The organism is Variovorax sp. BGA-UO-ETr-C22 (assembly GCF_059567965.1).
This window is the reverse complement of the sequence record NZ_JCAQPA010000011.1, coordinates 608,645-831,099: the sequence shown is the minus strand read 5'-3', so window position 1 is coordinate 831,099 and position 222,455 is coordinate 608,645. Positions and strand designations below refer to the sequence as shown.

212 protein-coding genes, 4 tRNA genes, 1 other RNA gene, 1 pseudogene and 1 riboswitch (2 of these 219 running past the window's edge) are annotated in these 222,455 nt (G+C 67.4%); of the genes and pseudogenes, 116 read left to right on the top strand and 102 right to left on the bottom strand.

Annotated features, from left to right (window positions below; all coding sequences use genetic code 11):
- Positions 1–126, bottom strand: the 5' portion of a protein-coding gene (locus tag AC57B8_RS23805) for a response regulator transcription factor (RefSeq protein ID WP_496480937.1). 606 nt of this gene lie to the left of the window's left edge; only the first 126 of its 732 coding nucleotides appear in the window; its start codon is at positions 124–126; its stop codon lies off the left edge, out of view.
- Between the two features lie 97 nt (positions 127–223).
- Here AC57B8_RS23805 and AC57B8_RS23800 point away from each other — a divergent pair, with 97 nt between their 5' ends.
- The 4 genes from AC57B8_RS23800 (at position 224) to msrA (ending at position 2,791) form a co-directional block, all read left to right on the top strand.
- Positions 224–847: a cytochrome b/b6 domain-containing protein gene (locus AC57B8_RS23800; RefSeq protein WP_496480936.1), complete on the top strand. Its 624-nt coding sequence runs from the start codon at positions 224–226 to the stop codon at positions 845–847.
- Positions 844–1,638 carry a molybdopterin-dependent oxidoreductase gene (locus AC57B8_RS23795; protein ID WP_496480935.1) on the top strand — a complete coding sequence of 265 codons (795 nt, stop codon included), beginning with the start codon at positions 844–846 and terminating at the stop codon, positions 1,636–1,638. The genes AC57B8_RS23800 and AC57B8_RS23795 overlap by 4 nt, the downstream gene beginning before the upstream one ends.
- A gap of 108 nt (positions 1,639–1,746) precedes the next feature.
- The gene (locus AC57B8_RS23790; protein ID WP_139705927.1) at positions 1,747–1,998 is read left to right on the top strand and encodes a pentapeptide MXKDX repeat protein; all 252 of its coding nucleotides are present in this window, start codon (positions 1,747–1,749) and stop codon (positions 1,996–1,998) included.
- 88 nt (positions 1,999–2,086) lie between these two features.
- Positions 2,087–2,791: a peptide-methionine (S)-S-oxide reductase MsrA gene (gene msrA, locus AC57B8_RS23785; protein ID WP_496480934.1), complete on the top strand. Its 705-nt coding sequence runs from the start codon at positions 2,087–2,089 to the stop codon at positions 2,789–2,791.
- On the opposite strand, the gene AC57B8_RS23780 is transcribed toward msrA, so the two are convergent.
- From AC57B8_RS23780 to AC57B8_RS23770, 3 genes are all read right to left on the bottom strand, one after another.
- On the bottom strand, positions 2,792–3,349 hold the full coding sequence (locus AC57B8_RS23780; RefSeq protein WP_496480933.1) for a DUF4189 domain-containing protein: 558 nt from the start codon (positions 3,347–3,349) through the stop codon (positions 2,792–2,794).
- A gap of 69 nt (positions 3,350–3,418) precedes the next feature.
- A complete protein-coding gene (locus AC57B8_RS23775) occupies positions 3,419–4,714 on the bottom strand; it encodes an acetyl-CoA hydrolase/transferase family protein (RefSeq protein ID WP_496480932.1) in 1,296 nt (431 codons plus the stop codon).
- Positions 4,715–4,722: 8 nt separating this feature from the next.
- Positions 4,723–5,625, bottom strand: a complete 903-nt coding sequence (locus AC57B8_RS23770) for a LysR substrate-binding domain-containing protein (RefSeq protein ID WP_496480931.1) — start codon at positions 5,623–5,625, stop codon at positions 4,723–4,725.
- 139 nt (positions 5,626–5,764) lie between these two features.
- Here AC57B8_RS23770 and AC57B8_RS23765 point away from each other — a divergent pair, with 139 nt between their 5' ends.
- Positions 5,765–6,169: a RidA family protein gene (locus AC57B8_RS23765; RefSeq protein WP_095745474.1), complete on the top strand. Its 405-nt coding sequence runs from the start codon at positions 5,765–5,767 to the stop codon at positions 6,167–6,169.
- Positions 6,166–7,260 carry an oxidoreductase gene (locus AC57B8_RS23760; RefSeq protein WP_496480930.1) on the top strand — a complete coding sequence of 365 codons (1,095 nt, stop codon included), beginning with the start codon at positions 6,166–6,168 and terminating at the stop codon, positions 7,258–7,260. The genes AC57B8_RS23765 and AC57B8_RS23760 overlap by 4 nt, the downstream gene beginning before the upstream one ends.
- Here AC57B8_RS23760 and AC57B8_RS23755 read toward each other — a convergent pair.
- Complete coding sequence (locus AC57B8_RS23755) at positions 7,257–8,429, bottom strand: NAD(P)/FAD-dependent oxidoreductase (RefSeq protein WP_496480929.1); 1,173 nt, start codon at positions 8,427–8,429, stop codon at positions 7,257–7,259. The two genes, AC57B8_RS23760 and AC57B8_RS23755, sit on opposite strands and share 4 nt — an antisense overlap.
- A gap of 77 nt (positions 8,430–8,506) precedes the next feature.
- On the opposite strand from AC57B8_RS23755, the gene AC57B8_RS23750 reads away from it, so the two are divergent.
- Positions 8,507–9,400: a LysR substrate-binding domain-containing protein gene (locus AC57B8_RS23750; RefSeq protein ID WP_496480928.1), complete on the top strand. Its 894-nt coding sequence runs from the start codon at positions 8,507–8,509 to the stop codon at positions 9,398–9,400.
- A 6-nt stretch (positions 9,401–9,406) separates the two neighbouring features.
- Here the strand turns inward: AC57B8_RS23750 and AC57B8_RS23745 are convergent, their stop codons facing one another.
- Positions 9,407–10,435 (bottom strand): aldo/keto reductase, encoded by a 1,029-nt coding sequence (locus tag AC57B8_RS23745; RefSeq protein WP_070060858.1) that lies wholly within the window; start codon positions 10,433–10,435, stop codon positions 9,407–9,409.
- 123 nt (positions 10,436–10,558) lie between these two features.
- On the opposite strand from AC57B8_RS23745, the gene AC57B8_RS23740 reads away from it, so the two are divergent.
- The 3 genes from AC57B8_RS23740 (at position 10,559) to AC57B8_RS23730 (ending at position 12,525) form a co-directional block, all read left to right on the top strand.
- Positions 10,559–11,032, top strand: coding sequence for a GNAT family N-acetyltransferase (locus tag AC57B8_RS23740; RefSeq protein ID WP_496480927.1), 474 nt, complete (start codon positions 10,559–10,561; stop codon positions 11,030–11,032).
- A gap of 166 nt (positions 11,033–11,198) precedes the next feature.
- On the top strand, positions 11,199–11,963 hold the full coding sequence (locus tag AC57B8_RS23735) for an alpha/beta hydrolase (protein ID WP_496480926.1): 765 nt from the start codon (positions 11,199–11,201) through the stop codon (positions 11,961–11,963).
- Between the two features lie 115 nt (positions 11,964–12,078).
- The gene (locus AC57B8_RS23730; protein ID WP_496480925.1) at positions 12,079–12,525 is read left to right on the top strand and encodes an SRPBCC family protein; all 447 of its coding nucleotides are present in this window, start codon (positions 12,079–12,081) and stop codon (positions 12,523–12,525) included.
- A 9-nt stretch (positions 12,526–12,534) separates the two neighbouring features.
- Here AC57B8_RS23730 and AC57B8_RS23725 read toward each other — a convergent pair whose 3' ends face one another.
- The gene (locus AC57B8_RS23725; protein ID WP_496480924.1) at positions 12,535–12,984 is read right to left on the bottom strand and encodes a MerR family DNA-binding protein; all 450 of its coding nucleotides are present in this window, start codon (positions 12,982–12,984) and stop codon (positions 12,535–12,537) included.
- 170 nt (positions 12,985–13,154) lie between these two features.
- On the opposite strand from AC57B8_RS23725, the gene AC57B8_RS23720 reads away from it, so the two are divergent.
- Positions 13,155–13,358 (top strand): heavy-metal-associated domain-containing protein, encoded by a 204-nt coding sequence (locus tag AC57B8_RS23720; protein ID WP_062472532.1) that lies wholly within the window; start codon positions 13,155–13,157, stop codon positions 13,356–13,358.
- A gap of 46 nt (positions 13,359–13,404) precedes the next feature.
- Here AC57B8_RS23720 and AC57B8_RS23715 read toward each other — a convergent pair whose 3' ends face one another.
- A complete protein-coding gene (locus AC57B8_RS23715; protein WP_496480923.1) occupies positions 13,405–14,277 on the bottom strand; it encodes an alpha/beta hydrolase in 873 nt (290 codons plus the stop codon).
- Positions 14,278–14,642: 365 nt separating this feature from the next.
- On the opposite strand from AC57B8_RS23715, the gene AC57B8_RS23710 reads away from it, so the two are divergent.
- From AC57B8_RS23710 to AC57B8_RS23675, 8 genes are all read left to right on the top strand, one after another.
- Positions 14,643–15,614: a MurR/RpiR family transcriptional regulator gene (locus AC57B8_RS23710; protein ID WP_062472523.1), complete on the top strand. Its 972-nt coding sequence runs from the start codon at positions 14,643–14,645 to the stop codon at positions 15,612–15,614.
- Entirely contained in the window at positions 15,611–16,570 is a 960-nt protein-coding gene (locus AC57B8_RS23705) for an isoaspartyl peptidase/L-asparaginase family protein (protein WP_095950155.1), read from the top strand. Before AC57B8_RS23710 ends, AC57B8_RS23705 begins: the two co-directional genes overlap by 4 nt.
- Positions 16,571–16,600: 30 nt before the next feature.
- The gene (locus tag AC57B8_RS23700; protein ID WP_095950156.1) at positions 16,601–18,490 is read left to right on the top strand and encodes a dipeptide ABC transporter ATP-binding protein; all 1,890 of its coding nucleotides are present in this window, start codon (positions 16,601–16,603) and stop codon (positions 18,488–18,490) included.
- Positions 18,491–18,555: 65 nt separating this feature from the next.
- Positions 18,556–20,109 (top strand): glutathione ABC transporter substrate-binding protein GsiB, encoded by a 1,554-nt coding sequence (gene gsiB / locus AC57B8_RS23695; protein WP_095950157.1) that lies wholly within the window; start codon positions 18,556–18,558, stop codon positions 20,107–20,109.
- 81 nt (positions 20,110–20,190) lie between these two features.
- The gene (gene gsiC / locus AC57B8_RS23690) at positions 20,191–21,111 is read left to right on the top strand and encodes a glutathione ABC transporter permease GsiC (protein ID WP_095950158.1); all 921 of its coding nucleotides are present in this window, start codon (positions 20,191–20,193) and stop codon (positions 21,109–21,111) included.
- 10 nt (positions 21,112–21,121) lie between these two features.
- Entirely contained in the window at positions 21,122–22,048 is a 927-nt protein-coding gene (gene gsiD / locus AC57B8_RS23685; protein ID WP_070060869.1) for a glutathione ABC transporter permease GsiD, read from the top strand.
- Between the two features lie 13 nt (positions 22,049–22,061).
- Positions 22,062–23,123 (top strand): DmpA family aminopeptidase, encoded by a 1,062-nt coding sequence (locus tag AC57B8_RS23680; protein WP_496480922.1) that lies wholly within the window; start codon positions 22,062–22,064, stop codon positions 23,121–23,123.
- 11 nt (positions 23,124–23,134) lie between these two features.
- Positions 23,135–23,953, top strand: a complete 819-nt coding sequence (locus AC57B8_RS23675; protein WP_159271646.1) for a M55 family metallopeptidase — start codon at positions 23,135–23,137, stop codon at positions 23,951–23,953.
- A gap of 174 nt (positions 23,954–24,127) precedes the next feature.
- Here the strand turns inward: AC57B8_RS23675 and AC57B8_RS23670 are convergent, their stop codons facing one another.
- Complete coding sequence (locus tag AC57B8_RS23670; RefSeq protein ID WP_496480921.1) at positions 24,128–26,149, bottom strand: sensor histidine kinase; 2,022 nt, start codon at positions 26,147–26,149, stop codon at positions 24,128–24,130.
- A gap of 98 nt (positions 26,150–26,247) precedes the next feature.
- Here AC57B8_RS23670 and AC57B8_RS23665 point away from each other — a divergent pair, with 98 nt between their 5' ends.
- The 9 genes from AC57B8_RS23665 to AC57B8_RS23625 all read left to right on the top strand — a co-directional run bounded on the left by AC57B8_RS23665 (position 26,248) and on the right by AC57B8_RS23625 (position 34,172).
- Positions 26,248–26,940: a response regulator transcription factor gene (locus AC57B8_RS23665; RefSeq protein WP_095950162.1), complete on the top strand. Its 693-nt coding sequence runs from the start codon at positions 26,248–26,250 to the stop codon at positions 26,938–26,940.
- 107 nt (positions 26,941–27,047) lie between these two features.
- Positions 27,048–27,368: a hypothetical protein gene (locus AC57B8_RS23660; protein WP_139705889.1), complete on the top strand. Its 321-nt coding sequence runs from the start codon at positions 27,048–27,050 to the stop codon at positions 27,366–27,368.
- Between the two features lie 254 nt (positions 27,369–27,622).
- Positions 27,623–29,401, top strand: coding sequence for a nitrite/sulfite reductase (locus AC57B8_RS23655; protein ID WP_159276726.1), 1,779 nt, complete (start codon positions 27,623–27,625; stop codon positions 29,399–29,401).
- Positions 29,398–29,793: a DUF934 domain-containing protein gene (locus AC57B8_RS23650; RefSeq protein ID WP_062472499.1), complete on the top strand. Its 396-nt coding sequence runs from the start codon at positions 29,398–29,400 to the stop codon at positions 29,791–29,793. Before AC57B8_RS23655 ends, AC57B8_RS23650 begins: the two co-directional genes overlap by 4 nt.
- A gap of 17 nt (positions 29,794–29,810) precedes the next feature.
- Complete coding sequence (locus AC57B8_RS23645; protein ID WP_139706772.1) at positions 29,811–30,443, top strand: phosphoadenosine phosphosulfate reductase domain-containing protein; 633 nt, start codon at positions 29,811–29,813, stop codon at positions 30,441–30,443.
- 31 nt (positions 30,444–30,474) lie between these two features.
- On the top strand, positions 30,475–31,428 hold the full coding sequence (cysD, locus tag AC57B8_RS23640; RefSeq protein ID WP_062472495.1) for a sulfate adenylyltransferase subunit CysD: 954 nt from the start codon (positions 30,475–30,477) through the stop codon (positions 31,426–31,428).
- Positions 31,428–32,765 carry a GTP-binding protein gene (locus tag AC57B8_RS23635; protein ID WP_495300290.1) on the top strand — a complete coding sequence of 446 codons (1,338 nt, stop codon included), beginning with the start codon at positions 31,428–31,430 and terminating at the stop codon, positions 32,763–32,765. The genes cysD and AC57B8_RS23635 overlap by 1 nt, the downstream gene beginning before the upstream one ends.
- Before the next feature lie 43 nt (positions 32,766–32,808).
- The gene (fdxA, locus tag AC57B8_RS23630; RefSeq protein ID WP_062472491.1) at positions 32,809–33,138 is read left to right on the top strand and encodes a ferredoxin FdxA; all 330 of its coding nucleotides are present in this window, start codon (positions 32,809–32,811) and stop codon (positions 33,136–33,138) included.
- On the top strand, positions 33,096–34,172 hold the full coding sequence (locus AC57B8_RS23625) for an NAD(P)/FAD-dependent oxidoreductase (protein WP_496480920.1): 1,077 nt from the start codon (positions 33,096–33,098) through the stop codon (positions 34,170–34,172). The genes fdxA and AC57B8_RS23625 overlap by 43 nt, the downstream gene beginning before the upstream one ends.
- On the opposite strand, the gene AC57B8_RS23620 is transcribed toward AC57B8_RS23625, so the two are convergent.
- The gene (locus AC57B8_RS23620; RefSeq protein WP_496480919.1) at positions 34,159–35,460 is read right to left on the bottom strand and encodes an aspartate aminotransferase family protein; all 1,302 of its coding nucleotides are present in this window, start codon (positions 35,458–35,460) and stop codon (positions 34,159–34,161) included. The two genes, AC57B8_RS23625 and AC57B8_RS23620, sit on opposite strands and share 14 nt — an antisense overlap.
- Positions 35,461–35,575: 115 nt before the next feature.
- Between AC57B8_RS23620 and AC57B8_RS23615 the strand changes: the two genes are divergently transcribed.
- Complete coding sequence (locus AC57B8_RS23615) at positions 35,576–36,316, top strand: TetR/AcrR family transcriptional regulator C-terminal domain-containing protein (RefSeq protein WP_492696999.1); 741 nt, start codon at positions 35,576–35,578, stop codon at positions 36,314–36,316.
- On the opposite strand, the gene AC57B8_RS23610 is transcribed toward AC57B8_RS23615, so the two are convergent.
- Positions 36,300–37,217, bottom strand: a complete 918-nt coding sequence (locus AC57B8_RS23610) for a LysR substrate-binding domain-containing protein (RefSeq protein WP_495308524.1) — start codon at positions 37,215–37,217, stop codon at positions 36,300–36,302. The two genes, AC57B8_RS23615 and AC57B8_RS23610, sit on opposite strands and share 17 nt — an antisense overlap.
- An 84-nt stretch (positions 37,218–37,301) precedes the next feature.
- On the opposite strand from AC57B8_RS23610, the gene AC57B8_RS23605 reads away from it, so the two are divergent.
- The 3 genes from AC57B8_RS23605 to AC57B8_RS23595 are packed head-to-tail and all read left to right on the top strand — an operon-like array spanning position 37,302 to position 40,536.
- Positions 37,302–38,333: a Bug family tripartite tricarboxylate transporter substrate binding protein gene (locus AC57B8_RS23605; protein ID WP_496480918.1), complete on the top strand. Its 1,032-nt coding sequence runs from the start codon at positions 37,302–37,304 to the stop codon at positions 38,331–38,333.
- The gene (locus tag AC57B8_RS23600; RefSeq protein WP_496480917.1) at positions 38,330–39,556 is read left to right on the top strand and encodes a Rieske 2Fe-2S domain-containing protein; all 1,227 of its coding nucleotides are present in this window, start codon (positions 38,330–38,332) and stop codon (positions 39,554–39,556) included. The genes AC57B8_RS23605 and AC57B8_RS23600 overlap by 4 nt, the downstream gene beginning before the upstream one ends.
- Positions 39,557–39,561: 5 nt before the next feature.
- The gene (locus tag AC57B8_RS23595; RefSeq protein WP_496480916.1) at positions 39,562–40,536 is read left to right on the top strand and encodes a PDR/VanB family oxidoreductase; all 975 of its coding nucleotides are present in this window, start codon (positions 39,562–39,564) and stop codon (positions 40,534–40,536) included.
- Here the strand turns inward: AC57B8_RS23595 and AC57B8_RS23590 are convergent.
- Positions 40,510–41,070, bottom strand: a complete 561-nt coding sequence (locus AC57B8_RS23590) for an adenylate/guanylate cyclase domain-containing protein (protein WP_496482238.1) — start codon at positions 41,068–41,070, stop codon at positions 40,510–40,512. The two genes, AC57B8_RS23595 and AC57B8_RS23590, sit on opposite strands and share 27 nt — an antisense overlap.
- Positions 41,071–42,566: 1,496 nt before the next feature.
- Positions 42,567–43,343: an enoyl-CoA hydratase gene (locus AC57B8_RS23585; RefSeq protein ID WP_062472475.1), complete on the bottom strand. Its 777-nt coding sequence runs from the start codon at positions 43,341–43,343 to the stop codon at positions 42,567–42,569.
- A gap of 136 nt (positions 43,344–43,479) precedes the next feature.
- Between AC57B8_RS23585 and AC57B8_RS23580 the strand changes: the two genes are divergently transcribed.
- Positions 43,480–43,935 carry a MarR family winged helix-turn-helix transcriptional regulator gene (locus tag AC57B8_RS23580; RefSeq protein ID WP_062472473.1) on the top strand — a complete coding sequence of 152 codons (456 nt, stop codon included), beginning with the start codon at positions 43,480–43,482 and terminating at the stop codon, positions 43,933–43,935.
- A gap of 110 nt (positions 43,936–44,045) precedes the next feature.
- Positions 44,046–44,150: riboswitch (TPP riboswitch) on the top strand.
- 76 nt (positions 44,151–44,226) lie between these two features.
- Positions 44,227–45,567 carry a purine-cytosine permease family protein gene (locus tag AC57B8_RS23575; RefSeq protein ID WP_496480915.1) on the top strand — a complete coding sequence of 447 codons (1,341 nt, stop codon included), beginning with the start codon at positions 44,227–44,229 and terminating at the stop codon, positions 45,565–45,567.
- Here the strand turns inward: AC57B8_RS23575 and thiD are convergent.
- Positions 45,512–46,360 (bottom strand): bifunctional hydroxymethylpyrimidine kinase/phosphomethylpyrimidine kinase, encoded by an 849-nt coding sequence (thiD, locus tag AC57B8_RS23570; protein WP_159271631.1) that lies wholly within the window; start codon positions 46,358–46,360, stop codon positions 45,512–45,514. The two genes, AC57B8_RS23575 and thiD, sit on opposite strands and share 56 nt — an antisense overlap.
- Before the next feature lie 35 nt (positions 46,361–46,395).
- Between thiD and AC57B8_RS23565 the strand changes: the two genes are divergently transcribed.
- The 8 genes from AC57B8_RS23565 (at position 46,396) to AC57B8_RS23530 (ending at position 52,823) form a co-directional block, all read left to right on the top strand.
- A complete protein-coding gene (locus AC57B8_RS23565) occupies positions 46,396–47,502 on the top strand; it encodes an FAD-dependent oxidoreductase (protein WP_496480914.1) in 1,107 nt (368 codons plus the stop codon).
- A gap of 14 nt (positions 47,503–47,516) precedes the next feature.
- The gene (gene thiS, locus AC57B8_RS23560) at positions 47,517–47,714 is read left to right on the top strand and encodes a sulfur carrier protein ThiS (RefSeq protein ID WP_496482237.1); all 198 of its coding nucleotides are present in this window, start codon (positions 47,517–47,519) and stop codon (positions 47,712–47,714) included.
- A 38-nt stretch (positions 47,715–47,752) separates the two neighbouring features.
- Positions 47,753–48,562, top strand: a complete 810-nt coding sequence (locus AC57B8_RS23555; RefSeq protein WP_447787643.1) for a thiazole synthase — start codon at positions 47,753–47,755, stop codon at positions 48,560–48,562.
- Entirely contained in the window at positions 48,559–49,518 is a 960-nt protein-coding gene (gene thiE / locus AC57B8_RS23550) for a thiamine phosphate synthase (RefSeq protein WP_496480913.1), read from the top strand. Before AC57B8_RS23555 ends, thiE begins: the two co-directional genes overlap by 4 nt.
- Positions 49,515–51,662: a TonB-dependent siderophore receptor gene (locus tag AC57B8_RS23545; protein WP_496480912.1), complete on the top strand. Its 2,148-nt coding sequence runs from the start codon at positions 49,515–49,517 to the stop codon at positions 51,660–51,662. The genes thiE and AC57B8_RS23545 overlap by 4 nt, the downstream gene beginning before the upstream one ends.
- 115 nt (positions 51,663–51,777) lie before the next feature.
- Positions 51,778–51,853 (top strand) — tRNA-Asn (locus AC57B8_RS23540).
- A gap of 189 nt (positions 51,854–52,042) precedes the next feature.
- Positions 52,043–52,118 (top strand) — tRNA-Asn (locus tag AC57B8_RS23535).
- A gap of 258 nt (positions 52,119–52,376) precedes the next feature.
- Positions 52,377–52,823 (top strand): hypothetical protein, encoded by a 447-nt coding sequence (locus AC57B8_RS23530; protein WP_390343608.1) that lies wholly within the window; start codon positions 52,377–52,379, stop codon positions 52,821–52,823.
- A gap of 39 nt (positions 52,824–52,862) precedes the next feature.
- Here the strand turns inward: AC57B8_RS23530 and AC57B8_RS23525 are convergent, their stop codons facing one another.
- Positions 52,863–56,705: a prealbumin-like fold domain-containing protein gene (locus tag AC57B8_RS23525; RefSeq protein ID WP_496480911.1), complete on the bottom strand. Its 3,843-nt coding sequence runs from the start codon at positions 56,703–56,705 to the stop codon at positions 52,863–52,865.
- A 19-nt stretch (positions 56,706–56,724) separates the two neighbouring features.
- The gene (locus AC57B8_RS23520) at positions 56,725–63,054 is read right to left on the bottom strand and encodes a hypothetical protein (protein ID WP_496480910.1); all 6,330 of its coding nucleotides are present in this window, start codon (positions 63,052–63,054) and stop codon (positions 56,725–56,727) included.
- 26 nt (positions 63,055–63,080) lie between these two features.
- Here AC57B8_RS23520 and AC57B8_RS23515 point away from each other — a divergent pair, with 26 nt between their 5' ends.
- Positions 63,081–63,578 carry a hypothetical protein gene (locus tag AC57B8_RS23515; RefSeq protein WP_496480909.1) on the top strand — a complete coding sequence of 166 codons (498 nt, stop codon included), beginning with the start codon at positions 63,081–63,083 and terminating at the stop codon, positions 63,576–63,578.
- A 186-nt stretch (positions 63,579–63,764) separates the two neighbouring features.
- A complete protein-coding gene (locus AC57B8_RS23510) occupies positions 63,765–63,953 on the top strand; it encodes a hypothetical protein (RefSeq protein WP_496480908.1) in 189 nt (62 codons plus the stop codon).
- A gap of 209 nt (positions 63,954–64,162) precedes the next feature.
- Here AC57B8_RS23510 and AC57B8_RS23505 read toward each other — a convergent pair whose 3' ends face one another.
- Together AC57B8_RS23505 and AC57B8_RS23500 are read right to left on the bottom strand one after the other, a co-directional pair.
- Positions 64,163–67,078 (bottom strand): beta strand repeat-containing protein, encoded by a 2,916-nt coding sequence (locus AC57B8_RS23505; RefSeq protein WP_496480907.1) that lies wholly within the window; start codon positions 67,076–67,078, stop codon positions 64,163–64,165.
- Positions 67,079–67,240: 162 nt separating this feature from the next.
- Positions 67,241–67,864: a hypothetical protein gene (locus AC57B8_RS23500; protein ID WP_496480906.1), complete on the bottom strand. Its 624-nt coding sequence runs from the start codon at positions 67,862–67,864 to the stop codon at positions 67,241–67,243.
- 889 nt (positions 67,865–68,753) lie between these two features.
- On the opposite strand from AC57B8_RS23500, the gene AC57B8_RS23495 reads away from it, so the two are divergent.
- Positions 68,754–69,155: a GreA/GreB family elongation factor gene (locus AC57B8_RS23495; protein ID WP_496480905.1), complete on the top strand. Its 402-nt coding sequence runs from the start codon at positions 68,754–68,756 to the stop codon at positions 69,153–69,155.
- A gap of 43 nt (positions 69,156–69,198) precedes the next feature.
- On the opposite strand, the gene AC57B8_RS23490 is transcribed toward AC57B8_RS23495, so the two are convergent.
- Complete coding sequence (locus AC57B8_RS23490) at positions 69,199–69,429, bottom strand: hypothetical protein (protein ID WP_062472430.1); 231 nt, start codon at positions 69,427–69,429, stop codon at positions 69,199–69,201.
- Positions 69,430–69,607: 178 nt separating this feature from the next.
- On the opposite strand from AC57B8_RS23490, the gene AC57B8_RS23485 reads away from it, so the two are divergent.
- Complete coding sequence (locus tag AC57B8_RS23485) at positions 69,608–70,495, top strand: CsgG/HfaB family protein (protein WP_095950180.1); 888 nt, start codon at positions 69,608–69,610, stop codon at positions 70,493–70,495.
- 81 nt (positions 70,496–70,576) lie between these two features.
- Positions 70,577–71,653: an MBL fold metallo-hydrolase gene (locus AC57B8_RS23480; protein WP_496480904.1), complete on the top strand. Its 1,077-nt coding sequence runs from the start codon at positions 70,577–70,579 to the stop codon at positions 71,651–71,653.
- Between the two features lie 7 nt (positions 71,654–71,660).
- On the opposite strand, the gene AC57B8_RS23475 is transcribed toward AC57B8_RS23480, so the two are convergent.
- Positions 71,661–72,674, bottom strand: a complete 1,014-nt coding sequence (locus AC57B8_RS23475; RefSeq protein ID WP_496480903.1) for a zinc-dependent alcohol dehydrogenase family protein — start codon at positions 72,672–72,674, stop codon at positions 71,661–71,663.
- 118 nt (positions 72,675–72,792) lie between these two features.
- Here AC57B8_RS23475 and AC57B8_RS23470 point away from each other — a divergent pair, with 118 nt between their 5' ends.
- The 3 genes from AC57B8_RS23470 to AC57B8_RS23460 are packed head-to-tail and all read left to right on the top strand — an operon-like array spanning position 72,793 to position 75,126.
- Positions 72,793–73,695, top strand: a complete 903-nt coding sequence (locus AC57B8_RS23470) for a LysR family transcriptional regulator (RefSeq protein WP_496480902.1) — start codon at positions 72,793–72,795, stop codon at positions 73,693–73,695.
- Between the two features lie 31 nt (positions 73,696–73,726).
- Positions 73,727–74,593, top strand: a complete 867-nt coding sequence (locus tag AC57B8_RS23465; protein WP_496480901.1) for an alpha/beta fold hydrolase — start codon at positions 73,727–73,729, stop codon at positions 74,591–74,593.
- Entirely contained in the window at positions 74,590–75,126 is a 537-nt protein-coding gene (locus AC57B8_RS23460; RefSeq protein ID WP_496480900.1) for a GrpB family protein, read from the top strand. The genes AC57B8_RS23465 and AC57B8_RS23460 overlap by 4 nt, the downstream gene beginning before the upstream one ends.
- Here AC57B8_RS23460 and AC57B8_RS23455 read toward each other — a convergent pair.
- Together AC57B8_RS23455 and AC57B8_RS23450 are read right to left on the bottom strand one after the other, a co-directional pair.
- On the bottom strand, positions 75,123–75,536 hold the full coding sequence (locus AC57B8_RS23455) for a PaaI family thioesterase (RefSeq protein WP_062478117.1): 414 nt from the start codon (positions 75,534–75,536) through the stop codon (positions 75,123–75,125). The two genes, AC57B8_RS23460 and AC57B8_RS23455, sit on opposite strands and share 4 nt — an antisense overlap.
- A 66-nt stretch (positions 75,537–75,602) precedes the next feature.
- A complete protein-coding gene (locus AC57B8_RS23450) occupies positions 75,603–76,007 on the bottom strand; it encodes a GFA family protein (RefSeq protein ID WP_095745513.1) in 405 nt (134 codons plus the stop codon).
- Positions 76,008–76,098: 91 nt separating this feature from the next.
- Here AC57B8_RS23450 and AC57B8_RS23445 point away from each other — a divergent pair, with 91 nt between their 5' ends.
- The 3 genes from AC57B8_RS23445 to AC57B8_RS23435 all read left to right on the top strand — a co-directional run bounded on the left by AC57B8_RS23445 (position 76,099) and on the right by AC57B8_RS23435 (position 79,690).
- Positions 76,099–77,076 carry a WYL domain-containing protein gene (locus tag AC57B8_RS23445; protein WP_495259724.1) on the top strand — a complete coding sequence of 326 codons (978 nt, stop codon included), beginning with the start codon at positions 76,099–76,101 and terminating at the stop codon, positions 77,074–77,076.
- A 108-nt stretch (positions 77,077–77,184) separates the two neighbouring features.
- Complete coding sequence (locus AC57B8_RS23440) at positions 77,185–77,823, top strand: response regulator (RefSeq protein WP_159276685.1); 639 nt, start codon at positions 77,185–77,187, stop codon at positions 77,821–77,823.
- A gap of 28 nt (positions 77,824–77,851) precedes the next feature.
- Positions 77,852–79,690 carry a sensor histidine kinase gene (locus AC57B8_RS23435; RefSeq protein WP_496480899.1) on the top strand — a complete coding sequence of 613 codons (1,839 nt, stop codon included), beginning with the start codon at positions 77,852–77,854 and terminating at the stop codon, positions 79,688–79,690.
- Positions 79,691–79,705: 15 nt separating this feature from the next.
- Here the strand turns inward: AC57B8_RS23435 and AC57B8_RS23430 are convergent, their stop codons facing one another.
- The 4 genes from AC57B8_RS23430 to AC57B8_RS23415 form a co-directional block, all read right to left on the bottom strand.
- A complete protein-coding gene (locus AC57B8_RS23430; RefSeq protein ID WP_159271618.1) occupies positions 79,706–81,190 on the bottom strand; it encodes a Do family serine endopeptidase in 1,485 nt (494 codons plus the stop codon).
- Positions 81,191–81,277: 87 nt separating this feature from the next.
- Positions 81,278–82,606 (bottom strand): ATP-binding protein, encoded by a 1,329-nt coding sequence (locus AC57B8_RS23425; RefSeq protein WP_496480898.1) that lies wholly within the window; start codon positions 82,604–82,606, stop codon positions 81,278–81,280.
- An 11-nt stretch (positions 82,607–82,617) separates the two neighbouring features.
- A complete protein-coding gene (locus tag AC57B8_RS23420) occupies positions 82,618–83,277 on the bottom strand; it encodes a response regulator (RefSeq protein WP_062478105.1) in 660 nt (219 codons plus the stop codon).
- A 61-nt stretch (positions 83,278–83,338) separates the two neighbouring features.
- Positions 83,339–84,109, bottom strand: a complete 771-nt coding sequence (locus AC57B8_RS23415; RefSeq protein WP_447744642.1) for an IclR family transcriptional regulator domain-containing protein — start codon at positions 84,107–84,109, stop codon at positions 83,339–83,341.
- A 154-nt stretch (positions 84,110–84,263) separates the two neighbouring features.
- Here AC57B8_RS23415 and pobA point away from each other — a divergent pair, with 154 nt between their 5' ends.
- Positions 84,264–85,445 (top strand): 4-hydroxybenzoate 3-monooxygenase, encoded by a 1,182-nt coding sequence (gene pobA, locus AC57B8_RS23410; RefSeq protein WP_369646846.1) that lies wholly within the window; start codon positions 84,264–84,266, stop codon positions 85,443–85,445.
- On the opposite strand, the gene AC57B8_RS23405 is transcribed toward pobA, so the two are convergent.
- The 5 genes from AC57B8_RS23405 to AC57B8_RS23385 are packed head-to-tail and all read right to left on the bottom strand — an operon-like array spanning position 85,415 to position 89,910.
- A complete protein-coding gene (locus AC57B8_RS23405) occupies positions 85,415–85,861 on the bottom strand; it encodes a nuclear transport factor 2 family protein (protein ID WP_496480897.1) in 447 nt (148 codons plus the stop codon). The two genes, pobA and AC57B8_RS23405, sit on opposite strands and share 31 nt — an antisense overlap.
- Positions 85,858–86,265 carry an SRPBCC family protein gene (locus AC57B8_RS23400; RefSeq protein ID WP_496480896.1) on the bottom strand — a complete coding sequence of 136 codons (408 nt, stop codon included), beginning with the start codon at positions 86,263–86,265 and terminating at the stop codon, positions 85,858–85,860. Before AC57B8_RS23400 ends, AC57B8_RS23405 begins: the two co-directional genes overlap by 4 nt.
- Before the next feature lie 19 nt (positions 86,266–86,284).
- Positions 86,285–86,647 (bottom strand): VOC family protein, encoded by a 363-nt coding sequence (locus AC57B8_RS23395; RefSeq protein ID WP_496480895.1) that lies wholly within the window; start codon positions 86,645–86,647, stop codon positions 86,285–86,287.
- Positions 86,626–87,540 carry a helix-turn-helix transcriptional regulator gene (locus AC57B8_RS23390; RefSeq protein ID WP_496480894.1) on the bottom strand — a complete coding sequence of 305 codons (915 nt, stop codon included), beginning with the start codon at positions 87,538–87,540 and terminating at the stop codon, positions 86,626–86,628. Before AC57B8_RS23390 ends, AC57B8_RS23395 begins: the two co-directional genes overlap by 22 nt.
- Positions 87,541–87,579: 39 nt before the next feature.
- Entirely contained in the window at positions 87,580–89,910 is a 2,331-nt protein-coding gene (locus AC57B8_RS23385; RefSeq protein WP_307635657.1) for a xanthine dehydrogenase family protein molybdopterin-binding subunit, read from the bottom strand.
- Positions 89,911–90,137: 227 nt separating this feature from the next.
- On the opposite strand from AC57B8_RS23385, the gene aat reads away from it, so the two are divergent.
- Genes aat through AC57B8_RS23370 form a run of 3 tightly spaced genes read left to right on the top strand, consistent with a single transcriptional unit; the run spans position 90,138 to position 92,504 of the window.
- Complete coding sequence (gene aat, locus AC57B8_RS23380) at positions 90,138–90,893, top strand: leucyl/phenylalanyl-tRNA--protein transferase (RefSeq protein ID WP_496480893.1); 756 nt, start codon at positions 90,138–90,140, stop codon at positions 90,891–90,893.
- A gap of 6 nt (positions 90,894–90,899) precedes the next feature.
- Positions 90,900–91,649, top strand: a complete 750-nt coding sequence (locus AC57B8_RS23375) for an arginyltransferase (protein ID WP_062478083.1) — start codon at positions 90,900–90,902, stop codon at positions 91,647–91,649.
- Positions 91,650–91,679: 30 nt separating this feature from the next.
- Complete coding sequence (locus tag AC57B8_RS23370) at positions 91,680–92,504, top strand: IclR family transcriptional regulator (RefSeq protein WP_062478081.1); 825 nt, start codon at positions 91,680–91,682, stop codon at positions 92,502–92,504.
- A 107-nt stretch (positions 92,505–92,611) separates the two neighbouring features.
- Here the strand turns inward: AC57B8_RS23370 and AC57B8_RS23365 are convergent, their stop codons facing one another.
- From AC57B8_RS23365 to AC57B8_RS23335, 7 genes are all read right to left on the bottom strand, one after another.
- Positions 92,612–93,778 carry a serine hydrolase gene (locus AC57B8_RS23365; RefSeq protein WP_095950197.1) on the bottom strand — a complete coding sequence of 389 codons (1,167 nt, stop codon included), beginning with the start codon at positions 93,776–93,778 and terminating at the stop codon, positions 92,612–92,614.
- Between the two features lie 117 nt (positions 93,779–93,895).
- Positions 93,896–95,434 (bottom strand): 2-isopropylmalate synthase, encoded by a 1,539-nt coding sequence (locus tag AC57B8_RS23360; RefSeq protein WP_070060915.1) that lies wholly within the window; start codon positions 95,432–95,434, stop codon positions 93,896–93,898.
- Between the two features lie 53 nt (positions 95,435–95,487).
- On the bottom strand, positions 95,488–97,191 hold the full coding sequence (gene leuA, locus AC57B8_RS23355) for a 2-isopropylmalate synthase (RefSeq protein ID WP_139704127.1): 1,704 nt from the start codon (positions 97,189–97,191) through the stop codon (positions 95,488–95,490).
- 211 nt (positions 97,192–97,402) lie between these two features.
- Positions 97,403–98,227: a CDP-diacylglycerol--serine O-phosphatidyltransferase gene (gene pssA / locus AC57B8_RS23350; RefSeq protein WP_062478071.1), complete on the bottom strand. Its 825-nt coding sequence runs from the start codon at positions 98,225–98,227 to the stop codon at positions 97,403–97,405.
- A 193-nt stretch (positions 98,228–98,420) separates the two neighbouring features.
- Positions 98,421–99,437 carry a ketol-acid reductoisomerase gene (gene ilvC, locus AC57B8_RS23345; RefSeq protein WP_062478069.1) on the bottom strand — a complete coding sequence of 339 codons (1,017 nt, stop codon included), beginning with the start codon at positions 99,435–99,437 and terminating at the stop codon, positions 98,421–98,423.
- 148 nt (positions 99,438–99,585) lie between these two features.
- Entirely contained in the window at positions 99,586–100,077 is a 492-nt protein-coding gene (gene ilvN, locus AC57B8_RS23340) for an acetolactate synthase small subunit (protein ID WP_062478068.1), read from the bottom strand.
- Positions 100,078–100,206: 129 nt separating this feature from the next.
- Positions 100,207–101,991 (bottom strand): acetolactate synthase 3 catalytic subunit, encoded by a 1,785-nt coding sequence (locus AC57B8_RS23335; protein ID WP_307588577.1) that lies wholly within the window; start codon positions 101,989–101,991, stop codon positions 100,207–100,209.
- 283 nt (positions 101,992–102,274) lie between these two features.
- Between AC57B8_RS23335 and AC57B8_RS23330 the strand changes: the two genes are divergently transcribed.
- From AC57B8_RS23330 to AC57B8_RS23305, 6 genes are read left to right on the top strand one after another with little or no spacing between them, the layout of a single operon-like run.
- On the top strand, positions 102,275–102,841 hold the full coding sequence (locus AC57B8_RS23330; protein WP_062478063.1) for an RNA polymerase sigma factor: 567 nt from the start codon (positions 102,275–102,277) through the stop codon (positions 102,839–102,841).
- On the top strand, positions 102,838–103,263 hold the full coding sequence (locus AC57B8_RS23325; RefSeq protein ID WP_062478060.1) for a DUF3619 family protein: 426 nt from the start codon (positions 102,838–102,840) through the stop codon (positions 103,261–103,263). The genes AC57B8_RS23330 and AC57B8_RS23325 overlap by 4 nt, the downstream gene beginning before the upstream one ends.
- A gap of 59 nt (positions 103,264–103,322) precedes the next feature.
- Positions 103,323–104,123, top strand: coding sequence for a DUF3106 domain-containing protein (locus AC57B8_RS23320; RefSeq protein WP_496480892.1), 801 nt, complete (start codon positions 103,323–103,325; stop codon positions 104,121–104,123).
- Between the two features lie 12 nt (positions 104,124–104,135).
- A complete protein-coding gene (locus tag AC57B8_RS23315; protein WP_159271609.1) occupies positions 104,136–104,696 on the top strand; it encodes an RDD family protein in 561 nt (186 codons plus the stop codon).
- The gene (locus AC57B8_RS23310) at positions 104,693–105,091 is read left to right on the top strand and encodes a diacylglycerol kinase (protein WP_062481435.1); all 399 of its coding nucleotides are present in this window, start codon (positions 104,693–104,695) and stop codon (positions 105,089–105,091) included. The genes AC57B8_RS23315 and AC57B8_RS23310 overlap by 4 nt, the downstream gene beginning before the upstream one ends.
- A 31-nt stretch (positions 105,092–105,122) precedes the next feature.
- On the top strand, positions 105,123–105,713 hold the full coding sequence (locus AC57B8_RS23305) for an LOG family protein (RefSeq protein WP_070060919.1): 591 nt from the start codon (positions 105,123–105,125) through the stop codon (positions 105,711–105,713).
- A 173-nt stretch (positions 105,714–105,886) separates the two neighbouring features.
- On the opposite strand, the gene AC57B8_RS23300 is transcribed toward AC57B8_RS23305, so the two are convergent.
- Together AC57B8_RS23300 and AC57B8_RS23295 are read right to left on the bottom strand one after the other, a co-directional pair.
- Positions 105,887–106,225, bottom strand: a complete 339-nt coding sequence (locus AC57B8_RS23300; RefSeq protein ID WP_056580191.1) for a P-II family nitrogen regulator — start codon at positions 106,223–106,225, stop codon at positions 105,887–105,889.
- The gene (locus AC57B8_RS23295) at positions 106,222–107,919 is read right to left on the bottom strand and encodes an NAD+ synthase (protein ID WP_496480891.1); all 1,698 of its coding nucleotides are present in this window, start codon (positions 107,917–107,919) and stop codon (positions 106,222–106,224) included. Before AC57B8_RS23295 ends, AC57B8_RS23300 begins: the two co-directional genes overlap by 4 nt.
- 19 nt (positions 107,920–107,938) lie before the next feature.
- Here AC57B8_RS23295 and AC57B8_RS23290 point away from each other — a divergent pair, with 19 nt between their 5' ends.
- Together AC57B8_RS23290 and AC57B8_RS23285 are read left to right on the top strand one after the other, a co-directional pair.
- Positions 107,939–109,099, top strand: a complete 1,161-nt coding sequence (locus tag AC57B8_RS23290; RefSeq protein ID WP_496480890.1) for a GNAT family N-acetyltransferase — start codon at positions 107,939–107,941, stop codon at positions 109,097–109,099.
- A 77-nt stretch (positions 109,100–109,176) separates the two neighbouring features.
- Positions 109,177–109,929, top strand: coding sequence for a hypothetical protein (locus AC57B8_RS23285; protein ID WP_159271606.1), 753 nt, complete (start codon positions 109,177–109,179; stop codon positions 109,927–109,929).
- Positions 109,930–109,970: 41 nt separating this feature from the next.
- Here AC57B8_RS23285 and ppa read toward each other — a convergent pair whose 3' ends face one another.
- Positions 109,971–110,498 carry an inorganic diphosphatase gene (gene ppa / locus AC57B8_RS23280; protein ID WP_007834256.1) on the bottom strand — a complete coding sequence of 176 codons (528 nt, stop codon included), beginning with the start codon at positions 110,496–110,498 and terminating at the stop codon, positions 109,971–109,973.
- 254 nt (positions 110,499–110,752) lie between these two features.
- Between ppa and AC57B8_RS23275 the strand changes: the two genes are divergently transcribed.
- The 7 genes from AC57B8_RS23275 to AC57B8_RS23245 all read left to right on the top strand — a co-directional run bounded on the left by AC57B8_RS23275 (position 110,753) and on the right by AC57B8_RS23245 (position 119,215).
- The gene (locus AC57B8_RS23275; protein WP_496480889.1) at positions 110,753–113,269 is read left to right on the top strand and encodes a sodium-translocating pyrophosphatase; all 2,517 of its coding nucleotides are present in this window, start codon (positions 110,753–110,755) and stop codon (positions 113,267–113,269) included.
- Between the two features lies 1 nt (position 113,270).
- Positions 113,271–113,639, top strand: a complete 369-nt coding sequence (locus AC57B8_RS23270) for a nuclear transport factor 2 family protein (RefSeq protein WP_062481424.1) — start codon at positions 113,271–113,273, stop codon at positions 113,637–113,639.
- A 73-nt stretch (positions 113,640–113,712) separates the two neighbouring features.
- On the top strand, positions 113,713–114,444 hold the full coding sequence (locus AC57B8_RS23265) for a MerR family transcriptional regulator (RefSeq protein ID WP_492683970.1): 732 nt from the start codon (positions 113,713–113,715) through the stop codon (positions 114,442–114,444).
- 5 nt (positions 114,445–114,449) lie between these two features.
- Positions 114,450–115,886, top strand: a complete 1,437-nt coding sequence (locus AC57B8_RS23260) for a TolC family protein (RefSeq protein ID WP_496480888.1) — start codon at positions 114,450–114,452, stop codon at positions 115,884–115,886.
- Positions 115,887–115,888: 2 nt separating this feature from the next.
- Positions 115,889–116,875, top strand: a complete 987-nt coding sequence (locus AC57B8_RS23255; protein ID WP_139704104.1) for an HlyD family secretion protein — start codon at positions 115,889–115,891, stop codon at positions 116,873–116,875.
- A gap of 13 nt (positions 116,876–116,888) precedes the next feature.
- Entirely contained in the window at positions 116,889–118,073 is a 1,185-nt protein-coding gene (locus AC57B8_RS23250; protein ID WP_496480887.1) for an ABC transporter permease, read from the top strand.
- On the top strand, positions 118,073–119,215 hold the full coding sequence (locus AC57B8_RS23245) for an ABC transporter permease (protein WP_496480886.1): 1,143 nt from the start codon (positions 118,073–118,075) through the stop codon (positions 119,213–119,215). The genes AC57B8_RS23250 and AC57B8_RS23245 overlap by 1 nt, the downstream gene beginning before the upstream one ends.
- Here the strand turns inward: AC57B8_RS23245 and AC57B8_RS23240 are convergent.
- Positions 119,212–119,841, bottom strand: coding sequence for a TetR/AcrR family transcriptional regulator (locus AC57B8_RS23240; protein ID WP_496480885.1), 630 nt, complete (start codon positions 119,839–119,841; stop codon positions 119,212–119,214). The genes AC57B8_RS23245 and AC57B8_RS23240 overlap by 4 nt on opposite strands.
- 120 nt (positions 119,842–119,961) lie before the next feature.
- On the opposite strand from AC57B8_RS23240, the gene AC57B8_RS23235 reads away from it, so the two are divergent.
- Positions 119,962–120,798: a metal-dependent hydrolase gene (locus tag AC57B8_RS23235; protein WP_496480884.1), complete on the top strand. Its 837-nt coding sequence runs from the start codon at positions 119,962–119,964 to the stop codon at positions 120,796–120,798.
- Positions 120,799–120,803: 5 nt separating this feature from the next.
- Here AC57B8_RS23235 and AC57B8_RS23230 read toward each other — a convergent pair whose 3' ends face one another.
- The 8 genes from AC57B8_RS23230 to AC57B8_RS23195 form a co-directional block, all read right to left on the bottom strand.
- A complete protein-coding gene (locus AC57B8_RS23230) occupies positions 120,804–121,397 on the bottom strand; it encodes a hypothetical protein (protein ID WP_095950214.1) in 594 nt (197 codons plus the stop codon).
- A gap of 226 nt (positions 121,398–121,623) precedes the next feature.
- A complete protein-coding gene (locus tag AC57B8_RS23225; RefSeq protein WP_056580179.1) occupies positions 121,624–121,872 on the bottom strand; it encodes a hypothetical protein in 249 nt (82 codons plus the stop codon).
- Positions 121,859–122,218 (bottom strand): hypothetical protein, encoded by a 360-nt coding sequence (locus AC57B8_RS23220; RefSeq protein ID WP_370680636.1) that lies wholly within the window; start codon positions 122,216–122,218, stop codon positions 121,859–121,861. Before AC57B8_RS23220 ends, AC57B8_RS23225 begins: the two co-directional genes overlap by 14 nt.
- Positions 122,219–122,244: 26 nt before the next feature.
- Entirely contained in the window at positions 122,245–123,156 is a 912-nt protein-coding gene (locus tag AC57B8_RS23215; RefSeq protein WP_496480883.1) for a DUF6999 family protein, read from the bottom strand.
- Positions 123,140–125,059 (bottom strand): iron-containing redox enzyme family protein, encoded by a 1,920-nt coding sequence (locus tag AC57B8_RS23210; RefSeq protein WP_496480882.1) that lies wholly within the window; start codon positions 125,057–125,059, stop codon positions 123,140–123,142. Before AC57B8_RS23210 ends, AC57B8_RS23215 begins: the two co-directional genes overlap by 17 nt.
- A gap of 4 nt (positions 125,060–125,063) precedes the next feature.
- Positions 125,064–126,005 carry a fatty acid desaturase family protein gene (locus AC57B8_RS23205; RefSeq protein WP_496480881.1) on the bottom strand — a complete coding sequence of 314 codons (942 nt, stop codon included), beginning with the start codon at positions 126,003–126,005 and terminating at the stop codon, positions 125,064–125,066.
- Entirely contained in the window at positions 125,986–126,759 is a 774-nt protein-coding gene (locus tag AC57B8_RS23200; protein WP_095950217.1) for a sterol desaturase family protein, read from the bottom strand. The genes AC57B8_RS23205 and AC57B8_RS23200 overlap by 20 nt, the downstream gene beginning before the upstream one ends.
- Positions 126,760–126,768: 9 nt before the next feature.
- Positions 126,769–128,334, bottom strand: a complete 1,566-nt coding sequence (locus AC57B8_RS23195; RefSeq protein WP_062473093.1) for a phospholipase D family protein — start codon at positions 128,332–128,334, stop codon at positions 126,769–126,771.
- Between the two features lie 131 nt (positions 128,335–128,465).
- Between AC57B8_RS23195 and AC57B8_RS23190 the strand changes: the two genes are divergently transcribed.
- Both AC57B8_RS23190 and AC57B8_RS23185 read left to right on the top strand, forming a co-directional pair.
- Complete coding sequence (locus AC57B8_RS23190; RefSeq protein ID WP_307588537.1) at positions 128,466–129,023, top strand: peroxiredoxin; 558 nt, start codon at positions 128,466–128,468, stop codon at positions 129,021–129,023.
- Positions 129,024–129,078: 55 nt separating this feature from the next.
- Positions 129,079–130,512 carry an aldehyde dehydrogenase family protein gene (locus AC57B8_RS23185; RefSeq protein ID WP_489061517.1) on the top strand — a complete coding sequence of 478 codons (1,434 nt, stop codon included), beginning with the start codon at positions 129,079–129,081 and terminating at the stop codon, positions 130,510–130,512.
- 24 nt (positions 130,513–130,536) lie between these two features.
- On the opposite strand, the gene AC57B8_RS23180 is transcribed toward AC57B8_RS23185, so the two are convergent.
- Together AC57B8_RS23180 and AC57B8_RS23175 are read right to left on the bottom strand one after the other, a co-directional pair.
- Positions 130,537–131,463, bottom strand: a complete 927-nt coding sequence (locus AC57B8_RS23180; protein WP_496480880.1) for a ZIP family metal transporter — start codon at positions 131,461–131,463, stop codon at positions 130,537–130,539.
- 19 nt (positions 131,464–131,482) lie between these two features.
- Positions 131,483–132,121, bottom strand: a complete 639-nt coding sequence (locus AC57B8_RS23175) for a superoxide dismutase (protein ID WP_496480879.1) — start codon at positions 132,119–132,121, stop codon at positions 131,483–131,485.
- A gap of 251 nt (positions 132,122–132,372) precedes the next feature.
- Here AC57B8_RS23175 and AC57B8_RS23170 point away from each other — a divergent pair, with 251 nt between their 5' ends.
- The 4 genes from AC57B8_RS23170 to moeA are packed head-to-tail and all read left to right on the top strand — an operon-like array spanning position 132,373 to position 136,820.
- Positions 132,373–133,662 (top strand): serine hydrolase domain-containing protein, encoded by a 1,290-nt coding sequence (locus tag AC57B8_RS23170; protein WP_496480878.1) that lies wholly within the window; start codon positions 132,373–132,375, stop codon positions 133,660–133,662.
- Positions 133,663–133,711: 49 nt separating this feature from the next.
- Entirely contained in the window at positions 133,712–134,851 is a 1,140-nt protein-coding gene (gene moaA, locus AC57B8_RS23165; RefSeq protein WP_496480877.1) for a GTP 3',8-cyclase MoaA, read from the top strand.
- Positions 134,852–134,862: 11 nt separating this feature from the next.
- On the top strand, positions 134,863–135,507 hold the full coding sequence (gene mobA, locus AC57B8_RS23160) for a molybdenum cofactor guanylyltransferase MobA (RefSeq protein ID WP_307693018.1): 645 nt from the start codon (positions 134,863–134,865) through the stop codon (positions 135,505–135,507).
- A complete protein-coding gene (moeA, locus tag AC57B8_RS23155; RefSeq protein WP_496480876.1) occupies positions 135,504–136,820 on the top strand; it encodes a molybdopterin molybdotransferase MoeA in 1,317 nt (438 codons plus the stop codon). The genes mobA and moeA overlap by 4 nt, the downstream gene beginning before the upstream one ends.
- Positions 136,821–136,842: 22 nt before the next feature.
- Here moeA and rnhA read toward each other — a convergent pair whose 3' ends face one another.
- Both rnhA and AC57B8_RS23145 read right to left on the bottom strand, forming a co-directional pair.
- Positions 136,843–137,292, bottom strand: a complete 450-nt coding sequence (gene rnhA / locus AC57B8_RS23150) for a ribonuclease HI (protein WP_095745544.1) — start codon at positions 137,290–137,292, stop codon at positions 136,843–136,845.
- A gap of 66 nt (positions 137,293–137,358) precedes the next feature.
- The gene (locus AC57B8_RS23145) at positions 137,359–138,120 is read right to left on the bottom strand and encodes a class I SAM-dependent methyltransferase (protein WP_223301333.1); all 762 of its coding nucleotides are present in this window, start codon (positions 138,118–138,120) and stop codon (positions 137,359–137,361) included.
- Here AC57B8_RS23145 and gloB point away from each other — a divergent pair.
- The 3 genes from gloB (at position 138,119) to AC57B8_RS23130 (ending at position 142,324) form a co-directional block, all read left to right on the top strand.
- Complete coding sequence (gene gloB, locus AC57B8_RS23140; RefSeq protein ID WP_496480875.1) at positions 138,119–138,898, top strand: hydroxyacylglutathione hydrolase; 780 nt, start codon at positions 138,119–138,121, stop codon at positions 138,896–138,898. The two genes, AC57B8_RS23145 and gloB, sit on opposite strands and share 2 nt — an antisense overlap.
- A complete protein-coding gene (locus AC57B8_RS23135) occupies positions 138,895–140,499 on the top strand; it encodes a transglycosylase SLT domain-containing protein (RefSeq protein WP_495267480.1) in 1,605 nt (534 codons plus the stop codon). The genes gloB and AC57B8_RS23135 overlap by 4 nt, the downstream gene beginning before the upstream one ends.
- A 64-nt stretch (positions 140,500–140,563) precedes the next feature.
- A complete protein-coding gene (locus AC57B8_RS23130; RefSeq protein WP_496480874.1) occupies positions 140,564–142,324 on the top strand; it encodes a monovalent cation:proton antiporter-2 (CPA2) family protein in 1,761 nt (586 codons plus the stop codon).
- 18 nt (positions 142,325–142,342) lie between these two features.
- On the opposite strand, the gene AC57B8_RS23125 is transcribed toward AC57B8_RS23130, so the two are convergent.
- The 7 genes from AC57B8_RS23125 to dnaX all read right to left on the bottom strand — a co-directional run bounded on the left by AC57B8_RS23125 (position 142,343) and on the right by dnaX (position 148,514).
- Complete coding sequence (locus tag AC57B8_RS23125) at positions 142,343–143,176, bottom strand: ABC transporter permease (RefSeq protein ID WP_062473112.1); 834 nt, start codon at positions 143,174–143,176, stop codon at positions 142,343–142,345.
- Positions 143,173–143,988: an ABC transporter ATP-binding protein gene (locus tag AC57B8_RS23120; RefSeq protein WP_496480873.1), complete on the bottom strand. Its 816-nt coding sequence runs from the start codon at positions 143,986–143,988 to the stop codon at positions 143,173–143,175. Before AC57B8_RS23120 ends, AC57B8_RS23125 begins: the two co-directional genes overlap by 4 nt.
- 52 nt (positions 143,989–144,040) lie before the next feature.
- Positions 144,041–145,078 carry an ABC transporter substrate-binding protein gene (locus AC57B8_RS23115; RefSeq protein ID WP_062473116.1) on the bottom strand — a complete coding sequence of 346 codons (1,038 nt, stop codon included), beginning with the start codon at positions 145,076–145,078 and terminating at the stop codon, positions 144,041–144,043.
- 139 nt (positions 145,079–145,217) lie between these two features.
- On the bottom strand, positions 145,218–145,610 hold the full coding sequence (locus tag AC57B8_RS23110; RefSeq protein ID WP_496480872.1) for an MAPEG family protein: 393 nt from the start codon (positions 145,608–145,610) through the stop codon (positions 145,218–145,220).
- Positions 145,611–145,661: 51 nt separating this feature from the next.
- On the bottom strand, positions 145,662–146,252 hold the full coding sequence (gene recR, locus AC57B8_RS23105) for a recombination mediator RecR (RefSeq protein ID WP_062473120.1): 591 nt from the start codon (positions 146,250–146,252) through the stop codon (positions 145,662–145,664).
- 7 nt (positions 146,253–146,259) lie between these two features.
- On the bottom strand, positions 146,260–146,592 hold the full coding sequence (locus AC57B8_RS23100; RefSeq protein ID WP_007836669.1) for a YbaB/EbfC family nucleoid-associated protein: 333 nt from the start codon (positions 146,590–146,592) through the stop codon (positions 146,260–146,262).
- 74 nt (positions 146,593–146,666) lie between these two features.
- Positions 146,667–148,514: a DNA polymerase III subunit gamma/tau gene (gene dnaX / locus AC57B8_RS23095; protein ID WP_496480871.1), complete on the bottom strand. Its 1,848-nt coding sequence runs from the start codon at positions 148,512–148,514 to the stop codon at positions 146,667–146,669.
- Positions 148,515–148,628: 114 nt separating this feature from the next.
- On the opposite strand from dnaX, the gene ffs reads away from it, so the two are divergent.
- Together ffs and AC57B8_RS23085 are read left to right on the top strand one after the other, a co-directional pair.
- An RNA gene (gene ffs / locus AC57B8_RS23090) (signal recognition particle sRNA small type) lies at positions 148,629–148,725 on the top strand.
- Positions 148,726–148,830: 105 nt separating this feature from the next.
- On the top strand, positions 148,831–149,259 hold the full coding sequence (locus AC57B8_RS23085) for a GNAT family N-acetyltransferase (RefSeq protein WP_496480870.1): 429 nt from the start codon (positions 148,831–148,833) through the stop codon (positions 149,257–149,259).
- Between the two features lie 12 nt (positions 149,260–149,271).
- Here the strand turns inward: AC57B8_RS23085 and AC57B8_RS23080 are convergent, their stop codons facing one another.
- The 3 genes from AC57B8_RS23080 to AC57B8_RS23070 are packed head-to-tail and all read right to left on the bottom strand — an operon-like array spanning position 149,272 to position 156,331.
- Positions 149,272–150,510, bottom strand: a complete 1,239-nt coding sequence (locus AC57B8_RS23080) for a TIGR03862 family flavoprotein (protein WP_496480869.1) — start codon at positions 150,508–150,510, stop codon at positions 149,272–149,274.
- On the bottom strand, positions 150,507–153,779 hold the full coding sequence (locus AC57B8_RS23075; RefSeq protein WP_496480868.1) for a UvrD-helicase domain-containing protein: 3,273 nt from the start codon (positions 153,777–153,779) through the stop codon (positions 150,507–150,509). The genes AC57B8_RS23080 and AC57B8_RS23075 overlap by 4 nt, the downstream gene beginning before the upstream one ends.
- Positions 153,776–156,331, bottom strand: a complete 2,556-nt coding sequence (locus AC57B8_RS23070; RefSeq protein ID WP_496480867.1) for a PD-(D/E)XK nuclease family protein — start codon at positions 156,329–156,331, stop codon at positions 153,776–153,778. The genes AC57B8_RS23075 and AC57B8_RS23070 overlap by 4 nt, the downstream gene beginning before the upstream one ends.
- Positions 156,332–156,491: 160 nt before the next feature.
- Here AC57B8_RS23070 and trxA point away from each other — a divergent pair, with 160 nt between their 5' ends.
- Positions 156,492–156,824, top strand: coding sequence for a thioredoxin TrxA (gene trxA / locus AC57B8_RS23065; protein ID WP_042578306.1), 333 nt, complete (start codon positions 156,492–156,494; stop codon positions 156,822–156,824).
- A gap of 182 nt (positions 156,825–157,006) precedes the next feature.
- Positions 157,007–158,272, top strand: coding sequence for a transcription termination factor Rho (gene rho, locus AC57B8_RS23060; protein ID WP_062473130.1), 1,266 nt, complete (start codon positions 157,007–157,009; stop codon positions 158,270–158,272).
- Between the two features lie 54 nt (positions 158,273–158,326).
- Here rho and AC57B8_RS23055 read toward each other — a convergent pair whose 3' ends face one another.
- Positions 158,327–159,394: an oxidoreductase gene (locus AC57B8_RS23055; protein ID WP_159271579.1), complete on the bottom strand. Its 1,068-nt coding sequence runs from the start codon at positions 159,392–159,394 to the stop codon at positions 158,327–158,329.
- A gap of 197 nt (positions 159,395–159,591) precedes the next feature.
- On the opposite strand from AC57B8_RS23055, the gene AC57B8_RS23050 reads away from it, so the two are divergent.
- The 3 genes from AC57B8_RS23050 to AC57B8_RS23040 all read left to right on the top strand — a co-directional run bounded on the left by AC57B8_RS23050 (position 159,592) and on the right by AC57B8_RS23040 (position 163,032).
- A complete protein-coding gene (locus AC57B8_RS23050) occupies positions 159,592–159,852 on the top strand; it encodes a type B 50S ribosomal protein L31 (protein ID WP_056580149.1) in 261 nt (86 codons plus the stop codon).
- A 90-nt stretch (positions 159,853–159,942) separates the two neighbouring features.
- Entirely contained in the window at positions 159,943–161,670 is a 1,728-nt protein-coding gene (locus tag AC57B8_RS23045; protein ID WP_095950234.1) for a hypothetical protein, read from the top strand.
- Positions 161,671–161,673: 3 nt separating this feature from the next.
- On the top strand, positions 161,674–163,032 hold the full coding sequence (locus AC57B8_RS23040; RefSeq protein ID WP_496480866.1) for an MATE family efflux transporter: 1,359 nt from the start codon (positions 161,674–161,676) through the stop codon (positions 163,030–163,032).
- Positions 163,033–163,048: 16 nt separating this feature from the next.
- On the opposite strand, the gene phoR is transcribed toward AC57B8_RS23040, so the two are convergent.
- Genes phoR through pstS form a run of 7 tightly spaced genes read right to left on the bottom strand, consistent with a single transcriptional unit; the run spans position 163,049 to position 169,715 of the window.
- A complete protein-coding gene (gene phoR, locus AC57B8_RS23035) occupies positions 163,049–164,386 on the bottom strand; it encodes a phosphate regulon sensor histidine kinase PhoR (RefSeq protein ID WP_496480865.1) in 1,338 nt (445 codons plus the stop codon).
- A gap of 44 nt (positions 164,387–164,430) precedes the next feature.
- A complete protein-coding gene (phoB, locus tag AC57B8_RS23030) occupies positions 164,431–165,123 on the bottom strand; it encodes a phosphate regulon transcriptional regulator PhoB (protein WP_062473140.1) in 693 nt (230 codons plus the stop codon).
- Between the two features lie 31 nt (positions 165,124–165,154).
- A complete protein-coding gene (phoU, locus tag AC57B8_RS23025) occupies positions 165,155–165,856 on the bottom strand; it encodes a phosphate signaling complex protein PhoU (protein WP_062473142.1) in 702 nt (233 codons plus the stop codon).
- Positions 165,857–165,872: 16 nt separating this feature from the next.
- Entirely contained in the window at positions 165,873–166,658 is a 786-nt protein-coding gene (gene pstB, locus AC57B8_RS23020; protein WP_056580144.1) for a phosphate ABC transporter ATP-binding protein PstB, read from the bottom strand.
- 17 nt (positions 166,659–166,675) lie between these two features.
- Positions 166,676–167,560, bottom strand: a complete 885-nt coding sequence (gene pstA / locus AC57B8_RS23015; RefSeq protein ID WP_082818044.1) for a phosphate ABC transporter permease PstA — start codon at positions 167,558–167,560, stop codon at positions 166,676–166,678.
- A complete protein-coding gene (pstC, locus tag AC57B8_RS23010) occupies positions 167,557–168,642 on the bottom strand; it encodes a phosphate ABC transporter permease subunit PstC (RefSeq protein WP_095745556.1) in 1,086 nt (361 codons plus the stop codon). Before pstC ends, pstA begins: the two co-directional genes overlap by 4 nt.
- 38 nt (positions 168,643–168,680) lie before the next feature.
- A complete protein-coding gene (gene pstS, locus AC57B8_RS23005) occupies positions 168,681–169,715 on the bottom strand; it encodes a phosphate ABC transporter substrate-binding protein PstS (RefSeq protein ID WP_062473144.1) in 1,035 nt (344 codons plus the stop codon).
- A 249-nt stretch (positions 169,716–169,964) separates the two neighbouring features.
- Here pstS and AC57B8_RS23000 point away from each other — a divergent pair, with 249 nt between their 5' ends.
- Positions 169,965–171,485, top strand: coding sequence for a Ppx/GppA phosphatase family protein (locus tag AC57B8_RS23000; protein WP_062473146.1), 1,521 nt, complete (start codon positions 169,965–169,967; stop codon positions 171,483–171,485).
- 6 nt (positions 171,486–171,491) lie between these two features.
- Here AC57B8_RS23000 and AC57B8_RS22995 read toward each other — a convergent pair whose 3' ends face one another.
- The 4 genes from AC57B8_RS22995 to AC57B8_RS22980 all read right to left on the bottom strand — a co-directional run bounded on the left by AC57B8_RS22995 (position 171,492) and on the right by AC57B8_RS22980 (position 176,297).
- Entirely contained in the window at positions 171,492–172,343 is an 852-nt protein-coding gene (locus AC57B8_RS22995; protein ID WP_496480864.1) for a hypothetical protein, read from the bottom strand.
- Between the two features lie 222 nt (positions 172,344–172,565).
- The gene (locus AC57B8_RS22990; protein WP_062473174.1) at positions 172,566–173,027 is read right to left on the bottom strand and encodes a SixA phosphatase family protein; all 462 of its coding nucleotides are present in this window, start codon (positions 173,025–173,027) and stop codon (positions 172,566–172,568) included.
- Between the two features lie 31 nt (positions 173,028–173,058).
- Complete coding sequence (ppk1, locus tag AC57B8_RS22985) at positions 173,059–175,386, bottom strand: polyphosphate kinase 1 (protein WP_496480863.1); 2,328 nt, start codon at positions 175,384–175,386, stop codon at positions 173,059–173,061.
- Positions 175,383–176,297 (bottom strand): GNAT family N-acetyltransferase, encoded by a 915-nt coding sequence (locus AC57B8_RS22980; RefSeq protein WP_159271573.1) that lies wholly within the window; start codon positions 176,295–176,297, stop codon positions 175,383–175,385. The genes ppk1 and AC57B8_RS22980 overlap by 4 nt, the downstream gene beginning before the upstream one ends.
- A 158-nt stretch (positions 176,298–176,455) precedes the next feature.
- On the opposite strand from AC57B8_RS22980, the gene AC57B8_RS22975 reads away from it, so the two are divergent.
- From AC57B8_RS22975 to AC57B8_RS22930, 10 genes are all read left to right on the top strand, one after another.
- The gene (locus AC57B8_RS22975; RefSeq protein ID WP_495264178.1) at positions 176,456–178,132 is read left to right on the top strand and encodes an FAD-dependent oxidoreductase; all 1,677 of its coding nucleotides are present in this window, start codon (positions 176,456–176,458) and stop codon (positions 178,130–178,132) included.
- Positions 178,133–178,161: 29 nt separating this feature from the next.
- Positions 178,162–178,425, top strand: coding sequence for a UBP-type zinc finger domain-containing protein (locus tag AC57B8_RS22970; protein ID WP_496480862.1), 264 nt, complete (start codon positions 178,162–178,164; stop codon positions 178,423–178,425).
- Between the two features lie 101 nt (positions 178,426–178,526).
- Positions 178,527–179,231: a glutathione binding-like protein gene (locus tag AC57B8_RS22965; RefSeq protein ID WP_095745562.1), complete on the top strand. Its 705-nt coding sequence runs from the start codon at positions 178,527–178,529 to the stop codon at positions 179,229–179,231.
- 35 nt (positions 179,232–179,266) lie between these two features.
- A tRNA-Pro gene (locus AC57B8_RS22960) sits at positions 179,267–179,343 on the top strand.
- Positions 179,344–179,631: 288 nt separating this feature from the next.
- Positions 179,632–179,859 (top strand): hypothetical protein, encoded by a 228-nt coding sequence (locus AC57B8_RS22955; protein WP_139140219.1) that lies wholly within the window; start codon positions 179,632–179,634, stop codon positions 179,857–179,859.
- 559 nt (positions 179,860–180,418) lie between these two features.
- Positions 180,419–180,495, top strand: a tRNA-Arg gene (locus AC57B8_RS22950).
- Between the two features lie 174 nt (positions 180,496–180,669).
- Positions 180,670–181,908: a tyrosine-type recombinase/integrase gene (locus tag AC57B8_RS22945; RefSeq protein WP_496480861.1), complete on the top strand. Its 1,239-nt coding sequence runs from the start codon at positions 180,670–180,672 to the stop codon at positions 181,906–181,908.
- 164 nt (positions 181,909–182,072) lie between these two features.
- On the top strand, positions 182,073–183,194 hold the full coding sequence (locus AC57B8_RS22940) for a HigA family addiction module antitoxin (RefSeq protein WP_496480860.1): 1,122 nt from the start codon (positions 182,073–182,075) through the stop codon (positions 183,192–183,194).
- 8 nt (positions 183,195–183,202) lie between these two features.
- A complete protein-coding gene (locus AC57B8_RS22935; protein WP_496480859.1) occupies positions 183,203–183,688 on the top strand; it encodes a hypothetical protein in 486 nt (161 codons plus the stop codon).
- 412 nt (positions 183,689–184,100) lie between these two features.
- Positions 184,101–185,405: a hypothetical protein gene (locus tag AC57B8_RS22930; RefSeq protein WP_496480858.1), complete on the top strand. Its 1,305-nt coding sequence runs from the start codon at positions 184,101–184,103 to the stop codon at positions 185,403–185,405.
- A gap of 135 nt (positions 185,406–185,540) precedes the next feature.
- Here AC57B8_RS22930 and AC57B8_RS22925 read toward each other — a convergent pair whose 3' ends face one another.
- Positions 185,541–185,705, bottom strand: a complete 165-nt coding sequence (locus AC57B8_RS22925) for a hypothetical protein (protein ID WP_496480857.1) — start codon at positions 185,703–185,705, stop codon at positions 185,541–185,543.
- Here AC57B8_RS22925 and AC57B8_RS22920 point away from each other — a divergent pair.
- Positions 185,704–186,030, top strand: coding sequence for a hypothetical protein (locus AC57B8_RS22920; RefSeq protein WP_495303782.1), 327 nt, complete (start codon positions 185,704–185,706; stop codon positions 186,028–186,030). The two genes, AC57B8_RS22925 and AC57B8_RS22920, sit on opposite strands and share 2 nt — an antisense overlap.
- A 109-nt stretch (positions 186,031–186,139) precedes the next feature.
- On the opposite strand, the gene AC57B8_RS22915 is transcribed toward AC57B8_RS22920, so the two are convergent.
- The 3 genes from AC57B8_RS22915 to AC57B8_RS22905 form a co-directional block, all read right to left on the bottom strand.
- Positions 186,140–186,562, bottom strand: a complete 423-nt coding sequence (locus AC57B8_RS22915; RefSeq protein WP_496480856.1) for a hypothetical protein — start codon at positions 186,560–186,562, stop codon at positions 186,140–186,142.
- Positions 186,563–186,715: 153 nt separating this feature from the next.
- Positions 186,716–187,708, bottom strand: a complete 993-nt coding sequence (locus tag AC57B8_RS22910; protein WP_496480855.1) for an HNH endonuclease — start codon at positions 187,706–187,708, stop codon at positions 186,716–186,718.
- Between the two features lie 6 nt (positions 187,709–187,714).
- A complete protein-coding gene (locus AC57B8_RS22905; protein WP_496480854.1) occupies positions 187,715–188,083 on the bottom strand; it encodes a nucleotide pyrophosphohydrolase in 369 nt (122 codons plus the stop codon).
- A gap of 111 nt (positions 188,084–188,194) precedes the next feature.
- Here AC57B8_RS22905 and AC57B8_RS22900 point away from each other — a divergent pair, with 111 nt between their 5' ends.
- From AC57B8_RS22900 to AC57B8_RS22890, 3 genes are all read left to right on the top strand, one after another.
- Positions 188,195–188,335, top strand: a complete 141-nt coding sequence (locus AC57B8_RS22900; protein WP_496480853.1) for a hypothetical protein — start codon at positions 188,195–188,197, stop codon at positions 188,333–188,335.
- A gap of 265 nt (positions 188,336–188,600) precedes the next feature.
- Positions 188,601–188,777, top strand: a complete 177-nt coding sequence (locus AC57B8_RS22895; protein WP_496480852.1) for a type II toxin-antitoxin system HicA family toxin — start codon at positions 188,601–188,603, stop codon at positions 188,775–188,777.
- Positions 188,778–188,788: 11 nt separating this feature from the next.
- A complete protein-coding gene (locus AC57B8_RS22890) occupies positions 188,789–189,205 on the top strand; it encodes a type II toxin-antitoxin system HicB family antitoxin (RefSeq protein ID WP_496480851.1) in 417 nt (138 codons plus the stop codon).
- Between the two features lie 45 nt (positions 189,206–189,250).
- On the opposite strand, the gene AC57B8_RS22885 is transcribed toward AC57B8_RS22890, so the two are convergent.
- Positions 189,251–190,174 (bottom strand): hypothetical protein, encoded by a 924-nt coding sequence (locus tag AC57B8_RS22885; protein WP_496480850.1) that lies wholly within the window; start codon positions 190,172–190,174, stop codon positions 189,251–189,253.
- 753 nt (positions 190,175–190,927) lie between these two features.
- On the opposite strand from AC57B8_RS22885, the gene AC57B8_RS22880 reads away from it, so the two are divergent.
- Positions 190,928–191,245, top strand: coding sequence for a hypothetical protein (locus tag AC57B8_RS22880; RefSeq protein ID WP_496480849.1), 318 nt, complete (start codon positions 190,928–190,930; stop codon positions 191,243–191,245).
- 215 nt (positions 191,246–191,460) lie between these two features.
- Here the strand turns inward: AC57B8_RS22880 and AC57B8_RS22875 are convergent, their stop codons facing one another.
- The 4 genes from AC57B8_RS22875 to AC57B8_RS22860 form a co-directional block, all read right to left on the bottom strand.
- The gene (locus AC57B8_RS22875; RefSeq protein WP_496480848.1) at positions 191,461–192,126 is read right to left on the bottom strand and encodes a uracil-DNA glycosylase; all 666 of its coding nucleotides are present in this window, start codon (positions 192,124–192,126) and stop codon (positions 191,461–191,463) included.
- A 142-nt stretch (positions 192,127–192,268) separates the two neighbouring features.
- Complete coding sequence (locus AC57B8_RS22870) at positions 192,269–192,814, bottom strand: hypothetical protein (RefSeq protein WP_496480847.1); 546 nt, start codon at positions 192,812–192,814, stop codon at positions 192,269–192,271.
- 9 nt (positions 192,815–192,823) lie between these two features.
- Complete coding sequence (locus tag AC57B8_RS22865) at positions 192,824–193,378, bottom strand: glycoside hydrolase family protein (RefSeq protein ID WP_496480846.1); 555 nt, start codon at positions 193,376–193,378, stop codon at positions 192,824–192,826.
- Positions 193,378–193,647 carry a holin gene (locus tag AC57B8_RS22860; protein WP_496480845.1) on the bottom strand — a complete coding sequence of 90 codons (270 nt, stop codon included), beginning with the start codon at positions 193,645–193,647 and terminating at the stop codon, positions 193,378–193,380. The genes AC57B8_RS22865 and AC57B8_RS22860 overlap by 1 nt, the downstream gene beginning before the upstream one ends.
- A gap of 159 nt (positions 193,648–193,806) precedes the next feature.
- Between AC57B8_RS22860 and AC57B8_RS22855 the strand changes: the two genes are divergently transcribed.
- Positions 193,807–195,483, top strand: a complete 1,677-nt coding sequence (locus AC57B8_RS22855) for an RNA-directed DNA polymerase (protein WP_496480844.1) — start codon at positions 193,807–193,809, stop codon at positions 195,481–195,483.
- Positions 195,484–195,532: 49 nt separating this feature from the next.
- On the opposite strand, the gene AC57B8_RS22850 is transcribed toward AC57B8_RS22855, so the two are convergent.
- Positions 195,533–195,841, bottom strand: a complete 309-nt coding sequence (locus tag AC57B8_RS22850) for a hypothetical protein (RefSeq protein ID WP_496480843.1) — start codon at positions 195,839–195,841, stop codon at positions 195,533–195,535.
- Between the two features lie 141 nt (positions 195,842–195,982).
- Here AC57B8_RS22850 and AC57B8_RS22845 point away from each other — a divergent pair.
- The 6 genes and pseudogenes from AC57B8_RS22845 to AC57B8_RS22820 form a co-directional block, all read left to right on the top strand.
- Positions 195,983–196,144, top strand: a pseudogene (locus AC57B8_RS22845) (helix-turn-helix domain-containing protein); the annotation flags it as partial.
- Positions 196,084–196,545 (top strand): DUF2345 domain-containing protein, encoded by a 462-nt coding sequence (locus tag AC57B8_RS22840; RefSeq protein WP_496480842.1) that lies wholly within the window; start codon positions 196,084–196,086, stop codon positions 196,543–196,545. The pseudogene AC57B8_RS22845 and the gene AC57B8_RS22840, both read left to right, overlap by 61 nt.
- On the top strand, positions 196,491–197,420 hold the full coding sequence (locus AC57B8_RS22835) for a DUF4123 domain-containing protein (RefSeq protein ID WP_496480841.1): 930 nt from the start codon (positions 196,491–196,493) through the stop codon (positions 197,418–197,420). Before AC57B8_RS22840 ends, AC57B8_RS22835 begins: the two co-directional genes overlap by 55 nt.
- A gap of 8 nt (positions 197,421–197,428) precedes the next feature.
- Positions 197,429–198,133 (top strand): DUF3304 domain-containing protein, encoded by a 705-nt coding sequence (locus AC57B8_RS22830; RefSeq protein WP_492741869.1) that lies wholly within the window; start codon positions 197,429–197,431, stop codon positions 198,131–198,133.
- Positions 198,130–200,139, top strand: a complete 2,010-nt coding sequence (locus AC57B8_RS22825; RefSeq protein WP_496480840.1) for a T6SS phospholipase effector Tle1-like catalytic domain-containing protein — start codon at positions 198,130–198,132, stop codon at positions 200,137–200,139. The genes AC57B8_RS22830 and AC57B8_RS22825 overlap by 4 nt, the downstream gene beginning before the upstream one ends.
- A gap of 14 nt (positions 200,140–200,153) precedes the next feature.
- Complete coding sequence (locus tag AC57B8_RS22820) at positions 200,154–200,903, top strand: DUF3304 domain-containing protein (protein ID WP_492741871.1); 750 nt, start codon at positions 200,154–200,156, stop codon at positions 200,901–200,903.
- Positions 200,904–200,913: 10 nt separating this feature from the next.
- Here the strand turns inward: AC57B8_RS22820 and AC57B8_RS22815 are convergent, their stop codons facing one another.
- Genes AC57B8_RS22815 through AC57B8_RS22790 form a run of 6 tightly spaced genes read right to left on the bottom strand, consistent with a single transcriptional unit; the run spans position 200,914 to position 207,471 of the window.
- Positions 200,914–202,659 (bottom strand): acetyl/propionyl/methylcrotonyl-CoA carboxylase subunit alpha, encoded by a 1,746-nt coding sequence (locus tag AC57B8_RS22815; RefSeq protein WP_496480839.1) that lies wholly within the window; start codon positions 202,657–202,659, stop codon positions 200,914–200,916.
- Between the two features lie 21 nt (positions 202,660–202,680).
- Positions 202,681–204,267 carry a 5-oxoprolinase subunit B/C family protein gene (locus tag AC57B8_RS22810; protein WP_496482236.1) on the bottom strand — a complete coding sequence of 529 codons (1,587 nt, stop codon included), beginning with the start codon at positions 204,265–204,267 and terminating at the stop codon, positions 202,681–202,683.
- 8 nt (positions 204,268–204,275) lie between these two features.
- Positions 204,276–205,046: a LamB/YcsF family protein gene (locus tag AC57B8_RS22805; RefSeq protein ID WP_496480838.1), complete on the bottom strand. Its 771-nt coding sequence runs from the start codon at positions 205,044–205,046 to the stop codon at positions 204,276–204,278.
- 34 nt (positions 205,047–205,080) lie between these two features.
- Entirely contained in the window at positions 205,081–205,758 is a 678-nt protein-coding gene (pcp, locus tag AC57B8_RS22800; protein ID WP_496480837.1) for a pyroglutamyl-peptidase I, read from the bottom strand.
- Between the two features lie 10 nt (positions 205,759–205,768).
- Positions 205,769–206,725 (bottom strand): DUF979 domain-containing protein, encoded by a 957-nt coding sequence (locus AC57B8_RS22795; protein ID WP_062477418.1) that lies wholly within the window; start codon positions 206,723–206,725, stop codon positions 205,769–205,771.
- Positions 206,726–206,730: 5 nt separating this feature from the next.
- Positions 206,731–207,471, bottom strand: coding sequence for a DUF969 domain-containing protein (locus AC57B8_RS22790; RefSeq protein WP_062477421.1), 741 nt, complete (start codon positions 207,469–207,471; stop codon positions 206,731–206,733).
- 284 nt (positions 207,472–207,755) lie between these two features.
- Between AC57B8_RS22790 and AC57B8_RS22785 the strand changes: the two genes are divergently transcribed.
- Entirely contained in the window at positions 207,756–208,460 is a 705-nt protein-coding gene (locus AC57B8_RS22785; protein WP_307695172.1) for a GntR family transcriptional regulator, read from the top strand.
- 32 nt (positions 208,461–208,492) lie between these two features.
- Here AC57B8_RS22785 and AC57B8_RS22780 read toward each other — a convergent pair whose 3' ends face one another.
- The 5 genes from AC57B8_RS22780 to AC57B8_RS22760 all read right to left on the bottom strand — a co-directional run bounded on the left by AC57B8_RS22780 (position 208,493) and on the right by AC57B8_RS22760 (position 213,359).
- A complete protein-coding gene (locus tag AC57B8_RS22780) occupies positions 208,493–209,806 on the bottom strand; it encodes a TRAP transporter large permease (protein ID WP_159279240.1) in 1,314 nt (437 codons plus the stop codon).
- Positions 209,807–209,815: 9 nt separating this feature from the next.
- Complete coding sequence (locus AC57B8_RS22775; protein ID WP_496480836.1) at positions 209,816–210,349, bottom strand: TRAP transporter small permease; 534 nt, start codon at positions 210,347–210,349, stop codon at positions 209,816–209,818.
- Between the two features lie 3 nt (positions 210,350–210,352).
- On the bottom strand, positions 210,353–211,333 hold the full coding sequence (locus AC57B8_RS22770; protein WP_496480835.1) for a TRAP transporter substrate-binding protein: 981 nt from the start codon (positions 211,331–211,333) through the stop codon (positions 210,353–210,355).
- A 111-nt stretch (positions 211,334–211,444) separates the two neighbouring features.
- Positions 211,445–211,705 (bottom strand): hypothetical protein, encoded by a 261-nt coding sequence (locus tag AC57B8_RS22765; RefSeq protein ID WP_225616844.1) that lies wholly within the window; start codon positions 211,703–211,705, stop codon positions 211,445–211,447.
- A 28-nt stretch (positions 211,706–211,733) separates the two neighbouring features.
- Complete coding sequence (locus AC57B8_RS22760; RefSeq protein ID WP_496480834.1) at positions 211,734–213,359, bottom strand: PA0049 C-terminal domain-containing protein; 1,626 nt, start codon at positions 213,357–213,359, stop codon at positions 211,734–211,736.
- Positions 213,360–213,721: 362 nt separating this feature from the next.
- Here AC57B8_RS22760 and AC57B8_RS22755 point away from each other — a divergent pair, with 362 nt between their 5' ends.
- A complete protein-coding gene (locus AC57B8_RS22755; protein WP_496480833.1) occupies positions 213,722–214,354 on the top strand; it encodes a LysE family translocator in 633 nt (210 codons plus the stop codon).
- A 19-nt stretch (positions 214,355–214,373) separates the two neighbouring features.
- Here the strand turns inward: AC57B8_RS22755 and AC57B8_RS22750 are convergent, their stop codons facing one another.
- The 4 genes from AC57B8_RS22750 to AC57B8_RS22735 are packed head-to-tail and all read right to left on the bottom strand — an operon-like array spanning position 214,374 to position 219,534.
- Positions 214,374–215,792 (bottom strand): L-serine ammonia-lyase, encoded by a 1,419-nt coding sequence (locus AC57B8_RS22750; protein WP_496480832.1) that lies wholly within the window; start codon positions 215,790–215,792, stop codon positions 214,374–214,376.
- A complete protein-coding gene (locus AC57B8_RS22745; RefSeq protein ID WP_095950356.1) occupies positions 215,789–216,769 on the bottom strand; it encodes an ABC transporter substrate-binding protein in 981 nt (326 codons plus the stop codon). Before AC57B8_RS22745 ends, AC57B8_RS22750 begins: the two co-directional genes overlap by 4 nt.
- A 32-nt stretch (positions 216,770–216,801) precedes the next feature.
- Positions 216,802–218,448, bottom strand: coding sequence for an ABC transporter permease (locus tag AC57B8_RS22740; RefSeq protein ID WP_496480831.1), 1,647 nt, complete (start codon positions 218,446–218,448; stop codon positions 216,802–216,804).
- Positions 218,449–218,463: 15 nt separating this feature from the next.
- Positions 218,464–219,534, bottom strand: coding sequence for an ABC transporter ATP-binding protein (locus AC57B8_RS22735; protein ID WP_062477439.1), 1,071 nt, complete (start codon positions 219,532–219,534; stop codon positions 218,464–218,466).
- 198 nt (positions 219,535–219,732) lie between these two features.
- On the opposite strand from AC57B8_RS22735, the gene AC57B8_RS22730 reads away from it, so the two are divergent.
- Both AC57B8_RS22730 and serB read left to right on the top strand, forming a co-directional pair.
- A complete protein-coding gene (locus tag AC57B8_RS22730; RefSeq protein WP_354348088.1) occupies positions 219,733–220,641 on the top strand; it encodes a LysR substrate-binding domain-containing protein in 909 nt (302 codons plus the stop codon).
- Entirely contained in the window at positions 220,638–221,324 is a 687-nt protein-coding gene (gene serB, locus AC57B8_RS22725; protein ID WP_496480830.1) for a phosphoserine phosphatase SerB, read from the top strand. Before AC57B8_RS22730 ends, serB begins: the two co-directional genes overlap by 4 nt.
- Here serB and recG read toward each other — a convergent pair.
- A protein-coding gene (gene recG, locus AC57B8_RS22720; RefSeq protein ID WP_496480829.1) for an ATP-dependent DNA helicase RecG crosses the window boundary here: on the bottom strand, positions 221,314–222,455 show its 3' portion. It continues 967 nt past the right edge of the window; 1,142 of the gene's 2,109 nt are visible here — the last part of the coding sequence; the start codon falls outside the window, past its right edge — the gene reads right to left on this strand; the stop codon is at positions 221,314–221,316. The genes serB and recG overlap by 11 nt on opposite strands.

Here is a 222,455-nt window from a genome sequence, read left to right as displayed (position 1 = left end):
GCGCAGGCCGGCGTTGCCGTCGGCGGCGTGCTCGACCGCGTAGCCCTCGTCGCGCAGGTGCATGCGCAGCAGCTCGGCAATGTGGGCGTCGTCCTCGACGATCAGCACGCGTTTGGCGGTGTCCATGGCCGCGATTGTCCCGCGAGACGCTCCTCGGAGTTATCACGAATCCTTGAACTTTGCGTGATGAATCGGCGAGAGGGTGCGCCCAACAATCCGGCCCATGCAGACACGCTCCGCTCCCGACCACCGACCGATCCACCCGCTGTGGATGCGCGTCACGCACTGGCTCAATGCGCTGGCCGTGCTGGTGCTGGTGACCAGCGGCTGGCGCATCTACAACGCGGCGCCCTTCCTTGCCTTTCGCTTTCCGGCCGCGATCACGCTGGGCGGCTGGCTCGGCGGCGCGCTGCAGTGGCACTTCGCGGCGATGTGGCTGCTGGTGTTCAACGGGGGGGTCTACCTGGTGCTGAACCTTGCCAGCGGGCGCTTCGCGCGCAAGTTCTTCCCGCTCACGCCGGCCGGCCTCTGGCGCGATGCGCGGGCCGCGCTCGGCGGCAGGCTCTCGCACGCCGACCCGCGCCACTACAACCATGTGCAAAAGCTCGCCTACCTGTTCGTGATCATCGACCTGGTCGCGATCGTGCTGTCGGGGCTGGTGCTGTGGAAGTCGGTGCAGTTTCCGCTGCTGCGCGAGCTGCTGGGCGGCTACGAAGCCGCGCGCCGCGTCCACTTCGTGGCGATGGCCGCCCTGGTGGCTTTCGTTGCCGTGCACCTCGTGATGGTGGCGCTCGTGCCCCGCACCCTGCTCACCATGCTGCGCGGTCGCGCGCCCCACACCCCATGAGCTTCCTTTTCAAACGCCCTCCCCTGACCGGTGTCGACGGCGACGCCGTGGTGCGCGAAGCCCGCGCCCTCATCGAGCGCCGGCTCGACGCGCCCTCGCGCCGCCTGTTCCTGCGCCGGTCGCTGACGCTGGGCGGCCTGTCGATGCTCACCGGCTGCAGCATCAGCGACGACAGCCACGTGGAAGCGGCGCTGGCGAAGGTCTCGCGCTTCAACGACGAGGTGCAGGGCTGGCTCTTCAGCCCGACGCGGCTGGCGCCGACCTACACCGAAGCCGAGATCACGCGCCCCTTTCCGTTCAACGCCTACTACGGCGAGGACGAGGTCCGTGAGGTCGACGAAGCCACCTACCGCCTCGAAGTGAGCGGCATGGTCGCCGACAAGCGCCGCTGGACGCTCGCTGAACTGCGCGCGCTGCCGCAAGAAGACCAGATCACGCGCCACATCTGCGTGGAAGGCTGGAGCGCCATCGGCAAATGGGGCGGCGTGCGCTTTGCCGATTTCCTGCGCCACGTCGGCGCGGACCTGAGCGCCAAGTACGTCGGCTTCCAGTGCGCGGACGACTACCACACCAGCATCGACATGCCGACCGCGCTGCATCCGCAGACGCTGCTGGCGCTGAGCTACGACGGCCAGCCGCTGCCGCCGAAGTACGGCTTCCCGATGAAGCTGCGCATGCCGACCAAGCTTGGCTACAAGAACCCGAAACACATCCAGGCGATGTACGTGACCAACACCTATCCCGGTGGCTACTGGGAAGACCAGGGCTACAACTGGTTCGGAGGGAGCTGAGGGGCTGCCGCAGCCGCTCGACTGCCGAAGAAAGCGCGAGGCCGAATTCCGACAGGGAACCAGGCCGATCTCGACAACAAAACCCAACCTCGACTCAGGAAGACCGACATGAACAAGCTCACCGCCACCCTCCTCGCCACCTGCATGGCCTTCGCCGGCGCCTCGGCCTTGGCCGCGGACGACATGGCCAAGGACGGCATGAAGAAGGACAGCATGGCCAAGGACGGGATGAAGAAAGACGCCATGGGCAAGGACGCCATGAAGAAGGACGGCATGACCAAAGATGGCATGAAGAAAGATGCCATGGGCAAGGACGAAATGAAGAAGGACGCGATGGGCAAGGACGAGATGAAGAAGTAAGCCTCTTTCTCTGCCCGGCCCGCCGCCATTGACGGTCGGCGGGATCGGGATCACTGTCCCTTTCCTGCGCTCCCTACGAAAGACCGCCATGAAATCCTTCGCCATCGCCGCCGGCACGCTCGCCGCCGCCGCTTTCGCCTGGCACGCGGCCCCCTCCTTCGCCGAGACCGCGCGCCGCGTGCCCGCGCCCACGGTCGACCTCACCACACCCGCAGGCGCCACCACCGCCACCGCCGTGTTCGCGGGCGGCTGCTTCTGGGGCGTACAGGGCGTGTTCCAGCGCGTCGAGGGCGTGAGCAATGCGCTCTCGGGCTACGCGGGCGGCGAGGCCCGCACCGCACGCTACAACGAGGTCGGTTCGGGCCGCACGGGCCATGCCGAGGCCGTGCGCATCAGCTACGACCCGCGCAAGGTCAGCTACGGCAAGCTGCTGCAAATTTATTTCTCGGTGGCGCACGACCCGACCCAACTCAACCGCCAGGGCCCCGACACCGGCCCGCAGTACCGCTCCACCGTGTTCGCCGAGAACGCCGACCAGGCCCGCATCGCCAACGCCTACATCGCCCAGCTGAACCAGGCCAAGACCTTCGGCAGCAAGCCGCTGGCAACCACGGTCGAGGTGTCCAAGCCCTTCTATGCGGCCGAGGACTACCACCAGGACTACCTCACGCTGCACCCGAACCAGCCCTACATCGCGATCAACGACCTGCCGAAGATCGACGACCTGAAGAAGCTGTTCCCCGAGAGCTACAAGGCCACGCCGTCGCTGGTACGCGCGACGAAGGCCAGCTGATCAGCGATTGACGACCAGCGCGTTGCAACGCGCGGTGACGACCTTGCAGTCCTTCGCGTGCGCGGAGCACTCCGCCATCGCTTCCGCCTGCGCCGCGCTTTGCAGCTTGTTGGCTTTCATCGACAGCACGTTGCGGCCCATCACGACCACGCCGCATCCTTCCTGCCAGGTCAGCGTCATGCTGCGGCAGCCGGTGGCGGTGCCGCCGTTGCCCACGCACTGGGCGATGGCGTTGTTTTCGGCATCGGCCTGGGTCGCCCGGTTGTCGACCCCGCCGAAGGCGCCCTTCGACTTGTCGATGACGTACGCGCCCCACTTGTACGAGAAAGTGGGGTCGGGCGGCGGCGGCGCCAGGTACTCGTCGGGGTCGCTGTAGCGGCCCGTGCCGCCGGGCATCACAGGCACGGTGTCCCGGGGCGGCGGCCGGCTGTTGTGGGGCCAGCCCGGCGCGTTCGGTGGCGGGCATCCCGGCTGGCCCGGTCCGCTGCAAGCGAACGCCTGGCCGGACAGCACGCAGGCCGCGCCGAGCAGGAAAAGATGTCGCAAGGAGATGCTCATCGCAGCGAATGTAGCCGCCGCCCGGACCGCACAGGAGTGCCCTAAGTCACGCCCTGCGCTCAACGAAACTCAAAGCAGTTTGGCCTGCTTCGCCTGCTCCGTCAGCTCCGCCCGGAAGTTCGGGTGCGCAATCGCGATCAGCTCCTGCGCCCGTTGCTTTGCCGACTTGCCGCGCAGCTGCGCCACGCCGTACTCGGTGACGACGTAGTTGATGTCGTTCTTGCTCGTGCTCACGTGCGTGCCGGGCGACAGCGAGGGCACGATGCGCGAGATGGTGTCGTCCTTGGCCATCGAAGGCAGCACGATGAAGGCCTTGCCGCCGCGCGAGCGGTTGGCCGCGCGCACGAAGTCCGACTGCCCGCCGGTGCCCGAATACGGCGCATGGCCCAGGCTCTCGGAGCCGCACTGGCCCAGCAGGTCGATCTGCATGGTGGCGTTGATGGCGATGAGGTTGTCGTTCAGCCCCGCCAGCGCCGGGTCGTTGGTGAAGTTCACCGGGTGCATCTCCAGCCCCGGGTTGCGGTCCATGAAGCGGTACAGCTTGCTCGACCCCAGCGCGAAGGTCGCGACCGACTTGCCCGGCAGGTAGTTCTTGCGGCGGTTGGTGACCGCGCCGCTTTCCACCAGCGTGAGGATGCCGTCGCCGATCATCTCGGTGTGGATGCCCAGGTCGCGCTTGCCCGTGAGCTGCATCACCACCGCGTCGGGAATGCCGCCGTAGCCGATCTGCAAGGTGGCGCCGTCGTCGATCAGGTCGGCCACGTGCTTGCCGATGGCTTCCTGCACCGGGCCGATCTTCGGCAGGCCGACTTCCATCACCGGCTCGCTGCTTTCCACCAGCGCCGCCACCTGCGAGATGTGCACGTGGCAGTTGCCGTGCGCATAAGGCACGTTCGGGTTCACCTCGAGCACGACCGCGCGGGCCTTCGCCACGGCGGCCATCGTGTAGTCGGGGCCCAGGCTCAGCGCGAAGTAGCCGTGCGCGTCCATCGGCGAGGCCATGCTGAACACCACGTCGGCCGCGATCTGCCCGCGCTCGATCTGCGCCGGGATCTCGGAGAAGTAGTTGGGAATGAAGTCGATCCAGCCGGCCTGCCCGCCGGCGCGCGTGGCGCCGCCGAAGAACAGCGCGACGTGGCGCACATGCTCGACCGTCTCGGGGTCGATGTAGGCGTACTTGCGCATCGCCAGGATCTGCGCCACCTTCACGTCGCGGAAATCGCGGCGCTGCTCGGACAGCGCCGTGAGCAGCGAGGGCGGCTCGCCGACGCCCGTGGGCACGATGATCATGTCGCCGTTGCGCACCTGGCGCACGGCATCGGCGGCGGACACGCGCTTTTGCGCGTACAGGGTCTGGGCAGTCATGGCTGCCACTATGCCTTCTTTTCGCCGCCGCCGAACTCGCGGTGTACCCAGTCGCGCAGCACGGCCGTCGCGGGGCGGGTGGCGGCGCGAGGGCTGTAGACCAGGTCGTAGCGGTAGCTTTCCACCGACAGTTCGAAGGGCTGCACCAAGAGGCCCGACGCCAGCTCGTCGGCCACGAGCGCCAGGCTCAGCAGGCCGACGCCCTGCCCCGCGACCGTGGCCTGCACCGCGTGGATCTCTTCGGTGAACGACAGGCCGGCCTGCGCATCGACGTCGGTGCGGCCCGCGCGCGCGAGCCAGGTGCGCCACACGGGCGCCAGCGTTTCGTCGCGCCCCGCGCGGCCCCATTCGAAATGGATCAGCGAGACGGCGCGCAGGTCTTTCTTGGCCGCGACCGCCAGCGCGGGGCTGCAGACCGGCGCGTAGTGATCCTGGAACAGCGGCTCCACGACCAGGTCGGCGTAGCGGCCGTTGCCGTAGCGGATCGCCGCATCGGCCTCGGTGTCGAGGTCGACGACCTGGTTGGTGGCGTCCAGCCGCAGCGTCCATTCGGGGTGCAGGTCGCGGAAGGTGCCCGCGCGCGGCGCCAGCCGCCGGGCCATGAAACCGACCGTGGACGACAGCGTGGCGATGCGCGTGCCCTTCAGGCGGCGCACACCGTCGACAGCGCGCTCGAAGCTGTCGAAGCCGTCGCGCAGCGCGGGAAACAGCTGGTGTCCGGCGGCCGTCAGGTGCACCTGCCGCGTGCCGCGTTCGAACAGCCGCACCTCGAGCGTTTCCTCGAGCTGCTTGATCTGGTGGCTGACGGCGGTGGGCGTGACGTGCAGTTCGTCGGCGGCGGCCTTGAAGCTCAGTCGGCGGGCCGCGGCCTCGAACACGCGCAATGCGCCCAGGGGAGGAAGTCTTCGCATGCGGACAGATTATCTCAACTCATCCATCGGCTGAAAAATCAGCCTTTGTCGGGCGCCCTCTTCATCCCTAAATTTCAGGTGTCGCGGGAAGAAACCACTTCCACGGCTGATCTGAAATTCACCATAGAAGGCACCTGTCATGCAACTCCAACCCAAGCAGATCCACACCCAACCCGACCCCTACGCCCCCTTCCTGCTGTCGCAGGCCATCCAGCTCGGCAACCTGGTCTTCGTGTCCGGCCAGGCCGCGATCGGCGACGACGGCGAGATCGTCGGAAAGGGCGACTTCGACCGCCAGGCCGAGCAGGCCTTCAAGAACCTCGACCGCGTGCTGCGGGCCGCCGGCACGGGCCTGGGCAGCGTGGTCAAGGTGACGATCTTCCTGACCTCCATGGCGAACTTCCCGAAGATCGTCGAGCTGCGCCGCCAGTGGTTCTCGGCGCCCTACCCGGCCGACACCATCGTCGAGGTCTCGGGCCTGTACTCGCCCGACGCGATGATCGAGATCGAGGCCATCGCCGTCGCGCCCGGAGACGCCCGATGAGCACGCCGCTGCTCGCGCCGGCGAAGCTGCACCGCCTGCAGCTGCCCAACCGGCTCGCCGTGGCGCCGATGACGCGCGTCAGCGCCTCGCCCGAGGGCCACGCCAACGGCACCATGGCCCGCTACTACGAGCGCTTTGCGCGGGGCGGCTTCGGCCTCGTCATCACCGAAGGCATCTACACCGATGCGGCGTATGCGCAAGGCTATGCCCGCCAGCCCGGCTTGATCGATGGCGAACAGGCCCGCGCGTGGCGCCCGGTCGTGAAGGCGATCCAGGACGCGGGCGGGCGTGCCATCGCGCAGCTCATGCATGCGGGCGCGCTGTCGCAGTTCAACCGCTTTCGCGACCACACGGCGGGGCCATCGGCCGTTCGTCCGCTGGGCACGCAGATGACGGCCTACCGCGGCGAAGGCGACTACCCGGTGCCCCGCGCGATGACCGATGCCGACATCGCCGAGGCCCTTCGCGGCTTCGCTCGGGCCGCGCTGCTGGCGATGGAAGTGGCGGGCTTCGACGGCGTGGAGATCCACGGCGCGAACGGCTACCTGCTCGACCAGTTCCTGAGCGGCCACACCAACACGCGCACCGACCGCTGGGGCGGCGCCCTCGCGCAGCGCGTGCAGCTCACGGTCGAGGTGGCGCGCGCCGTGCGGCAGATGCTGGGCGCGTCGGCGCCGGTCGGCGTGCGCATCTCGCAAGGCAAGGTCAACGACTTCGGCCACAAGTGGCCGGAAGCCGAAGCCGGCGCGGCGACGGTGTTCGGGGCCCTGGCGCACAGCGGCATCGACTACCTGCACGTCACCGAGTTCGAAGCCTGGCGACCGGCCTTCGGCGATGCGGGGCCGAGCCTGCTGCAGCTCGCGCGCCGCCACGCGCCCGGCCTTGCGATCGTCGCCAACGGCAGCCTGCACGACCCGGGGCGCGCCGAGGCGGCGCTCGCGGACGGCGCCGACTTCGTGGCACTGGGACGCGGCGCGCTGTCGAATCCCGACTGGCCGAAGCGGTTCAAGGAAGGCCGCGCGCTCGCCGCCTTCGACCCGGCGCTGCTGTCGCCCGTGGGGGACATCAAGCCGGCGGAGCAGCACCCCTAGATGATGTTCTTCTCGCGCAGCGGCCGGTTCTCGAGGATGCGTGCGAACGACAGCGGCGACAGGTCGAGGCTGCGGTAGCCGCCGAAGCGGATCAGCTCCGCGATGCCGCGCCCCGCCGCCGGGCACTGCTGCAACCCGTGGCCCGAGAAGCCGTTCGCAAAGTAGAGGTTGTCGCAGTCCGGGTGCAGGCCGAGGATCGCGTTGTGGTCGAACACGTTCATCTCGTAGTAGCCGGCCCAGGCGCCCGTCATGCGGACGGCTTCGAAGGCCGGGATGCGTTCGGCCAGCGCCGGCCAGATGAAATTCTCGAAGGCCTCGTGGTCGACTTCGAGCGGTGCATCGTCGGGGTCCCGGTCTTCGGGCGGCGCAAAACCGCAGATGAACTGGCGGCCTTCGGGCCGCAGCCAGATGCCGGAGATGTCGATGACCAGCGGGCAACCCGGCAAGGTGCTCGGGCATGAAAAGCTGAACACGCTGCGGCGTCGCCCGTGCACGGGCAGCGCGATGCCGGCCCACTGCGCGACCGGCGCCGCCCACGCGCCCGCCGCGTTGACGACGATGTCCGCCTGCAGCGCGTCGCCGCCGTCGATCTGCACGCCGGTGATGCGGCGGCCCTCGCGCTGCAGGCCCGTCGCCCGCGCCTGCACATAGCGCACGCCTTGCGACACCGCCTTCTTGCGAAAGGCCTGCAGCAGGCTGTAGCCGTCGTACCAGCCCTCGCCCGAGAGGCCGAGCGATGCGAGCGCGATGCCCTCGGTCGAGAGCCATGGAAAGCGCGCCTTCAGTTCATCGGGCGTCAACAGCGCCACGTTCACCGCATGCGCCTTCTGCGTCGCGTGGTTCTCTCGCAGCACCTCGACACCCGCCGGCGAGGCCAGGTACAGGTAGCCCGGCTCGACCAGGCCGATGTCCGGCACGTCGTCGCCCACGCGCAGCGTTTCGCCCAGCGCGCGAAAAAACTCGATGCCGTAGAGCGACATCTCGATGTTGATGGCGGTGGAAAACTGCTGGCGGATCGAGCTGGCCGACAGTGCCGACGAGGCCTGCCGGTACGAGAAGTCGCGCTCCACCACCGTGATGTCGAAGGCCTCGCCCGTCGGGTCGGCGCCCAGGAAGTACGCGATGGCCGAGCCGATGGCCCCGCCGCCGATGATCGCCACACGCCGCATGAGATGCCTTTCCGTGTCTTCGGTGTCCGGGCCCGGGCCGTTGCCCGGGCCGCGCACGCTCCCGCCAGAATAGCGCGATGAGAAAAGACATTCCCAACCTCGGCGCGTTGCAGGCCTTCGAGGCCTCGGCGCGCCTGGGGAGCTTCACCCGCGCGGCAACCGAGCTGGCGCTCACGCAAAGCGCGGTCGGGCGCCAGGTGGCGATGCTGGAGCAGCGCCTGGGCGTGCCGCTGTTCTCGCGCGTGCGCAAGCGGCTCACGCTCACCGACGTGGGCCGCGAGTACGCCGCGCGCATCCGCCGCCACCTCGACCAGATCCGCCGCGACACGCTGGAAATCAGTGCCGGCCATGAGATGGGCTTCGTGCTCGAACTGGCCGTGGTGCCGACCTTTGCCACGCAATGGCTCATTCCGCGGCTGCCCGATTTCAGCCGGCTGCACCCGAACATCACGGTGAACCTGTCGGCGCGCTCGCAGCCCTTCTCGTTCCAGGAAAACGCCTACGACGCGGCGATCTACTTCGGCGACCAGTTCTGGCCGAACACGCGCGGCGGGCTGATCTTTTCCGAAGGCGAGATGGTGCCCATCTGCAGCCCCGCGTTCCGCGACGCGCAGGCCCGGTGGGACGAGACCGGCTTCGAGCGCTGCCGCCACGTGCACCTGAGCACGCGCGCCCATGCGTGGCGCGACTGGTACGCGCAGCAGGAATGGGAGTACACGGTGCACGCCTCGCGCGGGCCGCGCTACGAGCTGTTCACCATGGTGGTGGCCGCCGCGGCGGCGGGCATGGGCGTGGGGCTGGCGCCGCGCATCCTGGTCGAGCAGGAACTGCGCACCGGCGAACTCGTGATCCCGGTGGACCGGCACCTGGACGTGCACCAGGGCTACTACTTCGCGTACCCCGAAGGCCGGCCGGCCTCCGGGGCGCTGGAGCACTTCAAACAGTGGGTGCTGGGGCTGACACCCGACTGAACCCGGTCAGACGGGGTTCGGGTTGCGTTCCTTGAAGCCCTGCTGGTGCCAGTACGGGTAGGTGCGCGTGGTCGCGCTGGCCGCATCGAGCTCGGCCACCTGCGCGGGCGTGAGGTTCCAGCCCACCGCGCCGAGGTTCTGGCGCAGCTGCGCCTCGTCGCGCGCGCCGACCACCACGCTGGACACCGTCGGGCGTTGCAGCAGCCAGTTGAGCGCGACCTGCGGCACCGTCTTGCCGACTTCGGCGCCCACTTTTTCGAGCGCCTCGACCACGCGGTACAGCAGCTCGTCGGGCACGGGCGGGCCCATGTCCGCCGTCACGTGCAGGCGGCTGTTGGCCGGCAGCGGCTGGCCGCGGCGGATCTTGCCCGTGAGCCGGCCCCAACCCAGCGGGCTCCAGACCACCGCGCCCACGCCCTGGTCTTGCGCCAGCGGCATCAGCTCCCACTCGTACTCGCGCCCGACCAGCGAGTAGTAGGCCTGGTGCGCCACGTAGCGCGCATAGCCGCGCTGCTCGGACACCGCCAACGACTTCATGAGGTGCCAGCCCGAGAAGTTCGACGCGCCCACATAGCGAAGCTTGCCCGCGCGCACGAGGTCGTCGAGCGTGGACAGCGTTTCCTCCACCGGCGTGCTGGCATCGAAACCGTGCAGCTGGAACAGGTCGATGTAGTCGGTGCCCAGCCGTTTCAGCGACGCATCGACCGCCTGCACGAGGTGATGGCGCGACGAGCCCACGTCGTTCGGCCCCTCGCCGCTGCGGAAGGTGGCCTTGGTCGAGATCAGCAGCCGGTCGCGCGGCCGGCCCTTGATCGCCTCGCCGAGCACCGATTCGGCGGCGCCGCCCGAGTAGATGTCGGCGCTGTCGAACATGTTCACGCCGGCGTCCATGCAGATGTCGATCAGCGTGCGCGCCTCGGCCACGTCGGTGCTGCCCCATGCGCTGAAAAACTCGCCCTTGCCACCGAAGGTGCCGGTGCCGAAGCTCAGCACGGGGACCTTGAGGCCTGATTTGCCCAGATGACGGTATTCCAAAGTTCTACTCCTTGAATCGAACGAACAGACGAACAAGATGAATGACGCGGCCATTGTTGGCCGCCGCGCAGAACCCCGTCGCGCGTCGGGCTTTGCAGCGCTTCGGCTCGCTACGATCGAACGATGCATATCTCGATCGAAAACCCGAACCAGCCCGACGTCATCCAGCTCATCGATGACCTCGATGCGTACCAGAAGCCGCTGTACCCGCCCGAGAGCCACTACGGCATCGACATTGCCGCACTGTCGGCCGCGCATGTGCTGTTCGCCGTCGCACGCGACGAGGCCGGCACGGCCATCGGCTGCGGCGCCGTCGTCATGAACCCCGGCTACGGCGAACTCAAGCGCATGTACGTGCGCCCGCAGAACCGCGGGCAAGGCGTCGCGGCGAAGGTGCTGGGCTTTCTCGAAGGCGAAGCGACGGCGCGCGGATGCGCGATGTTCCGGCTGGAGACGGGCGTGAGCCAGCCCGAGGCGCTGGCCTTCTATGCGCGTGCGGGGTATGCGCGGCGCGAGCGCTTTGGCGACTACCCGGACGATCCGTTGAGTGTGTTCATGCAGAAAACAACCGCGACAGCCGCACCCCCTCCCCCCTAAGATCGCCCCGGCTTCCGCCACCACGGTTCTCACCAACAAGGAACACCACATGCAGACAAGAGGGATTCTTCGCCGGCTCATGTTCACAGCGGGCTGCGCCCTGCTGCTGGGGTTGTCAGGTTGCGGCGGCGGAGGGGGTGGTGGGGGCGGCGGAGGCGGTGTGGCGATGCTGCCACTGCCACCGGTCGGCGGCACGCCGACACCGCCGCCCGCGGACACCGGGCGCGGCCGGGTGGTCAGCAGTTCGATGAAGTCGACCGCCACCGAAGCGACCTACCCGATGCAGGTCTACCTGCCAGCCGGCTACGACGGCGCCACGGCGAGCTACCCCACGGTCTACATCACCGACGGCGATGCGGTCTACAACCAGAGCGTGACGCGCTTCCAGAACTTCACCGACATCCTCGAGAAGGCCGGCAAGAAAGCCATCGTGGTCGGCATCGGCGGCACCTCGCGCCGCAACACCGACTACCTGATGCCGGGCGCCAAGGCGTACCACGAGTTCCTCGTCGCCCAGCTGGTGCCGCATGTCGAATCGAACTACCGGGCCAACCCGGCCAGGCGCATGCTCTCGGGCCTGTCGAACGGCGGCGTCTTCACGCTCATCGCCTTCTTCACCGAAGGCGCGGCGGGCACGTTCACCTTCCAGCATTTCTTCGCGTCCGATCCGCCTGCCGCCGGCGCGCGCGGCCAGCTCGATCCGCTCGAAAGCCAGATGTACGCCAACAGCAGCACCCGCGACATTCCCGTGACCCTGCTGCTGGGCTATGCCATCAGCAACGTCGGCGGCCCGGAGATCACCGCGCTGCGCGACCAGATCGCCGCGCGCAGCTACAAGGGGCTGCAGCTGGGCCTGAAGGGCTACGAAGGCGGCCACACGCAGATGGACTTGCCGTCATTCCAAGACATCGTCGCGCGGTTCATCGATTGAGGCGCGGGGTGCGGGCTCAGGGTTTTTCCTGATCCTGCACCTGTCGAATCGCAGCGGGCTCATCCGACGTCATCACAGAGGGTCGTCCTCTGTACTTCATCAGGAGAAAGCAACCATGGCCACCAACACCGTCCGCCTGCACCGCGTGCTGCGCACCACCCCCGACAAGCTCTACCGAGCCTTCGTGGAGCCCGGCGCCTTCGAGCGCTGGCTGCCGCCCTTCGGCTTCACCGGCAAGGTCCACACCATGGAGCCGGTGGTGGGCGGCGCGTGGCGCATGTCCTTCACCAACTTCGGCACCGGCCACGGCCACTCGTTCGGCGGCAAGTACCTGGAACTCGTGCCCGGCCAGCGCATTGCCTACGACGCGAGCTTCGACGACCCCCACCTGCCGGGCACGATGAAGACCACCGTGACCCTGACCGCGGTGTCCTGCGGCACGGACATGTCCGTCGTGCAGGAAGGCATCCCCGACGTGATTCCCGTCGAGATGTGCTACCTGGGCTGGCAGGAATCGCTGGTCGCGCTGGCGCAGCTGGTCGAGCCGAACATCCCGGGTTGAGGATCGGCTTCAGGCACGCCGTGCTTCGCAGCCGGCGAAGCCCTTGAGCCCGGCCAGCTCATCGAGGATCGGACACTCCGGGCGCTCGTCGCCTTCGCAGCAGTGGGCCAGGCGCTCCAGCAGGCGCTTCATGTGCGCGAGCTCTTCGATCCGCTGGGCCAGGTCGTCGGCGCGTTCGAGCGCAACGCGCTTCACGTCGAAGCTTGCGCGGCGCCCGTCTTGCCACAAGGCGTGCAGCTCGATGACTTCCGGCGTGTCGAAACCCAGCGTGTGCGCGCGTCGCACGAAGCGCAGTGTCGACACCGCGCGTTCGTCGTAGCGGCCGCCGTGCGCCGTGTCGTCGAGCAACCCGAGCGATTCGCAATCGCTCAGCAGCCGCGCGGACGCACCGGAGCGCGCAACGACATCGGCAAGGGACAAGCGCGCAGCAGCATCAGCCGGCGCCGTGGGATGTTCCATGGGGTTCTCCTTCGAGCCAAAGCGCGAAGTCTCAACCTTCACACCATGAGAGAGTCAAACGCAAACAGCGCATGACCTTGGCACGCCAGGGGTCAGGCGTTCGACGCGCTTGACCTTCACACGATGCCAAGCTTGACACTGCGAGTCACTCTTTTGAAAGGACTCACCCCATGCAAGCGTTTGAAATCCAGTCGATGACCTGTGGCAGTTGCGCCGGCCGCATCACCCGCGCCATCAAAGACCTGGACCCGCAGGCCAGGCTCGAAGTGGACGTGAAGCAAAGAACGGTGCGCATCGACACCACCGAAGACCGCCCCTCGCTGGTGGCGGCGTTGACGGAAGCCGGCTACCCGCCGAGTCCTTCCGCCAACTGAGCGCGTGGCGCGAACCGGCTTGCCCGGTTCGCCGCAAAGCCTTGCCTTACTTGAATATCCGCACGATCGCGTCGTCGAACGCGAGCACGTCCGTGCCCACGTGCGTGGAATTGAACTCCGTGTCGATGAGCTGCAACCCCACGTAGCCCCGTTCGGACATCCGCTTGTACATCGCCTTCACCGGCACTTCGTTGCAGCCGCTGGCGCAGTGCGCCAGGATCAGCGTGACGGGCAGCGGCCGGCCTGCGAGTGCGTCGAACATCTTCTTTTCGAGCGCATTGTTCTCGGCCTCCTGCTGCCAGAAGGCCGCCTCGATGGAAATGAAGTACGAGAACACGAGGTTGTCGGGTGCCTCCAGGAACAGCGCCGTGGCTGCGAGGTTGCCGCTGGTCGACAGGCCCGTGAGCATGCGTTTCTTAGTGTCGGCGCGGTACTTCGATTCGATGAACGGCACCAGGTCCTTCGTGAGGAAGGTGTGGTACGCGTTGGCGCCCGGAAAGTTGTAGTCCTCCTGCCGACGCGCGGTGTTCCCGATGCCCACGAGGATGGCCTTGGTGCCGCGCTTGAGCAGCACGTTCTTGAGGTTCGTGAACCGCGTGTCGGGCAGGCCGTTGGTCGCGTCGCCGTCGAAGGCGTAGATGATCGGCACGGCATCGCTGCTGCTGTCGTAGGCCGCAGGAATGAAGACCTCGATCGGGTAGCGCACGTTGTTGACGCTCGACGTCACGGTGTCCGACACCACCCGGCCATTGGCCGAAGGCGCCGGCTGCACGGGCGCCGTGCCCGTCGGCGGCAGGATCAACGGCACACCGCCCCCGCCACCTCCTCCACCCCCACCGCCGCCGCAGGCGGACAGGGCCGCCATCAACGCAAAGCCGCCCATCACCGCGCACGCGCGGCGAAGCCATTCCTGTCTCATTTTTTGGTTCCTCGTTCCCCGGTGCCAATCGCACCGCTCGGGATACTCAGGGCTGGCCTGAAGGCCGTCAATGTCGCCATGCAACCCGGCCCTCGCCGTTAATTCGTTCGTTTCCAAAGCGCCCGATCCCCCGCCCGTGGGGATGAAACGACAGCATCAGGGAAATCCCTGAAGACCGCGCCCCAACGGCCCGGAACACGCCGCCCCACAAGGGAAACACGCCCCTTCCGCCCCTCGCCAAAGCCCCTCACGGCTGGCCCGCTACTTGCGATATCGCTCGGGAATGACAGAAAATTTTCATAACTGACATATATTTGTAAACCGATTTACATCACTCGCACCCTTCCCGGTGCATCGCCCGCCCCATGAGCACCAACGTCGACACCCCAGGCACCACCGTGGCCCAGCGCATTGCGCAGGCGCTGCCTCGGCTGACGCGTTCGCACCGGCAGGTGGCCGACTTCGTGCTCGGGCATCCGCTGCAGGTCGCGACGCTGCCCATCGACGAGCTCGCCGCCGCGGCCGGCGTGTCGGTCGCCACGGCCAACCGTTTTGCGCGCGCGCTCGACTTCGACGGCTACGCCGCCTTTCGCGCCGAGCTCGTGCGCGGCTTCGAGCCGCTGGTGGCGCCGGTCGAGCGGCTGCGCGGCAACCTGGAGCACCCGACCACGGTGGCCGAGGTGTTCGCCACCGCGCTCGACGAGAGCCGCCGCAACATCGAAGCCACGCGCCAGTCGTTGGACTACGCCGCCTGCGAGGCCGCGGTGCAGCGCATCCTGAAGGCGCGCTCGATCTACATCGGCGGCTTCGGCGCCAGCGCCTGGCTCGCGGGGCTGCTGCAGCACGGGCTCGATGGTTCCTGCAGCGACGTGCGCATGCTCTCCAGCGTGAGCGGCGTCACGCACTCGGCGCGCACGCTGATGCATGCGGGGCCGCAGGACCTGTTCATCGGCCTGACCTTTCCGCGCTACCTCACCGACACGGTGGCGCTGGCGCAGATCGCGCGCGGCCAGGGCTGCGCGGTGCTCGCGCTGACCGACCGCCCCAGCTCGCCCATCGCGCCGCTGGCCGACGTGGTGCTGTACGGCCAGACCGAAACCAGCTACCGCCCCAACTGCGAGACCAGCGTGCTCGCCCTGATCGAGGCACTGACCAGCGCCGTCGCCCTGCGCGCGCCCGGCGCGGCGCAGTCGGCCGGCCGCATCCTGCAGGCGGTGCGCCCGTGGCTGCACGGCGGGCTGGGCCAGGGCCATGCGCGCGGCGAAGTCTCCATGCCCTCCCTCCCCGCTGCCGTCGCTTCCGACGCCGGCAAGAAAAAGAAGAAAGCTTCCCGATGAAGAACGTCACGCCCGTCATCGCCATCCACGGCGGCGCCGGCACCATCAGCGCCTCGACGACCAACCCCGAGCAGGCGCAGGCCTACCACGACGCGCTGCAGGCCATCGTGCGCGCCGCGCAGGCCGCGCTGCGCAAAGGCATGTCCGCGCTCGACGCCACCTGCCTGGCGGTCGAGATGCTCGAAGACTGCCCGCTCTTCAACGCCGGCTACGGCGCCGTGTTCACCCACGAAGAAACGCACGAGCTCGACGCCGCCGTGATGGACGGCGCCACGCTCGCGGCCGGCGCCATTGCCGGCGTGAGCCACGTGCGCCGCCCGGTGCGCGCCGCGCGCGCCGTGCTCGAAGACGGCGCCCACGTGCTGCTGGCCGGCGCGGGCGCCGAGGCCTTCGCGCGCGACCGCGGGCTGGAGATGGTCGAGCCCTTCTTCTTCTCGACCGACGCGCGCCGCCAGCAGCTGTACCGCGTGCGCGACACCGGCCGCGTGGTCACCGACCACGAAGGCGCCGCCATGACCAAGCCGCCGCTGGACGAAGACAAGAAGTTCGGCACCGTCGGCGCCGTGGCGCTCGACATCCACGGCCATCTGGCCGCCGCCACCTCGACCGGCGGCATGACCAACAAGCGCGTGGGCCGCGTCGGCGACACGCCGCTCATCGGCTCCGGCACCTACGCCGACGACCGCACGGCCGCCATCTCCTGCACCGGCAGCGGCGAAATGTTCATCCGCGTCGCGGCCGCCTACGACATCTGCGCGCGCATGGCCTACGGCGGCGCCACGCTCGAAGCGGCCACGCATGCCGTGGTGCACCAGTCGCTGCCCGCCATCGGCGGCACCGGCGGCCTGATCGCCATCGACCGCCACGGCAACCTGAGCCTGGCCTTCAACACCGAAGGCATGTACCGCGGCCACGCGCGCGGCGATGAAGCCCCGGTCACCGCCATCTTCGCCTGACGCCCTGCCCCTTTTTTCCTCGCATCCGCCATGTCCTCCCCTGCCCTGAACCTGCCCGACGGCCGCGTCCTCGCCGTCGACGACCTCACCGTGCGCTTCTCGACCTCCGAGCGCACGGTCGATGCCGTCAAGAAGCTGTCCTTCCACGTCGACCACGGCGAAACGCTCGCGGTGGTGGGTGAATCGGGGTCGGGCAAGTCGGTCACCTCGCTCGCGCTGATGCGGCTGGTGGAGCACGGCGGCGGCCGCATCCTCGGCGGCAGCATGGCCTTCCGCCGGCGCAACGGCGAGGTGCTCGACCTGGCGCAGGCACGCGACAGCACGATGCGCGGCATCCGCGGTGCGGACATCGCGATGATCTTCCAGGAGCCGATGACCTCGCTGAACCCGGTGTTCACCGCCGGCGACCAGATCGCCGAGGCCATCCGCATCCACCAGGGCAAGAGCAATGCGGCGGCGCGCGCCGAGGCGCTGCGCATGCTCGAACTCGTGCGCATCCCCGAAGCGCGCAACGTGCTCGACCGCTTTCCGCACCAGCTGTCGGGCGGCATGCGCCAGCGCGTGATGATCGCGATGGCGCTGTCGTGCAAGCCGCAGCTGCTGATCGCCGACGAGCCCACCACCGCGCTCGACGTGACGATCCAGGCGCAGATCCTGCAGCTCATCCGCGAGCTGCAGAAAGAGATGCGCATGGGCGTGCTCTTCATCACGCACGACATGGGCGTGGTGGCCGAAATCGCCGATCGCGTGCTCGTGATGTACCGCGGCGACAAGGTCGAAGCGGGCAGCTCCGACACCGTGTTCGCCTCGCCGCAGCACCCCTACACCCGGGCGCTGCTGTCGGCCGTGCCCAAGCTCGGCGCGATGCAGGGCACCGACCTGCCGGCCAAGTTCGAGCTCCTTCGTACCGAGTCCGGCACCGAAGACAGCACCGAGACCGTGCCCTGCACCGACACCACGCCGCAGACCACCGTGCGCGAAGACGCCGGCCCGATCCTGCGCGTGCGCGACCTCGTGACGCGCTTCGACGTGCGCAGCGGCATCTTCGGCCGCGTGAAGCGCCGCGTGCATGCGGTGGAAAAGATCAGCTTCGACCTGTACCCCGGCGAGACGCTGGCGCTGGTGGGCGAGTCGGGCTGCGGCAAGTCGACCACCGGCCGCTCGCTGCTGCGCCTGGTCGAGAGCCAGAGCGGCGCGATCGAGTTCGGCGGCAAGAACATCCGCGAGCTGCCCACGCGCGAGCTGCAGGCGCTGCGCCGCAACATCCAGTTCATCTTCCAGGACCCGTTCGCGTCGCTCGACCCACGCGTGACGGTGGGCTTCTCGATCATGGAGCCGCTGCTCATCCACGGCATCGCCAAGGGTGCCGAGGCGCAGCAGCGCGTCGACTGGCTGCTGCAGAAGGTCGGCCTGCCGCCCGAGGTGGCACAGCGCTATCCGCACGAGTTCTCGGGCGGCCAGCGCCAGCGCATCGCGATCGCCCGTGCGCTCGCGCTGAACCCGAAGGTGGTGGTGGCCGACGAATCGGTGTCGGCGCTGGACGTGTCCATCCAGGCGCAGATCGTCAACCTCATGCTCGACCTGCAGCGCGAGCTGGGCGTGGCGTTCCTGTTCATCTCGCACGACATGGCCGTGGTCGAGCGCATCAGCCACCGCGTGGCCGTGATGTACCTGGGCCAGATCGTCGAGATCGGCCCGCGCCGCGCCGTGTTCGAGGCGCCGCAACATCCCTACACGCGCAAGCTGATGGCGGCCGTGCCGGTGGCCGACCCGTCGCGCCGCCACAAGCCGCGCGCGCTGCTCGAAGGCGAGATTCCCAGCCCGATCCGCGCCGTGGGCGACGAGCCCGAGGTGCCGCCGCTGGTGCAGGTCGCGCCCGGCCATTTCGTGGCACGGCACGCCATTGGCGGCGCCTTCTGATTCCGAACCGTTTTTTCACCCGCAGGCCCCCTGCATTTTTTCCACGAACCGACTGGAGTTCTTCCATGAAGCAATCTTCTTCCTCCCTGCGCTGGGCATCCGCACTGCTGGGCCTGGCCGCGCTCGCCGCCTCGGGCTCGGCACTGGCTGCCAAAGACGTGGTGCTGGCCATCGGCTACCAGCCGGAAACGCTGGACCCGTACAACACCAACACGACCATCACCACGGCCGTGACCAAGACCTTCTATGAAGGCCTGTTCCAGTTCGACAAGGACCTGAAGGTGCAGAACGTGCTCGCCGAGAGCTACGACGTGTCCAAGGACGGCCTGGTCTACACCATCAAGCTGCGCAGCGGCGTCAAGTTCCACGACGGCACCGACTTCAACGCCGAAGCCGTGAAGGTCACGCTCGACCGCGTGCTGAACCAGGACAACAAGCTGCTGCGCTACAACCAGTTCAACCGCGTGGGCAAGGTCGAGGCCGTGAACCCGACCACCGTGCGCATCACGCTGAAGGAGCCCTTCGGCCCCTTCATCAACTCGCTGGCCCACGCCTCGGCCGCCATGATCTCGCCCACCGCGCTGAAGAAGTGGGGCAACAAGGACATCGCCTTCCACCCCGTGGGTACCGGCCCCTTCGAGTTCGTCGAGTGGAAGCAGACCGACGCCGTGAAGGCCAAGAAGTTCGACGGCTACTGGAAGAAGGGCTTCCCGAAGGTCGACAACCTGCAATGGAAGCCGGTGCTCGAGAACAACACGCGCGCTGCGATGCTGCAGACCGGCGAAGCCGACTTTGCCTTCCCCATTCCCTACGAGCAGGCCGAGCTGCTGAAGAAGAGCGACAAGCTCGAAGTGGTGGCCTCGCCCTCGATCATCACGCGCTTCCTGGCTTTCAACATGCTGCAAAAGCCGTATGACAACCCGAAGGTGCGCGAAGCCATCGGCTACGCCATCAACAAGGAAGCGCTGTCGAAGGTGGCCTTCGGCGGCTATGCCTTCCCCGCGCAGGGCGTGATGCCCCAGGGCGTGAAGTTCGCCGAGAAGATGGCGCCCATTCCCTACGACGTGAAGAAGGCAAAGCAGCTGCTGACCGAGGCCGGCTACCCCAACGGCTTCGAGTCGGTGCTGTGGAGCGCCTACAACAACACGACCAGCCAGAAGACGATCCAGTTCGTGCAGCAGCAGCTCGCACAGGTGGGCATCAAGCTGCAGGTGCAGGCGCTCGAAGTGGGCCAGCGCACCGAGCAGGTCGATGCATGGCCCGATCCGAAGACGGCCAAGGTCCGCATGTACTACACGGGCTGGTCGTCGTCGACCGGTGAAGCCGATTGGGGCCTGCGTCCGCTGTTCGCCTCCGAGTCGTGGGCGCCCAAGCTCAACAACATGTCGTTCTACAAGAGCGACGTGGTCGACGCCGCGATCGCCAAGGCGCTCGTGACGGTGGACGACAAGGAAAAGGCCGCGCTGTACAAGACCGCGCAGGAAGAGATCCGCAAGGACCTGCCGCGCGTGCCGCTGGTCACCGAGCAGAACCTGTCGGCGCACGCCAAGCGCCTGTCGGGTGTGTTCGTGATGCCCGACGCCAATATCAACATCGACGCCATGTCGGTGTCGAACTGATCGCGGCTCCTTCGTTTTCCTGACTGACTGTCCGGCGGGCGGTGGCACCGTGCCATCGCCCGTTCGCGACAACCGTATCCCATGCTGAATTACTTCCTCAAACGACTGTTGGGCCTGATCCCCACGCTGCTCATCGTGGCAGTGCTGGTGTTCCTGTTCGTCCACATGCTCCCCGGCGACCCGGCGCGCCTTGCCGCCGGCCAGGATGCCGACGAGCAGACCGTGGCCATGGTGCGCTCGGAGCTCGGGCTGGACAAGCCGCTGCCCCAGCAGTTCGTGAGCTTCTTCACCCACATGGTGCAAGGCGACTTCGGCACCTCGATCCGCACGCGGCGGCCGGTGTCGACGGAGATTGCCGAGCGCTTCTTCCCGACGGTGATGCTGACCATCACCAGCATGGTGTGGGCGGTGATCTTCGGCATGGGGATCGGCATCGTGTCGGCGGTGTACCGCAACAAATGGCCCGACCGCATCGGCATGACGCTGGCGGTGTCGGGCATCTCATTCCCCGCATTTGCATTGGGCATGCTGCTCATGCAGATCTTCTCGGTCCAGCTGGGCTGGCTGCCCACGGTGGGCGCCGCGACCTGGCAGCACTACATCCTGCCCTCGATCACGCTGGGCGCGGCCGTCGCGGCCGTGATGGCACGCTTCACACGCGCCTCGTTCGTCGAAGTGATCCAGGAAGACTTCGTGCGCACCGCGCGCGCCAAGGGCGTGCACGAAACCAGCGTGGTGTTCAAGCACACGCTGCGCAATGCGCTGATTCCGGTGGTCACGATGATGGGCCTGCAGTTCGGCTTCCTGCTGGGCGGCTCCATTCTTGTGGAGGCAGTGTTCAACTGGCCCGGCCTGGGCCGCCTGCTGGTCGATGCCGTGCAGATGCGCGACTACCCCGTCATCCAGACGCTGGTGCTGCTGTTCTCGCTCGAATTCATCCTGATCAACCTCGTGGTCGATGTGCTGTACGGCTACATCAACCCGACCATCCGCTACAAGTGAGCACGCAGCCATGACGCAAGCTACCGGCGTGTCTGCCGAATCCATCGTTCCACTGTCCCCCGTTGCCGTTGCGCTGACCGCCGGCAAGGTTCGCACGCCCTGGGGCGAATGCTGGCGCCGTTTCAAGAAGCAGCCCGTGGGCATCGTGGCGGCCATCTTCGTGCTGCTGCTGGTGGTGATCGCGGTGTTCGCACCGTGGATCGTGCCCTTCGATCCCGAAAACTTCTTCGACTACGACATGCTGAACAGCGGGCCTTCGGCCACGCACTGGTTCGGCGTCGATCCGCTGGGTCGCGACATCTTCAGCCGCATCCTGGCGGGCACGCGCATCTCGCTGGCGGCCGGCTTCCTGTCGGTGCTGGTGGGCGGCATCATCGGCACGGCCTTCGGCCTGCTGGCCGGCTACTACGAAGGCTGGTGGGACCGCATCGTGATGCGCATCTCGGACGTGCTGTTCGCCTTCCCCGGCATCCTGCTGGCGCTGGGCGTGGTGGCCATCCTGGGCAGCAGCATGACCAACGTGGTGGTCGCGGTGTCGGTGTTCAGCGTGCCGGCCTTTGCGCGCCTGGTGCGCGGCAACACGCTGGTGCTCAAGCAGCAGACCTACATCGAGGCCGAGCGCAGCATCGGCGCGTCCGACTGGACCATCATCGTGCGGCACATCCTGCCGGGCACGATCTCGTCGATCGTCGTGTACTTCTCGATGCGCGTGGGCACCTCGATCATCACGGCGGCCAGCCTCTCGTTCCTGGGCATGGGCGCGCAACCGCCGACGCCCGAATGGGGCGCGATGCTCAACGAAGCCCGCGCCGACATGGTGACCTCGCCGCACGTGGCGCTGTTCCCCAGCCTGGCCATCTTCTTCACCGTGCTGGCCTTCAACCTGCTGGGCGATGCGCTGCGCGACGCGCTCGATCCGAAGATCGACCGCCAGTAAGTTCTTCGCTCTCATGGCCTCGACGACCTCCCTGCCCTTCATCGGCACGCTGCCCCCGGGCACACGCGACGCCATCACCGACGTCGCGGGCGTCACGGTCGGCCACCGCACGCTGGCCGACGGCCCGGTGCAGACCGGCGTGACCGTGATCCGCCCGCACGCCGGCGACCCGTTCCGCGACAAGGTGCCGGCAGCGGCCGTGGTGCTCAACGGCTTCGGCAAGAGCGTGGGGCTGGTGCAGCTGGCCGAGCTCGGCGTGCTGGAAACGCCGATCGCGCTGACCAACACCTTCTCGGTCGGCACCGTGGCGACGGCACAGATCCGCGATTGCGCCGCGGCCAACCCCGAGACCGGCCGCGCGCTGCCCACGGTGAACCCGCTGGTCTTCGAGTGCAACGACGGCTTTCTCAACGACATCCAGCGGCTGGCCGTGACCGAAGCCGACTACCTGCAGGCGCTCGACGCCGCCGGGGTCGATTTCGAACAGGGCTCGGTCGGCGCGGGGCGCGGCATGTCCAGCTTCCAGCTCAAGGGCGGCATCGGCAGCGCGTCGCGCCGCGTGGCGATGGCCGACGGCACGACCCACACGGTGGGCACGCTGGTGCTGGCGAACTACGGACGCCAGCCGCAGCTGGTGCTGGCCGGGCACGCGGTGGGCGAGCGGCTCGCGGCCTTGCAGGCAGCGAAGGACGCGGCGGAGCCCGAGAAGGGCTCGATCATCATCGTCGTCGCCAGCGATGCGCCGCTCGATGCGCGCCAGCTGCGCCGCCTCGCACTGCGCGCGGGCGCGGGGCTGGCCCGCACCGGCTCGGTCTACGGCCACGGCAGCGGCGACCTCGTGCTGGCCTTCTCGACCGCCTACACGATCCCCGACCACGCGGACCGGCCCATGCCGGCCGTGACGATGCTGCACGACACGCGGCTCGACGGGCTGTTCCAGGCCGCGGCCGACAGCACCGAGCAGGCCATACTTCATGCGCTGTGGCGCGCCACGCCGGTCACGGGCCGCGACGGCAACCACCGCGCGGCGCTCGGCGAACTGCTGCCGGCGTCTTCCCTTTCACCTCTCGCCTGAAACACACGTCCATGAAAGTCCTGATCTCCACCGACATCGAAGGCGTTGCGGGCGTCTACCACCACGAGCAGGCGCGCCAGGGCAACCCCGAGTACGAACGCGCCCGCGTGCTGATGGCGCAGGAGGCCAACGCGGCGATTGCCGGCGCCTTCGACGCCGGCGCCACCGAGGTGCTGGTGAACGACTCGCACGGCGGCTTTCGCAACATGCCGCCCGATGTGCTCGATGCACGCGCCCGTGTCGTGCAAGGCAAGCCGCGCTACCTGAGCATGGTGGCCGGCGTGGAAGAAGGCGTGGACGCGCTGTGCATGGTGGGCTACCACTCGCGCGCGCAGGGCCGCGGCATCCTCGCGCACACGATCAACGGCTTTGCCTTCGCGGGCATCCGGCTGGGCGACCAGGAACTCGGCGAAGCCGGAATCTACGGCGCGCTGGCCGGCGAGTACGGCGTGCCGGTGGTGATGGCCAGCGGCGACGATGTGTTCATCTCCGAGAACCGGGCGCTCTTTCCGCATGCGAGCTTCGTGCAGACCAAGAAGGCGACCGGCTTCAACAGCGGCGTGTCGCTGTCGCCGGAACAGTCGCGCCAGGCGATCCGCGCCGGCGTGATCGAAGGGCTGGCCGCGCGTGCCCACGCACGTCCACTGGTCTTCCAGGGACCGCAGGTGGTCACGCTGCGCACCCAGTCGCCGATGATGGCCGACCTGTTCTGCCAGTGGCCGAGCTTCGAGCGCGTCGATGGTGTCACGCTGCGCTTCAGCGCCGACTCGGTGGAGTCGGCCGTGCGCATGCTGAACTGCTGCTCGGCGATGTCGTCGATGCTGCGCTGAAGCTGCGACCTCTCAGAAGGTGTGAATGAATCCGGCGTGGCCGAGCAGCCCGCCCAGGCGCGTCCCCTCAAGGCGCAAAGCGCAGCCATAGCTCGGGCTATGGCGAGCATTTGCAACGCCGAGGGGGCGTGCCTGGGCGGGATGAGCGGACATGCCGGGTTCGTTCGCACCTTCTCAGGGCAATGCGAGGCTGAAGCGCACGTGGCCGTCCTGCCCGGCGCTGTCGAGCCGGGCCTGGCCCCGGTGCAACTCGGCGATCTGATGCACGAGGTACAGGCCCAGCCCCGCGCCCGGTGAGCGTGCAGCCTGGCGGCCGCGGAAATACTTCTCGAACAGCCGCGGCACCTCGTCGTGCGGAATCGCATCGCCGGGGTTGCTCACGCGGATGTCCAGCCCACCGGCTTCCGCGGGCACCACGTCGAGCACGATGGCGCGGCCGGCCGGCGTGTGGCGATCGGCGTTGGCCAGCAGGTTGCGCAGCGCCACGCGCAGCAACCCCGGGTCGCACACCAGCTGCGGCGGCAACTGCCCGTCGTGCCACACGACACGGCCGTCCGGCCAGTCGGCCACCAGGTCCTCGAACAGCTCCATCAGCTCGTTGCGCTCGCACGGGCGCGGCTGGAACGGCGTCTGGCCGGCTTCCATGCGGTCGGAGGTGAGGTACTCGTCGACCAGCGCGGTCATGCGCTGTGCGGCGGCGCGCAGGTTCAGGCAGCGCGCCAGGGTCTTCTCGCGCGCGGCGTCGAGGTTCTTGGCGATCTGCTGCGCGGTGGTGTGGATGATCGCCAGCGGCGTACGGAACTCGTGCGACACCATCGCGACGAAGTCCACCTGCGACTGCTTGGCGCGGCGCTCGGTCTCCAGCGCGGCGCGCAGGTCGACTTCGAGGCGCTGGCGCTGCTCGATCTCGCCGCGCAGGTCGGCCGTGCGCTTGCGCACCTCGTCTTCCAGCCGGTCGTTCTGGCGCCCGACCACGTGCACCAGGCGCGCCTGCGCGGCTTCCTTCTCGCGGCGCAGCTGGTCGTAGCGGCGGTTCAACCGCATGCTCATGAGCAGCAGGTGCAGCAGCGTGCCGACGGCGGTCGCGTTGTCAGTCCAGGCGCCGGCCGGCAGCCAGCCCTGGTTGCGCAGGAAGCTCACCATCACGCCCACGTAGTAGATGCCGAAGATGACGAGAAAAGCCCGCGCCTGTCCCTGGTCGCGCGGCAGCAGCCACAGCGCGGCGCCGATCAGGTAGACGATGCACAGCATCGCCGTCCCCTGCACCGCCTGCATGGCCAGGCCGTTGGCGCCAGCCAGCACCAGCGCCACCGCGATGGCACTCACGAGGCCCACCACGCGCACCGCCACGCGGGTAAAGCGCGGCCACTGCACATCGGTGCCCAGCTGCATGCCGGCGAAGCGGATGCCGATGGCCACGCCGGCACAGATCGACAGGCTCAGCAGCAGGTCGGACAGGCGCGCGGGCATGGCCAGCAGCTGCTGCGGCAGCCCGGCCGTCAGGAACTCGACCAGCAGCGCGTTCGCCACGTAGACCAGGTACCAGGCGCTCAAGCGCTCGCGCGTCATCTGCCAGAACAGCGTGTGAAAGGCGAGCAGCATCAGGCCGAATCCGAAGCCCAGGCCGTAGAAGAGGTACTCGCGCCGCGCGGTGCCCGCGTAGACCTCGGGCGCGGCGAAGCCGATGGTGGTCGACATCGCATTGCGCGACTGCAGGCGCAGCAGCAGCGGCGTGGGTTCAGTGCTCTCCAGCGTGAGCGGCAACTGCACGTTGCGCGCGTCGACGGGCCAGTGCTCGCGGCCGATGTCTTCGCCCGAGTGCACGGCCAGCTGCCAGCGGCCAGTGTCGTCCCGGCGGTACAGCCGCACATCGTCGAGCAGCGCGTTCCTGAACTGCGCCAGCCACCGCTGCTGCGGCACGTCGGCCGGGCGCTGCACCTCGAGCCTGATCCACACGGCATCGCGCGTGAAGCCCGCATTCACAGCGCCGGGCAAGGCCTTCCAACCCGGCGCGGCGGCGGCTTCGTCGGCGCTAAGACGTCCTTCGGGGTCGCGCAGCATCGACAACTGGCCGTGGCTGTCGACGCTCGCCAACGGATTCAGCCGCAGCACGCCGGCGGCGGCCGCGGTGGAAAAGAGAAGGCCCAGCACGGCAAGACAACCGCACCGCCACAGGCACCGAGCAAGGCGTTTCATGGGCGCGGATTATCGAGGCCGCACCTAGAATCTGCGCGCACTTCGCCGCGCTTAGAAACGCTCAGATTCCCTCGGCCACCAGCCCCTACCCTGTTCCCATGCGTGATGTGATCCTGCTGGAAGATGAAGCCGTGCTGCGCGAAGAGTTGAGCGAGTTCCTGGCCGGCAGCGGCTACCGGGTCGATGCCGAGGCGTCGCTCGAAGGCTTCCACCGCACCTACGACCCGGCCCGCCACGGCATCGCGCTGGTCGACCTCGGGCTGCCCGACGGCGACGGCCTGTCGCTGATCCGCGAGCTGCGCGAACGCGGCGAGCGCCTGGGCATCGTCGTGCTGACGGCGCGCGGCGGCGCCCGCGACCGCGTGACGGGGCTGGACATCGGCGCCGACTACTACCTGTCGAAGACCACCGACCTCGATGAACTGGCCGCCACGCTGGCGGCACTGTCGCGGCGCCTGGGCGATTCGCCCGCCGCGCTGCCGGCCGACGCCTGGGTGCTGGAACTGGGCCCGCGCCGGCTGTCGCCGCCGGGCTTCGCGCCCATTGCGCTGTCGGAACAGGACCTCACGGTGCTGCACGAACTGATGCGCAGCGGCGGCGAAATCGCCAGCCGCCAGCAGATCGTGCAGGCGCTGGGCGAGCACTTCCTGAGCTACGACCAGCGCCGCCTCGACACGCAGATCCGCCGCCTGCGGCGCAAGGTCAGCGAGGCCACCGGCCTTGTGCTGCCGATCAACACGGCGCGCAACGCCGGCTACCGCTTCCACGCCAAGACGCTCATCCGGCGCTAGCCCGGCGCTGTCCGGGCGCCGCTTCGGCGCTCAGAAACGCTCAGTTTCATTTCGATACCCGCCGCTAATCTGCGGCACAGGCAGCGACTTGAGGCACGGATGAAGGCATGAGCGATCTCGCCAGGACAACTTCTTATGTGGTCCCCTACGTGGTCCACGTCAAAGGCCAGAACTTCACTTTGAAGGATGTCATGGTGGCCGCGGACATCTATCGGCTGCGGATCGAGGAGCAGATCGGCGATCCGCTGCGGGTGGTGAAGTGCTTCCAGGCCTGGTCGAAAGAGCGCCACCACGGCATCGAGCACCTGAACCGGACCGAAGCCCGGCTGGCCCGGGAATGGCTCAATGCGCAGCACCAGGCCGACAAGGCCGCGCGGCAGCTGCTGAGTTCGCCGCAGACCCTGGGCTTCGACTTCAAGCTGCGGTAGCCGCCCTGCGCGGGTGCCCCCGGGTTCCTAGAATCCAGCGTCCGGCGACCCCGCGCCGGCCTTCGCGCCTTATCCGGAATAAGCAACCAACCGCCTCGCAACCCGCATGGATGCTGGTGAATAAGCTTATCCGCATAAGACGCGAACCAAAAAATAGTTTGTTTCCATAAGGCGGGCTTTCAGAATCCGGGGCTTCTTGCTGGGGCGCCCCGTTGTACGTGCGGCACCGCACTTCTTCAAGACACATACGCACGATGTACCAATACACAGAATTCGACCGCCAGTTCGTTCACCAACGCGCTGCCCAGTTCCGAGACCAGCTCGAGCGCTGGCAAAAGGGCCGCCTGCACGAGGACGAGTTCCGCCCCCTGCGCCTGCAAAACGGCTGGTACGTGCAGCGCTACGCGCCGATGCTGCGCGTGGCCGTGCCGTACGGCGAGCTGTCGAGCAAGCAGCTGCGCGTGCTGGCCCGCATCGCCCGCGAATACGACGAGCCCGAAGCCGAGGTCTATCGCAAGGCCATCGAGACCCAGGGCCTGCTCGGCAGCCACAAGCTGCCCACCCACTACGCCCACTTCACGACGCGCCAGAACGTCCAGTACAACTGGATTCCGCTGGCCAAGTCGGCCGACGTGATGGACCTGCTGGCTTCGGTCGACATGCACGGCATCCAGACCAGCGGCAACTGCATCCGCAACATCACGAGCGACGAGCGCGCCGGCATCGCCGTCGACGAGATCGCCGACCCGCGCCCCTTCGCGGAAATCATGCGCCAGTGGAGCACGCTGCACCCCGAGTTCGCCTTCCTGCCGCGCAAGTTCAAGATCGCCATCACCGGCGCCACCGAAGACCGCGCCGCCACCGGCTGGCACGACGTGGGCCTGCACGTGGTGAAGAACGACGCCGGCGACATCGGTTTCCGCGTGCAGGTGGGCGGCGGCATGGGCCGCACCCCCATCATCGGCACCGTGCTGCGCGAGTTCCTGCCCTGGCAGCAGATCATGAATTACCTCGAAGCGGTGATTCGTGTCTACAACCGCTACGGCCGCCGCGACAACATCTACAAGGCGCGCATCAAGATCCTGGTGAAGGCCGAAGGCCAGCGCTACATCGACGACGTCGAGGCCGAGTACAAGCAGATCCTCGAGCACGACGGCGCACCGCACACCATCACGCAGGAAGAGTACGACCGCGTGGCCGCCTCCTTCGTGCCGCCGACGCTGGCCACCCGCGTGCTGCAAAGCGCCGAGAAGACCGACGCCGAGCTGCGTGCCCACGCCGCCGACGACGTCATGTTCGCCCGCTGGCTGGCCCGCAACGTCGACGCCCACAAGAACCCCGCGCTGCGCGCCGTGACGCTGTCGTTCAAGCGCCTGAAGCAGGCGCCCGGCGACGCCTCGGGCGACCAGCTCGACACCATCGCCGAGCTGGCCGACCGCTTCTCGGCCGGTGAAGCCCGCGTGACGCACGACCAGAACGTGGTGCTGCCCTGGGTGCACGCCGAAGACCTGCACGCGCTGTGGCTCGCCGCCCGCGCCGCCGGTTTCGCCAGCGCCAACGTGCAGCTGCTGACCGACATGATCGCCTGCCCCGGCGGCGACTTCTGCGCGCTGGCCAACGCCCGCTCCATTCCCATCGCCGAAGCCATCACCGAGCGCTACCAGGACCTGGACGAGCTCGACGACCTGGGCGAGATCGACCTGCACATCAGCGGCTGCATCAACTCGTGCGGCCACCACCACAGCGGCCACATCGGCATCCTGGGCGTCGACAAGGACGGCAAGGAGTGGTACCAGGTCACCCTCGGCGGCTCCGACGGCTCCGCGCTCAGCGGCGCGCCGCAGGCCGGCAAGGTGGTCGGCCCCTCGTTCTCGGCGGCCGAAGTGCCGGGCGTGATCGAGGCCGTGCTCACCACGTACCGCGACACCCGCGCCAATGGCGAGACCTTCATCGACACCCTGCGCCGCGTGGGCCACGACCCGTTCAAGGCCGCAGCCAACGGTGCGCGATTCAAGGTGGAGGAAGCAGCATGAAAAAGACTCTGAATATTCTTTCGGCCGAAGAACACATCGACGACGGCGACCCGAAGGTCCTGCAACTGGCCAACGATGCCGACCCGCTCGCCATCGAGGTGTGCCTGGCCGACATCGAACGCATCGACCTGAACTTTCCGAAGTTCACCGATGGCCGCGCCTACAGCCAAGCCTTCCTGCTGCGCCGCCGCCTCGGCTTCACGGGCGACATCCGCGCCACGGGCGATGTGCTGATCGACCAGCTGGTGCAGATGGAACGCACCGGCTTCTCCAGCGCCGTGCTCAAGGAAGGCGTGGACGCCTCCGACGCACAGCGCCAGTTCGACCGCTTCGCCACGTTCTACCAGGGCGATGCGGTGAAGACCGCGCCGCACTTCGTGGCCGGCGCCTGAACAGACAAGAGAGCCCCATGAGCATCGCCACCGACATCGACTTCGCACGCATCAACACCGAACTCGGCCGCAACGCCGAGGGCCTGGTGGACTGGGCCGTCGGCCTGGGCCAGCCCGCGATCATCACCACCAACTTCCGCCCCTTCGAGGCCGTGATCCTGCACATGGTCACGCGCGCCAAGCGGGACGTGCCGGTGGTCTGGATGGACAACGGCTACAACACCGAGGCCACCTACCGTTTTGCCGACGAGGTGACGAAACTCCTGGGCCTGGACTTGCACATCTACCTGCCGCGCCGCTCGCGCGCGCACCGCGAAGCGGTCGAAGGCGCCACGCCGGCGCTCGACGATCCGCGCCACGCCGCCTTCACCGAAGAAGTGAAGCTGGAGCCCTTTGCCCGCGCCCTGCGCGAAACGGCACCGAAGGTCTGGTTCACCGCACTGCGGGCCACCGACACGGCCGTGCGCGCGCAGATGGACCCGGTCAGCGTCAACCCGGACGGCCTGATCAAGGTCGCGCCGCTGCTGCACTGGTCGTCCAAGGACCTGTACGAATACTGCGAAGCGAACGGCCTGCCCAACAACTTCGACTACGTGGACCCGACCAAGGGCGAAGACAACCGCGAATGCGGCTTGCACCTGTCGCACTGAACGATCGCTCTCCGCCTCCAGGACCCATCCGATGAACGCCCGTACCGAAGCCGACCTGCTGCAGCCGCCCATGCATTCACCCGCGAACCTGTCCAACACGCACCTCGACGCGCTGGAAGAAGAAACCATTTTCATCCTGCGCGAAGTGGCCGCCGCCTTCGAGCGCCCCACCCTGCTGTTCTCGGGCGGCAAGGACTCGCTGGTGCTGCTCAAGTGCGCTGAAAAAGCCTTCGGCGTCGGCCGCATTCCCTACCCGCTGCTGATGATCGACACCGGCCACAACTTCCCCGAAGTGACGGCCTACCGCGACCAGCGCGCCAAGGAACTGGGCGCTGAACTCATCGTGCGCAGCGTCGAAGACTCGATGAAGCGCGGCACCGTGCGCCTGGCCCACCCCGGCGAATCGCGCAACGCGCACCAGTCGGTGACGCTGCTCGAAGCGATCGAAGAATTCCGCTTCGACGCGCTGATCGGCGGCGCCCGCCGCGACGAGGAAAAGGCCCGCGCCAAGGAGCGCATCTTTTCGCACCGCGACAGCTTCGGCCAGTGGCAGCCCAAGGACCAGCGCCCCGAGCTTTGGACGCTGTTCAACACGCGCCTGGCCCCGGGCGAGCACTTCCGCGTGTTCCCGATCTCCAACTGGACCGAGCTCGACGTGTGGCAATACATCGAGCGCGAGAACGTCGGCCTGCCGTCGATCTACTACACGCACAAGCGCGAAGTGGTCGAGCGCCGCGGCCTCCTGGTGCCCGTGACCGAACTCACACCGCCGCGCGACGGCGAGACCGTGCAGGTGCGCGACGTGCGCTTTCGCACCGTGGGCGACATCACGACCACCTGCCCGGTCGAGAGCCTGGCCGCAGGCGCGGGCGACGTGGTACTCGAAACGCTGTCGGTCGACGTCAGCGAGCGCGGCGCCACGCGCATGGACGACATGACGTCCGAAGCTTCGATGGAAAAACGCAAGAAAGACGGTTACTTCTGATGAGCGCAACGATCGCAACCCCCGCCACGACCGACGTCCACGGCGACACCGGCACCGCCCTGCGCTTCATCACCTGCGGCTCGGTCGATGACGGCAAGAGCACGCTCATCGGCCGCCTGCTGGTCGACAGCAAGACCGTGCTGCAGGACCAGCTGGCCGGCGTGCAGCGCGGCGGCGAGACCGACCTGGCCCTGCTGACCGACGGCCTCTCGGCCGAGCGCGAGCAAGGCATCACGATCGACGTGGCCTACCGCTACTTCTCGACCGCCAAGCGCAAGTTCATCATCGGCGACGCGCCGGGCCACGAGCAGTACACGCGCAACATGGTCACGGCCGTCTCGGCCGCCGACGCGGCCGTGGTGCTGGTCGATGCCACCAAGCTGGCCTGGGCCGCCGAGGTCGAAGACGGCACCGTGGTCAAGCGCGAGCTGCTGCCGCAGACGCGCCGCCACACGCTGCTGGCCCACCTGCTGCGCGTGCAGTCGATCGTGTTCGCGGTCAACAAGCTCGACGCCATCGACGACGCCGCGCTCGCCTTCGAGCGCATCTCGACCGCGCTGAACGCCTTTGCCGAAGCGGCCGGCGTGAAGGTCGCGGCCATCGTGCCGATCTCGGCCCTCAAGGGCTGGAACGTGGCCACGCGCCATGCCGACTGGGTCGGCTACGAAGGCCCGAGCCTGCTCGAGCTGCTCGAAGACCTGCCCGTGACCGCGCAGGACGAAGCCGTGCCCTTCGCATTCCCCGTGCAGTGGGTCGAGAAGTTCTCGGCCTCGGCCGACACCTCGCAGGGCCGCCGCGTGTTCTGGGGCCGCGTCGCCTCGGGCCATGTGGAACCCGGCCAGCGCGTCACGGTGCTGCCCAGCAACCAGACCGCCACCGTGGCGCAGGTGCTGAGCCACACGCGCCAGCCGAAGACCGTGCATGCGGGCCACAGCGCCGGCATCGTGCTCGACCGCGAACTCGACGTGTCGCGCGGCGACTGGCTGCTGGCGCCCGAGGCTTTCGAGCCCGTGCGCGAAATCACCGCCACCGTGGCCTGGCTCGACGACGAGCCGCTGGTTGCCGGCCGCGTGTACTGGGCGCTGCAGGGCCACCGCTGGGTCAAGGCCAAGGTGGCGCGCATCGTCGATCGCGTGAACATCACGACCCTCGAATCCGAGCCGGCGACCCAGCTGGAGGCCAATTCCATCGGCGATGTGGTGCTCGCGCTGCAGCAGCCGTTGGCCGTCCTGCCCTTCGCCCAATCGCGTGCGCTGGGGTCGCTGGTGCTGGTCGATACGGCCTCTCATCGCACCTCCGCCGCCGTGCTCGTGCAGCCGCCCGCCGCAAAGGCCTAAAATCTAGGGTTTTCCAGCCCCTTCTCCTGACGCTAAAAGACAAATGACCCACGTCGTCTCCGAAGCCTGCATCCGTTGCAAATACACCGACTGCGTGGACGTTTGCCCCGTCGACTGTTTCCGCGAAGGTCCCAACATGCTGGTGATCGACCCGGATGAATGCATCGATTGCGCCGTCTGCATCCCCGAATGCCCGGTCAATGCGATCTACGCCGAGGAAGACCTGCCGGCCGACCAGATCGCCTTCATCAAGCTGAACGCCGAGCTGGCCCTGGCCGACGGTTGGAAGAGCATCACCAAGCGCAAGCCCGCCCTGCCCGAAGCCGAGGAGTGGAAGGACAAGACGGGCAAGATCTCGGAGCTCGTGCGCTGAGCCAGGCGCCCGCACCGATCGAGACCGACGCGCTGATCATCGGCGCCGGTCCGGTCGGCCTGTTCCAGGCCTTCCAGCTGGGCCTGCTCGAGATTTCCTGCCACATCGTCGATGCGCTGCCCGCCGCGGGCGGCCAGTGCGTGGCGCTGTACGGCCACAAGCCGATCTACGACATTCCCGGCACCCCGGTCACCAGCGGGCGCGATCTGGCGCAGTCGCTGTTGCAGCAGGTGGCGCCTTTCAAGCCGCAATTCCACTTCGGCGAGCAGGTTTCTACCCTGGCCCGCCAGGCCGACGACCGCCTGCTGCTGACCACCTCGGCCGGCACGGCCTTCGTCGCGAAGACCGTGTTCATCGCGGCCGGTGTCGGCGCCTTCGTGCCCAAGCGCATCGCGGTCGATGGCATCGGGCAGTTCGAGGGTTCGACGCTGTTCTATCACCCCGATTCGCTCGACCGCTTCGCCGGCCAGACAGTCGTGGTGAACGGTGGCGACGACATCGCGCTGGAAACGGCCATCGCCCTCACAGCCTTGTCCAGGCAGGTCACGCTGGTTCACCGCCGCGACGGCTTCCAGGCCGACGAGGCGAACGTGGCTGCCATGCGCGCCCTCGTGGCTGACGGCAAGCTGGCCTTCCGGGTCGGCCAGCCGAGCGCTTTCGACGGCAAGCAACTGCAGATCACCACGCCCGATGCCACCACGGTCGAGCTTCCGCTCGATGCGCTGATCGCCTGCCTGGGCATTTCGCCGCGCCTGGGCCCCATCGCCGACTGGGGCCTCGAGCTGGAACGCAAGCAGGTGCCGGTCGACACCGAGAAGTACGAAACCCGCGAGCCCGGCGTGTTCGCTGTGGGCGACATCAACACCTACCCAGGCAAGAAGAAGCTCATCGTCTGCGGCTTCCACGAGGCCACGCTGGCCGCCTGGGGCGCCGCGGCGCGGGTGTTCCCCGGCAAGGCGATCCCGCTGCAGTACACGACCACCAGCACGCGCCTGCACGAGCTGCTGGGCGTGGCGGGCACTACCCCGCGCTGAGCAGCAGCGGCCGGTAGGCCTCGATGAAGCTGCCCACGGCGGCGACGTAGCGATCGATATCCTGCGCCGACAACGGCAGCGAGAGCACGACGAATCCGCGCGGCGAGGTGTAGATCCCCTGGCTCAACAGGTGGAAGAACAGCAGCTGCCGCAAGCGCCCGTCCACCGCCGCCAGGTCGGCCACGCGCCGCACCTCGCCCCGCAGGAAATGCGCATTCATCAACGAGCCCACGCCGGTGAACTGCATCGCGACGCCTTCGCGTTCGCACAGCGCATTGAGCCGTGACCGCATCGCCTCGCCACGCTCGGCCAGCGCGCCCGCCGCCTCGGGCGTGAACAGCTGCGTGAGGCCCGCATAGCCGGCCGCCATCGTCATCACGTTGTTGTTGAAGGTGCCCGAGTGCGCAAGCGCGCCGGTGCGCGGGTCGAACTGCGCCATCACGTCGGCTCGCCCACCGAAGGCGCCGAAGGACATGCCGCCACCGATGTACTTGCCCAGCGTCGTGAGGTCGGCGCGAATGCCCAGTCCGTTCGCCAGCCCGTGCGGCCCGAGCCGCGAAGTCATCACCTCGTCGAAAACCAACAGAGCACCGACCCGCGTGGCCCCGTCGCGCAGCGCCTGCAGGAAGTCGCGCCGCCCCGGAATGCAGCCGCTCGCGCCCTGCATCGGCTCGACCAGGATGGCGGCGATGTCCGCGCCGTGCGCGTCGATCTGCGCACGCGCCGTGTCCGCATCGTTGTAGGGCAGCACGAGGAAGTCGAAGGGCACGGTGGTCGGCGACGGCTGGTCGCCGAAGCCCAGCACGCCGCCGTGGTAACCGCCCGAGAACACGACGATCTTGCGCCGTCCCGTGAAGCGTAGCGCGGCCGTGAGCGCCATCAGGTTCGCCTCGGTGCCCGAGTTGGTGAAGCGCAGCTGCTCGACCTGCGGAAAGCGCTCGCAGATCGTCTGCGCGAGCCGGCCTTCGAGCAGGTTGTGGCCCGTGAGGTTGATGCCGCCCTGCATCGCCTCGATGACCGCCTCGCGGATCTCGGGGGCCGAATGGCCGTAGACGCCGGCCGTGTACTCCGCGATGAAGTCGGTGTAGCGATGGCCGTCCGCGTCCCAGAGCGCCGCGCCTTCACCCTTGGCGATGGTGAGCGGGAACGGCGCATAGAACAGCACCGAGCGGCTGTTGGCACCGGGCATGTAGCGCGTCTGCGCCTCGAAACGGCGCAGGCTTTCGGGGTTGCCCTCGGTGAAGCGTTGATGGGCCTGGGCCAGGGCCTGGTCGATGGCGGTCGTCATGGGAGACATCCTTTGGGAATGGAACGTACCGGGAACGCCCGGCCCGTTTAATTGATCAATGCTCAATTAATAATATTAATACAATCAATTCACCCGCTGCACAATGGCCGCTTCCATGAAGAAAAAAGCCCCCGAGCCTCGCCCCCGGACGGCCGGCCGCCCTGCCGGCGGTGCGGCGCTGTCGAAGCAGCGCATCGCCGAAGCCGCGCTGGCACACATCGACGCCTTCGGCCTCGGCGCCTTCAGCATGCGAGAGATCGCGGCGCAGCTCGGCGTGTACCCGGCCACGGTGCACTGGCATGTCAGCACGCGCGAGGCCCTGCTCGCCGAAGTCGCCGCCACGGTCATGGCGCAGGTCACGCCGCCCAAGGGCACGCTCGCCTGGCAGGACTGGATCGCAGAGTTGTTCCACCGCTGCCGCGCCGCGGTGCGGCAGCACCCCAACGTGGCGCAGCTCCTCGGGGCGCAACTGGTGTCCAACGGCAGCCTGCCGACCGAGCTCGTCGAAGGCGTGCTGGCGGCGCTGACCGAGGCCGGCTTCGACGGCGAGCCGCTGCGCGAGGCCTACAACTGCGTGATCGCCGCGATGCTGGGCTTCCTGACGATGGAGTTCTCGCCCCTGCCTGCCGACAACACGCAGGCCTGGGCCGAAGAGCTGCGCGAGCGCGTCCACACGATCCGCCCGCTCGACCATCCCGTGCTTTCGCGCCACCTGCCGCAGCTGGCCAACAAGGCCTTCATCCTGCGCTGGGACAACGGCACCACCGTGCCGCTCGACAGCAGTTTCGAGCGGCACATCCAGATCACGATCGACGGGTTGGAAGCGTTCGCGCGCAGGCTCAAGCCGGCGCAGTGAGCGCGATGCGCAGCAGCGCGTCTTTCAGCCACAGCACGCCCGCGTCGGAATTCGAGCGCCGATTCCAGCAGACGACCGAACGGTAGCCCGGCAGCTCGAAGGGCAGCGGGTGCACCGCGAGGCGATCGCGAAAGCGCTCGGCCACGCGCAGCGGCAGCACGGCCACATGGTCGGTCTGCGCCAGCAGGTCGACGATCTGGCCGAAGCTGGTCATCGCCACGCGCATGCTGCGCGTGCGCCCCTGCCGCGCCAGCACCTGGTCGATGAGGTCGTCGAGCGCCGAGCTGCCGTAGCCCAGGAACACGTGCGGTGCTTCGCAGAAGGCATCCAGCGTGGCCGCCTCGCCGAGCGTCGGATGGCCGCGGCGCACCGCGACCACGTAGCGGTCTTCGTACAGCAGCGCCGATTCGCAATCGCTCGGCGGCTGCAGGCGCGGCAGCACGGCCACGTCGAAGTCGCCCTTGCGCAGGCGCTCGGTGAGCGTGAGGAAAGAGCTGGTCTCCCAGTGCAGGCGGATGCGCGAACCGCAGGCCACGAGTTCGTTGGCGAGTGTCGGCAGTAGCAGGTGGCTCGCGTAGTCACTGCCCGAGATGCGGAAAATGCGCTGCGACGCCGCCGGCTCGAAGCCCTCGCCGGGCTCCAGCATCGCCGACAGGTCGGCCAGCACGCGCTCGACCTGGCCGGCCAGCGCATGGGCGCGCGCGGTGGGCTCCACGCCGTGGGCCGTGCGCGTGAACAGCGGATCGTCGAAGGTGTCACGCAGCCGGTTGAGCGAAGCGCTCACCGCAGGCTGGCTCAGGAAGAGCCGGGTCGCCGCGCGCGACACGCTGCGTTCGCGCATCAGGGCATCGAAGGTCCGCAGCATGCCGACATCGAGGCTGCGGATATCACGTTGGGCCATATCTCATATTCAAAGCTTCGAATTGCCCGCGGGGCAGGCTGTCCGTATCGTCCAGCGCACAAGTACAACACGACTGGAGACACGATGAATCGGTTCAGACCCTCGCCGCCCGAGGCACACGCGGCGAACAAGACGTGCACCACGCGCCGCCATGCACTCGGTGTGCTCGGTGCCGGCATCGCGGCCCTCGCCGCCGGCCCCGCCTTCGCGCAGCCCGCGCCCTTTCCGAGCCGCGTGGTGCGCATCGTGCCCTTCGGCTCGCCCGGCGGGCCGATGGACGCCATCGCCCGCGTCTATGCCGAGAAGCTCAAGGCGCGCTGGAACCAGCCGGTGATCGTCGAGGCCCGTCCCGGCGCCAGCGGCACCATCGCGGCCGACGCCGTCGCCAAGGCGGCGCCCGACGGCTACACGGTGCTGCTCACGCTGCCGCTCACGCACATCAACAACGTGGTGCTGCAGCCCAAGCTGCCCTACGACCCGGTGAAAGACTTCGAGCCGCTGTCGCAGCTGGCCACGGGCGGCCCGATGCTGATCGCCCGCGCTTCGGCGCCCTTCTCCACCGTGCGCGAATTCGTGGCCTACGCCAAGGCGCATCCCGGCGTTTCGTACGGCACCTGGGGTAACGGCTCCAACGCGCACCTGTTCGGCGAACTGCTGGCGCGCCAGAACCACATCGACCTCGTGCACGTGCCCTACAAGGCCGAGGCCGCCGCGCACAACGACATGTTCGGCGAAGCGCTGGGCGTGGCCTGGGCCAACCCCGCGACCGCGCGCGGCCTCGCACAGGCCGGTCGCATCAAGGTGCTGGGCATCACGGGCCGCCAGCGCGTGCGCTCGATGCCCAACGTGCCAACCTTCACCGAACAGGGCTTCGCAGGCTTCGACCTCGACAGCTGGATCGGCGTGTATGCGCCCGCGCGCACGCCGCAGCCCGTGCTCGACGAATGGTCGCTCGCGCTGCGCGAGATCACGAAGCTGCCCGACATCCAGGAGCGGCTGGCCGGCTACGGCTTCGAGCCGCTGGGCAGCACGCCCGCCGAATTCCGTGCCGGCTACAAGGCCGACTTTCCCCGCGTGGCGGACCTGATCAAGGCCGCAGGAGTCACCCCCGAATGAGCGCCGTTGTCCCGCCCTCCGCCACGTCCGAGTGGCAACCCATCGCCTTCGACACCGGCACCGCCTACGGCCGCAAGGCGCCGAGCCACAAGCCCGAGCTGACCGAGGTCGGCGCGGGCACGCCCATGGGCGAGCTGCTGCGCCGCTACTGGCACCCCATCGGCCTGGCCGCCGACGCCACCGACACACCGCGCCAGGTGCGCGTGCTGGGCGAAGACCTCATCCTGTTCCGCGACAAGAAAGGCCGCGCGGGCCTCGTGCACTGGCGCTGCGCGCACCGCGGAGCGTCGCTCTACTACGGGCGCGTGGAAGAAGAAGGCATCCGCTGCTGCTACCACGGCTGGATGTTCGACGTGCAGGGCCACTGCGTCGACCAGCCCTGCGAACCCGATGGCGGTGCGCGCAGCCGCGGCCGCGTGCGCCAGCCCTGGTACCCGGTGCAGGAGCAGTACGGCCTGATCTGGGCCTACCTCGGCCCGGCCGAGAAGAAGCCCGTGCTGCCACGCTACGACTGTCTCGAAACCATGGACGAGGGCGAGACCCTGGAAGCCGACGGCAACAGCATCGGCGGCGGCGGGCCGCAGGTCATTCCCTGCAACTGGCTGCAGCACTACGAGAACGTGGCCGACCCCTTCCACGTGCCCGTGCTGCACGGCAGCTTCAGCGGCACGCAGTTCGTGGCGCTCATGGGTCAGATGCCCGACGTGAGCTTCGAGAGCACCGAGACCGGCGTGACGATCACCTCGATCCGTACGCTCGAAGACGGCAGCACCCTCCGCCGCGTGGCCGGCCCCGTGCTGCCGACGCTGCGCGTGGTGCCCAATCCGCGCGTGGCCGCCTACGGACGCGTCGAGTCGATCGGCTGGGTTCTGCCGATCGACGACCACAGCTTTCGCATCTACACCGTCGGCCGCGTGAAAACCCCGGGCGATCTCGCCCGCGTGCGCTCGCGCCTGAACGGCAAGCTGTGGGAGGAGCTGAGCGAGGCCGAGCACCGCGCCTTCCCCGGCGACTACGAGGCGCAGGTGAGCCAGGGCGCCATCACCGCGCATTCGGAAGAGCACCTGGCCTCGTCCGACCGCGGCATCGTGATGCTGCGCCGGCTGCTGCAACGCCAGCTCGACGCGCTGCGCGAAGGCCGCGACCCGGCCGGCGTGAGCTTCGACCCCGCGGCCCCGCCCGTGCAGTTCGAGGCCGGCAACTTCCTCATGCCCAAGGAATGAATGGCGTGTCGGGCGGCGCAGGCATCGCGGTGCGGGTGGCGCGCAAGACGGTCGAGGCTGAAGGCGTGGCCGGCTTCAGGCTGGTACCCGTCGATGGCGAGCGCTTGCCGGCCTTCACGCCGGGCGCGCACATCGACGTCTCATTGCCAAGCGGGCTGGTGCGCCAGTATTCGCTGTGCAACGCATCGGCCCCTGACGGCGAGGGGCACTACGAGATTGGCGTGCTGCGCGACGCCGCCTCGCGCGGCGGCTCGCGGGCGATGCACGACGCCGTCCATGAGGGCTCGGTGTTGCAGATCGGCCCGCCGCGCAACCTCTTCGCGCTCGACGAAAGCGCAACGCACAGCCTGCTGCTGGCCGGCGGCATCGGCGTGACGCCGCTGCTGTCGATGGCGCAGCGGCTGGCCACGCTGGGGACCGACTTCGCGCTGCACTGCTGCAGCCGCTCGGCGGCGCGCGCGCCCTACCGGCGGCGGCTCGAAGACAGCGCGTTCGCGCACAAGGTGTTCTTCCACCACGACGACGGCCCGCCCGCGCAGCACCTCGACCTCGCCACCACCCTCGGCAGTCCGGCTCCGGGCAAGCACGTCTATGTCTGCGGCCCCTCGGGCTTTCTCGAGGCCGTGCGCACGACAGCGCGCGCCCTGCACTGGGCGGACGCGCAGGTGCACTTCGAGTCGTTCTCGGGCACCGCACCGCCGGCCGATGGACAGGGCAGCTTCGAGGTCGAACTGCACCGCTCGCGCCGCGTTGTCCGCATCCCCGCGACGATGACCGTGCTGGACGCGCTCGCCGCCGAGGGCATCGAGATCCCGGTCTCGTGTGCGCAAGGCGTCTGCGGCACCTGCCTCACGCGCGTGCTCGCGGGCGAGGTCGCGCACCACGACCTCTACCTGACGCCGGCCGAGCAGGCGGCCAACGACTGCTTCCTGCCCTGCTGCTCGCGGGCCCGCTCACCGAGGCTGGTGCTCGACCTCTAGCAGCTCGTAGAGCACCATCCGCGTCTGCCGCCCGCGCAGTTCGATCTGCTCCTCGATGCGCCGCGTGGCCAGGCGCCCGCCCAGGCCTTCGAAGGTCGCCTCGGACATCAGCGTGCGCGTGCCCAGCTGCTTGTTGGTGCCCTCGATGCGGCTGGCCGCGTTGATCACGTCGCCCAGCGCCGTGTAGGACAGCCGGTCGCTCGAGCCGAGCACCCCGGCAATCACGACGCCGGTGTGCATGCCGATGCGCGTGCGAAAGGGCTGCAGGCCCTCGGCCTGCCAGCGGCGGTTGAGGTCGTTCATCTCGGCGTGCAGTTCGAGCGACGCCACGCAGGCGCGGTACTCCGCGTCGGGCAGGTCGGTGGGCGCGCCCCACAGCACCATGATGCCGTCGCCCATGAACTTGTCGATCACGCCGCCGTGGCGCGCGAACACGCGGGTGGCGAGGTTGAAGTAGTCGGTGAGCTGCCGCATCAGCACATCGGCCGGCATCGATTCCGCGATGGCCGTGAACCCTTCCACGTCGGTGAACATCGCGGTGATGCGGCGCGGCGAACCGTTGGGCTCTAGGGCATGGCCTTCGGCGATGAGCTGGCGGATCACGTCCACCGGCACGAACTTGCGAAAGGCCTGCAGGCTGCGCGCGGATTCGTCCAGCGCCTGGTTCAGGTGCTGGATCTCGAGCACGCGGCTCGACTCGCGCGGCAGGTCGTCGAGCTCGAGCCGCCCGATGCGCCGCGCCGTGCGCGAGAGGCTTTCGATGGGCGCGGTCACCAGCTTCGACAGGCGCAGCGAAATGAAGAGCGCGATCGCCAGGAACGCCAGCACCAGCAGCAGCGACCACAGCACATTGCGATGCAGCGCGCCCAGCAACGCCTCTTCGGGCTCCCAGCTGACCAGATGCCAGTCGGTGGCCGGAATGCGCGAGGTCTGCACCTGGTAGTGGGTGCCCTCGTGCACGAGCGCAAAGGCCATGTCCTCGGTCCAGCCGCGGCTGCCGTTGGCCAGCATGTGGGTGTGCAGCGCACCGAGCACGCCCTCGTCCGGGTCTTCGAGCACGCGCACGGAATGCGGGTGGTCGCTGCGCGCGATCACGTGATGGTCGGCGCTCAACAGCGCGCTGTGGCCGTGGCCCGTGCCACCGAACAGGCGCACGAGGTTGGAGAGATGCCCCAGCGACACGCTGGCGACCGCCACGATCGTCTGCGTGACGCCCTCCTCGTCCTGCCGCCGGCTCGGCCGCGCGTGGCTCACGCCGAGCTCCTTCATCGAGGGCAGCACGAAGGGCGCGGTCCACACGGCGCGCTGCGCCTTCTCGGCCTGCGTGAACCAGTCCTGGTGCACCGGGTCGTCTTCGCTGCGGAAGGCCTCGATGCGCGTGGTCTCGTAGCGCCGCCGCGGGTCTTCGTCGTCGTCGCTGTCGGGCGGCGACTTGTACTCCCAGGTCTCGGTGGTGAAGTCTTTCTCGCGCAGCACCTGCCGCACCACCGACACGGGGTGGCGCATGGCCATCAAGAAATGGCCGTCGTCGCTGCCCACGCCGATGCTGTCGATTTCGGGTGTCTGTTCCAGCGCGGCCCAGAGCAGCTCGGCGGTCTGCTCGCCGTCGTGCCCCGCCGGATGCAGGTCGGGCGTGTGGGCGATGGCGCGCACCAGGCCCTCGGTCTTGGCCAGGAAGGCGAGGATGTTGTCTTCAACCCGGTCATGGTTGACCTTGTGCGCCGACTCGCCCACTTTCGACACCAGCTTCTCCGCGCCCCAGTAGCCGAAGGCCACCAGCAGCAGCGACTGCAGCAGCGCGACCGCACAGATGATGGTGCCGACGTCGACCCGGAAGCGCCGCAGCCGCGCGTGGGGTGCGGGCGATGAGGCCGGTGGTTCCGGGTGCTTGCGGTCGTCTGTCATGTGCGGGGAGCCTCCAGGGCATTCGAAGGCGCCCTCGTGGCGGAGATTCTCACCCGGGCCGGGGGCCCGCGGACCGGCGCATCACGGGTCGGCCGACATCTGGACGACGACCGACCCGCTTGCCGCTACGCCGCAGTCTTTGAGAAGTCAGGGGCCCGCTTCTCGGCGAACGCCGTGAAGGCTTCGCGCGCTTCGGGACTCTGGAGGCGCTCCACGAACTGCGCGCCTTCGAGGTCCATCTGGGCTGCAACGGCCGCGCCCTGCTTCATCAGGCCCTTCGTCAGCTTCAACGAGCCCGCGGCACGGCTGGCGAGCAGCTCGGCAACCTTCTGCGCCTCGCCGTGCAGGTCCGACACAGGAACGACCCGGTTCGCGATGCCCCAGGCCAAGGCCTGCGCAGCGGACACCGGCAGGCCCAGCGCAAACATCTCGTAGGCACGAACGTGGCCGATGCGGGCAGGTAGCAGCAGGCTCGACGCCGCTTCGGGAACCAGCGCCAGGTTGACGAACGGCGTGGACAGCAGCGCATCCTCAGCCAGCACGACGAAGTCGCAGTGCAACAGCAAGGTGGTCCCCACGCCGACTGCGCGTCCGTTGACCGCCGCAATCACCGGTCGCGTCGAACTCGCCAACGCACGCAGGAAGCGGGCGACATGGCGCTCTTCGTTGCCGGCCTTCCCGGCAGCCACGGCAGCAAATTCGCCCAGGTCGTTGCCCGAGGTGAACATGCCACCTTCGCCTCGCATCACGATGGCCCGGACGGACGGGTCGCTCTCGGCGCCTGCGATGGCATCGGCCAGACGGCCATACATCGCATTGGTCAGTGCGTTCATCTTCTCCGGCCTGGCCAGCGTGAGGGTCAGGACACCCTGGGTGGATTCGACGGTCACGTATTCGGTCATAGGTTCTCCTGGTTGCCCTCTCGCACCGTGCGAGAGGGATGGCATTTAATTCGCACGCGAAGTATATGCTTCGCGTACGAAATAAATACGGATAAGATGTAACCTGCCGCGCCTTCGCCCAGGCCACAGGAATCCGATGAAAGCTCAAAAAAAATACAGGCTGGTGTTTCTTCTGAACGTCGCCCAGCGGGCGGTGCAGCGCTGGAAAGAAACCCGCGGCGACGCCCTGCCCGCGCTGTCGGCAGCCCAGGCCGGCACGATGTTTTTCCTGTCGACCAACGATGGCGCCCTGACGGGAGAAGTCGCGCAGGCACTGAACATCGGCGCACCGGCCATGTCCGGCCTTGCCGCCCGGCTCGAAAAAGCCGGCTACCTGACCCGCGCGCAAGACCCGAACGACGGACGCGCATTCCGCCTGTACCAGACCGAGGAAGGACGGCTTGCGGGACAGCGTGCAAAGGCCGGGCTCGGCGCGTTGAACGCACGGCTGACCCAGGGTTTCAGCGACGAAGAGATGGCAATCGTCGGCCGGTGGCTCGAATCGGTGGTCGAGAATTTTTCCGCCGAGGGCGCGGGAAAGCACGAGGAATAGGCCCTCGGCCCCGGCACGCCATCGGTGCGGCGGGTGCAAGGCCCGCTGTGGCCGGATTCTTCCGTGCGCAGGAACTTTTCGGTGCGTCTGCGACACACGCGCCTAAAATGACATTTCGCTAGGGGTGCTGCGCCGGTTTCGACCGGTGTGGCTGAGAAAGTCCCTTTGAACCTGACTGAGGTAATCCTCGCGCAGGGAAGCTGGTCCGGTGGCCTGTCGCGTTGTCTCGCGTGACGGCCACGCCACTGGAGCCTCGCCCACCTGCCAAACCTTTTGCACTGGAGCAAACGGATGGCACACAACGACAACGACAGTTCCGCTTCGCCCGGCAACGAAGCGCTCACGCCCCTGCCCGCCTCCCGGCGCGTCTTCGGCTGGCACGACCACGCCTCGCTGTGGTTCAGCCTCGGCGTCGGGCTGCTGGTGATGCAGATCGGCGCCTACCTGGTGCCGGCCGTGGGCACACGCGACGCGGCGCTGGCCATCGTGCTCGGCTCGCTGCTCGGCGCCGGGCTGTTGGCCTGGACCGCGCGGCTGGGCTGCGAAACCGGGCTGGCCAGCGCCGGCCTGATGCACGCCACCTACGGCAGCGCCTTCGCGCGGCTGCCGGTGCTGCTCAACATCGTGCAGCTGGTGGGCTGGACCACCTTCGAACTCGTGATCATGCGCGAGGGCACGCAGGCCATCGGGCAGCAGGCCTTCGGCGCCGCGCTGGGCACAACCTGGGGCGGCGTGCTGACCACGCTGCTGTGGGGCGCGGTGCTGCTGGCGCTGCTGGCCGGCTCGATGGTGAAGCTGGTGCGCCGCTTCGTGAGCCGCTTCGGCCTACCGCTGGTGGTGCTGTCGCTGCTGTGGCTCAGCTGGCAGTTCGCGACGCGGCTGCACGCCAAGGGCCTGGACGCCTTCTGGGCCCGGCCGGGCAACGGCAGCATGGGCATGTTCAGCGCGCTCGACCTGGTGATCGCGATGCCGGTGTCGTGGCTGCCGCTGGTGGCCGACTACGCGCGCCACGGCAAGCGCAGTGCCGCCGGTGGTTTGGGCAGCGCGTTCAGCGGCACCTGGATCGGCTACGCGCTCGCCAACATCTGGTGCTACGCACTGGGCGTGATGGTGGTGAGCGTGGCCGAGCCGGGCACCAGCCTCGTCACGGCGCTGCTGCTGGCGCAGGGCGGCCTGGTGGCGCTGGGCCTGATCCTCATCGACGAACTCGACAACGCCTATGGCGACGTGTACTCGGGCTCGGTGTCCACGCACAGCCTGCTGCCGCGCTGGAGCGTGAAGCGCTGGGGCCTGCTGCTGGCGGTGCTGTGCATCGGCCTGGCGCTGGTGCTGCCGATGCACACGCTCGAACCCTTCCTGCTGCTGCTGAGTTCGGTGTTCGTTCCGCTGTACGGCGTGATCCTCGGGCGGCTGGGCAGCGGAAGCGCCGTGTCGGCAAGCGGCACGCGCACCATCGACTGGGGCGCGGCGCTGATCTGGCTCGCGGGCATCGCGGCCTACCACGCGCTGGCCAAATGGGCGCCGCAGTTCGGATCGGCGCTGCCGACGCTGGCGGCGACCTTCGTGCTGGCCTGGCTCAGCCGGCCGACAGCGGCAAGCGGTGGGTCGGCACTGGCGCAAAGCCGTGGTTGAGCGGACCGTGGCCCGCGCCGACCAGCACATCCGCACCGGCGCTCATCGCGCCGAGGATGTACGCGCGTGCGCGCTCGACCGCCTCGGGCAGCGCCAGGCCCAATGCCAGGTGCGCGGCGATGGCCGACGAGAGCGTGCAGCCGGTGCCGTGCAGGTTGCGGCTGGCGATGCGTTGCGACGCGAGCCGCTTGCGCGCGCCGCTGCGCTCCAGCAGCACGTCGACCACCTCGTCGCCCGGCAGGTGGCCGCCCTTGAGCAGCACGGCCTTGGCACCGAGCGCGAGCAGTTCGTCGGCCGCGCCGTCGAGCGCGTCGATGCCGCCGATGGCATGGCCGACCAGCAAGGCAGCTTCGTCGAGGTTGGGCGTGACCACCACGGCGCGCGGGAACAGCTCGCGCACCAGCACCTGCACGGTTTCGGCTGCGATCAGGCGGTCGCCACTGGTGGCGATCATCACGGGGTCGAGCACCACGTTCTTCAGCTGGTAGCGGTCGATGGCCCAGGCCACCACCTCGACCACCTCGGGCGCGTGCAGCATGCCGAGCTTGACGGCATCGACGCCGATGTCTTCCACCACCGCCTGGATCTGCGCCTTCAGGAAGTCGGGCGGCACGCCGTGGATGCCCGAGACGCCCACCGTGTTCTGCGCGGTGAGCGCGGTGATGGCCGTCATGCCGTAGCAGCCGAGGGCCGCGAAGGTCTTGAGGTCGGCCTGGATGCCGGCGCCGCCGCCGCTGTCCGAGCCGGCGATGGAGAGCACGCGTGCGTAGCGCTGGGTGGGTGCTTGGGTCATGTCGAAAATTATCGGCGAGCCGACGGAGGCGCCGCATGAGCGCAGTGCATCCCCTGCCTTTCGGCTCGGCGGCGATCCTCGGCGCGGGCCTGATGGGCCGCCTGCTCGCGGTCGAGCTGGCGCGCGCCGGCTGCCGCGTCGACCTGTACGAAGCCGGCAGCCCCGAAGCCGAAGGCGCAGCCGCGCGCGTGGCCGCGGCCATGCTCGCGCCGCTGGCCGAATCGGCCGTGGCGCCGGTGTCGGTCGTGCGTATGGGCCAGCACGCGCTGTCGCGCTGGCCCGCGCTGCTGGCGCCGCTGGCGCAGCCCGTGTTCTTCCAGCGCGAAGGCACGTTGGTGCTGTGGCACCGGCAGGACGCCGCCGAGGCCACGCGGCTCGCGGGCGTGCTGGCGCGCACCGGCGCGCAGGTGCCCGAGCTGGCGCCGATGCAAGCGCTCGACACGCCCGCCGCCATCGCCGCGCTGGAGCCCTCGCTGGGCACGCGCTTCGCGCGCGGCCTGTACCTGCCGGGCGAAGGCCAGCTCGACAACCGCGCGCTGCTGGCGTCGCTGCGCGCCACGCTCGAAGCCGATGCGCATGTGACGCTGCACTGGCAGTCGCCGCGTGCGCCTTCCGACTTTTCGCCCGGCACGGCGGGCCAGCCCGACTGGGTGATCGACTGCCGCGGCCTCGGCGCCAAGCCGCAATGGAACGCGCTGCGCGGCGTGCGCGGCGAGGTGATCCGGGTGCATGCGCCCGAGGTCACGCTGCAGCGCCCCACGCGCCTCGTGCATCCGCGCTACCCGCTGTACATCGCGCCCAAGCCCGACCACCTGTTCGTGATCGGCGCGACCGAGATCGAGTCGGACGACCTGTCGCCCGCCAGCGTGCGCTCCACGCTCGAACTGCTGAGCGCGGCCTACGCGGTGCACAGCGGTTTTGCCGAAGCGCGCATCGTCGAGATCGCGACGCAATGCCGGCCCACGCTGCCCGACAACCTTCCCGCCATTCGCCAGCCGCAGCCGCGCGTGCTGCAGATCAACGGCCTGTACCGCCACGGTTTCATGATCGCGCCTGCCCTGCTCGACGCGGCAATGGAACTGCTGACGCACGGCCGCTCCACGCTCGCACGCGGCTTCGGCATGGACGTGCCCGACGCATGACAACAACATCGATGATGAACATCCTGATCAACGACAAGCCCTGCACGCTGCCCGAGGGCGCGCTGCTCGCCGACGCGCTGGCCGTGCTGCAGGCCGTGCCGCCTTTCGCGGTGGCGGTGAACCGCGAGTTCGTGCCGCGCTCGGCCTATACCACGCACCCGCTGCACGCCGACGACCGCGTCGAGGTGATCCGCCCGGTGACCGGCGGCTGAACGAACGCACCAGAGACAAGACGATGGAGACAAAGACCATGACCAATCCCGACCCGCTGGTCCTCTACGGCCAGACCTTCCACAGCCGCCTGCTGCTGGGCACCGCGCGCTACCCGTCGCCCGACGTGCTCGAAGCGGCTGTGCAGCGCGCGAAGCCCGCGATGCTGACCGCCTCGCTGCGCCGCCAGACCGCCAGCCAGGGCTCCGGCAACAGCGACCTCGGCAACGGCTTCTGGGAGCTGCTTCGCAAGCTGGCCGTGCCGGTGCTGCCCAACACCGCCGGCTGCCACAGCGTGCAGGAAGTGATCGCCACCGCGCAGATGGCGCGCGAGCTGTTCGACACGCCGTGGATCAAGCTCGAGCTCATCGGCGACGACTACACGTTGCAGCCCGACACGCTGAACCTCGTCGACGCGGCGTCGCAGCTGATCCGCGACGGCTTCCACGTGCTGCCGTACTGCACCGAAGACCTGGTGCTGTGCCAGCGCCTCGTCGATGTCGGCTGCCAGGCCGTGATGCCCTGGGCCGCGCCCATCGGCACCGGACGCGGGCCGGTCAATCCGTATGCGCTGCGCCTGCTGCGCGAGCGGCTGCAGGTGCCGATGCTGGTCGACGCGGGCCTCGGCCTGCCCTCGCATGCGTGCCAGGTGATGGAGTGGGGCTACGACGGCGTGCTGCTCAACACCGCCGTCGCGCTCGCACAGGAGCCGGTCGCCATGGCCGGCGCGTTCGCCGATGCGGTGCAGGCCGGCCGCGCCGCCTACCGCGCCGGTGCGATGGCCGCGCAGGACGCCGCGCAGCCCAGCACGCCCGTGCTCGGCACACCCTTCTGGCACCACGCACCATGAACGCCATCGACACATCCAACGCCCGCGCCGTGGCACAAGCCATCGTCGCGGCCCACGGCCTGCGCTTCGGCGCCGCCACGTCCACGGCCGTGAGCGGCGCGCCGCGCTTTACGTCTGACGACGCCATCTACCGCGGCGCCAAGCAGGCCTGCACCGCGCTCGGCTTCATCGAGATCGACGCCGAATGCCTCGCCCATGCGTGGCGCGCGCAGACCGAACGGCTCGGCCGGTTCGACGCGTCGGCATGGCCCGATGCGCCGGTCGATTTCGGCATGGGCCCGTTTCCGCCGACCGCGCGCGCCGACGCCTTTCCGCCCTGCCCCGAACGGCTCGGCCTCTACGCCGTGCTGCCCGACGCAGCGTGGGTCGGCCGCATGGCGCGCGCCGGCGTGCCGACGGTGCAGCTGCGCTTCAAGTCCGACGACGCCGAGGCCGTCGCGCGCGAAGTGCAGGCCGCCGTCGAGGCCGTGCGCGGCACCAATGCGCTGCTGTTCATCAACGACCACTGGCAGGTCGCCATCGCGGCGGGCGCCTATGGCATCCACCTCGGACAGGAAGACCTCGACGCGCTGTCGCCCGATGAACTGCAGCAGCTGCGCGCCTCGGGCCTGCGGCTCGGCGTGAGCACCCATGGCTATGCCGAGATGGTGCGCGCCGACGCGGTGAGCCCGAGCTACATCGCGATGGGCGCCATCTACCCGACCACGCTCAAGAAGATGGCGACCGCGCCGCAGGGCGTGGCACGGCTCGCGGCTTACGCGCGCCTGCTGCGCGGCTACCCGCAAGTGGGCATCGGCGGCGTCGATGCCGTGCGGCTGCCCGAAGTGCTCGCCACCGGCGTCGGCTCGGTCGCCGTGGTGCGCGCGCTGGTCGCCGCCGACGACCCCGAGGCCACGGCCGCGCAATGGATGACGGCGATGCACGCCGCCCCCGGTTCCCCTGAACGCACAGAATGAACGCTCGACTTTTCTCGCACTCCCCGCTTTCGCGCGCGCTTGCCGCCGCCCTCCTCGCTTTCGGTGCTTGTGGCGCGCATGCGCAATCGCAATCGCAATCGCAGGCCTTGCCCGAAGTCACCGTGAACGACGGCGCCGCCGCGCCGCAGGCCGAAATCAGCGGCTTCGGCGACGTGCCGCTGCGCGAGCTGCCGCTGTCGGCCACCGTGATCGACAGCCAGCAGTTGCGCAGCAGCGGCGCACGCCGCCTCGCCGACCTGACGCAGTTCGACGCCTCGGTCACCGACGCCTACAACTCGGCCGGCTACTGGGACTACCTCACGGTGCGCGGCTTCGTGCTCGACAACCGCTTCAACTACCGTCGCGAAGGCCTGCCGATCAGCGCCGAGACGGCGATCCCTCTGGACAACAAGGAGCGCATCGAGATCCTGCGTGGCACCAGCGGCATCCAGGCCGGCACCAGCGCGCCGGGCGGGCTCGTCAACTACGTGGTCAAGCGCCCGACCGAGCAGGAGCTGCGCACCATCCGCCTCGAAACCACGAGCCGCGGCAGCGTGCTCAGCGCGCTCGACCTCGGCGGGCGCTTCGGCGAGAACCGCCAGTTCGGCTACCGGCTCAACGTGGCCGGCGAAAAACTCAAACCGCTCACGCACAACCTCGACGGCAACCGCAACCTGTTCTCGCTCGCGGCCGACTGGCGCATCACGCGCGACTCGGTGCTCGAATTCGAGATCGAGCAAAGCCGCAAGACACAGCCGAGCCAGAACGGCTACAGCCTGCTGGGCAGCGTGCTGCCCGCGCCGGTCGATCCGCGCATCAACCTCAACAACCAGCCGTGGTCGCAGCCCTCGGTGTTCAAGGCGTTGACCGGCACGGTGCGCTTCAGCCAGGCACTGAATGCCGACTGGCGCTGGAGCGCGCAGATCGGCCAGCAGCGCCTGAAGACCGACGACCGGCTGGCCTACGCCTTCGGTTGCGGTGCCGAAGGCAACTACGACCGCTACTGCTCCGATGGCACCTTCGACGTGTACGACTTCCGCAGCGAGAACGAGCGCCGCACGCAGACCGCGGGCAGCCTCAACCTCAAGGGCAACGTGATGACGGGCAGCGTGCGCCACGAGCTGGGCTTCGGCCTGCTGCAAAGCCGCGTGCGCAACCGCTTCCAGGACCAGGCCTACAACTACGTCGGCACCGGCAACATCTGGGCCACCGCGATGACGCCGGCCGACCCGCGCCTGACCGACGCCAACACCAACCGCAACGAGCGCTCGACCGAGCTGTCGGTGCAGGACGCGATCCGCTGGAACGACCGCTTCACGACCTGGATCGGCGCGCGGCACACGCGGCTGTCGCGCGACAGCATCCGCACCGACGGCTCGCGCCCCACCGGCTACAGCGACAGCATCACCACACCGTGGATCGCGGCCAGCTACACGATCCAGCCCGGGCTGCTCGCTTATGCGAGCTGGGGCAAGGGCGTCGAATCGCAGGTCGTGCCCAACAAGAGCTCGCAGTACGCGAACGCAGGCGAGGCGCTGCCCGCGCTGCAGTCGCGCCAGTGGGAACTGGGCCTGAAGGGCGGCGACGCGGCGTTCAACTGGCAGCTCGCGTGGTTCGACATCTCGCGCCCGATGACCAACCTCGACCTGTGCGGCGAGTCCTGCACGGTGCGCAACGACGGCCGCGCGGTGCATCGCGGCCTCGAGGCCGGCGCGCAATGGACCGGCGGCCCGTGGCGCCTGGGCGGCAGCCTGGCGCTCATCGACGCCAAGCGGCGCGGCAGCACGACCGCGCCCGAGCTCAACGGACAGGCGCCCACCAACGTGCCCAAGCAGGTGCTGCGCGCACAGGCCGGCTACCGCTTCGCGTCGGTGCCGGGCCTCGAACTCGCGGGACAGCTGTCGTACGAAGGCCGCCGCAACGTGCTGCCCGACGGCTCGATCCGGCTGCCGTTGTGGACGCGCCTGGATGCAGTGCTGCGCTACGACACCAAGCTGGCCGGCATGGCCACGAGCTGGACGCTGGCCGTCGACAACCTGTTCGATCGCCGCTACTGGAAGGAATCGCCCTACCAGTTCAGCCACGTCTACCTGTTCCCGGGCGCGCCGCGCACGCTGCGCCTGGGCGTGAGCATCGCGATGTGACGACATGAGCGGGGCGCTCCGTCTTCGTCTTCGCGGTGTCGTTGCCACGAATTCGTTGCGCGGGCGCCGCGTTGTTTTGGAAGCCCCAAAAATCACGCTATAATCTAAGGCTTGTTCCTCGATAGCTCAGTTGGTAGAGCGCCGGACTGTTAATCCGTAGGTCCCTGGTTCGAGCCCAGGTCGAGGAGCCATCACAAAGCCGCAAGGCCTCTGGAAGGCCCGCTACTCACAAGGTAGCGGGCCTTTTCATTTGTGAGACGACCTTCGAACGAAGACGTGTGCCAAGCGATGGAAAGAAATCGCCCCACGCACTTCGATTGGCAAAAATTGAGGGTCGCCGTTCAGAACGGCGATTCCATTGAATATAATTGAAGGCTTGTTCCTCGATAGCTCAGTTGGTAGAGCGCCGGACTGTTAATCCGTAGGTCCCTGGTTCGAGCCCAGGTCGAGGAGCCACCATTTGCTGAAGGCCCGTTACCCACAAGGTAACGGGCCTTTTCGCTTTGCGGCCCTTTTGCTTTGGCGCCACACATCGGCCGCCGCCTGCCCGCTCGCGGGCCTGTCCGACACGCGGGCCCCGCCCTGCGTGCAAAACTCCCTCTTTGTTAACGGCTTGTGCTGCCCTGCTCCGGGCAAACCCGTGCACGCGACGCGCCGCTCAGGCGTTGTTTGAGCTTCAGTCATTCACAAATAACAACCATCAAGGGCATCACGATGAAACTCACAAGAATTCTTCTGGCCGCCGCCGTGGCCGCCGCCACCTTGCCCGCCGTGGCGCAGGTGTCCGTCAACATCAACGTGCCCGGCCTGATCCAGGTCGCGCCGCCTGCACCACGCTATGAACCCGCGCCACGGCCGCGCAGCGGCCAGGTCTGGGTGCCCGGCCATTGGCAGTGGAACGACCGCGCCTACGCATGGCGCCCCGGCTACTACGTGGCGGCCCGCCCCGACTACGCCTACGCCCCGGGCGGCTGGGTGCGCGCCGACGGCGGCTGGCGCTGGCGCGAAGGCGACTGGCGCCGCGCCGAGCGCCGTGAGGAACGCCGCGAAGACCGCCATCACCGCCGTCATGACCGCGACCACGACCGCTACGACCATGACGACGACCACCGCGGCGGCGGCCACTGCCCGCCCGGCCAGGCGAAGAAGGGACGCTGCTGATAGCAGCAGCAGCTTGCGCGCCTGCTGACGCGCAAGCCCTCAGTTCACTGTCACCCTGAACCGCACGCTGCCCGTGCCGCCAGGCGCGAGTTGCCCGGTGAACTTCCAGTCCAATGGCCCCGTTCCGCCTGGCGCTTGCGTGGCCGCGCACGCCACGGCCGGCGCAGGCAATGCATTGGCCGGCGTGCGCTTCGTGCATGCGGTCAGCGTCGCCGGGGTCGCGCCTTCCTGCGAGGCGACGAAGCTGGTGTAGACCGGCGTGACGTCGCTCACCGTCAGGCCGCTGATCGGCGTTGCGCCGTTGTTGGTGTAGGTGATGCGGTACTCGAGCGTCTCGCCCGACTTGGCTTCGTTGTTGAGCCCGAAATCGCCGTTCTTCGTCAGGTTGCGCACTTCCTTCTTGAGCTCCAGCGCCGTGCTCGACACGGTCGTGGTGTCGAGCACGAGGTAGCTCGCGCTCAACGCAGGCGATGCGTTCGTGAACACGAAGCTCGCCTGCACCGAGCGCTTGTCGTTGTAGCCGGCGAGCGCGCCGGCCGGAATGAACTCCTGCACCACCACGCACAGGTTCTGCCCCGTCATTACGGGCCTGGGCACCGACGGCGGATAGAGCACCGCGGCGCCGGCCTGCAAGGCGCCGGTGCAGCCCGGGTCGTCGAAGATCCTGGCGCTCCAGCCGTCGATCGGCGGCGTGGCCTCCGCACCGGCCACGCCGAAGCTCACCGTTCCGCCGGTCTGCGCCACGAAAGTGTGCGCGTGGCTCACGCTGCTGCCGGGCGAGCCGTTGCGGGCGCTGTCGGCGCCGAAGCGGTTGAGGGCCACGTCACCGAAGTTCAGCTCGCCGGCCCGGGCTTCGTTCCATGCAAAGGCGATGTGGTCCGGCGCCCCCGCGGCGGTGCGCGTGTAGGTGTAGGCCCGCCCGCCCACGGCCACGCCCGTGCCGGAAGGCAGCGGCGTGGCGCCGACCGACGCACCCGTGGACAGATGGCCCTTCGGCGTCACCTCTTCGACGCACAGCGGATCGCCATCGGATGGCGACGAAGGCTGCGACGGCACCTCCAGGCGGTAACGGCCCGAGCCGTCGGTCACCGCCGTGGACCACACCCCCGCCGCACAGTTGGTGAGCCGCATCTGCACGCCCACGAGCCCCGCTTCGCCGCCGTTGGCCACGCCGTCGTTCGGCACGCCCGCGCCGCTGCCGTTGTCGCTGAAGACGCGGCCGGTGATGGCATGCGCATCGCTGTTGACGAAGATGCATTCAAGGTCCGCACCGGCCACCATCCACTCGGCAGGAATCTTCAGCACATTGCCGGCCAGCACCACCGGCGGCGCCGACGCGGCCGCTGCGGCCGGGCTCGAACCCGACACCCCGCGAATGGGCGACGGCGCGATGACGTCCTTCAGGTCGCGGCAGCTGGCGCTCACCGGGTTCACGGGCCAGCCGGCAGGCGACGTTTCGGTGATGGTGACCGGCACGCCCACCTTGCCGGTGATCGTCTGCGCACCGATACCCCGGCCCGGCGCGCTGACCGTGATGGTGTCGCGGGCCACGCTCAGGCCCGACAGCGCAAAGTCGAAGCGATGGGTGCCGGAACCGCTGATCACTTCCTTGGCGATGCGAAGTTTCGGGTCCCCCAGGAGGACCGCGACCGGCCCCGTCGAGTCATCGCAGAGCGCTTCGTTCGGCAAGGTGGTGCAAAGCGGATCCCCACCACCGCTCAGGTTGATGGAGTTCGTACCACCCAGCGGCCCGACGGCCGTGGCGTCGACGTGCACAGGAATCTCGACAGAGAAGCTACCGGGCATGACACCCGCAGCCACGCTGCAGCGGACGACCACGGAGCCGGCGGGGGAACAACCGCTCAGGACACCCGTGGTATTGATCGCGACCAGCACGGGCGGTCCAGCCAGTGTGATGCCCTTGGGCAAGACGTCTTCGAGCACGAGCGGCGCTGTGGTCGCTGCAAAATCCACAACGACGTCGACCACGTAGAGCTGCCCCGGCGCCCCGACAATCAATGGGTGGGGCCTCGAATACTTGAATCCCCGGATGCGCGTCCCAGCAACCAGTGTGATTGTCGTGCTCGCGCATGGACCGACACCGTTGCACGCGGGGTCCCCGCCCCCCACGGCCGTTGCCGCGTTGATCACGCGCGGCATCGCAGCCGCCAGAGGCGTCACCGGGATGACGAACGACGCGGACGTTGCCATGCCCGCAGGCACCGTGCACGTCACGACCTGCCCGGCCCTGCTGCACCCCGAAGGCAGCGTGCCGATCGTCAAGGAGACCGGGAAGGTGTCGGTGATGACAGTGTTCGCCGTCGTCATCCCGGCATTGGTGCTGCTCAGTTTCAGCGTGTAGCTGGCCGGCAGGCCGACAAGAAACTCCGACGCATCGGCCATCTTTTCGAGCTTCAGCGTCGCCTGTGGCACCACGCGCGTGGGCGGCGTGGTCGCATCGCACGCCTGTCCTGGCGCCGTCGTGCAGGCGGCGTCGCCACCGCCGCTGAGGTTCACCGTGTTCGTGCCGCCGTTGGGGCCCACCGCCGATGCGGCGACGTTCACAGGAATCCGTATTTCGAAGGTGCCGGGCGCGATGCCCGCCGCCACGCTGCAGTTGGTCGTGTTCGATCCCGAGGTCGGGCAACCACTCAGCACGCCGGTGGTGGTTCCCGCCACCAATGTCGGGGCCCCGCGCAGGGTGACACCCGGCGGCAAGGTGTCCATCACCGAGATCGGCACCGCGGTCGTACCGTTGGCCACGGTAACGAGCACAGAGTAGAACTGGTTGGGCGCCCCCACCACCAGCGGGCTGGCGCTGACCGTCTTGGTCGAGGTGATGACGGGCGGAGACGCAGGGGCCACCGGCGTGGTCACCGTGCTCGTGCACGCCCCCTTGGTGTTGCAATTGCGGTCTCCTCCGTCCAATGCCGTGGCCGTGTTGGTCACCTCGGGCACGGCGGAAGGCAGGGGCGTCACCGGAATGACGAAGGACACGGACGATGTGAGCCCTGCAGGCACCAGGCAACCGATGTTCTGGCCTATTCGGCTGCACCACGGAGGAAGCTCGCCGATGGTCAGCGAAGGCGGCACTCTGTCCTCCACCAGCGCATCGCCAGTGGTCTCGACGCCATTCGTGCTCGTCAGCGTGAGTGTGTAGCTGGCGGGCTGGCCCACGACCCATGGGGCTGCGCTGGCTTCCTTCTTGAGCGCCAACTGGGGGTCTGGCGCCACGAAGCACACCACGTTGTCCGACCCATTCGGCTGACCGTAGCTTGGCTCGTTCGAGAGCGTGACGGAAGACACGGATGTTCCCGAAACATAGGCCCATGCAGAGGCTCCAGAACTGGCTGTCGCCCCCTCAAGATTGCCGTCTGCATCGATTTTTACCGGCGCAAGGCTACCCATCTGTGCGGTCGCTGGACCGGGGGCAGGCGTCGTGATCTCCGCCGCAGTGAACGGATAGTGATTTCCGTTGACGGACACCACCATCTTCTCGCACCCATCTGCTGGGTTGCAGTTGAGCAGGTAAGTTCGAACGCTCACGTTCTTCACCGGCACAGAAAAGTTGAACGTGCATGCCTCCCGCACGTTGGGCTTTCCCAGCCGGAGATAAGTACCCCATGCGAACTTGTCCTCCACCCCGCATCCGCCCTCCGTGGTGACAGCGATGCCCCCGTAGGTCCCGCTCTTCCATAGACAGAACTCTGCAGCCGTGGCCTGCGTGCCGATCAGGAGCGAGGTCAGTGCCAGAAAGAGGACGCCGCGCAAGGCATGAAAGAAGTGCGCCACGCCTCTCGCAAGTGCCATCGCACGCGTCCGCACGGGTAGGCAGCGAAGCGCCGTCGCGCAGCGCATCGAATCAGTTTTTTGCATTTTCATTGGCCATTCCTCCGCGACTTCATCGATCGGTCCGCTCGTCTTTCACGGGGGCTGCTGCGCCCGCCGACGCGGCACCCAGCGCCGTCTCGTCGAACTTGAAACGCAGCCGGATGTATGCGCCCTTGCTCGTGTAGTCGTTGGCCGCCAGGTCGCGGTCTTTCAGGCCCACGAAGTTGTAGCCCGCCGACACCCACAGGTCCTTCATGACCTGGTAGCCGACTTCGATGCCCAAGGTCTTCTGCAGGCCGCCGCCCTTGCCGCGCAACAGGCCGGCCTGCACGCCCAGGTCCCAGCTGTCGTTGAGGTCTTGCGTGTAGCGCGCCTGCAGCAGATGCGCCCAGTAGGTGCTGCGCAGCAGGCCGTCGTCGGCGCGCGACCACTTGGCGGCGTAGCGCCCGTTGATCATGGTGCCGGGGCGCGGGTTGTAGTTGAGGTGGGCCGAGACGATGTCGGCGCTGGTGCGCCCGGGCAGCGCTGCGCTGCCGTTGCCCGCACCGAAGACGCTGGCGCCGTCGAGTGCGCCGGTCGAACTGCCGGTACCGGTGACGCGCTCGGAACGGCGCTCGTAGCGCATGAGCGCGTTCCAGGTGTCGGTGTCGACCGGGCGGTAGGCCAGGCCGATCTGGTGGCGCGCCAGATGGTGCGCGTTGCCGGCGTTGGCGCCCTGCCCTTCGCTGGCGCTCATCACACTGCGCGCCAGCAGGCTCCATGACGCATCGATCTTGAAGCCGAAGCCCGCGCTGAACAGGCGCGTGTCTGCGTCGTCGCCGTGGCGGCCTTCGAGGATGCCGCTGGCCTTGATGCGCGCGTCGGTGTATTCCACGCCGCCGGTGATGGCGGTGGAGTCGCCCGTCAGGCCGCTGGCGTGGCCGGTGCCGTTGTTGCCGCTGTTGCGCAGCCCGCCGATCTGGCGCGTGTGCTCGACGCCGCCGGTCAGGCGCCAGTGGTCGTCGACCCGGAAGGTGTTGCGCACGCCCGTGGCGGCCTGTGCCGCGCGCCCGTCGAGGCTGTCGGCCAGGCGGTACTCGCTGTACACGCGCCCGCCCTCCATGTAGGCGCTCTCGATGCCGAGGATGCCCACGTTGTTCGACTGCCCCGCGTTCAGCTCGTACGGCCCGTAGAGGCTGGAGACCAGTTCGTAGCGGCCGTACAGGCGCGTCTTGTCGGTGACGGCGTAGTTGCCGCCCACGGCGAGCACGTGGCGATCGGACTTGCGGATGTCCTGCTCGCCTTCGACGAACACATGGGCCTGCGGCAGGCCCGGCACCTGCGCCGACAGGCGGGCGCGCACGGTGGTCAGGTCGTCGTCGTTGGCGTTGGCCTGGGTGCCGGCGTTGGCCGCCGCACCGAGCGCGGTGACGTTGTTGGCGGCCACGCCGCTGCCCAGGTTGCTGCTGTAGGTGGAGATCTGGCCGTAGTCGAAGCCCGAGCCGCTGCCCAGGCCCACGCCGTTGTGCCCGTGGCGCAGGCCGAACTCGCCCACCAGCTGCTCGCCGAACTTTCGCTGCACGCTGGCGGTGATGCCGCGGCGGGTACCTTCGCGCAGGGCGTCCTGGCCGTAGAGCAGTTCACCGCGCAGCGCGGTGGCGGCGTCGAGCCGGTACTCGGCGCGCGCCGAGGCTTCGGTGCGCCCGGCCGAGAAGCTCGCGCCGGGGTTGTCGAAGCCGGTGCTGGTCTTGCTCGCGAGCGCGGCCACGGCCAGGTCTTCGCCCTGGTGGCGCAACTCGACGCGGGCGCCGCTGCCCTTGCCGTTGCGGTCGGAATCGGTCTGCACCCATTCGCCGGCGACGGTGGTGTGCTCACCCAGGCGCACCAGGGCGGTGACGGCGCCGAGCTTGCGGCGGTTCTCGGGGTTCTCGTCGATGGCCGCGACGACGCCGACCTGCAGGTTCTTGGCCACCTTGAGCTGCACGTCGGCACCGGCCACGGTGAACTTGGGGCCGCCCGCGTCGACCTCGTAGGTGACGCGGATCGACTGCGGGTTGAGGTTGGGGTCGACCGACGCGATGGCGCGCGTGAACAGCAGGCGGCGCGTGAGCGGCTCGACGGTGTAGTCGACGAAGCGCGTCACGGTCGAGCGCTGCAGCACGAGGTCGGGCTGGTTGCGGTCGCGCACCACGATCTCGACCTGCTCGCTGTTCTCGACGAACTCGCCGCCCCGGGCGCCCAGGTAGTACGGGCCCGAGGTGCCGACCGCGCGGAACTCCTCCACCTGCTGGGTCTGCGCGGTGCGCGAGGCGTAGGTGGTGGTGCGCACCTCGCCGTCGTCGTAGACGTGCTTGAGGCCGGTGAGCGAACGGCTGACCTGGCTCAGGCTGCGCACCTCGGTGCTGCTGGCGGTGCTGAAGTCGCCGTACAGCAGGTAGGAGCGGTTCTTGTCGATGCGCACGTAGAGCTTCTGCGTGCTCTGGGCGTCAAAACCCTTCGCGGACGAGTCGCCGTACACGGGGTAGAACTCGTCGGGGCGGATGTCGCGGAACAGGCGGTCCTTGCGCGTCTTGTCGGAATCGTAGGCGGCGGTGAGCAGGTACTCGCCCTTGACCGCGCCCTTGAAGAAGAAGGCAGCGCGCGCGGCCGCGCGGCGCTTGTCGTTGCCCTCGTCGGCCAGGCCGGACAGCTCGGCCTCGAAGGCCGCGCCCGCGGGCATCGCGCCCAGCGGCACCTGGCCGCGCTTGGTGAAGTCGAGCACGCCTTCGACGATGCCCACGCCGATCATCGGGCGCAGCTCGGGCAGCAGCGCCAGGCGCGCCTCGGCCGTGAAGCTCGCGGCCGTCACGCGCAGGCGTGCGTCGCCGGGTTCACCGGGCGGCAGCAGGCGGAAATCGGCCACGCCACCGTCCATGAAGACCTGGGTGCCGGGCTCGGCGGGGTTCAGGTCTTCGTCGAGCCAGCGGCCGCGGTCGGTCTCGAGCGTGAGCTGCGTGCGCGCGGTCACGGGCACGCCGGCCGCGTCGGTCAGGCGCACCTTCACGACGACAGGCGTGCGCAGGTCGGCCTGCGCCGAGGCGGGCACGTCGATGTGGATGGCGCCGAGCTTGTCGGGCGCGGTGACGCTGATCTGCTGCGCCGCGCCGCGCACGTTGCCGAACGGATCGACGGCTTCGAGCACGAGGCGGTTGACGCCGGGCCGCAGCACGATGCCGATGTATTCCCAGGCGCCGATCCGGCGGCTGGCCTGCTCGGTCTTCTTGCCGACGCGGCGCTCCTCGACGCCCTGGCCGTTGACGCTCAGGCGCAGCGCCAGGCCAGCCTCGCCCTTGACGCGCACGTTGAGCGAGGTCGAGGGCAAGGTGTCGCCGTCGCGCAGGTTGATGAAGCCGAGGGCGTTGCTTTCGATGCGAGGCAGCAAGGCTTCGAGGTCGATGGGGCTGGGGACGGCTTGCGGCGGCGCTACAGCAGCGGTCGGCTGCGCCATGCCGCGGGACACGCGCATGCCGGAGAAAAGGCTGCCCACGGGGGATGCGCCATCCGCCGCGGCGCCACCGGTCGCCGCGCCGAGCGTGCTGCCCTGGCTGCCCGACGCGCCGCCGATGAAGCTGCTGGGCGACGCCGGTGCGGTGGGCATTGCGATCAGCGGCGCCGAGTTGGCCTGCGTGTTGCTGGTGCCAGTGCTGCCGCCCGCGCGCACCTCGCCGCTGGCAGGCAGCGCGCGCCGGTCACCCACGGGGACGATCCGGCCTTCGGGGTCCAGGCGCATGCGCACCTGGGCTTCGGCCTCGGTGTCGGGCACGGCGGCGATGGCCTCGCGCCGCGCGATGACGTCGCTCATCACCGCCGGTGCGTCGCAGTTGGCGACGACGAAGTTGGCCTTGTGGAATTCGCCCTTCTTGAGATCGACGAAGCGGCTGTCGGGGCGCCCGGCATTGCGGTTGTCGAGCGCTTCGAGCTTGGCGCCCAGCGGCAGCGTGGTCTGGTCCAGGCGCAGCACGTGGGTCACGGGCTTGAGGCCGTACAGGCTCCACTTGCCTTCGACGTCGGTGATGACGTGCGTGCCGTCTTCCATGTACAGGCGCACGCCGGGCACGCCGATTTCGTCGACGCCCTGCTGGCGGCCGTCGCGGCGGCAGTCCATGTAGACCTTGCCGAAGAGGAAGGCATCGTCGGAAAACACGCCGCCGGTCACGCGCACAGTCCATTGGGCGAGGTTCGACTGCATCGGGCCGGAACTGGCGCGGGCACGGTTGACGGCGTCGCCGTTCGTCGGTGCGCCGACACCGACGCGCACGCGGTAGCGCACCGTTGCGGACTGGTCGATGCCGAGCGCGAGGCCGGGATGGTTGAAGACCAGCCGCGGACCGGCCCCGCCCACGGGATCGGCCGTGGCCGCACCGTTTAGCCGCGCACTACCGGCCACGTAGGCGAAGCCCGGCGGCAACTGGTCGGAGAGACTGAGGCCGGTGACGGGAAAGCCGGTCTTGTTGGTGACGACCAGCGCGTAGTCGAGGAAATCGCCGAACTCGACCTGGCGCTTGCTGCCTTCCTTGCGCAGCACGAGGCCGAGCACGTTGCCCGGGTCGAGCGGGATGTGGTTGTGCAGCACGTCGCAGGCTGCGCCCGAGGACTCGAACCCGGCCTTGAGCGAGAAGTGATGGGTGGTGGGCTCCGCACCCTGCGGCGACGCAGCGTTCGGGACGATGGCGCCGCAGCGGTCGAAGGTACCGGGCGTGGCGGGGATGAGCTGCGAAGGCGCCGCGTAGGCACTGCCCGCGGGCGGCGCCACGCCCAGCGCATAGGTGCAGCTGCCGGTGACCGGCGGCGACAGGAAATAGAACTGGTAGCCGCCGTCGGCGCCGGTGGTCATCGACAGGCTGCCGTCGGCGTTGGCGCGGTAGACGCCGCTGTCGCCGCCGAACACCTCGGCCAGGGCCATCGGCCGGGCAGCGCCGTCGCTGCACGACTGGCGGGTGAAGGTGACGACGGCGCCGGCCACCGGTTGGCGGGTGACGGCGTTGTAGACCACGCCCTGCGGGTCGGCCAGCATGGAGGACGCGCTGCTGGCGCTCGCGGTGACGAGCGCAGCCGACGACGCAGGGGCGGTGTTCTGCTCGAACGCGGCGGCCCAGGCCTTGTTGGTGAACGGCACGCGGGTGCCGTTGCTGGAAGGCTTGCGGGTGACGCGCACGGTGAATTCGATGTCTTCGCTCTGGCCGGGTGCCAGGGCGCGGCTGCCGTCGGTGAGGCCAAGTGCGGCCTGCATCGGCAGCTTGAAGGGATCGGCGCTGGCGGCAGCCTCGCGGTCGCAGGCGGCGCGGCCGGTGAAGCCGGATGCGATCTGCAGCACGCCGTGGCGCACCTTGGGCGCGCCGACGAGTTCCCAGGCGGCGACGAGGCCGTCGGGCTTGTCCATGTCGAAGGTGCAATCGAGGTTGTCGATCACGCGCACGTTCGGGGCCGGGGCTGCACCGGTGTTGTCGACCTTGAAGCGGTAGTCGAGTTCGTAGACGCCCTCTGCCACGCGGCGCGGCTGCGAGACGCTCTTCACGAGCGAGAGCACGGGCTGCTGCAGCTGCACCGGCGTGGGCGAGGTGTCGTTGCCGGGGTTGCCGTCGCCGTCGGCGTCGGGGTTGCTGCCGTTGACGGAGTCGTCGAAGACGGTGGGCGGGCCGCCGGCGGCGAGCGCGGCCTGTGCGCGCACGGTGTTGAGCAGCGTGCCCGCGCGACCCGACACGTGAAAGCGCACGTCGAAACGCACCGTGAACTGGCCGCCCACGGGCAGCACCGCACCGGGTGCGAGCAGGTCCTGCGCGGAGGCCGTGCCGTTGAATGCGGCGTTGACGGCCGCCACCGTGCCGGCCACGCCGTTGCCCGGACCGCCGACGATGGCCAGGGTTCCGGGCACCACGGTGTACTGGCGCGCGCCCGGCACCGCGGCGGTCGTGCGGGTGCCGAACTGCGCGGCGCCCTGCCCTTCGAGCACGTCGGCCAGCTGCACGCCGTGCAGCACGGTCGTGCCGTAGTTGCGCACGTGGACGTCGAAGGTGACGGTGGCCGTGCCGTCGGGTTGGCCGTCCGCGCCGCGGTGCATGCGCGGCGTGGAGGCGGCCTTGGCGACGCCGATGCGGCCCTGGCCTTGCGGCTGCGCCATCGCGATCACCACCGTGTTCGACGGCGACGCGGCGGGCGCGACGCCGTCGTTGTACTGGCTGTGCGCGGTGTTGCGGATATCGCCGGTGTGATCGGCCTTGACCTGCACCGCGAACTGCATGGCGATGGAAGCATTGCGCGCGAGCGCAGTGGGCACGCCGATGGCCACTTCGATCGCCGCGCCGTCTTCGGCGGTGCGATAGCTGAAGTCGGCGTCGCCGGGCATGCGGAACAGGCGCACCGCGCCGGCCGCCGTGCTCTGCACGGCTGCCAGGCAGGTAGCGCGTGCCGGTGGGCACGAGGTCGCGCAGCAGCAGCAGGCTGCGCGGGCTGCCGTTGACCAGCACCTGCGTGCCGGTGGGCGCGGCCGCGCCGCCGGGCTGCGCGTCGCGCGCGCCGGTGTTGGTGCCCGAGATGCTGAAGTCGATGCGCGTGCTGCCGGGCACGACGGCTCCCGCATGGCTGGCCGACTTGACCAGCGCGAGCACGGCGACGCTGCCCACGTCCACCGTGTCGCGATTGCTCGCGCTCGCGCCCTGCAGGGCGGTGATCGCGCTCAGCACCACGCAGGCGCTGCCGCTGGCCGCGGCGGGAATGGTGCCCTGCACCAGCAGTTCGGCCGTCTGGCCGGGCTCCAGCGCGAGCGTGCCGGCGGCACCGGGCAGCAGCACCAGATCGGAGGCGTCGACGACGCCGTTGTGGTTGGCGTCGCGCGCCACGCGCAACGCCGACAGGTCGAGCCCGTCGGCCGGGCACCCCGCGCCGTCGTTGACGAGCCCCAGGGTGTAGCGCGAAGCCACGTTGCCGGTGTTGGTGAGCAAGTGGCTCAGCGTGACGACGGTCCCGGGCGGGCGGTTCACGCGCTGGTCCTGCGTGAGCGAAAGCGCCTCCACGGGCAGCACGCTGGCGGTCACGGCATTGGAGATGGCCGTCTCGCTGCGGTCGAGGCCGGCAGGGACGTAGGTGCCCGTCGCGATGCTGCGGATCACGACGCCGCCGGGCGCGGGCGCCGCCTGCGCGACCGGTGCGAACAGCATGGCGAGCGCCAATGCGATGGCCAGTGCGAGGCTGAAGGCCGCCATCGCGCTGCGCGCGAGCGCCCCGCAGCCCCACCACCGAGGCAAGCCGGCACGCGAAGAAGAAAGAAGAAATGGCACGCGGTGAACCTTCCCTCGCACCTCCCGCTGCGGGAGACACGTCAAACAGTCGAAGAACTCTTTCCTCTGCCGCCTCGAGGGCCGGCAAGGCACGGCTTGCATGCAGCGATGTGCACGAAAGCGGCAGGGGAAACAGGCGAGGCGCCGGGGCGAACCCGGGCCTCGCGGGAAACAGCCGACGGCCCTTGCGGGACCTTCGGCGGCGCCGATGTCAGATCAGGGGTTGATCTGCACGGCGAAGGTCAGCGTGACCTTTCCACCCGGGGCCACGGTGTTGGCCGTACTGCCGCAGCTCACCGCGGTGGCGGTCGATGCAAAGGCCGGCGGCGTCGTACCGCCAATGCCCGGGGCTTCACATTGCAATGCAGGCTGCTTCGCGCTCAGGACGGTGTACGCCGGCAGTGCGTCGTTGATGGCGATGTTGGTCACCGGCACGACGCCTTCGTTGGTGGCAACGACCTGGTAGACGATGCACTGGCCCGGCTTCAGCTGCAGCGACGTTGCCGCAAACCCCGGGACATCAGCCACGCCGTCGCAGTTCGCGTCGGGCGCCTGCGTCTTGAGGACGCGGATCTGGCCGGTGATCACGGCCGTGATGTCGGTGGCCGAGGGCGTACCGCAGTTGGGGGCCGGATCGGTGAAGGTGGCCGTCACCGTCGTAGTGTTGCTGACACCCGCACTCACGCCACCCGGCGCGAACACGCGCACCAGCAGCTTCTGCTCTGCACGGGCCGGCAGGCTTGCCAGCGGACCATTCACCGGCGTGTCGCCAGCATCGATCTGTCCGTCGCCGTTGACGTCGAGGTAGACCGCGGTGGTCCAGCCTTGCGCCTCATCTGCCGCAGGCACCTTGGCTGTCAGCGTGTACGCGCCGCAGCTCTGGGCGCCGATGTTGGTCAGCGTGTGGGCATACACCACGGTGCCGCCGGGTGCGACCTGGCCGTTGTTGTTCGGCGTGAGCGAGGCGCCCAGCTGAAGGGCCGTCGAGGTCACCGTCACGGCGTCGGTCTTGACGTCGGAAGCGATGCCGCCGGTCGAGGCCACCGCAGTGGATTGCACCTTGAAGTAGATCTTCACTGCTGTGACGGCAGCTTGCGAGGAAGGCGGCGTGACGCACGCTTCGACCGCCTGCTGCCCCCCGGCGATGACCGCGAGGTTCGAGATGGCCGGCGATGCACAGGTGCCGCCAAACGCCACGAACTTGACCGTCCAGCCTGCCGGCAGCGCGCCCGGGAAACCGGTCGTCTGGCTGGCGGCAAGGTTGTAGGTCGCGTCGATCACGTCATGGTTCTTCACCCACAGCGTGAAGACCGTGCCGGTGCCGGCACCCGTGTCGTGAACCTGCGTCGGCAACGGGCTGGGGCCCGCCCCGAGGTCACCGTTGGCGACGCCGCCGGTGCCTGTACCAAGCTTCGTGTTGGTCAGGTCGACCAGGGTCTCGATCACGCGCTCGAGGCGGTCTTCGGTCGCATCGATCTTCGTGTTGTCGTTCACGGAGCGACCGAGCACGGTGGCCACGTAGGCGCCGCCCACCGTGCCCGGTGGCAGTTGCACCTGCGTCACGATGTTGAGGCTCACGCCGGCCGGAATCGGGCCTGTGTCGGGAACGCCGTCGCCGTTCGTGTCCAGCAGCGGTGCGCCGCTGTCGGCCGCGAAGAACTGGAAGCTCGTGCCGGCCGGGAAGGTGCTGGCGGAGATCGACAGGTTCACGGCATCCGAGGCGCCGCCCGTGTTGAACACGGTTTGCGGGAAACGGACACTGCCGCCCGTGACAGCCAACGTCTTCGTGGTCAGGTCCTGGCCGGCGGGGTTCGGCGTGCCGGGTGTCGCGTCGAGTGCCGTTGCAGCCGTGGACGGGTTGGAACCCACCACGATGCCGAAACGCGCCAGGACGGTGTAGGCCGCCGGATTGGTGGTCGAGCCGACGGTGCCAATGGCCACCGCGGTGATCGCCGGAGGGGCATTGGCATCCGCGTTCGCGGGGTTGTAGCGGGCCACGTTGGTGGTGGTGGACGTGCCGACCGCCGCGGTACTGTTCACCAGCACCACGAAGCTCAGCGTCTGCGTCACGTTCGGACTCAGCGAAGCCACCACGGCATTCAGCGTGTTGCCGGTCACCTGGAAGTCGATGCCCGACGGATCGCCGGCCGCACCGTCACCCAGCGCCGTGCCCGACGCACCGCTCCACACGGCCGAACCGGTGACGTAGGTCAACCCTGCAGGCAGCACGTCGGACAGCGCGAACTTGCCCGGCGCGCCGCCCGTGTTGTTGAACGTGAGGGTGTAGACCGAGTACTGGCAGTTCGCGTTCGATGCGAGACCGGCTGTCCAGCTCGTGGCGGTACAGGCAGCGGAAGAGCGCGGCCCGCTGGCCGACGGGGCCGGCCATGCGCCGCCGCCAGGTGCGGCGACCAATGGAACACCGATCGCCTTGGTGACATTAAACACCGCATCGGTGGCCAGCTTGACCTCGTCCTTGTCGGCCGCCGAGGTGTTCGGCGCGGTGTACAGCGCCGGGGTGCCCGGGGTGGCGGTGATGGTTGCCGCATCGAAATTGCCGGTGCCGCTGGCCGAGCCCGGGATCGTGTAGGCCACGACGAAGCGGAATGCGCCGTTGTTGCCGGGCACGCTCTGCGCCGGGGTCACCGTGCAGACGTTCGCATCGGTCGCCGAACAGAGCGCCGTCGTGCTGTCGGGCAGCCCGTTGCCGTCGGCATCGGCAAAGACCTCGACGCGCGAGAACTTGCCCGCGTCGGCCTTGACCGTGAGGGCGAAGGTGTCGACGCCATTGCCGGTGTTGGTCAGCACGTGAGGCGCATAGACCGTGGCGCCGGCCGCGCCGGACTTGGTGTTGACGATGGTCGTCGTGACCTGGTTGACGCTGTCGAGCGTGAACGAGCCCACCTGGAGAACGGTGGTCTGCACCAGGTTGGAGGTCGCGACCTGGGTCGTCCCGGCGGCGTCCGAATAGCTGGCGGACGCCTGGTTGCCGATGACGGTGTTGGCGGGCGGCGACGCGGCAAATGCAGCCGGGCTTCCGAAAAGGAAGCCCAGCGTCAACGCTGCGGCGCCTGCCCAGGGCGCGCACGGCTTGCAGCCGCTGGCGCGTTGGGTTGGCTGGGTGGGAATCACGTAGTTTTCTCCTCTGTTGTCGATGAACGGGAACACGAAAGAACCTGGCCGGTACGTTTCGATGGGCGAACGCGTACCTGCCGACTGGCACTCAGAAACAAGAGATCCATGGAAAAGGCGGGCGCCCTCGCCTCGCGCAGCGCGCGAGGGCCGGCGCGGCCTTTACTTGCCGCGCGGGGGCGGCGTGGCGGGCGTGGGAGGCACAGCCGTTGGCGGCGCGCCGGTTTCGACCTTGGCGCGCGCGCTCACGGCGAGGCTGCCGTTTGCGGGCAACTGGCCCAGGCTCCAGCGCAGCATGCGGTACTCGCTGTAGGGAACGGGTTCGGTCTTGCCGCCGGGCAGTTTGCGAACGAGCGGCTCGGGCTCGAAGACGGCGGTCTTGGTGGCGGCTTTCACGAGGCTGGCACCTGGCTTGGCGCTGCGCGGCAGGTATTCCAGCCCCTCGGGGATCGGCAGATCGGCCACGAGGCCCTTGACCGGTTTGCCCGTGTTGTTGGTGTAGGTGGCCTTGTATTCGATGACGTCACCCGGCTTGATGGTGGCCGCGTCCTGGAACTGTTCATTGCCGTCGGGCCCCTTGACCACCTTCGACTGGGCGAGGACGACGGTCACGGCCTGGGTCGCGGCAGGTGCGCGCGGCGCCTCCAGCGAAGCAGTGGGTTGCGCGAACGCGACGGTCGCGGCGCCTGCGGCAAGCAGGACCAGGCCTGCGCGGATCAGCGGGTGGACCGCCCCTGCGCGGCCTCGCGACGACGACAAGAACAAGTCCCATGTGGATGCTGTCATTCAAACCCCAATTAACAATATTTGAAATTCACGCGCAAAATTTGCAATCAACTTCTTATTGCAAACAAATGACCAGCATTGCTTGCAATTAAAGGCAATCGGCCACTTGGATTTTTGCGTACTGAATTCTTATGTCTCGGGGCTTTTATGGCAATCAAACAAAAGAACAGAGGATGCGCAAATGAGACATATTGAACAAACAAAATGCATCCACCATTTCTTTCGACCTGAAGCCCCCTCAATTGAAGCCTTCAAGCTTCTGGGAGAGTCAAAACAATTGAGATTGAATGACAACAATAGCAACCCAAGGCGAAATCCCTATTCATGAAATAATATTTTCAATGAATTCAAACTCATAGAATTAATTTGAAACTACTCATTCGATGCGGCACAAGAAATTATTCATCGATGAATTTCGGAGAAATCCCAGCGCCCAAGAAAATATCTAACTCACAGAAAATCTCGTAAAGATGAGTGCTTGCCCACCCGTTTTCCATCACTCATTCACGTCATCTCGAATCACAGGCTCTTGATTTCAATTCAGGCGTTCTACTGATTGAACCCAGAGATTCCACGGCAATTCCTCGCTGCACCCGTAGGGCCATAATTGGCCAATCTGGCCAGAATCCCCTACACTCGCGCCCCATGGCTCTCCTCTCGCCCCGTCGATACCCTGCGCGCGCAGCCCTGCCCATGGCAGCGGCCGGTCGTCGTGTGGGCGCCGTCGTCGCGGCGGCCACGTCGGTCCTCCGACGCACGTCCGCACATTCCTGAGCCCGGCGGTCCGCTACCTTCTTCTTGATGCGCACACCTTGACCGCCGGGCACCACACCGCGCGGTAGCGACCCTGTCTGTTGGAACGGCGGGTTGCGTTCATCTGGAGTGCTTCATGCTTTCAACCGTTCACGGGGAGCGCACGCTCACCGAACTCGATTACGTCCGTCTCAGCAAATTCGCGGACACGCCTCTTCCTCCGGCCCTGGTCGATCTGCTCGACACGGCCGACATCCTTCCGTCACGGGAAATGCCCTCGGACATCGTGACGATGTACACCCAGGTGGAAATCGAAGACCTGCCCGCCGGACAGCGGCAGAAGATCGTGATCTGCTATCCCGCCGACGCGAACCCGACCACGGGCTTCATCTCGGTGTTCTCGCCCGTCGGCGTCGGCCTGCTGGGCCAGAAGACCGGCGCGGTCGCGCGCTGGAAGACGCCGGGCGGTGGCGAACACAGCGCGCGCGTGATCGCCGTGCTGTTCCAGCCGGAAGCCAGCGGCGACTACACGACCTGAAAGTGCGTCGGTTCAGGCCGGAGGCCGGCGCCCCACCGGCCGGTCAGTGCTGCAGCACGCCGGCGACGCCGGGGCCCCTGCTCTTCGCACTGTCGATGGTCGCGCTGACGGAACTCGTGTTGACCGCCAGCGCCACCAGCACCGCCCCCACGAACGACGGATCGGCGCTGCCGCTGTAGCCCGACGCCCCGGCAATGGCAAGGGCCTGCGCCACCTGTTGCGTCGTCAGTTCGACGGCGGCTTCTCCCACGATATTCCTCTTCTTTGTGGCCATCTGAAAACTCCTGCGAATGGAGTTCGGACTGTAACCAAGCCCCAACAAGCGCCACAAATGTTCCTGACCGTGTGACTTTCGACACTGGCCCGCGCATCGGGCGGCCCGTATCGTCGCGCGGGCGCGGCCCCCGCCGGTGGGGCGGACGCCACATTGTTTTCATTTGATGGACAGGGACATGCCTTTTTCCAAACTCTCTCTCGCCAGCGCACTCGCGGGCCTGCTCGCACTTTCCGGTTGCCAGACCATGGACATGCAGATGGGCGCTCCGGCGGCCAAGACCACGGCCACGGGCAGCGCCGCCGGCGGCGCCACCTCGGGCGAGAGCAGCCAGCTCGAGCGCTGCGACTCGCCGCTCGGCACCGTCTCGCTGATCGAGAACGTCAATGCCGGCTGGTACACCATCCTCACCGGTGAATACCGCCTGCCGCCCACGGCCAACCTGCTGCGCCTGCTGGTGCAGCAGTCGAACTGCTTCGTGGTGGTGGAGCGCGGCGCGGCCGGCATGAACGCCATGACGCGCGAACGCGCGCTGATGCAATCGGGCGAGATGCGCGGCGGCAGCAACTTCGGCCGCGGCCAGATGGTGGCTTCCGACTACGGTCTGTCGCCCGAGATCGTGTTCAGCAACAACGACGCCGGCGGCATCGGCGGCGCACTCGGCGGCCTCGTGGGCGGCGGCCGTGGCCGCGCCATCGCGGCCGTGGGCGCCAGCCTGCAGACCAAGGAAGCCAGCGCGCTGCTGACGCTCATCGACAACCGCTCGGGCGTGCAGGTGGCTGCCGCCGAAGGCAGCGCCTCCAAGACCGACTTCGCGGGCTTCGGCGGCCTCGGTGGCCGCGGCGGTGCCGGCGGCATCGGCGGCTACACCAACACCGCGCAGGGCAAGGTGATCGCGGCGGCCTTCATGGACGCCTTCAACCAGATGGTCCGTTCGCTGCGCAACTACAAGGCGCAGACGGTGCGCGGCCAGGGCCTGGGCGGCGGTGGCCGGCTGGGCGTGGACGGCGGCGCCGCCCCGTCGCAGACCTCGGCGCCGGGCGCCGCCCGCCCGCGCCGCAAGTAAGCGCGACCGTCCATCGTCTTCGAAGTGACCCGGTCCGGATATCGACCGGGTTCACAATTCACCCTCTGGAGGTGAAACACGATGGATGGTTTGGAAGAGTCGGCGGAAGCAGCCAAGGGCAAACTCGTTTATCCCTTTACGGAGCTTCCGCCACGCGGCAAGTCGATCGAGGTCGCCGGCGGGGTCCACTGGATCCGCATGCCGCTGCCCTATTCGCTCGACCACATCAACCTGTGGGCGCTGGACGACGGCGACGGCTGGGCCGTGGTCGACACCGGCGTGCGCACCGAGGAAACGGTGGCGGTCTGGCGCGAGCTGTTCGCCAATTCGCCGGACACGCGCGGCCTCACCCGCGTCTTCGTGACGCACATGCACCCCGACCACGTCGGCATGGCCGGCTGGCTCACGCGCAAGTTCGGCGTGCGGCTGTGGATGACCCGCTCCGAATACCTCATGTGCCGCGTGATGGTGTCCGACACCGGCCGCGAAGCGCCCGACGACGCCATCGCCTTCTACCGGCGCGCCGGCTGGGGCGAGGCGGCCATCGAAACCTACCGCACGCGCTTCGGCAACTTCGGCAAGCACATCCATCCGCTGCCCGACAGCTTCCGGCGCCTGCGCGACGGCGAGGTGCTGCGCATCGGCGCGCACGACTGGCGCGTCGTCACCGGCAACGGCCATTCGCCCGAGCACGCGTGCCTGTACTGCCCCGACCTGAAGGTGCTGATCTCGGGCGACCAGATCCTTCCCCGCATCTCGTCCAACGTGTCGGTCTCGCCCGTCGAACCCGACGCCGACCCGATGGCCGACTGGCTCGCGTCGCTCGCCAAGCTCAAGCGCGAAGTGCCCGACGACGTGCTGGTGCTGCCGTCGCATAACGAGTGCTTCCGCGGCCTGCATGCGCGCATCGACCGGCTGCAGCACGGGCAGGAGCGCTCGCTCGACCGCTTGCGCAATGCATTGAAAACGCCGAAGCGCGCGGTCGATGTGTTCACGAGCCTGTTCGCGCGAAGCATCGCCGAATCCGACGTGCCGTTGCTGGGCATGGCCACCGGTGAAAGCCTCGCCTGCCTCAACTACCTGCGGCATCGCGGCGAGATCGCGTGCGACATCGCCGACGACGGCGTGGCCTGGTACCGACTGACGTCCGCCGCCTGAGCGCCGGTCAGACCTCGAGCACGACCTTGCCGATGTGCCCGGCGCGCTCGAGGTAGCGATGGGCCTGCACCACGTCGTCGAGCGCGAAGCTCCGGTCGATGCGCACATGCAGCGTGCCATCGGCAAGGCCCGCATCGATGAAAGCCAGCGCACGGCCCAATGCACCTTCGTCGCGCGGCAAACCCATGGTGGCAGCACCCGTGTGCTCCAGCACCTTGTAGACGTGGAAGCGCCAGCTCTTGCGGAACTGCGCAATCACCGGAAACCTGAATTCGGCGCCACCCGACAAGCCATACAGCACATACCAGCCGCCATGCGCGACCACGTCGCCGAGCCGCTCGACCTGCGCGCCGCCCACGCCGTCGTACACCAGGTCGACACCGCGGCCCTCGGTGAGCGCCAGCACGCGCTCGACCACGTCGTCTTCGTCCGTCACGACCACATGCGTCGCGCCCGCTTCTCGCAGCGCGTCGCGCTTGGCGGCCGTGCGCGTGACCGCGATGGCGACGATGCCCGCCACGCGCGCCATCTGCAGCGCCGCGATGCCGGTGCCCGATGACGCCCCGGTGACGAGCATCACCTGACCGCGCTGCAGCCGCGCCATCTCGAACATCGGGAAGTAGCCCGTGAGATACGCCATGTAGGCGCCCGCAGCCTGCGCGGCCGACAGGTTGGCGGGATACCGCACCACGTGCGCGGCCGGAAAGAGGATGCGGTCGCCGTAGGTCGGATACAGCCCCTGGCTCGCCCCCGGCAGCACCGCGACCCGGTCGCCCACGCGCAGCCCTTCGACGCCCTCGCCCACGGCCTCGATGACGCCGGCGGCTTCGTTGCCCAGCCCCGCCGGCAACGTCGCGTCTTCGATGTACAGGTTCTCGCGCCACAACGCGTCGGCCCGGTTCAGGCCGATGGCCTGCACCGCGATGCGCACTTCGCCAACGCCCGGCGCCGGCACTGCGACCTCTTCGACCCTCAGCACCTCGGCACCGCCGAATGCGTGGAAGCGAACCATCCTGCTCATGACAACTCTCCTTCTTTCTTGAATGACCGATGGCTTCAATCTAGAGGCCGCGGCGTCATCAAGGAAATCGATTCGCGGGATAGTCGCTATGCGCACCATCGATAACGCCAGGACCCCGATGAAACCCATCGAACTCAACCGCATCGACCTGAACCTGCTCACCGTGCTGGCCGCGCTCATGCGCGAGCGCCACGTCAGCCGCGCTGCCGAGCGGCTGAACCTCGGCCAGCCCGCGGTGAGCCATGCGCTCGCGCGACTGCGCGATCTCACGGGCGATCCGCTGCTGGTGCGCCAGGGCCGCGTGATGGAGCCCACCGCACGGGCGCTCGCCCTGATGCAGGGCCTGGGCCCCGCGCTCGCGCAGATCGAGGCCACGTTCCGCGCGCAGGCCGACTTCGAACCGGCGCGCGCCGCACCGGTGTTCCGCATCGGCCTGACCGACGACCTGCAGATCGCGATGCTGCCCCGCCTGCTGCGCGCCCTGAGCACCGAAGTGCCCGGCGCCAAACTGGTGACGCTCACCGTCTGCTACCGCAACGCCATGCGCTACCTTGACCAGGGCCGTGTCAGCGCAGTGATGTCGTTCCTGAAAGACCTGCCCGCCGATGCGAAGGTGCGCAAGGTCCGCACCGCGCGTTTTGCCGTGCTCCGCGCCGACACGGCGTCCGGCAGGCTGTCGCTCGACGACTACTGCCGCCGGCACCACCTGCTCGTGACCTATGCCGGCGACCTGTGCGGCACCGTCGACGAAACGCTGGGCGAACTCGGACGCCAGCGCGACGTGCTCTTCTCGGTGCCGCAGTTCGGCAGCCTGCCCGCCGTGCTCGCCGGCACCGACCTGCTGGCCACGGTGCCCGAGCACGTGGCGCGGGCGCTGTCGGCGCAAAGCGGCCTGCGCTGCGAGCCCCTGCCCTTCGACAGCCCGAGCTACCCGCTGCGGATGGCCTGGCGCGCAGTGACCGACAAGGACCCGGCGCAGGCGTGGCTGCGCAAGGCCATGCTGCGGGCCGTCAACGATTAGGATGCAGATCCACTTCCCTGGAGGACCCCGCATGCCGAGCACCGAGACCCACTTCGAACTGACCGCCAACGACGGCCATCCGGTGGAGGCCCACCGCTGGCAGGGCACCGCGCCGCGCGCCATCGTGCAGTTGGCGCATGGCATGGGCGAGCATTCGCTGCGCTACCGGCCGCTGGCCGACGCGCTCACGCAGGCCGGCTACGCCGTCTACGCGAACGAGCACCGCGGCCACGGCCCCGGCGCCGCCGCGCGCGACGAGCTCGGCGAGTTCGGCCCGCGCGGATTCGCCGGCCTCGTGGAGGACATGGCGCTGCTCAGCCGTCACGCACGCGCCGAGCACCCAGGGCTGCCGCTGATCCTCGTCGGCCACAGCATGGGCTCGTTCGCCACGCAGTACTACCTGGTGCGGCACAGCGAGTTGCTGTCGGGCGCGGTGCTGTCGGGCACCACGGCGCTCGACCTGCTGGGCGGCGCGCTGCAAAGCGGCTTCCGTCTCGAAGACATGAACGCCGCGCTGCCCGACGTGCGCACGCCCTTCGACTGGCTCAGCCGCGATCCGGCGCAGGTCGACGCCTACATCGCCGACCCGCTGTGCGGCTTCACCGTGTCGGCCGAAGGCATGGGCTCCATGTTCGCCAGCCTCGACGAACTCACGCCCGCCGCGATGCAGACGCGCATCCGGCCCGAGCTGCCGCTGTACCTGTTCACCGGCGACCAGGACCCGGTCAGCAACAAGGCCGAGTGGTTCTACCCGCTGGTGCAGCGCTACCGCGACGCCGGCCTGCGCGACGTGTCGTGCCATGTGTTTGGCGGTGCGCGTCACGAGACGCTCAACGAGACCAACCGCGACGAGGTCGTGGCCGTGCTGCTGGCCTGGCTGGCGCGCATCGTGCGATGAAGCTCCTCGCCTTCGACGAGAGCCTGGACCAGCGCCACATCCTGCCCTACGACCCGGCGTACGCCGAGGTGTTCGCGCAGGTGCAGCGCCATGTGCAGGCGCAGTTCGAGGGCGTGGAACTCGTGCACATCGGGAGCACGGCCATCGTCGGTTTGCGCGGCAAGCCGATGGTCGACATCGCGGCGATCACGCTTCATGACGACCTGCGCATGGCTCAGGCGGAATTCGAAGCCCTCGGATTTCACCGTCGCCCCGTGTGGGTCGACACGGACGAGAAGCCCTACGTCTGCGCGTCCGTGCTGCACGATGGGCGCAGGTTCAACCTCAACCTGCACATCTGCCATCGCGGCGACCCGGTGCACGTGGACTCGCTGGCCTTCATGGAAGTGCTCGACCGGCGCCCGGACCTGCGCAGGAAGTACGAAGAAGCCAAGGACCGCGCCCACGGCATCGACCCGGCCAACCCGCAGGTCTACAACCGGGAAAAAGAGGCGGTGATCCGGGAAATACAGGCCCAGGTCGGGCGGGCCTAGAGGCTCGCCAGTATCCCGGTCGACGTGGCCTCGGCCGCCAGCTTCCCATCGGGGTTGTAGAGCGCGGCTTCGAGGAATGCCACGCGCTTCCCGCGCCGGATCACGCGCCCCTCGACCCGGCCTTCGCCGGGGCCGACCTTCTCGTAGAAGCTCACCTTGATCTCCAGGCTGAAGACCGTCTGCGCCTGCTCGGTGTCGTGCATGACCGCATGGGCCATGGCGGCGTCGAGCCAGGCGGTGATGAAGCCGCCCTGGGCGATCGTGCCGTTCGTGTGGCAGTACTCGCGCCGCACGGTGAAGGCGGCCTTCAGCGTCTTGTGCTCGGCGTCCCAGCCGGTCACGTGGAAATTGCCCATCGATTCGGACAGCGCCTGGCCCGAGCGGATGCGGGCTTCGAGTTCGTCGTTCATTGGTTTCGTTCGCAGCAGGTGAAGCAACGGGCATTCTCTGCCGAAAGCGTGGGGCCATCGGTCATCTCAGAGATAGCGCACCTCCGCCGGCACCTCGAACCAGTTGTTGTGGCGACCGTCCATGTAGCGCACCGGCGCCGTGGACAGCTCTTCGAGCGTCGCGTCATCCAGGCAGGAGACGTTCACGCTGACGTAGGCACCGCCGATCTCCGGCACGTTGCCGCGCCCGAAGGACTTGACGCCGCAATGGCGGCAGAACAGGTGCTCGGCGCTGAACGAGCCGAATTGGTAGCTCGACAGGTCTTCTTCGCCCGACAGCAGCGTGAAATCGGCCGGCTTGACGATGGCGCCCCAGCCGCGCGATTTCATGCAGATCGAGCAGTTGCACTTGCCGGTGCCCGCGGCGAGGTCGATGAGCGCCTGGAAGCGCACCTTGCCGCAGTGGCAGCTGCCGTGATAGGTCTTCTTCATGGTCGGTGTCCGTGAAAACGAGTGGAGGAAACCCAAGGCTACGACCCATTGCGGACAGATTCTGTCCTCGATCGCAGGCATGATGCGGCCCATGCTGTCCGCTTCCGCCCGCCTGCTTCGCCTGCTCGCGCTGTTCCAGGCCCAGCGCGCCTGGACCGGTGCCGCCCTGGCCGAGCGCCTGGAGATCACCGAACGCACGCTGCGCCGCGACGTCGACCGGCTGCGCAGCCTCGGCTACACGGTCGACTCCACCTCGGGCGTGGCCGGCGGCTACCGGCTGGGCGCGGGCAGTGCCCTGCCGCCACTGCTGCTGGAAGACGAAGAAGCCATTGCGGTGGCGCTGGCGCTCGGCCATGCCGGCACGGGCGAAGGCGACATCGGCAACGCGTCGATGCGCGCCCTCGCCAAGCTCGACCAGCTGATGCCGCCGCGCCTGCAGCGCCGCCTGGGCAGCGTGCGCGCCTCGGTGGTGCCGGTGATGCGCAGCAAGTCGGGCGTGCGCGTGAAGGCGGTGTCGATGTTCGCCGAGGCCTGCACCGAGCGGCGCGAGCTGCGCTTCGGCTACCAGGACCACCACCAGACGGCCACGGCGCGCACGGTGGAGCCGCACCGCGTGGTGCAGACCGGCCAGCGCTGGTACCTGCTGGCCTGGGACACGGCGCGCCAGGACTGGCGCACCTTCCGCCTCGACCGCATCGTCGACGCCGAACCGACGGGCGCGCGCTTCACCGCGCGCCGCCTGCCGCTGGGCGACGTCGAGGCCTACATGGAACACGCGCTCAAGGTCTCGCCCTACCTGCACCACGCGCGCGTGATCGTGCATGCCCCGCTCGCGGCGCTGGAACCGCACCTGGGCTGGGTGGGCGGCGTGCCCGAGGCCCTCGATGCGGGCCGCACGCGCGTCGTGACAGGCGCCAGCTCGCTCGATGCGCTGGCCGTGTGGCTGGGCTGCCTGGGCCACGACATCGAGATCGAATCGCCTCCCGAACTGGTGCAGCACGTGGCGCGCGTCGCGACACGGCTGGACACCATCGCGCGCCGGCAGGGTACCTCCATCCCCCGTCTATAGGATGGGCTCGCCCGATACCGGTCGATAGGCTTGCGGCACCTGCAACCTCCGAACGGAAACGGATCTGCCCATGCGCCTCGGCCCCGGTCTCGCCTGCGGAAGCCCGCCATGCCCCTGACCGCCACCCAGGTCGCAGTGGTCGAGGACGACAGCGGCATGCGCGAGCGCATCGCCCGCGTGATCGGCGCCGACCCCGCGCTGGCGCTGGCCTTCAGCGCCTCGAACGCGGTCGACATCCTGAACTGGCTCACGGACAACCCGGTCGACGTGCTGCTGGTCGACCTCGGCTTGCCCGACCACCCCGGCCTGCAGGTGATCCGCCAATGCCGCCGCATGCAGCCGGCCTGCGCGGTGATGGTGCTGACGATCTTCGGCGACGAGACCCACATGGTGCAGGCCTTCGAGGCCGGCGCGCGCGGCTACCTGCTCAAGGATGGCACCGAGGCCGACCTGGCGGCGCACCTGCGCCACCTGGGCGCGGGCGGCTCCCCGCTGCCGCCGGGCATCGCGCGGCAGCTGCTGCGCCGCTGGCAGGCCTCCGACGGCGCGCCCGGGCACCTCTCGTCGCGCGAGGCCGAAGTGCTCGACCGGGTGTCTCGTGGTTTCACCTATGCCGAAATCGGCGCGCAGATGGGAGTCTCCGCATCGACGGTTCAAACCCATATCAGAAACATCTACGGCAAGCTGGATGCGCCCCCACCCTCGGACGCCGTGTTGGCGACCCGCCCTCCAGGCCGGCTTTCCTAGCCGCGTGAGCCGCCCCTTCTTTTCCCGCATGCAAGCCGTGCTGCAACTGCTGCTGTGGCTGGTGCTCGCAGCCCCCTTCGCCCACGCTGCCACCCCGCCGGGCACCACCGACGTGGACTGGGCCGAAGCCAGCCTCGAACCCGACGGCCTGCCGCTGCAGGTGCGGCAGGTGGCGCTGCCCTTTCGCTGGGACCACGAGTTTCCGGGGCGCGGCGGCAAGGCCAGCTACCGCATCGTGCTGCCCCCGGACGCCGCCCGCGCGGACGACGCCCAGGCGCTCCTGATGTCGGGCCTGGGCAACCAGGCCGCCGTGTGGTTCAACGGCGCGCTGATCGCCAACTACGGCGTGCTCGGCGACCCGGCCTACGACGCCGGCAAGGGCAACCTGCTGATCCCGCTGGCCGCCGCCCTGCGGCGCGGCGACGGCCAGCCGCAGGAACTGCTCATCCAGGCCACCATCCAGCGCCAGCGCGGCGGCGGACTGGCCAGCGTGCTCTACGGCCCCGAGGCCTCCCTGGCCCCGCTGCACCGCTCGCAGCAGAACTGGCGCAACACCTCGGCCATCGTCTACGCCGTGAGCCTGCTGCTGATGGGCGGCCTGGCCGCCGGGCTGTGGCTGCGCCAGCGCGACGCGCTCTACGGCTGCTTCGCGCTGGCGGCGCTCTCGGGCGTGGCGCGCAACCTCGACCGCGTGCTGACCGAAGGGCCCGTGCCCTGGCCGCTGTGGGGCGCCGTGGTAGCGGTCTGCTATGCCTGCCACATCGGGCTGATCGCGCGCTTCGTGCTGCTGGTGCTCGACCGCAATCCGCCCTGGCTGGTGCGCTCCATCTACGGCGCGCTGGCGCTGTCGGTGGTGCTGGCCTGCGCCTCCTTCGCCTTCGCGCTGCCGGCGCTGTGGACCACCGGGCTGGCGATCCTGCAGGTCACGAGCACCATCTGCCTGCCCTACGTGGTGCACGGCGCGCTGGTGGCGCGGCGGCGCATCGCGGGCGTGCTGATGGCGGCGGGCACGCTGGCCATCCTGGCCGGCGCGCACGACCTGCTGCTGGTGCGCATGGGCCTGTTCGGCGGCGCCTACTACACGCTCACCTCGCACGCGATCTTCTTCTTCGTGATGATCCTGGCCGGCCTCGTGGTGGAGCGCTACAGCCGCACCGTGGCCGACTACCGCTCGCTCAACGCCAACCTCGCCGCGCGCGTGGCCGAGCGCGAGGAGCAGCTGCGCGGCGCCTTCGAAACCGTGCGCAAGCAGCAGGAAGAACAGGCCGTGCTGCTGGAGCGCCAGCGCATCATGCGGGAGATCCACGACGGCGTGGGCTCGCAGCTCGTGGGCCTGCTCAACGTGGTGAACCAGCCCGCGCCCGACCGCGACGTGGTCGAGGAGCACGTGAAGCTGGCGCTCGACGAGATGCGCATGGCCGTCGATTCGCTGCAGCCCATGCACGACGACCTGACGACCGTGCTGGCCACGCTGCGCTACCGCCTGCAGCCCCGGCTGGACGCCGCCGGCATCGAGCTGGTGTGGGACGTGGCGCTCATCCCCACGCTTGCGCCCTTTGCCGCACAGGCCGCGCTGCAGCTGCAACGCATCCTGCTCGAGGCCTTCACCAACGTGCTGAAGCATGCGGGCGCCACGCGCATCGTGATGCATGTGGGCTGGCACGGCGAGCAGACGCCGCCGCTGGTGCGCATCGTGCTCACCGACAACGGCCGCGGGCTGCCGGCGAACGAACGCCCCGGCGGCCACGGCCTCGCGAACATGCGTTCGCGGGCGCAGGCCATCGGGGCGCGGCTGCAGATCGAGCGGGCCGACGCGCAGGCCGGCGGCACGCGCGTGTCGCTCGACTGGCCCTGCGCGCTGCCCTGAGCGCGCTCCGGTCGGTCAGCCCAGGCGCACCGGCACGAAGATCTTGTCCTCGCCGCGCTGGATCAACAGCGCCACCGACTTGTCGGCCTTGGCCACCGCCTGGCGCACCTGCTCCAGGCTCTTGGCCGGCGTGCCGTTGATCGCCAGCAGCACGTCGCCGGCCTGCACCCCGGCCATCGCCGACGGGCCCGCCACGTCCTCGATCAGCAGACCGCCGTCGACCGAGGCCGCGCGCTGTTCCTGCGGCTGCAGCGGGCGCAGCGCCAGGCCGAGCTTGCCCTGCCCCGCCGTGTTGTCGGCCTTGGCGACCTGCGCCGGCTTGTCGCTGGCATCGCCGAGCTTGGCCTGCAGCTCCTGGCGCTCGCCCTGGCGCCACACCTCGAGCGTGACCTTCTTGCCCGGCGCCTGCTGGCCGATGACGGCCGGCAGGTCGCCCGAGGACACGATGGCCTGGCCGTCGACCTTGCGGATCACGTCGCCCGCCTTCAGGCCGGCGTGGTCGCCGGGGCCGCCCTTCTCGATGTTCGAGACCAGCGCGCCCTCGGGCTTGTCGAGCTTGAACGAATCGGCGAAGGCCTGGTTCACCTCCTGCACCGCCACGCCCAGGCGCGCATGCGTGGCCTTGCCGGTGGCGACGATCTGGTCCTTCACCTGCACCGCCACGTCGATCGGAATGGCGAACGACACGCCCTGGTAGCCGCCGCTGCGGCTGTAGATCTGCGAGTTGATGCCGACCACCTCGCCGCGCGCATTGAGCAGCGGCCCGCCCGAGTTGCCGGGGTTCACGGCCACGTCGGTCTGGATGAAGGGCACGTAGCTGTCGTCGGGCAGCGAGCGGCCCTTGGCGCTCACCACGCCGGCCGTCACGGTGTTCTCGAAGCCGAAGGGCGAGCCGATGGCCAGCACCCATTCGCCGACCTTCAGGTCCTTGGTGTTGCCCAGTGCGAGCACAGGCAGGTTCTTGGCGTCGATCTTGAGCACCGCGATGTCGGTCTTGGCGTCGGCGCCGAGCACCTTGGCGCGGTACTCGCGGCGGTCGGTCAGCTTGACGGTGACCTCCTTCGCGTCCTTCACCACGTGGGCGTTGGTCATGATGATGCCGCTCGGGTCCACGATGAAGCCCGAGCCCTGCGAGCGCACCGGCACGGCGCGCTGCTGCTGTTGCTGGCCGCGCGGTCCCATCTGCCCCTGGAAGTGGCGGAAGAACTGGAACATCGGATCGTCCGGGTCGATGCCCTGCAGCTGCGCCATGGTGTCGTCGTCCGGAGCCTTCTCGGTGCCGGTCACGCTGATGTTGACCACGGCTGGGCCGTCGCGCGAGGTGATGGTCGAGAAGTCGGGCAAGGTGACCATCGCGGCCGGCGCGGCCACGGCGGCGGTGGTGGCCGGGGCATTCACGGCGCGGGCGCTGGTGTAGGCACCGGCGCCGACGGCGCCGATCACGCCGGCGCTGGCCAGCGCGATCACGAGGGCACGGGGGGAGATCAGGGCGGCTTTCATTCTTCGATTCCTTTCAATCCTGCGCCGAGGCGCAAACACGATGAAAGGAATGTCGCGGCCTTGACTTAGGCGTCGCTTAAACGGAGTTCACTCTTTGGGGGGCGCGAACGTCACCCGCACGCACAGCCCGCCGAGGCTTTGGGACTCTTCAAGCGCCACGGTGGCGCCGTGCAGGTCGGCGATCGACTTCACGATGGCCAGCCCCAGCCCGCTGCCCGGCGCCTGCGGCTCGCCCGAGCGATAGAACCGGTCGAGCACGCGCGCGCGCTCGGCTTCGGGCAGGCCGGGGCCGCTGTCGTCCACGCGCAGCTCCACCGCGTCGGCGCGCTTCACGAGGCCGACATCGACCCGCCCGCCTTCGGGCGTGTACTTCACGGCGTTGTCGATCAGGTTGCGCAGCAGCATGCGCAGCGCCTCGGGCTGACCGCTCACGGTCGCGCCCGCGTCGGCCTGCGCCACGCCGATGTCGATGCGGCGCGCCTGCGCGGCCGCCACTGCATCGGAGATCGCCAGGCGCGCCACCTCGGCCAGGTCGACCGGCTCGGGCTTCGCACCTGCGGCCACGCTGGCCTCGTGCCGGGCCAGCGCCAGCATCTGCTCGACCAGGCGCGTGGCACGGTCGATGCCGGCCGATAGCCGGCTCACGGCCAGCGTGCGCGCCGCATCGTCGGGCGCGCGCTGCAAGCCCTGCACCTGCAGCTTGAGCGCCGCCAGCGGCGAACGCAGTTCATGCGCGGCATCGGCCACGAAGTGCTTCTGCGCGTCGAAGGCATGGCGCACGCGGCCGAACAGCAGGTTGAGTTCCTGCACCAGCGGACGCACTTCTTCGGGCAGGTTCTCCTCGCTCACGGGCGAGAGGTCGTCAGCCTGCCGCGATGCCACCTGCCGGCGCACGCGCGCCACGGGCGCCAGCGACAGGCTCACCACCCACCACACGACCAGCATCAGGAGTGGCGCCATCAGCGCCACGGGCACGATGGTGCGCAGCGCGAGCGAACCGGCCATGTGGCGGCGCGCCGCCATGTCCTGCGCCACCTGGATCACCAGCCCGCGCGTCTGCATCGAGAACACGCGGTAGGTCGTGCCGCGGGCGCGCACGTCGGCAAAGCCCAGCACCGCGAGCTGCGGCAGCGCGGCCTCTTCGGCCGACTCGAAGATGCGCACGCCGTCGACGGTCCACACCTGCACCACGAAATCGAAGTTCTGCTCCGCACCGCCGAGCCCGCCCACGGCCGCGCTCGGCGGCAGGCCCGCACGCAGCGACAGCGCCATCTGCTGCATGTGGTAGTCGAAGATGTCGTCGGCCTCTTTCAGCACCGTGCGGTAGGCCACCAGCGCCTGCGCGCCGGCCGCGAGCACGATGGCCGCGAGCAAGAACACCAGCAGCCGCGCACGCAGCGATCCGGTCCATCGCATCACGCGGCGCATCATGCCTTGGGCACCATGTAGCCGACACCGCGCACGTTGCGGATGAGTTCGGCGCCCAGCTTCTTGCGCAGGCCGTGCACGTAGACCTCGACCGCGTTGCTGCTGATCTCGTCCTTCCAGCCGTAGAGCTTTTCTTCGAGCTGGGCGCGCGAAAGCACCATGCCCGGGCGGGCCAGCAGCGGCTCGAGCACGGCCCATTCACGCGCCGACAGCACCACGGGCTCGCCGTTCACCGCGACCTCGCGCGTGGCGGGGTTGATGCTCACGCCCATGTGCTCGTAGACCGGCTCGGCGCGCCCCGATGCGCGCCGCAGCAAGGCGCGGATGCGCGCCAGCAGCTCGTCGAGGTCGTAGGGCTTGAGCACGTAGTCGTCGGCGCCGGCGTCGAGGCCTTCGATGCGCTGCTGCACCGAGTCGCGCGCGGTGGCGATCAGCACCGGCATGCGCTGCTTGCGCGCACGCAGGGCGCGCAGCACTTCCAGGCCGTCGCGGCGAGGCACGCCCAGGTCGAGCAGCACGAGGTCGTACTGCTGGGTGCGCAATGCGGACTCGGCAGCATCGCCGTCCTTCACCCAATCGACGGCGTACTGCTCGGCCCGCAACAGGTCGAGCACGGCCTCGCCGATCATCACGTCGTCTTCGAGAAGCAGGAGTCGCATGGTGGTGTCCGTTTCGGGGGTTCGAGGCCGCGCCGGCGCCGAAAGTTCAGCGCGCCTGCGTTCACAGGAGGGAGCGCACCTCGCGCGCCGCTTCGAACAGCAGCGGCAGCATCTCGCGCTGCAAGGTCTCTTCCTGGTAGCGCGTGCCCGACAGCACCACGTTGAGCGCGGCCACCGTGTGCCCCTGCATGTCGCGCAGCGGCACCGCCAGCGCCTGCACGCCGAGTTCGTGCTCTTCGCTGGCGAAGCAGTAGTCGTCCTTGCGCACCTGCGCGATGCGCTGGCGCAGCGCGCGCGCCTGGGTGAGGGTGTGCGGCGTGAGCCGCGCCAGGTGCCGGCCCTTGAGCCACTGCGTGAGCTGCGTGGTGGCCATGGCGGCCAGCAGCACGCGCCCGGTCGAGGTGGCGTGGGCCGGCAGGCGCGCCCCCAGGTGCAAGCCGTAGGCCAGCACGCGCGTCGGCGTGCCGTAGCTGCCGCTGCGCGCAACGATGACCACCTCTTCGCCGTCGAGCACCACGGCCGAGAACGACTCGCCCGTCTGCGCCGCGAGCCGGTTCAGCGTGGGCTGCAGCGCGCGCGGCAGGCGCGACGAGGCCAGATAGCTGCCCGAGAAGCGCAGCACCTTCGGCGCCATCCAGAAGTAGCTGCCGTCGGTTTCCAGGTAGCCCAGGTGGGCCAGCGTGAGCAGGTGCCGCCGGGCGGCGGCGCGCGTGAGGCCGGCGCGCTCGGCCGCCAGCGTGGCGTTCAGGCGCTGGCGCTCGGTGTCGAAGCTTTCGAGCACCGCCATGCCCTTGGCGATGCCCTCGATGAAGTCGGCGCGGGCGATGGTCATTCGTCGTCGGGAGTTCGTCGTGGATCGGTCGGCTGAAGAAGTGTTGCGCGATGATCGCGCACGCGTTCGCATGATCGCACAGAGCCTCGCCAGCCGCTGCCCCAACCGGCCGGCCGCGCCCTACGCTTGGCAAAACCCTTTCGGAGACACGAACATGCGCACCCAGGTCGCCATCATCGGCGCAGGCCCCGCCGGCCTTCTGCTCGGCCAGCTGCTGCACAAGGCAGGCATCGACAACATCATCGTGGAGCGCCAGAGCGGCGACTACGTGCTGGGCCGCATCCGCGCCGGCGTGCTCGAGCAGGTCACGATGGACCTGCTGGCGCGCGCGGGCGTCGACACCCGCGCCAAGGCCGAGGGCCTGCCGCACGACGGCATCGAGCTGCTGTTCAAGGGCGCGCGCCACCGCATCGACATGCACGACCTCACGGGCGGCAAGCAGGTCACGGTGTACGGCCAGACCGAGGTGACGCGCGACCTGATGGAAGCGCGCACGGCCGAAGGCCTCACGACGATCTACAGCGCAGCCAACGTCAGCCTGCACGACTTCGATTCGGCCAAGCCGCGCGTTCGCTACGAGAAAGACGGCCAGACGCACGAGATCGAGTGCGACTTCATCGCCGGCTGCGACGGCTACCACGGCGTGAGCCGCGCCAGCGTGCCGGCCGACGCGATCCAGACCTACGAGAAGGTCTACCCCTTCGGCTGGCTCGGCGTGCTGGCCGACGTGCCGCCGGTGTCGCACGAACTCATCTACGCGAACACCGAACGTGGCTTTGCGCTGTGCAGCATGCGCAGCGCCACGCGCTCGCGCTACTACGTGCAGGTGCCGACCGAAGAGAAGGTGGAGAACTGGAGCGACGAGGCCTTCTGGAACGAGCTGCGCGCGCGCCTGGACCCCGAAGCGCGCGAACGGCTGGTGACCGGCCCGTCGCTCGAAAAGAGCATTGCGCCGCTGCGCAGCTTCGTCGCCGAGCCGATGCGCTTCGGCTCGCTGTTCCTGGCCGGCGACGCCGCGCACATCGTGCCGCCGACCGGCGCCAAGGGGCTCAACCTTGCGACGGCCGACGTGGGGTACCTGTCGCGCGCGCTGGAGATTTTCTACAACGAGAAGTCGGCCTCGGCGCTGGACCGCTACTCCGACCTGTGCCTGCGCCGGGTCTGGAAGGCCGAGCGCTTCTCGTGGTGGTTCACCTCGCTGATGCACCGTTTTCCCGAGACGGGCGCCTTCGGCCAGAAGATCCAGGAAGCCGAGCTCGACTACCTCGTGCATTCGCGCGCGGCGTCCACCGCGCTGGCGGAAAACTACGTGGGGCTGCCGCTCGAAGACTTCTGAGCGGCGGGCGACGACAGCACCTCGTCGACCCAGCGCTGGTCTTCGTCGTAGATCCAGCATTCGCTGAGCTTGCCGTCTCTCACGGCGTAGCGCAGCTGGCGCTCGAGTTCGACCGGGCGCCCCTGGTGCTCGAACTGCTCGACGGCGACGATCAGTCCGAAATGCTCGCCGGCCAGCACGTCGCGGATCGCGACCAGCCGGCGGTTCGTTCGTTCCTTCACCTGCTTGAGCACCGCGAGGCAGGCCGCCTTGCCCCGGTGTGTGCCCGCGAGCGGGCTGCGGCCGAAGTAGTGAAAGACGACCTCGTCGTGGTAGCAGTCGACGATGGCCTTGAGGTCATTGGCCGCCCAGGCCTGCGCGTAGCGCTGCACGACCGCCAGGATCTCGCTCGCGGCAGGGGTTGCCGGCGTGCTCATCGTTCGTTGGCCTTCTCCAGCGTCTTCTTCATGGCCGCGCCGCCCTGCGCCATCATGGGCTCGATGTACGCCGCGAGCCCGTCGGGCAGCACGTCGGTGATCCAGACGAAGCGCGCGCGGCCTTCGCCGTGCGCGAACACCTGGGCCGACGCGTGGTGGTGCGTGGCCTTGCCGTCGGTCACGGTGTAGGCCAGCCGGCGGTTCTCGTCGTCGAGGGCCACTAGCAGCTCGCGCGCCACGAGGCCGTTGGCAAAGTGGACGATGCGGGCGCCCTGCCCGTCGAGTTCGCAGCCGGTGAGAAAGCCCGGCGCGAGGCGCGTGTGCACGGCGCCGAAGTCGCGCAGCGCGTCCCACACCTGCGCGGCATCGGCCTCGACGATGAATTCCTTGTAGACGGTGGCCATGGGGTCGATGCCTTTCGTGTCAGGGACAGACGGCCTCGACGTTGTTGCCGTCGGGGTCGATGAGGAAGGCCGCGTAGTAGGTCGGGCTGTAGTCGGTGCGCGGCCCCGCACCGCCGTTGTCGGTGCCGCCGGCTTTCAGGCCGGCCTTATGGAAGGCGGCGACGGCCGCGTGGTCGGGCGCACGGAACGCGATGTGCGTGCCCGGGCCCTTGGCGCCTTTCGCAGCGTAGAGCCACAGCGCCGGTTCACCGGCCGGGCCGAGGCCGGCGTAGCTTTCGTCGTCGTGGGAGCCCAGCACGTGGCCGAGCGGCGCGAGCGCGGCTTCGTAGAAGCGTCGGCTCGCGGCGAGGTCTTTGACTTTCAGTCCGATGTGGTCGTACATGGCGATGACTTCCTGCTTGAAGGGTGGATCAAGCGGTCATCGTGAAGCAGCGCGGCCAGGCGGTCTTGGAAAATCTTGCGGTCGCCCTTGGCAGCGAGCCGGAAACCGCGCGGCGACACGCCGGCCGCGCGGTGGAAGGTGCGCACGAAGTTGCTCAGGTCGGCAAAGCCGGCTTCGAGGGCGACGTCGGTCACGGCCAGGTCGCTGTCCGCCAGCAGGCGCGCCGCGCGGCGCAGCCGGGAGCGCACGAGGTACTGGTGCGGCGTGACGCCCAGCACCTGGGAGAACAGCCGCAGGAAATGGAAAGCGCTCAGGCCCGCCTGGGCGGCCGCGTCTTCCAGGCCGATCTCGCCGGAGGCGTGGGCCTCGATCCAGGTCGCGGCCTCGACCGCCCGGCGACGGTCGCGCGGCGCGGCCGACGGCGGCGCTGCCGGCTTGCCACGCCCTTTCACCACGTCGAGAAAACGGCTGGCGAAGCCCATGCCCAACTCGTCCAGGCCCACGTCGCTACCGCCTTCGACCGCGACCTGCGCGAGTTCACCGAGCACCATGAGTTCGGGCAGCGGCGGCAGCGCCGAGGCATGCCAGCTGCGCCGGTCGCCGCCGATCAGGTCGACGAAGCCCGGCGAGAAGTGGAACGACAGGCATTCGTCGCCACAGGCGAAGTGCTCGTGGGTGCAGGCGTAGTCGTCGCCCGGCGCGCCGACCAGCACCGCGCCGGCCACCAGCTCGTAGTCGCGGCCGAGCGCGCGGCAGCCGAAGCTGCCCTTGCGCACGTACGAGACCGAGTGCGTCTCGTGCATCTCGGTGAACGGCGCCGCGCCGACGCCCGCGTCGCAGCGGTAGGTCGAGACGCGGATCGCGTCGGTCTGCAGTTCGGTGGTGACGCGCATGATGACTTTCGTCGCCCTTCGATCACCGGCCGGCGGCGCTCAGTCGATCGTCTGCATCGCCTGCCAGACCCGCGACGGGCTCAGCGGCATGTGCAGGCGGGGCGCGCGGGCCCCGAGGCCGTTGCGTGCAAAGGCGTCGGCCACCGCGTTGACGATGGCCGGCGTGGCGCCGATGGTGCCCAGCTCGCCGACGCCCTTCACGCCCAGCGGGTTGTTCTTGCAGGGCGTCGATTCATCCATTTCCATCTGGAACATGGTGTCGACGATGTCGGCGCGCGGCGCGGCGTAGTCCATGAGGCTGCCGGTGACGGGCTGGCCGGTTTCGCTGTCGTACACCACCTGCTCGTACAGCGCCTGGCCGATGCCCTGCACCGCGCCGCCTTCGAGCTGGCCGCGCACGATCATCGGGTTGACCACGCGGCCCACGTCGTTGACCGAGCTGTAGGCCACGACGCTGATCTCGCCGGTGGGCGGGTCGAGTTCGATCTCGCAGATGTGGCAACCGTTGGGCCAGCTCGGGCCGGCCACGGTGCTGGTGGAGTCGACGAAGATCTCGCGCCCCGGCTGCTTGGCGGCCAGGGTGAACAGGTCGAGCTCGAGGTCGGTGCCGGCCACGATGAAGGTGCCGCGGCTGTAGACGATGTCGTCGATGGAAGCCTCGAACTCCTGCGCCGCGAGTTCGCGCGCCTTGTCGATGGTGCGCTCGGCCCCGATGCGCACGGCCGAGCCGCCGGTGAAGAGCGAGCGCGAGCCGGCGCTGCCGAAGCCGTCGCCGCGGTCGGTGTCGCCGAGCACGACGCGCACCTTCTCGATGGGCACGCCGAAGGCATCGACGGCCAGCTGCGCGAGCGAGGTCGCGATGCCCTGCCCCATGGCGTTGACGGCCGAGAACACCTCGATCACGCCGTCGGCCTGCACCGAGACGGTCACGCGCTCTTCGAACACGTTGCCGCCGGTCCATTCGAGGAACGTGGCAATGCCCAGGCCGCGCTGCTTGCCGCGCGCCGCCGATTCGGCCGCGCGGGCCTCGAAGCCCTGCCAGTCGGCCAGCTGCAGCGCCTGGTCCATCACCGACTCGAACTGGCCGGTGTCGTAGGTCTGCGCCATCGGGTTCTTGTAGGGCATCTGCTCGGGGCGGATGAAGTTGCGCCGGCGCAGCGCGATGCGGTCGATGCCGGTCTGGCGCGCGGCCTCGTCCATCAGGCGCTCGATGGTGAAGATGGCCTCGGGCCGGCCCGCGCCGCGGTAGGCGCCGGTGGGCGCGGTGTTGGTGAGCACCGCCTTGAAATGGAAGTCGATGGTCTGGATGTCGTAGACGCTGGTCTGCACCCAGGGGCCGATCAGCAGCTGGATCGCGACGCCGGTGCCGGTGGCGTAGGCGCCCACGTTGGCGAGCGTCTTGATGCGCAGGGCCAGGATCTTGCCGTCGGCGTCCAGGGCCATCTCGGCGCGCGCCTCGATGTCGCGGCCGTGCGCGCTCGAGAGGAACTCTTCGCTGCGGTCGGCCACCCACTTCACGGGCCGGCCCACCTGCAGCGCGGCGTAGGCGACCGCGATGTCCTCGGGATAGGCGCCGGTCTTCATGCCGAAGCCGCCGCCGACGTCGCCCACGACCACGCGCACTTTTTCCTTGGCGAGGCCGATGGCCGCGCAGACCGAATCGCGCACGCCGGACGGCATCTGGGTGCTCATGCGGATCGTGAGGCGGTCGGTCTTGCTGTCGTGCGTGGCGAGCACGGCGCGCGGCTCGATGGTGAGCGCGACCACGCGCTGGTTGTTCACGTCCAGGGCGATCACGTGGGCGGCGCGCTCGAACGCGGCGGTGGCCGCTTCGCTGCTGCCGTGACGCATCTCGGCGGCGATGTTGCCCGTGGCCTCCTCGCACAGGAGCGGCGCGCCTTCGGCGGTCGCGCCCGGCAGGTCAACCACCATCGGCAGCTCTTCGTAATCGACCATGACGGCTTCGACCGCATCGCGCGCCTGCTGCACGGTGTCGGCAATAACGGCCGCCACCGGTTCGCCGACGAAGCGTGCGCGCTCGTGCGCCAGGGCGCGGCGCGGCGGGCTGGCGCTGTCGCTGCCGTCCGCGCGCTTGAAGCCCGCAGCGCCGGGCATCGGCTTGACGCCGGCCTCGGCCAGGTCGGCCCCGGTGATCACGCGCAGCACGCCGGGCATGCCGACGGCCGCGGACGTGTCGATGGACACGATGCGCGCATGCGGATAGGGGGATCGGAGAAAAACGAGATGCGCCTGCTCGGAGAGCGTGACGTCGTCGGTGTAACGGCCGGCGCCTGCGAGCAGGCTTTCGTCCTCGAGGCGGCGCACCGCCTGGCCGCTGCCGAAGCGCGTGGGATTGGGTTCAGTGGTCAACGTGGTCCTCTTGTGCTGATCCCCGGCGCCCTGCACATGCCTGCCGGATCCGCTGTGGTACTGCGAAAGCAAGCTGTGCACTATAGGTTTTTCGACGGGTCTTGTGGGGTTGTCTCGCGTGCCATCGGCGGTGGCACCAGGGCCGCAGCCTTGTGGACTGTTCCCGTGTGAGCGGGATTTTCCCTCAACTGGCTTGCGTTTTCGAGAAGCCGTGTATACCTGCATCCATGCGACAACTGCCTTGGCTCGAACCCGGAGATGCACTGCCCGACCCCGCTTCGGCGTGGGACGAACGGGACCCGGTGCCCGGCCTGCTGGCGGCCGGCGGCTCCCTCGATGTCGATACTCTGATGCAGGCCTACAGCCGCTGCGTCTTCCCCTGGTTCAGCGACGACCAGCCCATCCTGTGGTGGAGCCCCGACCCGCGCATGGCGCTGCGGGTGAACGACTTCCGGCTGCATCGCTCGCTGCGCAAGACCCTGAGCCGCTTTGCCGCGATGCCCGGCTGCGAGCTGCGCATCGATCACGATTTTGAAACGGTGATCCAGGCCTGTTCGCAGTCGGCGCGGGCCGGTCAGTCGGGCACCTGGATCGTGCCGGACATGGTGAAGGCCTATACGCAATTGCACCGCGCCGGGCACGCCCACAGCGTCGAAACCTGGATCGACGGCGAACTCGCGGGCGGGCTTTACTGCGTGGCGCTGGGCCGGGCCGTGTTCGGCGAGTCGATGTTCACGCGCCGCCCGGATGCCTCGAAGATCGCGCTGGCCGGCCTGGTCGCGCTGTGCCGACGCGCCGGCATCGCGATGATCGACTGCCAGCAGAACACCGCGCACCTGGCCAGCCTCGGCGCCCGCGAAATGCCGCGCGCGCGCTTCGTCGCGCACGTGGCCCAGGCCCGAAAACAGGAGGGCCCGCAGTGGCAATTTGACCCCGTATACTGGTCCGAACTCCTTTCCGAGCGACCTCCTCTTTCGACGTGACGTGACGTGACGCACCTCAAGGATCTTCCGCTTCACACGCTGCAGTTCTACGCGACGGCGCCCTACCCCTGCAGCTACCTGCCGGATCGCCAGGCCCGCTCGCAGGTGGCCACGCCCAGCCACCTGATCCACAACGACGCCTACTCCGACCTGGTGCTCAGCGGCTTCCGGCGCAGCGGCATGTTCACCTACCGGCCGTATTGCGACGGCTGCCGCGCCTGCATCCCGCTGCGCGTGCTGGCGCACAGCTTCAAGCCGAACCGCAGCCAGCGCCGCACCGCCAAGCAGCACGCCGACCTGCAGGCGCGCGTGCTCAAGCTGTGCTTCGTGCCCGAGCACTACCAGCTCTACCTGCGCTACCAGACCGGCCGCCATTCGGGCGGCGGCATGGACCACGACAGCATCGACCAGTACACCCAGTTCCTGCTGCAAAGCCGCGTCAACTCGCGGCTGGTCGAGTTCCGCGAAACCCTGCCCGACGGCAGCCCGGGCGCGCTGAAGATGGTGTCGATCCTCGATGTGCTCAGCGACGGCATCTCGGCCGTCTACACCTTCTACGAGCCCGAGGACGGCGCCGGCTACGGCACCTACAGCGTGCTGTGGCAGATCGAGCAGGCCCGCAAGCTGGGGCTGCCGCACGTCTACCTGGGCTACTGGATCGAGCGCAGCCCCAAGATGCACTACAAAGCCCGCTTTTCCCCGCACGAAGTGTTGGTGGACGGCCACTGGCAGGCACCGAGCGATTTCACAAGGTAAAATGGCGCACGGTCATCACCGCATTGCGCCATGAGAAAAAACCTATCCGACGTTCCCGCCACTCCCGTCATCCAGGTCATCGAGCGCATGTTCTCGCTGATCGATGTCCTGGCCTCGCGCGAAGAAGCGATCTCGCTGAAGGAAATCAGCGAAAAGACGGGGCTGCACCCGTCGACCACGCACCGCATCCTCAATGACCTCGCGGTCGGCCGCTTCGTCGACCGCCCCGAAGCCGGCAGCTACCGCCTCGGCATGCGCCTGCTGGAGCTGGGCAACCTGGTCAAGGGCCGCCTGAACGTGCGCGACGCGGCGCTGGGCCCGATGCGCGAGTTGCACAAGCTCACACAGCAGCCGGTCAACCTCAGCATGCGCCAGGGCGACGAGATCGTGTACATCGAACGCGCCTACAGCGAACGCTCGGGCATGCAGGTGGTGCGCGCCATCGGCGGCCGTGCCGCCCTGCACCTGACTTCGACGGGCAAGCTGTTCCTGGCCGCCGACGATCCGCAGCGCGTGCGCAGCTACGCCACGCGCACCGGCCTGGCCGGCCATACCCGCAACAGCATCACCCAGCTGCCCGCGCTCGAGCGCGAGCTGTCGAAGGCGCGCCAGTACGGCATCGCGCGCGACAACGAAGAACTGGAACTGGGCGTGCGATGCATGGCCGCCGGCATCTACGACGACCAGGGCAAGCTGGTGGCGGGCCTGTCGATCTCGGCCCCGGCGGATCGCCTCGACGAAGGCTGGCTGCCCAAGCTGCAGGCGACCGCCAACGAGATCTCGGGCGCGCTGGGCTTCAAGGACGGCGTGGCCGCAACGCCTGCGTCGGGTGCGAACGTGACAACGGGCGCCTGAGCGCCCGTTTGCTTTCGACTCTTTTCCTCTCCATCCCGGCGAGTCAGCCGGTTGGCCCTCCACGAGGGCTGCAGGCAGGCCGCTGAAGGCCCCCCGCTCAACCAATCTCAGCCGGCGACCTGGAAGCCGCGCGGTCCCGACACGGCGTGCGTGGCCTCGACCCAGCGGCGAACCCGCTCGGCGTCGGCGATGCGGCTGAACTTGCCGGCCGAATCCAGGAACACCATGATCAGCTTGCGCCCGGCCACCTTGGCCTGCATCACGAGGCACTGGCCAGCTTCGGAGATGTAGCCGGTCTTCTGGAGGCCAATGTCCCACTCAGGGCTCTTCACGAGGCGGTTGGTGGTGTTGAACTGCAGCACGCGGTTGCCGACCTCGACCTGGTATTCCGGCGACGTGGACAGCGAACGCACGGTGGCGTCGGAATAGGCGGCATTGACCAGCAGCGCCAGGTCTTGCGCGCTCGACTGGTTGCGGCTCGACAGGCCGGTGGGCTCCACGTAGCGCGTGTCCTTCATGCCGAGCATGCGGGCCTTGGCGTTCATGATGCTCACGAAGGTCGTGAGGCCGCCCGGGTAGGTGCGGCCCAGCGCGTGCGCCGCGCGGTTCTCGCTGGACATCAGCGCCAGGTGCAGCAGCTCGCCGCGCGACAGCGTGGTGCCGACGGTCAGGCGCGAACGGCTGCCCTTTTCGGTGTCGACGTCGTCCTGCGTGATGGTGATGAGCTCGTCGTTCGGCAGATGGGCCTCGCTGATCAGCAGGCCGGTCATGAGCTTGGTGAGCGAAGCGATCGGCAGCACGGCGTGGTCGTTCTTGCTGAACAGCACTTCGTGGGTGTCCTGGTCGATCACCAGGGCGACACTCGACTTCAGGTCGAGCGCGTCGTCGGTGCTGTGCAGGCCGGCCATCTGGCCGAAGGACTGGCGAGCCGGCGTCTCGACGCGCACCACCGAACGGCGCTGCACGGCAACGACGGTCTTGCCGTTCTTCTTGTGGATGGTGGCCACGACATTGCGGCCGCCGCGCACGACCTTGTCGGCCTGCTCGGCGCGACCGCCCCGTGCCACCTTGGAAGCGGACGCATTGCGTTGCTTGGCCTCGGCGGGGGCCTTCGCCTTCTTGGCGACGGCGGACTTGGCGGCAGCGGGTTTTTCCTTCTTCGCCGCCTGGGCGCCAGGCAGCAAAAACGCCGAGGCGCACAGCGCCACGGCGAGGAACTTGAAGGCGGGTAGGAACCGCTGGATGGAAACTCGACGTAGACGGGTTTCAGGCATCAATAAATCTCCAGCGGCAACAAACGAGGACCGCAGTGTATCGAAATCAAAAAAGACACGCAATATCAGTTACTTGCATCCTCTTCTTCATTCGAATACCAAGGAACGCCTGAAAACCTAACCTTGTGCCGCCACTCTCTCAGCTTGGCTCTGTAACTTGTTGAGCGCACTCAAATAAGCCTTTGCCGAAGCGACCACGATGTCGGGGTCTGCACCCACACCGTTGACCACCCGCCCTGCGTTTTGTAACCGGACTGTAACTTCTCCCTGGCTTTCCGTCGAGCCGCTGATGGCGTTTACAGAGTAAAGAACCATCTCGGCGCCGCTCTTGACGTGGGCCTCGATGGCCTTGAGCGACGCATCGACAGGCCCGTTGCCGTCGGATTCGCTGGTGACTTCCTTGCCCTGGACCGTGAACACGATCTTGGCTTGAGGCCGTTCGCCGGTTTCGCTGTGCTGGGAGAGAGAGACGAAAGCAAACTGTTCACCAACGTGCGACAGCTCTTCCGCGCTGACCAGCGCGAGGATGTCCTCGTCGAAAATTTCGGACTTGCGGTCGGCCAGCTCCTTGAAACGCGCGAACGCGGCGTTGACCTCGGTTTCGCTTTCCATCGTCACGCCCAGGTCCTGCAGGCGCTGCTTGAAAGCATTGCGGCCGCTGAGCTTGCCCAGCACGATCTTGTTGGCAGTCCAGCCCACGTCTTCGGCGCGCATGATCTCGTAGGTGTCGCGCGCCTTGAGCACGCCGTCCTGGTGGATGCCCGAGGCGTGCGCGAACGCGTTGGCGCCCACCACGGCCTTGTTGGGCTGCACCACGAAGCCGGTGGTCTGGCTGACCATGCGGCTGGCGGCCACGATGTGCTGGGTGTCGATGTTCAGGTCGAGCCCGAAGTAGTCCCTGCGCGTCTTCACGGCCATGACCACTTCTTCGAGCGAGCAGTTGCCCGCGCGCTCGCCCAGGCCGTTGATCGTGCACTCGACCTGGCGCGCGCCGCCGATCTTCACGCCGGCCAGCGAGTTCGCCACGGCCATGCCCAGGTCGTTGTGACAATGCACCGACCAGATCGCCTTGTCGCTGTTGGGAATGCGCTCGCGCAGCATCTTGATGAAGTTGCCGTACAGCTCGGGGATGGCGTAGCCGACGGTGTCGGGCACGTTGATGGTGGTGGCGCCCTCGTTGATCACGGTTTCGAGCACGCGGCACAGGAAGTCGGGGTCGCTGCGGTAGCCGTCTTCGGGGCTGAACTCGACGTCGGCGATCTGGTTGCGCGCGAAGCGCACGGCCAGCTTGGCCTGCTCATGCACCTCGTCGGGCGACATGCGCAGCTTCTTTTCCATGTGCAGCGGCGAGGTCGCGATGAAGGTGTGGATGCGCCCGCGTGCCGCGCCCTTCAGGGCCTCGGCCGCGCGTGCGATGTCGCGGTCGTTGGCGCGCGAGAGGCCGCACACCGTCGAGTCCTTGATCGCGTTGGCGATGGCCTTCACGGCCTCGAAGTCGCCGTTCGAACTGGCCGGAAAGCCGGCTTCGATGACGTCGACCCTGAGCCGCTCCAGCAGCTTGGCGATGCGCAATTTTTCGTCGCGCGTCATCGAGGCGCCGGGCGACTGCTCGCCGTCGCGCAAGGTGGTGTCGAAAATAATGAGTTGGTCGGTCATCGTGGATCTCCTTGGTTCGTTCCCACCTTGCGCGTGCGGCTGGTGCCGATGCATCAGGCGACTTCAGCCACCGATTGTGCGCTGCGCGCGCCCCGGCCCCTGGCCCGCTGCACGCCCGACACGATCGCCTTCAGCGAGGCCGAGATCACGTTCGCATCGATGCCGACGCCGAACAGGGTCTGCGACTCGTCCACGCGCAGCTCGAGGTAGGCCACCGACTTGGCATCGGCGCCCGCGCCGATGGCGTGCTGGTGGTAGTCCATGACGCGCACCGTGTGGCCGGTGGCCTGGCTCAGTGCCTGCGTGAAGGCGTCGATCGGGCCGTTGCCGCGGCCTTCGATGGCGCGCGTTTCACCGTCCCAGGGCAGGTCGCCGCGCAGCACTACCGTGGCCTCGGCGCCCTCGCCTTCTTCCTGGATCACGCGGTGCTGCAGGGCCTTGGCGGTCTCGATGCCGTATTCGTTCACGAAGATCTGCCAGAGGTCGGCGGCGGTGAGTTCCTTGCCACCCACGTCCATCACGCGCTGCACGACCTGCATGAATTCCATCTGCAGGCGGCGCGGCATCTCGAGGCCGTACTCGCTCTCGAGCAGGTAGGCCATGCCGCCCTTGCCCGACTGGCTGTTCACGCGGATCACGGCTTCGTAGCTGCGGCCCACGTCCTTCGGGTCGATGGGGAGGTACGGGATGTCCCAGATGTCGCCGTCCTTGCGCGCGGCGAACGCCTTCTTGATCGCGTCCTGGTGCGAGCCCGAGAACGAGGTGTAGACGAGGTCGCCTACATACGGATGGCGCGGATGTACGGGAATCTGGTTGCAGTGCTCGACCGTGGCGCGGATCTCGTCGATGTTCGAGAAGTCGAGTTCAGGCGAAACGCCCTGCGTGTAGAGGTTGAGTGCGACGTTCACGAGGTCGAGGTTGCCGGTGCGTTCGCCGTTGCCGAAGAGGCAGCCTTCGATGCGTTCGGCACCGGCCATCAAGGCCAGTTCGCCGGCTGCGGTGCCGGTGCCGCGGTCGTTGTGCGGATGCACGCACAGCACGATCGAGTCACGGCGCGCGAGGTTGCGGTGCATCCACTCGATCATGTCCGCGAAGATGTTCGGCGTGGAATGCTCCACCGTGGTGGGCAGGTTGACGATGCACTTGCGCTCGGGCGTCGGTGCCCAGACTTCGGTGACCGCATCGACCACGCGCTTGGAGAAGACCACGTCGGTGCCCGAGAACATTTCGGGCGAGTACTGGAAGGTCCACTTCGTGTTCGGCTGCTTTGCGGCGAAGTCGTTGAACATGCGGGCGTGGCTGCTCGCGAGTTCGACGATCTGGTCTTCGTCCATACCGAGCACCACGCGGCGCATCACCGGGGCCACCGCGTTGTAGAGGTGGACGATGGCGCGCGGTGCACCTTGCAAGGCTTCGAAGGTGCGTTCGATGAGGTGGTCGCGCGCCTGCGTGAGCACCTGGATCGTCACGTCGTCGGGAATGCGGTCTTCTTCGATGAGCTTGCGCACGAAGTCGAATTCGACCTGCGACGCCGAGGGAAAGCCGACTTCGATTTCCTTGAAGCCGATGGCCACGAGGGTTTCGAACATGCGCATCTTGCGCGCGATATCCATGGGTTCGACCAGGGCCTGGTTGCCATCGCGCAGGTCCGTCGACAGCCAGATCGGGGCCTTGGTCAGCACGGCATCGGGCCAGGTGCGGTCCTTGAGACCGATCGGGGCGAATGCGCGGTATTTGGCTTGAGGTTGCTTGAGCATGTCGATTTCTCTGTGATGGTTGGAACTCAACCAGCAACCCCAAAAGACAAACGGCCCGTTGCTGGTGCGAACGGGCCGTGATGAGGGATTAGCGCGTGCGCTACCGTCTCCGCCCGTGAGGGAGGGCTAGTAGGGCCAGCAGCGAAATCTTGGTCATGAGGGTTGCGAATGTAGCACAGCCTTCGCGGGCCTGTGAAGGCCCGGGGCTTCTTCAGTTGTGCAGTCCCCGCTCGTCCGGCTCTTCGGTCGAGGTGCTGATCACGCTCACCGGCTGGCCCTTGGCCTTGCGCCATGCGTACACCACGTAGCCGCTCAAACCATAGGCCACGAAGAGGCTGAACAGCACTGTCGGCGGATGGATGTTGATGACCGCGATGCCCAGCGCGATCAGCACGATCACGACGAAGGGCACGCTCTTCTTCATCTGGATGTCCTTGAAGCTGTAGAACGGCGCATTGGTCACCATGGTGAGGCCCGCGTACAGCGTGAAGGCGAAGGTGACCCAGGTGATCTGCGTCCACGAGAGGTACAGCACCTCGCCGCCGCGCTTGCCCCATTCGTTCACGAGCCAGATGAAGCCCGCCACCAATGCCGCGGCCGCCGGCGACGGCAGGCCCTGGAACCAGCGCTTGTCGACCACGCCCGTGTTGACGTTGAAGCGTGCGAGCCGCAGCGCGGCGCAGGCGCAGTACACGAAGGCGGCGATCCAGCCCCAGCGCCCCAGCCCCTTGAGCGACCATTCATAGGCGATGAGCGCGGGCGCGGCGCCGAACGACACCATGTCGGACAGCGAGTCCATCTGCTCGCCGAACGCGCTTTGCGTGTTGGTCATGCGGGCCACGCGCCCGTCGAGGCTGTCGAGCACCATCGCGGCGAACACGCCGAGCGCGGCCAGGTCGAAGCGCGCGTTCATGGCCATCACGACCGAGTAGAAGCCGCCGAACAACGCCGCCAGCGTGAACAGGTTCGGCAGGATGTAGATGCCCTTGCGACGCTTGCGCGGCTGCGCGTCGTCGGGGACAGTGTCGTCATGCATTGAAATAGCCTCCGTCCCTCGTGGGAACTGCCCGATCAGCTATCCATTCGATAGCATCTTGGTCTGTGAATCGCATGCTTCGCAGTGTAGTTCAGGGGACCCGTGCACTCCCCTTCAAACAAAAGGGCCACCGCGACGGGTGGCCCTCCGAAACAGGATGCCGAAGCACCCTGTTGGCTCTTGCCTCTGAAGATCAGTTGCGGGTCTGGTCGACCAGCTTGTTCTTCTTGATCCAGGGCATCATCGCGCGCAGCTTTTCGCCGACGACTTCGATCTGGTGCTCGGCGTTCAGGCGACGGCGGCTGATCAGCACCGGCTGACCGGCAGCGGCTTCGAGCACGAAGCTCTTGGCGTATTCGCCGGTCTGGATGTCTTGCAGGACCTTCTTCATGGCCTTCTTGGTCTCGTCGGTCACGATGCGCGGGCCCGTGACGTACTCGCCGTATTCGGCGTTGTTCGAGATCGAGTAGTTCATGTTGGCGATGCCGCCTTCGTAGATCAGGTCGACGATCAGCTTCAGCTCGTGCAGGCATTCGAAGTACGCCATTTCGGGCGCGTAGCCGGCTTCCACCAGCGTTTCGAAACCAGCCTTGATCAGCTCGACCGTGCCGCCGCACAGAACCGCTTGTTCGCCGAACAGGTCGGTTTCGGTTTCTTCGCGGAAGTTGGTCTCGATGATGCCGGCCTTGCCGCCGCCGTTGGCGGTGGCGTAGCTCAGCGCGAGGTCACGCGCCTTGCCGCTCTTGTCCTGGTGCACCGCGATCAGGTGCGGCACGCCGCCACCTTGCGTGTACGTGCCGCGCACGGTGTGACCCGGAGCCTTGGGAGCGACCATCCACACGTCGAGGTCGGCGCGCGGCTGCACGAAACCGTAGTGCACGTTGAAGCCGTGCGCAAAGACGAGCGAAGCGCCTTCCTTGATGTTCGGGGCCACGTCGTTCTTGTAGACGGCGGCGATCTGCTCGTCGGGCAGCAGGATCATGACGACGTCGGCCGACTTCACGGCGTCAGCGACTTCAGCGACCTGCAGGCCGGCCTTGCCGACCTTGTCCCACGAAGCGCCGCCCTTGCGCAGGCCGACCACGACCTTGACGCCGCTGTCGTTCAGGTTCTGCGCGTGTGCGTGACCTTGCGAGCCGTAGCCGATGATGGCAACCGTCTTGCCCTTGATGAGGCTCAGGTCCGCGTCCTTGTCGTAATAAACCTTCATGATGTTCTCCAGATAGATAAGCGAGTTGCAGTGTGTTGTTGTGCCGTTCGTCCTGAGCCTGTCGAAGGGCTCAATGCAGTCCCCGCTCGCGCGGAGGCTTCGACAAGCTCAGCCCGAACGGGCAGCGACTGAGCTCCGAATCATGGTGTCAGACCCGCAGGATGCGTTCGCCGCGTCCGATGCCACTGGCGCCGGTGCGCACCGTCTCGAGGATGGCGCCGCGGTCGATCGCTTCCAGGAAAGCGTCGTTCTTGCCGTGATCGCCAGTCAGCTCGATGGTGTAGCTCTTGTCGGTCACGTCGATGATGCGGCCGCGGAAGATTTCCGCCATGCGCATCATTTCCTCGCGTTCCTTGCCCACCGCGCGCACCTTCACCATCATGAGCTCGCGCTCGGTGTAGGCGCCTTCGGTCAGGTCGACCACCTTCACGACCTCGATGAGGCGGTTCAGGTGCTTGGTGATCTGCTCGATCACGTCGTCCGAGCCGTTGGTGACGATGGTCATGCGCGAGAGGCTTGCGTCCTCGGTCGGCGCCACGGTCAGCGATTCGATGTTGTAGCCACGGGCCGAGAACAGGCCCACCACGCGGGAAAGAGCACCCGGCTCGTTTTCCAGCAGCACTGCAATGATGTGTTTCATGTTGGCGTGACTCCTCTTTTCGCCTACGCGGAAGCTTTCGCTTTCGCCGCCCTCCCCCGTGCACGGTAATGCGCGGGCTTGGCGGGCAATAGATTCGTCAGTAAAGGTTGAACGAACGAATGTTCCGGATCAGAGATCTTCGGAACCCAGCAGCATCTCGGTGATGCCCATGCCGGCCTTGACCATCGGGAACACGTTCTCGGTGGGGTCGGTACGGAAATCCATGAATACCGTGCGGTCCTTGAGCTTGCGCGCCTCGCGCAGCGCCGGCTCCACGTCTTGTGGACGCTCGATCAGCATGCCGACGTGGCCATAGGCCTCGGCGAGCTTCACGAAGTTGGGCAGCGCGTCCATGTAGCTGTGGCTGTAGCGGCCGGAGTATTCGATCTCCTGCCACTGGCGCACCATGCCCAGGTAGCGATTGTTGAGCGAGCAGATCTTGATCGGCGTGTTGTATTGCAAACAGGTGGAGAGCTCCTGGATGCACATCTGCACCGAGCCTTCGCCGGTGATGGTGAACACTTCCGAATCGGGCTTGGCGAGCTTGATGCCCATGGCGTAGGGAATGCCCACGCCCATGGTGCCTAGGCCGCCCGAATTGATCCAGCGGCGCGGCTCGTCGAAGCGGTAGTACTGGGCGGCCCACATCTGGTGCTGGCCGACGTCCGACGTGATGTACGTGTCGGCGTCCTTGGTCATGTTCCAGAGGGTCTCGACCACGAACTGCGGCTTGATCACGTCCTTGTTGTCGCGGTCGTACTTGAGGCAGTCGCGCGAGCGCCAGCCTTCGATGGTCTTCCACCAGTCGGCCAGCGCGCCGGCATCGGGCTTGGTCGTGCTCTCGCGGATCATCGAGATCAGCTCGGTAAGCACGTCCTTCACGTCACCAACGATCGGGATGTCGACCTTCACGCGCTTGGAGATGCTCGACGGGTCGATGTCGACGTGGATGATCTTGCGTTCGTTCTGCGCGAAGTGCTTCGGATTGCCGATCACGCGGTCGTCGAAGCGCGCCCCCACGGCCAGCAGCACGTCGCAGTTCTGCATCGCGTTGTTGGCTTCGATGGTGCCGTGCATGCCCAGCATGCCCAGGAACTTGCGGTCGCTCGCCGGATAGGCGCCCAGGCCCATCAGCGTGTTCGTGACGGGGTACCCCAGCATGTCGACCAGCGTGCGCAGTTCATTCGTGGCGTTGCCCAGGAGCACGCCGCCGCCGGTGTAGATGTAGGGGCGCTTGGCCGCCAGCAGCAGTTGCAGCGCCTTGCGGATCTGCCCGCCGTGGCCCTTGCGCACCGGGTTGTACGAGCGCATCTCGACCTTGTCGGGATAGCCGCTGTACGCGATCTTCTTGAAGGAAACGTCCTTCGGCACGTCCACCACCACGGGGCCGGGACGGCCGCTGCGTGCGATGTGGAAGGCCTTCTTCATCGTCATGGCCAGATCCTTCGGATCCTTGACGAGGAAGTTGTGCTTGACGATGGGGCGCGTGATGCCGACTGTGTCGCATTCCTGGAAGGCGTCGAGGCCGATGGCGGCCGTCGGCACCTGACCGGAAATGATCACCATCGGGATCGAGTCCATGTACGCCGTCGCGATGCCGGTGACCGCATTGGTCAGGCCGGGCCCCGAGGTCACCAGTGCCACGCCGACTTCGCCGGTGGCGCGCGCATAGCCGTCGGCTGCGTGCACGGCGGCCTGTTCGTGGCGCACCAGCACGTGCTGGATGGTGTCCTGCTTGTAGAACGCGTCGTAGATGTAGAGAACCGCGCCGCCCGGGTAGCCCCAGATGTACTGGACGCCTTCGGCCTGCAGTGCCTTGACCAGCACTTCAGCGCCCATGAGTTCTTGCGTGGTGTTGCCGGCGCCAGAGGACGCGGCTGCTGCGGAAGCGAGTTCCGCCTTCGAGATTTCCATGATCAACCTTTGTGTTTTTTCGGGAACGAAAAACCTTGGGTGCCCCTTGCCAGCCCTTGTGGGGCCGCGCCAGGACTTGAGGCCAAAGCCATGAGCGGACTGATGTTCCGCCGGACCGTGACCCGTTTGCCTTTTGACTTGCAAGGCGGATTATGACACTACCGGCGCGTTCAGACTCGCTTCAGGTGCCCTGTCTTGGCACAAAGGCATAATCCGCGGCATAAAAACATGAGCGTTCGCCAAACATCCTCCCCACGCGGCGCGCCCCGCCGCCCCCTCTCATTTGGCTACTGAACACGAACTCTCCGACTTCCTGAAAAACGTCGAACGACGGGCCTTCAAGCGCTCGGTCTATCACGTGCGGGACGAAGAAGCGGCCTTGGACATCGTGCAGGACAGCATGATGAAGCTGGCCCAGCACTACGGCGACAAGCCTGCCGAGGAACTGCCGATGCTGTTCCAGCGCATCCTGTCGAACTGCACGCTCGACTGGTTCCGCCGCCAGAAGACCCGCCGCGCCCTTTTTTCCAACCTGAGCGACTTCGAACCGGCCGACAACGGCGAGGATTTCGACCTGCTGGAGAACTTTGTCTCGCCAACCGACTCCAGGGAATCGGAGAGCGCCGAAGACACCACCCGCCGCAGCCAGGTCTTTCACGAAATAGAAGAACAGATCGCGGCTTTGCCCGGCCGTCAACGCGAGGCTTTCCTGATGCGTTACTGGGAGGAAATGGACGTCGCAGAGACGGCCGCCGCAATGGGCTGCTCCGAGGGCAGCGTCAAAACCCATTGTTCGCGAGCTGTCCACGCTCTGAGCAAGGCGCTCAAGGCCAAGGGAATATCGCTATGAACACTAAGGTTCCAACCTCTCAATCCAGCGCAGCAGAAGACCGCTTCGGCCAACGGCTGGCGGCCCGGCTGTCGGACGGCAATCAAGCCTTGCCGCACGACATCAGCGAGCGCCTGCGTGTTGCCCGTTCGCAGGCCGTGGCCGCGCGCAAGCAGGCGCCGCAGCTGCGCACGGCGCCCGTCGCGGTCCAGTCGGGCCACACGGTCACACTGGGCGGCAGCTGGTGGACGCGCATCGGTTCCGTGGTGCCCCTGATCGCCCTGGTGGCCGGCCTGATCACCATCAGCGTGCTGCAGGACGACGACCGCGCCAGCGAACTCGCCGAGGTCGACTCGGCCCTGTTGACGGGCGACCTGCCGCCCGCCGCCTACACCGATCCCGGCTTCGCCCAATTCCTGAAGTCCGACAGCGCCTCCGACTGAACACCTTGCCCGACCGAATGCGACGCCGCTCCGTTTCCCGTGCGAAAGCCCTGCTTCCGTTGCGCCCGCTCCCGGCGGGCGCCGTCGTTTGGGCGGGTGCGCTGGCAGCCGCCGCCTTCGGCCTGACGCTGGCCGATGCACAGACGCTGCCCGAAACCGCCAAGCCCGCCACACAAGCCGCAGCCACCAATGGCGCGGCAAGCCCCAAGGCCGTTGCCACGACCAAGCCCCCGTGGAACGAACTGAGCAATGAGCAGCAGCACGCCCTGAAGCCGCTGGCTTCGCACTGGAACACGCTGAACGCCGGCCAGAAGCGCAAGTGGCTGGCCTTGTCGCGCAACTACGCGAACATGCCCGCCGACGACCAGGTCACGCTGCACAGCCGCATGATCGAATGGGCGGCGCTGAGCAACCAGCAGCGCGCCCAGGCCCGCCTGAATTTCGCCGAGGTCAAGCGCGTGCCTGCCGACGAGCGCAAGCTCAAGTGGGAGCAGTACCAGGCGCTGAGCGAAGAAGAAAAACGCAAGCTCGCCGAGAGTGCCCCGCCCAAGCCCCGCGGCGCCGCCCTGCCGGTGCGCCCGGTCTCGTCGCAAAAACTCGTGCCCGTGCCGGCCGTCACGCCGCCCGGGCAGCACACGCCCCGCATCGTGCCGGCCACGCCCCCCACACCCGTGCTGCCGCCGTCGGCCATCGTGGTGAGTTCGCCGGCGACGCCGCCTGCCGCCGTGGAACGCACCGCCGTGCCGGCCAGCACCGTCATCGCCCCGGCGGCGTCGGCACCGAGCAGCCTCACGCCGCCGCCGGTGCCCGCCGAGGCCCAGGTGCCGGCACCGTCCGCGGCCTCGTCCTCCGCCCCCTGACCGAAGGTTTCGATGGTTTCCAGTTCGCCCGAGGCCTCGGGACCCGGCCAATCGGCCTCGCCCTCTTCATCCACCCCCAACGCTCCCGCGGTGCCTGGCCTGTGGCGGCGCATGGCCTGCTGGCTCTATGAGGGCATGCTGCTGTTCGCGGTCGTTTTCGTGTCCGGCTGGCTGTTCAGCACGCTGGGCCAGATGCGCGACGCCATGGACGAGCGGCGGCACCTGCTGCAGGCCTTCCTCTTCGTGGTGTTCGGCGTCTACTTCGTCTGGTTCTGGGCCAAGGGCCAGACGCTGGCCATGAAGACCTGGAACATCCGCATCGTCGACCGCCACGGCCGGCCCGTCAGCCAGGGCCGCGCACTGGCGCGCTACCTGCTGAGCTGGGTGTGGTTCCTGCCGCCGCTGGCCGCCATCGCCCCGTTCAAGCTGTCGGGCGGCGAATCGACCGTCCTGATCTTCGGCTGGGTCGCCATCTGGGCGCTGCTGGCCCGTTTTCACCCCGAGCGCCAGTTCTGGCACGACGCCTGGGCCGGTACGCGGCTCATCACCTCCAAGCCGATGAGCCGCCAATGAGTGCCCTGCCCGACCCCGCCGTGAACCCGCAGAAGGCCCGCAAGGGCTTCGAGCGCGTCTGGCACGCCACCCTGATCTCGCTGCACGGCCTGCGCGCCGGCTGGAGCGAGCCGGCGTTCCGCCAGGAAGCCATCCTGTCGATGCTGATGATCCCGGCCGCCTTCTGGCTCGGGCGCAGCTGGGTCGAGGTGGCGTTGCTCGCCGGCAGCGCCATCCTGGTGATGATCGTGGAGCTGCTCAATACGGCGGTGGAAGCCGCCATCGACCGCATCGGCCCCGAATGGCACGACCTCTCCAAGCGCGCGAAGGACATGGGCAGCGCCGCTGTCCTGCTGTCGCTCACGCTGTGCGGCGGCATCTGGGCCGCGGCCCTGTGGCAACGCTTCGTGTCATGAGCGGGTCCGCCGCCTGCGGCATGATCGCAGGATGACCCCTGAATTTTCGATTTGCGTGTATTGCGGCTCGCGCCCCGGTGAGCGCCCCGAGTTTTCCCAGGCCGCCCAGGCCGTGGGCCAGTGGATCGGCAGCCACAATGGCCAGCTCGTCTACGGCGGCGGCCGCACCGGCCTGATGGGCACGGTGGCCGAGGCCACCCGCCAGGCCGGCGGCCGTGTCGTCGGCATCATCCCCAAGGCCCTGGTCGACAAGGAACTGGCCAACCCCCTGTGCGACGAGCTGCACGTGGTGGACACCATGCACGAGCGCAAGGCCATGATGGGCGAGCGCGCCGACGCCTTCCTCGCGATGGCGGGCGGCATCGGCACCTTCGAAGAACTGTTCGAAATCTGGACCTGGCGCCAGCTCGGCTACCACGACAAGCCGACCGGCATCCTCAACACCGCCGGCTACTACGACGGTCTGCTGAGCTTCCTGGCGCACAGCGTGCGCGAGGGCTTCATGGGCGAATGGCAGATGGACCTGGTGCGCACCGGCACCGACGTGCCCGAACTGCTGACCGCGCTGCGCGCCGAAGTCCCCCTGCACCCCCGCGACGACAAGCTCTCAGAAAACCTCTGACCCGAAAGCCCCAAGAGCCTCGGGGCCCCATTCCAGCGAACACCGAGGAACCGGCTCCGCCGGGCCTCAGGTGTTGCCCCCGGTAGGGGGTTGGCGAAGCGACACGAAGTGTCGCGTAGCCTGGGGGAGAACGCAGTGCACGACACGAAGTGCGCGCAGCCTGGGGGCGAGCTCTAGACTGCGTTTTCGTTTTCTTCGCCGGTGCGGATGCGCACGATGCGCTCCACCTCGGTCACGAAGATCTTGCCGTCGCCGATCTTGCCGGTGCGCGCCGAGCTCACGATGGCCTCGATGCAGCGCTCCACGTCGCTCTCGTTGACGACCACTTCGACCTTCATCTTAGGCAGGAAGTCGACCACGTACTCGGCGCCGCGGTACAGCTCGGTGTGGCCCTTCTGGCGGCCGAAACCCTTGACCTCAGTCACCGTGAGGCCGGTGACACCCACCTCGGCGAGGGCTTCGCGCACGTCCTCGAGCTTGAAGGGTTTGACGATGGCGGTGATCTGCTTCATGGTTTTTGTGCTCCGGCGGTTTCGTTGAACTTGCTGGTGATAGGGTAACGCCAATCCTTGCCGAAGCTTCGGTGGGTGACCCGGATGCCTACGGGCGCCTGGCGCCGCTTGTACTCGTTGATCCTGATGAGCCGCGCAACCCGCTCGACCACCGCGCGGTCGTAGCCCGCGGCAATGATCTCGTCGATGCCTTCATCGTCCTGCATGTAGCGTGCCAGGATGCCGTCCAGCACATCGTAGGGCGGCAGGCTGTCCTGGTCGGTCTGGTCGGGGCGCAACTCGGCGCTCGGGGGCCGCGTGATGATGCGCTCGGGAATCGGCGCCGCGCCGGTGCCATAGGGGTCGTGGGCATTGCGCCAGCGCGCCAGCGCGAACACCGTGGTCTTGAGCAGGTCCTTGATGACCGCAAAGCCGCCCGCCATGTCGCCGTAGAGCGTGCAGTAGCCGGTGGCCATCTCGCTCTTGTTGCCGGTGGTCAGCACGATGGCGCCGAACTTGTTCGACAGCCCCATGAGCAGCGTGCCGCGGATGCGGGCCTGGATATTCTCCTCGGCCGTGTCTTCCGGCCGGCCCGCGAACTCCCCGGCCAGCGCGGCCTTGAAGGACTCGAAGGTGTGCTTGATCGAAATCTCGTCATAGCGCACGCCCAGCCGGCCGGCCATGTCGCGCGCGTCGATCCAGCTGATGTCGGCCGTGTAGGGCGACGGCATCATCACCGCGCGGACCTTGTCCTTGCCCAGCGCGTCCACCGCGATCGCGAGCACCAGCGCCGAGTCGATGCCGCCCGACAGCCCCAGGATCGCGCCCGGAAAACCGTTCTTGCCGATGTAGTCGCGCACGCCGAGCACCAGCGCGTCCCACAGCTGCGCCTCGGCGTCGCGCGGCGCGGCGATGGCTAACGGGTCGGCCACGACGGCGACGCCGCCCTGCGCCCCGCGCGCGAGCTCCATGAAGACCAGCCGCTCGCGAAAGCTCTCGGCCTGCGCGGCCAGCGCGCCGTCGGCCTGCAGCGCGAACGAGGCGCCGTCGAACACCACTTCGTCCTGCCCGCCCACCAAGTGTGCGTAGACCAGCGGCAGGCCCACGGCGCGTGCGCGGTCGGCCATGCGCGCCACACGCTCGCCTTCCTTGCCGACGTGGTACGGCGAGGCGTTGATCACCGCCAGCACCTCGGCGCCGCCGGCGCGCGCCAGCTCGGCCGGCGCGTCGAACCAGGCGTCCTCGCAGATCAGCAGGCCCACCGACACGCCGCCCGCCTCGAACACGCAGGTGCCCTGCCCCGGCGTGAAGTAACGGCGCTCGTCGAACACCTGGTAGTTCGGCAGCTCGCGCTTGGCGTAGGTCTCGAGGATGCGGCCTTCCTTGATGACGCTGGCCGCGTTGTGGCGCAGCTGCACGGCCACAGATCGGCTGCGCAGGCTGCCGCCGCTGGGATGCCCCACCACCACGACCATGTCTTTGAGGTCGGCCAGCGCGGCGGCGATGCCTTTCACGGCATCATCACAGGCTTCGGTGAAGGCGGGACGGAGGAACAGGTCCTCCGCCGCGTAGCCGGCAATCGAGAGTTCGGGTGTCAGCAGAAGGCGCGCGCCTTGCGCGTAGGCCTCGCGTGCGGCGCCGACGATCTTCTGCGCATTGCCGACGAGGTCGCCCACCACAAAATTGAGTTGCGCGATGGCGAGCTTGAGCGTCATACAGAAGGAAGAAAAAGGCTTGAACGATTATGTCATTCGGGTTCTGGCGTCGCCGTCGGACATCGACCCGCAAGCCTGGAACGCCCTGCTCGCCGCGCAGCCCGAACCCTCGCCCTTCATGCGCCACGAGTACCTCGCCGCGATGCACGACAGCGGCAGCGCCTCGCCCGAGCGCGGATGGACACCGCAGTTCGTCACGCTCTGGCGCGGCGAGGTGCTCGAAGCCGCCTGCGCGCTCTACCTCAAGGACCATTCCTACGGCGAGTACGTGTTCGACTGGGCCTGGGCCAACGCCTACGAGCAGCATGGGCTCGCCTACTACCCGAAGGCCGTGGTGGCAGCGCCCTTCACGCCCGTGCCCGGCGCCCGGCTGCTGGCACGCGACGCGCAAAGCCGCACGCTGCTGGTGCAGGCGCTGGTGGCCGTCTGCAAGGAACAGGAACTTTCGTCTTTGCATCTGCTGTTCGGCGCCGACGCCGACATCGCCGCGTGCACCGAAGCCGGGCTGATGCTGCGCCACACGGTGCAGTTCCACTGGACGAACACGCAACCCGGCTACACCAACTTCGACGCATTCCTGGCAAGCCTCTCGCACGACAAGCGCAAGAAGATCCGCCAAGAGCGCCGCAAGGTCGCCGAGGCCGGCGTCAGCTTCCGCTGGTCGCGCGGCACCGACATTGCCGCCGCCGACTGGGATTTCTTCTACCGCTGCTACGAACGCACCTACCGCGAGCACGGCAACCCGCCCTACCTCACGCGCGATTTCTTCCAGCGCATGGCCGACACGTTGCCCGAGGCGTGGCTGCTGTTCGTGGCGGAGCGCGACGGGCGCCCCATCGCGACCAGCCTGATCGCGCTCTCCACCGATGAAGCCCAGCCGCTGGTGGCCTACGGCCGCTACTGGGGCGCGCTGGAGCGCGTCGATTGCCTGCACTTCGAGGCCTGCTACTACCAGCCCATCGCCTGGTGCATCGCGCACAACGCGGTGCGCTTCGAAGGCGGCGCGCAGGGCGAGCACAAGATGGCCCGCGCGCTGATGCCGGTGCGCACCACCAGCGCCCACTGGCTCGCGCACCCGTCGTTCGCCGATGCCGTCGAGCGCTTCCTCGAGCGCGAAGGCGCGGGCATCGAGAACTACATGGACCACCTCGGCGAACGCAGCCCGTTCAAAGCGACCTGAGCGGCGCGGGAGCGCCGGGGGCTGCTATAAAGCCGCCCGGCACTCAAACAACCACCCACAACACACAGGGAGCACCGATGCCATTCGTCGGACTGGGACTGCACATCCTCATCGCGCTGTACTTCGCCGTGCATGCCATGCGCCACGGCAAGCAGATGTACTGGCTCATCATCCTCTTCAGCTTTCCGCTGCTCGGCAGCATCGTGTACTTCGTGGTCGAGTACTTGCCGGCCTCGCGCATGCAGCGCACCGCGGGCAAGGTGGCGAACGCGGCCATCGGCTTCATCGACCCCGAGCGCGAGTACCGCGCCGCCGCCGAGGCTTACGACCTCGCGCCCACGGCGCAGAACAAACTGCGCCTGGCCAAGGCCGCGCTCGACCGTGGACAGGCGGCCGATGCCGTCGGGCACTATCGCGACGCACTGAAAGGCCCCTTCGCCTCCGACCCCGAGCTGCAGTTCGGCCTGGCCAGCGCCCTTATCGCCGAAGGCAGCCCGGCCTCGGCCCGCGAAGCGTCGCAGGCGCTGCAGAGCTTGCGTGCCACGCGCGACGACTACCGCAAGGACGAGGTCGCCGTACTGAACGCCCGCGCACTGGCCGCCGAGGGCCGCACGCCGGAAGCGCGCGAAGCCTTCGAGGCGGCGCTGAGCACCTACAACACGGTGGAAACGCGCGCCCGCTACATCGCGTGGCTGGCGCAGCAAGGCGACACCGCCGGTGCGCAGCGCCATTGGAACGAGCTGCAGCAGGCGGCGCGCCACTGGAACGCGCATGCGCGGGGCGTCAACCGCGAATGGATGCGGCTGGCCGGGGATGCGGTCCGGGGCTGACGGCCCGGAGCATCCAGGCCGTTTCTTTCAAGCGAAAGAAATTACTTCTTGTACGCGGCGATGCCGTCGAGAACTTCCTTCTTGGCGGCGTCGATGCCTTCCCAGCCCAGCACCTTGACCCACTTGCCGGCTTCCAGGTCCTTGTAGTGCTCGAAGAAGTGGCTGATGGCCTTCAGGCGCATCGGGTTCACGTCGTCGACCGACTTCCAGTGGCTGTAGATCGGCAGCACCTTGTCGGTGGGCACGGCCAGCACCTTGCCGTCGACGCCGGCTTCGTCTTCCATCATCAGGATGCCCAGGGGGCGGCAGGGCACGACCACGCCCGGCAGCAGCGGGTACGGAGCGATCACCAGCACGTCGACCGGGTCGCCGTCGCCCGACAGGGTCTGCGGCACGTAGCCGTAGTTGGCGGGGTAGTACATGGCCGTCGTCATGAAGCGGTCCACGAAGATCGCGCCCGATTCCTTGTCGACTTCGTACTTGATCGGGTCGGCGTTCATCGGGATTTCGATCACGACATTGAATGCGTCGGGAACGTTCTTGCCGGGGGAGACTTTGTCGAAGGACATGACGTTTTTCGAGTAGTTGAAAAGTATGAGACGGATGGGGACAAACCCGGAGTTTACTTTCCGTGTCACGGGCCGGTCGCACGCGTGTGTGTTTTTGCCTGTAAATTGCAAGCGTTGGCCAATCGGCTCCGCACCTTCGGTGCAGCGAGCTTCGAGGAAGCAACGCGGCGGAGAACATGGTCCCGTACGCGTTGCGCGCAGGGCCCAGGCTGTCCGTCTCCACAAGTCACAACGAACGAATGGAGAAGCAAAGCATGAGCGGCAACACCCCCCTGATTCTTGCCATCGTCTGCGGCCTGGTGGCCGTGGGCTACGGTTTCTGGGCCCGAAGTTGGATTCTCGCCAAGGACCCGGGCAACGCCCGGATGCAGGAAATCGCCGCGGCCATCCAGGCTGGCGCCTCGGCCTACCTCGCCAAGCAGTACACCACCATCGCGGTGGTCGGCGTGGTGCTCGCGGTGCTCATCGCCCTCTTCCTCGACCTGACCACGGCCGCCGGCTTCGTGGTCGGCGCGGTGCTCTCGGGCGCCTGCGGCTTCATCGGCATGAACGTGTCGGTGCGCGCCAACGTGCGCACGGCGCAAGCCGCGACCCAGGGCATCGGCCCGGCGCTCGACGTGGCGTTTCGCGGCGGCGCCATCACCGGCATGCTGGTGGTGGGCCTGGGCCTCTTGGGCGTGACGGGCTTCTACTGGTTCCTGGCCGGCAGCGCGCCGAAGGCGGACCACAGCCTTGCAGCCATCCTCAATCCGCTGATCGGCTTTGCCTTCGGCTCCTCGCTGATCTCGATCTTCGCGCGCCTGGGCGGCGGCATCTTCACCAAGGGCGCTGACGTCGGCGCCGACCTGGTGGGCAAGGTCGAAGCCGGCATTCCGGAAGACGACCCACGCAACCCGGCGGTGATCGCCGACAACGTGGGCGACAACGTCGGCGACTGCGCCGGCATGGCGGCCGACCTGTTCGAGACCTACGCGGTGACGCTCATCGCCACCATGGTGCTGGGCGCGCTGATGGTCACGGCGGCCCCGCTGGACGCGGTGCTGTACCCGCTGGCGCTGGGCGGCGTGTCGATCATCGCGTCGATCATCGGCTGCTTCTTCGTGAAGGCCTCGCCGGGCATGGTCAACGTGATGCCGGCGCTCTACAAGGGCCTGGCGGTGGCGGGCATCCTGTCGCTGATCGCGTTCTGGTTCGTGACCAGCTGGATCATTCCGGACAACGCCATTGCCGCGAGCGGCAGCCAGCTGAAGCTGTTCGGCGCCTGCTTCGTGGGCCTGGCGCTCACGGCCGCGCTGGTGTGGGTCACCGAGTACTACACCGGCACGCAGTACAAGCCCGTGCAGCACATCGCGCAAGCGTCGACCACCGGCCACGGCACCAACATCATCGCGGGCCTGGGCGTGTCGATGCGTTCGACGGCATGGCCGGTGATCTTCGTGTGCATCGCGATCCTGGCCTCCTACGCCCTCGCGGGCCTGTACGGCATCGCGGTGGCCGCGACGTCGATGCTGAGCATGGCCGGCATCGTGGTGGCGCTGGACGCCTACGGCCCCATCACCGACAACGCCGGCGGCATCGCCGAGATGAGCGAGTTGCCCGCCAGCGTGCGCGACATCACCGACCCGCTGGACGCGGTGGGCAACACCACCAAGGCCGTGACCAAGGGCTACGCGATCGGCTCGGCCGGCCTGGCCTCGCTGGTGCTCTTTGCCGACTACACCCACAAGCTGGAGAGCTTCGGGCTGAACATCAGCTTCAACCTGAGCGACCCGATGGTGATCGTGGGCCTGTTCATCGGCGGCCTGATCCCCTACCTCTTCGGCGCGATGGCCATGGAAGCCGTGGGCCGCGCGGCCGGTGCGGTGGTGGAAGAAGTGCGCCGCCAGTTCCGCGAGATCCCCGGGATCATGGAAGGCACCGGCAAGCCCGAGTACGGCAAGGCCGTGGGCATGCTGACCGGCGCGGCCATCAAGGAAATGATGATCCCCTCGCTGCTGCCGGTGGTGGTGCCGATCCTGGTCGGCCTGGTACTGGGACCGAAGGCGCTGGGCGGCCTGCTGATGGGCACCATCGTCACCGGCCTGTTCGTCGCCATCAGCATGTGCACGGGCGGCGGTGCGTGGGACAACGCCAAGAAGTACATCGAAGACGGCCACCACGGCGGCAAGGGCTCCGAGGCGCACAAGGCGGCCGTCACCGGCGACACCGTGGGCGACCCCTACAAGGACACGGCCGGCCCGGCGGTGAACCCGCTGATCAAGATCATCAACATCGTGGCGCTGCTGATCGTGCCGCTGGTGGTCAAGTTCCACGCCGGCGATGCGGCAGCGGCCGTGCCGACCAAGGTCGAGACGCCGCCTGCAGCCACCGCACCCGCCGCGATGGCGCCGGCGGCCACGCCGGCCGCCACCCTCGCCTCGGCGGCCGTGGGGGCCACCGAAGCCGCCGCGGTGAAGGTCGAAAACGGCATCGTGAAGTTCTACTTCGCGAGCGCCAGCGCCGAGGTCGCGCCCAACGCCAAGGAGGCGCTGTCCGAGGTCATCAAGGCCGTGCAGAGCGGCAGCACCGTGCTGGTGAGCGGCTACCACGACGCCAGCGGCGACCCGGCCAAGAACGCCGAGCTGGCCAAGCAGCGCGCCATGGCCGTGCGCGACGCCATCAAGGCGGCGGGCGCGCCCGAGGACAAGATCGAACTTGCCAAGCCCGAGCAGTCGCAGGCCGATGGCCCGGCCTCGGAAGCACGCCGCGTCGAAGTGAAAGTGAAGTCCTGACATGCCCACGCCCGCCCGGCTCGAAGCCTTCATTGCCGCCGTCGAAGGCGGCGCGCATGCCCAGGTCATCGAAGATTTCTACACCGAAGACGCCACGATGCGCGAGAACCAGGCCGAGCCGCGGCGCGGGCGCAGCACGCTGGTCGCGCAGGAAAGCGCCGTGCTCGCGCGCACCGAGTCGGTGGCATCGACCTGCGTGCGGCCGGTGCTGGTGAACGGCGACCACGTCGGCATCCACTGGATCTTCGAGTTCACGTTCAAGGGCGGCGGGCGCATGCGCATGGAAGAGATCGCCTGGCAGCGCTGGGACGGCGAGCGCATCGCCGAAGAACAGTTCTTCTACGACCCGGCGCAGCGCAAGCCGGGCTGAGGATGCCCCGCCCGGACCGCGCGATCCGGGCTGGTTTTATGCAACATTTTCGATGTAACATTGAGACTGTCACATGAACGCATCCGCCGCCACACCCGATTCCACGGCCCCGCAGGACCTCTCCATCGAGGCCCTGGCGGCGCGCACGGGCGTCACGGTGCGCAACATCCGCGCCTACACCACGGGCGGCCTGCTGCCGCCGCCGCGGCTGCAGGGCCGGCTCGGCCTGTACGGCGCCGACCACGTCCAACGCCTGGCGCTGATCCGCGAACTGCGCGAACAGGGCTTCGGCATCGAGGCGATCCGCCGCATCTTCACGCGCGCGCCGGCCTCCACCTGGCCCGACCTGCTGGCCGTGGCCCGCTCGGTGTCGGGCAGCCTGTTCGCCGAAGAAACGCCCGTGGTGGTGTCGGCCCAGGCGCTGGCCACCAAGTGGCAAGGCCAGATGACGCCCGCCCTGCTCGGCCGCGCCACCCGCGCCGGCCTCATGCGCGAACTGCCCGACGGCCAGGTGCAGGTGCTGAGCCCGGCGCTCGGCCAGGTCGCCGAACAGCTGGCCGCGCTCGGCCTGCCGCTCGAAGCGGTCATCGGCATGCAGGAAACCATGGTGCGCACGCTGCGCACCGTGGCGCGGCGCTGGCTGCGTACGCTGGCCGACAGCCTGCTCTCCGGCGACACCCTCGACGCCGGCCGCGCCGCGCAGCTGCTCGAGAAAGCACGGCCGCTGGCCACCGGGGCGGTGCAGGCCGCCTTTCCCGTGATCCTGCAGCAGGAGCTCGACGCCCTGCTGCACAAGACCGCCTGATGCCGATGACACGACCTCGCCTCGCCCTTCTTCCGTCCCTGCTGCTCTTGCCGGCCTTCCTCGGCGGCGCGGCTTTCGCGCAGCAGCAGGCCCGCGGCGACACCACCAGCACGCTGGCGCTGAGCTTCGACGCCGCGCGCCAGCGCATGGTCGAGCGCTCCGACAAGCTGGCCGCCGCGCGCATCGCCGTCGAGGCCAAGGAACTGCAGAGCGAAGGCGTCAAGCGCCTGGGCGGGCCGGTGGTCAGCATCTCGGGGCTGGCCTATGCGTACAACGCGAACCTGAACCTCGACCTCGACCCGCTCAACCAGAAGCTCGGCCAGATCGGCTCGTCGCTGCCGCCGTCGATCCAGAGCTTCGTCTCGCGCGTGCCGATTCCGCAGCTGCCCAACAGCTACACGCTGAACCGCCACGACACCGGCGCCAACGCCTCGGTGTCGGCCGTGTGGCCGCTCTACCTGGGCGGCGCGACCGACGCGGTGCGCGGCTTCGTCTCGGCGCAGGCGCGCGAGGCCCAGGCCGACGCCGAACAGGCCGGCCACGAGGTCGACACGCTGCTGGTGCAGCGCTACTTCGGCGCCCAGCTCGCGCAGCGCGCCGCCACGCTGCGCCTGCAGGCCGAGCGCACCATCGCACAACACGACGCGGCCGCGCAGAAGATGCTCGCGGCCGGCATCATTTCGCGTGTCGAGCGGCTGCAGGCCAGTGCCGCGTACGAAGAAGCGCGCCGCAACGCCCGCAAAGCCGAGAACGACGCCGCGCTGGCGGGCGTGGCCCTGGCGCGCACGGTGCGCGCCGAGGGCAGCGTCACGCCGCAGACGCCGCTGTTCCTCATCAGCGCGCCGATCGAACCGCTCGGCCACTTCATCGATGCGGCGCTCACGCGGCATCCGGGTCTGGGCAAGGTCGCAGCCAAGAAGGCGCAGGCCGAGCAGCTGCACGAGGGCGAAGAAGCCCTGCGCCGCCCGCAGGTGATCGCCTTCGGCACGCGCGAGATCAAGAGCGGCAACGCCGACTGGGTGGCCGGCCTCGGCGTGCGCTGGACGCTGTACGACTCGGTCGACCGCAACGCACTGTCGGCCGCCTCGCACAAGCAGGTCGAACAGGCCGAGCGCACCGACCTGCAGGCGCGCAGCGACATCTCGCTGCTGGTCGAACGCAACTGGCGCGCGCTGGACAACGCGCGCCGCCAGTACCTCGAGATGAAGGTCTCGGTCGAGCTTGCACAAGAGGTGGTCAAGCTGCGCACCGCCGGGCTGCGCGAAGGCACCAGCACCACGCTCGACCTGATCGACGCCGAGACCAACCAGGCCAAGGTGCTGACCGAACGCGCGCAGGCCGCCAACGACTACGTGCAGGCGCTCGCGCAGCTGCTCGAGAGCGCGGGCCTGTCCGAGACTTTTTCCGACTACATCGCGCGCGCCGACGTGAAGGTGAACTGACCATGATGAGTGCCAAGACCCGCCGACTGATCGCCATCGCCGCCGCACTGCTCGTGCTGGTGCTGCTCGCCTGGGGCTTCTGGCGCGCCGCGCAGCCGGCGCCCGAGGTGTTCCAGGGCCAGATGGAAGCGCGCGAAACCGACGTGGCCGGCAAGGTCACGGCCCGCATCGCCGAAGTGGCCGTGAAGGAAGGCGACCGCATCCAGGCCGGCGCCCTGCTGGTGCGCATGGACAGCCCCGAGGTGCGCGCCAAGCTGGCGCAGGCCACCGCCGCCGAACAGGCCGCGCAGGCCGTGGCCGACAAGGCGCAGAACGGCGCCCGCCCGCAAGAAATCGAAATGGCGCGCATGCAGTGGCAGCGCGCCGAAACCGCCGCCCAGCTCGCACAGACCTCGTTCCGCCGTGTCGACGGCCTGGCGCGCGACGGCCTCGTGGCCGACCAGAAGCGCGACGAAGCCGAAGCCAACTGGAAGGCCTCGCGCGACGCCGCCGTGGCGGCCAAGGCGCAGTACGACATGGCGCGCACCGGCGCCCGCCCCGAGGACAAGGCCGCCGCCAACGCACAGGCGCGGCAGGTGGCCGGCGTGGTCGCCGAGGTGGAAGCCGCCAAGGCCGAGACCGAGCTGCGCAGCCCGGTCGCCGGCGAAGTGGCCAAGGTGCTCGCCAAAGTCGGCGAACTCTCGCCGCAGGGCGTGGCCGTGGTCACGGTGGTCGACCTGAACGACCAGTGGGTGGTGCTCAACGTGCGCGAAGACCGGCTGGCCCGCTTCGCGCTCGACAAGGAATTCGACGCCCGCCTGCCCGCCCTGCCCGAGGACCGGCGCACCGCCCGCTTCAAGGTCTACTACAGCGGCGTGCTGCCCGACTTCGCCACCTGGCGCGCCACGCGCGGCGGCGCCGGCTTCGACGTGCGCACCTTCGAGGTCCGCGCCCGGCCGCTCAAGCCGATCGAAGGCGCGCGCCCCGGCATGAGCGTTCTGGTCGACTGACGCCGCACCCGTCATGAGCCTGCGCGGCTTTTCCACCGCCAGCGCCCGGCGCGAATTCGCGCTGCTGCGCACGCGTCCGTGGGATCTGGCCATGATCTCGTGGGTGCCGCTGCTCGCGGTGTTCCTGATCTGGTGGGTCTTCTCGGCCGGCCTGCCCGAGCGCCTGCCGATCGGCGTGCTCGACCAGGACCACTCCGCCCTCTCGCGCCAGCTGGTGCGCTTCCTGGACGCCACGCCCGGCCTGCGCGTGGCGCAGCAGTACGCCGACGAAGGCGAGATGCAGCGCGCGCTCACCAGCGGCGCCGTCGACGCGGCGGTGCAGCTGCCGCGCGAACTGAGCCGCGACGTCAAGCAGGGCCGCGTCGGGCAGGTCGTGCTGCTGCACAACGCGCAGCTGGGTACGCATTCGAGCCTGATCCAGCGCGACGTGCGCACCGCCGTCGCCACGGTGTCGGCCGGCGTCGAACTCGCGGTGCGCAACAAGCGCGGCGAGTCGATGAAGGCCGCGCGCGTCAGCATGGACCCGGTCAAGGCCAGCATGGTGGCGCTGTTCAACACCTCGACCGACTACGAGCAGTTTCTCGGTGCCGCGCTCATTCCGGCGCTGCTGCACATCCTCGCGATGACGGCCGGCGCCTGGGCCGTGGGCCGCGAGCTGCGCGACCGCAGCCTGGGCGGCTGGCTCGGCGCCGCGCCGCGCTGGCCCGAGGCGCTGGCCGCGCTGGCGGGCAAGCTGGCGCTGCCGTTCGCGAGCCTGTCGGCGGTGGGCCTGGCCGCCATGCTGTGGATCACGGCAGGCCGCGGCTGGCACCCGGTCGGCTCGGTGGGATGGACGCTGTTCGCGCTGATGGTGTTCCTGGCGCTGTCGATCGCGCTCGGCGCCTTCGTGGCCAGCCTCACGCGCTCGCTGCGCACCGCGCTGTCAGCCACCGGCTTCATCACCGCGCCGGCCTTCGCGTTCGGCGGCGTGGGTTTTCCGCTGGTCGCCATGCCGGTGCTCGCACAGCTATGGGCCGGCCTGCTGCCCTACACGCACTACATCCGCGTGCAGATGGAGCAGCTGCAGATGGGCGCGCCCCTGGCCTACTCGGCCGCCACGCCGCTGTGGATGGTGGTGGGCACCGCGGTGCTGCTGGCCGTGTCGGCCACACTGCTGGTGCGCGCGGCCGCGGCGCCCGAGACGTGGGGAGGCCGCTGATGAGCGCGCGCATCCAGGGCTTCGCCGCCGCCTGGCGCGACACCGCGCTCGGCGTGCTGCGCGACAAGGGCGTGCTGCTGATCATGCTGCTCGCGCCCATCATCTACGGCTTCTTCTACCCGTGGCCCTACGGCACGCAGGCCGTCACGCGGGTGCCGGTGGCGGTGGTCGACCAGGACCACAGCGGGCTGTCGCGGCAGATCGCGCGCTTCGCCATGGCCAGCCCGCGGCTGGATGTGCGCATGGTCACGTCCGACGTGCACGAGGCGCAGCAGGCGCTGTGGCGCGGCGAGATCGAAGGCTATGCGCTGCTGCCAAAGGACCTCAAGCGCAACGTGCTGCGCGGTACGCCGGCGGTGGTGAGCATCGAGGGCAACGGCGCCTACGCGCTGCTGAACAAGGCGGTGCTGTACGGCTTCTCGGAGGCGGTGGGCACGGTGTCGGCCGGTGTCGAGATCCGCAAGCTGCAGGCCGGCGGCCAGAGCGCGGTGCAAGCCGCGCGCAGCCGCAGCCCGCTCAACACGCAGCTGGTGGCGCTGTTCAATCCTACCGAGGGCTACGGCAGCTACGTGGTGCCGGCGGTGGCACTGCTGATCCTGCAGCAGACGCTGCTGATGGGCGCCGCGATGCTGGCCGGCACCTGGGCCGAGGCCGGCCGGCTGCGCGCCGGCATGGGCGCGTGGCTGGGGCGGCTGGGCGCGCTGTCGGGCTTCGGCGTGCTGAGCGGCCTGTTCTATTTCGGCTGGGTGTTCTTCCTGCAGGACTACCCGCGCGGCGGCAATCCGTTCGGTGCGCTGGTGCTGCTGCTGTTCTACGTGCCGGCGATCTGCGTGCTCGGCCTGCTGCTGGGCTGCTGGTTCCGCGACCGCGAGCGCGCACTGCAGGTGCTGCTCTTCACTGCGCTGCCGATGGCTTTTCTCTCGGGCTTCTCATGGCCCGTCGAGGCCCTGCCCGCGCCGCTGCAGGCGCTGCGCTGGCTGTTCCCGAGCACGGCGGGCATCCAGGCTTCGTTGCGGCTCAACCAGATGGGGGCGCCGCTGCACGACGTGCTGCCGTACCTCGGGGCACTCGCGGCGATGGTGGTGGTGGGGCTGCTCGTGCTGTGGGCTGCGGCCACGCCGCGCCACAACGAACGCGACTAGCGTCGGCTGTCCGCCGCCACGGCGCGCACCAGCCGCGTGGCCGGTGCCACCAGCTCGCGCAGGTCACCCACGCGGTCCTGCTCGATGGCCTGCAGCACCAGTTCGTTGATGCCGCCCACCACCGTCATCGCCATCTGGCTGCTCATGTGCGCCGCGGGCACCTCGCCTGAATCGCTGCTGTTGATCGCCACCTGGATGAAGTTGGCGATCTCGCCGTTCACGCGCCGCCGCGCCGCCAGGCCCGGCAGACCGAGCCCGAGGATCTCGACGAACAGCGTGCGCAGCAGCACCGGGTCTTGCGCGAGGTAGTCCATGTAGGCGGTCATCGCCTGCTCCACCTGCGTGTGCCAGGGCTGGGCCGGGTCGAAGGCCTCGCTCACGGCCTGCAGGCCGAGCCGGCTGGCCGTTTCGTACAGCGCGATCAGGCACTCGGTCTTGGTGCTGAAGTGCTCGTAGAACGTGCGCCGCGACACGGCGGCCTCGCGCACGATGTCGGCAATGGTGGTGTCGGCGTAGCCCTTGGCCGCCACGGCATGCGCCATGCCCTGGAGCAGCCGCGCGTAGTGCTCGCTGGGCGCGCCTTCGGCGGCATCGGGCGTGGCGGTTTTGTCGATGCTGGCAGTCATGTGCGATTCATTTTCCTACGCCTTGGTACTTGACAGTACCAGTTCACAATTGCACCATGGCGGCACGCGGTACGGATCTGTACCAACCTTTGTGCCCACGACCTCAGGAATTGCCTTCCCATGACCGAACTCGTAGTCCGCCGCCTGCTGATCGACCTGCAACCGCCCTTCTCGCGCGACTGGTGCGGCGGCGATGCCTTTTCGACGGCTTTCTTCAACGCCTTGTCGATGAGCTTCCCCTTCGGCGAGCAGTTCTTCATCGACGCCGTGCGCGATGCCATGGCCACGCTGCCGCCCGAGGTGCAGGAGCGCTACCGCGCCGACGTGCGCGGCTTCATCGGCCAGGAGGCGACGCACCGGCGCATCCATTCGCTGTTCAACGCGCACCTCGAGCGACAAGGCCTGGTCGATCGCTGGACCGCGCGCGCCAGCCAGCGCATGGAACTGATGGACGGCGCCGATCCGCGCCACGCGCTGGCCGTGACGGCCGCTACCGAGCACTTCACGGCCATGTTCGCCGAGTGGCTGCTGGCCCGCCCCGAGATCCTCGATGGCGCCGAGCCCCGGCTGCGCACGATGTGGCTGTGGCACAGCGCGGAAGAGCTGGAGCACAAGAGCGTCGCCTTCGACATCTACAAGGCCGCGGGCGGCTCCGACGAATGGCGCACGCGCTGGTTCCGCCGCGTGACGGTGATGTTCCTCGGCGACCTGATGCGCCAGACGGTCGACAACCTGCGGCATGAAAAGCAATTGTGGAAGTGGGCCACCTGGAAGAGCGCCGCGCGCATCCTGCTGGGCCGCGGCGGCCTGCTGCGGGGCAATCTCGCGGGCTGGCGCCAGTACCTGCGCAGCGACTTCCACCCCGACCAGCAGGACAGCAGCCTCTCGGCGCGCTGGCTGGCCGACAACGGCGCGCAGTTCACGCCCGTGGGCGCGCCTGCAGCCACGTCGGCCTGAGTTCGTCAGTAGATGCTGGCGCGGTGCGGGCTCAACGCGCCCGCCTGCGTCGGCTGCCCGTCGGCGCGCAACGTGAGGTCGTGCAGCGTGTCGAAATCGGACGGCGCATCGGGCACGCGCATCACCACTTCGAGTTCGTGCATCGAGGCCACCCAGCGCCCTGCCGGCGATTCGGCCGGTTCGTCGTTGGCGAACACACCGTCGCGGATGTAGAGCGTTTCGCCTTCGGGGCGCTCGCTGTGCAGCTCGATCAGGCGCGCGATCGAGAAGTTGTAGGTCACGAGCTTTTCGCGCGTGCGGCGGTCCTTGCCGCCGCAGTTGAACGAGCCCTCGGCCGCAATCACGATGCAGGAGCCGTCCACCCCGCCGTCGATCGCGATCTCGTTGCCCGAGCGCCAGATGGCGTTGGGCAGGCGCACGCGCACCTTGTCGATCACGAGGTCGCGTTGCTTGTTGAGGGCTCCCAGCGGCGGCACCAGCGAGCGCAATTGGCGCAGGCGCTCGGCGAAGTTGTCGTCCATGAGGAATTCGACATGATGCGTGGCGCTGCCGGACGAGCGCTTGACGACCTGCATGACGACGTGACGTGGCTTGTTCACAGCTCAGGCCCTCCACGCAGAGAAAAATCCACGCCCGCTGCGGGGCACCGATCGCCTTCTTGCTGGATTTGAGTGGTCATCGGCTACAAATTAGAACTTTAGATTAAATGCAATTACTTGCATCATTTGTGTCCAACTGTATATCGATTGCGACCGGGATGGAAGGCAATCGACGACATGCCGATGAGGCCATGTCGCCAACGCGACGCGGCGCCGTGCTAGGCGCTCAGCTCGACGATGCTTCGGCCTCGAGGGCCTCGTCGAGCGCCTTGCACGAAGGCGCGCAGACGGTCTGCGACTTGCCCAGCACCTGGCGCGTGCGCAACTGCGAACGCACGCGGTGCTTGCCGCACATGAAGCAGGACATCGTGGCCCCGCTGAACGACGCCGAGGCGCGGAACGGCGAACCCGGCGCCTTCGATTTGTAGCGCAGCCCGTCCGCCACCACTGCCGTTTTCACTTCACCCTTGGCCATGCATCTTGTCCTTGTTCGATTCGTCACCGCGCATGGCGCGGGCAATGGCTTCCCTGGCTGCGCCTTCGGCGGCCAGGGAAACGTCCAGCGCCGAGCGGCAAAGGCCGGCGTGCTGGTAATTCATATTTTCGTAGACCTCGGAGGCGGCCGGATAGGCATCGAGCAACTGGCCCAATTCGGCACCGGGCTCGACGTCTTCGAATTCATGCACCAGGTGCTCGACCACCGAGCGGTACTGCTCGGCACCAACCGGCACGGCGCTGTGCTCGAGCCTCTCCAGCAGTTGAGCCAGCACGTGGGTCACTGCCAGATCGGTCTTGGGAGACGGATTTCGGGTCGTGTTCATGGTTTGCATGTGGGGACAGCATACCCCTATGCAAGGGGCGGGTCGCGCGGAAGTGTCTCTGCCGTCATGGCCTCCTGCGCCGCTCGCATGCGTTGGAGCAGGCTGTGAAGCATTTCGGTCGACAGGCCGTGGATCACCAGCCGGTGCCCGGCCCGCAGGGTCGACAGCGGCACCAGCGGATGCTTGTTGTTGACCAGGATCAGGTGCTCCGGCGCGTTCAGGATCGTCGCCGCGTAGATGCCGATGGTTTCGTCCAGTTGCAAGGAGTTGGCGGCGCGCCAGAAATCGTTGTCGGTCAGCATCAGCTGGTACAGCGGCGTGAACAGCTCGATGGCGCTTTGCAGGTCGAGAAAATTGAGCTTGCCCTGGGGCATGTCTTCCAGCCGCAACGCCGGCGGCTGGATCATCGAGAAATCGACCTGCTCGGCCTTGCACAGCGCCAGCCCCTTGTCGCGCAGCGCCGTATTCAGCCGGATCACAAAGTTGAACAAATTCAGGTCGTGCTTCAGGAACATCTCGTCCTTCAGCGCGTCGATGTCGGCCGGTTCCAGCGGCGACGTGCCCACGGGCGCGGGCGAGTTGCGCCCGATGAAGGCCAGCACCTGCGAGCCCAGGTGAAAGTGCCGCAGGATCAGCCAGTTCGCCTCGGGCGACACGAAGCGCTTGAGCCCCCACGCCAGAAAGCGGTGCAGCAGCACCGAGTGCGACCAGTTGCGCGGCACGAACACCTTCACGATCTGGATCAGGATGATCGTCAGCCGCGCAATCGGCCGCAGGAACGGCAGCAGGTACTGGCGCGAGGCCGAGCTCGAATCGGCCAGCCACGCGGCCTTCACGTCGTCGGGCAGCGGCGTGCTCTGGTCGAGGTACAGCGCCAGCCACGGGCTGGGGTCGCGCTCGTCGTGCGCCTGCTTCAGGAATTCAGGGGTTCGATCCATGGGGCATTCGTTCGGTGATGTGCTGGAACTGCATCAGATACAGCGCCGCCGTGTGGCGCGCGGTGTCGGCAATCTGGCGAGCGGCGCGGGCCTGTCCTTCCACGGCCATCACCATCTCGACCGCGGCCAGCCAGCGGTTCAGGTGGTGCTCGTCGTTGTGGCCGTGGTACTCGAGGAAACGGAAGGCGTCGGGCGGCAGCTTCAGGCTGGCTTTCAGCAGCGGCAGCAGCGCCGGCACGATGCGCTGGCCTGTGCCTTCGATGATGTAGATCGCGCCCAGAAGGCCGATCGGGTCGCGCGTGGCGGCCAGGCCGTGCAGGTAGGCGTTGAGCGCCTCGCCGCCGGGGTTGCGGCGCAGTTCGTCGATCGATTCGACCGTGCCGCCGGCCTTGCGGTAGTCGCTGAAGAGGATGTTGAAGTCGTTCTGCTCCTCGCCCGCGTGCACGTCGATCAGCGACGACAGCATGCGGTACGGCTCGCTCAGCGAGGCAGCGCCTTCACGCATCCACAGGCTGCCTTCGCGCACCTGCGGCACCCACTGCTCCATCCAGTTCAGGTAGTCGGGCACGGCAAAGCGGCGCTCGCGGATCTGGCGGATCAGCGGCGTGCGCCACACGCGCGAGCGGTAGTCGTGCCAGATGGCGGCCAGCTCGGTCAGCAAGGCGCCCAGACCCTCGGGCGCAGCGGCCGGGTCGTGCGGCGGCGCAATGACGAGGTCGTCGTCGGGCGCCACCGCCGCCGCGCGCGGCGCGATCACGACGGGCGCCGCATCGACGGCCTCGACCTCGAGCAGCATGTACGCCGCCATGAAGCGCCCCGACTCCGGCACGTAGCAGAAGATCTGCTCGCCCGGCTTCAGCGTCTTGGTGTGCAGGAACTCCGCCAGCATCACGAGGATCGACGCCGCGCCCGTGTTGCCGCGCCACGCGAGGTTGCTCCACCAGCGTTCGCGCGGAATCGCCAGGTCAGCCTTGGCCATCAGGTCTTCGACCACCGGGATGAATTTTTCCGACGAGTAGTGGCACAGAAAATGGTCGACCCGCTTCGGATCGACCCAGCCGTCGCGCACCAGGCCGGCGTACTCGTGGATGCCGATGTCGAACAGGTGCGGCAAGAGCCGGATGTCCTGGCGCAGCGACAACGCGCCGGCCGCCTCGGCCTCGGCCCACGAGCCGAAATCGAGATGCCCGCGCGCGCGGTCTTCGGTGAGGCCCAGCTGCATGCACACCGGGTAGTCGCCCGAAAAGGCGCGCTGGTGCACCCACTTCAGCTTCAGGCGCAGCCCCGGCTTGCCGGCCAGCGCGGGCGTGCCGTCGGACAGCAGCAGCGCGCCCGCGCCATCGGACAGCATCCAGCGCAGGAAGTGCGAGTCGAAATCGGTCTCGTAGCCGCGCGCGGCAAAGCGCGAGCGCTTGAACAGGCGCGACGGCATTTCGCTGGCCACCGCCAGCGCCGAACGGTGCGCGCCCAGCTCGATGCCCTGCGCCGCCGTCTGGATCGCCGACACGCCGGCCGCGCAGATGCCGTGCACCGAATGCGTCTCCATCGGCTGCGCCGCCAGCTCGCCCTGGATCATGTTGGCGAAGCCGGGCATCAACGTGTCGCCGCCCGAGGAGCCGCTGGCCAGCAGCGACACGCGCGACAGCTCGGCGCCGCCGCGCTGCAGGCAGTCGCGGATCGCGCCGGCCGCCAGCTGCGCGTTGGTGTGGCGTGTCACGCCTTCTTCGTCGATCGCGTAGTGCCGCGTGAGGATGCCGTTCTCGGCCAGGATGCGGCGCTTGATGCGCTCCGACATGCGGTTGAGCGGCGCGATGTACGCGTCCATGCGGTCGTTGGGAACAGGCTCGCCGGGCATGAAATAGCCGGCGCTTTCGAGGTACACGCGTTGGAATGAAACGGGCATGGGTTCAGGAGATGGGTGAATCGGGAGGCATCAGCGAGCGGCTGCGAAAACGCGGCCACACGATCCCCAGCACGAAGACGCGCACCATGTACGGCACCAGCCCGCCCTCGTTGAGCGCGGGTGCCACCTGCGCGCGGTAGCGCGTGTGATGCAGGTGCGTGAGCTCGGACCAATGGGCATGCGGGTTCTCGTGGTGTGCGGTGTGCAGGCCGATGTTGAACAGCAAGGGGTTCACCAGCCCCTCGAAATTGCGTGCGTAGTTCAGCTGGCTACCGCGGGTATCGCCGGATGCCTCCTTGCGCGGCGTCTTGCGTCCGTCGGCGTGCGCGTGCTGCAGGTAGTTGGTGGCCAGCAGCCAATGCAGGCCGTGCAGCTGCGGCACGATCACGAACAGCAATGCCTTGCGCCAGTCGATCGCCAGCAGCACGGTCCAGCTGGCCAGCCACAGCGCGTACTGCGCCATGCAATAGCGCCAGGCGCCGCGGTGGTGCCGGTGCAGGCGCGCGAGCCAGCCGACGAACAGCGGCATCAGCACCCACACGGCCTGGAACGGATGCAGCAGGTAGCCCCACAGGTGGTTGGTGTCGCCGCCGAAGCGGTAGGTGCGCGCCACATCCTTCGGCCCATGGCGATGGCGATGGTGGTTGGCCACATGCGCGGGCCAGAAGACGAAGGTCGGGTGGCCCTGCAGCAGCGTGATCCAGAAGTCGGTCAGCCGGTTCATGCGCCGACCGCGCCACATGCGCAGGTGCACGTGGTTGTGATGGATCACGCCGATGCCGAGCGTGAGGAACAGCATCAGCGCATACAGCACCACCTGGAAACCGTGCACCCACTGCCACGCCGCCAGCGCGGGCAAGGCGACGAGGTACGCCAGGCTTTGCCAGTCGCGCCAGTGGCGCAGCCGCGGCAGCCGATGGCGCGCGTCAGGCCGTCGTGGCGCCATGCTTCTTTCGAAAAGCCTGGAACAGCGGCTCGGCCGCGTCGGCCGCGATGCGCGTGCGGAACAGCCGGTCCATGAAGGTGAACTGGAAGCCGTAGTTGCCGTTGTGCACGGCATGGTGCAGATGGTGCCGGCGGCTCGCGGCGAACCAGTGGCTGTACGACACGCCGGGCACGAAGTCGTAGTTCGAATGCCCGACGCAGTTGAAGAACAGGCTGAACACCGGCACCGACGCCAGCGACCAGAAGCTGAAGTCGTGCAGCACCATCGGCAGCAGGATCACGTTGCCGAGCATCAGCGCCTCGATCGGGTGAAAGCTGTAGGTGGCCCACGGCGTGGTCACGAACGAGCGATGGTGCGGCCCATGAAAACGCCGCAGCCAGCGCGTGTGCAGCAGCCGGTGGTTGAGCCAGAAATGCACGTCGTTCCACACCGCGAGCACGAGGATCTCGATGCCAATGCGGCGCCAGCCCGCGTCGGGCTCCAGCCGCGCCCAGCCCAGCTGCAGCAGCCCCCACGGAAACACCATGCCCAGCCCGAAGATCAGCACCGAGATGCCCGACTGCGTGAGCTCGCGCCGCAGCTGGCCGGGCTGCAGCGGCCGCGGATCGAGCGCGCGCCCGATGCCCAGCGCCGGCAGCACGCGCTTCGTGAGCAGCCAGGTGAGCGCGCCGAAACCCAGGTAGATGCCGCCGAAGAACAGCAGGCCCCACAGCATGACCTGCGGGGCCGAAAGAGAAGTGAAGGTCTGCGCCATCCCCCGAGGCTACAACAGCATCTCGGGCACCAGCGGGGAGATCAGGGTGTTGTACAGGCGCTGGAAGAAACCCGACTCGGGTTCCGAGGTGAGAATCACCTCTTTCTCGCCGTCGTTCGTGAGCCACTCGAGCGTGCCGCCCTCCTTCGACAGCCGCAGCCGGTACGAGTTCTGCAGCTTGCTCACATGGATGATGCGCAGCATCTCGCGCGCCAGCTGCGGGTTGTCGACCACCACGCCCATCTCGGTGTTCTGGCTGGCCGAGCGCGGGTCGAGGTTCATCGAGCCGATGAAGATGCGCGTCTTGTCGATGGCGGCGGTCTTGGCGTGCAGCCGGCCCAGCGAGTTGCCGAAGCTGCCGAAACGCATGCTCGCGGTGGTGCGCTGCGGGCTCAGCTCGTACAGGTCGGCGCCGCCTTTCAGCAGGCGCTCGCGGTATCGCGCGTAGCCGGTGTGCACCAGCGGCTCGTCGTTGGCGGCCAGCGAATTGGTCAGCAGCGTGAGCTTGACCTTGCGCTTGGCCAGGTCCTCGAAGGCCGCCATGCCGCGCTCGCCCGGCACGAGGTAGGGCGAGGTCAGGTCGACCTCGGTCTTGGCGTCGAGCAGCAGCGCCCAGACCTTCATCGTCACGCTGGTGGCAATGGCGTCCTCGGCTGTCAGCGTCGTGGGCTTGGAGGGCGGGTCGGCGATGGCGCGGGCCTCGCCCCACAGCAGGCCCATGCGGCCGCCGTCGAGCTCTTCGGCGATGGGGCCGTAACCGAGGATGTCGGAAGGCGGCAGCACGACCTTCGGCGGCGGGCCCGACATGCCGATCTCGGCATCGAAGGTGGCGGCGCCGGCCTCTTTGCGCACGATCTCGGCAATGGGCCAGATCTGGTCGCTGTTCCAGTAGGCGTCGAAGATGGACTCGAGCTGCGGCACCACCTTGCCGACCACCAGCGCGTCCATGTCGATGAAGTTCTGCGCCTCGCTCAGTACGAAATACTCGTCGGCGATGTTGCGCCCGCCCACCACCGCCATCGCGCCGTCGGCGATGAAGAGCTTGTTGTGCATGCGGTGGTTGAGCCGGTGGATGTCGAAGATCGACACCACGAAGCGCGAGAGAAACCCGTCGCGCGCGCAGCAGAACGGGTTGAACAGGCGCACCGACACATTGGGCGTCTCGGACAGCGCCAGCAACAGCTGCTGGCTCTTCACCGTGTACAGGTCGTCCACCAGCACCCGCACCTTCACGCCGCGCGCCGCCGCCTCGCGCAGCGTGCGCAGCAGCAGCCGGCCGGTGGCGTCGTTCTCGAGCTGGTAGTACTGCACCACCAGCGAGCGCTCGGCGCGCTGCGCGAGCTGCAGGCGCGCGTCGAGCGAGTACACGCCCAGCGGCATCAGCCGGAAGCCCGAATGCTCGCCGGGCGGCGTGGAGGCCGCGACGATCTTCGCGAGCGCGGTGCCCGGGTCGGCGGCGGCGGCGTGTTCGGCCGGGCGTTCGCGCGCCGGCGGCAGCGAGCCGCACGCGCCGAGCAATGCCAGCAGCACGCCGGCCAGCGCCGTGCGCAGAAGAGATCGGGCCCAGGCGTTCATGGTCGGGTTCCTCTTGTCGTTGTGGATGCCACTGCCCTGATGTACGCCGGTCCTCCCGCGGCGGTTTCAACGGGGCCCATTTGGCGAAGCGTCGTCCTAGAATTCGATTCACTTCGCTTCGGAGTTACATCATGGCCCGATCGCTCCTTTTGCGCACCGCTTTGTGGGCCGCGGCCCTCGCCGCCGGGGTACCCCATGCCCACGCCGCACTCGACATCGGCGACCCTGTGCCCAAGTTCACGGCCACGGCCGCGCTGGGCGGCAAGACCTTCCGCTACTCGCTGGCCGAGGCGCTGGCCAAGGGGCCGGTGGTGCTGTACTTCTTTCCGGCGGCCGACTCCAACGACTGCTCCATCGAGGCCCACGCCTTCGCCGAGGCGGTCGACCAGTTCGCCGCGCTGGGCGCCTCGGTGATCGGCGTGTCGGCCGACGACATCGACACGCTCTCCAAGTTCTCGGTCAAGTCGTGCCAGAGCCGCTTTCCGGTGGCCTCCGACCAGGGCAAGACCGTGATCCAGGGCTTCGACGCGCTGATGCAGACCCGGCCCGACTTCGCCAACCGCCTGTCGTATGTGATCGCGACCGACGGCAAGGTCGCCTACTACTACCAGAACCTCAACCCCGACAAGCACGTCGAGCGCATGCTGAACGCCGTGCGCGCGCTACCCAAAGCCACCGCGGCGAAGTAAGGCGGGCCGGCCGGGGCGCCACGCGCGGGGCGGGCTTCGCGCAAAATCTCGCCCCATGCAGCTCAACTACATCGCCAACGCGGACGTTCCCTCCGCCTCCGGCCGCACCCTCCCCGTCATCGACCCGTCGGACGGCCAGCCTTTCGACGAAATCCAGCGCAGCAACGCCGCCGACATCGACGCCGCCGTGCGCGCCGCGCGCGACTGCTTCGAGGGCGTGTGGCACAAGGTCAGCGCCGCCGACCGCGGCCGCCTGCTCTTCAAGCTCTCGCAGAAGATCGCCGAGCACGTCGACGAGCTCGCGCTCATCGAGCAGCGCGACTGCGGCAAGCCCGTGAAGCAGGCCCGCGCCGACGCGGTGGCGCTGGTGCGCTACTTCGAGTTCTATGCCGGCGCCTGCGACAAGCTGCACGGCGAGACCATTCCCTACCAGGACGGCTACAGCGTCTTCACCTGGCGCGAGCCACACGGCGTCACGGGCCACATCATTCCGTGGAACTACCCGATGCAGATCTTCGGGCGCAGCGTGGGCGGCGCCCTGGCGGCCGGCAACGTGTGCGTGGTCAAGCCCGCCGAAGACGCCTGCCTGTCGCTGATCCGCGTGGCGCAATTGGCGGCCGAGGTCGGCTTTCCGGCTGGCGCGCTCAACATCGTGACGGGCTACGGCCACGAGGTAGGCGACGCGCTCGCGCGCCACGAAGGCATCGACCACATCAGCTTCACGGGCAGCCCGAAGATCGGCACGCTGATCCAGCAGGTGGCGGCCGAGCGGCACTGCCCGGTCACGCTCGAACTGGGCGGCAAGAGCCCGCAGATCGTGTTCGCCGACGCCGACCTGGACGCGGTGATTCCCGTGGTGATCAACGCCATCGTGCAGAACGCCGGCCAGACCTGCTCGGCGGGTTCGCGCGTGCTGATCCAGCGCGACATCTACGAGCCCCTGCTCGAGCGCCTGGGCCATGCCTTCGAAGCCCTGCGCGTGGGCCCCGCGGCGATGGACCTCGACGTCGGCCCGCTGATCCGCCAGACGCAGCAGCAGCGCGTGTGGGACTTCCTGAGCGACGCGCAGCACGCCGGCATCCCGATGGTGGCGCAGGGCGTGGTGGTCGAGGAAGCGCCCGAGACCGGCTTCTACCAGGCCCCGACCCTGCTGCGCGACGTGCCCGTGGGCCATCGCCTGGCGCAGGAAGAAGTGTTCGGCCCCGTGCTTGCCGCGATGCAGTTCGCCGACGAGGACGAAGCCGTGGCCCTGGCCAACGCCACCCAGTTCGGCCTCGTGGCCGGCGTCTGGACGGCCGACGGCGCGCGCCAATTCCGCATGGCCCGGCGCGTAAAGAGCGGCCAGGTGTTCATCAACAACTACGGTGCGGGCGGCGGCGTCGAACTGCCGTTCGGCGGCGTGAAGTCGTCGGGCTACGGACGCGAAAAGGGCTTCGAGGCCCTGTACGGCTTCACGACCTTGAAGACCATCGCCATCAAGCACGGCTGAGGCTGACGACGCCGCGCCTGGGCGTCAGCCCAGCGCGGTGTCCAGCAGCATCATCAGCACGAAGCCGATCATCAAACCGCTGGTCGCATAGGCTTCATGCCCCTTGCGGTGCGATTCGGGAATGATCTCGTGGCTGATCACGAACAGCATCGCGCCCGCCGCGAAGCCCAGCCCCCAGGGCAGCAGCATCGCCGAATGCCCCACCACCGCCGCGCCGAGCACGGCGCCCAGCGGCTCCACCAGCCCCGAGGCCATGCCGATCAGCACCGCGAACAGGCGGCTGTAGCCTGCGGCCAGCAGCGCCACGGCCACCACCAGCCCCTCGGGCACGTCCTGGATCGCGATGCCGGTGGCGAGCGCATCGGCGCGCACGCCGTTGTTGGCCGCGTAGCCGACGCCGATGGCCAGACCCTCGGGCACGTTGTGCAGCGCGATCGCGAACACGAAGAGCCAGGTGCGGCGCAGCTGGCGCCCGCTCTGCCCTTCGCGGCCCTTGATGAAGTGCTCGTGCGGCAGCACGCGGTCCATGGTCATCAGCACCAGGCCGCCCAGCAGGATCGCCGTGCCGATCACGCCGCCCGCCGCCCAGTCGCCACCGCCGAAGACGCCGGTCGACTTGGCGGCGTCCAGCCCGGGAATGATCAGCGAGAAGGCGCAGGCCGCGAGCATCACGCCCGCGCCGAAGCCGAACAGCGTGTCCTGCAGCTTGTCGGGCAGCTTCTGCGAGAACAGCACCGGCAGCGTGCCCAGCGCGGTCGCCAGCGCCGCCACCGAGCCGCCGCGCAGCGCGTTCCACACCAGCGGGTCGGCGCGCACGAAGGACCAGAACTGTGACGCCAGCGCCAGCGCGCCGGCCGCGACGATGGCAAAGCCGATCCATTCGCGCAACGGGCGCGGCGACCTCGGCGGCGGCGCTGTGGCCACCGTGCCCTGCAGCTGCGTGTCGTTCATGGGCGGGCTCCTCTTCGGCTCATCGGCCGCCGGTCGCGGCGGCATGGCGGCGGGCCACCTCGGCCCAGTTCACCACGTTGTAGAAGGCCGCGATGTATTCCGGGCGGCGGTTCTGGTACTTCAGGTAGTAGGCGTGCTCCCACACGTCCAGGCCCAGGATCGGGGTCTTGCCCGAGCCGATGCCGCGCATCAGCGGGCTGTCCTGGTTGCCGCTGCTTTCCACGGCGAGCTTGCCGTCGGCGCCGACGACCAGCCAGGCCCAGCCGCTGCCGAAGCGCGTGAGCGCGGCCTTGGTGAAGGCGTCCTTGAAGGCATCGAAGCCGCCCAGGTCGGTGTCGATGGCCTGCGCGAGCGCGCCCAAAGGCGCCCCGCCGCCACCCTCGCCCACCGGGGCCATGACGGTCCAGAACAGGCTGTGGTTGGCGTGGCCGCCGCCGTTGTTGCGCACGGGGGCGCGCAGCGCCTCGGGCAATTCCTCGACACCGGCGATGAGGGCTTCGACCGGCGTGTCCGCATGTGGCGTGTCTTTCAACGCCGCATTCAGGTTGTTCACGTAGGTCTGGTGGTGCTTGCCGTGGTGGATCTCCATCGTCTGCGCGTCGATGTGGGGTTCGAGCGCGTCGAAGGCATAGGGCAAGGCTGGCAGGGTGTACGGCACGGTTCGGAAGCTCCTTGTTGGAAGAGAGCCCTTTGCGTGGTGCTTGTGCTGCGTACTCAGGCGTTCAAATGATAGTAATTCTCATTGTCTGCGTCAAGATATCGGCGCCATAGATGCCGCCAATCAGCCAGCTCGTCGCGTGCCGCTCTAGGACCCATCCACCGATACACTGCCCCGCGACCGGTTCGCACGGACGGCGTCAAGACCGTCCTGCCGGTTCCATCCTTCCACCACCGACGGAGACAACACGCATGACCTTCCTGAAGCGCCGCGCCCTGGTGCGCACGGCCCTGCTCGGCCTGAGCCTCGCCCTGCCGCTGCTCGCCACCGCCCAGTCGCTGCCCACCGCCCGGCCCGAGTCGGTGGGCCTGTCCACCGAGCGTCTGCAGAAGCTCACCGACGTGCTCAAGGCCGATGTGGCGGCCGGCAAGATCCCCGGCGCGGTGCTGCTGGTCGCGCGCCAGGGCAAGGTCGCGTGGTTCGAACCGGTCGGCAAGCTCGACGCCACCGCCGGCACGCCGATGCCGCGCGACGGCATCTTCCGCATCTACTCGATGAGCAAGCCCATCACCACGGTCGCCGCGATGATGCTGGTCGAAGACGGCCGCATGAAGCTGGACGACCCGGTCGCGATGTACCTGCCCGAGTACGCCCGCATGACGGTGGGCATCGAGAAGCCCGGCGCCGACGGCAAGCCGGTGCTCGAGACCGTGCCCGCGCGCCGCCCGATCACCGTGCAGGACCTCATGCGCCACACCTCGGGCCTGACCTACGGCTTCTTCGGCCCGGGGCTGGTGAAACAGGCCTACAACGCCGCCAACCTCGCGGACGGCGATCCGACCAGCGCCGAGTTCTCGCAGCGCCTGGCCAAGCTGCCGCTGGCCTACCAGCCCGGCACGACCTGGGACTACAGCTACTCCACCGACATCCTGGGCCGCGTGGTCGAGGTGGTGTCGGGCCAGTCGCTGTACCAGTTCGAAAAGGCGCGCCTGTTCGACCCGCTGGGCATGAAGGACACCACGTACTACGTGCCCGAGCCGGCGCGCCAGCCGCGCATCGCCGAGCCGCTGCCGAGCGACCGCAACTTCGGCGTGGGCGCCGACCTGAACGACCCGCGCATCGTGCGCAAGTTCGAGTCGGGCGGCGGCGGGCTGGTGTCGACCGCGTCCGACTACGCGCGCTTCCTGCAGATGCTGCTCAACGGCGGCACGCTCGACGGCACGCGCTACCTCGGCCCGCGCACGCTGGCGCTGATGACGACCGACCATTCGAACGCCGGCGCCGGCATCGTGCCCGGCCCGCTGTACCTGCCGGGCCCCGGCTACGGCTTCGGCCTGGGCTTCGCGGTGCGCCGCAACGACGGCGAGGCGCCCTACCCGTCCGGCGGCGGCGAGTACAACTGGGGCGGCGCGGGCGGCACCTACATGTGGGTCGATCCGAAGAACGAACTGTTCGTCGTGCTGATGCTGCAGTCGCCCAAGTACCGCACCCACTACCGAAGCCTCGCGCGCAACATGGTCTATGCAGCGGTGCTGAAGTAGCCCGCATGGCGCGCGGTCGCGGGCCATGGCGCAAAATCGGCATCGCCCCATGAAGAAAAGCAGCAGCACCGTCATTCCGATCGCTCAGGCCGGCCACGCCGTCGTGGCCGCGCCGGGCATTGCCGTGCCCGCCACCGGCCTGCTGGCCGACCGGCTGGGCCGTCCGCTGACCGACCTGCGCATCAGCGTGACCGACCGCTGCAACTTCCGCTGCAGCTACTGCATGCCCAAGGACGTGTTCGACAAGGACTACCAGTACCTGCCGCACAGCGCCCTGCTGAGCTTCGAGGAAATCACGCGCCTGGCGCGCCTGTTCGCCTCGCACGGCGTGCGCAAGATCCGCCTGACTGGCGGCGAGCCGCTGCTGCGCAAGCACATCGAGGGGCTCATCGGGCAACTGGCCGAACTGCGCACGCCCGACGGCGACCCGCTCGAGCTCACGCTGACCACCAACGGCTCGCTGCTGAAGCGCAAGGCAGCCGCACTCAAGGCCGCCGGCCTGCAGCGCGTGACCGTGAGCCTGGACAGCCTGGACGACGCCGTGTTCCGCCACATGAACGACGTCGACTTTCCGGTGGCCGACGTGCTGGCCGGCATCGACGCGGCCCTGGCCGCGGGCCTGGGCCCGATCAAGGTCAACATGGTGGTCAAGCGCGGCACCAACGAGCAAGAGATCTTGCCGATGGCGCGCTACTTCCGCGAGCACCACGGCGGCAAGGTCGTGCTGCGCTTCATCGAGTACATGGACGTCGGCGCCACCAACGGCTGGCGCATGGACGAGGTGCTGCCTTCGGCCGAAGTCATCGCGCGCATCGCGGCCGAGTTTCCGCTCGTGCCGCTCGAAGCCACCACGCCCGGCGAGACCGCCCAGCGTTGGGCCTATGCCGACGGCGGCGGCGAGATCGGCGTGATCAGCAGCGTGACCCAGGCCTTCTGCCACGACTGCAGCCGCGCGCGCCTGTCGACCGAGGGCAAGCTGTACCTGTGCCTGTTCGCAAGCCAGGGCCACGACCTGCGCCCGATGCTGCGCGACGGCGCGAGCGACGAGGCCATCACCTCAGCCATCGGCCACATCTGGCAGGGCCGCGCCGACCGCTATTCCGAGCTGCGCGCCCTGCGCGGCCCCGACGACAGCGCCCCCGACGCGGCAGCGCCCCGGCGCGTCGAGATGAGCTACATCGGCGGATGAGGCCGCCAGCCATGGGTACCGCACCGGCCATCGCAGCGGCCGACATCACGGGCCTCGTGCTCGCCGGCGGGCGCGGCACCCGCATGGGCGGAGTCGACAAGGGCCTGCAACTGCTCCAGGGCGAAGTGCTCGCCGCACATGCCGTGCGGCGGTTGCGCCCGCAGGTCGGCCGCGTACTGATCAATGCCAACCGGAACTTCGCCGCCTACGAAGCGCTGGGCGTGCCCGTGTTCGCCGACAGCGTGCCCGACCACCCCGGGCCGCTGGCCGGCATGCTGAGCGGGCTCGAACACTGCCCCACGCCCTGGCTGCTCACCGTGCCCTGCGACACGCCGCGCTTTCCGCCCGACCTGGCGGCGCGGCTGGCCGAAGCCCTGGCCGCCGAGGGCGCCCACGCGCGCATCGCCATGGCCGCCGCGCCTGAAACCGAGGCCGACGGCCGCACGGTGCTGCGTCGCCAGCCGGTGTTCTGCCTGCTGCACATCGAACTGCGCGACAGCCTGCGCCGCTTTGTCGAGGAAGGCGGCCGCAAGGTCGGCGCCTGGACCGCGCAGCACAACGCGCTGACCGTTCCCTTCGACCGCCCCGGCGACGCGCCCGACGCCTTCTTCAACGCGAACACGCTGGCCGACCTGCAGACGCTCGAACAGCCATGAGCCGCATCGCCGCCATCGCCGCCGACCTCGCGGACTACGACGCGGGCGACCTCGACGTCGACACCGTCGCCGCCTTTCTCGCGCGCCTCGTCGCACCGCTGGCCGTGGCAGACACCGAAGAGGTCGCGCTGCGCGACGCGCTCGGCCGCGTGCTGGCGGACGACCTCGTCTCGCCCGTGAGCGTGCCGCCGCACGACAACTCGGCCATGGACGGCTACGCCTTCGACGGCGCGCTGCTGCCGGCCGATGCGCCCATCGACCATTCGCTCACGCTGCGCGTGGCCGGCACGGCGCTGGCCGGCTCGGCCTGGCGCGGTGCGCTTGGGCCGAACGACGCGGTGCGCATCATGACCGGCGCGATGATGCCGGCCGGCCTGGACACCGTGATCCCGCAGGAGTTCTGCAAGGTCGACGGCGACCAGGTCTGCTTTCCGGCCCGCGTGCTGGGCCGAGGCGACAACCGGCGCCTGGCCGGCGAAGACCTGATGCAGGGCCAGCCGGCGCTGCGGCGCGGCGAGCGCCTGTCGCCGGCCGCGCTCGGCATGGTCGCCAGCCTCGGCCTGGCGCGCGTGACCGTGCGGCGCCGGCTGCGCGTGGCGTACTTTTCGACCGGCGACGAAATCCTCTGCCTGGGCGACACGCCGCGCGAAGGCGCCGTGTACGACAGCAACCGCTACACCCTGTTCGGCCTGCTCACGCGGCTGGGCTGCGAGGTGGTCGACCTCGGCCTGGTGCACGACGACCCCGCCACGCTCGCCACCACGTTGCAGCGCGCGGCGCGCGAAGCCGACGCCATCGTCACCAGCGGTGGCGTGAGCGCGGGCGCGGCCGACCACACGCGCGACGTGATGCAGCAACTGGGCGACATGGCCTTCTGGCGGGTCGCGATGCGGCCCGGACGGCCGCTGGCGGTGGGGCTGATTCCGCGTCCGCGCGAGGCCACCGCCACGTCGGCCGTGCTGTTCGGCCTGCCGGGCAATCCGGTGGCGGCGATGGTCGCCTTCCTGGCCTTCGTGCGGCCGGCGCTGCTGCGGCTGATGGGCTGCCACGACGAAGCCTGCGCCCCGCCGCCGCTGCTGCGCGCACGCAGCGCCGGGCCCATCCGCAAGAAACCGGGGCGCACCGAGTACCAGCGCGGCGTTGTCCGCCAGGTGCCGGGGTCGTTGCCCGAGGTGCGGGTGGCGGCGCACCAGGGATCGGGCGTGTTGAGCTCGATGCTCGAGGCCAACGGGCTCGTGGTGCTGCCCCACGAGCAGGGCCATGTCGACGCCGGCCAGGAGGTCGACGTGATGGTCTTCGAAGGGCTGATCTAGCCCCTGGCCCTGCCGCTGAGGGTCAGATCCGGCCCAGGGCCTTGTCCACGCCCTTGTTGGCCAGCATGTCGGCCCGCTCGTTGCCCGGGTCGCCCGAGTGGCCCTTGACCCAGCGCCATTCGATCTGGTGGCCGCCCTCGGACACCAGCTTGTCGAGCTTCTGCCAGAGCTCGACGTTCTTCACGGGCTGCTTGGTCGAGGTAAGCCAGCCCTTGGCCTTCCAGCCGCGAATCCACTCGGTGATGCCCATGCGCACGTACTGGCTGTCGAGGTACAGCAGCACCTTGCAGGGCCGCTTGAGCGCGGCCAGGCCCTCGATCACCGCCGTGAGTTCCATGCGGTTGTTGGTGGTGTTGAGTTCACCGCCGAACAGTTCCTTCTCGGTGGGGCCCGACTTGAGCCACGCGCCCCAGCCGCCCGGTCCCGGGTTGCCCTTGCACGCGCCATCGGTGTAGATCACGACTTCGTTCAAACTGACTGTTCCTTTTTTCTCTAGCGTCATGCGGGCGATGCCGCCCGCGTCCATGGATTCGTTCGTTCACTGCTTGCTGCGGTGCACCTTGCCCGCGATGGGCACCGGCGCCGTCGCCCGCGCGCCGCTGCGGCGCCAGTCGGCGCTCAGCAGGCGCATGCCGCGCACGCGCTTCACCGCGACCAGGAAGTAGGCGGCGCCGAAGATCGGCCACCAGCGCTCGCCGGCGGCGTCCATCCAGCGCGAGCGCTCCAGCCAGGCGTCGCTGCGCACCGCCGGCCGGTAGATGCCGAAACGGCCCGACTCCACCTCGAAGCTCAACAGGCGCAGCCAGTCGCGCATGCGCCAGTAGCCGATGAACTCGCCGGCCTCGGGCAGGAAGGTCTCGCCCAGGCCCAGCCGGCGGTACAGGTGCCCGCGGCGCTGCCGCAGGCCCCACAGGCTGGTCGGGTTCAGGCCGCAGATCACCACCCGCCCCTCGGGCACCAGCACCCGCTCGACCTCGCGCAGCGTGGCGTGCGGATCGGGACTGAGTTCCAAAGCGTGCGGCAGCACCACGAGATCGAGGCTGTTGGCCGCGAACGGCAAGGCGGCGAAATCGGTCACCAGCGTCGCCTTGCCGGCCCGCACCGGGTCGGTCAGGGCCAGCCAGCGGTGCGGCATGCGGTTGGCGCGCAGCCCGTCGACCTCGGCGGCCCCGAGCTGCAAGGCGTGGTAGCCGAAAACATCGGCCACCGCCTCGTCGAACTGGGCCTGCTCCCAGGCCAGGAGGTAGCGGCCGGGGGGGGTCGCGAACCAATCCTGCAAACCTATAATTTGACCGCTCATGACCCTTGTTCCGCTGCCCGCTTTTGCTGACAACTACATCTGGATGCTGCACGACGGGCACCACGCCATCGTGGTGGACCCGGGCGATGCCCAACCGGTGTTCGATGCGTTGGCGCACCACAAGCTGCAGCTGGCCGCGATTCTAGTCACGCACCACCACCCCGATCACACGGACGGCGTGGCCGCGCTGCATGCGGCCACGGGTGCGAAGGTGTGGGGCCCCGCGCGCGAGCGCATCCCCGAGCCCTTCACGCCGCTGGTGCAGGGCGACATCGCCCAGGCCCTGGGCCTGCGCTTCGAGGTCATCGACGTGCCGGGCCACACGGCCGGACACATCGCCTACTTCCTGCCGGCCTCGGCCGCGCAGGCCCCCGTGCTGTTCTGCGGCGACACCCTTTTCTCCGGCGGCTGCGGCCGCCTGTTCGAAGGCACGCCCGCGCAGATGCTCGCCTCGCTCGACGCCCTGGCGGCGCTGCCCGGCGACACGCGCGTGTGCTGTGCGCACGAATACACACTTGCTAACCTGAAGTTCGCCCGCGCCGTGGAACCCGGCAACGACGAACTCACTCACTACAACGCGCATTGCGAAAGCCTGCGCGCACAGGGGCAGCCCACGCTGCCGTCGCAACTGGCGATCGAACGCCGGATCAACCCCTTTCTTCGCAGCCGCGAAGCCACCGTCTTTCGAGCAGTGCGGGCCCATGCCGAGCTTTCCGCGGATGCCGCCGAAGCCGAGGTGTTCGCCGCCCTGCGCCAATGGAAAAACGACTTCCGATGAAATTTATCGTTGCCACCTGCCTTGCAGGCTCCCTGGTACTCGCGGGCTGCGCGGGCACGGACAACAGCGCTTCTTCCTCCACCTCCGCCAAGGCCGGCGCCTCCGCCGGCGGCACGGGCGCCCGCCCGTCGGGCAGCGCCACCCCGGTCTATCCGCGCGACAGCAACCTCAGCCCGCTCACCAGCGGCCAGGCCCGCTCGCAGAGCGTGGTCACGCTGGCGCCACCCGCCGACATGTGGGACCGCATCCGCCGCGGCTTCAAGATGCCCAACCTGGAAAGCGACCTGGTGCGCGACCGCGAGCAGTGGTACGCCAGCCGGCCCGACTACATCCAGCGCATGACCGAGCGCTCGAACAAGTACATCTTCCACATCGTCGAGGAGCTCGAGCGCCGCAACATGCCGACCGAGCTGGCGCTGCTGCCGTACATCGAGAGCGCCTTCAACCCGCAGGCCGTCTCCAGCGCGCGCGCCGCCGGCATGTGGCAGTTCATGCCCGCCACCGGCACCGACTTCGACCTGAAGCAGAACATCTTCCGCGACGACCGCCGCGACGTGGTGGCCTCCACCCGTGCCGCGCTCGACTACCTGCAAAAGCTCTACGGCATGTTCGGCGACTGGCAGCTCGCGCTCGCCGCCTACAACTGGGGCGAAGGCAGCGTGGGACGCGCCATCGCCAAGAACCAGCGCCTGGGCCTGCCCACCACCTACAGCGACCTGTCCATGCCGGCCGAGACCCGGCTCTACGTGCCCAAGCTGCAGGCCGTGAAGAACATCGTGGCCAACCCGCAGGCCTTCAACGCCGAGCTGCCGCTGATCGCCAACCACCCCTACTTCCAGACCGTGCCGCTCACGCGTGACCTCGACGTGGAACTGGCGGCCAAGCTGGCCGACGTGCGCATCGAGGACTTCCGCGCGCTCAACCCCGCCGCCCACAAGCCCGTGCTGATCGCGGCCGGCACCTCCGAGATCCTGCTGCCCTGGGACAACGCGGCGGTCTTCAAGCGCAACTTCGACGCCTACACGCAGGGCCAGTACGCCAGCTGGACCGCCTGGGTCGTGCCCACCACCATGACGGTGGCCGACGCCGCCCAGCGCTCGGGCATGAGCGAGTCGGACCTGCGCGCGCTCAACAACGTGCCGCCGCGCATGCTCATCAAGGCCGGCTCCACGCTGATCGTGCCGCGCGGCGCGCGCGTGAAGGAAGACGTGGCGGCGGTCGTGGCCGACGGCGGCCACCTGAGCTTCCAGCCCGAGATCATCACGCGCCGCACCACCGTCAAGGCTGGCCGCTCGGACAACGTGGCGAGCATCGCGCGCCGCTACAACCTCAAGCCCGCGGCCGTGGCCGACTGGAACGACGTCAATCAGAACCACGCCTTCAAGCGCGGCTACAGCGTGGTCGTGTACCTGCCGGTGCGCGCCACGCCCGCGGCGCGCGTCGGCTCGGGCGCGGCGCCCGCGCGCGGCCGGGGCGCGGCGGTGGTCACATCCAAGCGCGGTGGCGCGCCGGTGAAAGCCGCCGCACGCGGCAGCAGCAGCGCCAAGCAGGCGGTGGTGCGCCAGCCGCGCGGCGGCACGCCGTCCAAGCGCAAGCGCTGATCCCTGCCCTGCCGGCGGGCGGTGCCGGGCCCGGACCAAAAAAGCGACATCAGGAGGACAGGCCATGGCAGTCGAAGGAAGCGCGGGCGATCTCGTCAAGGTCGTCACGTTGTTGGGGGCCGCCGTCGTGGCCGTGCCGCTGTTCAAGCGGCTCGGGCTGGGCTCCGTGCTCGGCTACCTGGCGGCGGGCCTGGCCATCGGGCCCTTCGGCTTCGGTCTCTTCACCGACCCGCAGACCATCCTTCACACGGCCGAACTCGGCGTCGTGATGTTCCTCTTCGTGATCGGGCTCGAGATGCGCCCGTCGCACCTGTGGAGCATGCGGCGCGACATCTTCGGCCTGGGCAGCCTGCAGGTGGTGGTGTGCGGCATCCTGCTGACCGGCGTGGGCATGGCCTTCGGCTTCCCGCTCGCCGTCTCGTTCGTGTGCGCGATGGGCTTCGTGCTCACCTCCACGGCCATCGTGATGCAACTGCTCGGCGAACGTGGCGACATCGCCGCGCCGCGCGGCCAGAAGATCGTCGCCGTGCTGCTCTTCGAAGACCTGCTGATCGTGCCGCTGCTGGCCATCGTCGCCTTCATCGCACCGGTGGATGCGGCGCAGCAGGCCATTGCACCTTCACGCTGGATCGGCATCGGCATTGCCGTGGGTGCGCTCGCGGCGCTGGTGGCGGCCGGCATCTGGCTGCTCAACCCGCTGTTCCGCGTGCTCGCCAACTCCAAGGCGCGCGAGGTCATGACGGCCGCGGCGCTGCTCGTGGTGCTGGGCGCGGCGCTGCTGATGCAGGTCGGCGGCCTGTCGATGGCCATGGGCGCCTTCCTGGCCGGCGTGCTGCTGTCCGAGTCGACCTTCCGCCACCAGCTCGAAGCCGACATCGAACCCTTCCGCGGGCTGCTGCTCGGGCTGTTCTTCATCGGCGTGGGCATGTCGCTCGACCTCGCGGTGGTGGCGCAGAACTGGCAGCTCATCGTCGCGGGCGTGATCTCGATGATGGTGGTCAAGGCGCTGTGCATCTACGGCGTGGCGCGGCTTGCCAAGAGCTCGCCTGCCGACGCGCTCGACCGTGCGGTGCTGATGGCGCAGGGCGGCGAGTTCGCCTTCGTGCTGTTCTCGTCGGCGCTCGCCGCCAAGGTCATCAGCCCGACGGTCAACGCCAACATGACGGCGGTGGTGGTGCTGTCGATGGCGCTCACGCCGCTCGTGGTGCTGGCGCATCGCCGCTTCGCGCCCGCCGCGCAGGCCTCGATGGAGGGCGTGGAGAAAGCCGAGGAGCTGGCCGGCAACGTGCTCGTGATCGGCTTCGGTCGCTTCGGGCAGATCGCGATCCAGGGCGCGCTGGCGCGCGGCGCATCCATCTCCATCATCGACAACGACACGCAGGTGATCCGCGACGCCGCCGACTTCGGCTTCAAGGTGTACTACGGCGACGGCGCACGCGCCGACGTGCTGCATGCGGCCGGCGCGCACAACGCCCGCGCGATCATGGTGTGCATCGACAACCGCGCCGTGGCCACGCGCATCGCGGAGCACGTGAAGGCCGAGTTCCCGCATGCGCACCTGATGGTGCGCGCCTTCGACCGCGAGCACGCGGTGGAGCTCGTGAAGCTCGACGTCGACTACCAGATCCGCGAGACCTTCGAATCGGCCATGGCCTTCGGCCGGCAAGGCGTGGTCGCGCTGGGCGCCACGCCCGAGGAAGCCAACGAAGTGATCGACGACCTGCGCCGCCGCGACAAGGAACGGCTGGTGCTCGAGATGTCCGGCGGCCTCTTCGCGGGACGCGCGCTGGTGCAGGTCAACACCGAGACGCGCCAGACCCACTGAAGGCACTGAACGCGCGGCTCAGAGCTTCTCTGTCTCGCCGCTGCGCGGCTGCCACTTCATGAGCCGCTTCTCGATCAGGCCCACGAGCCCGTCGAGCGCCAGCGCGAAAGCCGTGAGCACCACGATGCCGGCGAAGACCGTGTTCACGTCGAAGGTGCCCTCGGCCTGCAGGATCAGGTAGCCCACGCCGCGCGCCGAGCCCAGGTACTCCCCCACCACCGCGCCGACGAAGGCCAGGCCCACCGAGGTGTGCAGGCTGGAGAACACCCAGCTCGTGGCGCTGGGCAGGTACACCGTGCGCAGCAGCTGCCGCTGGTTGGCGCCCAGCATCTTCGCGTTGGCCAGCACCACCGGGCTCACTTCGCGCACGCCCTGGTAGACGTTGAAAAACACGATGAAGAACACCAGCGTGACGGCCAGCGCCACCTTGCTCCAGATGCCCAGCCCGAACCACAGCGCGAAGATCGGCGCGAGGATCACGCGCGGCATCGAGTTGGCGGCCTTGATGTACGGATCGAGGATCAGGCTCGCCGTGGGCGCCAGCGCCAGCCACAGGCCGCAGCCCAGCCCGAGCGCCGTGCCGATGCCGAAGGCCAGCACCGTTTCGAGCAGCGTCGTGCCCAGGTGGCGGTAGATGTCGGCGTTGCCCTTCAGGCCTTCGGGAAACAGCAGGTTCGGTGGCACCTCGAAGGGCAGGAACCAGCTCCAGATGCGCCCCGCCACCACGATCGGCTGGCCGAGGAAGAACGCGATCTGGTCGTTGCGCGAGGCCACGTGCCACAGCACCAGAATCACGGCCAGCAGCGCGAGCTGCCAGAAGCGCGCATGGCGTGCATCGAGGCGCGGCATCATGCGGCCTTCCTCAGTTGCTGCGCGTAGCCCTTGAGCACTTCGTCGCGCAGCACCTCCCAGATCTGGCGATGCAGCTCCACGAAGCGCGGCTGCGTGCGCACCTCGGCCACGTCGCGCGGACGCGGCAGATCGATCACGAACTCGCCGATCGGCCGCGTCGCCGGGCCGGCCGACAGCACCACCACGCGGTCGCTCATCGCGATCGCCTCGTCGAGGTCGTGCGTGATGAAGAGCACGGCCTTCTTCTTCGCGCTCCAGAGTTCGAGCACTTCGTTCTCCATCAGCTGCCGCGTCTGCACGTCGAGCGCGCTGAAGGGCTCGTCCATGAGGATGATGTCGGGGTCGAGCACCAGCGTCTGCGCCAGCGCCACGCGCTTGCGCATGCCGCCCGAGAGCTGGTGCGGGTAGCGGTCGCCGAAGCCCGTGAGGCCCACGCGCGACAGCCAGGCCTCGGCCTGCGCGTGCGCCTCGGCATCGGGCACGCCGCGGTACTGCAGCCCCACCTTCACGTTGTCGATGGCGCTGCGCCACGGCATCAGCGCCTCGGTCTGGAACATGTAGCCGGCGCGCTTATTGACGCCCGTGAGCGGCTGGCCGAACACCTTCACCCCGCCCGACGACGGCTCGAACAAGCCCGCGCCCACGTTCAGCAGCGTCGACTTGCCGCAACCCGTGGGCCCGACCACCGAGACGAACTCGCCCGCGCCGATGCGCAGCGTGGTGTCGTCCACCGCCGTGTAGCGCTGGCCCGGGTCGTCCTTCGAATGGAAGGTGCAGCGGATGGAAAGGAGTTCGAGTGCGTAGTCGGACATGGCGCTCCGGAAGAAAAAACCCGGCCGAAGCCGGGTTGCTGAACGTTCGCAATCAGGCTTTGAACCTGTCTTTCGCACGCTTTGCAAAATCGTTGGTGTAGGTCCTGGCGAGGTCGATCTTGTCGGCCTTGACCGAGGTGTCGAAGCTCGCGATGGCATTGAGCGCAGTCTTCGGCCCTTCGGCCGGCACGAGGCCGTCGGTGGCGATGGACTCGCGCACCTTGTCGAACGACGCGAGGTACAGCGCGCGGTCGCCCAGCAGATACGTCTCGGGCACAGTCTTGATGATGTCGCCCGGCCCCGCCGTCTGCAGCCACTTGAGGCCGCGCACGATCGCGTTGGCCAGCGCCTGGCAGGTGTTGGGATGCTTCTGGATGAAGTCGATCGGCGCGTACAGGCAGGCCGCGGGCATCGGCCCGCCGAACACCTGCTCGGTGCCCTTGAGCGTGCGCGTGTCGCTGATGATCTTCACGTCGCCCTTCTGCTCCAGCATGGTCATCACCGGGTCGGTGTTGCTGATGGCGTCGATCTGGCCCGAGCGCAGCGCGGTGAGCGCACCGGCTGCCACGCCCACGCCGATGAAGCTCACGTCGCTGGCCTTGAGGCCGCCGCGCGAGAGCACGAGGTTGGCCACCATGTTGGTCGACGAGCCCGGCGCCGAGACGCCGATCTTCTTGCCCTTGAGGTCCTGGATGCCGGTGTAGCCCGCCATGTTCTTCGTCGACACGCCCACCGCGATCTGCGGTGCGCGGCCCTGCAGCACGAAGGCCTGGAAGAACTGGTTCTTGGCCTGCAGGTTGATCGTGTGTTCGTAGGCGCCCGAGCAGACATCGGCCGAGCCACCCACCACCGCTTGCAATGCGCGTGCGCCGCCGGCGAAGTCGGAGATTTCCACTTCGAGCCCTTCGGCCTTGAAGTAGCCGAGCTGCTCGGAGATGGTGAGCGGCAGGTAGTAGAACGCCGCCTTGCCGCCCACCGCGATCGAGACCTTGGTTTTCTCCAGCTTGGCCTGCTGCGCAAAGACCCGCGGCAATGCAATCGCTGCGGCAGCGACTGCGGAGGCGGAGATGAGGGTTCTGCGATGAAGCATGGCGCGGTCCTGCGGGGCTCTGTGATTCTGGTGAACTGAATCGAGCTTAGGCGTGCGCCCTGTGGGCCTGCATCGGGGTCATCCCGTGCGGGTTTTCACGTAAGCACGAAGGCCTCCTGGAGAAGCCTTCGCCAAGGCGCTATCGCGCCAGAAAAAGTATCGCGATATTGACCAGGAACGCGAGTGCCCAGACCGCGCTGCGCGCGCTCGGCGCGCCGCGGATGTACAGGCCGAGGTAGATCACGCGCAGCACCACGTAGGCCACCGCGAGCATGTCGAGCCGCGCCTGCGCCACGCCGAGCTGGTGCGCAATGACCACCGCGCCGATGAAGAACGGCAGGCCTTCGAAGCTGTTGGCCTGCGCACTGTTGGCGCGTGCGCGCCAGCCGCTTTGCTTGGCGGCCCAGTCGCGCGGATGCATGTTGTCGTGCACGCCGAAGCTGCCCGCCTTCGCGATCCATGCCGCGAGGTACGGCAGGCCGCAGGCGATGAACACGCACCAATAGGCGATGGTGAGCAGGGAGAAGGTCATGGTGGCGACAACAAAGGGGAAGAACGAACGCGGCCTTGCACAGGCCGCGCGTCAGCGGCGATCGACCAGCGCGTGCGCGATCGTGCCGAGGTCGACGTACTCGAGCTCGCTGCCGGCCGGCACGCCGCGCGCCAGACGCGTCACGGTGAGCCCGTGCTGCTTGAGCGCTTCGCCGATCACGTGCGCCGTGGCCTCGCCTTCGGCGGTGAAGTTGGTCGCGAGGATGACCTCGCTCACCGTGCCGTCGCGTGCGCGGTCGAACAGCTTCTGCAGGCCGATGTCCTTCGGCCCGATGCCGTCGAGCGGACTGAGCTTGCCCATGAGCACGAAGTAGTAGCCGCGAAAGGCGCCCGTGCGTTCGAGCGCGGCCTGGTCGGCCGGCGTCTCGACCACGCACAGCTTGGTGCCGTCGCGCCGCGAGTCCATGCAGACATGGCAGATCGGCGCTTCGGTGAAGGTGTTGCACAGCTCGCAGTGCCGCACCTGGCCTGCCGCCTGCTGCAACGCGCGCGCGAGCAGCTGCGCGCCCTCGCGGTCGTGCTGCAGCAGGTGGAAGGCCATGCGCGAGGCCGACTTGACGCCGACACCGGGCAACCGGCGCAGCGCATCGACCAGCGCATCGAGCGAACTGGCGTCTGCCATGCCTCGCTTAGAACGGGAGCTTCATGCCAGGCGGGAGACCGGGCATGCCGGCCGTCAACTTGCCCATCTTCTGCTCGCTGGTTTCCTCGGCCTTGCGCACGGCGGCGTTGAAGGCGGCAGCCACGAGGTCTTCGAGCATGTCCTTGTCGTCGGCCAGCAGGCTGGGGTCGATGGTGATGCGCTTGACGTCGTGCTTGCAGGTCATGACGACCTTGACGAGACCGGCGCCCGACTCGCCTTCGACCTCGATGTGCGCCAGTTCTTCCTGGGCCTTCTTGAGGTTGTCCTGCATTGCCTGCGCCTGCTTCATGAGGCCGGCCAGTTGTCCTTTGTTGAACATCGTTGGTCCTGTCTGTGATGGGTTGGTGATGGAAAGAATACGGGTCGAAAAATGCGGCGACTGCGGCGCCGGCTTCAGAGGGGCTTCAGCGATCCGGGAACAATCTTCGCATCGAAGTCGCGCATCAGCATCTGCACCTCGGGGTCGCTGCGGATGGCTTCCTCGGCCACCCGCTGGCGCTCGTCGGCCGCCTGCTTGTTGCGGCGCGCCGGACTGTCGACCACGCCGCCGATCTCGATGGCCAGCCTCACATTGTGGCCGAGGCCCTGCAGCGCCGCCGTGAGCTTCTCGCGGCTGGACGGCTGGTTGAGCGTTTCACGCTCGATGCGCAGCATCCACTGGTCGGTGTCGCGCGCCACCAGCTGCGACTGCAGCGCGAGCTCGCGCGCCAGTGCCGCCACGCTTTCGGCGGCAACGAGCTGCATGACCGTGGCATGCCAGAAGTCGCCCTCTTCGCTCGGCGGGATTGGGGTGTAGGTGCTGCGCTGTTCTTCTTCGCGCGGCACGTCGCGCTGGCCGGGCGGCGGTTGCACGCGGATCGGCACGCCGACGACATGGGCTGCGGGGGCGTCGGACGCCTCTTGCGGGGCAGGCCGAGGCATGGGCTGGCGCTGCGGGGCATCGACCACCGCGAGCCGCTGGCCGGCCGGCGCGGGTTGCGCGGGCGGTTGCGAAGGCGCGGCAGCAGGTGCCGGATCGGGCACCGAAGGCCGGGAAACCGGGGTGGCTTCGCGCGCGGGAGCCCGCGGCGCGGCGCTACCGGCGTCATTCAGAGTTTTTTTTTCCGTGGAGGCCGTCGAGGCGGCCGCGTGGGAAGGCTTGAAGGCCAGCAGCCGCAACAGCACCATGGTCAGCGCCGCGTACTCATCGGGCGCCAGGCCCAGCTCGCCACGCCCATGCAGGCACAGGCTGTACAGCAGCTGCGTCTCGTCGGCGGGCATCAGCGACGCCAGGCGCGCCGTGTCGGCCGCGTCGGGGTCGGTGGCCGCATCGGCCGATTCGGCGCGCGAGGGCACGGCCTGCAGCACGGCCATGGCCTGCAGCACCGCCGTCATTTCTTCGAGCGTGGACGCGGCGGACATGCCGTCGCGACGCAGCGCCTCGGAGGTGTCGACGACGGTCTTGCCGTCGCCTTGTGCCAGCGCTTCGATCAGGCGGAACACATGGCCGCGGTCGACGCTGCCGAGCATCTGGCGCACACCGGTCTCGAGCAGCTCGCCGTTGCCGAAGGCGATGGCCTGGTCGGTGAGCGAGAGCGCGTCGCGCATCGAGCCGCGCGCGGCGCGCGCCAGCAGACGCAGCGCCTGCGGCTCGGCCGGCACCTGCTCGGTCTGCAGCACGCTCGTGAGGTGTTCGAGCACCGTCTCGGGCGCCATCGGCCGCAGGTTGAACTGCAGGCAGCGCGACAGCACCGTCACCGGCACCTTCTGCGGATCGGTCGTGGCCAGCACGAACTTGAGGTACTCGGGCGGCTCCTCGAGCGTCTTGAGCATCGCGTTGAACGCGGTGTTCGTGAGCATGTGCACTTCGTCGATCATGAAGACCTTGAAGCGCCCCTGCACCGGCTTGTAGACCGCCTGCTCGAGCAGCGACTGCACTTCGTCCACGCCGCGGTTGGAGGCCGCGTCGAGCTCGGTGTAGTCGACGAAGCGACCCGAATCGATGTCCTGGCAGGCCTGGCACACGCCGCAGGGCGTGGCCGTGATGCCGCCCTGCCCGTCCGGGCCCTGGCAGTTGAGCGACTTGGCCAGGATGCGCGACACCGTGGTCTTGCCCACGCCCCGCGTCCCGGTGAACAGATAGGCGTGGTGCAGGCGCTGCGTCGTCAGCGCGTTTTCCAGCGCCTGGACCACATGCCCCTGACCGACCATCTCACCGAAGGTTTTCGGACGGAACTTGCGAGCGAGCACGAGATAAGACATTGCGGGCATTCTAAAAGGCGCGGCGGGGGTCACTTCACGCTTGTTTCCCATCCGCCGTCGAAATGATTCACGCCCCGGCCAAGGGGGCAAATCCGCGCGGTTAGAATGCAGGCTGACGGGCCTCCCTGCATGGTGAAGTGGCCAACCGGGTCAGGTGGGGAACCAAGCAGCCCTAACTGCGTAGTCAGTGCCAGGGGTAAGGCTCGTCAACCTAACATCCAGAAGCCGTGAGTTCCTTTTCAGAGAACTTACGCGCCGTGTCCAGGGGTTACCAACGCCGGACACCTCAAATTCCCAGAACTTCGCGCAGCCATCCATGAACTTGGACATCCGGCCCGCCCGCATCAGTGATCTCGAAGCGCTGGTGCGCCTCGACACCGTGGCCGCGCACGATGCGCGCCGCGCCGTGCAGATCAAGGGCTGGATCGAAGATCGCTTCTGCCATGTGATCGAGATCGATGGCGAGATCGCCGCCTACGGCGTGCTGCACCACCACTTCTTCGACTGCGGTTTCATCGAAATGCTCATGGTCGGCGAACCATTTCGCCGCAAGCGCCTCGGCCAGAAGCTCGTCGATCACTTCCAGTCGATCTGCGAGCGCCCCAAGCTCTTCACCTCCACGAACCGCTCCAACACGGCGATGCAATCGCTGCTGAAAGAAGCCGGATTCAGGGAGAGCGGCCACATCGAGAACCTCGATGCGGACGACCCCGAGCAGGTGTTCTTCTGGCCCTGCGAGCGCTGAGCAGGCCTGCGGCTACAGCCCCAGCCGCTGGATCGCGCCGCGCGCTGCAGCCGCGCCGCTGGCCATCGCCGCCGTGAGCAGGTAGCCGCCGGTCGGCGCCTCCCAATCCAGCATTTCCCCTGCCGCGAACACGCCGGGCAGCGCCGTCGCCATCAGGGCCGGATCGAGCGCGTCGAAGCGCACGCCGCCCGCCGTGCTGATCGCCTCGTCGACCGGCCGCGTCGCGACCAGCTTCAGCGGCACCGCCTTGATGGTGGCCGCCAGTTGCGCCGGGTCCTGCATCGCTTCCTTGCTCAGCGCTTCGTGCAGCACGCCCGCCTTGATGCCCTCGATGCCGAGACGGCTCTTGAGATGGCTGCTCAGCGAACGCGCGCCGCGCGGATGCTTCACCGCGGCGAGCACCTGTTCGGCGCTGCGGTCGGGCAGCAGGTCGAGCAGCAGCGTCGCACTGCCGTTCGCTGCAATTTCGTCGCGCAGCAGCGCCGACGCTGCATAGACCAAGCTGCCTTCGATGCCGGTGGCCGTGGCGACGAACTCGCCCTTGCGCGCAAAGTGCCGCCCCTGGCTGTCGGTGAAGGCGATCGCGACCGACTTGAAAGGCTGCCCCGCGAAGCGGCTCGAGAAATGCTCGCTCCAGCCTGCGCCGTCGAAGCCGCAATTGGCCGGCAGCAGCGGCGCCACCGCCACGCCCTGTGCCTGCAGCCACGGCGCCCACGCGCCGTCGGAGCCCAGGCGCGCCCAGCTCGCGCCGCCCAGGGCCAGCACCACGGCGTCGGCCTTGGCGCTGACCTCGCCTGTCGGCGTCACGAAGCGCAGCGCGTTCGCATCGAAGGCCCCGTCGCCCACCCAGCGGTGCCGCATGTGGAACTGCACGCCCGCGGCGCGCAAACGATGCAGCCAGGCACGCAGCAAGGGCGCGGCCTTCATGTCGGTCGGGAACACGCGACCCGAGGTGCCGACGAAGGTCTCGATGCCCAGTCCGGCCGCCCACTCGCGGGCCTGTTGCGGACCGAAGGCCGCAAGCAGCGGCTCGAGCTGCGCACGGCGCTCGCCGAAGCGGGTCACGAACACGTCGAAGGGCTCGGAGTGCGTGAGGTTGAGGCCGCCGCGGCCGGCCAGCAAAAACTTGCGGCCCACCGAGGGCATCGCGTCGTACACATGCACCTGCGCGCCGGACGCGCTCAGCACTTCGGCCGCCATCAGGCCGGCAGGTCCGCCGCCGATGACGGCGACGGTAGAAGAAACAGTCATTCGAGATTCACCAGTTCGCCCTGCCCGGTCAGGAACGCGGCGCGCACCGTGGCACCGGGGTAGGCATGTTGCACGGCAGCGCGGTAGCGCTGCATTTGTGCGATCAGGGCCGCGTCCCGTTCGGGGCGCGCGGCCGATTTGTAGTCGAGGATCCACCATGCGCCGGTGGAGCGCTCGCGCACCAGCCTGTCGATGCGCAAGGTATCGCCCTCGTGGACCAGCGTGACTTCATTGCCATGCCAGTCGATGCTGCGATCGTCCCACACCCAGGCACCGGCGCCCGCGCGGATGCGCTGGGCCAGCGCCGCGGCGCCACGTGCCTGCTGCGGATCGAGCATGAATTCGCGCGCAGCCGCCCGCACATGGGCCGGTGGCAAGGCTTCGCCGGGCACCGCCCATTCGAGCAGCCGGTGCATGGCCTGGCCGAACGCGGCGGCGCGCGCGTCGACCGTGGCGTCTTGTGCCTTTTTCTTTTCGGGCGGCGCACCGGTTGCAGCCACGAGCGGTGCGGGCAGGCGCTTCATCGCGAAGGTGCCCACCCCGCTCTCGCCGGCAGCAGAGGCTTCGACCAGCGGCTCGTCGGCCTCGGTCGGCTCGCACAGCGGCTCCAGCCGCGCCCACCAGCTGCCCTCGTTGGCGCGCGACGGCTTCACCGACGACAGCACCAGCCGCTCGCGGGCCCGCGTGGTCGCCACGTAGAGCCCGTTGAGTTCTTCGCGGTGGCGCGCACGCTGCTCTTCTTCGAGCAGCGCGGCGGAGCAGGCCGGCGGGGTCTTCTCGCTGGCCAGGAACACGAAGCGCGTCGGCGCGCTGTCGCTGCCCTTCCACTCGACCAGCACGCCCATGGTCTGCGCGCGCGGCGGCGGGGCGTCGCAGTCGAGCATCAGCACGGTGTCGGCTTCGAGGCCCTTGGCACCGTGCACGGTCAGCAGCTGCACCGCCTCGGGCGCGGCCACGGTGGGCGCGCGCACGCCGCCCGCGCGCAAGGCGCGCACCAACGCGTAAGGCGTGGCGAAGCGCGCACCGTCGATGTCGAGCGAGGCGGCGACCAGCCCGCGCAGGTTGGCCAGCGCGCTCTGGCGCAAGGCCGCCGGCACCGCGGCGCCGAACTTCGCGAGCACGTCGCCGTCGTGAAAGATCGCGTCCAGTGCGTCGTGCGGCGGCATCGCCATCAGCCAGCGCTGCCAGCGGCGCAGCTGCACGCCCGCCTCGGTCAGCACGGTCGGCAGGCCTTCGCCCTTCTGGATCAAAGAGAACCAACTGGCCACCGGCGTCTCGCGCTGGCAGCGCGCCAGCTGCACCAGCGTGTCGTCGTCGATGCCGAACAGCGGCGACTTGAGCGCGCGCGCCAGCGACAGGTCGTGCGCGGGCGACACCAGCGCGTCGAGCAGCGCGACCACGTCCTGCACTTCGGGTGCATCGTTCAGGTCGTTCTTCTCGGGCTGCTGCACGGGGATGTGGCGGCGGCGCAGCGCGTCCTGCATGGCCGACAAGCGGCTGCGGCGGCGCGCCAGCACCATTATCTGGCGCGGCGGTGTGCCGTCGGCGATGCGTTGCGCGACCCAGCGCGCGGCCTGCTCGCATTCCTTCTGCAACAGCTGTTCTTCGGGCAGCACGCGCGGCGTGACGAGGCTGTCGCGCCAGTGCAGCATGCCGTCGTCGGCCGGCGCGGCGGCCGCCGTGGTGTCGAGCGCGTCGCGGTCGATGGCGGGCAGCTTCAGCAGCTCGCCGTCGTCGCCGCGCTCGGTGGTGTGGGCGCGGTAGCCGTCGAACTCGCCGGCGGCCTGCGCGGCCAGCATCGCGCTGTTGACGAGGCCGACCACGGCGCGCGCGTTGCGGTGCGTGTGGTCGCAGTTGAGCAGTTCGCCGCCGAGGCCTTCGCGCACGAACTTCTTGGCCGCGATGAACACCTGCGGCTCGGCGCGGCGAAAACGGTAGATGCTCTGCTTGGGGTCGCCCACGATGAACACGCGCGGCGCACTGCCGCCCGCACCCGTGTAGGCGCTGAGCCAGCCGTAGAGCGCCTGCCACTGCAGCGGGTTGGTGTCCTGGAACTCGTCGATCAGCAGGTGCGCGACGCGCGCGTCGAGCCGCTCCTGCACCCAGCCCGACAGCGCCGACTGGCCCAAGAGCAGCTGCGCGGCCTGTTCGACGTCGTTCATGTCGACCCAGCCGTGGGCGCGCTTGACCTCGCCGAAGGCGGTGATCAAAAGGCGCGTGAGCCGCGTCATGCGCTGCTGGTACAGCCAGGCCGCGTGCTGCGCCTGCGCCGCGCACAGCAGCTGCAGTTCGGTCTCGGCCTCTTGCGCCGCGGGGAATTTCTGCAGGTTCTTGGTGAGCCGGTCTTCGCTGGCGACGAAGAAGGTCTTGCGCAGCACGGCGAGTGCATCGGCCAGCGCCTCGGGCGCGGGCTCGCCCGTGCCGAACACGTCGATGATGGCTTCGGCCGCCTTCTGCGGTGTCTTGTTGGCTTCGCGGCCGAGGACGGCGGCACGGTCGAGCCAGCGGCGGCGCACGGCCTCGCCGCGCAGCGCGTCGGTCGGCACCTCCAGCCCCTGCAGGGCCGGGTACAGCACGTCGAACGGCGTCACGGCATCCTGGGGATCGGACAGCGAGAACTCGACGCGCTTCGACAACGCCTCGCCCAGCGCCTTCGCCGTCTGCGAGCGGCCGTGGGTGGCGACGACGGCGTAGTAGTCGGCCAGCGCGCGCGCGTCGCCGGTCACGGCCTCGAAGAACGGCCGCCAGGTGTGGTTGCGCGCCTCCGCATCGTCTTCGAGCAGCTCGTAGTTCGCGGGCAGCCCCAGCTCGCGCAGCACGGCGAGCGGCGCATTGCGCAGCAGGCCCGCGAACCACGCGTGGAAGGTGCGGAACTGCACCGGGCGCCCGCCTTCGAGCAGGCGCCGGTAGAGCCCCTGCAGGCGCGGCACAGCCGCCTGCGCGGCCTCCGGTGTCATGCCGCGCATCACGAGCTCGCGTTGCGACGCGGCCGGATCGAGTTCGGCGAACAGCGCGAGCCACTGGTCGAGCCGCTCGCGCATTTCGCCGGCGGCCTTCTTGGTGAAGGTGATGGCCAGGATCTCGTGCGGCTCGCAGGCGGAATCGCCCTCCTCGAGCAGCGCGCGCACGATGCGCGACACCAGCATCCAGGTCTTGCCGGCGCCCGCGCAGGCTTCGACCGCGACCGAGCGCCGCGGATCGCAGGCGACGGTGTAGAAGGCCTCGCGCGCGACGTGCCGGCCGTTGTGTTCGTAGGCTGCGCCGTTCATGGCGTGACCTCCCAGAAATCCTTGCGGCACAGGCCGCGTGCGGCGCAGAAATCGCAGACGCTGCCCTCGCCCAGCGGCGGCAGCGGCGCGCCCTGCGCGATGCGCGCGAAGTCGTCGATGATGCCGGCGACCAGCGCATCGCGCGCCTCGACCACGGCGGGCTGCTCGACGGTCTGCGTGCCGGACGACTTCTCGCCCACGTTGACGTAGGCCGCGCGCAAGGTGTCGTCGGCGACCAGCGCTGCGTAGAAGGCGAGCTGCGTGTCCTCGGTCGGGTCTTTCACGCGCTCCTTGGTGACGGAGGCGGTCTCGGTCTTGTAGTCGATCACGAAGGGCTGGCCGTCGGCTGTGCGGTCAACGCGGTCGAGCCGGCCGACCAGCCGCAGGGTGCCCAGGGGCTGCTCTTTCCAGGGCTCGGCCTCGACGAAGACCGCCCCGTCCGCTTCATGTTTCGCGAGCCAGTCGAGATACCCGTCGCGCACCGCCGGCCACGCGGCGGCGAAGGGCAGGAACTCGGCGTCGGAGTAGCCGAGCGTCTGCGTGACATCGCGCGCGGTGTCGGCCAGCAGCGTGGCGCGCGCCTGCGCATCACTGATCGGTGCGTCGCGCAGGGTCTCGTGGAACTGGCCGAGCACCGCGTGCAGCCAGTTGCCGAAGTCGCGCTTGTCGACCTCGGCATCGAGCTCGTCGGCGGTGCGCAGGCCCAGCTGGCGCAGCGCGAAGAAGCGATAGGGGCAGCGGCGCAGGTCTTCGTAGACGCTGGTCGACACGTTGGTGAGCGGCAGCAGCGCGCCCGAGGGCGTGGGCCGCAGGGTCGGCGTGACGGCAACGTCGCGCGGCGTGCGCGGATCGACGCCCGGCTGCAGCGCGTGGGCGAGCTGCAGGGCCTGCACCAGCGGACTCGGCCGCACGGGTTCGCCGCTGGCGTCGGAATGGCGCCAGACCAGGTCGCAGCTCGGGTTGCGCGTGGCCATGGCCCAGGCCGCGCGCTGCGCGACCTCCAGCACCTCGCGCGAGGCCAACCCCAGGTCGAGGCGCTGCGCCGCGCTCCAGTTGCCCGGCGGTTCGGGCGACGCGGGCATGCGGCGGTCGTCGCAGCCGGGAATGACGACGGCGCCGAAGACGCGGCCCAGCAACTGGTACATCGGCAACACGGACACCTTGGGCGCCTCGTCGCCGGCGGGCGGGACGAAGCTGGCGTCCTCGAGCACGTCGCGCGCCCAGGCCGTGAACTCGGCCAGGCTGTGGCGCCCGCCGGGGAACTCATCTTCCTCGCCGTGCGCGTCGGCATCGAGCCAGAGGGCGGCGATCACCTTGGCGCCCGCGAAGTCGGCGGCGAGCGCGTCCCACTGCTCGCCGGCCGTCAGCAGCTCGCGCAGCGCGCGGTGCCACTCGGCCAGCGAGCGCGCGCGCGCCATCGGGGCGCGGCGGGTTTCGATGGTGGCGGTGAACGTGCGCAGGCTTTCGTCCTGCGGCTTGTCGCTGCGCGCGATCAACGCGCACCAGGCCTGCCAGTCGCGCACGCCTTCGCGTCGCAGGCGCATTTCAAGCGCCTGCACGGCGAACGCATCGACCTCGGCGCCGCTCTTGAGCCATTCGAGCACCTGGTCGGTGGCGGCGTCGTGTGCGCAGGCGCGCAAGGCACTCATCAGCGTGGCGGCGGCGCGCGTGGTGGACAGCTTCCAGCCGGTTTCGTCGTGCGTGACGATGCCCTGGGTGCTCAGTTGGGCACTGATGCGGCGGGTGAGCGCGCGGTCGGTGGCGACGAGCGCGACGGGCGCGCGGCCCTCTGCCAGGTGCTGCAGCACGCAGGCGGCGGCCAGTTGGGCCTCGTCTTCGGGGTCGAGCGCCACGTGCGCGTGGGCGGCAGATGGCGGGGCATCGGCGGGCACGAGCGGGATGCGGATCGCGCGGTCGCCCCACAGCGCGCACAGGGCCTGCGTGAGCGGGTCGGTCTGGAAGCCTTCGAGCACGATCAGCGCATCGACCTGGCTGCGCGCCGCGTCGCGCAGCAGCACGTCGGTCGCGTAGCCCGAGTTCGCGGCCCAGGCCACGGCGACACGGATCAGCGCGCTCTCGATGCGGAACCACTCCGACTCGCTGCCGGCATCGGCCACCTTGGACGCCCCTTGGGCCCAGTCGCTGCCGCGCACGTCAGGCGCCACGGCGGATGCCAGCGGCGCCAGCTGGTAGGCCAGCTCGACCACGCGCCCCGCGAGCGCGAAGCGTTCGGCCTGGAAGCCCGATTGCGCGAGCAGGCCCTGGGCCGTGACCAGGTCGCGCGCCATGTCGAAGGCGATGTCGTAGCCGGACGGCAGGAAGCCGCCCGCGCTGCGCGCCCAGTTGTGCGTGGTCTCGAAGCGCGGCACGAAGCCCGGGCTGCCGCAGCGCGCCCACATGCCGCGCGCGACCGCCATCAACTGCGCATACGGCACCAGCACCACGGTGCGCGCCGCATGCAGCTGCCGTTCGCCGAGCGCGCGCACGATCCGCGCGACGACGCCGTCGGCGGGATCGCACCACAGGGCCTGGACAGGGTGGCCTTCGTTCATGTTCTATCGAGGGGGTTGAGGGGGTCGGCGGCAGGGCCGCAAAGGGCTTTGGCTATCGCCGCCATAGCCGGGCCGCATGGCACGTCACCCCTTGGTTTCTGTCACAATGACCAGCACTTTAGCTGCACCGAAACTCTCTCTGCGCACAAGGACACATCACATGGCCAGCGAACTGATCAAACACATCTCCGATTCTTCCTTCGAGGCCGACGTGCTCAAGTCCAGCCAGCCGGTTCTGGTCGACTACTGGGCCGAATGGTGCGGTCCCTGCAAGATGATCGCCCCGATCCTGGACGAAGTCTCGGCCACCTACGAAGGCAAGCTGCAGATCGCCAAGCTCAACGTCGACGAGAACCGCGACATCCCCGCCAAGTTCGGCATTCGCGGCATCCCCACGCTGATGCTGTTCAAGGACGGCCAGCTGGCCGCCACCAAGGTCGGCGCCATGAGCAAGGCGCAACTCACGGCCTTCATCGACCAGCAACTCGCCTGATGCATTTCTTCCGGCCAGCGCGCAATGCGTTGGCCGGGGCGATTTTCCTGTCATAATCGCCCTCAGTTCACCGGGCCTTTCATCAGGCAACCGGTTCGAGTTCCCCGGTTCGTGAGGCAGTTCTTGCCCCACATCAAACCTCCCCCCGTTCCCGATTCGATTACCCCTCCAGGGGTCGTTCCATGCACTTAAACGAACTCAAGGCACTCCACGTGTCTGAAGTCTTCAAGCAGGCTGAGGCGCTTGAGATCGAAAACATCGGCCGCATGCGCAAGCAAGAGCTGATGTTCGCGATCATCAAGAAGCGCGCCAAGGCCGGCGAACAGGTCTTCGCCGACGGTGTGCTCGAAATCCTGCCCGACGGCTTCGGCTTCCTGCGCAGCCCCGACACCAGCTTCACGGCCAGCACCGACGACATCTACATCTCGCCCAGCCAGGTGCGGCGCTTCAACCTGCACACCGGCGACATGATCGAAGGCGAAGTGCGCACGCCCAAGGACGGCGAGCGCTACTTCGCACTGACCAAGCTGGACAAGGTCAACGACGGCGCACCCGAAGCCAACAAGCACAAGGTGATGTTCGAGAACCTGACGCCGCTGTTCCCCAAGGAACAGATGAAGCTGGAACGCGAAGGCGTCAAGGGCGAAGAGAACCTCACCGGCCGCATCATCGACATCATCGCCCCCATCGGCAAAGGCCAGCGCGCCCTGCTCGTGGCACCGCCCAAGAGCGGCAAGACGGTGATGATGCAACACATCGCCCACGCGATCAGCGCCAACTACCCCGACGTGCACATGATGGTGCTGCTCGTGGACGAGCGCCCTGAAGAAGTGACCGAAATGCAGCGCACGGTGAAGGGCGAAGTCATTGCTTCGACCTTCGACGAGCCCGCAGCGCGCCACGTGCACGTCGCCGAAATGGTGATCGAGCGCGCCAAGCGCCTGGTCGAACTCAAGAAGGACGTGGTGATCCTGCTGGACTCGATCACCCGTCTGGCCCGCGCCTACAACAACGTCGTGCCCTCGTCGGGCAAGGTGCTGACCGGTGGTGTCGATTCGAACGCACTGCAGCGTCCCAAGCGCTTCCTGGGCGCCGCGCGCAACGTGGAAGAAGGCGGCTCGCTGACCATCATCGGCACCGCGCTGATCGACACCGGCAGCCGCATGGACGAAGTGATCTTCGAAGAGTTCAAGGGCACCGGCAACTCCGAAATCCACCTGGACCGCCGCCTGTACGAAAAGCGCGTGTTCCCCTCGATCCAGCTCAACCGCAGCGGCACGCGCCGCGAGGAACTGCTGCTGGCCCCCGAGATCCTGCAGAAGACCCGCATCCTGCGTCAGCTCATGTACAACATGGACGAGATCGAGTCGATGGAGCTGATGCTCAAGAACATGAAGGCGACCAAGACCAATGTCGAGTTCTTCGACATGATGCGTCGCGGCGGCTGAGCTTCAGGCTCTTCCGCAAAAGCGCGTTGACCCTCACGGGTCAACGCGCTTTTTTCATGGGCGCTCGATGCGGATGGCGCGGCCTTCGGTGGCGCTCTGGCGGCCGATGTCGAGCAGCTCCATCAGCGCGACAGCCTGCTCGGGCGGCACAGGATTCAATCCCTTGCCGAGGATCGCATCGCGGATCGCCGCGTAGTAGTCGACGTAGTTGCCGGCCTGCGTCGGCACCGCGCGAAAGTGCGGTGCGCCGTCGCTGCCCGTCAGCGTGAGTTCGCCATCGAGTGGATCGGCGCCCCACCCTTCGGCCGGCGGTCGCTGGCCGGCGCGCAGCGCGTCTTCCTGCGTGTCGACGCCGTGCTTGACGTAGCTCCCGCGCGTGCCGTGCACGATGTAGCGCGGCGCCGCATGGGCCGCGAGCGTCGTGGCGTGCAGCACCACGCGCAAAGGCGCATGAGGGCCGCTCTCGTAGCGCAGCACGGCATGGAAATAGTCTTCGACCAGCGCGCCGTCGCGCAAGGCGGCGGTGTCGAGCTGCAGCGTGTCGGGCCGACCGAACAGCTGCACGGCCTGGTCGAGCAGGTGCGAACCCAGGTCCACCCACAGGCCCGCGCCCGGCACGGGCTGCTCCCGCCAGCGCTCGCGAACCTCGGGACGGAAGCGGTCGAAATGCGACTCCAGGTACACCGGGCGCCCCAGATCGCCAGACGCCAGGACCTGCTGGAGCGTCAGGAAATCGGCGTCGAAACGCCGGTTCTGGTAGACCGAGAGCACGCGATTGTTGCGCGCAGACAACAACTCGAGATCCCGCGCTTCGGCCACATCGAGCGTGAACGGCTTGTCGACGACCACGTGCTTGCCCGCCTCCAGCGCCGCCTTGGCGACCGGATGGTGCTGGGCATTGGGCGTCGCCACCACCACGAGGTCGATGTCCGTCCGGGCGACCAGCGCCGCCACGTCGGGCACCACGGCCACGCCGGGCCAGTCGGCATGCACCTTGTGCGGCTGCGAGCTCGCCACGGCCGCCAGTTCGAGTCCCGGAACGGCCGAGAGCACGGGCGCGTGAAAGGTCTGGCCGGCGAAACCGTAGCCGACAAGGCCGGCGCGAAGGGGTGTAGAGGTCATGGAAGGGCCCGGTTTGCTCGCAATTGGGGCAGTATGCGATAATCATGGGCTCCGCGAAAAGTGCGGCTGGGCACGTCGCCCGGCTTCCTTGGCCTTCACTTCACGTCAAGACCTCAGGGCGGCGCGCCAGATTGCTGGCACGCTGGTGGCTCTCGCATCGACCGCGCATTGATTCCAACAGCGCAAAAGGAAACACCATGGCAAAAGAAGGCATCCACCCGAATTACCGCGAAGTTCTGTTCGTCGACATGTCGAACGGCTTCAAGTTCGTGACCCGTTCGTGCGCGAACACCAAGGAAATGGGCAAGACCGACGACGGCCGCGAGCTGCCCCTGTTCAAGCTCGACACCACGAGCGAATCGCACCCCTTCTACACCGGCACGCAAAAGTCGGTGGACAACATGGGTGGTCGCGTCGAGAAGTTCCGCAACCGCTTCGGCAAGACCGCTGCCAAGTAATCAGGCACGCGCTCTGGCGTCGAGGGCAGCCCGGTTTACCGCGCTGCCCTTTTTCTTTCCAATCACCCCTTCGCCTCTTCCGCCTCGCCCTTGAACCAGCCGACCCCCGCGATCGTTGCCCAGAATGCCGTACGCCGGCTGCCGCGCGTCGCGTTGCTGCTGCTGTGCGCGGCCTACCTGCTGCCGGGCCTGCTCGGCCGGGGCCCCTGGAAGAGCGCCGACATCACGGCCTTCGGCTACATGGCCGAGCTGGCCCGCAGCACCGAAGGCATCGCCCGCTGGTTCGACCCGCTGCTGCTGGGCATGCGACCCGAGACCCCCGCGCTGATCCCCTACTGGATCGGCGCCTGGGCGATCCAGCTTGCCCCCTCGTGGGTCAACCCCGACCTGGCCGTGCGCTTCGTGTTCGCGCTGATGCTGTGGGGCACCTTCACCGCGACCTGGTACGCCGTCTATTACCTCGCCCGCACGCCACGCGCCCAGCCCGTGGCCTTTGCCTTCGGCGGCGAGGCGCGCCCCACCGACTACGCCCGCGCCATCGCGGACGGCGGCCTGCTGGCGCTGATCGCTTCGCTGGGCCTGGCCCAGTTGGGGCATGAAACCACCCCCGCACTGGCGCAGCTGTACTTCGCCTCGCACCTGTTCTACGGCGTCGCCGCACTGCCCTACCGCCGCGTCGGCCCGGTGATCGCGCTCGCGGTCGGCACCCTCGGCATGACGCTGAGCGGCGGGCCGACGGTCGGCCTTGCGCTGGCGATCGGCAGCGCCGTGTACATGGCCTACGAGCGCCACCAGCGCGCCATCCGTGCAGCGGAAGGCTACAGCGACGACGAGAGCCCCGGCTTCACGCTGGGCGCGCTGCTGACGATGGTCGGCATCACCGTGCTGGCCGCCGCGCTGGTCTTCGGCCTGGGCCTGGCGCAATGGAAGATCACGCTGGGCCATTCGCTGCTGTCCGACGTGCGCAGCCAGGCCAAGCTGCTGCTGTGGTTCACCTGGCCGGTCTGGCCGCTCGCGATCTGGACGCTCTGGCGCTGGCGCCGCCAGTGGCTCGAGCGCCACGTCGCGCTGCCGCTGTGGTTCGCGCTGGTGCCGCTGGCCGCCACCTGGACCACCGACTTCTCCGACCGCTCCCTGCTGCTGGCCCTGCCCGCCTTCGCCACGCTGGCAGCCTTTGCGCTGCCGACCTTCCGGCGCAGCGCGGCGGCGCTGATCGACTGGTTCAACGTGCTGTTCTTCAGCGGCCTGGCCGTGCTCGGCTGGATGTACTGGATCGCCATGCTGACCGGCGCGCCGCGCAAGCCGGCCGCCAGCGTGGCGCGGCTGGTGCCGGGCTTCGTGGCCGAGTTCTCGCCGGTCGCCTTCGTGCTCGCCCTGGCCGCCACGCTGGCCTGGTGCTGGCTGGTGCGCTGGCGCACCGGGCGCCATCGCGCCGCGCTCTGGAAGACGCTGGTGCTGCCGGCCGGCGGCACCGCGCTGTGCTGGATGCTGCTGATGACGCTGTGGCTGCCGTCCATCGACTACGCGCGCAGCTACGTCCCGCAGGTGCGCGCCGTGACCGAGCGCATCGGCCACCCGCGCTGCGTCGCCGAGTTGGCGCTGAGCCGGCCGCACGTCGCGGCGCTGCGCCACCACGGCAACCTCAACCTGCAGCCGCTGCTGCTGGGCAACGACTGCCCCTGGCTGCTCGTGAGCCCCGACACCATCGAGCGGCTGCACACCATCATCCCGCTGGAACAGTGGCGCTTCAGCGGCACCCTGCGCCGTCCCAGCAGCCCCGCGGACGACCTGCTGCTCTACGAAAAGATCGTGCGCTGACCCGTGAGCAGCAGCACGCACGGGAACGAACGCGGACTCATCGCACGGCACGCCGGCACGGTGCTGATCGGCCAGCTGGCCGTGATGGCCTTCGGCGTGGCCGACACCATCATCGCGGGCCGTTATTCCGAAGGCGCGCTGGCCGCGCTGTCGGTGGGCGCCGCCATCTTCGTCAGCGTGTATGTCTCGCTGATGGGCGTGCTGCAGGCGCTGCTGCCGGTGTGGGCCGAACTGCACGGCGCCAACCGGGGCAGCGAGATCGGCCGCTCGGTGCGCCAGTCGCTCTACCTCGCAGCCATCGCCGTCGTGGTCGGAATGACCGTGCTGCTGCTGCCCGGCGCCGCGCTGCGCTGGACGCAGGTGCCGGCCGACATGCGCGGCGAGGTCGAGGCCTACCTCGCGGTGCTGGCCTTTGCGCTGGCGCCCGCCCTGCTCTTTCGCCTCTTCAGCACGCTGAACCAGAGCCTGGGCAAGCCCAAGCTCGTGACGTGGCTGCAGCTGGCCTCGCTGCTCGTGAAACTGCCGCTGTCGGTCTGGTTCACCTTCGGCGGCGCCGGCCTGCCGGCGATGGGGCTGGTGGGCTGCGCCTGGGCCACGCTGTGCGTGAACTGGGCCATGCTGGGCTGCGCGGTCTGGCTGCTGCGCCACGGCGCGTTCTACCGCGGCTACCGGCTGTGGGAACGCATCGAGGCGCCCGACTGGCGCCAGATCCGCCTGTTCGCGCGGCTGGGCGTACCCGGCGGCCTCGCGGTGCTGGTGGAAGTGACCTCGTTCACGCTGATGGCGCTCTTCATCGCGCGCCTGGGCACTGCGGCCGCGGCCGCGCACCAGATCGCCTCGAACCTGCTGGCCGTGGCCTACATGACGCCGCTGTCGCTTGCCATCGCGACCAGTGCGCGCGTGAGCTTCTGGCTCGGTGCCGGCGACACCGCCCGGGCGCGCCATGCCTGCCGCCTGGGCTTCGAACTCACCGCCCTGTTCGCCCTGCTCTATGCCGGCGCGATGGCCGTGTTCCGCACGCAGCTCGCCAACGTGTACTCCGACAACCCGGCCGTGATCGCGATGGCGGCGGCGCTGCTGACCACGGTGGCGCTGTATCACATCGCCGATGCGTTCCAGACGCTGTGCGTCTTCGTGCTGCGCTGCTACCGCGTGACGCTGGCGCCGCTGGTCATCTACTGCGCGATGCTCTGGGGCATGGGGCTGGGCGGCAGCTACCTGCTGGCCTACCGCGGCCTGGGGCCGTGGCCGGCCATGCAGTCACCGCTGGCTTTCTGGATCATGAGCGCCGCGGCGCTGGCGCTCACGGCGCTGTTGTTCGTCGCGCTGCTGCGCTGGACGATGAAGGCGCGGGCCCGCTGAGGGCCACGCGGCTTGCTTACTTACTCATCACGCGCGCTTCGCGCACGCGCGTCGCCGGGAACAGCAACGCGAAGCGGCTGCCCTTGCCCACCGTGCTTTCGATCCGCAGCTCGGTGCCGTGGCGCTGCGCGATGTGCTTCACGATCGCCAGCCCCAGTCCCGTGCCGCCGGTCTCGCGCGAGCGGCTGCGGTCGATGCGATAGAAGCGCTCGGTGAGCCGCGGAATGTGTTCGGCGGCAATGCCCGGGCCCGTGTCGCGCACGGCGTATTCGCCGCGCCCGTCAGGCAGCACCCGCCAGGTCACCACCACCTCGCCGCCACCGGGCGTGTAGCGGATGGCGTTGCTCACGAGGTTCGACATCGCACTCTGCAACTCGGTCGGCGCGCCCGACAGTTCGGACTCGGCCTCGGACGTGAACGTGAGCCGGTGCCCCTGCGGCGTGAGCCGGCCCGACAGGCCGCGCCCTTCGTCCTCGCACTGCGCCAGCAGCGCGCGCATGCGCACCCACTGGTTGCCCGACGGCGCCGCGCTGCCTTCGAGGCGCGACAGCGTCAGCAGGTCGTTCACCAGCGTTTCCATGCGGTGCGACTGCTGCCCCATCAGCGACAGGTAGCGCGTGCGTTCGTCGGCATCCAGCGGCAGGTTCTGCAGCGTCTCGACAAAGCCGGCCAGCACCGTGAGCGGCGTGCGGATCTCGTGCGACACGTTGGCCACGAAGTCGCGCCGCATCGCCTCGGCCTGCTCCAGCGCCGTGATGTCGCGCGTGAGCAGCATGCGCCGGTTGCCGGCGTAGGGATGCACCTGCACCGACAACCGCACCGGATGGCCGCGATGCTGTGCATGCACGAGACCAGGCGCGTCGATGACGACGTCGCGGCTGTAGTTCCACGAGGCCAGGTAGGCCACGAACGCCGGATCGCGCACGAGGTTCGCCAGGTGCTGCAGCAGGTCGCGCTCGGCATCGATGCCGAACTGGCCCGCCGCCGTCTGGTTGCACCACTCGATGCGGCCCTGCTCGTCGAGCAGCACCACGCCGTTGGGCGACGCCTGGATCGCGGCCAGGAACTCCTGCAGCCGGTCTTCGGCCTGCCGGGTCTGTTGTTCGCGGTCGCGCAGCAGCTTGCGGATGCGCTCCGAAAGCTCGCCCCACACGCCCGGCCCGCGCGACGGCAGCCCGGCCGCGTCGTTGCGCAGCACGCGCAGCAGGCGTTCGGCGCGCCAGGCATCGAAGCCCAGCCAGAGCACCGCGCCCAGCCAGGCGCCCAGCCAGCCGTACTTCCAGCCGAAAAGGCCGACAGCGCCCGCCGCAATTGCGAGGGACGCTATTAAAAAAGTAGCAATACGAAAAGGCATGGCGGGCGATTATCCGCGCCCGCCGCCGAGGCTCACGGCGCTGCTCACACTGTGACTTGGGCCGTCAGCCGGTAACCCGCTCCGCGAACGGTTTCCACCATCGGCGCAGCCACGCCCAGCGACTCGCGCAGGCGCTTGACGTGCACGTCGACCGTGCGTTCCTCGATGTAGACGTGGTCGCCCCACACCTTGTCCAGCAGCTGCGCGCGGCTGTGCACGCGCTCGGCATGCTGCATCAGGTAGGCCAGCAGCTTGAACTCGGTCGGGCCGACCTTCAGTGCCCCGCCCTGCCAAGTGACGCGGTGGGTGGAGGTGTCGAGGGCCAGTTCGCCGATCTCGACGCGCTCGGTCACCACCTCGGGCGCGCGGCGGCGCAGCACAGCGCGGATGCGCGCCAGCATTTCCTGCGTGGAGAACGGCTTGGTGATGTAGTCGTCGGCCCCGGCATCGAGGCCGGCGACCTTGTCGGGCTCGTCGCCGCGCGCCGTGAGCATCAGGATCGGGATGGCCTTGGTGCGCGGGTCTTTGCGCCACTGGCGCGCGAGCTGCAGGCCGCTCTGGCCCGGCAGCATCCAGTCGAGCAGGATCAGGTCCGGCAGGAAGGCGTCGATTTCACGCTGGGCGGCGGCACCGTCTTCGGACCAGATCGGCTCGAAGCCGTTGTGGCGCAGGTTGACGGCGATCAGCTCGGCGATCGAGGATTCGTCTTCGACGATCAGGACTCTTGGTTTCTTCATGCGTTATGGGGAGTCTTTGCGGCGACGGTCGTCACTGCAATGCCGACTCGATTTCCTCCATCGAAGTGTGCCGCACATCGGCGCCCTTGACGATGTAGATGATGAACTCGGCGATGTTCTTGGCGTGGTCGCCGATGCGTTCGATGGCCTTGGCCAGGAACAGCAGGTCCAGGCTGGCGGAGATGGTGCGCGGGTCTTCCATCATGTAGGTGACCAGCTTGCGCACGAAGCCGTCGAACTCCTTGTCGATGAGGTCGTCGTCCTTGAGGATCGACAGCGCGGCGGCCGTGTCCAGGCGCGCGAAGGCGTCCAGCGCGGTGCGCAGCAGGTTCGAGGCCAGGTCGGCGGCAATGCGCAGCTCGGTGGTGGGCAGCTGGCGGGCCGAACCGCTCTCGATGATCGACTTGACCATGCGCGCGATCTTGTTGGCCTCGTCGCCCACGCGCTCCAGGTTGGCGGTAGTCTTGCTGATGGCGATCAAGAGGCGCAGGTCGCGTGCCGTGGGCTGGCGGCGGGCGATGATCGACGACAGTTCGCGGTCGATCTCGATCTCCATCGCGTTGACGCGGTGCTCGGTCTCCATCACGCGGTCGGCGGCTTCGGCGTCGAACTGCAGCAGGGCGTACACGGCCTGGTGGATCTGCGACTCGACCATGCCGCCGAGCTCCATCACGCGCGACGAGACGCCGTTGAGTTCGCTGTCGAACTGGCTGGAAAGGTGTTTCTCGGTCATGGTGTTTCCTTTGACTTCAACCGAAGCGGCCGGTGATGTAGTCCTCGGTCTCCTTGCGCTGCGGCTTGAAGAACATCTGTTCTGTGGCACCGAACTCAATCAGGTCGCCGAGGTACATGTAGGCGGTGTAGTCGCTGCAGCGGGCGGCCTGCTGCATGTTGTGGGTCACGATGACCACGGTGTACTCGTTTTTCAGCTCGGCGATCAACTCTTCGATCTTTGCGGTCGAGATCGGGTCGAGTGCCGAACACGGTTCGTCGAGCAGCAGCACTTCGGGCTTGATCGCGATGCCGCGTGCAATGCACAGGCGCTGCTGCTGGCCGCCGGAGAGGCCCGAGCCGCTTTGCTGCAGCTTGTCGCGCACTTCGGTCCACAGGGCTGCCTTCTTCAGGGCCCACTCGACGCGGTCGTCCATTTCGCTGGCCGACAGATTTTCGAACAGCTTCACGCCGAAGGCGATGTTGTCGTAGATCGACATCGGGAACGGCGTGGGCTTCTGGAACACCATGCCGACCTTGGCGCGGATCAGCGCCACGTCCTGCTTGGACGTGAGCAGGTTCTCGCCGTCCAGCGCAATGGTGCCTTCGGCGCGCTGCTCGGGGTACAGCTCGAACATGCGGTTGAAGGTGCGCAGCAGGGTCGACTTGCCGCAGCCCGACGGGCCGATGAAGGCCGTGACCTTGTTCTCGGGGATCTCCAGGTTGATGCCCTTGAGCGCGTGGAACTTGCCGTAGTAGAAGTTCAGGTCCTTGACCGAGATCTTCGAGCGCGACGGTTGTTGTTGTGCGACGGTGTTTGGCATGTTGGCGCCTTCTTGATTTAGTGTTTGTTGCGCGTCAGCACGCGCGCCAGGATGTTGAGGGCAAGCACGGCGACGGTGATCAGGAACACACCGGCCCAGGCCAGTTGTTGCCAGTTCTCGTACGGGCTCATGGCGAACTTGAAGATCGTGACCGGCAGGCTGGCCATCGGCTGGCTCACGTCGGCGGTCCAGAACTGGTTGTTCAGCGCGGTGAAGAGCAGCGGCGCGGTTTCGCCGGCGATGCGGGCCACGGCCAGCAGCACACCTGTGACCACACCGGCGCGCGCGGCGCGCAGCGTGATGCTGAGAATGACCTTCCACTTCGGCGTGCCCAGTGCGTAGGCCGCTTCACGCAGGCCCGGCGGCACCAGCTGCAGCATGTTCTCGGTGGTGCGGATCACCACCGGAATCACGATGAGCGCCAGCGACAGCGCGCCGGCCAGGCCCGAGAAGGTCTTGAAGTAGGCCACCACCACCGCGTAGACGAACAGGCCGATCACGATCGAGGGCGCCGACAGCAGGATGTCGTTGACGAAGCGCGTGACCGAGGCCAGCAGGCCCTTGGGGTTGTACTCGGCCAGGTAGATGCCGGCCATGATGCCGATGGGCGTGCCCACGAAGGTCGCCAGCATCACCATCACGAACGAACCGAAGATGGCGTTGGCGATACCGCCCGCCTCGTTCGGCGGCGGCGTCATCTCGGTGAAGGTGGCGAGTGCCAGGCCGCCCACGCCCTGGCGCAGCGTTTCCCACAGGATCCACACGAGCCAGAACACGCCGAACGCCATCGCGGCGAGCGACAGCGTGAGGGCGATCTTGTTGACGCGGTTGCGCGCGGCGAACTTCGCCTGGCGCGTCTCTGCCAGGGTCTTGGCGTTGATCAGGTTTTGCGCGGTGCTCACGACTTGGTTCCTTCGCTCTTCTTCATCTGGGCCAGCAGCATCTTCGAGAGCGACAGCACGACGAAGGTGATGAAGAACAGCACAAGGCCGAGGTACATCAGCGCAGCCTGGTGCAGGCCCGCGCCGGCTTCGGCGAATTCATTGGCGAGGGCCGAGGTGATGCTGTTGGCCGCCTCGAACACCGACAGGGAGTTGAGCTGGTTCATGTTGCCGATCACGAAGGTGACGGCCATGGTCTCGCCCAGTGCGCGGCCCAGGCCGAGCATGATGCCGCCGATCACGCCGGCCTTGGTGTAGGGCAGCACGACCTTGGAGACGACTTCCCAGGTGGTGGAGCCCAGGCCGTAGGCCGACTCCTTGAGCAGCGCGGGCGTCACTTCGAACACGTCGCGCATCACCGAGGCGATGAACGGAATGATCATGATCGCCAGGATGATGCCGGCCGACAGGATGCCGATGCCCACGGGCGGGCCGGACACCAGGGCACCGAGGTACGGCACGCCAGCCAGCAGCTTTTGCAGCGGCTGCTGCACCCAGGTGGAAAGAATGGGGCCGAAGACCAGCAGGCCCCACATGCCGTACACGATGGACGGCACGGCAGCCAGCAGTTCGATGGCGGTGCCCAACGGGCGCTTGAGCCAGTTGGGCGAGAGTTCGGTCAGGAACAGCGCGATGCCGAAGCTCACCGGCACGGCGATCACCAGTGCGATGAACGAGGTGGCCAGCGTGCCGTAGATCATCACGAGGCCGCCGTACTCGTCCTTCACCGGGTCCCACACGCTGCTCGTGAGGAAGCCGAGGCCGTACTTCGAAATGGCGGGCCAGGCGCCGGCAACGAGCGACAGCAGGATGCCGATCAGCATCGCGAGCGTCAGCAGCGCGGCGCCCTTGGCGGCCCAGCCGAAGAGGCGGTCGGCCATGGGGCCGGAACGTGCCGCCTTGACGGGCGGCGGAGGAGCGGCGGAGGTGCGCGCGCGCTCGGCCGCGAGGTCGAGGGAGGCGGCAGCAGCGGGGAAGGTGGATGACACGGGTCGCTCCGGCAAAGACGAAAGCGGCGCGTCCTGGAGCGAAGAGTTGCTCATGGGCGCGCCGTCCTGGAGGGTGGATGAAGGGTTGCTTCTTACTTGAACGCGACCGGCTTGCCCGATGCGTCCTTCACTTCACCCCATGCCTTGGCGATGGTGGCCTTCACGGCGTCGGGCATCGGCACGTAGTCCAGCTCGTCGGCCGTCTTGTCGCCGCCCTTGTAGGCCCAGTCGAAGAACTTCAGCACGGTGGTGGCGCTGGCGGGCTTGTCCTGCACCTTGTGCATCAGGATGAAGGTGGCGCCGGTGATGGGCCACGAATCCTTGCCGGCCTGGTTGGTCAGCACCTGGTAGAAGCTCTTGTTCCAGTCGGCACCGGCGGCGGCGGCCTTGAAGGCGCTGTCGTCGGGCGAGACGAACGTGCCGGCGGCGTTCTGCAGCTGGGCGTAGGTCATCTTGTTCTGCTTGACGTAGGCGTACTCGACGTAGCCGATCGAGTTGGGCAGGCGGTTCACGAAAGCGGCGACGCCTTCATTGCCCTTGCCACCCGCGCCGGTGGGCCAGTTCACGGCCGTGCCTTCGCCGACCTTGGACTTCCACTCGGCGTTGACCTTGCTCAGGTAGTTGGTGAACAGGAAGCTGGTGCCCGAACCGTCGGCGCGGCGAACCGGGGCGATGGCGGCGTCAGGCAGGGCCAGCGACGCGTTCAGTGCCTTGATGGCCGGGTCGTTCCACTTGGTGATCTTGCCCAGGTAGATGTCGCCCAGCACCTGGCCGTTGAGCTTCAGCTCGCCCGGCTTGATGCCGGGGATGTTCACCACGGGAATCACGCCGCCGATGACGGTGGGGAACTGCATCAGGCCCTTGGCTTGCAGCTCGTCGTCCTTCAGGGGAGCGTCCGAAGCGCCGAAGTCGACGGTCTTGGCTTCGATCTGCTTGAGGCCGGCACCCGAGCCGACCGACTGGTAGTTGATCTTGACGCCGGTGGCCTTGTTGAAGTCGGAAGCCCACTTCGCGTACAGCGGTGCGGGGAAGCTGGCGCCGGCGCCGGTCACGTCTTGTGCAAAGGCGGAAATGGAGAACAGCGCGGTCACGAGGCCGGCGGTTGCAAATTTGAACGTCGTTTTCATAAAGCTTCCTTGAGAAGTAAGAAGTAGTCCCTTTGGGGGCTCGAACGGACTCTAAAAAGCTTTTGTGACATCGATGTGACACCCCTTCTGTCGAGGGAAAATGCCGCTGCGCCACCCCTGTTGTGTGTGACGCTGTCACACAACCGTCATTCATCCCGCCTAACCTCCAGCCCTCGCCGTGACGTGACTTGGGAGGCGGCGCCTGCTGTCACGGCGCTACGATCAGAGAACCGCCCTCTTCACTACAACATGCAAAACGGCACCCGCCTCGCAGCGGTCGATCTCGGCTCGAACAGCTTCAGGCTGGAAATCGGCCAGGTCGACCACGGACAGATCCACCGCACCGAGTACCTCAAGGAAACCGTGCGCCAGGGCAACGGCCTGGACAGCGCCCGCAACCTCACGACCGAAGCCATGCAGCGCGGTTGGGACGCCCTCGCCCGCTTCGGCGAACGGCTGGCCGGCTTCAAGCGCTCGCAGGTGCGCGCCGTGGCCACCCAGACCTTGCGCGAAGCGCGCAACCGCGAAGAGTTCCTGTTGCGCGCGCGCACCATCCTGGGCTTCGGCATCGACGTGATCCCGGGCCGGGAAGAAGCCCGCCTGATCTACCAGGGCGTGGCACACCACCTGCCACACACCGACGCGTCCGACCAGGAACGCCGCCTCGTCATCGACATCGGCGGGCGCTCCACCGAAATGATCATCGGCCACGCGCTCGAGGCCGAGCGCATGGAGTCGTACCGCGTGGGCAGCGTCGCCTGGTCGATGAAGCATTTCGGCGAAGGCCAGTTCACCGCCCCCGCCTTTCGCGCCGCCGAAGTCGCGGCCAAGGCCGTGCTGGACGACGCGCTCTCCAGCTACACCCGCGACCAATGGGACGTGGCCTACGGTGCCTCCGGCACCATCGGCGCGGTGGGCGACGTGCTCGCGGCAGCCGGCGGCGAAGCCGGCCTTGTCACGCGCGACGGCCTCGACTGGCTGCTCGACCGCCTGCTCAAGGCCGGCAGCATCGACAAGCTGCGCATCGACGGCATGCGCGAAGACCGCAAGGCCGTGATCGGCGGCGGCCTGAGCGTGCTGCGCGCGGTGTTCGACCTGCTCGACATCCAGGAAATGAAAGTCGCCCAGGGCGCCCTGCGCCACGGCGTGCTCTACGAATTGCTCGAACGCGACGAGAGCGTGGCCGACATGCGCAGCGCCACCGTGGCGCGGCTCGCCACCCGCTTCGCGGTCGACCCGGCGCAAGCCAAGCGCGTGAGCGACACCGCCGCCGCGCTGTTCGTGCAGCTGGCTCCCGCCGCGCGCGGCGGCAGCACCTCGAGCCGCGCCGGCCGCGCATTGCGCAAGCTCGGCTGGGCCGCGCAGCTGCACGAGATCGGCGCGCTGGTGTCGCACAGCGACTACCACAAGCACGGCGCCTACATCCTCGACAACACCGACGCGCCGGGCTTTGCAGTGAACGAACTGCATGCCCTCGGCCAGCTGGTGCTGGGCCAGCGCGGCAAGCTGCGCAAGCTCGAAGCCTCGCTGGACGACGAGACCTTCGTGATGCAGCTGCTGGCGCTGCGCCTGGCGGTGATCCTGTGCCACGCGCGCCGCGACCCCGAGCCGCAGGCGCTGAACCTCGCGGCACTCGGTGCCAGGGCCTTCACGATCGCCTGCGCGCCCGACTGGGCCGAGATGTACCCGCAGTCGGCGCACCTGCTGCGCGAGGAAGTGCTGGCCTGGCAAAAGACCGGCAACTGGCGCGTGGAACTCAGCGGCGCCTGAGCCGTTTCACTTCGTGTCGATGCCGGCCGTCTGCGTGACTGCCGCAGCGCCGGCCTTGCGCGGCTCGTCTTCCCCGAACAGGCTGACATAGGCCGGCTGCACGATCTGGTCAAGCCCGCGCTTCAACCCTTCGCGAGCGCCTGCGGTGTCCTTGAGCAGGCCGTCGTACAGGAGATAGGTCGGCTCGCTCACGTCGGCGACCTGCAAGGTCTGGCCCACGACGGACTGCTTCTCGTCCCTCAGCAACTGCTCCACCCAGACGTACGGCTTGAAGCTCGATGTCGCATCGGCCGCGCCATAGGACGTCGTGATCCGCAAGATCAATGTGCTGTAGCCGGGCGTGGGCTGGAGTTCCTGCACCTGCATCTGCGCGTGCTCTCCGGTCGCACGGAAGAAAGGCGTCAGCTTCACCTCGCGGCCACTGTCCCGCAGGCGCGCCGCCAGCCGCTCTGCGAACTGCCTGTTGAGCCCCATGGTCACTCCGCTGTTCTTCACTGCGGCCGTGAACTCCTTGCTGCGCTGGTCGGTCCGGGCGGCCATCGTCAGTCGGCTGTTGGTATCGACGGAGATGGCCACCAGCGCGGCGAGGGGTCCCAGAAACCCTGCGAAGCCCGTCAGCCCCGACCCGCCGCCATCCGTGACGATCAGTTGGTCTTCCTGGTTGTAGATGAGCTCGACCTTCTCGATCGACCGGGCGACATCGTGACGGGTCGGTGGCACAGGCGCGGCGGTGTTCATCGCACACCCCGACAGCAGGGCTGCGGCAACAAGCAGAAAAAACAGCGCCTTCAACCGCATGTCCGCGTCTGCACGCAGCATGTTCATGAAGCTTCCTGGCAGTGTGTTGAGCGGTTTCATGCGTCTTCCCCAGTGATGTGGTCGACCGGCACCGCTTCTTTCCCGCATCGGCGTCAAAAGCACGCTGCCGTGGAGTCACACTGTAGAAATTGCGCCGCGCGCGCGCATGAGTGCTTCGCCCCTTTTTCCGGGAGACAAGCGCCCTGCCAGCTCTGCCCGCAACCGTGACAAAGCGCCTGTCCGCAAGCGTCAGGCAGGGGTGTCCGCGGCGAGGGACGGCAGCTAGAGAAGCTCGGGCGCCTGCACCGTCACCACGACGGTCTGCACATCGCCGTCGCGCTCGCGGGTGCGGATCCACCACAGCGAGCCTTTGCGCACCGGGCAGCTGTCCTGCTTCAGGCCGAGCAGCATCGAGATGGCCTGGCCCAGCGAGGGCTGGTGGCCGATCACCAGCACCACCGACTTGCCGTTGGGCCAGCCCGTGGCGGCCAGCAGTGCGTCGGGGGTGGTGTCGGGCGACAGCTCGGAGCGCAGCTTGTACTTGCGGCCCAGTGCCAGCGCGGTCTGCTCGCAGCGGCGCGCCGGGCTGCACACGATGCGCGTGCCGTCGGGCAGCTGCCGGTCGAGCCAGGTGGCCATGCGCTTGGCCTGCTTTTCGCCGCGCGGGGTGAGCGAGCGCTGCATGTCGTCACACCCTTCGGTCCAGTCCTCGGCTTCGGCGTGACGCCAGAAGATCAAGTCCATGCTCATCGTCTTTCGAACTTCTTCTTCAATTTCAATTGCCGGACGCATCACGGTGGTTTCCTCGTGATGCATAGCGGCCCATCAAGGCGGCCTGGGCGCCATGCGCTTCGATCGCGGGGGACGCACCCGCCTCGCCGGGGTGCGTGTCATGGTCGACACGCCGGTAGATGCCGTCGCCGCCCAGGTCCCAGGCGTCGCGCCCATCGTGCAGGTAAGCCACCAGGCACTCGTCGATGAGGCGCTGGCGCAGGTTGGGGTCGGTCACGGGCCAGGCCAGCTCGATGCGCCGCATCATGTTGCGGTTCATCCAGTCGGCGCTCGACAGGTAGAGCGACTCGTCCTCGCCATGGCGGAAATAGAACACCCGCGAATGCTCTAGGAAGCGACCGATCACCGAGCGCACGCGCACGTTGTCGGTGAGACCCGGCACCTGCGCCGGCAGCGTGCAGGCGCCGCGCACGATGAGGTCGATCTTCACGCCCTTCTGCCCCGCGCGGATGAGCGCGCCGATGATCTCCTCGTCGGTCAGCGCGTTCATCTTGGCGACGATGCGCGTGGGCTCGCCGCTGGCGGCGGCCTGCCCCAGCGCATCGATGCGCGCGACCAGGTTCTTGTGCAGGTCGAAGGGCGCCAGCCACATGCGGTTGAGCTTGGGCAGGCGGCTCTGGCTGGCCATGTGGACGAACACGGCCTCCATGTCGGCGGTGAGCGCCGGGTCGGCCGTGAGGTGGCTGATGTCGGTGTACAGCCGCGCCGTGCGCGGGTTGTAGTTGCCGGTGGACAGGTGGCCGTAGCGGCGCAGCTGCTTGCCCTCGCGGCGCGTCACCAGCAGCATCTTGGCGTGGGTCTTCAGGCCCACCACGCCATACACCACCTGCGCGCCGATCGACTCGAGCATCTCGGCCCAGTTGATGTTGGCCTCTTCGTCGAAGCGCGCCTTCAGCTCGACAACCACCGTCACTTCCTTGCCGCGGCGCACGGCTTCGCGCAGCAGGTCCATGAGCTCGGAGTCGGCGCCGGTGCGGTAGATGGTCTGCTTGATCGCCAGCACCTGCGGGTCGAGCACCGACTCGCGCAGGAACGCGAGCACGCCGTCGAAGCTCTCGAAGGGCTGGTGGATCAGCACGTCGCCGCGCTGCAGCCGCTCGAAGAACGACTGGGCGGGCGACAGCGTGACGGGGAACGACGGCGCGTACGGAGGAAAGCGCAGCTGCGGCTCGCCAATCAGGTCGATGAGCTGCGTGAGCCGCGCCAGGTTCACCGGGCCGTGCACGCGGTACAGCGCCTGCGGCGGCAGGTTGAACTGCGCCAGCAGGAAGCTCGCGAGCGATTCGGCGCAGCTGGCCGACACCTCGAGTCGCACGGCCTGGCCGTAGTGGCGATGCTGCAGGCCCTGGCGCAGCGCCGTGCGCAGGTTCTTGACGTCTTCCTCGTCGACCGCGAGGTCGGAGTGGCGCGTCACGCGGAACTGCGAGAAGTCGCCCACCTCGCGCCCCGGGAACATGCTGGCCAGGTGCGCGCGCACCACGCTCGACAGCGCCACGAACAGCGTCTTGCCGTCCGACACCTTGGCCGGCATCTTGATCAGGCGCGGCAGCACGCGCGGCAGCTTGACGATCTGGATCGGGTTCTCGCGACCGAAGGCGTCCTTGCCGCCCAGGCGCACGATGAAGTTCAGCGACTTGTTCGCCACCTGCGGGAACGGGTGCGCCGGGTCGAGCCCCACGGGGATCAGCAGCGGGCGCACTTCGCGCTCGAAATACTCGCTGACCCACTTGCGCTGGGCCGGGTTGCGTTCGCCATGCGACACGATGTGGATGCCGTGCGTGGCAAAGGTCGGCATCAGCTCGTCGTTGTACAGTGCGTACTGGCGCGCCACGAGCGCATGGGCCGCTTCGGACAAGCGCTCGAAGGATTCGACCGTGTAGGTGCCCTTGCGATCGCCGGCGCTGCCTGCGCTCAGGTGCGGCGCGGCGCGGACTTCGAAGAACTCGTCGAGGTTCGACGACACGATGCACAGGTAGCGCAGCCGTTCGATCAGCGGCACTTCGGGCCGGTGGGCCCAGTCGAGCACGCGCTCGTTGAACGAGAGGATGCTGTGGTCGCGGTCCAGCAACGCGAACGAAGGCGCTTCGCCGGCGCGCGACGGGTCAGCGGAGAGGGAGGGCATGGGCACTGATTCTGGAGCAAGCGGCACGGGAGAACACGACGGCTGAAATATGACAGTGTCAACTTCGTCCGTGACAGTTCCATGACATTCGCGTGACGCGCTCTGCCCTACAGAGAGCGAACCTGACACATTCGGCGACAGCGAAGCAGCGTGCGGCCCGGCGTCGGGCCGGATGGCCGCCGGCTTCATGCGCCGAGGAAGTGCTTGCGGTAGCGCGCCGGCAGGTCGTCGATGCGCATCAGCATCGGCAGGTCGGCGGTGTTGAAGTCCGGGTCCCAGGCCGGCGCGCCGAGCACCTTGGCGCCCAGGCGCAGGTAACCCTTGATGAGCGCGGGCGGTTCCACGTCGAGTGCACTGTCGAGCCGTTCGACCGGCAGCGGCAGGCGCGGCTGCACCTGGTATTGAATGGGCGCGAGGTGGCTGGCCGAGAGCTGGCGCCAGATGCTGGCCGCCGCGTCGCCGCTGGTCACGCCGTTGTGCGACATCGGAATGCTCGCGCAGCCGATCATCGTGTCGAGCTTGTTGCGGTGCATGAAGCCGGCCAGCGCGCCCCACAGCGCGAGGATCACGCCGCCCTGGCGGTGCTCGGCGTGCACGCAGCTGCGGCCCAGCTCGACCATGCGCTCGCGCAGGTCGCGCAGGCGGGTCAGGTCGAATTCGGTGTCGCTGTAGGTGCTGCCGACACGGCGCGCTTGCGCGGGGGTCAGCACGCGATAGGTGCCGATGACCTGGCCCGTGAGTTCGTCGCGCACCAGCAGGTGTTCGCAGAAGTCGTCGAACAGGTCGATGTCGTGGCCGGCCAGCGGCGTGGTCAGGCGTGCGCCCATCTCGCCGACGAACACGTCGTGACGCAGGCGTTGCGCGGCGCGCACGTCATCCAGATGACGCGCCCAGCTCACCGTGATGCCCGGCTTGGCTTCGACCACCGGCGGCACGATGACGGCCAGCGGCGCCTCGGGCACCGACGTGCGGGTGGCCAGTGCGGCGACGGTGGCGGCAGCGGCAGCAACGGCGGGGGTTCCGGCCGCGGGTGCGGGCCACAAGGCTGCGCGCAGTCCGAGCTGCGAGAGCGGAAACGTCGGGTTCGGCAGTTCTTTCATGGGAAATCCCTTTCTGCTGACCGAGTCTGGACACGCGCAATGAAACCGGCATGTCAGCGGCGTGGCAGACACATGACGTTGTTACAACGCGCGCCAGCGTCGCTTTGGCGCCGCTTCGGCGTCTAATGCGGGGCATTCGCGACACGGAGTTCGACCCCATGGCCACCGACGCACCAGGCGCCAACAGCCGCCTGCACCAGACTTTCCCCGTCCTCAGTGACGCCGAGATGGCACGCATCGCCAGCTTCGGCAGCGTGCAGCGCTTTGCGCGCGGCGAGCGACTGTTCACCGCCGGCGAGACCGGCGCCGGCATGTTCGTGCTGCTCAAGGGCGTGGTCGCCGTCACGCAGCGCGACGGCCTGGGCCACGTGGTGCCGATCGCGCGCCAGGGGCCGGGCGAATTCCTCGCCGAGGTCGGCCAGCTGAGCGGGCGCCCTGCCCTGGTCGACGGGCATGCCGACGAAGAGGTCGAGGCGCTGGTCGTGCCGCCGGACCGCTTGCGCGCGCTGCTGGTGGCCGAGGCCGACCTGGGCGAGCGCATCACCCGCGCGCTGATCCTGCGACGCGTGGCGCTCATCGAATCCGGTGCGGCGGGGCCGGTGCTGATCGGGCGGCCCGATTCGCCCGAAATGGCGCGGCTGGAGAACTTCCTGCGCCGCAACGGCCATCCTTATCACCTGGTCGACGCCGCCGCCGACGCCGATGCCGCCGCCCTGCTCGCCCAATACGGCCCCGACAAATTACTCGCTGTCTGCCCCGACGGCTCGGTGCTGGTCAACCCGAGCGACGAAGGCCTGGCGCGCTGCCTCGGCATGGTCGACACCGCGGCGCGCGACGAGCTCTACGACGTGGCCGTGGTCGGCGCCGGGCCGGCTGGCCTCGCGACCGCCGTGTATGCGGCCTCCGAAGGGCTGCGCGTGATCGTGCTCGACTGCCGCGCCTTCGGCGGACAGGCCGGCGCCAGCGCGCGCATCGAGAACTACCTGGGCTTTCCGACCGGCATCTCGGGGCAGGCGCTGGCGGGCCGCGCGTTCGTGCAGGCGCAGAAGTTCGGCGTCGAGATGCTGATCCCGGCGCAGGTCGCGGCGCTCGACTGCTCGCGCGAGAACGCGCTGGACAGCCTTGCGCTGAAGCTCACCGACGGCCGCACGATCAGCGCGCGCACGGTCGTCATTGCGAGCGGCGCGCGCTACCGCCGCCCCGGCGTGCCGCGCCTGGCCGAATTCGAAGGCCGCGGCATCTGGTACTGGGCCTCGGCCATCGAAGCGAAGATCTGCGCGCAGCAGGAAGTGGCGCTGGTGGGCGGCGGCAACTCGGCGGGCCAGGCGGCGGTGTTCCTGTCGCGCCATGCGGCCAAGGTCAACGTGCTGGTGCGCGGACCGTCGCTGGCGGCCAGCATGTCGCGCTACCTCATCGACCGCATCGAGGCCACGCCCAACATCTCGCTGCAACCGCACACCGAACTCGTGCGACTGCACGGCGCGCCCGAAGAAGGCCTGACCGGCGCCACGTGGCGCTGCCACACCTCGGGCCAGGAGCACGACTGCCCCGCGCGCAACATCTTCCTGTTCGTCGGCGCGGAGCCCGAGACGTCGTGGCTCGAGGGCTGCGGCGTGTCGGTCGACAAGCACGGCTTCGTGCTGACCGGCCCGGCCGCGAGCAGCGGCTTTCCGGCGCGCCCTGCCACGGCGCTCGAATCGAGCGTGTCGGGCGTGTTCGCGGTGGGCGATGTGCGCTCGGGCTCGGTCAAGCGGGTGGGCGGCGCGATCGGCGAAGGCGCCGCGGTGGTGGCGCTCATTCACCAGCATTTGTCGTCGGCCTCGGCCGTGGCCTGAATTTTTCTGCTTCTTGTCCTGAGACACCCATGCCCATCCAAGCTTGCGAACACGTTCCCGCCGACATTGCGCAACCACACACGCCCCGCGGCTGTGAAGACTGCCTGAAGACCGGCGACACCTGGGTGCACCTGCGCCTGTGCGTGCATTGCGGCCATGTGGGCTGCTGCGACTCGTCGAAGAACCGCCACGCCACGAAGCATGCGCGGGCCGAAGGGCATCCGGTGATCCAGTCGATCGAGCCCGGCGAGCACTGGATGTGGTGCAACGCGCACGAACGACAGGTGGGATGACCAGCGGCTGGAAGGCCAATGCCCGCACCCGCACGCGTCTGGAAGCGCGTGTATATGCTGCCGTTCTCCCGTCACAACCCTCTCACCCCGGAGCCCGCGACATGCCCGCATCGCCCATCGAGGTCTATTCCTGGCCCACGCCGAACGGCCACAAGATTCACATCATGCTCGAGGAGTGCGGCCTGCCGTACCACGCGCACCCGGTGAACATCGGCACCGGCGACCAGTTCGCGCCCGAGTTCCTGAAGATCAGCCCGAACAACAAAATCCCCGCCATCACCGACCCCGACGGACCGGACGGCCAGCCGATCTCGCTGTTCGAATCGGGTGCCATCCTCGTGTACCTCGCGGGCAAGACCGGCAAGTTCTTGCCCACGGGCGACCGCGAACGCTACGACGTGCTGCAGTGGCTCATGTTCCAGATGGGCGGCGTCGGCCCGATGCTCGGCCAGGCGCATCACTTCCGCATCTACGCCCCCGAGAAAATCGCCTATGCCGTCGACCGCTACACCAACGAGGCCAGGCGCCTGTACGGCGTGATCGACCGGCAGCTGTCCAAGCACAAGTTCATCGCCGGCACGAGCTATTCGATTGCCGACATCGCCATCTTCCCGTGGCTGCGCAGCTGGGAAAACCAGGGCATCACCCTCACCGACTACCCGCACCTGAAGGCCTGGTTCGACGGCATCGCCGCGCGCCCCGCCGTGCAGCGCGGCGTGAAAGTGCTGGCCGACCTGCGCCGCCCCATCACCGATGACAAGGCGCGCGAGATCCTTTTTGGCAAGACGCAGTACGAGAAGCGCTGAGCGGCCTCTTATTCGGGCTAGAATGGAAGGCTTGGCGGGGTGTAGCGCAGCCTGGTAGCGCATCTGGTTTGGGACCAGAGGGTCGAAGGTTCGAATCCTTTCGCCCCGACCAAAAGAAAAGTGAAAGCCTGCAACGATGAAAGTCGTTGCAGGCTTTTTTCTTTTCCGGGCCGGTCGCGATCGCCGCGAATCTCACGCCCCTTTAGACGTTTCGTAGCACGACCCACGGCTTTCCGTACATCGGGCAACGCCGCTGCCTTGTTGTTACACCATCAAGACAACCTTTTTCTTAAGGAACTACCCGCGAGGCCCTCGGCGCTCACGCAGAATCAAGCCAATCGTGATCGTGTTTACAAAGTAAGCGGAATCGCGTTTACAAAGCCGAAGAGCTGAGTCAGGGATGGACGTCGCAACAGAACCCTCACCCCTGGACCCTTTTCCGATGCTGAATTACTTTTCGCGCTGTTCTTGCGGCCTCAGGCATCTCGCACGCATCGAGCGCCGGCCATGGATGCGACTCTTCTCGAGCCTGCGCTTCTACCAATGCAGCGCCTGCGGAAAGAAGCAACTGGCGTCCGAACGCGCGGTGAACGACGCGGTCTGGAAGTACCGCTCGGAAAACGTCTGACGCCCCCTCCGCCCCAGCGATCCACAAAGGCATCGGACGGTCGAAACGCCCTCCTTAGCAATCTGTTGCGCGTGCAGCCCTTTCGCTGCACGCCCTGCGCCCCCACAGAATCGAACGCGGGTGCTTCACGGTTGCGCAAACCGCGAAGCAGCGTCGGGGAAAGAGTGTCGACACCTTCCCGGTTTGAACTCTTCTGTGATGCTGCTGAATCTGTTTCTCCGATGTTCCTGCGGCCTGGCCGGCCTTCGCCGCATCGAGCGGCGAACCTGGATGAGGATGCTGCCGGCCCTCAGGTTCTACCGGTGCAGCACCTGCGGCAAGAAGCAGCTCGTGTCGAAGCAGGCCGCCGAGACCGCCAGGGTGTCGTCCCGCGCCAGCCCCGCCCTTTCGCCCTCTCAACGACCGCCGCCGAAGGCGTCGTGCATGGAGGGATGTAGGTAGAATCCGCGCTTCCCCGGTCAGAGGCAGAAGCGTCCAGACCGTTGATTTTTCGGGTCTGTTGCCGCACCACTTGCGGCCCGAGGACCGAAGGCTCCGGCCCTCGCTTCTCGACCGGAATCTGCCCGTAGCTCAGTTGGATAGAGCACCTGCCTTCTAAGCAGGTTGTCGGGGGTTCGATCCCCTCCGGGCAGGCCATTTAGTGGCTCCACGTTCCCCCACAAGGAGCCGCGAACAGCCATTTCTCCTCTGTAGAAGCAGGTGATTTCGCTTCACGAGCAATCACGAGAAACCGCTGAGATTCCTCCAATTTGGGGGAACAAACGGGGGAACGGGTACAGTTTTAGCCCCAGCCGCCGAAATTGTTCCCCCATGCTCACCGACACCGCCTGCAAGAAGACCCACTGCCCTGCCGACAAGCTGCGGCTGCGCCTCGCCGACTCCGGCGGCCTCTATCTGCAGATCGAGCCCAGCGGCTCAAGGCGGTGGTTCTGGAAGTACCGCTTCGACGGCAAGGAAAAGCGACTGGCCCTGGGCAGCTATCCCGAGGTGACCCTCAAGGCCGCGCGCACCGGCCGCGACGACGCCCGCAAGATTCAACAGCAAGGCATCGACCCCGCGCAGCGCAGGCAACTCGAGAAGCTCGAGCGCAAGGTCGACACCGACGCCAGCTTCGAGGCCGTGGCGCGCGAGTATCACAAGACCAAAAGTTCGGCGTGGAGCCCACGGTACGCGGAGCGCTGGATTTCCATCATGGAGAAGGATGCGTTCCCCTGGCTCGGCAGCCTGCCCCTATCCAGCATCACGGCGCCGATGCTGCTGCAGGTCCTCCGTCGCATCGAGGCCCGCGGCGCGCACGAGACTGCGCACACCTTGCGCCAATGGTCCGGCCAGGTGTTCCGCCACGGCATCGCCACCGGCCGGTGCACCAGCAACCCAGCGCCCGACCTGCAAGGCGCGCTGGTGCCGGTGCAGGTCAAGCACATGGCCGCGGTGCTGGAGCCAGTGAAGGCGGGCGAGCTCATGCGCGCTATCGCCGCATACGCTGGCCAGCCTGCAACGCGCGCAGCGCTGCACCTCTCTGCCCTGCTCTTTCAGCGGCCCGGCAACATCCGGCAAATGCGCTGGTCGGACCTCGACCTCGAGAAGGCGCTATGGACCATCCCGGCAGCGGACATGAAGCGTACGAAGACCGCAAAGATCAACGGGCGCCCGCACCTGGTGCCGCTGCCAATGCAGGCCGTCGAGGTCCTTGTCGACCTCAAGCCACTCACGGGTCACGGTCAGTACGTTTTCCCGAGCCTGCTGACCGGCGAACGACCGATGAGCGACAACACCGTGAACACAGCGCTGCGCCGCATGGGCTTCGACAACACTGAGATGACGGCCCACGGTTTCCGAGCGATGGCGCGCACGATCATGGTCGAACAGATGGACGTCGAGCCCGAGGTCATCGAGGCGCAGCTCGCGCATGGAAAGAGCGGCCCGCTTGGCGCCGCCTACGATCGCGCGGAGTTCGTGGTCAAGCGCCGCAAGATGATGCAGCTGTGGGCCGACCACCTCGACGAGCTGCGCCAAGGAGCAAAGATCTTGGCTTTCAAGACTGCATAGCGGCGGAAGCAACTCGATGTTCACGCTCGTGAGGGCGCACGAGACGGCCCATAACGATATCGAGACGGTCGAAACCAGCACGCACGCCGCCTAGGCGGATACCTAGGCATCGATAAAACTTGCGAAATTTCGAAATTTCGCAAGTTTTGATCTATAGTGGGGTCGTGCAAGAAGACTTCAAAACCCCCGGGCATCTGATCGATGCTCTTCTTCGAGAGAGAGGCTGGAGCCAGCGCGTTCTCGCCGCGGTTCTCTCTATGAGCGAGTCGACGCTTAACAAGCTCATTTCCGGCAAGCAGGCAGTCAGTGCAGAGATTGCAATCGCTCTCGAGGAGGTGTTCGACGTCGATGCCGCCAAGTTTCTGGCATTGCAGCAGGTGTATGACTTGGCTCGTGCTCGCATCGTCAGCAGGCCCGATCCTTCTCGTGCAACGCGAGCTCGGATCTTTGCCGAACTCCCCGTCGCGGAGTTGATTCAGCGCCGATGGATCAACGTCGACGACGTGCGCGACATGGAGCGCGTGGAGGCTGAGCTGTTCTCGTTCTTCGATGGTCAGACTCCCGCACAGGTTGCAGCTACGCCTCATGCGGCGAAGAAGACTTCTGCAGGTGACCCTCCTTCGATGGCCCAACTTGCTTGGCTCTATCGTGTCCGGCAGATTGCAAAGGAGCTGTTGGTGCCTCGATATGACGAGAGCAGAGCGCGTGCAGCAATCCCGAAACTAAAGGCGCTGCTATCCGCGCCCGAGGAAGCCAGGCATGCACCTCGCATTCTCCAAGAGTGCGGCATTCGTCTCGTACTCGTTGAAGGCCTGAAATCGTCGAAGATTGATGGGGTTTGCCTCTGGCTGAACGAGCACGCCCCCGTTATCGGTATGACGATGCGATTCGATCGCATGGACAACTTCTGGTTTGTGTTGCGTCATGAGTTGGAGCATGTTCTGGAAAGACACGGCATGAAAGAGCCGCTGCTGGACATCGACATGAATGGCGCGGCGATTGGTGAGGAAGAACGGCTGGCGAACGCTGCAGCATCTGACTTCTGTGCGCCCGTTGCACGAGTCGAGAGCTTTATCAAGCGGAAAGCTCCGATCTTTCCGGAGCGGGATTTCCTTGGGCTCGCCAAGGTGCTTGGCGTGCACCCGGCCCTCGTCGCGGGCCAAATCCAATTCAAGACTGGTCGGTACGACTTGTTCAGGTCGCACCTTGTAAAGATCCGCAGCCGCGTCTTGCCGAGCGCGATTGTCGATGGATGGGGCGATGTTGCCCCGGTGGGCATTCACTAGGAGTAAGCGTGAACAGGAATGAGCAACTACAAGCGCTGATCCAGCGCTACAAGGCTGAGACCGGCGAAAAGACGGTCGACATGGATAAAGTCGCCGATTGGGCCATCAAGCGAGGGGCTACGATGCCGAAGCCCAAGACTGCTCGCGAACTCTTCGCAGCGCAGCTCGCTGATGCTGCGCGGGCAGAATACCGCACTGATCCGAAGACCGGGCTGTCGTACCGTGCCAACCATGCAATGCGCCAACGTACCCAAGACGGTCGTCAAGCGGTGCTTTGGTTCGACATGGAGGATGCGACCCGTCCCCAAATGCTGTACTCCCTTTCAGACCGCCGACAACAGATGGTCGGCGATGCCGTGCACCTCAAGATCGATGAAATGATCTGGAATAGCAAACATCCCGACGAGCAGCAGATTGATCTCGATATGGATTTCAACTACGACGTCGAAGAGCGCTTGAACTCGCCTGGATACGGTACTGGCGAAGCAGCCTAGGCTTCTCACCCCTAGTCAGTGCCCCTTCAGCCGCCTCCCTTCGAGGCGGCTTTTTCATGGCGCTCACCCTTCGAGCCATTAAGCCGTTAGACTTACTTCGCGATTCCCATCTCTCTATCCTCCCTCCTCCGGGGATCGCCTTGCCCGCCTTCGTGCGGGCTTTTTCTTGGGTGCTCGTCAGCTCCGTCCTCCCGAAAGCCAAGAGCGCTCCCAGCCGGGAGTCTGCAATTCTTGGCAGCATCGACATCTACAGCCAGAAATGAGCTGGACGCCATCGCCCACAGTCTTAACAATCGACCGCGAGCTGGCTTTGACGCCGATGGCGGTCTTCCATCACCTCACGAAAGCCGCTCGGCGGACTCCAGCCTTCCCCGCTGGTCCAAGCATTGCGCTTGTAACCTAAACCCTTCACATGAAAATCAAACTCTGCCTAGCACTCTCGATATTGGGTTTAGTCCAATCTGTCTGGGCGAGTGACATAGCAATTCAGAAGAACGTTTTTAACTCCAACTTGCGCATTACGGCATCAACAGATCGCTTTGCAGGAGCAATTTATTCGGTGACTTTTCGCGGGAAAGAATACATAAACTCCAAGGATCATGGGCGCGAATTGCAATCAGCATCGTCTTTCGATAGATTTGGGGAATGCTTCAATCCTACTGAAGCTGGCCGTGATGCAGATGGCGTTGGACTGACCAGTTCAAGCGTGCCAATAAATTACTCGAATCCGAACAACGTGCTGCAAACAAGCACCAACATGGCGTTCTGGTTAGCGCCAAACACGACACCCAATGAAGGATGTGCTGATAGTGGGGCCACAGTATCGCAAAATACCACAATCGTCTCGGGCCATATATTTGAAAAATCAGTGTCGATTGGCTATCAAGGCATTCCAAACGTTGTGCGTTATGAGGCTTCATTCAATGTGCCCGAAGCGCATCAACAAGCCACCTTCGAAGCTGTAGCAGGCTATATGCCGCCGGACTTTACAGAGTTTCGGATTTACGACCCCGTCAAACGCACATTGTCCAGTACGTTATCCACTCCCTCCGAACAAATGGGCGAACAGGCGTGGCCCGTGATAGTTGCCACAAAAGATGGACGCCACGCGATGGGCGTTACCTCTTTCGATCTCCCTCACACAGCCTCGTCACCCTTCACGCGCGGCCGATTTTATGGACGCTTTCGATTTCCGGGAGAGACAAGTAAGTTTAATTGCGTTTTTCGCGAAGGTGCTATTTCCGCAGGAAAGCACACCTACACCTGCTATGTAGCAATTGGTACTGTGGATGAGGTTATGGCAGCGCAAAATTCTCTATATTCAAGTGGTAGCCTGCCGATGCCTGTATTCCGATTTTACAACGGCAAAGACCATCTTCTAACATCCACATATGGAGAGGGTGCTGGTGCGGGGTACAACTTCGAGGCAACAGCATTCAAGATCCACTCCACCAATTTTGATGGAACGATGGTGCAGATATATCGCTGCGTCACCGGCGACGGCGATCACTTTATTTCAGGCGACCCCAATTGCGAAGGCGTAAATCTCGATGGCCCTTTCGGGTTCATTTCTCCCACGCCTCGCACAGGCTTCACCGCCTTGTATCGATTTTACAAAGCGGCAGATCACGATCACCTAGATACAACCGACTATCAAGAGGGTTTGAATGCTGGTTACTCGTACCAAAACACAATAGGCTACGTTCTGGTGAATTGATTTTCAGCGACGCTCTGCATCCGCGTCGATCGGCCGCGAACGAAAAGCGCACGGCGCGCATCGATTTTTTGTTGCGTAAGGAAAATGAACGTCACCACTTCCACCAACGCACCAGCATCGCCCAGATGATGGGGCTCATTCCAGGTTCCCAAGACAGTACCGCGTCTCGTCCGCACGGCGGTTGGCCAAGCCTTGGACGAAGAAGTAGACCTTCACCCCGGCCTTTGGGTCGATGCGGCTCGTGAAGCTCCACACGAGCTTGCCGTCATCGCCGCGGGTCGCGAAGTAGCATGCGCCCATGTGGAAGCCCGCTAGCCCCATCGTGATTGCAGGCCAAACCCTGGACGATGAGGAGGCTTGGTGGCACGAGTTCATGGACGAGTTCTATGACCTGTGCAACGGCGCAGTCGATGGCGACTGGCTGACCATGATCTGCTACGAGCTCTATCCGCTCGCGCGCAACGTCGACCCGAAGCACATGGCACAGATCGCCCACGTCATCCTGAAGTTCGAGCCCGCGGAGTTCGTGGAGCGTCAGCACGCGGCCCGCGCCCAAACGCTCCACCTGAAGGCGTCCGGCCCATGGAAGTCTCGCTGCCCGGGTCCGTGGCGGCAGCGCGGGTAGCACAGGCCTCGACGGGCCCGGTGTCGAACAACTCGAAGCTGATCTCGCACAGCCGCCCTTGAGGCGGCTTTTTCATGGGCACTCGTTGATCTGCGATCCGATGTCGGAATCAGATTGGCTTGCTGACGCTTGTCGCCGCAGAAGGGAGTGCTTTGAACGAGGTCAATGCTTGGACCTGAAGCTCGAGGTTCCTGACCTTCTCCTCCAGCTCGCTCCTCTTTGCATTCCGCACGTCGAGCACGTTGTCCATCGCTGTCATGAACAGAATGAACGGCACTCCGAACAAGTTGAATATGTGCATCAACAGGGCCAGAACTTCACCTCGCGTAGGCGTACCAGTGGAATGCCAGAACAGCCAAATACCGACGGTGGAGTTGACTACAAGCACGATCAAGAAGACGGTCTTTATCCATCGCTTCCAGAAACGAACCAGGTTGTCGCGCTTGCTCTCCTCAAGGGCGGCGATAGGTATTGAAAGGCCGACGAGCGCGATGATTGTGCCGACGATGAAGCTGAGGAGCGAGAGATCCATGGTGCCTTGCTGAGTGCTTGTTCAGCACGACTATATCCACGGCGACATCCCGGCCCGCTACCACCGCCCATACAGGATGATCTGCGGCACCTTGTTCGGAGCTCGCCGTCTCCGGGCGGTTTTTTTTGGGCGCCGGCCTCCGACGCACAGGCTTCAAACTTGCTGACTGAACTTCTTGGCTAAGGCCCCCGGATCTGGGCGCTCGCCCAGCTGACTGGGGAAGCGGATCCTCTTGCCTCCATACGGCTCATAGATCGATCCGAACAGTGGATCAGCAATATGAATGCGGCCCGTCGCATCGATCTTGAGCAGTCCAAGGTCAAACAGGGTGTGGACGTCGGCTCGAAGCAGCAGTCCGTTGACCACATGGTTGGTATCGCCATCCATGTAGGGAATGATGTGGGCGGCCTCGAGCACCGCCTCGATCTCGCAGCCCGTCACCGCGCACTTTCCATCGTAGGCTTTGATCAGGTCCTTCCTGAACTTCGGCTGACCGCGGCGGCGGACAACCTCCGCCAGTACCTTCTTGCGTCCATCGACCAAGTTTTCCGAGTCAAAAACAGTGGGATCGACTGTGGCTTCTGCGGCCACCAGATCTTGCTCGTCAGCCGATGGAGGAACAACAGTCGAGAAAGCCTCTTCGACGAAGTTTTCCAGGTTCCCGTACGTGCCGCGAATTTTTGCAAGGCGCTCGTCCCCGATCCTGGAAAACCCACGATAGCCATTGTTGAGATAGTCGATGACTGGCTTGCTGGTGACATGCACGTCGACAGCTCGCGGCTGAGTCAGGATGTACATGTACTCCCAAGTCTTCCCCTCCGGCGTCTGGCCCCAAATCGCACGCGCGAGATCCGCGTTGTGGATCTTTGCGATCACAGAAGAAACGTACCGATAGCGGTTGTCGAACACGGTGAGGACGATGTCGCCGTCCTGCATCTGATTCCACATGGGAATGTTGCGCTCGCCAGGCACCGCACCCCACGCATAGAAATTCTGCGGGTCCGGCAGCAGCGACCTCAGGTAGTCGACCTGCTCTGCCGTCAGGTGCGCATCAAGAAGTGAGCTTGGCTGTGGGTTTCGAATGGAATCGTTGAGATGCTCTCGCGCATCGGCATCGCCGGCGGTAAAAATGTATAGCTGTCGCATGCGTGCTCAGTACTCCGAGTACTTTTTGGACTTGCCTCTCACCAGATCGGCGGGATATTTTTGCGCGTTTTGTGCCAGCTTTTCCTCAGCCGCCGCAAGCAGATCGATACCGGTCACCGAGCAAAGCCGGAGCAGGTAGATGAACACATCGGCCACTTCATGACTGATGGCTTCGCGCGTCTTCTCAGGCAGGCTTGACACGCTCTCCTGCCCATCTCGCCATTGGAAGATCTCCATGAGCTCGGATGCCTCGACAGCCAACGCCATGCTGAGGTTTTTCGGTGTGTGGAATTTCTCCCAGTCGCGTTCCGTGGCGAACTGATCCACCTTCTGCTGGAGGGCAGATAGCTGATTGAGGTGGGCTGTATCGGACATGATGCGGTTCCTTACCTGGGCAGTACGATCGATGTCGCACACGCGAAGCGCCTAGCTTACTTGCTGCGCTTGCACTACCGGGTGGCATCGACCCCTGACGCTCGCGGCGCAATGCGTGATGCATCAGGCATGGTTGTCGAGGACTTCGGCCTCCCGCTGAACCTCATGCTCGCTTGCTCGGCGGCCGTGGTGCCGACCGCAGCCGAAGCCATCCAGGCGCTGGCCGTCCTGCTGCTGGACCAGCGGAAGTAGCCATCAGAGCAGCTTGCCCATGTCCTTCTGGACATGCGCAGCGAATACGAAGCCGCGCGCTCCGACGTAGCGCGGTAACGCCGTTGCCGAAATCAACATTTTTGTTTATAGTCCAAACTGGACAGTGCGCAGGGATCCGAATCCCCTACGCAGTGTCTCGTCTCGTGCCCTATGAGGTGGGAAACGTCAATTAACGCAATTTTGCGTAAACAAAGGAAAGAGTCCATGCACCCGCAACAAACACGATTTTTGAAACGGATGAGTTATGCGAACCTCAGAATTCAAGCGGTATCTCCGCACGCTCGGCGCCACCTTCATTGAAGGCAAACGACATACAAAAGTCTATTTAAACGATAAACAAGCAACTCTTCCACGCCACACCACCGAAGAATTGGGCGTCGGACTCCGAAAGCTCATCCTTCGACAACTGGGTGTGAAGTAAAGGTGAAATGAATGTTTAGTTACCCCGCAACAATCGCGCGGGATGGTGACGGTTTTACGATGTCGTTTCCCGACATACCAGAAGCTTTGACGGGTGCAAAAACCCGGTCTGGAGTTCTTGAATTAGCGGTGGATGCTTTGACTACCGCCATGGACTTCTACTTTGAAGACCGGCGCGCTGTGCCGTTGCCTTCTCCGTTGAAGCGTGGACAGATCGGAATCGATCTTCCCGCAAGCGTTTCAGCAAAGGTTCTTTTGCTGAATGAAATGATTGCCCAAGGTGCGCGACCAATTGAGCTGGCGCGCCGAATGGATGCGAAGCCGCAGGAAGTAACGCGCATTCTCGACTTGCATCATGCAACGAAGATCGACACAGTCGCTGCGGCTCTACAGGCTCTGGGAAAGCGCCTTGAGCTATCTCTAGTTTAGAGTTCCCTTTATCGCGCGTTAGAGAAGTTTAGAGCGCTCCACTTTTCACTTTTTTGTCGGCGGCTCTGGGGGAAGCTCATTTCGAACAGTGATGAACGGGCGCTTGTCCAACAACGCCTGAGTTACTAGGAGCAACCTCTCGGAGCCATCAACAGTCGTATTTGAAATCCCAACTACCCTGGGACTTATTCGAGTTCTCGCATCGTATATTTTTGATTTGATTGATCCGAGAGCCATTAGTGCGTTCTGAATGGTCGTTGAATTGATTTCACTCGGAATCGGAATGATGCTTGAAACGCCTTCACCACTTATTCCAAGCGTTTGCACTATCAGAGTTCCTGTTACCCGCTTTGACTCAACAGCAGCACTTACAGCATATAAGTTTGCAAGATCCACCCCTGTCTCATTGACCAAGATATTCGCGGTGAGACGCAAGCCAACTCCGATATAAATGGGAAGAATTTGCTCCCTCCCAGTTATTGAAGCGGGAACCTTCACGGATTGGGTATCGAATTTTATATAGTCAAGAACAACCACATAGTTCTGATCTTTCTTTCCTACCTTTGCCGGCCCAAAACTTATCACACCTCCTTCAGAAACCGTTCCGATTGCCATCCTCATGGTTTCATCTGGCAATGCATCTAGAATTGGAGTGTTATTTTGAAGGGGAAATTTTGTTTCGTTTTCTATTCTTACAGGCAACGGATCAATTGGATGATAACCGTATGAATTTTTTCGCTCTATCTCCTGCGCGATAGCTCTATCTTTTTCTGCAACCGCTTCATCTTTACGCTTCTCCTCACGCTCTCGCAATAGCGAGCAGCCCGTAAAGAAAAAAGACAACAGCACCAAAACCAACAATCTATTGCGCATCGCTCCTCCGGTGTAATAAAAAGAACTACCCTCTTGGGTCGGAGCATAGAACCTCGCTGAACTTTTGACCACCAGATTTCGAAAAGAGGAGGTCATGGGTCTCCCAAGCTCAATCGGATGCCTACTTCTAATGGTGTCTCGAGATCAGCAACGCACGATCGTTTGCAACTACTCCCTGCAGAAGACCTACTTCGGCGTCTCGCTGCTCAACAACAAGTCGACCTCGTTCAAGTAGCTCTCGACCTCGCGCAGCCACACCTGCGAGGACTGCGGATCGATCCGCAATACGGATGCAGGCAGCGGGGTCGGTTGCGGTCTGCTCGCGATCACGGACGGCGTAAGCGTGGTACTGCTCGCGCACCCGGCCAAGCTCAGCAGAAATAGTACGGCCCCGGCCGGCCAGCACGTCCAGGCGCGCTTCGTATGCATTGAGGTCAGGGCTGGATCGGGCCGCCCCAGCGCGCCGCGCGCTCAGCCTTGTGCAATGCGAGACCGTCGGCGTGCTACGCGACCCTGACGGCCTAGCTGTCGAAGACTTCGGCCTCGCGATGAATCTGATGCTCGCGTGCTCTGCCGAGCTGCACGAGTTAGCAGAGGAGACTGTGCAGCGCTTGGCGCGCCTCATCGCCCAAGGGCGGTGAATGCAACACATTGCCTCAAAGCGCTGATCGCGCAGATCGGCCACTAGACTGACCTCGGCGGCCCATGTATCTCCCTCCTCCTCCCCGGGCCGTCCTTGCCCGCCTTCGTGCGGGCTTTTTCTTGGGCCCTTCACACCGCACACCTAAGACGCAACTATCAATTCCACTAGTTGCACAGAACTTACCCGCCCCAGAAGATCACGACAACATGCAACAGCGGAGTGCTGGAATGGGTTGCGTAGAGTTTGAGGGCTTCTTGGAGCTCGGCGATTACCTCATCACCATCTCGATAGACGAACGCGAGGGTGGTTGGTGGTCTTGGGCCCAGTTCGAAAAGGTAATGGAATATGGCGACAGCGTTCAGATTCCCGTCTATCGGCACAGAGTGCCTGGCGCCTTCAAAGCCAAGGCTGAATCGATAGATGCGGGAATTGCCTACGCACGCCAGACGGTCGAAGCAGGCAAGGTCGTCATTCAGGCCGCTGCCCCTCGCACGCGGCAGCATCACTCTTGGGGCCTGCACTAAGCCCGGACAGTGGAGCGCGTTTCTCCGCCGGGATAAGCATCGCGCACTCGACTGTGGCAGCCGTCGCCTTGCGTTTGATCAAGGTCTGGGCTTGCTTGGCTGTCGGCCGTGCCATCGTGGCAGCGCGGTACGGGGCCGAAGTGCCCGACCTTCCTTCAGCCTGAAGTTTCAAGTCCCGCGCTCGGGAAGATGGCTGAGCGAATTGCGAATGGGTACTATCGGCCGAGGCTGTGTGAAAACGCTTCGTCGGCGTCTGAGGCCATCGGGACGTCATCTGTTGCGGTCACCGACGCGGACGAATTCAATCGCGCTGCTGTAGATGCGACAACTTCGCTGTCCAGAGCGCGGCGCACTTTCTTCAGTTCGTCGAGGATCTTCGTACGGTTCTGTGGCCTGCCGTTGAGCACCAGGGGCGATGGGTGATAGCACTCGAACACTTCGATCCTGCCACCAGCTTTGCGTTCGATCAGCGTCCTCACGCTCTTGTGTCGAGCCTTGCGGCCCACAAGAACTACAGCGCGCAACACTTGAAGCAGGCTGAGAAGCTCAGCCAAATGAGGCTCAGCTTGCTTGAGATCGGCCACGCGCGCAGGCCGGATCTTCGTAAGTTCGGGGTTGCCGATATACCAGGGCACAACGTTCCAGAGGAGAGTCTCAGCAGGGAATATATTTGCTTCCGCAAGCAGCTCGTTGAAGGCTCTGGCGGTCTGATCAGGGTTGTTGCGAGAGATCAAGCCCGATGTAACGGCGCGCGGCCCGGGTGCTTCAAGCAGGAAGAGAACCTTGGCCGCCGAACCGCCGTCCTTAGGATCAAAGGCCGGCACCTTCCGGTCGGGCCACTGAGCACGCAGGCGGTCGACAAACAGATCCAACGCATTCAAGCTTGACCTCCTGCCTGTCGATGGCGATCGAGAGGTGTGTATAACGATGTCATAAGGCGTGAATCTAACCGGCTTGTGAAGGTCCGGTTGTGGCCGATTGTGCCCGTTCGCCCTGCCGTCTCGAAAGCCCCAAAGCCGGCTGTTACGGCACGCAGAAAGCCCTGTCAACGTTGACCTGCGCCTTCAACGCCTTCACTTCGCTGTCTCGGCGCGTGACGATGCTGCGAGCTTCCTCCTGAAGGTCTGCAGATCGAGCAAGTAGCTCTCCTGCTTCGCCAAAAAGGCTGTCGACGGTGCCGGATCGATCTCCTGGATCTCCCGAGCCAGCGGCGTGGGCTGCGGCTTCTGCGCGATCACGGGCGGCGAAGGCCGCGAAGGCGTCGCGCAGCCCAGCAGCGAGCTGGCCATTGCGGCGCTCAGCAGCAATACGAGCAGCGGCTTCTTGAGCGAGTGCATGGGTGAGTCCCTGTTGTGCGGCCGCGTGCGCAGCCATCTTTTCGGAAGAGCGTAGCGCATCGGTCAACGCCACACGATAGCGGGCCGAAACCTCCTCCGCGCGGTCGCGCTTTTCACTTGCAAGGTCGGCGCGCGCAACGGCTGCGCGCGTGCGCTCAACGCAGCCTGTGCCCCAGCCCGCAACGGCGAGGGCCAGCAGCAACCAGATGGCAATGTTGCGCAGGTCAGGCATGGCCCTCTCCTATTGCGCTGCAAGGCACGCGCTGTGTCGGGCCTGCTGCCGCACCCAGACACCCTTGCAACCCTTGGGGCCCCAGTTCTGCGGCAGCCGGCAGTCGCGGCCGGCTTGGAAGCGCCAGGTCAGCAGCGCTTCGCACGCGCCGCGATAGTCGCCGCGCAGCAGCCAAGTCCGCGGCGATTTGGGTTTCAGCCAGTTGCCGATTCCGTACTGTCCCTCGAAGTCAATGTAGAGGTCGTATTCCTCCTGGAACAGCGCCACGTCTGGAAGAGAAGCGGCGAAGCGCCGCTCCTCGGCACGGTGCAGGTTGCGGGCGAGTTCGACGGCGCGCCGGCGCGTGATCGGCGGATCTGCGAGTGTCACTAGCGTGCCGTCTTCGTAGCGGGTCGAGCCGTGGCCGATGGTCGGCACATCGCCCTGTGTCGGGACATAGGGATGCAGCACCTCGGTGCCGTCTGCGCGCACCGTCATCGGGCCGTCGCCTTCGTTGGCTTGCCACGCGGCGAACCCAGCAAGGGAAAGGGTCAGCACGGCAACGGCGATGCGGACGCGCTGCATCAGTCGTCCTCCCCCAGCACGGCCAGGTCGGTGTCGGACTTCATGCCACGGCGCAGGCGCGCAACACGCAGCTCATGCTCGATCAGTTGCCGGCGATTGGCCTCGCGCTTGTAGTACCACGCCAGCACCAGCCCGCCGACAGCGACGAACGCGCCGACCAGACCGAAGAACTCGTTGGACAGGAACCATCCGACGCCGGTCATGCCAACTCCGGTCGCGGATGCCTTGCCGCCGATGGCCGCCAAGGTGTCGATGGTTTCATTTCGCATGCCCTCGATGATTTCGAGTCTGGCGATGCTCGTCGAACCCTATAGGGGGGCTTTCGCCCGCGCTATCCTTCTTCCGAGGGAGGCGAGGGCTCAGAACCTTGTGCGCGCCTCAGATTTGGCCCAAGCAAAAAGCACTTTCAGAACAATTGAGGAGCTTCGATGTCAGCTATAAAAAAACTATTAAGCGAGAGGGACTTAGACTTTGCAATCTCTCACATCACGAATTTTTATGACACCGACTTTTTCCCACGAGCTGAGGAATTTCGCGCAATTTCGTACCAATGGCCGACCATCCGGGCGATTCTCATGGAGAGAAAGCTCGACGACTTTCTTGTCGAGAGTCCCGATGTAGTCCCGTGGCCGAAGATTCGAGGCGGATTTAGGCTCGTACATAGGCTGGAACCTCTTGCGGCAATCGTATACACAGCTCTGGCAAAAAAGGTCGCGATTGGCGTGGAACGCGCCCGAATGGACGGAGCAATAGCGTGCTCGTACCGCTTACGAGATTTGCCAAATAGTTTTTTTGCGGACGGCTCAGGCTATGAAGTATTTAAAAATCAATGCGAACATCACGCCAAAAGTCATACCCATGTACTTTGCGCAGACATAACTGACTTTTACAACAAGATATACCTGCATCGCCTGGCAAATGCGATTCAACGAATGTCGGACGATCCGGTGGGGCTTTCCGGCCGAATCGAATATTTTCTCACCGAACTAAACACAAAGGCGTCCCAAGGCATACCCGTCGGCCCGGCGGCAAGCATTGTTTTTTCCGAAGCGACCTTGGATGACGTAGATCGATTTATTCATAACAAAGGATTCGATCACGCTCGGTATGTTGACGACTTCAGGATATTTGGAACAGAAAGCTCGCTTCGACTCTTACTTCAAGATTTGACCGTTTATCTCCACTCCGCTCATCGACTGACTTTTAATTCAGAAAAGACGTACGTTATCGATTCAGAAAAATTCTTGGAATCGGAAATCAACAACCATTATCAAGAAGAAAGGCTTCAGATTTTCGGCGACTTAGAGAGCGTCAATCCCTATGCGATGCATGGCGGCGACGATGACGATGACGATGACGATGACGATGACGATGACGATGACGATGACGATGACGATGACGATGACGATGACGATGACGATGACGATGAGAGCGGCGCCGGCAAGAATGAAGAGGAACTGAACACGGAGCAAGTGCTTATAGATTCAGCCAAAAAGATGCTGACCTACCCCGTTTTGGATTTAGGCTTGATTCGGGCAATCGTTCGGGGAGCCAGATCCAGAAAGGCTTATGGACTTACTCCAGTTCTATTAGAAAATATTGAATTTTTCGCCCCTGCCATCAATGACATTGTCATTTTTCTAGATGCAGTGACCGACGATTGGTTTTGTGAAGACTACGCCGAGGACCTCGGAGATCTCTGTTCATCGGGATGCATGGATTTCAAAGCAGTCGCAATGTGGTTTCGATGGTATTTTGCCCGCCACAACCTATTGCTTGCAAATCGCCGCATACGCAAATTTGTGCTAGAAGGAAAAGAGATGCGCCACCAAGCGCAGGCAGCATTGACGCTTGGGACTCCCGAGTGGGTTAGAGAGCACAAGGCCAATATGCTTCGATTGGGCTCTGGCGACCGGAGGTCCGTAATCCTTGGTGCTGCCTCGCTATCCAAGGACGAGCGGGAGAAATGGCTGAAACCGTTGCTGAAAGGAAATTCTTTAGCAGAGCTTGAGCGGTGGATGATAAGTTGGGTAATTGATGGTCGCCCGATCGCCCGCCCACAATTACTCCCAAATGAGCCGTTTGACGAAGAAATCCCCTATTAGGGGAATCGCCGCCCTTGCCTCTAGTAAAGGGTGACTTACTTCGTCAAAGTTAGACGCTCCCTAATCCCGGATCTCTCAAATACCCCCTCATCGCCTTCGGAGCGGTGGCCTCAATTCGTTGGCTCCTTGACTTCTGCATCTCGCGCACCCTGCGCATGACGTCAGGAATGCGAATCTGCATTTTCTGATCCGGGTTCTTGGCGTTCCAGTCGGCCACGGCCCCGCGCGCATCGCGCACCTTCGTTTCGTCTTTCTCGAAGATGCCCGCGGCCCATTGCGCACGAATTTCTTGCGCTCGCAAGTTATAGAAGCCCTTCGCCTGTTGATTGATGCTGTTTGCCTCCTGGATGGTGGCCACGCTGCCCGGCTGAAAGCCGATGGCTGTTGGCGCCGACCGGAAACTGAGCCAGTTTTGCAGGTAGTGCCGAAGTAAAAGTGAGCCAGGTGTTCAACCTACCCTGCTGTTTATTTAAGCAGCGGGGTTCGAGGAGTGATCACCATGGACATGATTGGCAAGATCCGACGGCTGCACGCGAGGGACAAGCTGTCGGAGCGAGAGATTGCGCGCAGGACGGGGCTGTCTCGCAACACGGTGTCGAAGTGGCTGCGCGCACCAGTGAAGGAGGCGCCGAAGTACCGGCGCGAGCCGCGCCCGAACAAGCTNAGGCCATCGGGGTGCTGGCCGGGGCGCAGAAGGCCGATGCAGACACAGGCCTGTCGATCATCGCGGGCAACGACGACCTGGACTTCCAGGCGCAGCACGACGAGTTGCGCGTGCAGGCCAAGGAGGCCCTGAAGATCGCCAGCACCGACCAGACGGTGGAGTTCGCGGCCAAGAAGAAGATCCGCATCGCGACGGCGCAGGGCGCGTCGATCACGCTGCAGGACGGGGACATCACGTTCGAGTGTCCGGGGAAGATCACTTATCACTCGGTGCAGCGGAAGCTGGCTGGGCCGGTGCAAAGCAACTATCCATTACCCCAGTTTCCGAGCAGCGTGTGTGTGCCTTGTTTGCTGAAAGCATTGAAATCCGGCAGCGCCTTGGCGGCGGTACGCGTATGAAGGATGCTGTCTTTGCACAGAACCCAACCGACATCGCAGCCTTCAATGCCCAGCTGAACGCCTGCATGCACGGCAGCGACGATGCCGTGCAATGGGCCATGCTCATCGACGATGCATTCGACCACGGCAAGCGTCGGTTCCCTGACACCCCTGGGCAGGTCAATCTCTATCAAGCCGCTGCCTTGGAGGGCCTTGCAACGGTGGCCCCTCGCCTCGTTCCGTTGCAACGCGACGAGGACGGGCAGCGCATGCTGCGACGTGCACTGCAGCATTGCAGCGGGCGCCCCATGTTGAGCGTACTCGCCTGTCGATCGTCCTTGCAGCACCTGCACATGGCGTGGGACCCCTTGCACTGGGTTCAGACCGAAGACGGGCAGGCGCTCCTGCTGCGTTTTGCCGATACGCGCGTCCTGCCAGTTCTGCCTCGCGTGCTTCACCCGGGTCAGTGGGCACTTCTGGTCGGGCCTTTGGAGCAATGGGTTCATGTGAGCCGTGACGGCTTGCCAGCACTGTGTGAGGCGAGTTCGGTCACCGCGGGCCCTGAGCGCCAGATTGCGTTGACGAACGATCAGATCGGAGCCCTCATTGCCGCAGCTGAACCCGATGCGATGCAGGACTACATGTTCGAACATCTGCCTGATGTCATGCCCGAGGGCACCACGCCGTTGCAGTGCTATCGCTGGGCCGCTGACACCCATCGGCTGGCGACCGACCACGGCATCGACGCATGGGCCGACCGGATTGCACTCCTTTGCGCGCATGCACTGACTCAAGGGGACGTGCAAGGCAATCCTGCACTGGAGCGTTTGCTGGCAGCGCGGGATTGGCCACAGGGCCAGTTGGGGCAGGCGTTGCTCGCCAATGAATTGGTTTGAAGCGCGGTGTGAGTGAAGCCGATGAATATCCGCATTGCAGCATCTGCCGCATTCGTATTGGCCGTCTTGATGCTTGTCATTTCGGTCGCTTGCGCCGAGAAGACGATTCCCATAGGGCCGCTGCAATGACTTCTACCTCGTCGGCAACTGCTTCTAGTTTGAATGCCGCGAAACTCATGAATATCTCAATCTCACGTTCGATGATGCGCATCTTGGCGGTTGCCACGCTCATAGCCTTGGGTGCTTGCGCGGAAAAGACGATTCCAGCCAGCGTGCGTGGCTATAGCCATCACATCGAGAACTCGATCGCTAACTTCACGGTCAATGGTGCGATGGGGTCCAACCTCGACACAGACGGTGGAGGCGCAAAGTCATCGTGCTGCGTCGTACTCCCTGCTCGCTGGCACCCAGGTTTGACGGCTACCGTGAACGTGGAGTACAGCACCTCGCAAGGCGGACCGCCGCCGCCGCCGCCGCGTACCTTCGAAGTCCCGATCGAGGAATACACCGATCAGAACCAAGGTGCCCTGCAGGTCCACTTCTATCCGAGGGGCAAAGTACGCATCGTGGTGTCGAAGTACTCCCCCGGCCATCCGAAGTACCCAGCGATGGAGGGCGTGGAAATTCGACCCACTTCTTTGTGGAACTACTGCACTTTCGATGTGCCTTCTGACCCCGTGTGCAGGACCATGCCGAAGGAGGAGAAGCAATGACCGTCACTTTGCCGAAGACTGATGCTGCCCTGAATCCCGACATATCTCAGCCTGAAGGCAGGACGCGCCGTCTGACAAGCAAGGAAGAAGTGATGCAGCGCGTCGCCGCCGTGTGTGCCGCAGCCGGCGACCCGACCAAAATCGCCTGCTCCGGCCAAGTCTTCGTAGGGCTCTTTTTCGACGGCACCGGCAACAACGAAAAGGACGACTACATCGAGCCCAAGGTCAAGGTCAACGGTGTGAAGCAAAAAGGGACCACGGCCGACCGCAAGCACAGCAACGTGGTGCGGCTCTACTACACGTTTCCCAAGTCCGGGCGTCGAGGTATGGCCGGCTACTATGGCTACTACATCCCTGGTGTTGGTACACCTTTCCCTCAGATTGAAGATACTGGAGGCATGCTCGGCTCCGGTTTTGCTTGGGACGGCGAGGCCCGGGTCGTATGGGGTCTGATCCAGATATTTAATGCAGTACACCAGTACGTGACGGACGCAGAACTGATCCCCGAAAAACAAGCCGGCAACATTTCCGAGGTGCTTGGGAGTTTTGGTTCGCCAGCGTATCAGCGTGGCCTAGCGCTCGGGAAGACTTGGCAGGACCGACTCAAGAACGCGATCAAAGGGCGCAAGCCCGCGGTGGAACAGCTCAACATTTCCGTTTTTGGTTTTTCGCGCGGTGCAGCCGAAGCCCGTGCCTGCATGAATTGGCTGTACCAAATCTGCGAAGAAAAAGACGGCGTCCATCTGTTCGCCGGCATTCCGTTGCGCGTGCAGTTCATGGGGCTGCTGGACACCGTGGCATCGGTGGGGATCGCCGGCATGTACTCCATGGCGGAGGGCCGCCAGTCCTGGGCCGACGACAACATGCAGATTCACCCGGCCGTGGAACAGTGCTTGCATTTCGTGGCGGGCCACGAGGTGCGCAGTTGCTTCCCTTCGGATTCGGTGCGCATCGGCCATCGCTATCCGGCCAATGCGAAGGAGTATGTCTACCCTGGCGCCCACTCCGATGTGGGTGGAGGCTATCACCCCTTGGCACAGGGAAAGTCCGTGGACCTGGCGCGCGTCCCCGGATTCGACATGTACAAGGCCGCCTTGGTCGCTGGCGTTCCCTTGACCACTTTCAACCAACTCGAAAAACCCGATGCCAATGCGCTGAAGCCAAGCGATGCAGCGCTGAAGGCCATGCACGACTACTTCGCTGCAACAAGCATCCGCCCCGGCCCGGTTGAAGACATGCTACGCCAACATATGGGGCACTACTTCAGCTATCGCTGGCAGATGACACAGCAGGTGTATCAGCAGCAACCTTTCTTCGTGCGCGCCAGCCAGAGCAAGATGTTCACGAAGGATTCAATCACCCTGCTGGACACGCAACAGGCCTTGATGAACGTAGTAGCCGGCGTCAAGCGGGAGCTGGACGCCCGGACGCAGGCCACGTCATTCCTGACGCGAAGGGACGACGACGCGCTGGTCGACTCCCCCTACGCATGGAGTGAGGTCGGTCGAATCTCCGCGGTATTTGAGAGGCCCCTGAGGGTAGACGGCCGAGGTACCGCGTTGCTCGACAACATGCAGGAAGGCGTCGATGCCACAGCGCAGGGCGTGAAGCCGTCGCTCAGGCGTTGGCGAAAATGGCTGGGCGATGAGAATCAGGCGGAGGTGCGAAACGCCAGCGCCCCCGAGCGCGACATGCTGACCCTGGTAGATGCCTTGAGCGAAACGCCTGTGCCGCCACAGGTCACGAATTTCTTCAACGAGTATGTGCACGACTCCATGGCGGGGTTTGCGAGCAGCGACAAGATTAATGAGTTCTTTTTCAATGGCTTCGGAATCGCCAAATTCCGCCGGATCTACTTCGGGAATCGCGGTGATGCCGTGATCCGCGAAGCCGTTGAGGCACGCAACAAGCAGCAGGTCAGTATTGCGAAAGCAAAACGCGCCCAACGGGCGCAATGGGATCTCGAGGCTGCCAACTATCAGCGGGCCAATCCTCGACCTTGGTGATCTGGTCAGTGGACATGAGCGGCAAGGACTTGTACTTTGGATTCTTCTTCGAAGACACCAAAAACAACCTTCTGCACAAAGCCCTCGTCATGAGCGCACGCAATGCGACAAGGACTCACACCGCAGCGGCGTACGAGGCGCGATATTCCACACAACTTTCGCGCAAGCCGGCCGCATCCGCGTTCGTGCTTGTGGCGATGCTGTGTGTCGGAGCACTGACCGCTGGCTGCGACGTCAAGAACAAACCGTCACCCGCAGAGGTCGCGCGGGAAAGCATCGGTTTGCAAGTCGAAGGGCTGAATTATTCAAACATTCCCATCGGCGTCTTCTACGTGAACGATCAATGGGCGGGCAATGTCGGCACCTATGCCGGCGGCAGGAGCACCGCCACCGCCATTGGCCTGCCAGCGATCTGGCACCCTGGCCTCGAAGTCACTGTCAAGTGGCGCAATGACCTGCTGTATGCCAAGGAGCCCGAGGGCCTCTACACCACGGTGGTGGAGGTCCCTCGGTACACCGGCTTTCAAGGGGGCTACTTCTGGGTGGCATTCCTGCCTGGCGATCAGATCAAGGTCTATGCATCTCAGTACGCACCGGGACACCCCCAGTTCCCCAATCCTGAACTCATCAACCCTCGGCAGTACTGCCTGATGCGTCCCGCATGCCGGGACAAGTTCTATCCCGGGGAGCGGGCGTCAGAAATTTGGGAAACTTTGCCGATCGCGTTGCAGCCTTGGCCTTCTCCCGCGCCTGCAAGACCTTGACCGCCCTCACTCACTCAATGTCAATGCGCGCGATCGCCGTCCCAGCGGCCACATAGCCCCCCGCAGCCGCAGCGAACACGATGCGCCCCGCGCGGTGCGCAACCACCTGCATCTCCATCTTCATCGCCTCCATCACCGCGATCACCGCGCCTTCGGCGACCTCGTCGCCGTCCGCGACTTTCCAGCCTTGCAGCGTGCCCGACACCGGCGCAGTCACGGCGGCGGCATCCGCTGCAGCGGCGTTCGCAACAACGCCAGGCGCAGCAGCAGCACCCGCACCACCCGCCGACGCCAACCCACGCAGCAACTCCGCCGGCAGCCCCAGCGACATGCGCCGCCCATCGATCTCGATGGCCGTGCGATGCAGCGACGCGTCCGGCAGCGGATCGGGCCGCACACCCGCAGCCTCGTCATTCGCAAAGTCCGTCTCGATCCAACGCGTGTGGACCTTGAAGGTGCCTTCCGACACGAAGTCGGGGTGCGCCACCACGGCGCGATGGAACGGCAGCACGGTCGCCAGGCCTTCGATGCGGAATTCCTTCAGCGCGCGGCGTGCGCGTGCAATCGCCTGGGCGCGCGTGGCGCCGGTGACGATGAGCTTGGCCATCAGCGAGTCGAAGGTGCCGGGTACCTGCGAGCCGGCGTCGACGCCGGTGTCGACGCGCACGCCCGGGCCCGACGGGGCGTCGAACACGTGGACGGGGCCGGGCGTCGGGAGGAAGCCACGGCCCACGTCTTCGGCGTTGATGCGGAATTCGAAGGAGTGGCCGCGCGGTGCGGGCGTCTCCTTGACCGACAGCGGCAGGCCTTCGGCGATGCGCAGCTGTTCGATGACGAGGTCGATGCCGGTGGTTTCCTCGGTCACGGGGTGTTCGACCTGCAGGCGCGTGTTGACCTCGAGGAAGGAGATCGCGCCGCTCGCGCTCAGCATGAACTCGACGGTGCCGGCGCCGGTGTAGCCGGCGGCGGCGCAGATGTCGCGCGCCGATTGGTGGATGCGCTCGCGCTGCACATCGCTGAGGAAGGGCGCGGGCGCTTCTTCGACCAGCTTCTGGTTGCGCCGCTGCAGCGAGCAGTCGCGCGTGCCGAGCACGACGACGTTGCCGTGCGTGTCGGCGATGACCTGCGCCTCGACGTGGCGCGGGCGGTCGAGGAACTGCTCGACGTAGCACTCGCCGCGGCCGAAGGCGGTGATGGCTTCGCGCACGGCCGATTCGTAGAGGCCTTCGACTTCGTCGAGCCGCCACGCGACCTTGATGCCGCGCCCGCCGCCGCCGAAGGCCGCCTTGATGGCGATCGGCAGGCCGTGCTGTTCGGCAAAGGCGAGCACCTCGCCCGCGTTGCTCACCGGGTCGGCCGTGCCCGCGACGAGCGGCGCGCCGACCTTCAGGGCGAGCTTGCGGGCCTGCACCTTGTCGCCCAGCGTGGCGATGGCCGAAGGCGAGGGGCCGATCCACGTGAGGCCGGCGTCGATCACAGCCTGCGCGAAGGCTGCGCTTTCGGAAAGGAAGCCGTAGCCGGGGTGCACGGCGTCGGCGCCGCTGCGCTTGGCGATGGCCAGCAGCTTGGGAATGTTGAGGTAGGTGTCGGCGGGGCGGTGGCCGTCCAGGCCGTAGGCCTCGTCGGCCCGGCGCACGTGCAGCGCATTCAGATCGGGATCGGCGTAGACGGCGACCGACTGCACGCCGTGGTCGGCGCAGGCGCGGGCGATGCGCACGGCGATTTCGCCGCGGTTGGCGATCAGGACTTTTTTCATCGCGGGACTCTCGATCTCAAATCAAAGTTCGATGGGGCCGTAGCCGTCCATCGGTTGGAAGCGGACGCGGGCGTTCACGGGGATCTGCCCCGCACGGTCCAGGTGGTGGGTGGCGACCGACGCGATCACGGGGTAGCCGCCGGTGAGCGGGTGGTCGGCCAGGAACAGCACGGGCTGGCCGCTGGGCGGCACCTGGATCGAACCGCGCGCCGTGCCCTCGCTGGGCAGCTCGGCGGTGTTGGCACGCACGAGCGGCTGCTCGCCGTTCAGTCGGATGCCGACGCGATTCGACTGCGGCGTCACCACCCACGGCTGGCTGCACAGGCGCTCGACGGCGTCGGCGGTGAACCAGTCGGTGCGCGGGCCGAGCACGATGTTGAGCACGACTTCTTCCTGCACGGTGGGCAGGTCGATCGGCGGCACTTCGGTGGCTCCGACGACTGCGCCGGTGGCGACGCTGCGCACAGGCAGCACATCGCCCGTGACCACAGCCGGCGGGCCGATGCGGGCCAGCGTGTCGGTCGCGCAGCTGCCGAGCACGGGCGTCACGGCAAAGCCGCCGCGCACGGCCAGGTAGCTGCGGATGCCGGCAACGGGCTCACCGAAGGTGACGGTGTCGCCGTCGGCCAGCGCGATGGGCTGGTAGCGCGGCAGCGGCCATTGCGCGCCGTCGGCGCGGGTCAGCGTGAGCGGGCCGTCGGCGCCGGTGACGGCCATCACGGCGTCGCCGCGGCAGGCAAACTGGAAGCCGCCATAGGCCAGCTCAAGGCAGACCACGTCCGACGCATTGCCGACCAGCCGGTTCGCCGCCTGCAGCGAGCGCTGGTCCATCGCGCCGGAGGCGGACACGCCCTGCCGCGCCTGGCCATGGCGACCTCCGTCCTGCCACAGCGCTTGCAAGCCAGCGGCGCGGACCTCGAAGGCACTGCCGCCTTCGATGGCCGCAGGCACGGGCGCTGCAACCACGGGCTCGGCCACAGGCAACGCCACCTTCAACGACGAGGCATCGACAAAGCGCACCGCATCGCCGGGCTGCAGCAGCGCCGGCGTCTCGCGCGACAGGTCCCACATGGGCGTGTCCGTCACGCCGATGATCTGCCAGCCACCGGGGCTGGCCTGCGGGTACACGCCGCTGAAGCTGCCCGCGAGCCCGACCGCGCCGGCCGGGATGCGGGTGCGCGGCACCGCGCGGCGCGGCACGTTCAGGCTGGGGTGGCCGCCGCTCAGGTAGGCGAAGCCGGGTGCGAAGCCGGTGAAGGCGACGGTGTAGTCGCTGCCGGTGTGGCGGCGCACCAGCTCCTCGGGCGTGATGCCGAGCAGGCCGGCCACTTCGGCGATGTCTTCGCCGTCGTAGCGCACGGGAATCTCGATGCGCTTGTCGATGCGCGTCTCGCGGGCGTCGAGCTTTCGCTGGCGCACGGCGTGTGCCAGTGCGGCCGCCGGCAGCACGGCGGGGCGGAAGGTGATGAGGATGGTGCGCGCGGCGGGCACCAGCTCGTCGATTCCGGCGATGGGCTCAGCGCGCAGCGAGGCCAGCAGCGCGAGGGTCTGCGCCAGGTCGTCGAGCTCGACCAGCACGGCATTCAGGTTGACGCGAAGAAAGCGCATCGAGGTCGTCATGCGGTGGTGGCCTCGGTGAAGGGGCGGATCGTCACGCCGGCCTGCACGAGCCGTTCGCGCACGCGGCGCGCCATCTCGACCGCGCCGGGGCTGTCGCCGTGCACGCAGATCGAATCGGCGCGGATGCGCACCACGCTGCCGTCGATGGCGGTGACGGTGCCTTCGTTGGCCAGCCGCAGCATGCGCTCGGCCACGTCGTGGGCGTCGTGCAGCACGGCGCCGGGTTCGCGGCGCGACACCAGCGTGCCTTGCGGTGTGTAGGCGCGGTCGGCGAAGGCCTCGGCCACCACGCGCAGGCCCTGGGCCTCGGCCCAGCCGACGAGCGGCGAGCCTGCGAGCGCAACGAGGACCAGGCCGGCGTCGATCTCGCGCAGGGCGGCGATCACGTCGCGCGCCTGGCGCTCGTCGTGCGCGATGGTGTTGTACAGCGCGCCGTGCGGCTTCACGTAGCGCACCTCGGTGCCGGCCGCGGCGGCCAGGCCCTTCAGGGCGCCGATCTGGTAGATCACGTCGGCGCGCAGGTCGGCGCTGTCGACGTCCATGTTGCGGCGGCCGAAGCCGACGAGGTCGCGGTAGGCCACGTGGGCGCCCACGGCCACGCCGCGTTCCTTCGCCTGGCGCAGCGTGCGCAGGATGCCCGCGGGGTCGCCGGCGTGGAAGCCGCAGGCCACGTTGGCGCTGCTGACGATGTCGAGCATGGCGGCGTCGTCGCCCATGCGCCAGACGCCGAGGCTTTCGCCGAGGTCACTGTTCAAGTCGATGTTCATCGGGGGTCTCCGGCGTGCACGCACGCCTCAGGAATCAATGCAGCCGGCCGGCGGTCTCGCGCACGTCGTGGCGCACGGTGAGCGCGGTGCGTATCGCCACGCGGAAAGCCTCGACCTGCGCGGCCAGCGCCATGCTCGCCACGCCGGGCTTCGAGGCCGCCTGCTCGGGCAGGTAAGGCACGTGGACGAAGCCGCCGCGTGTGTGCGCCAGCGCCGGGCGCGTCGCGAGCCGGTGCATGAGCGCGTAGAAGATGTGGTTGCACACGAAGGTGCCGGCGCTGTTGGACACGGCCGCGGGCAGGCCTGCCGCGCGCATGTCGCGCACCATGGCCTTGATCGGCAGCGTCGAGAAGTAGGCCGCCGGGCCATCCCTGACCACGGGCAGGTCGATGGGCTGCTGGCCGGCGTTGTCGGGAATGCGCGCGTCGTCGATGTTCAGCGCGGCGCGCTCCATCGAGATCTCGGTGCGCCCGCCCGCCGCGCCGATGCACAGCACCAGCTGCAATGGCGGGCCGATCAATGCAGCGTCGAGCGTGTCGATGGCGCGGCCGAACACGCAGGGCAGCTGCACCGCCTGCACCACGGCGCCTTCGCAGGTCCAGCCGTCGAGCGCGCGAGCAATTTCCCACGCGGGGTTGACCGGGTCGTTCTCGAAGGGCTCGAAGCCCGCGAGCAGCACGCGGCGTGCCTTGCCATCGGTGGCGGTGGTCATGCGCGGTGCCTCAGCGGAACATCAGGAAGTACAGCAGGAAGATGTTGACCACCAGCAGCGCGGCCGCGGTGGGTATCTGCACCTTGATCACCGCGTTCTTGTCGGGCAGCTCCAGCAGCGCCGCGGGCACGATGTTGAAGTTGGCCGCCATCGGCGTCATGAGCGTGCCGCAGTAGCCCGAGAACATGCCGATGGCCGCCATCACGGCCGGGTCGCCGTGGTACACGCCCACCAGCACCGGCACGCCGACACCGCCCGTCATCACCGGGAAGGCCGCGAAGCCGTTGCCCATGATGATGGTGAACAGCGCCATGCCCAGCACGTACACCGCCACGGCGACGAAGCGGATGTCCATGTTGATGTAGCTGGTGGTGATGTGCGCCACCGCCTTGCCCACGCCGGCGTCGGAGAACACCAGGCCCAGCATGCCCAGCATCTGCGGCAGCACCACGGCCCAGCCAAGCGCGTCGGTCAGGCGGCGCGACTCGCGCATGCCCTGCACGGGCGTCTCGCGCGTCAGCCAGCAGGCCAGCGCGAGCGCCACCACGCAGCCGATGCCCAGGCTCACCAGCGTGGTGTTCTTGGGGTCGAGCAGCAGCGTGCCGCCGAGCTTGATGTGGCTCATGCCCACGGTGCCGATCACGGTGACCAGCGGGATCGCCAGCGCCGGAATGAACAGCTTGTTGCCCAGGCGCGTGGCGCTGGCCTGGTACTGCTCGGGCGTGGGCTCACGGTGCTTACCCGCGCCGACGCCGCGCAGGCCGGCAATGACGGCCATGCCGATCGCGCCGGCGCCCACGAGCGCGGGCGGCAGCTTGTCGCCGACCAGGAAGACCAGCGCATAGATGCCCCAGAAGAGCGCGCTGGTGTAGCGCTTGGGGTGCTGGCGGTCGGCCAGCGTCATCACGGCCGTGACGGCGAGGATGAAGCCGACCAGGAGGTACAGGTGCTGGATCGAGAGAATCATGATGCTCAGCGTCCTTCCTTGGCGGGCACGGCGGTGGCGGGCACGTCGGCTTCTGCGGCGCCGCCCAGCTCACGGGCCAGCGCCTGGTCGAGCCGGCGCAAGCGCCAGGCGTGGATGATGAAAGCGGCAATGGCCGTCGGGATGCCCCACATCGCGATGTGCAGCGGCTCCACGTCGATGCCGGCTTCGTGCAGGAAGGTGGTCATGAGCACGATGGCGCCGAAGGCCACGAAGATGTCTTCGCCGAAGAACAGGCCCACGTTGTCGGTGGCCGCGGCATAGGCGCGCAGCTTGTGGCGGATGCGGTCGGGCAGCTTGCCGTAGCGCGTCTCGGTGGCACCTTCGGCCATCGGCGCGAGCAGCGGACGCACCATCTGCGGATGGCCGCCCAGGCTGGTCAGGCCCATGGCCGCCGTGAGTTCACGCGCCGCGAGGTAGACGATCAGCAGGCGGCCGGCGGTGGCCGACTTGATGCGGCTGATCCAGTTCTGCGCGTGCTGGCGCAGGCCGTGGCGCTCCAGCAGGCCGATCACCGCCAGCGGCAGAAGAATGATCAGCGGCAGGTTGCGCGTCTTGATGAAGCCGGTGCCGATGGCCGTGAGGATCGCCATCGGGCCGAAGCCGGCGGCGAACGCCGTCACGATGGCCGTGACGATCACCACCAGCATCGGATTGAAGCGCAGGATGAACCCCGCAATGATCACGGCCACGCCGATCAGCGGCCACAGGGGGACTTCAGGTGTCATGGTTGGTCTTTCGTTGCAATGCAAAACACCGGCGCAGGGGCACCGGTGCGGTCGATTGATGCAAACCTCATGCCAATGAATGAGCAATTCATTTCTTATGAATCACTCATTTCAAACAAGTTGTTGAACAATTTAATGTAGTGTGCCCAACAACAGTGCCTGAATACCCCCATGAAAACCCTGAAACGGGCGCGTTTCGGTGCATCGGCGCGGCGTGGCACGGGGGCGGTCTGTTACAACGCAGGCTCGCTGCGCCCCTCCCTTTTCCCCTCCGACCGACCGGCATGACCCGACTGGATTCCCCCGCTTCCCCCGCCTCGCCGGCCGCCGGCGCGCTCACGCTCAACGACCGCGTGGCCGAGCTGATCCGCCAGAAGATCGTGAAGGGCGAGTTCTCGCCAGGGCAGCGGCTGTCGGAGGCCGCGCTGGCCGACAACCTGGAGATTTCGCGCAACACCTTGCGCGAGGTGTTCCGCACGCTGACCAAGGAAGGCCTGCTCAAGCACGCGCCGAACCGCGGCGTGTTCGTGGCGGTGCCGAGCATCGCGTCGATCATCGACATCTACCGCGTGCGCCGGCTCATCGAGTGCCAGGCGCTGGCGCAGGCCTACCCGCGCCACCCCGCCAAGAAGCACATGCGCGAGGCGGTCGAGATGGCGCTGAAGTGCCGCGACGCTGGCGACTGGCTGGGCGTGGGCACGGCCAACATGGAGTTCCACAAGGGCATCGTCGAGCTGGCCGACAGCGAGCGGCTGAACGTGCTGTTCGCCCACATCCTGGTCGAGCTGCGGCTGGCCTTCGGGCTGCTGAAAGACCCGGAGTTCCTGCACGCGCCCTACGTGGACATGAACACGAAGCTGCTCGAGCTCATCGAGGCCGGCAAGTTCGCAGAAGGCTCGGCGGCGCTGAACGACTACCTCATCCACTCCGAGCGCATCGTGCTCGCGGTGTATGCACGGCAGATGCCGGACGGCGGACTCGACAACTAGTTGAATCCGCCCGCGCCGCGCGGGCTGCCGCGCTAGCGCTCCTTGCCCATCACCAGGTCGGGCAGGATCGTGACGATACCCGGGAACAGCGTGATCAGCGCGATGCACAGCACGAGGCAGAAGAAGAACGGAATGGCCGCCTTGGCGATCACGTTGCTGTCCTTGCCGGTCATATTCTGCAGCACGAACAGGTTGAAGCCCACCGGCGGCGTGACCTCGGCGATCTCGACCAGCAGCACCACGAAGATGCCGAACCAGACCAGGTCGAAGCCCGCCTTCTGGATCATCGGCAGCACCACCGCGCTGGTCAGCACGATCATCGAGATGCCGTCCAGCGCCGTGCCCAGCACCAGGTACACCACCACCAGCGCGCCGATCAGCGCGTAGGGCGACAGATGCATGCTGTCGACCCACTCGGCCAGCTCGCGCGGGATGCCGGTGAAGGCCATGGTCTTGGTCAGGAACGCGGCCCCGGCTAGGATGAACATGATCATGCAGCTGGTGCGCGTGGCACCCATGATCCCGTCCTTGAAGTTCTGCCAGGTGAGGCTCTTGCCATAGGCCGCGATGGCCAGCGAGCCCAGCACGCCGAAGGCCGCGCACTCGGTGGCCGTGGCCCAGCCGGCCACCAGCACCCAGACGATGAACACGATCAGCAGCGCGCAGGGAATGAGGTTGCCTGAGAGCCTGATCTTCTCCATGAAGGTGGTGGGCGGGTCGGCCGGCGGTACCTGGTCGGGGTGGCGCAGGCTCCACCAGCCGATGTAGCCCGAGAACAGCAGCATCAACAAGAAGCCCGGCAGGAAGCCGGCCAGGAAGATGCGGATGATCGACGCGTCGGCCGCCACGGCGTACACCACCATGGTGATCGACGGCGGGATCAGGATGCCCAGCGTGCCGGCCGTGGCCAGCGAGCCGATGGCCAGCTTCTCGTTGTAGCCGCGGCGCTTGAGCTCGGGCAGCGCCACCTTGGCGATGGTCGCGCAGGTGGCGGCCGAGGAGCCCGAGACCGAGCCGAACACGCCGCAGCCGAGGATGGTGGTGTGCATGAGCCGGCCGGGCACGCGGTTCAGCCACGGCCGCAGGCCCTCGAACATCTCCTCGCTGAGCTTGGTGCGGAACAGGATCTCGCCCATCCAGATGAACAGGGGCAGCGCCGCCAGCTCCCAGCTCGCGTTGCTTTCCCAGAAGGCCGAGAACAGGTTCTTGCCGGGCAGGGTGTTGGTGAAGAAGGCCTGGCCGACCCAGCCGACGATGGCCAGGGTCATGGCGATCCACACGCCGCCGGCGAGCAGGAGAAGCATGATGGCGAGCAAGAGCGCGCCCATGAGCAGTGTTTCGAGCATGGCGTGCGTTCAGACGTCGGAGGAAAAATCGCCGGCAGCGTGCCGTTCTTCGATGGCGCGCTGGTAGCTGGGCTTTTCGCCGCGCACCACGCCCACCAGCTCATCGAGCATGGCGATCAAGAGCAGCCAACAGCCGATCACGAAGGCGAACTGCGGAATCCAGATCGGAATGACCACCAACCCCGTGGCCATCTCCGCGAACTCGTAGCTTTCGTACGTGAAGCTGGTGGCCCAGTAGGTGAGGTAGGCCACCGACACTGCCGCGATCAGCAGGCACATCACGTCCAGCACACGTCGCACTTTCAGCGGCACCGCGTCCAGCAGCAGTGTCACGCGAACGAAGTCACCATGCCGGAACGCATGCGCCATCGCAAAGAAGGCCGCTGCGGCGCACAGCCAGGAGACGATGTCGTTGAGCCCGCTCACGTGCCAGTTCATCTGGCGGCCCACACCGGCCACGATCATCAGCACGAAGATCAGGAAGACGCAGAAAGCGCCCAGCGCGCCTGCACCGTCGTACAGGCGATCGAGGAAGCGGCGCACGGCTTACTTCTTCTTGTAGGTGTCGACGATGGAAGCACCGTCTGCACCAGCGGCCTTGAGCCAGTCGGCCTGCATGATGCCGCCGACCTGGCGCATGTCGGTGTCCAGCTTGGGCGAAGGCTTGTGCACCTTCATGCCGCGCTCGGCGAGCAGGCGCTTGTACTCGTCGTTCTTCTCCTGTGCGACCTTCCAGCCGCGCGCCTCGGCGTCGGCTGCGGCCTTGGTCACCGCTGCTTTGGTGGTCGCATCTAACGCATCGAAGGCCTTGGCGTTCACGAGGATCGCGTTCTTCGGAATCCACGCCTGCGTGTCGTAGAAGTTCTTGATGTGCTCGAAGGTCTTGGTGTCGTAGCCGGTGGAGCCCGAGCTCATGTAGCTCTCGATCACGCCGGTCGCCATGGCGGCACTGAGTTCAGCCTGCTGGATCTGCACGGGCTGCGCGCCGATGAGTTCAGCGATCTTGGCCGTGGCCGGGCTGTAGGCGCGCCACTTGATGCCGCGCAGGTCGGCCACCGAGCCGATCTCCTTCTTGGTGTAGATGCCCTGCGGCGCCCAGGGCACCACGAACAGCACCTTGATGCCTTGCGCTGCAAGCAGCTTGTCCATCGCGGGCTTGGAGGCGTCGTAGAGCTTGCGGGCCTCGGGATAGGTCGTCGCCAGGAAAGGCACGCCGTCCAGCGCGTAGATCGGGTTCTCGTTGGCGTAGTTGGCCAGCAGGATCTCGCCGGCCTGGGCCTGGCCGCTTTGCACGGCGCGCTTGATCTCGGGCGCCTTGAACAGCGACGCGTTGGCGTGCACCGTGATCTTCAGCTTGCCGCCGGTGGCCGCGTCCACGTCTTTGGCGAACTGCGTGATGTTCTCGGTGTGGTAGTTGGTCGCGGGGTAGGCATTGGCCAGGTCCCACTTGGTCTGGGCGTGGGCGCCGAGGGAGAAGGCCAGGCCCGCGAAGGCAGTGACGACGGCGTGCGCGTAGGGATTTCGCATGGAAACGCTCCAGGAGTGCAAAGAGGGAAAAGGGAGGGAGAGGAAACGAATGAACGAGGCGAAGCCGCGGCGTGCAATCCATGCACGCCGTGGCGCCGACGGCCAAGCCGGCTATTCCTTCTTCTTGGGGGCCAGCTCGAGCGGGCTGGCCGGCAGGTCGGAGCGCCGGGGCTCGGGCTTGTCCGCGACCTTGCAGTCCTGGTCCTTGAAGGGGCCGGCCTCGCGCACCCAGTCGGGGCTGATCGGATGCTGCGCGCAGACGGCCTTGCCGCTGACCTTGTTGCGCATCAGGTAGAAGCTCTCGGTGGGTTGCGCCAGGGCCGCGCCCGACAACGCCAGGCCGACGATGCCGATGAAGAGTTGGTGTTTCATGTCCATGCCTTCTTGTGATGCAACGTTGTCAGGGTGCCGGCGCCGACAGGGTCTTCGCCATCGCGATCACCAGGTTGCGGCCCTGGGCCACGATGGAGTCGCGGAAGCCCTCGAAGGTTGCATCCGTGATCTTGCCGTCGCTGTCCGCGCCGAAGCGCGTCATGACCGGCGTGTGGATGTGGCCGGCGGGAATGTTCAGCTTGAAGGTGTCGCGCAGCAGCGTGTTGCGGTAAGCGCTGGCGTTGGAGAGGTAGTTGCCGCCGCCGCCCGTGCGGGCGCAGTTGTTGTCCAGCGGGCCCAGCGCGTCCTTCTTGCACGGCTGCACGTTGTAGGTGTCGCGCCGAATCACGCCCCAGCCGCCCGGCGTGCCGGTGTCGCGGTTGATGACGCCCTCGCCGGTCTTCGCGTCGATCATGGCCTGGAACGGCAGCGTCGACACCGTGAACTGCGGTGGTGTCTCCTTGGCCCAGGGCCGCGGCAGGAAGCCGAGCCAGCGCTCCGGCGGATAGATGTCGCAGTCCAGCACCGACGGGAACCTGTCGCCGTCCATGCAGGCGGGCCAGACGTTGTCGTTGCCCGGGATGCTGGCCAGGTGGTAGCGGCCGTTGAAGTGCTCCAGGTGGAAGGCTCCGCCGCCCTGGCTCATGGAGATGGACGCGTCCACGCGCTTGGGCCCGGGCTTGAACCACGGCCCCAGCGTGTCTTCCTGCATGCCCTGCAGGAAGGGCGGGTAGTTCACGGGCAGGATGAAGGTGCGGATGACGGCCGTGGTGCCGTCGCCCAGCGCCACGGTGTTGCCGTCCAGCGAGAGGATGGTCGCGCCCGAAGGGTTGCCGATGCGGATGTTCGGGTTGTCGTGAACGCCCGGCGTGCCCAGCGTGAAGGGATCGAAGCCGCTGACCAGGATGCGCTTGTGGCCCGTGCCTTCCGGAAAATCGATCGCGTACTGGCCGCGCGATGCGCGCTCGAATTCGTTCTCCAGTGCGGCGCGCTGTGCGTCGTCGAGCGGGAAGTCGGGCTTCCACTGGCGCAGCGCGAACGTCATCGTCAGGCGCGCCCAGTACAGCATGCGGTCGTCGCTCTGCGGCAGGCTGCCCTCGACCTTGCGGCCCTGCACCCGGTCCACCGCGGCCTGCCACAGCTGCTGGCCCTCGGCCTTCAGCAGGGTGACGGCCGCGTCGTAGCTCGACGCGCCAGCCAGACCGTCCTTGCACAGCTTGAGTGCGAACGCCGGCCCGAACTTGTCGAAGCCGCTGGCCTGCAGCAGCTGTTGCGAGAAGCTCGCCGCATCGCTGGCGCTGAGCTTGTTGGGCAGGCGCTGCTCTTCGTAGGAGGCCGCGACGCCGGTGTCCATCGCGCACTTGGCCTGGATCGCCGGCGGCGCGGGTGGTGGGGGATTCGTCGTGGGTGGCGGTGCGGGCGGCGGTGCGGGCGGCGGTGCGTTGGCAGCGGCGATCGCTGCTGCAATGGCCGCGACGGTGGCCGGGTCAGCCCCGCCGCCTCCGCCGCCACCGCATCCCGCCAGTACCGCCGCGCAGATGCCCAGCCCCAGTGCATTCCGACGCCAGGAGATGCCGCCCTGCGGGACGCCCGTGGCGTCCTTCGCTTTGCAGTCGTCCCCCGCAAAGGGGCTCGGATGAAAGTCGCTTGCCATGACGAATCGCTCCCATGAATGTGATGTGCAGACCAGGAAAGCCTCACGACCGGTCGCCGCGAGGCTTGGGAATTGGTCAACACCACCATGGATCGAGGTCTCAACCAGATCATCTTGGTTGAGCTTAGATATATGTTTTGTTGAACAATTAACCAAATGATGCCCCACCATGTTTGTCATGAAATTGGTGCAAACCCGCAAGGTGAGCGATGCAGGCGCTACGGCCACGCGCCTCGCCGCACAGCGGTGCCTCGCTGATTCGTGAGGTGCACGCGAGGGCAAACGAACACCGCAGGCAGCGCGGCGCGCCACCGGACTGCTGAAATAATGGTCACCCCGCCACCCCCACCGCCGGATGCGCCATGACCCTGTCCGCCTACCTGCTGTTCCTGCCCGCCTGCTTCGCCATCAACATGGCGTTCGGCCCCAACAACCTGCTGTCGGTCACCAACGGCGCGAAGCACGGCGTGTCGCCGGCCGTGATCGCGGCGAGCGGCCGGCTCGTGGCCTTCGCGGTCATGATCGCCATCGCGGGCCTGGGCATGGGCGCGGTGCTGGTGGCTTCAGAGTTGGCCTTCGACGTCATCAAGTACATCGGCGCCGCGTACCTCGTGTGGATCGGCGTGCGGCTGCTGCGCGCGCCGGCACCGACTGCGCAGGTGCAGGTGCAGGCGCACGAGGCCGCGCCGCCGTCGATGCGCGCGCTGGTGCGCCAGGAGTTCACGGTGGCGGCCGGCAACCCGAAAGCGATCCTGGTGTTCACCGCCTTCTTCCCGCAGTTCGTGGTGCCCGGCGCGTACGCGTCGAGCTACGTGCTGCTGGGCGTGACCTTCCTGGTGTTCGAGCTGGTCGCGATCGCGCTGTATGCGCTGCTCGGCGCGCGCATGCGCCGGCTGGCCAACGGCAGCCGCGCGATGCGCTGGTTCAACCGCGTGAGCGGCAGCATGATGGTCGGCTTCGGGCTGATCCTCGCGTTCACGCGCCGGCCTGCTTGAGTGCCCGACCGCGCGGCGGTCAGCACTCGACGATGTTCACGGCGAGGCCGCCGCGCGAGGTTTCCTTGTACTTGGTCTTCATGTCCGCGCCGGTCTGCATCATGGTCTGGATGACCTTGTCCAGCGACACGAAGTGCGAGCCGTCGCCACGCAGGGCCATGCGCGCCGCGTTGATGGCTTTCACCGCGCCCATCGCGTTGCGCTCGATGCACGGGATCTGAACCAGCCCGCTGACCGGGTCGCAGGTCATGCCCAGGTTGTGTTCCATGCCGATCTCGGCCGCGTTCTCGACCTGGCCCGGCGTGCCGCCCATCACCGCGGCGAGCGCGCCCGCCGCCATCGAGCAGGCCACGCCGACCTCGCCCTGGCAGCCGACCTCGGCGCCCGAGAGCGAGCCGTTCTTCTTGTAGAGGATGCCGATGGCCGCCGCGGTGAGCAGGAACTCGACCACCGCCTCGTCGCCCGCGCCGGGAAAGAAGCGCTGGTGGTAATGCAGCACCGCCGGGATCACGCCCGCCGCACCGTTGGTGGGCGCGGTGACCACGCGCCCGCCGGCCGCGTTCTCTTCGTTGACGGCCATGGCGTACAGGTTGACCCAGTCCATCGCCGCGAGCGGGTCGGGCGCGGCCTGCGCGGTGCCGCTGCCCTGCAGCTGAGCGAACAGGTCGGCCGCGCGCCGCCGCACCTGCATGCGCCCGGGCAGGGTGCCGGTGCTCGCGCAGCCGCGGCGCACGGCGCCAGCCATCGCGTCCCACACCTGCAGCAGCTCCGACCGTACCTCGGCCTGCGGTCGCCACTGCGTTTCGTTGGCCATCATCAGCGCGGCGATCGACAGGCCCTGCGCACGGCATTGCGCGAGCAGTTCCGCGCCGGTGTCGAAGGCGAAGGGCAGCGCGGCCGGCGCCGGGCGCTGCACGCCGGCTTCGTTGCGCACGCTCTCGCCCTGCGCATCGACGACGAAGCCGCCGCCCACCGAAAAGTAGTCAGCCTCGACCAAGGCCTGGCCCTGCGCATCCAGCGCGATGAAGCGCAGGCCGTTCGGGTGCCGGGGCAGGCTCTTGCGCAGGAAGAGCAGATGCTCCTTCTCGTCGAAGGCCACGGCGTGCGTGCCGAGCAGATGCAGCCGCCGCTCGCGCCGGATGGCCGCAATGGCGGGTTCGATGGTGTCGGGATCGATCCGGTCCGGCCGGTGGCCTGCGAGCCCGAGCAGCACGGCGCGGTCGGTGCCGTGGCCGCGGCCGGTGGCACTCAGCGAGCCGTACAGCTGCGTCACCAGCGCGGCCACCTGCGGCAGCAGGCCTTGCGCTTGCAGCAGGCAGGCGAACTGCCGCGCCGCGATCATCGGCCCGACCGTGTGCGAGCTCGAGGGGCCGATGCCGATCTTGAACAGATCGAAGGCGCTGACCGGCGTCGAAGGCGCCTTCGCCGTACTCGTCACCGCGCCTTCACCGCCAGGTTCCACAGCGCCACGAGCTGCTCGTACTCCGCCGAGGCCGCTTCCTGGTCGAGCGGGAAGACCTTGATGGCGCTCAGGTCGGGCAGCGAGGTGAGCTTGGACACCGCGATGTCGCTGCGCACCGGACGGCGGAAGTTCTTCACCAGCAGCTCCTGCTGCGTCTCCTTGCTCAGCAGGCCGTTGTAGAGCGCGACGGCGGCGTCCATGTTCTTCGCGCCCTTCACGATGAACATGCCTTCGGGTGCCAGGTAGCTGCCTTCGGTGGGATAGACCAGCTTGATCTCCTTCTGGCCGCCCGCCACGTACTCCTGCGCCGCGTACTCGATGGTCAGGCCCACCGGGTACTCGCCGGCGGCCACGCCCTTGTAGGTGCTGCCCGACGAGGCGGTGACGACCGCGTTGGCCGCCAGCTTGCCCAGGCCGTCGCGGCCGAACTGCTTGAGCAGGCCATACACCAGCATGTAGGCCGTGGCGCTCTTGCTCGGGTCGGTGATGGCGAACTTGCCCTTCCACTCGGGGCGCATCAGGTCCGACCAGGTCTTGGGCGCGGGCATGCCCTTGAGCTGGCGCTCGTTGACCATCATCACCATGACATGCACGTTGGTGCCGACCCACAGGTCGTTCGGGCCGCGAAAGGCCGCGGGCACGGCCGCGAGGTCGGGCGACTTGTAGGGCGCCATCTGGTCCTTGTAGGCGCCCAGCGTGCCGAAGCCGCCGCTCCACAGCACGTCGCCGCGCGGGTTCTTCGCCTCGGCCTGGATGCGCTTCATCAGCGTGCCGGTGCCGCCGGTGACCTGCTGCACCGTGAGCCCGGGCGTCTTCTTCTTGACCACGGCCAGCGCGGTCTCGACGGTCTCGGTGTTGTTGGACGAATAGAGCACCACCGTCTGCGCACCCGCGACACCCGCCGTGAGGGCCAGGGTCGCGAACGCGCATTTCGCCAGGGACTTGAAGGACATGAAAACCTCGCAGGTTGAAGTGAATGGGTGGGTCATTTGCTGGAGAAGAGGTTGATGCGGAACACCTTGATCGCCACCACGATGGGCAGCAGGATCACGCTGACCAGCGCCGCACCGTAGGCCGAGGCCAGGCCCAGTCGCCCGCCGTCGACCTGGCGGAAGATGGCGATGGGCATGGTCTCCAGGCCGCCCGTGTAGACCACGATGGAGGCCGACAGCTCCGAGATCGTGGTCACCCACATCAGGATGGCGGCCGAGATGATCGAGGCCTTCATGGCCGGCAGCAGCACCTTGAAGAAGGTCTTCAGCGGCGACACGCCCAGGCTGATCGAGGCCTCCTCGATGGAGTCCGAGATATTGAACAGCGTCGACGACGCATTGCGCACCGCGAAGGGCAGGCGGCGCACCGTGTAGCACAGCACCATGATCCCCGAGGTGCCCGCCAGCACCAGCCAGCCGGTGTTGAAGGTCTGCACCAGCGCAATGCCCAGCACCGTGCCCGAGATGGTCAGCGGCAGCACCACGATGTAGTCCAGCAGCTGGGTGAAGGGGTTGCGCTTCTTGATCGTCAGGTAGCTCACGAGCACCGCGAAGGCCACGCCCACCAAGGTGGCCATCGAGGCGAACTTCAGCGAGTTGATGATCGGCTCGGGCGCACCGCGCAGCGCGCGTTCCAGGCTCGACAGCGACCACTGGCCCCAGCGCATCACGGGCCCGCTGGTCTCGGTGAAGGCGCCCACGAAGACGATGAGCAGCGGCAGCATTGACAGCACGATGATCACGCCCACGCTGAGCGTGTAGAACACCGCCGCGCCCGAGCGCACGCGCACCACGGCGGGCGCGCGGCCCTGCGTCATCGTGTAGATCTTGCGTTCGACCACGCGCTTCTGGAAGAACAGCACGATGGCCACGATGCCGATGGACACCACCGACATCGCGCTTTGCAGCGTGGGGCTGCCGCCCATCTCGCCGACGAAGGCGTTGTACGTCATGACCGACAGCAGCGGCACGCTGCTGCCCAGCACCACCGACAGCGCGAAGTTGCCCACCACCAGCGTGAACACGACCAGCGCATTGACCAGCACCGCGGGCAGGATCACCGGCACCAGCACGCGCAGCTTGGTCACCAGCGGCGAAGTGCCCAGGCTCAGGCCGGCCTCTTCGAGCTGGCCGTCGAAGCCGCGCAGCGCGGCCAGCACGCCCAGGTAGATGTAGGTGTAGTAGACCAGCGTCATGGAGAACACCATGCCGGTCCAGCCGTAGAAGGTCGGCAGCGTGATGCCCGCGCCCGCGAGCAAGTTGGTCACCAGCCCGTTGTTGCCCAGCAGCAGCAGCCACGACTGGCCGACGATGATCTCGGGGATCACGATGGTCATGATCGGCAGCACCGCCACCAGGTTCTTCAGCGGGAAGTCGTAGCGCGCCACCATGTAGGCGAAGGGCACGCCCACGGCCACGGTGCAGGCTGTGACCGACACGCCGAGCACCAGCGTGTTGCGGAACGCGAGCAGGTATTCGCTGTCCTGCAGCAAGGTGATGAAGCCGGACAGCGAGAACGCGCCCGACTCGTCGCGCACGCTGTTCACGAACAGCGTGCCCAGCGGGTAGAACACGAAGAACAGCAGCAGCACGAGGCTGAGCAGGGTCAGGAAACCCCAGGGCCACCAGTTGATTTTCATGGCGTGCGTGTCCGTTCAGGCAGCGACGACGCGGCTGTCGGCCGGCACCAGCACCTGCACCGCATCGCCGGCCTGGAAGTCGGCCACCATGTTGCCGGCGTGCAGCTCGACGCGGATCTCCGACTGGTCGTGCAGCCGGATGCGGTAGGCGGTCTTGAAGCCCAGGTACTGGCGGCGCAGCACCTCGCCCGCGATGGCGTTGGGCACGTGGGGCGCGGGCGCCATCAGCGACAGCGCTTCGGGGCGCGCGATGAGGATGCCCTGCGCGCCCAGCGCGGCGCCGCCCTGCTTGCCGTCCAGTTGCTGGCCGCACAGCTGGTAGCGCACGTGCGACGCAGCCCCGCCGGCGGACTCGGCCGGCACGGGAATCACGTTGGCCGAGCCGATGAAGTCAGCCACGTAGGCGTTCACCGGCGTGCCGTACAGCTCTTCGGGCGTGCCCAGCTGCGCGATGCTGCCGCGGTCCATGATGGCGATGCGGTCGGACATGGCCAGCGCCTCTTCCTGGTCGTGCGTGACGAACACGGTGGTGATGCCGGCTTCGCGCACCAGGTCCAGGATCACATCGCGCATCTGCAGGCGCATCTTGGCGTCGAGGTTGGACAGCGGCTCGTCCATCAGCAGCACGCGCGGGCGGATCACCAGCGCGCGCGCCAGCGCCACGCGCTGGCGCTGGCCGCCGCTCATCTGCGCCGGGTAGCGGTCGGCCAGTGCGAGCAGGCTCACCTTGTCCAGCGCCTCGTTGACGCGCCGGGCGATCTCGGCCTTGGGCACCTTGCGCGCGCGCAGGCCGTAGGCCACGTTGTCGAAGGCCGTCTTGTCGGGGAACAGCGCGTAGTCCTGGAACACCATGCCGATGTCGCGGTGGTGGGTGGACACGCGCGTCACGTCGTCCTTGTCGAAAAGAATGCGGCCGCCGTCGGGCTCGTTGAAGCCCGCGATGCAGCGCAGCAGGGTCGTCTTGCCGCAGCCGCTGGGGCCCAGCAGGGTGTAGAAGGCGCCATCGGGCACATGCAGCGACAGGTTCTGCAGCACCGTCTGGTTGGCGAACTGCTTCACGACGTTGTCGATGGTGATGGAAGCCATGTCTCTTGTTCAGGGTGGAAGGAAGCGCGATGCTAGGTGTGCCCCCCGCGTGCCACCAGCCGTATTTTTTAAGGCGGCCGGTTAGTTTTTCTGCAGGCTTCCCGGTCTACGATGCGCGCCGGCCTCCGACCCCGGGCGGCACGCAACCGAACACGAAAAGAACATGAGGAAGACAAGCCCGCTCGCCAAGGTACGCATGTGGTGACCCGACGCCTCCCCCCTTTGAAGGCGCTGCGCGCCTTCGAAGCGGCGGCGCGCCATGCCAACTTCACCGCGGCCGCCGACGAACTCAGCATCACGCACAGCGCCGTCAGCCAGCAGATCCGCCTGCTGGAGGACTACCTGGGCCAGCCGCTGTTCGCGCGCGAGGCCCGCGGCGCGACGCTGCTGCCCCATGCGCGCGACTACTTCGCCGAGGTGCAGGCCAGCCTGGACCGCATCGCCAGCGCCACGGCCGCGCTGAAGTCGCCCCATCAGCGCGCCAGCCTGCGCGTGTGCACCACGCCCTCGCTGGCGATGAAGTGGCTCATCCCGCGGCTGGCCGGCTTCCAGGCCCTGGCGCCACAGACCGACGTGCAGCTGTCGACCCTGGGCCGGCAGTTCTTCGACCAGGCCGAGGCCGGCAGCGACGTGCTGATCCGCCGCATCCCCATGCAGCGCCCCGACCACACCTGCGTGCGCTGCCTGGACGACCACCTCGTGGCCGTGGCGTCGCCGCGCTTCATCGAGCGCCACCGCATCGCCAGCATGGCCGACTGCCTGGGCCACCCGCTGCTGCAGGCCGCCGGCGAACTGGAGAACTGGCCGCGCTGGTTCGAGCTGGCCGGCGTGCGCGTGCCGCCCCAGCTGCCGGGCCCCGTGTTCGACCACCAGTTTCTTTGCATGCAGGCCGCCATGAACGACCTGGGGCTCGCGCTGGCGCCCTGGTGCCTGCTCGAGGAAGACATCCGCGCCGACCGGCTGCGCCTGGTGTTTCCCGAGCCGCGCCTGCCGGCCTCGGGCGTCTATGCGCTGTACCGCACCGAAGGGCCGGTGGCCGCGCTGGCACGGCAGTTCGTCGACTGGCTCGGCACGCAGCACTGGAACGCGGGAAGCCCCACCCCATGACCACCACGCTCACCCTTCCTTCCCTGCGGCTGTCGGACTTCAAGCTGATCGCCTTCGACATGGACTCGACGCTGATCGACATCGAGACGGTCGACGAGATCGCCGACATCGCGGGCTGCGGCCCCGAGGTCGCGGCGATCACCGAGGCCACGATGCGCGGCGAGATCACCGACTACAAGGACAGCCTGCGCCGGCGCGTGGCCCTGCTGCGCGGCGTGCCGCTGTCGGCGCTGCAGGCCGTGTACGACCAGCGCCTGCACCTGAACCCCGGCGCCGAGACGCTGATCGCCGCGTGCAAGCAAGCAGGCCTGCGCGTCGTGTTGCTGAGCGGCGGCTTCACCTTCTTCACCGACCGGCTGCGCGAGCGGCTGCAGCTGGACGACACGCGCTCCAACGTGCTGGAGATCGAAGACGGCCGGCTCACCGGGCGCATGCTGCCCCAGCCCTGGGGCGACATCTGCGACGGCGAGGCCAAGAAGGACAAGCTGCTCGAATGCTGCCGCGCGATGGACATATCGCCGGCCCGGGCCATCGCCGTGGGCGACGGCGCGAACGACCTGCCGATGATGCGCGCGGCGGGGCTGTCGGTGGCCTACCACGCCAAGCCGATGGTGCGCGAGGCGGCCATGCTGGCGATCGACGAGGGCGGGCTCGACCGGCTACTCGACCTGCTCAAGCCTTGAGGTATTCGGCCTTGGTGCCGAGCCAGCGATCGATGTGGCGTTGCGCCAGCTCGGGGTGCTTCTGCAGCATCACCGGCGCGAGCTCGCGCGCCCAGTCGAGCAGCAGCGTGTCGGTCGCGAGGTCGGCAAAGCGCAGCAGCGGCGCGCCCGACTGGCGCGCGCCGAGGAACTCGCCGGGGCCGCGAATCTCGAGGTCGCGCCGCGCGATCTCGAAACCGTCGCCGGTCTCGGCCATCGCCTTGAGCCGCGCGCGCGCCGCCTCGCCGACGCGGCCGCTGTCGCCCGGCGCATAGAGCAGCACGCAGGCCGAGGCCGCCGCGCCGCGCCCCACGCGCCCGCGCAGTTGGTGCAGCTGCGACAGGCCGAAGCGCTCGGCATGCTCGATCACCATCAGCGAGGCGTTGGGCACGTCCACGCCCACTTCGATCACCGTCGTGCTCACCAGCACCTGGATTTCGTTCGCGGTGAAAGCGGCCATGACCGCCTGCTTCTCGGCCGTGGGCATGCGCGAATGCAGCAGGCCGACCTGGATGTGGTCGCCCAGCGTGCCCGCGAGTTCGTCGCGCGTCTCGGTGGCGTTGCGCAGGTCGACCGCCTCGCTCTCCTCGATCAGCGGGCAGACCCAGTAGACCTGCCGGCCCTGCGAAATCTGCGCCTGGATGCGGTCGATGACCTCGTCGCGCCGGTGGTCGGCCACCAGCTTGGTGACGATGGGCGTGCGGCCGGGCGGCAGTTCGTCGAGCGTGGAGACATCGAGGTCGGCGTAGTAGCTCATCGCGAGCGTGCGGGGAATCGGCGTGGCGCTCATCATCAAGAGATGAGGCTCGAGGTCGCCGCCCGCCTTGCCGCGCAATGCAAGACGCTGCGCGACGCCGAAGCGGTGCTGCTCGTCGATGATGGCCAGCGCCAGGCTCTTGAAGCGCACCTTCTCCGAGATGACCGCATGCGTGCCGATGACCAGCGCGGCCTCGCCGCTTTCGACGGCGGCCGACATCTCGTCGCGTTCCTTTTTCTTCTGGCTGCCCGTGAGCCAGGCCACGCGCAGGCCGCGCTCGGCCAGCAGCGGATCGAGCCAGCCGACCAGCTTGCCGAAGTGCTGGGCCGCGAGGATTTCGGTGGGTGCCATCAGCG

Bases quoted from the DNA above. Each gene is read 5' to 3' on its own strand.
- AC57B8_RS23430 (WP_159271618.1), bottom strand. From the start codon at position 81,190: ATGAAAGCCGCCCTGATCTCCCCCCGTGCCCTCGTGATCGCGCTGGCC.
- AC57B8_RS23310 (WP_062481435.1), top strand. From the start codon at position 104,693: ATGAGTGCCCTGCCCGACCCCGCCGTGAACCCGCAGAAGGCCCGCAAG.
- AC57B8_RS22895 (WP_496480852.1), top strand. From the start codon at position 188,601: ATGCGAACCTCAGAATTCAAGCGGTATCTCCGCACGCTCGGCGCCACC.
- AC57B8_RS23730 (WP_496480925.1), top strand. From the start codon at position 12,079: ATGGCCACCAACACCGTCCGCCTGCACCGCGTGCTGCGCACCACCCCC.
- phoU (WP_062473142.1), bottom strand. From the start codon at position 165,856: ATGACCGAGAAACACCTTTCCAGCCAGTTCGACAGCGAACTCAACGGC.
- AC57B8_RS23235 (WP_496480884.1), top strand. From the start codon at position 119,962: ATGACCGAACTCGTAGTCCGCCGCCTGCTGATCGACCTGCAACCGCCC.
- AC57B8_RS23525 (WP_496480911.1), bottom strand. From the start codon at position 56,705: ATGAAAATGCAAAAAACTGATTCGATGCGCTGCGCGACGGCGCTTCGC.
- AC57B8_RS22965 (WP_095745562.1), top strand. From the start codon at position 178,527: ATGCCCGCATCGCCCATCGAGGTCTATTCCTGGCCCACGCCGAACGGC.
- dnaX (WP_496480871.1), bottom strand. From the start codon at position 148,514: ATGTCTTATCTCGTGCTCGCTCGCAAGTTCCGTCCGAAAACCTTCGGT.
- AC57B8_RS23450 (WP_095745513.1), bottom strand. From the start codon at position 76,007: ATGAAGAAGACCTATCACGGCAGCTGCCACTGCGGCAAGGTGCGCTTC.
- AC57B8_RS23390 (WP_496480894.1), bottom strand. From the start codon at position 87,540: ATGCGCGTCACCACCGAACTGCAGACCGACGCGATCCGCGTCTCGACC.
- AC57B8_RS23080 (WP_496480869.1), bottom strand. From the start codon at position 150,510: ATGACTGTTTCTTCTACCGTCGCCGTCATCGGCGGCGGACCTGCCGGC.
- AC57B8_RS23210 (WP_496480882.1), bottom strand. From the start codon at position 125,059: ATGCCCGTTTCATTCCAACGCGTGTACCTCGAAAGCGCCGGCTATTTC.
- pcp (WP_496480837.1), bottom strand. From the start codon at position 205,758: ATGACCACCGCCACCGATGGCAAGGCACGCCGCGTGCTGCTCGCGGGC.
- AC57B8_RS22855 (WP_496480844.1), top strand. From the start codon at position 193,807: ATGTCAGCTATAAAAAAACTATTAAGCGAGAGGGACTTAGACTTTGCA.
- AC57B8_RS23725 (WP_496480924.1), bottom strand. From the start codon at position 12,984: ATGGAACATCCCACGGCGCCGGCTGATGCTGCTGCGCGCTTGTCCCTT.
- AC57B8_RS23740 (WP_496480927.1), top strand. From the start codon at position 10,559: ATGCATATCTCGATCGAAAACCCGAACCAGCCCGACGTCATCCAGCTC.
- AC57B8_RS23435 (WP_496480899.1), top strand. From the start codon at position 77,852: ATGCAAGCCGTGCTGCAACTGCTGCTGTGGCTGGTGCTCGCAGCCCCC.
- AC57B8_RS23255 (WP_139704104.1), top strand. From the start codon at position 115,889: ATGATGAGTGCCAAGACCCGCCGACTGATCGCCATCGCCGCCGCACTG.
- AC57B8_RS23315 (WP_159271609.1), top strand. From the start codon at position 104,136: ATGGTTTCCAGTTCGCCCGAGGCCTCGGGACCCGGCCAATCGGCCTCG.
- AC57B8_RS23425 (WP_496480898.1), bottom strand. From the start codon at position 82,606: ATGCGATGGACCGGATCGCTGCGTGCGCGGCTGCTGGTGTTCTTGCTC.
- AC57B8_RS23170 (WP_496480878.1), top strand. From the start codon at position 132,373: ATGACCTTCCTGAAGCGCCGCGCCCTGGTGCGCACGGCCCTGCTCGGC.
- gsiB (WP_095950157.1), top strand. From the start codon at position 18,556: ATGAAGCAATCTTCTTCCTCCCTGCGCTGGGCATCCGCACTGCTGGGC.
- AC57B8_RS23075 (WP_496480868.1), bottom strand. From the start codon at position 153,779: ATGAACGGCGCAGCCTACGAACACAACGGCCGGCACGTCGCGCGCGAG.
- AC57B8_RS23710 (WP_062472523.1), top strand. From the start codon at position 14,643: ATGAGCACCAACGTCGACACCCCAGGCACCACCGTGGCCCAGCGCATT.
- AC57B8_RS23545 (WP_496480912.1), top strand. From the start codon at position 49,515: ATGAACGCTCGACTTTTCTCGCACTCCCCGCTTTCGCGCGCGCTTGCC.
- pstB (WP_056580144.1), bottom strand. From the start codon at position 166,658: ATGCCAAACACCGTCGCACAACAACAACCGTCGCGCTCGAAGATCTCG.
- AC57B8_RS22805 (WP_496480838.1), bottom strand. From the start codon at position 205,046: ATGAACATCGACTTGAACAGTGACCTCGGCGAAAGCCTCGGCGTCTGG.
- AC57B8_RS22740 (WP_496480831.1), bottom strand. From the start codon at position 218,448: ATGAAAATCAACTGGTGGCCCTGGGGTTTCCTGACCCTGCTCAGCCTC.
- AC57B8_RS23285 (WP_159271606.1), top strand. From the start codon at position 109,177: ATGCCATTCGTCGGACTGGGACTGCACATCCTCATCGCGCTGTACTTC.
- AC57B8_RS23720 (WP_062472532.1), top strand. From the start codon at position 13,155: ATGCAAGCGTTTGAAATCCAGTCGATGACCTGTGGCAGTTGCGCCGGC.
- AC57B8_RS22930 (WP_496480858.1), top strand. From the start codon at position 184,101: ATGAAAATCAAACTCTGCCTAGCACTCTCGATATTGGGTTTAGTCCAA.
- AC57B8_RS23790 (WP_139705927.1), top strand. From the start codon at position 1,747: ATGAACAAGCTCACCGCCACCCTCCTCGCCACCTGCATGGCCTTCGCC.
- AC57B8_RS22815 (WP_496480839.1), bottom strand. From the start codon at position 202,659: ATGAAAAAAGTCCTGATCGCCAACCGCGGCGAAATCGCCGTGCGCATC.
- AC57B8_RS23705 (WP_095950155.1), top strand. From the start codon at position 15,611: ATGAAGAACGTCACGCCCGTCATCGCCATCCACGGCGGCGCCGGCACC.
- moeA (WP_496480876.1), top strand. From the start codon at position 135,504: ATGAGCCGCATCGCCGCCATCGCCGCCGACCTCGCGGACTACGACGCG.
- fdxA (WP_062472491.1), top strand. From the start codon at position 32,809: ATGACCCACGTCGTCTCCGAAGCCTGCATCCGTTGCAAATACACCGAC.
- AC57B8_RS23405 (WP_496480897.1), bottom strand. From the start codon at position 85,861: ATGAGCACGCCGGCAACCCCTGCCGCGAGCGAGATCCTGGCGGTCGTG.
- AC57B8_RS23760 (WP_496480930.1), top strand. From the start codon at position 6,166: ATGAGCACGCCGCTGCTCGCGCCGGCGAAGCTGCACCGCCTGCAGCTG.
- AC57B8_RS23780 (WP_496480933.1), bottom strand. From the start codon at position 3,349: ATGAGCATCTCCTTGCGACATCTTTTCCTGCTCGGCGCGGCCTGCGTG.
- AC57B8_RS23660 (WP_139705889.1), top strand. From the start codon at position 27,048: ATGAGCGATCTCGCCAGGACAACTTCTTATGTGGTCCCCTACGTGGTC.
- AC57B8_RS22970 (WP_496480862.1), top strand. From the start codon at position 178,162: ATGCCCATCCAAGCTTGCGAACACGTTCCCGCCGACATTGCGCAACCA.
- AC57B8_RS23495 (WP_496480905.1), top strand. From the start codon at position 68,754: ATGCTTTCAACCGTTCACGGGGAGCGCACGCTCACCGAACTCGATTAC.
- ppa (WP_007834256.1), bottom strand. From the start codon at position 110,498: ATGTCCTTCGACAAAGTCTCCCCCGGCAAGAACGTTCCCGACGCATTC.
- AC57B8_RS22890 (WP_496480851.1), top strand. From the start codon at position 188,789: ATGTTTAGTTACCCCGCAACAATCGCGCGGGATGGTGACGGTTTTACG.
- AC57B8_RS23245 (WP_496480886.1), top strand. From the start codon at position 118,073: ATGAGCGCGCGCATCCAGGGCTTCGCCGCCGCCTGGCGCGACACCGCG.
- thiE (WP_496480913.1), top strand. From the start codon at position 48,559: ATGAACGCCATCGACACATCCAACGCCCGCGCCGTGGCACAAGCCATC.
- AC57B8_RS23475 (WP_496480903.1), bottom strand. From the start codon at position 72,674: ATGAGCAGGATGGTTCGCTTCCACGCATTCGGCGGTGCCGAGGTGCTG.
- AC57B8_RS23700 (WP_095950156.1), top strand. From the start codon at position 16,601: ATGTCCTCCCCTGCCCTGAACCTGCCCGACGGCCGCGTCCTCGCCGTC.
- AC57B8_RS23110 (WP_496480872.1), bottom strand. From the start codon at position 145,610: ATGACCTTCTCCCTGCTCACCATCGCCTATTGGTGCGTGTTCATCGCC.
- AC57B8_RS23270 (WP_062481424.1), top strand. From the start codon at position 113,271: ATGCCCACGCCCGCCCGGCTCGAAGCCTTCATTGCCGCCGTCGAAGGC.
- AC57B8_RS23715 (WP_496480923.1), bottom strand. From the start codon at position 14,277: ATGAGACAGGAATGGCTTCGCCGCGCGTGCGCGGTGATGGGCGGCTTT.
- cysD (WP_062472495.1), top strand. From the start codon at position 30,475: ATGAACGCCCGTACCGAAGCCGACCTGCTGCAGCCGCCCATGCATTCA.
- AC57B8_RS23755 (WP_496480929.1), bottom strand. From the start codon at position 8,429: ATGCGGCGTGTGGCGATCATCGGCGGCGGGGCCATCGGCTCGGCCATC.
- AC57B8_RS22980 (WP_159271573.1), bottom strand. From the start codon at position 176,297: ATGAAAGAACTGCCGAACCCGACGTTTCCGCTCTCGCAGCTCGGACTG.
- AC57B8_RS23200 (WP_095950217.1), bottom strand. From the start codon at position 126,759: ATGGCGCAGACCTTCACTTCTCTTTCGGCCCCGCAGGTCATGCTGTGG.
- AC57B8_RS23180 (WP_496480880.1), bottom strand. From the start codon at position 131,463: ATGAACGACACGCAGCTGCAGGGCACGGTGGCCACAGCGCCGCCGCCG.
- AC57B8_RS23220 (WP_370680636.1), bottom strand. From the start codon at position 122,218: ATGAACACGACCCGAAATCCGTCTCCCAAGACCGATCTGGCAGTGACC.
- AC57B8_RS23295 (WP_496480891.1), bottom strand. From the start codon at position 107,919: ATGACGCTCAAGCTCGCCATCGCGCAACTCAATTTTGTGGTGGGCGAC.
- AC57B8_RS23250 (WP_496480887.1), top strand. From the start codon at position 116,889: ATGAGCCTGCGCGGCTTTTCCACCGCCAGCGCCCGGCGCGAATTCGCG.
- AC57B8_RS23580 (WP_062472473.1), top strand. From the start codon at position 43,480: ATGAAAGCTCAAAAAAAATACAGGCTGGTGTTTCTTCTGAACGTCGCC.
- AC57B8_RS22755 (WP_496480833.1), top strand. From the start codon at position 213,722: ATGACCCTGTCCGCCTACCTGCTGTTCCTGCCCGCCTGCTTCGCCATC.
- AC57B8_RS22885 (WP_496480850.1), bottom strand. From the start codon at position 190,174: ATGACCTCCTCTTTTCGAAATCTGGTGGTCAAAAGTTCAGCGAGGTTC.
- AC57B8_RS23770 (WP_496480931.1), bottom strand. From the start codon at position 5,625: ATGCGAAGACTTCCTCCCCTGGGCGCATTGCGCGTGTTCGAGGCCGCG.
- AC57B8_RS23195 (WP_062473093.1), bottom strand. From the start codon at position 128,334: ATGAACGCCTGGGCCCGATCTCTTCTGCGCACGGCGCTGGCCGGCGTG.
- AC57B8_RS23605 (WP_496480918.1), top strand. From the start codon at position 37,302: ATGAATCGGTTCAGACCCTCGCCGCCCGAGGCACACGCGGCGAACAAG.
- AC57B8_RS23055 (WP_159271579.1), bottom strand. From the start codon at position 159,394: ATGACCTCTACACCCCTTCGCGCCGGCCTTGTCGGCTACGGTTTCGCC.
- AC57B8_RS23590 (WP_496482238.1), bottom strand. From the start codon at position 41,070: ATGTTCACCGACGTGGAAGGGTTCACGGCCATCGCGGAATCGATGCCG.
- AC57B8_RS23225 (WP_056580179.1), bottom strand. From the start codon at position 121,872: ATGGCCAAGGGTGAAGTGAAAACGGCAGTGGTGGCGGACGGGCTGCGC.
- AC57B8_RS23260 (WP_496480888.1), top strand. From the start codon at position 114,450: ATGACACGACCTCGCCTCGCCCTTCTTCCGTCCCTGCTGCTCTTGCCG.
- AC57B8_RS23665 (WP_095950162.1), top strand. From the start codon at position 26,248: ATGCGTGATGTGATCCTGCTGGAAGATGAAGCCGTGCTGCGCGAAGAG.
- AC57B8_RS23370 (WP_062478081.1), top strand. From the start codon at position 91,680: ATGAGAAAAAACCTATCCGACGTTCCCGCCACTCCCGTCATCCAGGTC.
- AC57B8_RS23485 (WP_095950180.1), top strand. From the start codon at position 69,608: ATGCCTTTTTCCAAACTCTCTCTCGCCAGCGCACTCGCGGGCCTGCTC.
- AC57B8_RS23360 (WP_070060915.1), bottom strand. From the start codon at position 95,434: ATGACCGACCAACTCATTATTTTCGACACCACCTTGCGCGACGGCGAG.
- AC57B8_RS22870 (WP_496480847.1), bottom strand. From the start codon at position 192,814: ATGCCTGACCTGCGCAACATTGCCATCTGGTTGCTGCTGGCCCTCGCC.
- AC57B8_RS23585 (WP_062472475.1), bottom strand. From the start codon at position 43,343: ATGACCGAATACGTGACCGTCGAATCCACCCAGGGTGTCCTGACCCTC.
- AC57B8_RS22955 (WP_139140219.1), top strand. From the start codon at position 179,632: ATGGACGTCGCAACAGAACCCTCACCCCTGGACCCTTTTCCGATGCTG.
- AC57B8_RS22920 (WP_495303782.1), top strand. From the start codon at position 185,704: ATGTGGAAGCCCGCTAGCCCCATCGTGATTGCAGGCCAAACCCTGGAC.
- leuA (WP_139704127.1), bottom strand. From the start codon at position 97,191: ATGCTCAAGCAACCTCAAGCCAAATACCGCGCATTCGCCCCGATCGGT.
- AC57B8_RS22880 (WP_496480849.1), top strand. From the start codon at position 190,928: ATGCAACAGCGGAGTGCTGGAATGGGTTGCGTAGAGTTTGAGGGCTTC.
- phoR (WP_496480865.1), bottom strand. From the start codon at position 164,386: ATGCCTTTTCGTATTGCTACTTTTTTAATAGCGTCCCTCGCAATTGCG.
- AC57B8_RS23615 (WP_492696999.1), top strand. From the start codon at position 35,576: ATGAAGAAAAAAGCCCCCGAGCCTCGCCCCCGGACGGCCGGCCGCCCT.
- AC57B8_RS22900 (WP_496480853.1), top strand. From the start codon at position 188,195: ATGCGTGATGCATCAGGCATGGTTGTCGAGGACTTCGGCCTCCCGCTG.
- AC57B8_RS23205 (WP_496480881.1), bottom strand. From the start codon at position 126,005: ATGGCGCCACGACGGCCTGACGCGCGCCATCGGCTGCCGCGGCTGCGC.
- msrA (WP_496480934.1), top strand. From the start codon at position 2,087: ATGAAATCCTTCGCCATCGCCGCCGGCACGCTCGCCGCCGCCGCTTTC.
- AC57B8_RS23130 (WP_496480874.1), top strand. From the start codon at position 140,564: ATGGCAGTCGAAGGAAGCGCGGGCGATCTCGTCAAGGTCGTCACGTTG.
- AC57B8_RS22925 (WP_496480857.1), bottom strand. From the start codon at position 185,705: ATGGGCGCATGCTACTTCGCGACCCGCGGCGATGACGGCAAGCTCGTG.
- AC57B8_RS23445 (WP_495259724.1), top strand. From the start codon at position 76,099: ATGCTGTCCGCTTCCGCCCGCCTGCTTCGCCTGCTCGCGCTGTTCCAG.
- gsiD (WP_070060869.1), top strand. From the start codon at position 21,122: ATGACGCAAGCTACCGGCGTGTCTGCCGAATCCATCGTTCCACTGTCC.
- AC57B8_RS22780 (WP_159279240.1), bottom strand. From the start codon at position 209,806: ATGCTCGAAACACTGCTCATGGGCGCGCTCTTGCTCGCCATCATGCTT.
- AC57B8_RS23750 (WP_496480928.1), top strand. From the start codon at position 8,507: ATGAGAAAAGACATTCCCAACCTCGGCGCGTTGCAGGCCTTCGAGGCC.
- AC57B8_RS22905 (WP_496480854.1), bottom strand. From the start codon at position 188,083: ATGTCCGATACAGCCCACCTCAATCAGCTATCTGCCCTCCAGCAGAAG.
- AC57B8_RS23135 (WP_495267480.1), top strand. From the start codon at position 138,895: ATGAAATTTATCGTTGCCACCTGCCTTGCAGGCTCCCTGGTACTCGCG.
- rho (WP_062473130.1), top strand. From the start codon at position 157,007: ATGCACTTAAACGAACTCAAGGCACTCCACGTGTCTGAAGTCTTCAAG.
- serB (WP_496480830.1), top strand. From the start codon at position 220,638: ATGACCACCACGCTCACCCTTCCTTCCCTGCGGCTGTCGGACTTCAAG.
- AC57B8_RS22975 (WP_495264178.1), top strand. From the start codon at position 176,456: ATGGCCACCGACGCACCAGGCGCCAACAGCCGCCTGCACCAGACTTTC.
- AC57B8_RS23185 (WP_489061517.1), top strand. From the start codon at position 129,079: ATGCAGCTCAACTACATCGCCAACGCGGACGTTCCCTCCGCCTCCGGC.
- AC57B8_RS23215 (WP_496480883.1), bottom strand. From the start codon at position 123,156: ATGGATCGAACCCCTGAATTCCTGAAGCAGGCGCACGACGAGCGCGAC.
- AC57B8_RS23735 (WP_496480926.1), top strand. From the start codon at position 11,199: ATGCTGCCACTGCCACCGGTCGGCGGCACGCCGACACCGCCGCCCGCG.
- AC57B8_RS23415 (WP_447744642.1), bottom strand. From the start codon at position 84,109: ATGACCATCGCCCGCGCCGACTTCATCGAGGGCATCGCCAAGGGCATG.
- AC57B8_RS22945 (WP_496480861.1), top strand. From the start codon at position 180,670: ATGCTCACCGACACCGCCTGCAAGAAGACCCACTGCCCTGCCGACAAG.
- pstS (WP_062473144.1), bottom strand. From the start codon at position 169,715: ATGAAAACGACGTTCAAATTTGCAACCGCCGGCCTCGTGACCGCGCTG.
- AC57B8_RS22910 (WP_496480855.1), bottom strand. From the start codon at position 187,708: ATGCGACAGCTATACATTTTTACCGCCGGCGATGCCGATGCGCGAGAG.
- AC57B8_RS23575 (WP_496480915.1), top strand. From the start codon at position 44,227: ATGGCACACAACGACAACGACAGTTCCGCTTCGCCCGGCAACGAAGCG.
- AC57B8_RS23265 (WP_492683970.1), top strand. From the start codon at position 113,713: ATGAACGCATCCGCCGCCACACCCGATTCCACGGCCCCGCAGGACCTC.
- AC57B8_RS23490 (WP_062472430.1), bottom strand. From the start codon at position 69,429: ATGGCCACAAAGAAGAGGAATATCGTGGGAGAAGCCGCCGTCGAACTG.
- AC57B8_RS23365 (WP_095950197.1), bottom strand. From the start codon at position 93,778: ATGCCTGAAACCCGTCTACGTCGAGTTTCCATCCAGCGGTTCCTACCC.
- ilvN (WP_062478068.1), bottom strand. From the start codon at position 100,077: ATGAAACACATCATTGCAGTGCTGCTGGAAAACGAGCCGGGTGCTCTT.
- thiD (WP_159271631.1), bottom strand. From the start codon at position 46,360: ATGACCCAAGCACCCACCCAGCGCTACGCACGCGTGCTCTCCATCGCC.
- gsiC (WP_095950158.1), top strand. From the start codon at position 20,191: ATGCTGAATTACTTCCTCAAACGACTGTTGGGCCTGATCCCCACGCTG.
- AC57B8_RS23765 (WP_095745474.1), top strand. From the start codon at position 5,765: ATGCAACTCCAACCCAAGCAGATCCACACCCAACCCGACCCCTACGCC.
- AC57B8_RS23610 (WP_495308524.1), bottom strand. From the start codon at position 37,217: ATGGCCCAACGTGATATCCGCAGCCTCGATGTCGGCATGCTGCGGACC.
- ilvC (WP_062478069.1), bottom strand. From the start codon at position 99,437: ATGAAGGTTTATTACGACAAGGACGCGGACCTGAGCCTCATCAAGGGC.
- AC57B8_RS23680 (WP_496480922.1), top strand. From the start codon at position 22,062: ATGGCCTCGACGACCTCCCTGCCCTTCATCGGCACGCTGCCCCCGGGC.
- AC57B8_RS22820 (WP_492741871.1), top strand. From the start codon at position 200,154: ATGAGCGGCAAGGACTTGTACTTTGGATTCTTCTTCGAAGACACCAAA.
- AC57B8_RS23145 (WP_223301333.1), bottom strand. From the start codon at position 138,120: ATGAGCGGTCAAATTATAGGTTTGCAGGATTGGTTCGCGACCCCCCCC.
- AC57B8_RS23510 (WP_496480908.1), top strand. From the start codon at position 63,765: ATGCTGCGGATCACGACGCCGCCGGGCGCGGGCGCCGCCTGCGCGACC.
- phoB (WP_062473140.1), bottom strand. From the start codon at position 165,123: ATGAAGAAACCAAGAGTCCTGATCGTCGAAGACGAATCCTCGATCGCC.
- AC57B8_RS23240 (WP_496480885.1), bottom strand. From the start codon at position 119,841: ATGACTGCCAGCATCGACAAAACCGCCACGCCCGATGCCGCCGAAGGC.
- gloB (WP_496480875.1), top strand. From the start codon at position 138,119: ATGACCCTTGTTCCGCTGCCCGCTTTTGCTGACAACTACATCTGGATG.
- AC57B8_RS23100 (WP_007836669.1), bottom strand. From the start codon at position 146,592: ATGTTCAACAAAGGACAACTGGCCGGCCTCATGAAGCAGGCGCAGGCA.
- AC57B8_RS23650 (WP_062472499.1), top strand. From the start codon at position 29,398: ATGAAAAAGACTCTGAATATTCTTTCGGCCGAAGAACACATCGACGAC.
- AC57B8_RS23440 (WP_159276685.1), top strand. From the start codon at position 77,185: ATGCCCCTGACCGCCACCCAGGTCGCAGTGGTCGAGGACGACAGCGGC.
- AC57B8_RS22760 (WP_496480834.1), bottom strand. From the start codon at position 213,359: ATGGCAAGCGACTTTCATCCGAGCCCCTTTGCGGGGGACGACTGCAAA.
- mobA (WP_307693018.1), top strand. From the start codon at position 134,863: ATGGGTACCGCACCGGCCATCGCAGCGGCCGACATCACGGGCCTCGTG.
- AC57B8_RS23085 (WP_496480870.1), top strand. From the start codon at position 148,831: ATGAACTTGGACATCCGGCCCGCCCGCATCAGTGATCTCGAAGCGCTG.
- AC57B8_RS22810 (WP_496482236.1), bottom strand. From the start codon at position 204,267: ATGCGCTTTCTTCGCGTCAACCTGAATGCCGTGCTGGTCGAGCTCGAC.
- AC57B8_RS23795 (WP_496480935.1), top strand. From the start codon at position 844: ATGAGCTTCCTTTTCAAACGCCCTCCCCTGACCGGTGTCGACGGCGAC.
- AC57B8_RS23070 (WP_496480867.1), bottom strand. From the start codon at position 156,331: ATGAACGAAGGCCACCCTGTCCAGGCCCTGTGGTGCGATCCCGCCGAC.
- pssA (WP_062478071.1), bottom strand. From the start codon at position 98,227: ATGCATGACGACACTGTCCCCGACGACGCGCAGCCGCGCAAGCGTCGC.
- AC57B8_RS23325 (WP_062478060.1), top strand. From the start codon at position 102,838: ATGAACACTAAGGTTCCAACCTCTCAATCCAGCGCAGCAGAAGACCGC.
- AC57B8_RS23465 (WP_496480901.1), top strand. From the start codon at position 73,727: ATGCCGAGCACCGAGACCCACTTCGAACTGACCGCCAACGACGGCCAT.
- AC57B8_RS23115 (WP_062473116.1), bottom strand. From the start codon at position 145,078: ATGCTTCATCGCAGAACCCTCATCTCCGCCTCCGCAGTCGCTGCCGCA.
- AC57B8_RS23395 (WP_496480895.1), bottom strand. From the start codon at position 86,647: ATGTACGACCACATCGGACTGAAAGTCAAAGACCTCGCCGCGAGCCGA.
- AC57B8_RS22735 (WP_062477439.1), bottom strand. From the start codon at position 219,534: ATGGCTTCCATCACCATCGACAACGTCGTGAAGCAGTTCGCCAACCAG.
- AC57B8_RS23275 (WP_496480889.1), top strand. From the start codon at position 110,753: ATGAGCGGCAACACCCCCCTGATTCTTGCCATCGTCTGCGGCCTGGTG.
- AC57B8_RS22790 (WP_062477421.1), bottom strand. From the start codon at position 207,471: ATGACACCTGAAGTCCCCCTGTGGCCGCTGATCGGCGTGGCCGTGATC.
- AC57B8_RS23775 (WP_496480932.1), bottom strand. From the start codon at position 4,714: ATGACTGCCCAGACCCTGTACGCGCAAAAGCGCGTGTCCGCCGCCGAT.
- AC57B8_RS23675 (WP_159271646.1), top strand. From the start codon at position 23,135: ATGAAAGTCCTGATCTCCACCGACATCGAAGGCGTTGCGGGCGTCTAC.
- AC57B8_RS23460 (WP_496480900.1), top strand. From the start codon at position 74,590: ATGAAGCTCCTCGCCTTCGACGAGAGCCTGGACCAGCGCCACATCCTG.
- trxA (WP_042578306.1), top strand. From the start codon at position 156,492: ATGGCCAGCGAACTGATCAAACACATCTCCGATTCTTCCTTCGAGGCC.
- AC57B8_RS23000 (WP_062473146.1), top strand. From the start codon at position 169,965: ATGCAAAACGGCACCCGCCTCGCAGCGGTCGATCTCGGCTCGAACAGC.
- AC57B8_RS23470 (WP_496480902.1), top strand. From the start codon at position 72,793: ATGAAACCCATCGAACTCAACCGCATCGACCTGAACCTGCTCACCGTG.
- AC57B8_RS22865 (WP_496480846.1), bottom strand. From the start codon at position 193,378: ATGCAGCGCGTCCGCATCGCCGTTGCCGTGCTGACCCTTTCCCTTGCT.
- AC57B8_RS23670 (WP_496480921.1), bottom strand. From the start codon at position 26,149: ATGAAACGCCTTGCTCGGTGCCTGTGGCGGTGCGGTTGTCTTGCCGTG.
- AC57B8_RS23420 (WP_062478105.1), bottom strand. From the start codon at position 83,277: ATGCGACTCCTGCTTCTCGAAGACGACGTGATGATCGGCGAGGCCGTG.
- AC57B8_RS23335 (WP_307588577.1), bottom strand. From the start codon at position 101,991: ATGGAAATCTCGAAGGCGGAACTCGCTTCCGCAGCAGCCGCGTCCTCT.
- AC57B8_RS23400 (WP_496480896.1), bottom strand. From the start codon at position 86,265: ATGGCCACCGTCTACAAGGAATTCATCGTCGAGGCCGATGCCGCGCAG.
- AC57B8_RS22915 (WP_496480856.1), bottom strand. From the start codon at position 186,562: ATGGATCTCTCGCTCCTCAGCTTCATCGTCGGCACAATCATCGCGCTC.
- AC57B8_RS23565 (WP_496480914.1), top strand. From the start codon at position 46,396: ATGAGCGCAGTGCATCCCCTGCCTTTCGGCTCGGCGGCGATCCTCGGC.
- AC57B8_RS23655 (WP_159276726.1), top strand. From the start codon at position 27,623: ATGTACCAATACACAGAATTCGACCGCCAGTTCGTTCACCAACGCGCT.
- recR (WP_062473120.1), bottom strand. From the start codon at position 146,252: ATGGCAGACGCCAGTTCGCTCGATGCGCTGGTCGATGCGCTGCGCCGG.
- AC57B8_RS23800 (WP_496480936.1), top strand. From the start codon at position 224: ATGCAGACACGCTCCGCTCCCGACCACCGACCGATCCACCCGCTGTGG.
- AC57B8_RS22860 (WP_496480845.1), bottom strand. From the start codon at position 193,647: ATGCGAAATGAAACCATCGACACCTTGGCGGCCATCGGCGGCAAGGCA.
- pstC (WP_095745556.1), bottom strand. From the start codon at position 168,642: ATGAGCAACTCTTCGCTCCAGGACGCGCCGCTTTCGTCTTTGCCGGAG.
- AC57B8_RS23635 (WP_495300290.1), top strand. From the start codon at position 31,428: ATGAGCGCAACGATCGCAACCCCCGCCACGACCGACGTCCACGGCGAC.
- AC57B8_RS23645 (WP_139706772.1), top strand. From the start codon at position 29,811: ATGAGCATCGCCACCGACATCGACTTCGCACGCATCAACACCGAACTC.
- AC57B8_RS22825 (WP_496480840.1), top strand. From the start codon at position 198,130: ATGACCGTCACTTTGCCGAAGACTGATGCTGCCCTGAATCCCGACATA.
- AC57B8_RS23600 (WP_496480917.1), top strand. From the start codon at position 38,330: ATGAGCGCCGTTGTCCCGCCCTCCGCCACGTCCGAGTGGCAACCCATC.
- AC57B8_RS23530 (WP_390343608.1), top strand. From the start codon at position 52,377: ATGAAACTCACAAGAATTCTTCTGGCCGCCGCCGTGGCCGCCGCCACC.
- AC57B8_RS23300 (WP_056580191.1), bottom strand. From the start codon at position 106,225: ATGAAGCAGATCACCGCCATCGTCAAACCCTTCAAGCTCGAGGACGTG.
- AC57B8_RS22770 (WP_496480835.1), bottom strand. From the start codon at position 211,333: ATGCGAAATCCCTACGCGCACGCCGTCGTCACTGCCTTCGCGGGCCTG.
- AC57B8_RS23455 (WP_062478117.1), bottom strand. From the start codon at position 75,536: ATGAACGACGAACTCGAAGCCCGCATCCGCTCGGGCCAGGCGCTGTCC.
- AC57B8_RS23125 (WP_062473112.1), bottom strand. From the start codon at position 143,176: ATGATGCCGCGCCTCGATGCACGCCATGCGCGCTTCTGGCAGCTCGCG.
- AC57B8_RS23555 (WP_447787643.1), top strand. From the start codon at position 47,753: ATGACCAATCCCGACCCGCTGGTCCTCTACGGCCAGACCTTCCACAGC.
- AC57B8_RS22995 (WP_496480864.1), bottom strand. From the start codon at position 172,343: ATGAAACCGCTCAACACACTGCCAGGAAGCTTCATGAACATGCTGCGT.
- ppk1 (WP_496480863.1), bottom strand. From the start codon at position 175,386: ATGAAGCCGGCGGCCATCCGGCCCGACGCCGGGCCGCACGCTGCTTCG.
- AC57B8_RS23620 (WP_496480919.1), bottom strand. From the start codon at position 35,460: ATGACGACCGCCATCGACCAGGCCCTGGCCCAGGCCCATCAACGCTTC.
- AC57B8_RS22795 (WP_062477418.1), bottom strand. From the start codon at position 206,725: ATGATTCTCTCGATCCAGCACCTGTACCTCCTGGTCGGCTTCATCCTC.
- pobA (WP_369646846.1), top strand. From the start codon at position 84,264: ATGCGCACCCAGGTCGCCATCATCGGCGCAGGCCCCGCCGGCCTTCTG.
- AC57B8_RS22745 (WP_095950356.1), bottom strand. From the start codon at position 216,769: ATGTCCTTCAAGTCCCTGGCGAAATGCGCGTTCGCGACCCTGGCCCTC.
- AC57B8_RS22990 (WP_062473174.1), bottom strand. From the start codon at position 173,027: ATGGACTTGATCTTCTGGCGTCACGCCGAAGCCGAGGACTGGACCGAA.
- AC57B8_RS23305 (WP_070060919.1), top strand. From the start codon at position 105,123: ATGACCCCTGAATTTTCGATTTGCGTGTATTGCGGCTCGCGCCCCGGT.
- AC57B8_RS23050 (WP_056580149.1), top strand. From the start codon at position 159,592: ATGGCAAAAGAAGGCATCCACCCGAATTACCGCGAAGTTCTGTTCGTC.
- AC57B8_RS23500 (WP_496480906.1), bottom strand. From the start codon at position 67,864: ATGACAGCATCCACATGGGACTTGTTCTTGTCGTCGTCGCGAGGCCGC.
- AC57B8_RS23480 (WP_496480904.1), top strand. From the start codon at position 70,577: ATGGATGGTTTGGAAGAGTCGGCGGAAGCAGCCAAGGGCAAACTCGTT.
- AC57B8_RS23190 (WP_307588537.1), top strand. From the start codon at position 128,466: ATGGCCCGATCGCTCCTTTTGCGCACCGCTTTGTGGGCCGCGGCCCTC.
- AC57B8_RS22765 (WP_225616844.1), bottom strand. From the start codon at position 211,705: ATGAAACACCAACTCTTCATCGGCATCGTCGGCCTGGCGTTGTCGGGC.
- aat (WP_496480893.1), top strand. From the start codon at position 90,138: ATGCGACAACTGCCTTGGCTCGAACCCGGAGATGCACTGCCCGACCCC.
- thiS (WP_496482237.1), top strand. From the start codon at position 47,517: ATGAACATCCTGATCAACGACAAGCCCTGCACGCTGCCCGAGGGCGCG.
- moaA (WP_496480877.1), top strand. From the start codon at position 133,712: ATGAAGAAAAGCAGCAGCACCGTCATTCCGATCGCTCAGGCCGGCCAC.
- AC57B8_RS22785 (WP_307695172.1), top strand. From the start codon at position 207,756: ATGACCCGACTGGATTCCCCCGCTTCCCCCGCCTCGCCGGCCGCCGGC.
- AC57B8_RS23120 (WP_496480873.1), bottom strand. From the start codon at position 143,988: ATGTCCGACTACGCACTCGAACTCCTTTCCATCCGCTGCACCTTCCAT.